This is a genomic window from Blastococcus sp. SYSU DS1024, assembly GCF_054050795.1.
Genome location: NZ_JBJHAA010000001.1, coordinates 1 through 225,159, shown reverse-complemented (window position 1 = coordinate 225,159; position 225,159 = coordinate 1). Strand labels below are relative to the sequence as shown.

General features: G+C 74.4%; 219 protein-coding genes, 1 pseudogene and 2 riboswitches (1 of these 222 only partly in view). Of the genes and pseudogenes, 126 read left to right on the top strand and 94 right to left on the bottom strand.

Annotated features, from left to right (window positions below):
• A protein-coding gene (locus ACI79S_RS01100) for a ferredoxin reductase (RefSeq protein ID WP_456591599.1) crosses the window boundary here: on the bottom strand, window positions 1-159 show its 5' portion. It extends 951 nt beyond the left edge of the window; 159 of the gene's 1,110 nt are visible here — the first part of the coding sequence; its start codon is at window positions 157-159; its stop codon lies beyond the left edge, outside the window.
• Between the two features lie 91 nt (window positions 160-250).
• On the opposite strand from ACI79S_RS01100, the gene ACI79S_RS01095 reads away from it, so the two are divergent.
• Genes ACI79S_RS01095 through ACI79S_RS01085 form a run of 3 tightly spaced genes read left to right on the top strand, consistent with a single transcriptional unit; the run spans window position 251 to window position 3,705 of the window.
• Complete coding sequence (locus tag ACI79S_RS01095; RefSeq protein WP_456591598.1) at window positions 251-1,465, top strand: PucR family transcriptional regulator; 1,215 nt, start codon at window positions 251-253, stop codon at window positions 1,463-1,465.
• Window positions 1,462-2,790, top strand: coding sequence for a CoA transferase (locus tag ACI79S_RS01090; protein WP_456591597.1), 1,329 nt, complete (start codon window positions 1,462-1,464; stop codon window positions 2,788-2,790). The genes ACI79S_RS01095 and ACI79S_RS01090 overlap by 4 nt, the downstream gene beginning before the upstream one ends.
• Window positions 2,791-2,817: 27 nt before the next feature.
• On the top strand, window positions 2,818-3,705 hold the full coding sequence (locus ACI79S_RS01085) for a hypothetical protein (protein WP_456591596.1): 888 nt from the start codon (window positions 2,818-2,820) through the stop codon (window positions 3,703-3,705).
• A 17-nt stretch (window positions 3,706-3,722) separates the two neighbouring features.
• Here ACI79S_RS01085 and ACI79S_RS01080 read toward each other — a convergent pair whose 3' ends face one another.
• From ACI79S_RS01080 to thiM, 6 genes are all read right to left on the bottom strand, one after another.
• The gene (locus ACI79S_RS01080; protein WP_456591595.1) at window positions 3,723-4,328 is read right to left on the bottom strand and encodes a class I SAM-dependent methyltransferase; all 606 of its coding nucleotides are present in this window, start codon (window positions 4,326-4,328) and stop codon (window positions 3,723-3,725) included.
• Between the two features lie 9 nt (window positions 4,329-4,337).
• Window positions 4,338-5,888 (bottom strand): FAD-binding oxidoreductase, encoded by a 1,551-nt coding sequence (locus tag ACI79S_RS01075; RefSeq protein WP_456591594.1) that lies wholly within the window; start codon window positions 5,886-5,888, stop codon window positions 4,338-4,340.
• Window positions 5,885-7,228: a DNA polymerase IV gene (locus ACI79S_RS01070; protein WP_456591593.1), complete on the bottom strand. Its 1,344-nt coding sequence runs from the start codon at window positions 7,226-7,228 to the stop codon at window positions 5,885-5,887. Before ACI79S_RS01070 ends, ACI79S_RS01075 begins: the two co-directional genes overlap by 4 nt.
• Before the next feature lie 150 nt (window positions 7,229-7,378).
• Window positions 7,379-8,191: a bifunctional hydroxymethylpyrimidine kinase/phosphomethylpyrimidine kinase gene (gene thiD / locus ACI79S_RS01065; RefSeq protein ID WP_456591592.1), complete on the bottom strand. Its 813-nt coding sequence runs from the start codon at window positions 8,189-8,191 to the stop codon at window positions 7,379-7,381.
• The gene (gene thiE, locus ACI79S_RS01060; protein WP_456591591.1) at window positions 8,188-8,850 is read right to left on the bottom strand and encodes a thiamine phosphate synthase; all 663 of its coding nucleotides are present in this window, start codon (window positions 8,848-8,850) and stop codon (window positions 8,188-8,190) included. Before thiE ends, thiD begins: the two co-directional genes overlap by 4 nt.
• Window positions 8,850-9,656 (bottom strand): hydroxyethylthiazole kinase, encoded by an 807-nt coding sequence (gene thiM / locus ACI79S_RS01055; protein WP_456591590.1) that lies wholly within the window; start codon window positions 9,654-9,656, stop codon window positions 8,850-8,852. Before thiM ends, thiE begins: the two co-directional genes overlap by 1 nt.
• A riboswitch (TPP riboswitch) is annotated at window positions 9,650-9,744 on the bottom strand. Its footprint overlaps the gene before it by 7 nt.
• A gap of 81 nt (window positions 9,745-9,825) precedes the next feature.
• On the opposite strand from thiM, the gene ACI79S_RS01050 reads away from it, so the two are divergent.
• Entirely contained in the window at window positions 9,826-10,329 is a 504-nt protein-coding gene (locus ACI79S_RS01050) for a DUF3291 domain-containing protein (protein ID WP_456591589.1), read from the top strand.
• Window positions 10,330-10,408: 79 nt separating this feature from the next.
• On the top strand, window positions 10,409-10,663 hold the full coding sequence (locus tag ACI79S_RS01045) for a hypothetical protein (protein WP_456591588.1): 255 nt from the start codon (window positions 10,409-10,411) through the stop codon (window positions 10,661-10,663).
• A 15-nt stretch (window positions 10,664-10,678) separates the two neighbouring features.
• Here ACI79S_RS01045 and ACI79S_RS01040 read toward each other — a convergent pair whose 3' ends face one another.
• Window positions 10,679-12,268: a helicase gene (locus tag ACI79S_RS01040; RefSeq protein WP_456591587.1), complete on the bottom strand. Its 1,590-nt coding sequence runs from the start codon at window positions 12,266-12,268 to the stop codon at window positions 10,679-10,681.
• A 374-nt stretch (window positions 12,269-12,642) separates the two neighbouring features.
• Between ACI79S_RS01040 and ACI79S_RS01035 the strand changes: the two genes are divergently transcribed.
• Genes ACI79S_RS01035 through ACI79S_RS01025 form a run of 3 tightly spaced genes read left to right on the top strand, consistent with a single transcriptional unit; the run spans window position 12,643 to window position 15,103 of the window.
• Window positions 12,643-13,890 carry a DUF3152 domain-containing protein gene (locus tag ACI79S_RS01035; RefSeq protein ID WP_456591586.1) on the top strand — a complete coding sequence of 416 codons (1,248 nt, stop codon included), beginning with the start codon at window positions 12,643-12,645 and terminating at the stop codon, window positions 13,888-13,890.
• A gap of 38 nt (window positions 13,891-13,928) precedes the next feature.
• Window positions 13,929-14,771: an alpha/beta fold hydrolase gene (locus ACI79S_RS01030; RefSeq protein ID WP_456591585.1), complete on the top strand. Its 843-nt coding sequence runs from the start codon at window positions 13,929-13,931 to the stop codon at window positions 14,769-14,771.
• On the top strand, window positions 14,768-15,103 hold the full coding sequence (locus ACI79S_RS01025; RefSeq protein WP_456591584.1) for a YnfA family protein: 336 nt from the start codon (window positions 14,768-14,770) through the stop codon (window positions 15,101-15,103). Before ACI79S_RS01030 ends, ACI79S_RS01025 begins: the two co-directional genes overlap by 4 nt.
• A gap of 263 nt (window positions 15,104-15,366) precedes the next feature.
• Here the strand turns inward: ACI79S_RS01025 and ACI79S_RS01020 are convergent.
• Window positions 15,367-16,326: pseudogene (locus ACI79S_RS01020) on the bottom strand (DUF222 domain-containing protein); the annotation flags it as partial.
• A 179-nt stretch (window positions 16,327-16,505) separates the two neighbouring features.
• On the opposite strand from ACI79S_RS01020, the gene ACI79S_RS01015 reads away from it, so the two are divergent.
• The 3 genes from ACI79S_RS01015 to pgm are packed head-to-tail and all read left to right on the top strand — an operon-like array spanning window position 16,506 to window position 19,466.
• Entirely contained in the window at window positions 16,506-17,360 is an 855-nt protein-coding gene (locus tag ACI79S_RS01015) for a helix-turn-helix domain-containing protein (RefSeq protein WP_456591583.1), read from the top strand.
• Window positions 17,357-17,794: a VOC family protein gene (locus ACI79S_RS01010; protein ID WP_456591582.1), complete on the top strand. Its 438-nt coding sequence runs from the start codon at window positions 17,357-17,359 to the stop codon at window positions 17,792-17,794. The genes ACI79S_RS01015 and ACI79S_RS01010 overlap by 4 nt, the downstream gene beginning before the upstream one ends.
• 37 nt (window positions 17,795-17,831) lie before the next feature.
• Window positions 17,832-19,466, top strand: a complete 1,635-nt coding sequence (gene pgm / locus ACI79S_RS01005; RefSeq protein WP_456591581.1) for a phosphoglucomutase (alpha-D-glucose-1,6-bisphosphate-dependent) — start codon at window positions 17,832-17,834, stop codon at window positions 19,464-19,466.
• 18 nt (window positions 19,467-19,484) lie between these two features.
• Here pgm and ACI79S_RS01000 read toward each other — a convergent pair whose 3' ends face one another.
• From ACI79S_RS01000 to ACI79S_RS00975, 6 genes are all read right to left on the bottom strand, one after another.
• Entirely contained in the window at window positions 19,485-20,051 is a 567-nt protein-coding gene (locus ACI79S_RS01000; protein WP_456591580.1) for an HAAS signaling domain-containing protein, read from the bottom strand.
• 10 nt (window positions 20,052-20,061) lie between these two features.
• On the bottom strand, window positions 20,062-20,406 hold the full coding sequence (locus ACI79S_RS00995; protein ID WP_456591579.1) for a PadR family transcriptional regulator: 345 nt from the start codon (window positions 20,404-20,406) through the stop codon (window positions 20,062-20,064).
• A gap of 108 nt (window positions 20,407-20,514) precedes the next feature.
• Window positions 20,515-22,032, bottom strand: a complete 1,518-nt coding sequence (gene glpK, locus ACI79S_RS00990) for a glycerol kinase GlpK (protein ID WP_456591578.1) — start codon at window positions 22,030-22,032, stop codon at window positions 20,515-20,517.
• A gap of 25 nt (window positions 22,033-22,057) precedes the next feature.
• Entirely contained in the window at window positions 22,058-22,795 is a 738-nt protein-coding gene (locus tag ACI79S_RS00985) for an MIP/aquaporin family protein (protein ID WP_456591577.1), read from the bottom strand.
• A gap of 155 nt (window positions 22,796-22,950) precedes the next feature.
• Window positions 22,951-24,453, bottom strand: a complete 1,503-nt coding sequence (gene glpK / locus ACI79S_RS00980) for a glycerol kinase GlpK (protein ID WP_456591576.1) — start codon at window positions 24,451-24,453, stop codon at window positions 22,951-22,953.
• Window positions 24,446-25,174, bottom strand: coding sequence for an IclR family transcriptional regulator (locus ACI79S_RS00975; RefSeq protein WP_456591575.1), 729 nt, complete (start codon window positions 25,172-25,174; stop codon window positions 24,446-24,448). The genes glpK (ACI79S_RS00980) and ACI79S_RS00975 overlap by 8 nt, the downstream gene beginning before the upstream one ends.
• A 230-nt stretch (window positions 25,175-25,404) precedes the next feature.
• Here ACI79S_RS00975 and ACI79S_RS00970 point away from each other — a divergent pair, with 230 nt between their 5' ends.
• Window positions 25,405-27,132: a glycerol-3-phosphate dehydrogenase/oxidase gene (locus ACI79S_RS00970; protein ID WP_456591574.1), complete on the top strand. Its 1,728-nt coding sequence runs from the start codon at window positions 25,405-25,407 to the stop codon at window positions 27,130-27,132.
• A 35-nt stretch (window positions 27,133-27,167) separates the two neighbouring features.
• Here the strand turns inward: ACI79S_RS00970 and ACI79S_RS00965 are convergent, their stop codons facing one another.
• Window positions 27,168-28,073 (bottom strand): GGDEF domain-containing protein, encoded by a 906-nt coding sequence (locus ACI79S_RS00965; protein ID WP_456591573.1) that lies wholly within the window; start codon window positions 28,071-28,073, stop codon window positions 27,168-27,170.
• 154 nt (window positions 28,074-28,227) lie between these two features.
• Between ACI79S_RS00965 and ACI79S_RS00960 the strand changes: the two genes are divergently transcribed.
• Window positions 28,228-29,163: a hydroxymethylglutaryl-CoA lyase gene (locus ACI79S_RS00960; RefSeq protein ID WP_456591572.1), complete on the top strand. Its 936-nt coding sequence runs from the start codon at window positions 28,228-28,230 to the stop codon at window positions 29,161-29,163.
• The gene (locus ACI79S_RS00955; protein ID WP_456591571.1) at window positions 29,163-29,678 is read left to right on the top strand and encodes a flavin reductase family protein; all 516 of its coding nucleotides are present in this window, start codon (window positions 29,163-29,165) and stop codon (window positions 29,676-29,678) included. The genes ACI79S_RS00960 and ACI79S_RS00955 overlap by 1 nt, the downstream gene beginning before the upstream one ends.
• A 90-nt stretch (window positions 29,679-29,768) precedes the next feature.
• Here the strand turns inward: ACI79S_RS00955 and ACI79S_RS00950 are convergent, their stop codons facing one another.
• On the bottom strand, window positions 29,769-30,215 hold the full coding sequence (locus ACI79S_RS00950) for a hypothetical protein (RefSeq protein ID WP_456591570.1): 447 nt from the start codon (window positions 30,213-30,215) through the stop codon (window positions 29,769-29,771).
• Window positions 30,208-30,570 carry a hypothetical protein gene (locus tag ACI79S_RS00945; protein ID WP_456591569.1) on the bottom strand — a complete coding sequence of 121 codons (363 nt, stop codon included), beginning with the start codon at window positions 30,568-30,570 and terminating at the stop codon, window positions 30,208-30,210. The genes ACI79S_RS00950 and ACI79S_RS00945 overlap by 8 nt, the downstream gene beginning before the upstream one ends.
• Before the next feature lie 174 nt (window positions 30,571-30,744).
• Here ACI79S_RS00945 and ACI79S_RS00940 point away from each other — a divergent pair, with 174 nt between their 5' ends.
• From ACI79S_RS00940 to ngg, 7 genes are all read left to right on the top strand, one after another.
• On the top strand, window positions 30,745-31,701 hold the full coding sequence (locus tag ACI79S_RS00940) for a siderophore ABC transporter substrate-binding protein (protein ID WP_456591568.1): 957 nt from the start codon (window positions 30,745-30,747) through the stop codon (window positions 31,699-31,701).
• 25 nt (window positions 31,702-31,726) lie between these two features.
• The gene (locus tag ACI79S_RS00935) at window positions 31,727-32,761 is read left to right on the top strand and encodes an ABC transporter permease (RefSeq protein ID WP_456591567.1); all 1,035 of its coding nucleotides are present in this window, start codon (window positions 31,727-31,729) and stop codon (window positions 32,759-32,761) included.
• Window positions 32,758-33,756, top strand: coding sequence for an iron chelate uptake ABC transporter family permease subunit (locus tag ACI79S_RS00930; protein ID WP_456591566.1), 999 nt, complete (start codon window positions 32,758-32,760; stop codon window positions 33,754-33,756). Before ACI79S_RS00935 ends, ACI79S_RS00930 begins: the two co-directional genes overlap by 4 nt.
• Before the next feature lie 25 nt (window positions 33,757-33,781).
• Window positions 33,782-34,540: an iron ABC transporter ATP-binding protein gene (locus ACI79S_RS00925; protein ID WP_456591565.1), complete on the top strand. Its 759-nt coding sequence runs from the start codon at window positions 33,782-33,784 to the stop codon at window positions 34,538-34,540.
• 76 nt (window positions 34,541-34,616) lie between these two features.
• Entirely contained in the window at window positions 34,617-36,095 is a 1,479-nt protein-coding gene (locus ACI79S_RS00920) for a S8 family serine peptidase (RefSeq protein ID WP_456591564.1), read from the top strand.
• Between the two features lie 214 nt (window positions 36,096-36,309).
• A complete protein-coding gene (locus ACI79S_RS00915; RefSeq protein ID WP_456591563.1) occupies window positions 36,310-38,094 on the top strand; it encodes an N-acetylglutaminylglutamine amidotransferase in 1,785 nt (594 codons plus the stop codon).
• An 11-nt stretch (window positions 38,095-38,105) separates the two neighbouring features.
• Window positions 38,106-39,866 (top strand): N-acetylglutaminylglutamine synthetase, encoded by a 1,761-nt coding sequence (gene ngg / locus ACI79S_RS00910; protein ID WP_456591562.1) that lies wholly within the window; start codon window positions 38,106-38,108, stop codon window positions 39,864-39,866.
• 14 nt (window positions 39,867-39,880) lie between these two features.
• On the opposite strand, the gene ACI79S_RS00905 is transcribed toward ngg, so the two are convergent.
• The 3 genes from ACI79S_RS00905 to ACI79S_RS00895 all read right to left on the bottom strand — a co-directional run bounded on the left by ACI79S_RS00905 (window position 39,881) and on the right by ACI79S_RS00895 (window position 43,951).
• Entirely contained in the window at window positions 39,881-41,023 is a 1,143-nt protein-coding gene (locus tag ACI79S_RS00905; protein WP_456591561.1) for an ATP-grasp domain-containing protein, read from the bottom strand.
• Window positions 41,024-41,104: 81 nt separating this feature from the next.
• Window positions 41,105-42,703: a murein biosynthesis integral membrane protein MurJ gene (gene murJ / locus ACI79S_RS00900; RefSeq protein WP_456591560.1), complete on the bottom strand. Its 1,599-nt coding sequence runs from the start codon at window positions 42,701-42,703 to the stop codon at window positions 41,105-41,107.
• A gap of 150 nt (window positions 42,704-42,853) precedes the next feature.
• Window positions 42,854-43,951: a CaiB/BaiF CoA transferase family protein gene (locus tag ACI79S_RS00895; RefSeq protein ID WP_456591559.1), complete on the bottom strand. Its 1,098-nt coding sequence runs from the start codon at window positions 43,949-43,951 to the stop codon at window positions 42,854-42,856.
• Between the two features lie 88 nt (window positions 43,952-44,039).
• Between ACI79S_RS00895 and crcB the strand changes: the two genes are divergently transcribed.
• The 11 genes from crcB (at window position 44,040) to ACI79S_RS00840 (ending at window position 59,800) form a co-directional block, all read left to right on the top strand.
• Window positions 44,040-44,423, top strand: a complete 384-nt coding sequence (crcB, locus tag ACI79S_RS00890; protein WP_456591558.1) for a fluoride efflux transporter CrcB — start codon at window positions 44,040-44,042, stop codon at window positions 44,421-44,423.
• Window positions 44,420-44,779, top strand: coding sequence for a fluoride efflux transporter FluC (locus ACI79S_RS00885; protein ID WP_456591557.1), 360 nt, complete (start codon window positions 44,420-44,422; stop codon window positions 44,777-44,779). The genes crcB and ACI79S_RS00885 overlap by 4 nt, the downstream gene beginning before the upstream one ends.
• Before the next feature lie 49 nt (window positions 44,780-44,828).
• Window positions 44,829-46,244 (top strand): alpha,alpha-trehalose-phosphate synthase (UDP-forming), encoded by a 1,416-nt coding sequence (locus ACI79S_RS00880; protein ID WP_456591556.1) that lies wholly within the window; start codon window positions 44,829-44,831, stop codon window positions 46,242-46,244.
• Complete coding sequence (gene otsB, locus ACI79S_RS00875) at window positions 46,241-46,978, top strand: trehalose-phosphatase (protein WP_456591555.1); 738 nt, start codon at window positions 46,241-46,243, stop codon at window positions 46,976-46,978. Before ACI79S_RS00880 ends, otsB begins: the two co-directional genes overlap by 4 nt.
• Window positions 46,979-47,277: 299 nt before the next feature.
• Window positions 47,278-48,885, top strand: coding sequence for a methyl-accepting chemotaxis protein (locus ACI79S_RS00870; RefSeq protein WP_456591554.1), 1,608 nt, complete (start codon window positions 47,278-47,280; stop codon window positions 48,883-48,885).
• Between the two features lie 259 nt (window positions 48,886-49,144).
• Window positions 49,145-50,776, top strand: coding sequence for a methyl-accepting chemotaxis protein (locus ACI79S_RS00865; protein ID WP_456591553.1), 1,632 nt, complete (start codon window positions 49,145-49,147; stop codon window positions 50,774-50,776).
• A 386-nt stretch (window positions 50,777-51,162) separates the two neighbouring features.
• A complete protein-coding gene (locus tag ACI79S_RS00860; RefSeq protein WP_456591552.1) occupies window positions 51,163-52,731 on the top strand; it encodes a methyl-accepting chemotaxis protein in 1,569 nt (522 codons plus the stop codon).
• Window positions 52,732-53,045: 314 nt separating this feature from the next.
• A complete protein-coding gene (locus tag ACI79S_RS00855; protein WP_456591551.1) occupies window positions 53,046-54,710 on the top strand; it encodes a methyl-accepting chemotaxis protein in 1,665 nt (554 codons plus the stop codon).
• Window positions 54,711-55,017: 307 nt separating this feature from the next.
• The gene (locus ACI79S_RS00850) at window positions 55,018-56,646 is read left to right on the top strand and encodes a methyl-accepting chemotaxis protein (protein WP_456591550.1); all 1,629 of its coding nucleotides are present in this window, start codon (window positions 55,018-55,020) and stop codon (window positions 56,644-56,646) included.
• A gap of 201 nt (window positions 56,647-56,847) precedes the next feature.
• Entirely contained in the window at window positions 56,848-59,346 is a 2,499-nt protein-coding gene (locus ACI79S_RS00845) for a chemotaxis protein CheW (protein ID WP_456591549.1), read from the top strand.
• Between the two features lies 1 nt (window position 59,347).
• Complete coding sequence (locus tag ACI79S_RS00840; RefSeq protein WP_456591548.1) at window positions 59,348-59,800, top strand: chemotaxis protein CheW; 453 nt, start codon at window positions 59,348-59,350, stop codon at window positions 59,798-59,800.
• Between the two features lie 146 nt (window positions 59,801-59,946).
• Here ACI79S_RS00840 and ACI79S_RS00835 read toward each other — a convergent pair whose 3' ends face one another.
• The gene (locus tag ACI79S_RS00835) at window positions 59,947-61,302 is read right to left on the bottom strand and encodes an ATP-binding protein (protein ID WP_456591547.1); all 1,356 of its coding nucleotides are present in this window, start codon (window positions 61,300-61,302) and stop codon (window positions 59,947-59,949) included.
• A complete protein-coding gene (locus tag ACI79S_RS00830; protein ID WP_456591546.1) occupies window positions 61,299-61,982 on the bottom strand; it encodes a response regulator transcription factor in 684 nt (227 codons plus the stop codon). Before ACI79S_RS00830 ends, ACI79S_RS00835 begins: the two co-directional genes overlap by 4 nt.
• Before the next feature lie 135 nt (window positions 61,983-62,117).
• On the opposite strand from ACI79S_RS00830, the gene ACI79S_RS00825 reads away from it, so the two are divergent.
• From ACI79S_RS00825 to ACI79S_RS00790, 8 genes are all read left to right on the top strand, one after another.
• The gene (locus ACI79S_RS00825; RefSeq protein ID WP_456591545.1) at window positions 62,118-62,525 is read left to right on the top strand and encodes a PepSY domain-containing protein; all 408 of its coding nucleotides are present in this window, start codon (window positions 62,118-62,120) and stop codon (window positions 62,523-62,525) included.
• Window positions 62,526-62,696: 171 nt separating this feature from the next.
• Complete coding sequence (locus ACI79S_RS00820; protein WP_456591544.1) at window positions 62,697-63,599, top strand: hypothetical protein; 903 nt, start codon at window positions 62,697-62,699, stop codon at window positions 63,597-63,599.
• Window positions 63,600-64,079: 480 nt separating this feature from the next.
• Complete coding sequence (locus ACI79S_RS00815; protein WP_456591543.1) at window positions 64,080-65,189, top strand: protein-glutamate methylesterase/protein-glutamine glutaminase; 1,110 nt, start codon at window positions 64,080-64,082, stop codon at window positions 65,187-65,189.
• On the top strand, window positions 65,186-66,010 hold the full coding sequence (locus ACI79S_RS00810) for a CheR family methyltransferase (RefSeq protein WP_456591542.1): 825 nt from the start codon (window positions 65,186-65,188) through the stop codon (window positions 66,008-66,010). The genes ACI79S_RS00815 and ACI79S_RS00810 overlap by 4 nt, the downstream gene beginning before the upstream one ends.
• On the top strand, window positions 66,010-66,393 hold the full coding sequence (locus ACI79S_RS00805) for a response regulator (protein ID WP_456591541.1): 384 nt from the start codon (window positions 66,010-66,012) through the stop codon (window positions 66,391-66,393). The genes ACI79S_RS00810 and ACI79S_RS00805 overlap by 1 nt, the downstream gene beginning before the upstream one ends.
• 5 nt (window positions 66,394-66,398) lie before the next feature.
• Window positions 66,399-66,932: a chemotaxis protein CheX gene (locus tag ACI79S_RS00800; protein WP_456591718.1), complete on the top strand. Its 534-nt coding sequence runs from the start codon at window positions 66,399-66,401 to the stop codon at window positions 66,930-66,932.
• A complete protein-coding gene (locus ACI79S_RS00795) occupies window positions 66,929-67,291 on the top strand; it encodes a response regulator (RefSeq protein ID WP_456591540.1) in 363 nt (120 codons plus the stop codon). The genes ACI79S_RS00800 and ACI79S_RS00795 overlap by 4 nt, the downstream gene beginning before the upstream one ends.
• Window positions 67,288-67,782, top strand: a complete 495-nt coding sequence (locus ACI79S_RS00790; RefSeq protein WP_456591539.1) for a hypothetical protein — start codon at window positions 67,288-67,290, stop codon at window positions 67,780-67,782. Before ACI79S_RS00795 ends, ACI79S_RS00790 begins: the two co-directional genes overlap by 4 nt.
• An 88-nt stretch (window positions 67,783-67,870) precedes the next feature.
• Here the strand turns inward: ACI79S_RS00790 and ACI79S_RS00785 are convergent, their stop codons facing one another.
• Both ACI79S_RS00785 and ACI79S_RS00780 read right to left on the bottom strand, forming a co-directional pair.
• Window positions 67,871-68,326 (bottom strand): ATP-binding protein, encoded by a 456-nt coding sequence (locus ACI79S_RS00785; protein WP_456591538.1) that lies wholly within the window; start codon window positions 68,324-68,326, stop codon window positions 67,871-67,873.
• 132 nt (window positions 68,327-68,458) lie between these two features.
• The gene (locus tag ACI79S_RS00780; RefSeq protein ID WP_456591537.1) at window positions 68,459-69,652 is read right to left on the bottom strand and encodes an AAA family ATPase; all 1,194 of its coding nucleotides are present in this window, start codon (window positions 69,650-69,652) and stop codon (window positions 68,459-68,461) included.
• A gap of 289 nt (window positions 69,653-69,941) precedes the next feature.
• On the opposite strand from ACI79S_RS00780, the gene ACI79S_RS00775 reads away from it, so the two are divergent.
• The 4 genes from ACI79S_RS00775 to ACI79S_RS00760 all read left to right on the top strand — a co-directional run bounded on the left by ACI79S_RS00775 (window position 69,942) and on the right by ACI79S_RS00760 (window position 78,665).
• Entirely contained in the window at window positions 69,942-70,313 is a 372-nt protein-coding gene (locus ACI79S_RS00775; RefSeq protein WP_456590167.1) for a phage holin family protein, read from the top strand.
• Window positions 70,314-70,383: 70 nt separating this feature from the next.
• A complete protein-coding gene (locus ACI79S_RS00770) occupies window positions 70,384-75,378 on the top strand; it encodes an NAD-glutamate dehydrogenase (protein ID WP_456591536.1) in 4,995 nt (1,664 codons plus the stop codon).
• 72 nt (window positions 75,379-75,450) lie between these two features.
• On the top strand, window positions 75,451-77,310 hold the full coding sequence (locus ACI79S_RS00765) for a glycoside hydrolase family 15 protein (RefSeq protein ID WP_456591535.1): 1,860 nt from the start codon (window positions 75,451-75,453) through the stop codon (window positions 77,308-77,310).
• Window positions 77,307-78,665, top strand: a complete 1,359-nt coding sequence (locus ACI79S_RS00760; RefSeq protein ID WP_456591534.1) for a glucose-6-phosphate dehydrogenase — start codon at window positions 77,307-77,309, stop codon at window positions 78,663-78,665. Before ACI79S_RS00765 ends, ACI79S_RS00760 begins: the two co-directional genes overlap by 4 nt.
• Before the next feature lie 110 nt (window positions 78,666-78,775).
• On the opposite strand, the gene ACI79S_RS00755 is transcribed toward ACI79S_RS00760, so the two are convergent.
• On the bottom strand, window positions 78,776-80,194 hold the full coding sequence (locus ACI79S_RS00755) for an amidase (protein WP_456591533.1): 1,419 nt from the start codon (window positions 80,192-80,194) through the stop codon (window positions 78,776-78,778).
• Between the two features lie 63 nt (window positions 80,195-80,257).
• Here ACI79S_RS00755 and ACI79S_RS00750 point away from each other — a divergent pair, with 63 nt between their 5' ends.
• Window positions 80,258-81,985, top strand: coding sequence for a DEAD/DEAH box helicase (locus ACI79S_RS00750; protein ID WP_456591532.1), 1,728 nt, complete (start codon window positions 80,258-80,260; stop codon window positions 81,983-81,985).
• 12 nt (window positions 81,986-81,997) lie between these two features.
• On the opposite strand, the gene ACI79S_RS00745 is transcribed toward ACI79S_RS00750, so the two are convergent.
• The 3 genes from ACI79S_RS00745 to ACI79S_RS00735 all read right to left on the bottom strand — a co-directional run bounded on the left by ACI79S_RS00745 (window position 81,998) and on the right by ACI79S_RS00735 (window position 86,307).
• Entirely contained in the window at window positions 81,998-84,598 is a 2,601-nt protein-coding gene (locus ACI79S_RS00745; protein WP_456591531.1) for a SpoIIE family protein phosphatase, read from the bottom strand.
• 139 nt (window positions 84,599-84,737) lie between these two features.
• Complete coding sequence (gene yaaA, locus ACI79S_RS00740) at window positions 84,738-85,484, bottom strand: peroxide stress protein YaaA (protein WP_456591530.1); 747 nt, start codon at window positions 85,482-85,484, stop codon at window positions 84,738-84,740.
• Window positions 85,485-85,515: 31 nt separating this feature from the next.
• A complete protein-coding gene (locus ACI79S_RS00735) occupies window positions 85,516-86,307 on the bottom strand; it encodes an exodeoxyribonuclease III (RefSeq protein ID WP_456591529.1) in 792 nt (263 codons plus the stop codon).
• Window positions 86,308-86,469: 162 nt separating this feature from the next.
• On the opposite strand from ACI79S_RS00735, the gene ACI79S_RS00730 reads away from it, so the two are divergent.
• Window positions 86,470-87,981: an LCP family protein gene (locus ACI79S_RS00730; RefSeq protein ID WP_456591528.1), complete on the top strand. Its 1,512-nt coding sequence runs from the start codon at window positions 86,470-86,472 to the stop codon at window positions 87,979-87,981.
• 18 nt (window positions 87,982-87,999) lie between these two features.
• Here ACI79S_RS00730 and ACI79S_RS00725 read toward each other — a convergent pair whose 3' ends face one another.
• Entirely contained in the window at window positions 88,000-89,604 is a 1,605-nt protein-coding gene (locus ACI79S_RS00725; RefSeq protein ID WP_456591527.1) for an ABC transporter permease, read from the bottom strand.
• The gene (locus ACI79S_RS00720; protein ID WP_456591526.1) at window positions 89,601-90,530 is read right to left on the bottom strand and encodes an ABC transporter ATP-binding protein; all 930 of its coding nucleotides are present in this window, start codon (window positions 90,528-90,530) and stop codon (window positions 89,601-89,603) included. Before ACI79S_RS00720 ends, ACI79S_RS00725 begins: the two co-directional genes overlap by 4 nt.
• 75 nt (window positions 90,531-90,605) lie before the next feature.
• On the opposite strand from ACI79S_RS00720, the gene ACI79S_RS00715 reads away from it, so the two are divergent.
• Window positions 90,606-91,115, top strand: coding sequence for a GbsR/MarR family transcriptional regulator (locus tag ACI79S_RS00715; protein WP_456591525.1), 510 nt, complete (start codon window positions 90,606-90,608; stop codon window positions 91,113-91,115).
• 77 nt (window positions 91,116-91,192) lie between these two features.
• Entirely contained in the window at window positions 91,193-91,711 is a 519-nt protein-coding gene (locus ACI79S_RS00710; protein ID WP_456591524.1) for an N-acetyltransferase family protein, read from the top strand.
• A gap of 15 nt (window positions 91,712-91,726) precedes the next feature.
• On the opposite strand, the gene ACI79S_RS00705 is transcribed toward ACI79S_RS00710, so the two are convergent.
• Entirely contained in the window at window positions 91,727-92,677 is a 951-nt protein-coding gene (locus tag ACI79S_RS00705) for an acyl-ACP desaturase (protein WP_456591523.1), read from the bottom strand.
• Between the two features lie 212 nt (window positions 92,678-92,889).
• Between ACI79S_RS00705 and ACI79S_RS00700 the strand changes: the two genes are divergently transcribed.
• Entirely contained in the window at window positions 92,890-93,105 is a 216-nt protein-coding gene (locus ACI79S_RS00700) for a hypothetical protein (RefSeq protein ID WP_456591522.1), read from the top strand.
• Between the two features lie 89 nt (window positions 93,106-93,194).
• Here ACI79S_RS00700 and ACI79S_RS00695 read toward each other — a convergent pair whose 3' ends face one another.
• Together ACI79S_RS00695 and ACI79S_RS00690 are read right to left on the bottom strand one after the other, a co-directional pair.
• Window positions 93,195-94,595: a hypothetical protein gene (locus tag ACI79S_RS00695; protein WP_456591521.1), complete on the bottom strand. Its 1,401-nt coding sequence runs from the start codon at window positions 94,593-94,595 to the stop codon at window positions 93,195-93,197.
• Window position 94,596: 1 nt separating this feature from the next.
• Window positions 94,597-95,106, bottom strand: coding sequence for a SigE family RNA polymerase sigma factor (locus ACI79S_RS00690; protein ID WP_456591520.1), 510 nt, complete (start codon window positions 95,104-95,106; stop codon window positions 94,597-94,599).
• A 165-nt stretch (window positions 95,107-95,271) separates the two neighbouring features.
• Between ACI79S_RS00690 and ACI79S_RS00685 the strand changes: the two genes are divergently transcribed.
• Window positions 95,272-95,472 (top strand): hypothetical protein, encoded by a 201-nt coding sequence (locus ACI79S_RS00685; protein WP_456591519.1) that lies wholly within the window; start codon window positions 95,272-95,274, stop codon window positions 95,470-95,472.
• A 63-nt stretch (window positions 95,473-95,535) separates the two neighbouring features.
• On the opposite strand, the gene ACI79S_RS00680 is transcribed toward ACI79S_RS00685, so the two are convergent.
• From ACI79S_RS00680 to ACI79S_RS00665, 4 genes are all read right to left on the bottom strand, one after another.
• Complete coding sequence (locus tag ACI79S_RS00680) at window positions 95,536-96,747, bottom strand: acyl-CoA dehydrogenase family protein (protein WP_456591518.1); 1,212 nt, start codon at window positions 96,745-96,747, stop codon at window positions 95,536-95,538.
• Between the two features lie 173 nt (window positions 96,748-96,920).
• Window positions 96,921-97,367 carry a DUF4383 domain-containing protein gene (locus tag ACI79S_RS00675; protein WP_456591517.1) on the bottom strand — a complete coding sequence of 149 codons (447 nt, stop codon included), beginning with the start codon at window positions 97,365-97,367 and terminating at the stop codon, window positions 96,921-96,923.
• Between the two features lie 204 nt (window positions 97,368-97,571).
• Window positions 97,572-99,227 (bottom strand): carbamoyltransferase family protein, encoded by a 1,656-nt coding sequence (locus ACI79S_RS00670; protein WP_456591516.1) that lies wholly within the window; start codon window positions 99,225-99,227, stop codon window positions 97,572-97,574.
• A 107-nt stretch (window positions 99,228-99,334) separates the two neighbouring features.
• Window positions 99,335-101,047, bottom strand: a complete 1,713-nt coding sequence (locus tag ACI79S_RS00665; RefSeq protein WP_456591515.1) for a RecQ family ATP-dependent DNA helicase — start codon at window positions 101,045-101,047, stop codon at window positions 99,335-99,337.
• 402 nt (window positions 101,048-101,449) lie between these two features.
• Between ACI79S_RS00665 and ACI79S_RS00660 the strand changes: the two genes are divergently transcribed.
• Window positions 101,450-102,694, top strand: a complete 1,245-nt coding sequence (locus tag ACI79S_RS00660) for a glycosyltransferase 87 family protein (RefSeq protein ID WP_456591514.1) — start codon at window positions 101,450-101,452, stop codon at window positions 102,692-102,694.
• On the opposite strand, the gene ACI79S_RS00655 is transcribed toward ACI79S_RS00660, so the two are convergent.
• Entirely contained in the window at window positions 102,632-104,053 is a 1,422-nt protein-coding gene (locus tag ACI79S_RS00655) for a phospholipid carrier-dependent glycosyltransferase (RefSeq protein ID WP_456591513.1), read from the bottom strand. The two genes, ACI79S_RS00660 and ACI79S_RS00655, sit on opposite strands and share 63 nt — an antisense overlap.
• A 4-nt stretch (window positions 104,054-104,057) precedes the next feature.
• Window positions 104,058-104,315, bottom strand: a complete 258-nt coding sequence (locus tag ACI79S_RS00650; protein WP_456591512.1) for a hypothetical protein — start codon at window positions 104,313-104,315, stop codon at window positions 104,058-104,060.
• 166 nt (window positions 104,316-104,481) lie between these two features.
• Between ACI79S_RS00650 and ACI79S_RS00645 the strand changes: the two genes are divergently transcribed.
• The gene (locus ACI79S_RS00645; RefSeq protein WP_456591511.1) at window positions 104,482-105,252 is read left to right on the top strand and encodes a polyprenol monophosphomannose synthase; all 771 of its coding nucleotides are present in this window, start codon (window positions 104,482-104,484) and stop codon (window positions 105,250-105,252) included.
• Window positions 105,253-105,306: 54 nt separating this feature from the next.
• Here ACI79S_RS00645 and ACI79S_RS00640 read toward each other — a convergent pair whose 3' ends face one another.
• Window positions 105,307-106,527, bottom strand: coding sequence for a DUF2786 domain-containing protein (locus tag ACI79S_RS00640; protein ID WP_456591510.1), 1,221 nt, complete (start codon window positions 106,525-106,527; stop codon window positions 105,307-105,309).
• A gap of 89 nt (window positions 106,528-106,616) precedes the next feature.
• Between ACI79S_RS00640 and ACI79S_RS00635 the strand changes: the two genes are divergently transcribed.
• From ACI79S_RS00635 to ACI79S_RS00610, 6 genes are all read left to right on the top strand, one after another.
• Window positions 106,617-107,009 (top strand): TOBE domain-containing protein, encoded by a 393-nt coding sequence (locus ACI79S_RS00635; RefSeq protein WP_456591509.1) that lies wholly within the window; start codon window positions 106,617-106,619, stop codon window positions 107,007-107,009.
• 113 nt (window positions 107,010-107,122) lie between these two features.
• Entirely contained in the window at window positions 107,123-107,881 is a 759-nt protein-coding gene (modA, locus tag ACI79S_RS00630; protein WP_456591508.1) for a molybdate ABC transporter substrate-binding protein, read from the top strand.
• Window positions 107,878-108,675 carry an ABC transporter permease gene (locus ACI79S_RS00625; RefSeq protein WP_456591507.1) on the top strand — a complete coding sequence of 266 codons (798 nt, stop codon included), beginning with the start codon at window positions 107,878-107,880 and terminating at the stop codon, window positions 108,673-108,675. Before modA ends, ACI79S_RS00625 begins: the two co-directional genes overlap by 4 nt.
• Window positions 108,672-109,718 (top strand): sulfate/molybdate ABC transporter ATP-binding protein, encoded by a 1,047-nt coding sequence (locus ACI79S_RS00620; protein WP_456591506.1) that lies wholly within the window; start codon window positions 108,672-108,674, stop codon window positions 109,716-109,718. The genes ACI79S_RS00625 and ACI79S_RS00620 overlap by 4 nt, the downstream gene beginning before the upstream one ends.
• Before the next feature lie 21 nt (window positions 109,719-109,739).
• A complete protein-coding gene (locus ACI79S_RS00615; protein WP_456591505.1) occupies window positions 109,740-110,318 on the top strand; it encodes a nucleotidyltransferase family protein in 579 nt (192 codons plus the stop codon).
• Complete coding sequence (locus tag ACI79S_RS00610) at window positions 110,315-110,725, top strand: molybdenum cofactor biosynthesis protein MoaE (protein ID WP_456590201.1); 411 nt, start codon at window positions 110,315-110,317, stop codon at window positions 110,723-110,725. Before ACI79S_RS00615 ends, ACI79S_RS00610 begins: the two co-directional genes overlap by 4 nt.
• Before the next feature lie 9 nt (window positions 110,726-110,734).
• Here ACI79S_RS00610 and ACI79S_RS00605 read toward each other — a convergent pair whose 3' ends face one another.
• From ACI79S_RS00605 to moaA, 4 genes are all read right to left on the bottom strand, one after another.
• On the bottom strand, window positions 110,735-111,574 hold the full coding sequence (locus ACI79S_RS00605) for an SMP-30/gluconolactonase/LRE family protein (RefSeq protein WP_456591504.1): 840 nt from the start codon (window positions 111,572-111,574) through the stop codon (window positions 110,735-110,737).
• 2 nt (window positions 111,575-111,576) lie between these two features.
• Window positions 111,577-111,771, bottom strand: coding sequence for a hypothetical protein (locus tag ACI79S_RS00600; protein ID WP_456591503.1), 195 nt, complete (start codon window positions 111,769-111,771; stop codon window positions 111,577-111,579).
• Window positions 111,772-111,834: 63 nt separating this feature from the next.
• A complete protein-coding gene (locus ACI79S_RS00595; protein WP_456591502.1) occupies window positions 111,835-112,071 on the bottom strand; it encodes a MoaD/ThiS family protein in 237 nt (78 codons plus the stop codon).
• 19 nt (window positions 112,072-112,090) lie between these two features.
• Complete coding sequence (gene moaA / locus ACI79S_RS00590) at window positions 112,091-113,146, bottom strand: GTP 3',8-cyclase MoaA (RefSeq protein WP_456591501.1); 1,056 nt, start codon at window positions 113,144-113,146, stop codon at window positions 112,091-112,093.
• Window positions 113,147-113,295: 149 nt separating this feature from the next.
• Here moaA and ACI79S_RS00585 point away from each other — a divergent pair, with 149 nt between their 5' ends.
• Both ACI79S_RS00585 and ACI79S_RS00580 read left to right on the top strand, forming a co-directional pair.
• The gene (locus tag ACI79S_RS00585) at window positions 113,296-114,534 is read left to right on the top strand and encodes an MFS transporter (protein WP_456591500.1); all 1,239 of its coding nucleotides are present in this window, start codon (window positions 113,296-113,298) and stop codon (window positions 114,532-114,534) included.
• 73 nt (window positions 114,535-114,607) lie between these two features.
• On the top strand, window positions 114,608-115,447 hold the full coding sequence (locus ACI79S_RS00580; protein ID WP_456591499.1) for an aldo/keto reductase: 840 nt from the start codon (window positions 114,608-114,610) through the stop codon (window positions 115,445-115,447).
• 13 nt (window positions 115,448-115,460) lie between these two features.
• On the opposite strand, the gene ACI79S_RS00575 is transcribed toward ACI79S_RS00580, so the two are convergent.
• Together ACI79S_RS00575 and ACI79S_RS00570 are read right to left on the bottom strand one after the other, a co-directional pair.
• Window positions 115,461-115,850 (bottom strand): GntR family transcriptional regulator, encoded by a 390-nt coding sequence (locus ACI79S_RS00575; protein WP_456591498.1) that lies wholly within the window; start codon window positions 115,848-115,850, stop codon window positions 115,461-115,463.
• Window positions 115,847-116,728, bottom strand: coding sequence for a hypothetical protein (locus ACI79S_RS00570; protein WP_456591497.1), 882 nt, complete (start codon window positions 116,726-116,728; stop codon window positions 115,847-115,849). Before ACI79S_RS00570 ends, ACI79S_RS00575 begins: the two co-directional genes overlap by 4 nt.
• 48 nt (window positions 116,729-116,776) lie before the next feature.
• On the opposite strand from ACI79S_RS00570, the gene ACI79S_RS00565 reads away from it, so the two are divergent.
• The 3 genes from ACI79S_RS00565 to ACI79S_RS00555 are packed head-to-tail and all read left to right on the top strand — an operon-like array spanning window position 116,777 to window position 120,811.
• Complete coding sequence (locus tag ACI79S_RS00565; RefSeq protein WP_456591496.1) at window positions 116,777-117,448, top strand: PadR family transcriptional regulator; 672 nt, start codon at window positions 116,777-116,779, stop codon at window positions 117,446-117,448.
• The gene (locus ACI79S_RS00560; RefSeq protein ID WP_456591495.1) at window positions 117,445-118,221 is read left to right on the top strand and encodes an ABC transporter ATP-binding protein; all 777 of its coding nucleotides are present in this window, start codon (window positions 117,445-117,447) and stop codon (window positions 118,219-118,221) included. Before ACI79S_RS00565 ends, ACI79S_RS00560 begins: the two co-directional genes overlap by 4 nt.
• A complete protein-coding gene (locus ACI79S_RS00555) occupies window positions 118,169-120,811 on the top strand; it encodes a hypothetical protein (RefSeq protein ID WP_456591494.1) in 2,643 nt (880 codons plus the stop codon). Before ACI79S_RS00560 ends, ACI79S_RS00555 begins: the two co-directional genes overlap by 53 nt.
• 85 nt (window positions 120,812-120,896) lie before the next feature.
• Here the strand turns inward: ACI79S_RS00555 and ACI79S_RS00550 are convergent, their stop codons facing one another.
• Window positions 120,897-121,727 (bottom strand): DUF3097 domain-containing protein, encoded by an 831-nt coding sequence (locus ACI79S_RS00550; protein WP_456591493.1) that lies wholly within the window; start codon window positions 121,725-121,727, stop codon window positions 120,897-120,899.
• A 331-nt stretch (window positions 121,728-122,058) separates the two neighbouring features.
• Here ACI79S_RS00550 and ACI79S_RS00545 point away from each other — a divergent pair, with 331 nt between their 5' ends.
• Entirely contained in the window at window positions 122,059-122,844 is a 786-nt protein-coding gene (locus ACI79S_RS00545; protein WP_456591492.1) for a DUF2382 domain-containing protein, read from the top strand.
• A gap of 91 nt (window positions 122,845-122,935) precedes the next feature.
• Here the strand turns inward: ACI79S_RS00545 and ACI79S_RS00540 are convergent, their stop codons facing one another.
• Window positions 122,936-124,231, bottom strand: a complete 1,296-nt coding sequence (locus tag ACI79S_RS00540) for a M18 family aminopeptidase (protein ID WP_456591491.1) — start codon at window positions 124,229-124,231, stop codon at window positions 122,936-122,938.
• 72 nt (window positions 124,232-124,303) lie between these two features.
• On the opposite strand from ACI79S_RS00540, the gene ACI79S_RS00535 reads away from it, so the two are divergent.
• The 5 genes from ACI79S_RS00535 (at window position 124,304) to ACI79S_RS00515 (ending at window position 128,840) form a co-directional block, all read left to right on the top strand.
• On the top strand, window positions 124,304-125,191 hold the full coding sequence (locus ACI79S_RS00535; RefSeq protein WP_456591490.1) for an AAA family ATPase: 888 nt from the start codon (window positions 124,304-124,306) through the stop codon (window positions 125,189-125,191).
• A gap of 76 nt (window positions 125,192-125,267) precedes the next feature.
• Entirely contained in the window at window positions 125,268-126,362 is a 1,095-nt protein-coding gene (locus ACI79S_RS00530; RefSeq protein WP_456591489.1) for a vWA domain-containing protein, read from the top strand.
• Window positions 126,355-127,476, top strand: coding sequence for an XdhC family protein (locus ACI79S_RS00525; protein ID WP_456591488.1), 1,122 nt, complete (start codon window positions 126,355-126,357; stop codon window positions 127,474-127,476). Before ACI79S_RS00530 ends, ACI79S_RS00525 begins: the two co-directional genes overlap by 8 nt.
• 32 nt (window positions 127,477-127,508) lie before the next feature.
• On the top strand, window positions 127,509-128,054 hold the full coding sequence (locus ACI79S_RS00520; RefSeq protein WP_456591487.1) for an MOSC domain-containing protein: 546 nt from the start codon (window positions 127,509-127,511) through the stop codon (window positions 128,052-128,054).
• A 111-nt stretch (window positions 128,055-128,165) separates the two neighbouring features.
• The gene (locus ACI79S_RS00515) at window positions 128,166-128,840 is read left to right on the top strand and encodes a hypothetical protein (protein WP_456591486.1); all 675 of its coding nucleotides are present in this window, start codon (window positions 128,166-128,168) and stop codon (window positions 128,838-128,840) included.
• A 26-nt stretch (window positions 128,841-128,866) separates the two neighbouring features.
• Here the strand turns inward: ACI79S_RS00515 and ACI79S_RS00510 are convergent, their stop codons facing one another.
• The 3 genes from ACI79S_RS00510 to ACI79S_RS00500 all read right to left on the bottom strand — a co-directional run bounded on the left by ACI79S_RS00510 (window position 128,867) and on the right by ACI79S_RS00500 (window position 132,090).
• The gene (locus ACI79S_RS00510; protein WP_456591485.1) at window positions 128,867-129,625 is read right to left on the bottom strand and encodes a vWA domain-containing protein; all 759 of its coding nucleotides are present in this window, start codon (window positions 129,623-129,625) and stop codon (window positions 128,867-128,869) included.
• Window positions 129,626-129,882: 257 nt separating this feature from the next.
• Window positions 129,883-130,776, bottom strand: coding sequence for an AAA family ATPase (locus ACI79S_RS00505; protein WP_456591484.1), 894 nt, complete (start codon window positions 130,774-130,776; stop codon window positions 129,883-129,885).
• 141 nt (window positions 130,777-130,917) lie between these two features.
• The gene (locus tag ACI79S_RS00500) at window positions 130,918-132,090 is read right to left on the bottom strand and encodes an NDMA-dependent alcohol dehydrogenase (protein ID WP_456591483.1); all 1,173 of its coding nucleotides are present in this window, start codon (window positions 132,088-132,090) and stop codon (window positions 130,918-130,920) included.
• Between the two features lie 121 nt (window positions 132,091-132,211).
• On the opposite strand from ACI79S_RS00500, the gene ACI79S_RS00495 reads away from it, so the two are divergent.
• The gene (locus tag ACI79S_RS00495; RefSeq protein ID WP_456591482.1) at window positions 132,212-133,654 is read left to right on the top strand and encodes a bifunctional 3-(3-hydroxy-phenyl)propionate/3-hydroxycinnamic acid hydroxylase; all 1,443 of its coding nucleotides are present in this window, start codon (window positions 132,212-132,214) and stop codon (window positions 133,652-133,654) included.
• A gap of 104 nt (window positions 133,655-133,758) precedes the next feature.
• Window positions 133,759-134,277: a hypothetical protein gene (locus tag ACI79S_RS00490; protein WP_456591481.1), complete on the top strand. Its 519-nt coding sequence runs from the start codon at window positions 133,759-133,761 to the stop codon at window positions 134,275-134,277.
• Here the strand turns inward: ACI79S_RS00490 and ACI79S_RS00485 are convergent.
• The 3 genes from ACI79S_RS00485 to mftR all read right to left on the bottom strand — a co-directional run bounded on the left by ACI79S_RS00485 (window position 134,274) and on the right by mftR (window position 136,663).
• A complete protein-coding gene (locus tag ACI79S_RS00485) occupies window positions 134,274-134,693 on the bottom strand; it encodes a DUF1707 SHOCT-like domain-containing protein (RefSeq protein WP_456591480.1) in 420 nt (139 codons plus the stop codon). The two genes, ACI79S_RS00490 and ACI79S_RS00485, sit on opposite strands and share 4 nt — an antisense overlap.
• A gap of 34 nt (window positions 134,694-134,727) precedes the next feature.
• Window positions 134,728-135,960, bottom strand: a complete 1,233-nt coding sequence (mftD, locus tag ACI79S_RS00480; protein ID WP_456591479.1) for a pre-mycofactocin synthase MftD — start codon at window positions 135,958-135,960, stop codon at window positions 134,728-134,730.
• 118 nt (window positions 135,961-136,078) lie between these two features.
• Window positions 136,079-136,663 carry a mycofactocin system transcriptional regulator gene (gene mftR, locus ACI79S_RS00475; RefSeq protein ID WP_456591478.1) on the bottom strand — a complete coding sequence of 195 codons (585 nt, stop codon included), beginning with the start codon at window positions 136,661-136,663 and terminating at the stop codon, window positions 136,079-136,081.
• A 117-nt stretch (window positions 136,664-136,780) separates the two neighbouring features.
• Between mftR and mftA the strand changes: the two genes are divergently transcribed.
• The 3 genes from mftA to mftC are packed head-to-tail and all read left to right on the top strand — an operon-like array spanning window position 136,781 to window position 138,527.
• Entirely contained in the window at window positions 136,781-136,915 is a 135-nt protein-coding gene (gene mftA, locus ACI79S_RS00470) for a mycofactocin precursor MftA (protein WP_456591477.1), read from the top strand.
• 8 nt (window positions 136,916-136,923) lie between these two features.
• Window positions 136,924-137,304 (top strand): mycofactocin biosynthesis chaperone MftB, encoded by a 381-nt coding sequence (gene mftB / locus ACI79S_RS00465; protein ID WP_456591476.1) that lies wholly within the window; start codon window positions 136,924-136,926, stop codon window positions 137,302-137,304.
• Window positions 137,301-138,527 (top strand): mycofactocin radical SAM maturase, encoded by a 1,227-nt coding sequence (gene mftC, locus ACI79S_RS00460; RefSeq protein ID WP_456591475.1) that lies wholly within the window; start codon window positions 137,301-137,303, stop codon window positions 138,525-138,527. The genes mftB and mftC overlap by 4 nt, the downstream gene beginning before the upstream one ends.
• A gap of 42 nt (window positions 138,528-138,569) precedes the next feature.
• Here mftC and ACI79S_RS00455 read toward each other — a convergent pair whose 3' ends face one another.
• Window positions 138,570-139,055, bottom strand: a complete 486-nt coding sequence (locus ACI79S_RS00455) for a pyridoxamine 5'-phosphate oxidase family protein (RefSeq protein WP_456591474.1) — start codon at window positions 139,053-139,055, stop codon at window positions 138,570-138,572.
• A gap of 38 nt (window positions 139,056-139,093) precedes the next feature.
• On the bottom strand, window positions 139,094-139,471 hold the full coding sequence (locus ACI79S_RS00450) for a YchJ family protein (protein WP_456591473.1): 378 nt from the start codon (window positions 139,469-139,471) through the stop codon (window positions 139,094-139,096).
• A 33-nt stretch (window positions 139,472-139,504) separates the two neighbouring features.
• Here ACI79S_RS00450 and mftE point away from each other — a divergent pair, with 33 nt between their 5' ends.
• Window positions 139,505-140,200 carry a mycofactocin biosynthesis peptidyl-dipeptidase MftE gene (gene mftE, locus ACI79S_RS00445; protein ID WP_456591472.1) on the top strand — a complete coding sequence of 232 codons (696 nt, stop codon included), beginning with the start codon at window positions 139,505-139,507 and terminating at the stop codon, window positions 140,198-140,200.
• 36 nt (window positions 140,201-140,236) lie between these two features.
• Here mftE and ACI79S_RS00440 read toward each other — a convergent pair whose 3' ends face one another.
• Entirely contained in the window at window positions 140,237-141,247 is a 1,011-nt protein-coding gene (locus tag ACI79S_RS00440) for an iron-siderophore ABC transporter substrate-binding protein (RefSeq protein ID WP_456591471.1), read from the bottom strand.
• A gap of 140 nt (window positions 141,248-141,387) precedes the next feature.
• On the opposite strand from ACI79S_RS00440, the gene ACI79S_RS00435 reads away from it, so the two are divergent.
• The 11 genes from ACI79S_RS00435 to ACI79S_RS00385 all read left to right on the top strand — a co-directional run bounded on the left by ACI79S_RS00435 (window position 141,388) and on the right by ACI79S_RS00385 (window position 154,329).
• Window positions 141,388-141,561, top strand: a complete 174-nt coding sequence (locus ACI79S_RS00435) for a hypothetical protein (protein WP_456591470.1) — start codon at window positions 141,388-141,390, stop codon at window positions 141,559-141,561.
• Window positions 141,562-141,565: 4 nt separating this feature from the next.
• Window positions 141,566-141,934 carry a cysteine hydrolase family protein gene (locus ACI79S_RS00430; protein ID WP_456591469.1) on the top strand — a complete coding sequence of 123 codons (369 nt, stop codon included), beginning with the start codon at window positions 141,566-141,568 and terminating at the stop codon, window positions 141,932-141,934.
• Entirely contained in the window at window positions 141,931-143,340 is a 1,410-nt protein-coding gene (gene mftF / locus ACI79S_RS00425; RefSeq protein ID WP_456591468.1) for a mycofactocin biosynthesis glycosyltransferase MftF, read from the top strand. The genes ACI79S_RS00430 and mftF overlap by 4 nt, the downstream gene beginning before the upstream one ends.
• Window positions 143,341-143,446: 106 nt before the next feature.
• Complete coding sequence (locus tag ACI79S_RS00420) at window positions 143,447-144,712, top strand: multidrug effflux MFS transporter (RefSeq protein ID WP_456591467.1); 1,266 nt, start codon at window positions 143,447-143,449, stop codon at window positions 144,710-144,712.
• A gap of 68 nt (window positions 144,713-144,780) precedes the next feature.
• Window positions 144,781-146,109, top strand: a complete 1,329-nt coding sequence (locus tag ACI79S_RS00415; RefSeq protein ID WP_456591466.1) for a GAF domain-containing protein — start codon at window positions 144,781-144,783, stop codon at window positions 146,107-146,109.
• Between the two features lie 49 nt (window positions 146,110-146,158).
• Window positions 146,159-147,415: an MFS transporter gene (locus ACI79S_RS00410; protein ID WP_456591465.1), complete on the top strand. Its 1,257-nt coding sequence runs from the start codon at window positions 146,159-146,161 to the stop codon at window positions 147,413-147,415.
• Window positions 147,416-147,627: 212 nt separating this feature from the next.
• Window positions 147,628-148,164, top strand: a complete 537-nt coding sequence (locus tag ACI79S_RS00405; protein WP_456591464.1) for a (2Fe-2S)-binding protein — start codon at window positions 147,628-147,630, stop codon at window positions 148,162-148,164.
• Window positions 148,161-150,629, top strand: a complete 2,469-nt coding sequence (locus ACI79S_RS00400; RefSeq protein ID WP_456591463.1) for a xanthine dehydrogenase family protein molybdopterin-binding subunit — start codon at window positions 148,161-148,163, stop codon at window positions 150,627-150,629. Before ACI79S_RS00405 ends, ACI79S_RS00400 begins: the two co-directional genes overlap by 4 nt.
• Window positions 150,626-151,483: an FAD binding domain-containing protein gene (locus ACI79S_RS00395; protein WP_456591462.1), complete on the top strand. Its 858-nt coding sequence runs from the start codon at window positions 150,626-150,628 to the stop codon at window positions 151,481-151,483. The genes ACI79S_RS00400 and ACI79S_RS00395 overlap by 4 nt, the downstream gene beginning before the upstream one ends.
• A 54-nt stretch (window positions 151,484-151,537) precedes the next feature.
• Window positions 151,538-152,620 (top strand): SRPBCC domain-containing protein, encoded by a 1,083-nt coding sequence (locus ACI79S_RS00390; RefSeq protein ID WP_456591461.1) that lies wholly within the window; start codon window positions 151,538-151,540, stop codon window positions 152,618-152,620.
• A 155-nt stretch (window positions 152,621-152,775) separates the two neighbouring features.
• Complete coding sequence (locus ACI79S_RS00385) at window positions 152,776-154,329, top strand: DUF222 domain-containing protein (protein ID WP_456591460.1); 1,554 nt, start codon at window positions 152,776-152,778, stop codon at window positions 154,327-154,329.
• 9 nt (window positions 154,330-154,338) lie between these two features.
• Here the strand turns inward: ACI79S_RS00385 and ACI79S_RS00380 are convergent, their stop codons facing one another.
• The 3 genes from ACI79S_RS00380 to ACI79S_RS00370 are packed head-to-tail and all read right to left on the bottom strand — an operon-like array spanning window position 154,339 to window position 156,304.
• On the bottom strand, window positions 154,339-154,962 hold the full coding sequence (locus ACI79S_RS00380) for an alpha/beta hydrolase family protein (RefSeq protein WP_456591459.1): 624 nt from the start codon (window positions 154,960-154,962) through the stop codon (window positions 154,339-154,341).
• The gene (locus ACI79S_RS00375; RefSeq protein ID WP_456591458.1) at window positions 154,959-155,630 is read right to left on the bottom strand and encodes an HAD-IA family hydrolase; all 672 of its coding nucleotides are present in this window, start codon (window positions 155,628-155,630) and stop codon (window positions 154,959-154,961) included. Before ACI79S_RS00375 ends, ACI79S_RS00380 begins: the two co-directional genes overlap by 4 nt.
• Window positions 155,627-156,304, bottom strand: a complete 678-nt coding sequence (locus tag ACI79S_RS00370; protein ID WP_456591457.1) for a DedA family protein — start codon at window positions 156,302-156,304, stop codon at window positions 155,627-155,629. Before ACI79S_RS00370 ends, ACI79S_RS00375 begins: the two co-directional genes overlap by 4 nt.
• Window positions 156,305-156,375: 71 nt before the next feature.
• Here ACI79S_RS00370 and ACI79S_RS00365 point away from each other — a divergent pair, with 71 nt between their 5' ends.
• On the top strand, window positions 156,376-157,674 hold the full coding sequence (locus tag ACI79S_RS00365) for an amidohydrolase family protein (RefSeq protein ID WP_456591456.1): 1,299 nt from the start codon (window positions 156,376-156,378) through the stop codon (window positions 157,672-157,674).
• A gap of 2 nt (window positions 157,675-157,676) precedes the next feature.
• Here the strand turns inward: ACI79S_RS00365 and ACI79S_RS00360 are convergent, their stop codons facing one another.
• Complete coding sequence (locus ACI79S_RS00360; protein WP_456591455.1) at window positions 157,677-158,150, bottom strand: hypothetical protein; 474 nt, start codon at window positions 158,148-158,150, stop codon at window positions 157,677-157,679.
• Between the two features lie 162 nt (window positions 158,151-158,312).
• Between ACI79S_RS00360 and ACI79S_RS00355 the strand changes: the two genes are divergently transcribed.
• Both ACI79S_RS00355 and ACI79S_RS00350 read left to right on the top strand, forming a co-directional pair.
• Window positions 158,313-158,669, top strand: a complete 357-nt coding sequence (locus tag ACI79S_RS00355; protein WP_456591454.1) for an ArsR/SmtB family transcription factor — start codon at window positions 158,313-158,315, stop codon at window positions 158,667-158,669.
• Entirely contained in the window at window positions 158,666-159,151 is a 486-nt protein-coding gene (locus ACI79S_RS00350; protein ID WP_456591453.1) for an SRPBCC family protein, read from the top strand. Before ACI79S_RS00355 ends, ACI79S_RS00350 begins: the two co-directional genes overlap by 4 nt.
• A 19-nt stretch (window positions 159,152-159,170) precedes the next feature.
• On the opposite strand, the gene ACI79S_RS00345 is transcribed toward ACI79S_RS00350, so the two are convergent.
• Window positions 159,171-159,974: an MBL fold metallo-hydrolase gene (locus ACI79S_RS00345; protein ID WP_456591452.1), complete on the bottom strand. Its 804-nt coding sequence runs from the start codon at window positions 159,972-159,974 to the stop codon at window positions 159,171-159,173.
• A 62-nt stretch (window positions 159,975-160,036) separates the two neighbouring features.
• Here ACI79S_RS00345 and ACI79S_RS00340 point away from each other — a divergent pair, with 62 nt between their 5' ends.
• The 6 genes from ACI79S_RS00340 (at window position 160,037) to gdhA (ending at window position 166,689) form a co-directional block, all read left to right on the top strand.
• Window positions 160,037-161,551 carry a TldD/PmbA family protein gene (locus tag ACI79S_RS00340; RefSeq protein WP_456591451.1) on the top strand — a complete coding sequence of 505 codons (1,515 nt, stop codon included), beginning with the start codon at window positions 160,037-160,039 and terminating at the stop codon, window positions 161,549-161,551.
• A complete protein-coding gene (locus ACI79S_RS00335; protein ID WP_456591450.1) occupies window positions 161,548-162,951 on the top strand; it encodes a metallopeptidase TldD-related protein in 1,404 nt (467 codons plus the stop codon). The genes ACI79S_RS00340 and ACI79S_RS00335 overlap by 4 nt, the downstream gene beginning before the upstream one ends.
• A gap of 231 nt (window positions 162,952-163,182) precedes the next feature.
• Window positions 163,183-163,485: a hypothetical protein gene (locus ACI79S_RS00330; protein WP_456591449.1), complete on the top strand. Its 303-nt coding sequence runs from the start codon at window positions 163,183-163,185 to the stop codon at window positions 163,483-163,485.
• A 78-nt stretch (window positions 163,486-163,563) separates the two neighbouring features.
• The gene (locus tag ACI79S_RS00325) at window positions 163,564-164,055 is read left to right on the top strand and encodes a hypothetical protein (RefSeq protein WP_456591448.1); all 492 of its coding nucleotides are present in this window, start codon (window positions 163,564-163,566) and stop codon (window positions 164,053-164,055) included.
• A 178-nt stretch (window positions 164,056-164,233) separates the two neighbouring features.
• The gene (locus tag ACI79S_RS00320; protein ID WP_456591447.1) at window positions 164,234-165,262 is read left to right on the top strand and encodes a C40 family peptidase; all 1,029 of its coding nucleotides are present in this window, start codon (window positions 164,234-164,236) and stop codon (window positions 165,260-165,262) included.
• Between the two features lie 77 nt (window positions 165,263-165,339).
• The gene (gdhA, locus tag ACI79S_RS00315; protein WP_456591446.1) at window positions 165,340-166,689 is read left to right on the top strand and encodes an NADP-specific glutamate dehydrogenase; all 1,350 of its coding nucleotides are present in this window, start codon (window positions 165,340-165,342) and stop codon (window positions 166,687-166,689) included.
• Here gdhA and ACI79S_RS00310 read toward each other — a convergent pair.
• Entirely contained in the window at window positions 166,686-167,723 is a 1,038-nt protein-coding gene (locus ACI79S_RS00310; protein WP_456591445.1) for a 5-methyltetrahydropteroyltriglutamate--homocysteine methyltransferase, read from the bottom strand. The genes gdhA and ACI79S_RS00310 overlap by 4 nt on opposite strands.
• Before the next feature lie 63 nt (window positions 167,724-167,786).
• Between ACI79S_RS00310 and ACI79S_RS00305 the strand changes: the two genes are divergently transcribed.
• A complete protein-coding gene (locus tag ACI79S_RS00305; protein ID WP_456591444.1) occupies window positions 167,787-168,320 on the top strand; it encodes a gamma carbonic anhydrase family protein in 534 nt (177 codons plus the stop codon).
• On the opposite strand, the gene ACI79S_RS00300 is transcribed toward ACI79S_RS00305, so the two are convergent.
• From ACI79S_RS00300 to ACI79S_RS00265, 8 genes are all read right to left on the bottom strand, one after another.
• Window positions 168,321-169,520, bottom strand: a complete 1,200-nt coding sequence (locus ACI79S_RS00300) for a cysteine desulfurase-like protein (RefSeq protein WP_456591443.1) — start codon at window positions 169,518-169,520, stop codon at window positions 168,321-168,323.
• A gap of 31 nt (window positions 169,521-169,551) precedes the next feature.
• A complete protein-coding gene (locus tag ACI79S_RS00295; RefSeq protein ID WP_456591442.1) occupies window positions 169,552-170,616 on the bottom strand; it encodes a threonine aldolase family protein in 1,065 nt (354 codons plus the stop codon).
• Window positions 170,617-170,641: 25 nt separating this feature from the next.
• Window positions 170,642-171,220, bottom strand: coding sequence for a YdeI/OmpD-associated family protein (locus ACI79S_RS00290; RefSeq protein ID WP_456591441.1), 579 nt, complete (start codon window positions 171,218-171,220; stop codon window positions 170,642-170,644).
• 38 nt (window positions 171,221-171,258) lie between these two features.
• Complete coding sequence (gene metX, locus ACI79S_RS00285) at window positions 171,259-172,335, bottom strand: homoserine O-acetyltransferase MetX (protein ID WP_456591440.1); 1,077 nt, start codon at window positions 172,333-172,335, stop codon at window positions 171,259-171,261.
• A 1-nt stretch (window position 172,336) separates the two neighbouring features.
• Window positions 172,337-173,629, bottom strand: coding sequence for a bifunctional o-acetylhomoserine/o-acetylserine sulfhydrylase (locus tag ACI79S_RS00280; RefSeq protein WP_456591439.1), 1,293 nt, complete (start codon window positions 173,627-173,629; stop codon window positions 172,337-172,339).
• 43 nt (window positions 173,630-173,672) lie between these two features.
• Window positions 173,673-173,788, bottom strand: a riboswitch (SAM riboswitch).
• A gap of 89 nt (window positions 173,789-173,877) precedes the next feature.
• On the bottom strand, window positions 173,878-174,393 hold the full coding sequence (locus ACI79S_RS00275; RefSeq protein ID WP_456591438.1) for a hypothetical protein: 516 nt from the start codon (window positions 174,391-174,393) through the stop codon (window positions 173,878-173,880).
• A complete protein-coding gene (locus ACI79S_RS00270) occupies window positions 174,390-175,286 on the bottom strand; it encodes a mechanosensitive ion channel family protein (protein WP_456591437.1) in 897 nt (298 codons plus the stop codon). The genes ACI79S_RS00275 and ACI79S_RS00270 overlap by 4 nt, the downstream gene beginning before the upstream one ends.
• 145 nt (window positions 175,287-175,431) lie before the next feature.
• Entirely contained in the window at window positions 175,432-176,229 is a 798-nt protein-coding gene (locus ACI79S_RS00265; RefSeq protein WP_456591436.1) for a thioesterase family protein, read from the bottom strand.
• Between the two features lie 197 nt (window positions 176,230-176,426).
• Here ACI79S_RS00265 and ACI79S_RS00260 point away from each other — a divergent pair, with 197 nt between their 5' ends.
• The gene (locus ACI79S_RS00260) at window positions 176,427-176,873 is read left to right on the top strand and encodes an STAS domain-containing protein (protein ID WP_456591435.1); all 447 of its coding nucleotides are present in this window, start codon (window positions 176,427-176,429) and stop codon (window positions 176,871-176,873) included.
• 43 nt (window positions 176,874-176,916) lie between these two features.
• Window positions 176,917-177,888, top strand: a complete 972-nt coding sequence (locus ACI79S_RS00255) for an EamA family transporter (protein ID WP_456591434.1) — start codon at window positions 176,917-176,919, stop codon at window positions 177,886-177,888.
• Between the two features lie 18 nt (window positions 177,889-177,906).
• On the opposite strand, the gene ACI79S_RS00250 is transcribed toward ACI79S_RS00255, so the two are convergent.
• The 6 genes from ACI79S_RS00250 to ACI79S_RS00225 form a co-directional block, all read right to left on the bottom strand.
• Window positions 177,907-178,926 (bottom strand): ABC transporter substrate-binding protein, encoded by a 1,020-nt coding sequence (locus ACI79S_RS00250; RefSeq protein WP_456591433.1) that lies wholly within the window; start codon window positions 178,924-178,926, stop codon window positions 177,907-177,909.
• 83 nt (window positions 178,927-179,009) lie between these two features.
• Window positions 179,010-179,855, bottom strand: coding sequence for an ABC transporter ATP-binding protein (locus ACI79S_RS00245; protein ID WP_456591432.1), 846 nt, complete (start codon window positions 179,853-179,855; stop codon window positions 179,010-179,012).
• Window positions 179,852-180,958: a FecCD family ABC transporter permease gene (locus tag ACI79S_RS00240; RefSeq protein WP_456591431.1), complete on the bottom strand. Its 1,107-nt coding sequence runs from the start codon at window positions 180,956-180,958 to the stop codon at window positions 179,852-179,854. The genes ACI79S_RS00245 and ACI79S_RS00240 overlap by 4 nt, the downstream gene beginning before the upstream one ends.
• Window positions 180,955-182,010 (bottom strand): FecCD family ABC transporter permease, encoded by a 1,056-nt coding sequence (locus ACI79S_RS00235; RefSeq protein ID WP_456591430.1) that lies wholly within the window; start codon window positions 182,008-182,010, stop codon window positions 180,955-180,957. Before ACI79S_RS00235 ends, ACI79S_RS00240 begins: the two co-directional genes overlap by 4 nt.
• Before the next feature lie 91 nt (window positions 182,011-182,101).
• Window positions 182,102-182,815 carry a mycothiol-dependent nitroreductase Rv2466c family protein gene (locus ACI79S_RS00230; protein WP_456591429.1) on the bottom strand — a complete coding sequence of 238 codons (714 nt, stop codon included), beginning with the start codon at window positions 182,813-182,815 and terminating at the stop codon, window positions 182,102-182,104.
• A gap of 134 nt (window positions 182,816-182,949) precedes the next feature.
• Window positions 182,950-183,477 (bottom strand): glutathione peroxidase, encoded by a 528-nt coding sequence (locus tag ACI79S_RS00225; RefSeq protein ID WP_456591428.1) that lies wholly within the window; start codon window positions 183,475-183,477, stop codon window positions 182,950-182,952.
• A gap of 62 nt (window positions 183,478-183,539) precedes the next feature.
• Between ACI79S_RS00225 and ACI79S_RS00220 the strand changes: the two genes are divergently transcribed.
• A complete protein-coding gene (locus tag ACI79S_RS00220; RefSeq protein ID WP_456591427.1) occupies window positions 183,540-183,740 on the top strand; it encodes a hypothetical protein in 201 nt (66 codons plus the stop codon).
• A 9-nt stretch (window positions 183,741-183,749) separates the two neighbouring features.
• Here ACI79S_RS00220 and ACI79S_RS00215 read toward each other — a convergent pair whose 3' ends face one another.
• Window positions 183,750-184,154 carry a DUF2237 family protein gene (locus tag ACI79S_RS00215; RefSeq protein ID WP_456591426.1) on the bottom strand — a complete coding sequence of 135 codons (405 nt, stop codon included), beginning with the start codon at window positions 184,152-184,154 and terminating at the stop codon, window positions 183,750-183,752.
• Window positions 184,155-184,209: 55 nt separating this feature from the next.
• On the opposite strand from ACI79S_RS00215, the gene ACI79S_RS00210 reads away from it, so the two are divergent.
• The 3 genes from ACI79S_RS00210 (at window position 184,210) to ACI79S_RS00200 (ending at window position 188,453) form a co-directional block, all read left to right on the top strand.
• Entirely contained in the window at window positions 184,210-186,198 is a 1,989-nt protein-coding gene (locus tag ACI79S_RS00210; RefSeq protein ID WP_456591425.1) for an acetoacetate--CoA ligase, read from the top strand.
• Window positions 186,199-186,260: 62 nt separating this feature from the next.
• Window positions 186,261-187,520, top strand: coding sequence for an acyl-CoA dehydrogenase family protein (locus ACI79S_RS00205; protein ID WP_456591424.1), 1,260 nt, complete (start codon window positions 186,261-186,263; stop codon window positions 187,518-187,520).
• 132 nt (window positions 187,521-187,652) lie between these two features.
• A complete protein-coding gene (locus tag ACI79S_RS00200) occupies window positions 187,653-188,453 on the top strand; it encodes an alpha/beta fold hydrolase (protein ID WP_456591423.1) in 801 nt (266 codons plus the stop codon).
• On the opposite strand, the gene ACI79S_RS00195 is transcribed toward ACI79S_RS00200, so the two are convergent.
• The 6 genes from ACI79S_RS00195 to ACI79S_RS00170 form a co-directional block, all read right to left on the bottom strand.
• Window positions 188,440-189,450 (bottom strand): DNA polymerase III subunit beta family protein, encoded by a 1,011-nt coding sequence (locus ACI79S_RS00195; RefSeq protein ID WP_456591422.1) that lies wholly within the window; start codon window positions 189,448-189,450, stop codon window positions 188,440-188,442. The two genes, ACI79S_RS00200 and ACI79S_RS00195, sit on opposite strands and share 14 nt — an antisense overlap.
• A gap of 41 nt (window positions 189,451-189,491) precedes the next feature.
• Entirely contained in the window at window positions 189,492-190,619 is a 1,128-nt protein-coding gene (locus ACI79S_RS00190; RefSeq protein WP_456591421.1) for an FUSC family protein, read from the bottom strand.
• A gap of 91 nt (window positions 190,620-190,710) precedes the next feature.
• A complete protein-coding gene (locus ACI79S_RS00185; RefSeq protein WP_456591420.1) occupies window positions 190,711-191,139 on the bottom strand; it encodes a hypothetical protein in 429 nt (142 codons plus the stop codon).
• The gene (locus tag ACI79S_RS00180) at window positions 191,127-191,810 is read right to left on the bottom strand and encodes an MFS transporter (RefSeq protein WP_456591419.1); all 684 of its coding nucleotides are present in this window, start codon (window positions 191,808-191,810) and stop codon (window positions 191,127-191,129) included. Before ACI79S_RS00180 ends, ACI79S_RS00185 begins: the two co-directional genes overlap by 13 nt.
• A 99-nt stretch (window positions 191,811-191,909) precedes the next feature.
• Complete coding sequence (locus ACI79S_RS00175; protein ID WP_456591418.1) at window positions 191,910-193,619, bottom strand: glycoside hydrolase family 13 protein; 1,710 nt, start codon at window positions 193,617-193,619, stop codon at window positions 191,910-191,912.
• Between the two features lie 37 nt (window positions 193,620-193,656).
• Entirely contained in the window at window positions 193,657-194,046 is a 390-nt protein-coding gene (locus ACI79S_RS00170) for a VOC family protein (RefSeq protein WP_456591417.1), read from the bottom strand.
• 120 nt (window positions 194,047-194,166) lie between these two features.
• On the opposite strand from ACI79S_RS00170, the gene ACI79S_RS00165 reads away from it, so the two are divergent.
• Genes ACI79S_RS00165 through ACI79S_RS00155 form a run of 3 tightly spaced genes read left to right on the top strand, consistent with a single transcriptional unit; the run spans window position 194,167 to window position 196,625 of the window.
• Window positions 194,167-195,522, top strand: coding sequence for an MFS transporter (locus tag ACI79S_RS00165; RefSeq protein ID WP_456591416.1), 1,356 nt, complete (start codon window positions 194,167-194,169; stop codon window positions 195,520-195,522).
• Entirely contained in the window at window positions 195,510-195,887 is a 378-nt protein-coding gene (locus ACI79S_RS00160; RefSeq protein WP_456591415.1) for an FKBP-type peptidyl-prolyl cis-trans isomerase, read from the top strand. Before ACI79S_RS00165 ends, ACI79S_RS00160 begins: the two co-directional genes overlap by 13 nt.
• A gap of 45 nt (window positions 195,888-195,932) precedes the next feature.
• The gene (locus tag ACI79S_RS00155; protein WP_456591414.1) at window positions 195,933-196,625 is read left to right on the top strand and encodes a DsbA family oxidoreductase; all 693 of its coding nucleotides are present in this window, start codon (window positions 195,933-195,935) and stop codon (window positions 196,623-196,625) included.
• Here the strand turns inward: ACI79S_RS00155 and ACI79S_RS00150 are convergent.
• The 3 genes from ACI79S_RS00150 to ACI79S_RS00140 form a co-directional block, all read right to left on the bottom strand.
• Window positions 196,622-197,584 (bottom strand): NAD(P)H-dependent flavin oxidoreductase, encoded by a 963-nt coding sequence (locus ACI79S_RS00150; protein ID WP_456591413.1) that lies wholly within the window; start codon window positions 197,582-197,584, stop codon window positions 196,622-196,624. The two genes, ACI79S_RS00155 and ACI79S_RS00150, sit on opposite strands and share 4 nt — an antisense overlap.
• Window positions 197,585-197,615: 31 nt before the next feature.
• A complete protein-coding gene (locus ACI79S_RS00145) occupies window positions 197,616-197,858 on the bottom strand; it encodes an acyl carrier protein (protein ID WP_456591412.1) in 243 nt (80 codons plus the stop codon).
• A 68-nt stretch (window positions 197,859-197,926) separates the two neighbouring features.
• The gene (locus tag ACI79S_RS00140; protein ID WP_456591411.1) at window positions 197,927-198,145 is read right to left on the bottom strand and encodes a hypothetical protein; all 219 of its coding nucleotides are present in this window, start codon (window positions 198,143-198,145) and stop codon (window positions 197,927-197,929) included.
• Window positions 198,146-198,218: 73 nt separating this feature from the next.
• Here ACI79S_RS00140 and ACI79S_RS00135 point away from each other — a divergent pair, with 73 nt between their 5' ends.
• Together ACI79S_RS00135 and ACI79S_RS00130 are read left to right on the top strand one after the other, a co-directional pair.
• A complete protein-coding gene (locus tag ACI79S_RS00135; protein WP_456591410.1) occupies window positions 198,219-198,548 on the top strand; it encodes an ArsR/SmtB family transcription factor in 330 nt (109 codons plus the stop codon).
• Entirely contained in the window at window positions 198,545-199,075 is a 531-nt protein-coding gene (locus ACI79S_RS00130) for an SRPBCC family protein (RefSeq protein WP_456591409.1), read from the top strand. Before ACI79S_RS00135 ends, ACI79S_RS00130 begins: the two co-directional genes overlap by 4 nt.
• Here ACI79S_RS00130 and ACI79S_RS00125 read toward each other — a convergent pair.
• Window positions 199,051-200,214, bottom strand: coding sequence for an NADH:flavin oxidoreductase/NADH oxidase (locus ACI79S_RS00125; RefSeq protein WP_456591408.1), 1,164 nt, complete (start codon window positions 200,212-200,214; stop codon window positions 199,051-199,053). The genes ACI79S_RS00130 and ACI79S_RS00125 overlap by 25 nt on opposite strands.
• 212 nt (window positions 200,215-200,426) lie before the next feature.
• On the opposite strand from ACI79S_RS00125, the gene ACI79S_RS00120 reads away from it, so the two are divergent.
• The 6 genes from ACI79S_RS00120 to ACI79S_RS00095 all read left to right on the top strand — a co-directional run bounded on the left by ACI79S_RS00120 (window position 200,427) and on the right by ACI79S_RS00095 (window position 208,003).
• Window positions 200,427-202,241, top strand: coding sequence for a phosphoenolpyruvate carboxykinase (GTP) (locus ACI79S_RS00120; protein WP_456591407.1), 1,815 nt, complete (start codon window positions 200,427-200,429; stop codon window positions 202,239-202,241).
• A 324-nt stretch (window positions 202,242-202,565) separates the two neighbouring features.
• On the top strand, window positions 202,566-203,732 hold the full coding sequence (locus tag ACI79S_RS00115; RefSeq protein WP_456591406.1) for an MFS transporter: 1,167 nt from the start codon (window positions 202,566-202,568) through the stop codon (window positions 203,730-203,732).
• 209 nt (window positions 203,733-203,941) lie between these two features.
• Window positions 203,942-205,465 (top strand): tripartite tricarboxylate transporter permease, encoded by a 1,524-nt coding sequence (locus tag ACI79S_RS00110; protein WP_456591405.1) that lies wholly within the window; start codon window positions 203,942-203,944, stop codon window positions 205,463-205,465.
• 53 nt (window positions 205,466-205,518) lie between these two features.
• The gene (locus ACI79S_RS00105) at window positions 205,519-206,130 is read left to right on the top strand and encodes a tripartite tricarboxylate transporter TctB family protein (RefSeq protein ID WP_456591404.1); all 612 of its coding nucleotides are present in this window, start codon (window positions 205,519-205,521) and stop codon (window positions 206,128-206,130) included.
• A gap of 45 nt (window positions 206,131-206,175) precedes the next feature.
• Complete coding sequence (locus ACI79S_RS00100) at window positions 206,176-207,222, top strand: Bug family tripartite tricarboxylate transporter substrate binding protein (RefSeq protein WP_456591403.1); 1,047 nt, start codon at window positions 206,176-206,178, stop codon at window positions 207,220-207,222.
• 94 nt (window positions 207,223-207,316) lie between these two features.
• A complete protein-coding gene (locus ACI79S_RS00095; RefSeq protein ID WP_456591402.1) occupies window positions 207,317-208,003 on the top strand; it encodes an isochorismatase family protein in 687 nt (228 codons plus the stop codon).
• A 27-nt stretch (window positions 208,004-208,030) separates the two neighbouring features.
• Here ACI79S_RS00095 and ACI79S_RS00090 read toward each other — a convergent pair whose 3' ends face one another.
• Window positions 208,031-208,234, bottom strand: a complete 204-nt coding sequence (locus ACI79S_RS00090; RefSeq protein ID WP_456591401.1) for a hypothetical protein — start codon at window positions 208,232-208,234, stop codon at window positions 208,031-208,033.
• A gap of 161 nt (window positions 208,235-208,395) precedes the next feature.
• Window positions 208,396-209,976: an FAD-dependent monooxygenase gene (locus ACI79S_RS00085; protein ID WP_456591400.1), complete on the bottom strand. Its 1,581-nt coding sequence runs from the start codon at window positions 209,974-209,976 to the stop codon at window positions 208,396-208,398.
• 179 nt (window positions 209,977-210,155) lie between these two features.
• Here ACI79S_RS00085 and ACI79S_RS00080 point away from each other — a divergent pair, with 179 nt between their 5' ends.
• Complete coding sequence (locus ACI79S_RS00080; protein WP_456591399.1) at window positions 210,156-211,277, top strand: hypothetical protein; 1,122 nt, start codon at window positions 210,156-210,158, stop codon at window positions 211,275-211,277.
• 85 nt (window positions 211,278-211,362) lie between these two features.
• Window positions 211,363-212,949, top strand: coding sequence for an ethanolamine ammonia-lyase reactivating factor EutA (locus ACI79S_RS00075; RefSeq protein WP_456591398.1), 1,587 nt, complete (start codon window positions 211,363-211,365; stop codon window positions 212,947-212,949).
• A 12-nt stretch (window positions 212,950-212,961) separates the two neighbouring features.
• Here the strand turns inward: ACI79S_RS00075 and ACI79S_RS00070 are convergent, their stop codons facing one another.
• Window positions 212,962-213,735 carry a FadR/GntR family transcriptional regulator gene (locus ACI79S_RS00070; RefSeq protein ID WP_456591397.1) on the bottom strand — a complete coding sequence of 258 codons (774 nt, stop codon included), beginning with the start codon at window positions 213,733-213,735 and terminating at the stop codon, window positions 212,962-212,964.
• 87 nt (window positions 213,736-213,822) lie between these two features.
• Window positions 213,823-214,485, bottom strand: a complete 663-nt coding sequence (locus tag ACI79S_RS00065; protein WP_456591396.1) for a 2,3-bisphosphoglycerate-dependent phosphoglycerate mutase — start codon at window positions 214,483-214,485, stop codon at window positions 213,823-213,825.
• A gap of 89 nt (window positions 214,486-214,574) precedes the next feature.
• Here ACI79S_RS00065 and ACI79S_RS00060 point away from each other — a divergent pair, with 89 nt between their 5' ends.
• The 9 genes from ACI79S_RS00060 (at window position 214,575) to ACI79S_RS00020 (ending at window position 221,276) form a co-directional block, all read left to right on the top strand.
• A complete protein-coding gene (locus ACI79S_RS00060; RefSeq protein WP_456591395.1) occupies window positions 214,575-214,898 on the top strand; it encodes a 2Fe-2S iron-sulfur cluster-binding protein in 324 nt (107 codons plus the stop codon).
• A 72-nt stretch (window positions 214,899-214,970) separates the two neighbouring features.
• Window positions 214,971-216,257 carry an aromatic ring-hydroxylating dioxygenase subunit alpha gene (locus tag ACI79S_RS00055; RefSeq protein ID WP_456591394.1) on the top strand — a complete coding sequence of 429 codons (1,287 nt, stop codon included), beginning with the start codon at window positions 214,971-214,973 and terminating at the stop codon, window positions 216,255-216,257.
• Window positions 216,254-216,766 carry a hypothetical protein gene (locus tag ACI79S_RS00050; RefSeq protein ID WP_456591393.1) on the top strand — a complete coding sequence of 171 codons (513 nt, stop codon included), beginning with the start codon at window positions 216,254-216,256 and terminating at the stop codon, window positions 216,764-216,766. Before ACI79S_RS00055 ends, ACI79S_RS00050 begins: the two co-directional genes overlap by 4 nt.
• The gene (locus ACI79S_RS00045) at window positions 216,759-217,592 is read left to right on the top strand and encodes a 3-methyl-2-oxobutanoate hydroxymethyltransferase (protein WP_456591392.1); all 834 of its coding nucleotides are present in this window, start codon (window positions 216,759-216,761) and stop codon (window positions 217,590-217,592) included. Before ACI79S_RS00050 ends, ACI79S_RS00045 begins: the two co-directional genes overlap by 8 nt.
• 26 nt (window positions 217,593-217,618) lie before the next feature.
• A complete protein-coding gene (locus ACI79S_RS00040) occupies window positions 217,619-218,482 on the top strand; it encodes an alpha/beta fold hydrolase (RefSeq protein WP_456591391.1) in 864 nt (287 codons plus the stop codon).
• 59 nt (window positions 218,483-218,541) lie between these two features.
• A complete protein-coding gene (locus ACI79S_RS00035; protein WP_456591390.1) occupies window positions 218,542-219,585 on the top strand; it encodes a tripartite tricarboxylate transporter substrate-binding protein in 1,044 nt (347 codons plus the stop codon).
• A gap of 314 nt (window positions 219,586-219,899) precedes the next feature.
• A complete protein-coding gene (locus tag ACI79S_RS00030) occupies window positions 219,900-220,106 on the top strand; it encodes a hypothetical protein (RefSeq protein WP_456591389.1) in 207 nt (68 codons plus the stop codon).
• Between the two features lie 79 nt (window positions 220,107-220,185).
• Window positions 220,186-220,752 (top strand): chromate transporter, encoded by a 567-nt coding sequence (locus ACI79S_RS00025; RefSeq protein ID WP_456591388.1) that lies wholly within the window; start codon window positions 220,186-220,188, stop codon window positions 220,750-220,752.
• Window positions 220,753-220,766: 14 nt separating this feature from the next.
• Window positions 220,767-221,276, top strand: coding sequence for a chromate transporter (locus ACI79S_RS00020; protein ID WP_456591387.1), 510 nt, complete (start codon window positions 220,767-220,769; stop codon window positions 221,274-221,276).
• Window positions 221,277-221,317: 41 nt separating this feature from the next.
• On the opposite strand, the gene ACI79S_RS00015 is transcribed toward ACI79S_RS00020, so the two are convergent.
• A complete protein-coding gene (locus ACI79S_RS00015) occupies window positions 221,318-222,640 on the bottom strand; it encodes an MFS transporter (protein WP_456591386.1) in 1,323 nt (440 codons plus the stop codon).
• An 87-nt stretch (window positions 222,641-222,727) separates the two neighbouring features.
• Between ACI79S_RS00015 and ACI79S_RS00010 the strand changes: the two genes are divergently transcribed.
• Both ACI79S_RS00010 and ACI79S_RS00005 read left to right on the top strand, forming a co-directional pair.
• Window positions 222,728-223,573, top strand: a complete 846-nt coding sequence (locus ACI79S_RS00010; protein ID WP_456591385.1) for an NAD(P)-dependent oxidoreductase — start codon at window positions 222,728-222,730, stop codon at window positions 223,571-223,573.
• A 350-nt stretch (window positions 223,574-223,923) separates the two neighbouring features.
• Window positions 223,924-225,033: an ABC transporter substrate-binding protein gene (locus ACI79S_RS00005; RefSeq protein WP_456591384.1), complete on the top strand. Its 1,110-nt coding sequence runs from the start codon at window positions 223,924-223,926 to the stop codon at window positions 225,031-225,033.
• Window positions 225,034-225,159 lie beyond the last annotated feature (126 nt).

Genomic DNA, 225,159 nt, shown 5'->3' with positions numbered 1-225,159 from the left:
GCGCAGGGCCGCTCCGGAGCGGAGCGGGTCGAACAGGTCGAGGTAGTCGACCGGCAGCAGCGGGGTCGTCACCAGCTCGGCGAACTTGAGCACCCGGTCACGCAGCGCGGGCCGCGCCTGCGGGCGGGCCGCGGCGGGGCGCGGAGTGGTCGCTGTCATGCACTTAGCTTTCCCATCCCCGGCGTCTAATACCTGTGCTGTCGATGTGAATCGGGGGGTAGCTTCTGTTCGCGGCGAACAAGGAGGCGCGATGACGTCGGAGGCGCGGAGCTTTCCGGAGGCGGTTGCTGACGCAATGCACGCGGAGCTGCCGATGGTGGCGGAGCGGGCCGTCGAGGCGATCATCGTCGCCGTCCCGGGCTACGCCGACGCCTTCCAGGGCCCGATGGGCCGCAAGATCTCCAGCGCCGTCGAGCTCACGCTGCGCGGCTTCCTCCAGCTGGCGGCCGCCGGCGGGACGGCGGACGCCGGTACCCCGGGCGGGCCCGTCGTCGAGGCCGCGTACGCCCTGGGCCGGGGGGAGGCCCGCAGCGGACGGTCGATGGACGCGCTGCTGGCCGCCTACCGGGTGGGCGCGCGGGTGTCGTGGCGGGACATGAGCGCCACCGCCGTCCGCGCGGGCCTGGACCCCATGTCGCTGGCCCGGTTCGCCGAGCTGGTCTTCGCCTACATCGACCGGCTCTCCGCGGCGAGCGTCGCCGGGCACGCCGACGAGCTGGCCTCCAGCGGCCGGGCCCGGGAGCGGCTGCTCGAACGGCTCGCGCAGGGCCTGCTGCTGGGAAGCCCGCACGCCGAGCTGGCCGCTGCCGCACAGCGCGCGGAGTGGACGCCCCCGCGGACGCTGACGGTCGCCGTGCTCCCGGAGGCGCGGGCGCAGGGAGCGCTGGTGTCGCTGGACGCGCGCACGCTGCGCTCGACGGAGGAGCTGCCCGAGATCGAGGGGGCGCCCGACCTCACCGTCCTGCTGGTCCCCGACGCCGAGGGGCCGGCACGCCCGGCGCTGCTGCGGTCGCTGGAGGGCCGCGAGGCGACCGTCGGGCCGGCCCGGCCGTGGTGGGAGGCGCACTCCTCCTACAAGCGCGTGCTCCGGGCCCTGCGTCTGGGCATGGTGCCGGGGGACCGGGCGCCGCTGGACACCGACGCCCGGCTGGCCGAGCTGGTCCTCCGCGCCGACGAGGAGACGCTGGCCGACCTGCGGGCGCGGGTGCTGGCGCCGCTGCAGGAGGTGGGGGACAGCGCCCGGGAGAAGCTCACCGAGACTCTGCGCTCCTGGCTGCTGCACCACGGGCGGCGTGACCAGGTCGCCGCGGACCTGTTCGTGCACCCGCAGACGGTCCGGTACCGGATGACCCAGCTGCGGCGGCTCTACGGCCCGCGCCTGGAGCAGCCGGCCACCGTCCTGGAGCTGACCGTGGCCCTCGGGGTCGCGCTGCCCACCGCGGCCGCGGCGGACGACTCCTCATGACGGCGTCCGTGCCGCCGGCCGCGGCGCGCCTGGTCGAGGAGGTGGCCCGTGGGGTGGGGGGCGAGGCCTGGGCCTCCGGTCCGGTCACGGTGGCCGGCCGCACCGGCCTGGCCGGGTTCCTCGACGTCCCGGGGCTCGCCCTGGGCGCGGTGGCCGCCCAGCTCCTCGCCGCCCGGAGCCTGGCCGACGAGCCCCGCGAGGTGCCGCGGATCGACGCCGGGCATGTGGGGGTCGCGTTCGCCGGTGAGCGCCACGTGCGGTTCCACGGGAAACATGTGGGCCCCGGGTTCGCGCCGCTGTCGCGGTTCTGGCGGACTGCCGACGGCTGGCTGCGGCTGCACGGCAACTATCCGTGGCACCGGGCCGCGGCACGGGCCGTCTTGGGCGACGACGTGGCGGCGGCGGCGCGGGCGTGGCCGGCGGAGGAGCTGGAGACGGCGGTGGTCGAGGCCGGCGGCGCCGCGGCGGCGGTGCGCAGCCAGGACCGCTGGTCGGCGCACCCCCAGGGGGCGGCGGTCGCCGGGCTCCCCCTCCTCGGGGTGCAGCAGACGGCGCCGGGGCCCGCGCGTCGCACAGCGCTGACCGGGCTGCGGGTGCTCGACCTGACCCGCGTGATCGCCGGGCCCGTCGCCACCCGCGCGCTCGCCGCCCAGGGCGCTGACGTGCTGCGTGTGGACAGCCCCCGGCGGCCCGACGATCCCGGTGGGTTGCTCGACACGGGGTCCGGCAAGCGGCACGTGGTCCTGGATCTCGCCGTCGGGCACGACCGCAGGCTGGTCGAGGAGCTGCTGACGCAGGCCGACGTCGTCGTCCAGGGCTACCGGCCGGGCGCGCTGGACACCCTCGGGCTCGATCCGGTGGCCCTGACCGAGCGCCACCCTCACCTGGTGGTCGTCCGGCTGTCCGCCTGGGGGGCCGTGGGCCCCTGGCGGCAGCGCCGGGGGTTCGACTCGCTGGTTCAGGCGGCCACGGGTATCGCCGACCGGTACGCCGGCGGCGACGGGCCGGGGGCGCTGCCGGTGCAGGCGCTCGACCACGCCACGGGGTACCTCGCCGCGGCCGTGGCGCTCGGACTGCTCGGGCGGGTGCGCACGGAGGGGGGCGGCTGGACCGCGGAGCTGTCGCTGGCCCAGACGGCGCACTGGCTGCTCGGGACCGCCGACAGTGCTGGTGCGGAACCCGAGTCGGGGACTGCCGATCCGGCGCCGTACCTCGTGGACCTGCCTTCCGAGGACGGGCCGGTCACGGTGGTCGCGCCGTTGGGGGCGCCGCCGTGGCCGGCGGCGGCCCAGCTGCCACCGGCCACCCGTCCGGTCTGGCGCTGACCGGACGCGGCGGGGGAGGGTGCCCGGGTGACCGTTGACCTGGCTGCCGCGGCGGACTTCCTGGCCGGCTCCGCCCGCGTGCTGGACCGCCGTCGCTTCGAGCTGCTGTTCGGTGGGGGGCAGGCGGGACCCGTCCTCGCTGCGGTCGACGGGTACCGCAACCCCGACGGTGGCTACGGGTGGGGGCTGGAGCCCGACCTGCGGTCGACGACGAGCCAGCCCGGGGGAGCGCTGCACGCGCTCGAGGCGTTCGCCGAGATCGGTGTGGCGTGCACCGAGCGGGCGCGGGCGCTGTGCGACTGGCTCGTGGCGGTGACCCTCCCCGACGGCGGTCTCCCCTTCGCCCTGCCGGTGCCCGACCGCGCGGCGTGCGCACCGTTCTGGGCGACGGCGGATGCGACCCGATCCTCGCTGCAGCTCACCGCGGTCCTGGCCGCGACGGCGTACCGGGCGGCGGCCGCCGTCCCGGAGATCGCCGACCACCCGTGGCTCGCACGCGCCGCCGACCACTGCCTGTCGGCGATCGGCGCGCTGGCTGCCGGCGCGCCCGCCATGGAGCTGGCGTTCGCCGTGCAGTTCCTCGACGCGGCCGCCCCGGTACGCCCGGACGCGGCCGCGCTCGTCGAGCGCCTGCGGGACGTGATCCCCGCCGACGGCCTGCTGCGCGTCGAGGGCGGCGCACCGGACGAGTACATGCGCCCGCTGGACTTCGCGCCGTTCCCCGGCGGGCCGGGCCGGTCGCTGTTCGCGCCAGGGACGGTCGAGGCGGAGCTGGACCGGCTCGAGGACGGCCAGCGGGACGACGGCGGGTGGGCGGTGGATTTCGTCAGTTACTCATCGGCGGCCGCCCTGGAGTGGCGGGGCCACCGGACCGTGCAGGCGCTCTCGCTGCTCCGGGCGAACGCCCGCCTCTGAGCCGGGGACCGTCCCGGTCAGGCGGGGCGGAGGATGGCGACCAGGAAGTCCGACTCCGGGGTGAACGGTCGCAGGTCCCACGTGGAGAGCAGCAGGTCCGGCTCCCAGCCGGCTGTCCCGGCGTCGGCGAGGAACTCGTCGAACTCGTAGCCGCGCCCGGCGCCGAACCCGATGGCGGCCCGGCCGTCGGGGGTCACGTGGGCGCGCAGCCGGCGGAGCACCTCGGTCCGCGTCGACGGCGCCAGGAAGGTCACCACGTTGCCGGCGCACACGATGGCGTCGAACGGCTCGGCCACCCCCGCGGTCGGGAGGTCCAGCTCGGCCAGGTCGCCGACCACCCACCGGGCCGCCGGGTGCTGCGCCCGTGCCTCGGCCACCAGCACGGGGTCACCGTCCACGCCGACCACCTGGTGCCCGGCCGCGGCGAGGAAGCCGCCGATCCGCCCGGTGCCCGATCCGGCGTCGAGCACCCGTGCGCCCCGCGGGAGCATGGCGTCGACCAGCCGCGCTTCCCCCACGAGGTCGTGCCCGGCGTCGGCGAGGTCGCGGAAGCGCTGGATGTAGGCGGCCGAGTGCTCCGGGTTCTCCTCCGTCAGACGCGTCCACATGCTGGGTTCGGTCATGACGTCGTTCTACACGGGGTCGACCAGCACGCCGGGGTTGAGGACCCCCGCCGGGTCGAGCGCGGCCTTGGCCGCCCGGAGGGCGACGGCGAACGGCTCCGGTCGCTGCCGGTCGTAGCCGGGGCGGTGGTCGCGGCCGACGGCGTGGTGGTGGGTCACCGTCGCGCCGAGGCGGCCCAGGGTCTCCATCGCCGCCGTCTTCACCTCGTCCCACATGGCCACCTCCGAGCCGGGCCGGCCGGCGGCGATCACCGTGAAGTACGGCGCCGGGCCGTCGGGGTAGACGTGGGTGAACCGGCAGTTGACCAGCCCGGGGGCGCCGGTGACCTGCTCCACCGCGGCACCGACCTCGGCCCGGACGGTCGCGTACAGCTCCTCGGCCCGGTCCCAGGTGCACGCCGTCTCGAAGGTCTCGACGATCGCGCTCATCCGCGCCAGGCCGTCCCGCACGTAGGGCATCCGGAGGAACGCCGACCGCCAGGCATCGGCAGCGGCATCCGTGCCGCCGCCCCCCGACGCCACCACGCCGCCGTGCTCGCGCGCCAGGTCGGTGAGCTCGGTGAGCCGCCCCTCCACCGGGTGCACCGCCGACTCCACGCCGAGGACGAGCACGCACCCGGCCGTCGCGGCGCCCGACAGCGCCGCCTCGCCGGGGTCGAGCAACCGGCAGTTCGCGGGGTGCAGTCCCGCCTGGGCGATCGCCCGGACCGCCGCCGTCGCCGTCGTCATGTCCGGGAAGCCGACCGACGCCGACGCCTTGAACCGCGGCCGGTCCTGCAGCCGCATCCAGGCCTCGGTGATCACGCCGAGCGTGCCCTCGGAGCCGAGGAACATCCGGTCCGGCGACGGGCCGGCGCCTGAGCCGGGCAGCCGCCACGACTCGCTGACGCCCACGGGTGTGACCACGCGCATCGACTCGACCAGGTCGTCGATGTGGGTGTGCAGCGTCGCGTAGTGGCCGCCGGCGCGGGTGGCCAGCCAGCCGCCGAGCGTGGAGAACTCGAAGCTCTGCGGGAAGTGCCGCAGCGTCAGCCCGTGCGGGCGCAGCTGCTGCTCGAGCACCGGCCCGAGGGCGCCGCCCTGGATGCGGGCGGCCCGGCTCACCGGGTCGACCTCCAGCACGCGGTCCAGCGCCGTCAGGTCCATCGACAGCCACGGCCGGTCGCCGCGGTACTCCACGCCGCCGACGACCGAGCTGCCGCCACCGAAGGGCACGACGACGGCGCCGGCCGACCCCGCCCAGTCGAGCAGCCGGACCACGTCGTCCTCGGTCGCCGGCCGCGCGACGGCGTCCGGGGCCCCGGCCAGGTCGGCCGACAGCGCCCGGACGACGTCCCGGTAGGCCTTGCCGAAGGCGTGCGCGGCCCGGATGGCCGGATCGGTGGTCACCGGCAGCGAGGGCGGCGTGCCGAGCCGGGACGCCGGCAGCGCCAGGTCGACGAGCGACGGGACGGCGCGGGGGCGGTCCGGCAGCCCGGGGATCATCCCGGCGAGCGCTGCGCACTCCTCGTCGGGAAGCGCCTGACCGGTCGTGCCCCAGCCCCACCACGAGCGCGTCATCCGGGCAGTCTCCAGTCCGGGGGATCGGCCGGCTGCAGGGCGGGGTCGTCGGCGGCCAGCGTGCGGACCGGCCCCGGCGGGGTCAGCGGCCCCTCGAAGCGCACCGTCACCCGCCCCAGGCCCCGGCCCCACACCCAGCCGGCGCCGAACTCGTCGTGCCGCACGTCCTGACCGGGCCACCAGCGCTTGTCCGGAGGCAGCTCGGGCTCCGCGGCCGGAACCGGCGCGTCCGGTGAGAGCGTCGGCGTCTCGTCCGGCTCGTCGGCGTCGGCGAACAGGTCGCCCTGCGCGTAGACCGACAGGCCGGAGACGCCGACGCCGAGCAGCCGCAGCCCGCCACCGGTGCCCGCCTCGGCCAGCAGCCGCCGGGCGGTGGACGCGATCAGCCGGGGGTCGTCGGTCGGCTGGGGGAGGGTCTGGGAGCGGGTGAGGGTCGTGAAGTCGTAGCGGCGCAGCTTCAGCGTCACGGTGCGGCCGGAGAACGCCGACTTCCGCAGCCGCTCCCCCACCCGGGCCGCCATCGAGTCGATCTCCCGGGTCAGCACGTCGACGTCGGTGAGGTCCCGCTCGAAGGTCTCCTCGTGCGACACCGACTTGACCTCGCGGTCGGGCACCACCGCGCGGTCGTCGTCCGCCCGGGCCAGCGCGTGCAGCCCGGCCCCGTGGGCGCGGCCGGCCAGGGCCACCAGGTCCGGCAGCGAGCGGGCCGCCAGGTCCCCCACCGTCTTCACGCCCACCTGGTGCAGCCGCCCGGCGGTGGCCGGGCCGACGCCGCCCAGCCGGGTCACGGGCAGCGGGTGCAGCACGTCCAGCTCCCGGCCGGGCGCGACCACCACCAGGCCGTCCGGCTTCTGCAGGTCCGAGCCGATCTTCGCCATCAGCTTCGACGTCCCGATCCCCACGGAGCCGGTCACTCCCCCGGTCGCCGCGGCGATCCGCTCCTTGAGCTCCGCCGCCAGCGCCGTCACGCCGTCCACCGACAGGTCGTGTCCCTCGCCGGCGGCGAGGTCGACGTAGGCCTCGTCGATGGAGACCGGCTCCACCAGCGGCGACAGCTCCCGCAGCAGCCCCATGACGACGTCGGAGGTGCGCCGGTAGGCGGCGAACCGGCCGCCCAGGAAGGCGGTGCCGGCGGGGCAGCGTCGTCGTGCCTCGGCGGTCGACATCGCCGACCGCGCACCGTAGGCGCGGGCCTCGTAGGAGGCGGTGGCGACGACACCGCGGCCACCCACCCCGCCCACGACGACCGGCCGGCCGCGCAGCGAGGGCTTGTCCCGCTGCTCGACGGCGGCGAAGAAGGCATCCAGGTCCAGATGCAGGATGCTCGCCTCCCGCCGCATCCCCCGATGATCGCCCGTCCGGGGCCGATGGTGTGCAGGGACCCGCTCAGATGGCCAGGGTGCCGGCGCCCAGCTCGGGGAGGAACGGCAGCTCGTCGATCGCGCGGCGGAGCTCCGCCGTCGCCGCCCAGGCCCGGTCGCCGAACGCGCTCATGCCGGCCAGATCCCCGCGAAGTGGTGCACCGGCCCGTGCCCGGAGCCGATGCGCAGCGCGCTGCCCCCGGTGAGCGCACGGTGCAGGTAGTCGCGTGCCGCCTCGACCAACGGCGGCCAGTCCGGCGGCCCGTCGGCCCGTGCCGCCAGCGCCGCGATCGCCGAGGACAGCGTGCAGCCGGTGCCGTGCGTGGCGGTCGTGCTCACCCGGGGCCGGCGGATCACCGTCGTCCCGGCCGCCGTGGCCAGGACGTCCACGCTCTCCGCGCCGCCCAGGTGCCCGCCCTTGAGCAGCACCGCGGCCGGGCCGAGCGCGAGCAGCGCCCGGGCCTGCGCGTGCATCCCGTCGACGTCGTCGGCCGGGTCGGTGTCCAGCAACGCGGCCGCCTCCGGGACGTTGGGCGTGACGAGGTCGGCCACCGGCAGCAGCTCTGTGCGGACGGCGGCCACCGCGTCGTCGTCGATCAGCCGGTGGCCGCTGGTCGCGACCATCACCGGGTCGCAGACGACGGGGCCGGGGCGGCGCTCGCCCAGCACGGCCGCCACCTCGCCGACCACGTCGGCGCTGCCCAGCATGCCGAGCTTGGTGGCGTGCACCTCGACGTCGTCCAGGAGCGTGCGCAGCTGCTGGCCCACGAACGCCGCCGGCACCGGGTGGACGCCGGCCACGCCCTGCGTGTTCTGGGCGGTGAGCGCGGTGAGGACGGCGGTGCCGTAGGCGCCCAGGGCGCTGAACGTCTTCAGGTCGGCCTGGATGCCCGCGCCCCCGCTGGGGTCGCTGCCGGCCACGGTGAGCGCGGTCGGTGTCATCGGGCACCCACCGGCGTCATCGCCGCGCGCAGCGCAACCGCCGCCTGCTGAGGATCGGGAGCCGCGCAGAGGGCGGAGACCACGCAGACGCCGTCCACCCCCGTGGCGGCCACGGCGGCGGCCCGGGTGGCATCGATGCCGCCGATCGCCACCGCCAGCAACCCACCGGCGCGCGCCGTGCGCGTGAGCTCCCGCACCGCCTCCAGCCCGAGCCCGGGACCCGCCTCCGGCTTGGTAGGGGTCGCCCAGACCGGGCTCAGCCCCACCAGGTCGACGGTGCCCCGCGGCAGCCGCAGCGTCGCGGCGAGGTCGTCGGCGCTCTCGACGGACAAACCGAGGAACCGGTCGGGGCCCAGCAGCCCGCGCACCTCCGCGGCCGGCAGGTCCGCCTGACCCACGTGCACGCCGTCGGCTCCGGCCAGCAGGGCGACGTCGACGGCGTCGTTCACGATGACCGGGACGTCCGGCCGGTCGGCCACCGCGTGCTGGACCGCGCGGGTGAGCGCCAGGAGGTCCCGGCGGGAGGCGTGCTTGTCGCGCACCTGCACGGCGGTGACGCCGCCGGCCACCGCCGCGCGCACCACGTCGGCCACCGGGCGCGGCCGGCACAGCGCCGTGTCGGTGACCAGGTACAGGGTCGGGTCGAACGGGGGCCGCATCAGGCGGTCCGCACGTCCGCGCCGGCGAGGTCCTCCGGGCCGACCGCGTCCAGGGCATCGAGCCAGGCGGGCGCGAACGTGCCGGGGCCCGCGGCGGTCGCGGCAGCCCGCTCCGCGGCGAGCGCGACGTGCGCGTGCGCGGCGACCGCACCGGTCAGGGGGTCGCCGGTCGCGGCGACGTATGCCGCCACCAGGGCGCCGAGCGCGCAGCCGGCCCCCGTGGTGCGGGTCAGCAGCGGTGAGCCGCCGCCCACCCGGACGGTCCGCGTGCCGTCGGTGATCAGGTCCACCTCGCCGCTGACGGCCACCACACCCCCGGTGCGCCCGGCGAGGCCCGCGGCGGCGGAGGCGGCGTCGTCGGCCCCGGCGGTGCTGTCGACCCCGCGGCCGCCGGCACCGGCTCCGGCCAGCGCCATGACCTCCGAGGCGTTGCCGCGGACCACGGAGGGCGAGTGCTCCAGCAGTTCGGCTGCCAGCGCCGTCCGGTAGGCCAGCCCACCGACGGCGACGGGGTCGAGCACCCACGGTGTGCCCGCCGCACGGGCCGACGCGGCGGCCAGCCGCATCGCCTCGGCGGTGCGCGCGTGCACGGTGCCCACGTTGACCAGGACGGCGGAGGCGACGGCGGCGAAGTCCCCGGCTTCCTGGGGCGCGTCGACCATCGCCGGCGCGGCGCCCACGGCGAGCAGCGCGTTCGCCGTGAGCGTCTGCACGACCGTGTTGGTCAGGCAGTGGACGAGCGGTGCGTTCTCGCGCAGCGCCGTGCGGGCAGCGCGCAGGTCGACGACTTCCACAGCAGCGGACATGCCGGTGACATCCCTTCGCCAGTGCGAACTGGAGCAGGTTCGGCGGGTGTGTTCTCAGTCCCGGGCGGGGACACCCCGTGCCACGTACGGGCTCGAACCTAGCGCAGCGGACCGGCTGCCGTCACCGCCGACCTGGTCCGCGGCCGGGCGGGCGCCCTACGGTCGCCCCGTGGACCACCATCTCGCCCAGGTCAACGTCTCCCGGCTGCTCGCCCCGCTCGGCAGTCCCGTGCTGGCCGACTTCATGGCTGCACTCGACGAGGTCAACGCCGAGGCCGACCAGGCGCCCGGCTTCGTCTGGCGGCTGCAGACCGAGGACGGCAACGCCACCTCGGTGCAGGCGTTCGGCTGGGACGCCGCGGGCAGCCACGGCGTGATCGTCAACCTCACCGTCTGGCGGGACGTCGAGTCGCTGGCCGCCTACGTGTTCGGTGGGCGGCACGTGCAGATCATGCGGCGGCGCCGGGAGTGGTTCCACCGCGCCGCCGAGGCGACGACCGCGCTGTGGTGGATCCCGGCCGGCTCGCTGCCCACCACCGACGACGCCGAGGCGCGGATCCGCCACCTGCGGGCGCACGGGCCCACGCCGGAGGTGTTCACCTTCCGCACCCGCTTCCCGCCGCTGGAGGGGATCGTGGCGCCGTCATCGGACGACTGGCTCTGCCCGGCATGAGCCTGCTGGTCGCCCACGGCCTCCGTGGCCGGGCCTGCCGTCGCTTGCCCGCTCGTCGGTCGCCCGCCACGCTGTGCGGATGGTGCGGAGCGGAACGAGCGTGGGCACGGTCGTCCGGTGGGACGGCGACGAGGGCGGCGGCCTCGTCGAGTCGCCGGACCTCCACGGCCACTGCTGGGTCGAGGTGGGAGCGCTGCATCCCAGCGCCCGCGGCTCCCTTCGCGCGGGGCAGGTCGTGGACGTCTCCTGGACCGAGACCGGCGTCGGCGACCATCCCGTCCGGGCCGACCTGGTGACGCCTCGCGACGACCTGCAGGCCACCCCGGGCGCCTGAGCCCGGGCGGTGCGTTCAGCCCTCGGTGAGGGCGGCGGCGGGCAGCCAGTCGGCGTCGAGGAGTTCGGCGATCTCCTGCAGCGCCGAGGTGTCCGCCCCGGCCGTGGAGCCGCTGACGGCGAGCCGCTCGACCATCACCCGGGCCACCTGCTCCTCGACCGTGTCGGCGGCGAACGCCACACGCCACGGCGAGGTGCGCCCGTCGCGGTGGGTGCGCCCGGTGACCTGCCGGGCCTGGATGCCGGAGAACCGCGGCTGGTGGAACAGGCCCACGCGTGGCGCCTCCGACGCCGTCGCCCCGCCGGGCAGCAGCTCGCCGGCGTGCAGGCTGATCGACGCGGTCACCGTGAACACGCACACCGCCGCCTCGCCGCGCTGGAACCGCAGCCGCTCGGCCTCGACGTCGAAGCGGTCGCGCCCGTAGATGCCGGCCACCGGGATGCCGGCGTCCAGCAGCGCCTCGCGGATCGGATCGGCCGCCGTCTCCACGAACTCGACCGAGACCGCCACCTGCCGCTCGGCCTCCACCTGAGCCTTGATCCAGTCGACCGTCGCCTGCACGCGGATCAGCCCGGCCTTCTGCCGGAACCGCAGCAGGGCCGCGCGGCCGCGCGCGGACTGCCGGCCGCGCCGGGCCAGCCGCATCTCCGCGCGGAACTCCGACCACTCCGCCTCGTACTGCGCCCGCTCGGCGGGCGTCAGCAGCACCGGCGTCCCCGTCACCGACACCGGTCCCCACGGAGCGGGGCGGTGCAGCGTCGCCGGTGGGTCGGCGTCGGCGAGCCAGGACTGCAGCCGCGCCAGGTCGGCGCGGCGGGCGTCGGGGTCCTCGGTCCACTGCCAGCCGTAGCGGCCACGTTCCACGTGGAACGTGTGCCGCTCCAGCGCCTTGGGCAGGTCGGCCCACTCCTTGATCGACTCCCCGTGCCGGGCGGCGAACTCGGGCGCCAGGTAGGGGAGTTCGAGCGGCGTGTGGGCCGGCGTCGCGGTCGCGGCCAGCACGTACGGGGTGTCCTTCACCCGTGCGGCGCCGGAGACGGCCCTCCAGTGCTTCCACCGCTGCGTCGTCGTGTGCCGCACCATGTGTGCCTCGTCGGCGACGACGACGTCGAAGCGCAGCTTCGCCACCTTGCCGAGCCGGTCCCAGGTGGTCACGCACCAGCGCAGGCCACCGTCGCCGAAACCGGCGATCGAGCGCGCCCAGTGCGGGATGGTGATGGCGGCCGGCCGGTCGGCGATGACCAGCACGGTGCGGACGTCGCGCTGCTCGGCGATCGCCTTGACCGCCAGGATCGCCGTTCCGGTCTTGCCGACGCCGGGGTCGTCACCGAGGAGGAAGACCCTGCCCCCGGCCGCCGCGTGGGCCGCCACCACGTCGGCGCCGTCGCACTGCTGGTCCCGTGGCGTGAGCGGCCGCGCCTCGGGCAGCGTGCGGGGAGCCTCGTTGAGCTCGTCCTCGAGGAAGCGCTCGAGGCTGTAGGCCGGTGGGTCGTACGGCGCGAGCTCGGGCGGCAGTGCGGCGCCCACCCACACGTGGGCCTGCAAGCCCGGGTGCCAGACAGCTCCCGGTGCGGGGGCGCGGAACGGCACGGCCAGCACCCACACCCGCTCTCCCGGGCCCGCGGTGGGCAGCTCGGGGGTGGCCTTCCTCGGCGTGGCCTTCCGTGCTGCCGGCTTCCGTGGCGCCGCCTTCCTCGTCGTGGTCCCCGTCGACCGTCGGGTGCTGCTCGCGCTCCGGCGTCGTCCTGGCATCTGCTCCCCCTCGTGGACCTCCCGGCACGGTAGAGGCGGGAAGAGACGCCGCCGCGCAGGAGCCGAGCGCGCCGCCGCCGGATCGTCATGAACTCGTCATGGGCACGACCCGTCCGGGTGCGGTAGACCGGTTCAGGACAGCAGCCGGTGTACGACTGGTCCCCGCCGTCCGCCGGCCCCGACCTCGACCCGGATGCGCGGGCCGCAGGCCCGCGCCGGAGGAACTGATGACCAGAGCTGCTCGTCTCCTGCTCGCCGTCCTCGTCGGCCTGGCGGCCGTGTTGCTGACCCCCTCCACCGCCTCCGCCGCGGAGCGGACGGTGACCTACACCGTCTCCACAAGCGGCAGCGTGGCCGGCGATCTCGACCAGTTCGCGGCCGTGGCGCGCGATGCGCTCACCGACCGCCGCGGCTGGAGCCTCGGAGGCACCCTGGCGTTCGAACAGGTGGCCTCGGGCAGCGACTTCGACCTGATCCTGGCCTCGCCGTCCGTGGTCGACGCCGCGGCGCCCGGCTGCAGCGCCCAGTGGAGCTGCCGGGTGGGGCGCTCCGTGTACATCAACGACGAGCGCTGGCGGTTCGGGACGGAGGCCTGGCCGCACAGCCTGGCGCTCTACCAGCGGTACGTGATCCTGCACGAGGTCGGGCACTGGATCGGCATCCCGCACACCGACTGCCCCACCCCGGGGCGGACGGCCTGGGTGATGCAGCAGCAGTCGATCTCGCTGCAGGGCTGCCAGGCCAACGTGTGGCCGGTCATCGCCGAGCGGGAGCAGGCCGGGGAGCGCATGGGCGTCTCGGTGAACTGGTCGGGGATCGAGGCGCACTACCGGGCGCTGGGCCAGGAGGGCGGCATGCTCGGGGTGCCGGTGGACTGGGAGAAGTTCTCCCCGGACGGGGTCGGCGCCTACCAGAACTTCGCCCGGCCGGGGACGATCTACTGGAGCCCGTCGACCGGGGCGCACGAAATCTACGGCGCCATCCACGGGCACTACGCGTCGCTCGGCTACGAGCTCGGCCTGCTGGGCTACCCGACGACCGGGGAGCGCGGTACGCCGGACGGCGTCGGCCGGTACCAGAACTTCGCCCGGCCGGGGACGATCTACTTCACGCCGACGACCGGGGCGCACGAGATCTACGGCGCCATCCACGGGCACTACGCGTCGCTGAACTACGAGATGGGCCCGCTGGGCTACCCGATCACCGGGGAGCGCGGTTCGCCGGACGGCGTCGGCCGCTACCAGAACTTCTCCCGGTCCGACGGTGCCTCCATCTACTTCACGCCGGCGACGGGAGCGCACGAGGTGTACGGGCCGATCTGGTCCCAGTGGGGGGAGACCGGCTGGGAGATGGGGCAGCTCGGTTACCCGGTGAGCGGGGTCTACGACATCGAGGGGGGCAGCCGGACCGACTTCGAGGGCGGGTACATCACGCTGGACAGCGACACCGGCGAGACCGAGGTGGTGCTGGACTGAGCGGGGCACGTCACCGGGCGGTCTGGTGGAATCGCCCGGTGACGGTGAACCCCGACGAAGCCCTCGCCGCCCGGACGCTGGGCGAGGCCGGCCCGCGCGTCGTCTTCGTGCACGGCCTGTTCGGCCAGGGCAAGAACTGGACGACCATCGCCAAGGGGCTGGCCGAGGACCACCGGGTGACCCTGCTCGACCTGCCCAACCACGGTCACTCCCCCTGGACCGACCGCATCGACTACGTCGACATGGCCGAGCTGGTCGCCGCCGAGCTGGCGTCGTTCGGCGAGCCGGTCACGCTCGTCGGGCACTCGATGGGCGGCAAGGTGGCGATGCAGCTGGCGCTGCGCCGGCCGGAGCTGCTGCGGGCCCTGGTGGTCGTGGACATCGCCCCGGTCGAGTACCCGCTGCAGGGCGGCCGCACCGAGGACCCCGACGAGGAGGCGTCGCCGTTCGCCGCGTTCATCACCGCGATGCGCGAGGTGGACCTGACGTCGCTGGACTCCCGTGCCGATGCCGACGCCGCCCTCCGCACCGCCGTCCCCAGCCGGATGGTGCGCAGTTTCCTGCTGCAGAGCCTGGTCCGGGAGGGGCTGGGGGACGACGGCGGCTGGCGCTGGCGGCTGAACCTGGAGCTCCTCGAACGGGACCTCGGGGAGCTGCGCGGCTTCCCCGAGCCCCCGCCGGGCGCGACCTTCGACGGCCCGGTGCTGTGGATCGCGGGGGCGAACTCGCACTACGTGCTGCCCGAGGACCGGCCGCACATGGACGCGCTCTTCCCTTCCACCCGCCTGGTGAAGGTGAAGAACGCCGGGCACTGGGTGCACTCCGAGCAGCCGGAGGTCTTCCTGGAGACCCTCCGCCGGTTCCTGGCCGCCGTCGAGTGACCGTCGCCCGGTCGCTGGTCCTCTTCGCCCTCGCCGCGATCGCCGAGATCGGCGGTGCCTGGCTGGTGTGGCAGGGGGTCCGGGAGCACCGCGGCTGGGCCTGGATCGGCGCCGGCGTCATCGCGCTCGGGCTGTACGGGTTCGCCGCCACGCTCCAGCCGGACGCGAACTTCGGCCGGATCCTCGCCGCCTACGGCGGGGTCTTCGTCGCCGGCTCGCTGGCCTGGGGCATGGTCGTCGACGGCTTCCGGCCCGACCGGTACGACGTCGCAGGCGCGCTGATCTGCCTCGTCGGCGTCGCGGTGATCATGTACGCCCCTCGCGGGGTGTGAGCCGGGCGGCGCCGCCGCCGGTGGGTCAGGGGCCGGCGCGGCTGAGGATCTCCGTCCCGTCCGGCCGGTAGGTGCGCCACAGGCCGGTGCCCGGATCCCGGCGGATGGTGAACCCGCCCTCGTGGCAGCTCGTGTGCAGAAGGACCATCCCCTCCCCACGACTCGCAAGCTCGCCGCGGGCCCCTGGGGATGGCCGAGTGGACGTCGCGCCACTCCGGCGGGGCGTCACAGCCCGCGAAGACGCAGTGGCCGTCGCGGATCTCGATCGCCCGGCGGATCGCGGCGGACGAGCTCCGCTGCGCGCGGCCGACGTCCAGTGGCAGCCCGTCCGGGCCGGTGATGACGCGGGCGACACTGGCGTCGCAGGCGAGCCGGCGTGCCGTCTCCGGGTTGATGGGACCGGCCCAGCCCAAGGACCCGCCGGCCACGCCAGGGGCTCCTCGCTCCGCGCACAGCGCGAACCAGTCGATCGTCACGCGCACGTGCGGCCGCTCACCGCGGACGTCGGGGAGGGAGCCGCCGTCGAGGGCCCCACGCGCGAGGGCGACCAGCGCGTCGGCCTGCCGCTCGGCGTGGGAGCGCAGGTCGCCGGCAGGCCGGTCGCCGTTCATCAGAGCGGCGAGCGCGCTGTGCAGGTACTCGCCACCGACGGCGTCGAGGTCACCGCGCAGGTGCACCCGGCCGTCGAGCCCCGGAGCCATGGTGAACCGGCGCCGGACGTCGGCGGCGGCGTCCAGCGTCCCGTCGGGGTCCACCCCGGCGACCCACTCCTGCACGCCCCGAGCGGTCTCGTGCGGAGCTGTGGCCCGGGCCAGGTCGGCCAGGATGCCGTCGGTCTCGCCGAGGTCGATACCCATCTCGGCCGCCTTCGCGATCCGGCCGGGCGTCATGGCCTTCGTGATGACCCGGGCGTGCGCGGCACCGATCGCCCCGGCGGCGAACGCCGCCGCAATCTCCGGAAGCTGTTCGAGCCGCCGGCCGGTCGAGACCGTCGCCGTCGCCTGCTCGGGCGCCATGCGGCAGCTGCCTCGCAACCAGGCCTTCATGGAGACCGCGCCGTCGCGGCGGTAGGCCTCCCGGCGGTCGGCCGCCCGCACGGCGGTGGTGAGGGCCGCGGCGACCCGGTTCGCCGTGGTGCTCAGCTCGCCGACGAGGTCGAGCAGCGCGTCCTCCGACAGCCCACCGAGGTCGAGGGCGGCGAGCTCGTCGAGGGCGGAGTGCATCTCGGACACGTGCCGCCTCCCTCCCGCGAGACCCTCGACCGACACCCCGACACTAGAGCGGGGATACGACAGAAACCGCAGGTCAACGCGGAGTGACCGCACCCCTCGCACCCACGTGACCCCGCCGCGCGCTCCCCAGCCCCCTGGAGCCCTGACCGCTCCGCTGCCATCCTGACCGGGTGCGGCAGGAGTCGGTGGTGCACCGCCCGCACCCCGCGCTGCGCCCGTTCGTCGCCGCCGTCCTGGGCTACCGGCACGAGGGCTTCCCGCCCGGCGAGCACCTGGGGCTCCCCTCCCCCTGGCTCACCGTCGTCCTCACCCTCGACGACCCGCTGGAGATCGCCGCGCACCCGGATCCCGCCCAGCCTCCCGGCCGGTTCGACGCCCTCGTCGGCGGGCTGCACACCCGCCCGGCGCGGATCGTCCACCCGGGCCGGCAGGCCGGCATCCAGCTCTCCCTCACCCCGCTCGGCGCGCGGGCCCTGCTGGGCGTGCCCGCCGGCGCGCTCGCCTCGGTCGACCTCGCGCTGGCGGACCTGCTGGGCCCCGTGGGTGAGGAGCTCCTGGCCCGGGTCCGCGCCGCCGACGGCTGGGCGGCCAGGTTCGCCGCGCTGGACCACGGCCTGCTGCGCCGGCTCCGGGACGGCGACGCCGGCCCGGTGGAGGTGGCGGAGGCCTGGCGGCTGACGACGGCGGGCGGCGGCCTGCTGCGGGTCTCGCAGGTGGCCGACCGGGTCGGCTGGTCCACCCGGCACCTCGAGCAGCGGTTCCGCGCCGAGACGGGGCTGGGCCCGAAGGAGGCGGCCCGCGTGGTGCGCTTCGACCGGGCCCGCCGCGCGCTGGCCGGGCGCGTCGCCCGGGGTCTGGCGCCCGACCTCGCCGGGCTCGCCGTCGCCACCGGGTACAGCGACCAGGCGCACCTGACCCGGGAGTGGCGGGCGTTCTCCGGGCTGGCGCCGACCCGCTGGCTGGCGGCGGAGTTCGGATACGTGCAAGACACCTCCGTGCTGGACTCGGCACTCTCGGGGTCATGACGAACTCGATGACCACCGCAGAGGCACCCGGCGCGGGCCAGGCCCCGCCGCCGCAGGTGTGGCCCGCCTTCCGCGCCCGCGACGCCCGGGCGCTCATCCGCTTCCTCGTGGACGCCTTCGGCTTCGAGGAGACCGTCGTCCACGGTGAGGGCGACCGGGTCGACCACGCCCAGCTCGACTGGCCGGAGGGCGGCGGCGTCATGCTCGGCTCGGTGCGCGACGACGGCGGGCAGTGGCCGGTGGAGTCCACCGGCTGCTACGTCGTCACGGCCGACCCGGACGCCGTGCACGCCCGCGCGGTCGCCGCCGGAGCCGAGATCGTGCGGCCGCCGTACGACACCGACTACGGGTCCCGCGACTTCGCCGCGCGTGACCCCGAGGGCAACCTCTGGCAGTTCGGCACCTACCGCGGCGAGCCCCGCCGCACCGGCTGAGCTCGCGCGGGACCGGCGCGGACGCCAAGATCAACCCATGAGCGACGCCCGCGCCGGACAGCCCGCCCAGCCCGCCGACCTGATCGACGTCGCCTCGCTGGTCAGCGCGTACTACACCGTCGAGCCCGACCCCGCCGAGCCCACGCAGCAGGTGCTGTTCGGCACCTCCGGTCACCGCGGGTCATCGCTCGACGCGGCGTTCAACGAGGCGCACATCCTCGCCACGACGCAGGCCATCTGCGAGTACCGGGCCGAGCAGGGGTACGACGGGCCGCTCTTCCTCGGCCGGGACACCCACGCGCTCTCCGAGCCGGCCTGGGCGACGGCGCTGGAGGTCCTGGTGGCCAACGACGTCACCGTCCTGGTCGACGCGGGCGGCCGGTACACCCCCACCCCGGCGATCAGCCACGCGATCCTGCGGGCCAACCGGGGCAAGCGGTCGGGCCTGGCCGACGGCGTCGTCGTGACCCCGTCGCACAACCCGCCGCGCGACGGCGGGTTCAAGTACAACCCGCCCAGCGGCGGGCCCGCCGACACCGACGCCACGGGCTGGATCGCCGGGCGGGCCAACGACCTGCTGCGCGCGGGGCTCAGCGGCGTCCGCAGGGTCCCGGTGGAGCAGGCGCGCGCCGCGGCGCAGAGCTACGACTACCTCGGCACCTACGTCGACGACCTCCCGGGCGTCGTCGACCTCGATGCGATCCGCGAGGCCGGCGTCCGCATCGGCGCCGACCCCCTCGGCGGCGCCAGCGTCGACTACTGGGCGGCCATCGCCGAGCGCCACCGGCTGGACCTCACCGTCGTCAACCCGCTGGTCGACCCCACCTGGCGGTTCATGACGCTGGACTGGGACGGCAAGATCCGCATGGACTGCTCGTCCCCGCACGCGATGGCCTCGCTGGTCGACCGCCGGCACGAGTTCCAGATCGCCACCGGCAACGACGCGGACGCCGACCGGCACGGCATCGTCACGCCCGACGGCGGGTTGATGAACCCCAACCACTTCCTCGCCGTCGCGATCGCCTACCTGCTCAGCCACCGCCCCGGCTGGGCCAAGGACGTCGCGGTCGGCAAGACCCTGGTGTCGAGCTCGCTCATCGACCGGGTCGTGGCCGACCTGGACCGGCGGCTGGTCGAGGTGCCGGTCGGCTTCAAGTGGTTCGTGCCGGGCCTGCTCGACGGGTCGGTCGCCTTCGGCGGTGAGGAGTCGGCCGGTGCCTCCTTCCTGCGCCGCGACGGCGGGGTGTGGACGACGGACAAGGACGGCATCCTGCTCGCGCTGCTGGCCGCCGAGATCCAGGCCGTGACCGGGCGGTCGCCCTCCAAGCTGCACAAGCAGCTCACCGACCACTTCGGGGAGTCGGCCTACGCCCGCATCGACGCCCCGGCGAGCCGGGCGGAGAAGGCGGCGCTGGGCAAGCTCTCCCCCGAGGACGTCGCCGCCACCGAGCTGGCCGGCGAGCCGATCACCGCCAAGCTCACCCGCGCCCCCGGCAACGACGCCCCGATCGGGGGCCTCAAGGTGACGACGGAGAACGCCTGGTTCGCCGCCCGCCCGTCGGGGACCGAGGACGTCTACAAGATCTACGCGGAGTCCTTCCGCGGGCCCGAGCACCTCGCGCAGGTGCAGGAGGAGGCGCGCGCCGTCGTCGCGACCGCGCTCGGCAGCTGACGCCGTCCCCCGCTCGGGTCAGCGGGAGAGCAGCCCGCCGACCACCGTCATCGCGAGGAGCAGCACCGGGACGCCGGCCAGGAGGGCCACCTGCCCCCGGGTGAAGGGCGTCATGTCGGCGCCGGTGCGCGGATCGAGGACCGGGTCGGCATCCTCGCCCCGCCGTGCGGCGAGCACGAAGCGGGCGGTGCAGGTGGCCAGGACCAGGGCGCCGGCGGCGGCGACCGCCCAGGCGGGCAGCCCGAACAGCGAGGTGTCCCCGGCGGCGAGGGACCACAGCCCGTCGGCGAGGGCGAACCCGCCCAGCCCGGTGAGCACCGCTACGAGGACGTCCCAGCCGGTCAGCGTCCCCCGCAGCGTGGCCCACGGGCCGGCCGGGCGGATGCCCAGAGCGGCGGCGACCTCGTCGGCGTACTGCTTCGGGCTGCCGAAGGCCTCGCGCGGGTGCTCCCCCGTCTCGGCGACGTGGCTCTGCACCTCGGCGAGCACCTCACCGATCCGCGTGCCCGGCACGTCGCGCAGGCGCAGGCGCAGCAGCAGGTCGTCGCACCAGGCCTGCTCGGTGCTGTTCAGGACCTTTCCCATGGCGGGCTCCTCAGGCGGGGACGGAGGGGGACGACAGCAGGCCGGCGGCCCGCTCGGTGAACGTGCGCCACTGGTCGGCGCGCTCGCGCAGGACCTGCTCCCCCGCGGCGGTCAGGGTGAAGAACTTGCGACCGGGGCCGCCGTCCCCGGCCGCCCAGGACGAGGAGACCAGGCCCTCGGTCTCCAGCCGGGTCAGGATCGGGTAGAGCGTGCCGCCCTTCACCGATCCGAGACCGGCCTCGGCCAGCCGGGCGGCGATCGCGTAGCCGTACGTCGGGCCGTCGGCCACCACGCCGAGCACGCACAGCGAGAGCACGCCGCGCATCCACTCCCCGGGCCAGCGGTCCTCGGTCACGGGCTAGACAGTGCGGCTGACTAGTCAGCCGCACAAGCTAGTGCGCGCGGACGAGGAGGGCAGCACCCCGGCCGGGGTGCCACCCTCCTCACCGACGGGAGTGCGCGCTCAGCTGACGTCCTCGTCGACCCAGTCCAGCGACTTGGTCACCGCCTTCTGCCAGTTGCGGTAGTAGCGCTCCCGCTCGTCCTCCGGCATCTGCGGGTCCCAGCGCTTGTCCTCGGCCCACTTGGCGGTCAGCTCGTCCAGGTCGGACCAGAAGCCGACGGCCAGGCCGGCCGCGTAGGCGGCGCCCAGCGCGGTGGTCTCGGCGATCTTCGGCCGGATCACCGGGACGCCCAGCAGGTCGGCCTGGAACTGCATGAGCAGCTCGTTGCCGACCATCCCGCCGTCCACCCGGAGTTCGGTGAGGTCGACCCCGGAGTCGGCGTTCATCGCGTCCAGCACCTCGCGGGTCTGGTAGGCGGTCGCCTCCAGGACGGCGCGGGCCAGGTGCCCCTTGTTGACGAACCGGGTCAGCCCGACGACGGCGCCGCGGGCGTCCGAGCGCCAGTGCGGGGCGAACAGCCCGGAGAACGCGGGGACGAAGTAGGAGCCGCCGTTGTCGTCGACCGAGCGGGCCAGGTCCTCGATCTCCGGTGCGCTCTTGATCATCCCCAGGTTGTCCCGCACCCACTGCACGAGCGAGCCGGTGACCGCGATCGAGCCCTCCAGCGCGTACACCGGCTTGGCGTCACCGAGCTGGTAGCACAGCGTGGTGAGCAGCCCGTTCTCCGACGGGACGGCCTCCTCGCCGGTGTTGAGCAGCATGAAGTTGCCGGTGCCGTAGGTGTTCTTGGCCATGCCCTTGCTGAAGCAGACCTGGCCGAACGTCGCCGCCTGCTGGTCGCCGAGGGAGCCGGCGATCGGCACGCCGGCCAGGAAGCCGGCCTTGCGGCCCCTGCCGTACTCCTCGGAGTTGGAGCGGATCTCCGGGAGCATGGACGTCGGGATGCCCATCTCCTCGGCGATGGACTCGTCCCAGGCGAGCGTCCGGTAGTCCATGAGCATCGTGCGCGAGGCGTTGGAGACGTCGGTGAGGTGCTGGCCGCCGTCGGCCCCGCCGGTCATGTTCCAGATCAGCCAGGAGTCGATGGTGCCCATCAGCAGCTCGCCGCGCTCGGCCCGCTCCCGCGCGCCTTCGACGTTGTCGAGGATCCAGCGCACCTTCGGGCCGGCGAAGTAGGTGGCCAGCGGCAGCCCGACCTTGTCCTTGTACCGGTCGGCGCCGCCGCCCAGCGCGCCGAACTCGTCGATGATCTTCGTCGTGCGGGTGTCCTGCCACACGATGGCGTTGTAGACCGGCTGCCCGGTCGCCCGGTCCCACACGACGGCGGTCTCACGCTGGTTGGTGATCCCGATGGCGACGATGTCGGAGGCGCCGGCGTCGCTGCGCGCGATCGCCTGCCCGACCACCTCGCGGGTGTTCCGCCAGATCTCCAGCGCGTCGTGCTCGACCCACCCGGCCCGCGGGAAGATCTGCTGGTGCTCCTTCTGCCCGACCGACACCACCGCGCCGTCGTGGTCGAAGATCATGCAGCGGGTGCTGGTGGTGCCCTGGTCGATGGCGGCGACGTACTGCGGCATGGGGAGTTCCTCTCGGTCGGGGTGGTCAGAGCGGGACGTGCGACAGGCCGCCGGCGAGGACGGCGCCGATGATCGGGCCGACGATCGGGACCCAGGCGTACCCCCAGTTGCTGTCCCCCTTGCCGCGGATCGGCAGGACGGCGTGGGCGAGGCGCGGGCCGAGGTCGCGGGCGGGGTTGATCGCGTAGCCGGTGGGGCCGCCGAGGGAGGCGCCGATGCCGACGACCAGCAGGGCGACGGCCAGCGGGCCGAGCTGGGTGGGCGTGTCACCGAACCGCAGGATGATGTAGACCAGCACGAACGTGCCGATCACCTCGGTGACGACGTTGTCCTTGATCGTCCCGATCGCCGGCCCGGTCGCGAAGGTGCCCAGCTGGGTGCCGGCGGCCTCCGGGTCGTTGTAGTGCCCGTAGTAGGCGAGGTAGGCGATGACCGCGCCGAGGAAGGCGCCGACCAGCTGGCCGGAGAAGTAGGCCAGCGTGGTGGCGACGGTGACGGGGACGCCGACCGCGTAGGTGTCGGTCCCGCTCACCCACAGCCCGACGGTGACGGCCGGGTTGATGTGCGCGCCGGAGGCCGCTCCGGCGAAGACGCCGGCGAAGACCGCGAGCCCCCAGCCGAAGATGATGACGATCCAGCCGCTGCCGTTGCCGAGGGTCTTCGGCAGCACGACGTTGGCGACCACGCCGACGCCGAGCAGGACCAGGATGCCGGTGCCGAGTACTTCACTCCCGAAGACGGTCCAGAGACCGAGGGTGTCCACGTGTAGGCGCTCCTCGAGGCGGGCCCGCTGCTCGGCGGACCGTGGATGTCGGGGACGCGGCGGTGATCGCCACCGCCGAACCCGTCCTGCGGACCGTAGGAGGGCTCCTGTGACCTGGACAACAGTCGCGGTTCGACATCATCGGACGCCGGCGATCACGGCGCCCCCCAGGCGATGCTGAGCTGCACGGCCCGCTCCCAGCGCGGGTACTCCGCGGTCAGCGCCTGGGCCCGCCCGGGCGACGGCGTCCACTGCGCCGCGCGGTGCCAGTTGCGGCGCAGCGCGGCGACGTCGGACCAGACCCCGACCGCCAGGCCCGCGGCGTACGCGGCGCCGAGCGACACGGTCTCCCCCACCATCGGGCGCACCACCGGGGTGTCCAGCACGTCGGCGATGAACTGCATCAGCAGGTTGTTGGTGGTCATGCCGCCGTCCACCCGGAGCGCGGGCAGCGACAGCCCCGAGTCGGCCGCCATCGCCCGGACGACGTCCCGGGTCTGCCAGCCGGTCGCCTCCAGCACCGCCCGGGCCAGGTGCCCCTTGGTGACGTAGGAGGTCAGCCCGGCCACCAGCCCGCGGGCCTCGCCCCGCCAGTGGGGGGCCAGCAGGCCGGAGAACGCGGGGACGACGTAGCAGCCGCCGTTGTCCTCCACCGTGCGGGCCAGCGTCTCCACCTCCGGCGCGGTGCCGATCAGCCCCAGCCCGTCGCGCAGCCACTGCACCAGGGCGCCGGCGACCGCCACCGAGCCCTCGAGGGCGTACCGCACCGGTTCGCCCGCCAGCTGGTAGGCGACCGTGCTGATCGAGCCCGAGCGCGTGCGCACCAGTTCGGTGCCGGTGTTCTGCAGCAGGAAGCTCCCGGTGCCGTAGGTGCACTTGGCCTCCCCCGGCGCGAAGCACGCCTGCCCGAACAGCGCCGCCTGCTGGTCGCCGAGCGCCCCGGCGATGGGCAGCGGCCGGACGAGCGCGGTGGCCGGCCCGAGCACGCCGACCGAGGGCCGGATCTCCGGGAGCATCGCCGCGGGGATGCCGAAGAAGTCCAGCAGGTCGGGGTCCCACCGGCAGCTGCGCACATCCATCAGCAGGGTGCGGCTGGCGTTGGTCACGTCGGTGACGTGCCGGCCGCCGTCCGGCCCGCCGGTGAGGTTCCAGATGAGCCAGGTCTCCATCGTCCCGAACAGCAGCTCGCCGCGTTCGGCACGCTCCCGGGCGCGGGGGACGTGCTCGAGGATCCAGCGCAGCCGCGGCCCGGAGAAGTAGCCCGCGATCGCCATGCCGCTGCGCTCGCGGACGAGGCCGGCGTCCGGGCGTGCGGCGAGCTCGGCGACCAGGTCGGCGGTCCGGGTGTCCTGCCACACCAGGGCCCGGAGCACGGGCCGGCCGGTGGCCCGGTCCCAGACGACGGTGGTCTCCCGCTGGTTGGCGATGCCGAGGGCGACCACGGTGCCGCCCGCCCCGACGTCGGCCAGCACCTGGTCGGCCGTCCACCGGGTGTTCGCCCAGATCTCCATCGGGTCGTGCTCCACCCAGCCGGGCCGGGGGAAGTACTGCCGGTGCTCGCGCTGCCGGACGGCGACCATGCGTCCACCGCGGTCGAAGACCAGCGAACGGGTCGACGTCGTCCCCTGGTCGACGGCGAGCACGTAGCGGTCAGGCACCGCCGAACCCCAGCTCCCGGGAGACGGCGGCGGCCGCGTCGGTCACCATGCCCAGCAGCAGGCCGCGCGGTGCGCCACGCCCGTCGAACAGCGAGGTCACCGGGCCGCTGACGCCGAGCGCGGCCACGACCGGGCCGCCGGGCCCGCGGACGGGAGCGGCGATGCACCCGCGTCCCGGCTCGTGCTCCCCCCGCTCGGCCGCCCAGCCCCGGGCGCGCACCTCGGCCAGCTCGGTGGCCCGGCCGTCGGTCGCGGGCCGCGCCGCCCGGGGCCCGGGCGCGTGCGCCAGGAGGACCTTGCCCAGTCCCGTCGTCCGGGCGGGCAGCGCGACCCCCACCTCGAGGACCTGGGCCGAGTCGTCGGGCCGGAAGACGTGGTGGACGACGACCACCTCGTCCTCCCCGGCGAGCGTGGCCAGCCGCACGGTGTGCCCGCTGCGCGCGGCGAGTGCGTCGGCCCAGTTCGACGCGCGCGCCCGGAGCTCGTTGACGTCCAGGGAACTGCCCAGCCGGAGCAGGCCCGGGCCCACGGTGTACCGCCCGGTCACCCGGTCCTGCGCCACGAACCCCACGTGCAGCAACGTGCGCAGCAGGCCGTGGGTGGTGGTCTTGGCCAGCCCGACGGTCTCGGCGATCTCGGTGACGCCGAGGGCGTTCCGCGCGCCGGCGATCACCTGCAGGATCGCCGCTGCCCGCTCGATCGACTGCACGGTGCCCGGCATGGCGCCCGACGGTAGGGCATTCCGGACCCTGTCGATCCCTCTGCCGGTGCGACGATGTAGGACGCCGTGCGTCGACGGGCGTCCGTGGTCGACCTACCGTGACCGGTAGCCGGGGGTGGTGGAGGCCGCCTGCCCCGCGGCGGAGGGCAGTGACACGGAGGTGCACCGGTGCCCCGGGCACCTCCCCAGCGCGTTCCCGTCCGGTGGGCGGGCATCCCCGGGGAGTGCAGATGACGGCAGTACGCCCGCTCGGGCCGGAGCAGCGGGCCCACGCCTGGGCCGAGCTCGCGGAGGAGGGCTTCGAGGTCCTGGTCGTCGGCGGCGGGGTGACCGGGGCCGGGGTGGCGCTGGACGCAGCCACCCGCGGTCTGCGCACGGCCCTCGTCGAGGCCCGCGACTTCGCCAGCGGCACCTCCTCCCGCTCCTCGAAGCTGTTCCACGGCGGGCTGCGCTACCTGGAGCAGCTCGACTTCGGCCTGGTCCGGGAGGCGCTGCACGAGCGTGACCTGTCGGTCAACCGGCTCGCCCCGCACCTGGTCCGGCCGGTGCCCTTCCTGTACCCGCTGACCCACCACTGGGAGCGGCCCTACGTCGCCGCGGGGCTGACCCTCTACGACGGGCTGGCCCGGCTGGGCGCGCTCGCCGAGCCGATGCCCGGGCAGAAGCACCTCACCCGCACCGGTGCTCGGCGGCTGTTCCCGGCGCTCAAGCCCGACTACCTCGTCGGCGCCATCCGGTACTTCGACGCCCAGGCCGACGACGCCCGGCACACGCTCACCGTGGCCCGCACCGCGGCGGCGTACGGAGCCACCGTGCTGAACTCCGCCGAGGTGGTCTCCTTCGCCCACGCCGGCGGCCGGGTCGTGGGGGCCCGGGTGCGGGACGTGGAGACGGGCCGCGAGGTCGACGTCCGGAGCGAGGTGGTGGTCAACGCCACCGGCGTGTGGACCGACGACATCCAGACGCTGGTCGGCGGGCGCGGCCGGTTCCACGTCCGGGCGAGCAAGGGCGTGCACGTGGTCGTCCCCCGCGACCGGATCAACGGGGAGACCGGGCTGATCCTGCGCACGGAGAAGTCGGTGCTGTTCGTCATCCCCTGGGGCAGCCACTGGATCATCGGGACGACCGACACCGACTGGGCGCTCGACAAGGCGCACCCGGCGGCCAGCAAGGCCGACATCGACTACATCCTCGAACGGGTCAACGAGGTGCTGGCGGTGCCGATCACCCACGACGACATCACCGGCGTCTACGCCGGCCTGCGCCCGTTGCTGTCCGGCGAGAGCGAGTCGACCAGCCAGCTCTCCCGCGAGCACGCGGTCGCCCGCCCGATGCCCGGCGTGATCGCCGTGGCCGGCGGCAAGTACACGACGTACCGCCCGATGGCCGCGGACGCGGTGGACGCCGTGGCGGTGGACGTGAGCCGGACCGTGCCCCCGAGCGTCACGGAGAACATCCCCCTGGTGGGTGCCGAGGGCTACGCGGCGATGCTGAACTCCCTCGACGGCCTCTCCCGGCGGTGGGACATCCCCCGGTTCCGCGCCGAGCACCTGCTGAACCGGTTCGGGTCGCTGACCCCCGACGTCCTCGCGCTGGCCGAGGGCCGACCCGAGCTGCTGGACCCGGTGCCCGGAGCCGAGGAGTACCTCATGGTCGAGATGGTGTGGGCGGCCGGGCACGAGGCGGCGCTGCACCTCGACGACCTGCTGGCCCGCCGGACGCGCATCTCCATCGAGACCGCCCACCGCGGTGTGCTGTGCGCCGAGCCGGTCGCGCGCGCGGTCGCCGACGTGCTGGGCTGGGACGAGCAGCGGATCGCCAACGAGGTGGCCAGCTACACCGCGCGGGTGGAGGCCGAGCGCCGCTCGCAGACCGAGCTGGGCGACCAGGAGGCCGACGCCGCCCGGGTGGCCGCGCCCGACACCCGCGCCGTCGCGGTCGGTCGCGCGCTCGGGTAGCCGCCGCCTGCTCCCCGGCCCGCTCCGCGAGCGGGTCAGCGGCGGCGGCCGGCCCGGCGGCGGCGCGCCTTGTCCGCGTACATGTCGTCGTCGGCGGCCCGCACGACCCGCTCGTAGACCTCCTCGGGCTCCTCGCCGCCCCGGGCCGTGCCGATGCCGATGCTGATCCCGACCGGTACGCGGGTGCCGGCGAGGTCGAGGGGTTCGGTCACCGTCGTGCGCAGCCGGTCGGCGAGGGCCCGGGCGTCGGCCTGCTCGGTGTTCTCGCAGACGATGCTGAACTCGTCCCCGCCCAGGCGGGCCGCGGTGTCGCTGGCCCGCAGCACCGAGCGCAGCCGCTCGGCGAAGGACACCAGCACCAGGTCGCCCATCGGGTGGCCGAGCTCGTCGTTGATCGCCTTGAAGCCGTCCAGGTCGATGATCAGCACGCAGGTGGGGGTCTCCTCGCGGCGGCCCCGGTCGAGCGCGTGCCGCAGCCGGTCGTGGAACAGCAGCCGGTTGGGCAGCCCGGTCAGCGGGTCGTGCAGCGAGCGGTGCACCAGCTGCGCCTCGAGCGCCTTGCGCTCGGTGATGTCCTCGACGATGAGCACCAGGTGCGCCGCCTGCCCGTCGGGCGTCTCGGGCACCCAGGAGGCGGTGATCTGCACCGGGACGTGCGAGCCGTCGCCCCGGGTGAGCCGGGTCTCGTGCCGCATCGGCCGGTCGGGCTCGGCGGTGAGGATGCCGTGCGCCTCCTGGGCGGCCGCGACGGCGTCGGGGTGGATCAGGTCCAGCACCGACCGCCCGTGCAGCTCCTCGGCGGAGCGGCCGGCCATCTCCGCCAGGGCGGGGTTGACGTCGACGAGGCGGCCGCCAGGGGTCGCCAACGCGATCCCCATCGGCGCGTTGGCGAAGACACTCCGCCGATCCGCCGGGGGAAGCGCGTCCGCTTCCTCGACCACCGCACACCTCCCGTGCCGGCTCCATCTTGCGCGACGGGGACGACGGTTCGCTGGTCGGGCCGCCTGTCGCCGTTCCGAGACGCCTGATCGGGGGAACGACCTGGCGGCGGGGGAGGATGCGGGGAGCAACGTTGCCGGTGCCGAGGAGACGCAGATGAACGAGTTCGACCTGGTGCTGCCCAGCGCGGTCGACGTCCGCGAGGTGGGCATGCGCGACGGGCTCCAGCTGGAGGCGCCCGTGCCGCTGGCCGGCAAGCTGGCGATGCTGGAGGCGCTGGTGGCCACCGGCGTCCGCCGGATCGAGGCGACGTCGTTCGTGTCACCGAAGGCCGTGCCCGCGCTCGCCGACGCCGACCAGGTCGCCGCCGAGCTGGCGCGGTGGCCGGAGGTGCACTGGTCGGCCCTGGTCGCCAACCCGCGCGGTGCCGTCCGGGCGGTGGACGCCGGCGTCGCCGACCTCGAGTACGTCGTCTCGGCCTCCGACGGCCACAGCCGCGCCAACGCCGGCCGCGGTACCGCCGAGGCCCTCGCCGCGGTCGGCGAGATCGCCGGGCTGGCCCACGGCGCCGGCGGTTCCCTCGAGGTCATCATCGCCACCGCCTGGGACTGCCCGTTCGACGGCCGCACCCCGGTGGCCCGCACCGTCGACGTCGCCCGCGCCGCCGTCACCGCCGGCGCCGACCAGCTCTGCCTCGGCGACACCATCGGGACGACGACGCCGCTGCGGGTGGTCACCCTGCTCGACGCGGTCCGCCGGGCCTGCCCGGGGGTCGCCGTCGGCGTCCACTTCCACGACACCCGGGGCACCGGCCAGGCCAACGCGCTGGCCGCCGTGCAGGCCGGGGTCACCCAGCTGGACGCGTCGGTCGGCGGGCTGGGCGGCTGCCCGTTCGCCCCGGGCGCCAGCGGCAACATCGCGACCGAGGAGCTGGTCTACATGCTGGAGGAGTCCGGGGTGCGCACCGGCCTGGACCTCGACGCGCTGCTGGCGGCTGCGCGGGTCACCGAGCAGGCCGTGGGGCACGAGCTGCCGAGCTCGCTGTACCGCGCCGGCGGCCGGTCGGTCCCGCGCTCCGACGGAGCCCGCTGATGCCGGCCGACGCGGTCTCCGAGCCGCCGCGGATCGTCGACCCCCGGCTGATGCGCGATGTGCTGGGGCACTTCGCCTCCGGCGTCACCGTGGTCACCGCGGACACGCCCGGCGGGCCGATCGGCTTCACCTGCCAGTCCTTCAGCTCCCTGTCGCTGGACCCGCCGCTGGTCGCCCTCGCCCCCGCCCGGACCTCGCGCACCTGGGCGCGGCTGCGGGAGATCGGCCGGTTCTGCGTCAACGTGCTGGCCGAGGGGCAGGACGCCGTCTCGCAGAACTTCGCCCGGTCCGGCGCCGACAAGTTCGCCGGGGTGCCGTGGACGCCCAGCCCCCAGGGCTCGCCGGTGCTGGACGACGTCGTCGCCTGGATCGACGGGGAGCTGTGGGCCGAGTACGACGGGGGCGACCACACGATCGTCGTCGCCCGGGTGCTCGACCTGGGCGCGGCACCCGACCGCCGTCCGCTGCTGTTCCACCGCGGCGCCTACGGCCTGCTGCGCAGCGGCGAGGAGTGACCACGGTTCCCCGGGCCCGCTCCGGCGGCGACTGCTGAGCCGCCGGGCGTCGGTGACCGGGTCAGCCTTCACCGGGCGGGGGGAGGTCCGTCAGCCGCGCACCGGATCCGGCCCCCGCTCGCTGCGCCACAGCAGCGCCAGCCCCAGGACCGGCAGGACGAGCGGTACGTAGCCGTAGCCCCGGCCGTACCCGGACCAGACCGTCTCGTCGGGGAAGGCGGCGGGGTCGGCGAGCGACAGGGTGCCCACGACCAGGACGCCGACCAGCTCGACCACGATGGCGGTCAGCGCGGTCCACCGGCCGCCGCGGCCACCGCGGGCGAGGCCCACGGTGGCCACCACGTAGACCGCCGCCGCGAACGCCGACAGCAGGTACGCCAGCGGCGCCTCGTCGAACCGGGTGGCCAGCTGCACGCCGGCGCGGGCCCCGGCCGCGAGGGCGAAGATCCCGTAGACGAGCACCAGCACGCGCGCCGGCCCGGTGGAGGCCCCGGCTGCGGCCCGCTCCGCCGGGCGACCGAGCCCGCGTTCACGCACCGGTGGCCTCCCACAGCTGCAGCAGTCGCCAGACCATGACCCCGACGGCGGCCGCCGCGACCGCCAGCACGGTGCCCGCCCAGCGGGTGCGCTCCGCCTGCGCCCACAGCACGCCGGCGACGGGGATGAGCAGCACGCCGAACAGGTAGCCCAGGAACGTCGGGGTGTCGGCGGGTGTGCCCTCCCCCATCCGCGCGAACGCGAGGACGGCCTGCACCACCAGCAGTGCCTCCAGCAGGCCCGCCCCGACCAGGTGCAGGACCCCGATGCGGCGGCCGGCGGCCGTGGAGGCGAGCCCGAGCGCGACCACGACCGCGGCGACGACGGTGGCGGCGACGACGAGGACGAGCGTCACCGCACTGCTCCGCGGGAGACGTGAGGTGCCGGCACGGGGTTCATCCTCCCGCCGGGCCGTCCGCACCCCGGGATCGGGGCCCCTGCCGACCCCCCGCTGGTGACCACCCGGAGCGGGTGTGGCAGGTTAGGCCCGCCTTAGTAAGGCATGCCTTCCCGTAGCGATCGGAGATCCATGCGCACCGCCGTCCGGCCTCTCGCGGCCCTCGCCCTCCCCCTCTCCGCGGTCCTGGTCCTCTCGGCGTGCGGCGACGACGCCGACGCGGCGTCGGCCGGCGACTCGACCACCGAGGCGGCCGAGGTCACCGTCACCCACGCCCAGGGCGAGGAGACCGTGCCGGTCGACCCGGAGACGGTCGTCGTCTTCGACGTGGGCGCGCTGGCCACGCTCGACAGCCTCGGCGTGGAGGTCGACGGCGTGCCCGAGGCCGCCTACCCGGAGTCGCTCGAGAAGTACGCCGGGGACGAGTACACGAAGGTCGGCTCCCTCTTCGAGCCCGACTACGAGGCCGTCAACGCCCTCGAGCCCGACCTGATCATCGTCGGCGGTCGCTCCGCCGCGGTGTACCCGGAGCTGGCCGAGATCGCGCCCACGATCGACCTGACCGTCGACAACTCCAACTTCCTCGAGTCCTTCGAGGAGCGGGTCACCACCCTGGCCGAGGTCTTCGGCGAGGAGGACGCGGTGGCCGAGCGGCTGGCCGCGCTCGACGAGCGCGTCGCCGAGGTCAAGGCCGCTGCGGCCGACGCCGGCACCGGCCTCTTCGTGATGACCAACGCCGGCGAGCTGGCCGCCTACGGCCCCGACACCCGGTTCGGCATGGTCTACGACGAGCTCGGCGTCACCCCGGCCGACGAGGCGCTGACCGCCGCCGACCACGGGGACGCCATCTCCTTCGAGTACCTCGCCGAGAAGAACCCCGACATGCTGTTCGTCCTCGACCGCGACGCCGCGATCGGCCAGTCCGGCACGGCCGCCGAGCAGGTCCTGGACAACGAGCTGGTCCGCTCGACCAGCGCGGCGCAGGACGACGCGATCCACTACCTGGATTCCTCCGTCTGGTACATCGCGCCCACCGGCCTGCCCTCGGTGGAGACGATGGTCGAGGAGATCGCCGCCGCGGTGGGGTGACCCTCCCCCAAGGACGCGTCCCCTCATGACCCGTAGCACCGCTGACGCCGCCCCTCCGCCGGTCACCGAGCCGGTGGAGGGGCGTCGTCGTGGCGTCCGGCGGTGGCACGTGGCGCTCGCCCTGCTGCTGCTCGTGGCGGCGTCGTTCGCCTCGCTCTTCATCGGCGTCACCGACCTCACGCCGGCGGACCTGCTGGACCCCGACGAGGCGCAGGCGCGGGTGTTCCTGGTCAGCCGGGTCCCCCGGCTGGTGGCGATCCTGCTGGCCGGCTCGGCGATGGCCGTCGCGGGCCTGGTGATGATGTCGTTGACCCGCAACCGGTTCGTCTCGCCGCAGACCGCCGGCACCACCGAGTGGGTGGGGCTGGGCATCGTCGTGGCCACGCTCTGGTTCGGGAGCACGTCGTTGCTGGGCAAGATGCTGATCGCCACGGCGTTCTCGCTGGCCGGCACCTTCTTCTTCGTCTGGCTGCTGCGCCGGATCGTGCTCACCGACATGATCGTGGTGCCGCTCGTCGGCATCCTCCTCGGTGGCGTGGTGCTCGCCGCCACCATGTTCCTGGCCTACCGGTTCGACCTGCTCCAGTCGCTGGACGCCTGGATGAACGGCGACTTCTCCGGCGTGCTGGCCGGGCGCTACGAGCTGCTCTACCTCGTCCTGGCCGCCACCGTCGTCGCCTACCTGTACGCCGACCGGTTCTCCGTGGCCGGGATGGGCGAGAGCTTCGCGATCAACCTCGGCATCCCCTACACGCGCGTGGTCACCGTCGGACTTGTCATCGCCTCGGTGGTCACCGCGATCGTGGTGGTGACGGTGGGCTCCATCCCCTTCCTGGGGCTGGTCGTGCCGAACCTGGTCACCCTCGCCATGGGCGACAACCTGCGCCGCGTGCTGCCGGTGACCGCGCTGACCGGCGCCGCCTTCGTCCTCGTCTGCGACGTCCTCAGCCGGACCATCCGCTACCCGTACGAGATCCCGGTCGGCACGGTCGGCGGCGTCATCGGCGGCGTGCTGTTCATCGCCCTGCTGCTGCGGGCGCGCACCCGGGGGAACGCATGACCCGCACGCTCGGCGGCCCCGCCGTCCCCACCGCGCAGCAGCGGGCCGCCCGCCGTCGTCGCACGCTGGTCGTCCTCGTGGTGCTGGCGGTCGTCGCGACGGCGGCGTTCCTGACCGTCGGGGTGACCGGCTCCTGGGACTACGCGCTGATGCAGCGCAGCCGCCGGCTCGCGGCCATGGTCGTCGTCGCGGTGGCCGTCGCGGTCTCGACCGTGCTGTTCCAGACGGTGACGAACAACCGGATCCTCACCCCGGAGATCATGGGGTTCGACCGCCTGTTCGTGCTCATCCAGACGGCGGGCGTCTACTTCCTCGGCGCGGCGACGGTCACCTCGACCGACCCGCGGGTGCGCTTCCTGATCGAGGTCGTTGCGCTGATCGGCTTCGGCGCGATCCTCTACAAGACGCTGTTCGGCCGGACCGAGCGCGACATCTACGTCCTGGTGCTGCTCGGCGTCGTCCTCGGCGGCATGTTCACGAGCTTCACCCTGCTGGTCTCCCGGCTGATCGACCCCAACGAGTTCCTCACCCTCCAGGACCTGCTCTTCGCCAGCTTCAACGGCGTCGACCGGCAGCTCCTCGTGCTCTCCGCGGTCGTCGTCGGGCTCGTGCTGCTGGGGGTGTGGCGGTTGCTCCCCCGCCTCGACGTCGTGGCCCTGGGGCGGGACACCGCGCTGGGGCTGGGCGTGGAGCACCGGCGGGTGGTCAACCTGGCCCTGCTGGCCGTGGCGGTGCTGGTCGCCGTCTCCACCGCCCTGGTCGGACCGGTGACCTTCCTCGGCCTGCTGGTGGCCAACCTCGCCCGCCAGCTCCTCGGCACCCACCGCCACGCCTGGGTGCTGCCCGGCGCCACGCTGCTGGCCCTGCTCGCGCTCGCCGGCGGGCAGCTGGTCCTCGAGCAGGTGTTCGGGTTCAACTCCGCGCTCAGCATCGTCATCAACTTCGCCGGTGGCATCGTCTTCATCGCCCTGCTCGTCAGGGAGCCCCGTCAGTGATCGGGCCCGTAGGAGGGCGCAGCCAGTGATCGAGATCGAGTCCGTCAGCAAGTCCTACGGTGGGGCCCGCGTCGTGGACGACGTCTCGCTGACCATCCCGGCCGGCGGGATCACGTCGCTGATCGGGGCGAACGGGGCGGGCAAGTCCACGCTGCTGTCCATCGCCTCCCGGCTGCTGCCCGCCGACTCCGGCCGGGTGCTGGTCGACGGCCTGGACGTCGTGCGCACGCCCGGCCCGGAGCTGGCGCGCCGGCTGGCGGTGCTGCGCCAGGAGAACTCGATGACGGTGCGCCTCACCGTCCGCGAGCTCGTGGCCTTCGGCCGCTTCCCCCACTCGGGCGGGCGGCTCACCGCCGAGGACCGGGAGCGCATCGCCGAGGCGCTGGACTGGTTCGAGCTCGCCCCGCTGGCCGACCGGCACCTCGACCAGCTCTCCGGCGGCCAGCGGCAGCGCGCCTACGTGGCGATGGTGATGTGCCAGGGGACCGACTACGTGCTCCTCGACGAGCCGCTGAACAACCTCGACATGCGGCACTCGGTCCAGATGATGCGGATGCTGCGGGGCATGGCCGACGAGCTGGGGCGCACCGTCGTGCTCGTGGTGCACGACGTGAACGTCGCCTCGGCCTACTCCGACCGGATCGTGGCGATGCGCGACGGCCACCTCGTCGCCGCCGGGCCCACCGCCGAGCTGATGACCCCGGAGCTGCTGCGCAAGGTGTTCGACGTGGAGGTCGACGTCCACGAGCTCGGCGGCCGGCGGATCGCGGTCCCGTGGAATTGACCGTAACCACCGAGTAACCCCTACCGCCCGCCCTCGTTGTCCGGTCACGTCCGCCGGAACCCCCGCGAGGAGCGCCATGAACCCGTCGTCCCGCCGTCTGCTCGGGGTGGTGTCCGGCGCCGTGGTCGCCGGCGCCCTCCTCTCCGCGCCCGCGCACGCCGCCCGCACCGATCCCCCGCCGGCGCCGGTGCAGGAGTTCCTGGCCGACCAGCTCGCCGGGCTCGGCGGGGCCGTGCCCACGACCGTCCTGGTGCACGGCACCGACATCGCCGCCGCGCGGGCGGCCGTGGCGGCCACCGGTATGCGGACGGTGACGGAGTTCGAGCGGATCGGCGTGGCGGTGGCCGCCGGGACCGCCGGTCAGATCCAGGCCGCGCGCACCCAGCCCGGGATCACCTACCTCGAGGGCAACGTGCCCATCGAGTTCGCCCAGGAGACGTCGAACACCGCCACGCGCGGCGTCGAGGCGGTCGCCACGCTGACCGGTGCGGACGGGCGGCCCCTGGACGGCCGCGGGGTGTCGGTCGCCGTGATCGACTCCGGCGTCGACCCGAACCACCCCTACCTCCGCAACCCCGACGGCAGCAGCGCCGTGGTCGCCAACCTCAAGAGCGTGTGCCTGCTGGAGACCACGACGACGCCCGACTGCGTCGTCCGGGTGCCGTCGGTGGTGGACACCGACACCCTCGCCGTGGGTGGCCACGGCACGCACGTGAGCGGCATCGTCGCCGGCCGGCCGACCGTGCTGACCGATGGCGGCCGGCTGCAGGGCGCCGCGCCGGGTGCCGGTCTCGTCTCGATCTCCACGGGCGCCGTCCTGCTCATCGTGGGCGCCGACTCGGCGCTGAACTGGGTGCTGGAGAACCACGAGGCGCCGTGCGGCGCCGGCGTCCCCGTCGAGGTCTGCCCGCCGATCAAGGTGACCAACAACAGCTACGGCCCCTCCGGCGGCGGCGCGTTCGACCCGAACTCCGCCACCGTGAAGCTGCAGCGGGCGCTGGCCGCCGAGGGCGTGGTCACGGTGTGGGCGGCCGGCAACGACGGCGGGGACGGCTCGACCTCCCTCACGAACCCGCCCGGCCAGGACCCGACCGGCGGCATCCTGTCGGTGGCGTCCTCCGCCGACCACGACACCGGCACCCGCGACGGCGCGGTGAGCGAGTACTCCTCGCGCGGCGCCGCCGCCGACCCCTCGACCTGGCCGGACCTCTCCGCACCGGGCGAGAACATCACCTCGGCCTGCCGGCCCTACCTGCCCATCTGTGCCACGGGGCTGGACCTCCGCAACGGGCCGGAACTGCTCGACATCGGCACGTTCAACACGATCAGCGGGACGTCGATGGCGGCGCCGCACGTCGCCGGGATCGTCGCCCAGCTGTTCCAGGCCGACCCCACGGCCACCCCGGCCGAGATCGAGGCCGCGCTGAAGGGCACCGCGTACCGGTACACCGACGGTGCGGCCTACGAGACGGTCGACGGCTACGCGACCTCGTTCGACAAGGGCGCCGGCCTGGTCGACGTCGTCGCCGCGACGCGGGCGCTCACCGCGGGCTGACCCCGGGCTCCGCCTCGTCCATCGGGTCACCGGGTCGTCAGGGGTCCTGGCTCACCGCGCACCGTGGGCCAGGACCCGGTGCGGTGGGCCAGGACGGGCGACGCCGCCCGCTGCGGCGTTCCACGTGGAACCACGCGTGAGGTGCGCCACGACCGCGCCGCCCGACGGCGTCTCGGCGAGCGGGATGCGGCCGAGAGGGGTTAGATCATCTTGCATGTGCGGCCTCAGTGGCGAGATCACGTTCGACGGTTCGATGGCCGACACGACCGCGGTCACCCGCATGGTCGAGGCCCTGGTCCCCCGCGGCCCGGACGGCCAGGGCTTCTGGAGCAACGGCCGGATCACCTTCGGGCACCGCCGGCTCTCGGTCATCGACCTCTCCACCTGCGGATCGCAGCCGATGGTCGACAACGAGCTGGGCCTGACCGCGGTCTTCAACGGCTGCATCTACGACTACCAGGAGCTGCGGGCCGAGCTCGAGGGCCACGGCTACCGCTTCTTCTCGCACAGCGACACCGAGGTGATCCTCAAGGGCTACCACCACTGGGGCACCGACGTCGTCTCGCACCTGCACGGCATGTTCGCCTTCGTCATCGCCGAGCGGGACACCGGCCGGGTGGTCATGGCCCGCGACCGGCTGGGCATCAAGCCGCTGTACCTCTCCGAGACGCCGGGCAAGCGGCTGCGGTTCGCCTCGACGCTGCCGGCCCTGCTGCGCGCCGGTGAGGTCGACACCTCCGTCGACCCGGTCGCCCTGCACCACTACCTGACCTGGCACGCCGTGGTCCCCGCGCCCCGGACGATCCTCAACGGCGTGCGCAAGCTGCCGCCGGCCACCGTCCGGGTCATCGAGCCCGACGGCACCAGCCGCGAGCACCGCTACTGGGAGGCCACCTACGAGCGCCGTGCCGAGCACGCGAACTGGTCCGCCCGCGACTGGGAGGACGCGATCGAGGAGGCGCTGCGGGTCGCCGTCCGGCGCCGCCTGGTCGCGGACATCCCGGTCGGCGTGCTGCTCTCCGGCGGGCTGGACTCCAGCCTGATCGTCGGCCTGCTGGCCCAGGAGGGCCAGACCGGGCTGGCCACCTACTCCATCGGCTTCGAGTCCGTCGGTGGCCGCGAGGGCGACGAGTTCGCCTACTCCGACGTCATCGCCGAGCGCTTCGCCACCGACCACCACCGGATCCGCGTCGGCTCGGACGAGCTGGCCGGCTCGCTCGGGCACGCCATCGGGGCGATGGCCGAGCCGATGGTCAGCCACGACGTCGTCGCCTTCGACCTCCTCTCGGAACGGGTCAGCCAGTCGATCCGGGTGGTGCAGTCGGGCCAGGGCGCCGACGAGGTCTTCGCCGGCTACCACTGGTACCCGCCGCTGGCCGGTGTCGGCCGCGAGGAGGCGGTGCGCACCTACGCGAAGGCGTTCTTCGACCGCGACCACGCGCAGATGCGGCACGTGGTCTCCGGCCGGTACGCGTTGAACTCCGACCCGAGCCTGGCGTTCGTGCGCGAGCACATGTCCGCGCCCGGCGCCGAGACGGCCGTCGATGCCGCGCTGCGGCTGGACAGCGAGGTCATGCTCGTCGACGACCCGGTGAAGCGGGTGGACAACATGTCCATGGCCTGGGGTCTGGAGGCCCGGGTGCCGTTCCTCGACCACGACCTCGTGGAGCTCGCGGCCCTCTGCCCGCCGGAGCTGAAGCTGGCCGACGGCGGCAAGGGCATCCTCAAGGCCATCGGACGGCGGATCATCCCGCCGGAGGTCATCGACCGGCCCAAGGGCTACTTCCCGGTGCCCGCGATCACCCACCTGCAGGGCAAGGTGCTGGACCTGGTGCGGGACGCCCTCTCCAGCGACGCGGCCCGGGACCGCGGGTTGTTCCGCCCCGAGTACGTGCGGGAGCTGCTCGCCGACCCGAACGGTGAGCTGACGCCGTTGCGCGGGAACAAGCTCTGGCAGCTGGGCCTGCTGGAGCTGTGGCTGCAGACGCACTCGGTCTGAGGGAGATGACCATGGCACCCCGGCTCGCCGGCCACCGACGCCGGACTGCGGTGGCCAGCACGCCCGCGTTGACCGACCACTCGTGGCGGGAGCCGTCGGAGCACCAGCTGCAGGGCATGCAGTCCGACGTCGTGCTCGACATGGGATGGGGACGGCTGGTCTACGGCCAGACCTTCTCCGACCTGGAGGGCATCGTCGATGCGCTGCGCGCCGAGGAGACCGGCGAGCGCGACATCTGCATCTACCCCCGGGACCCGCACGTGCTGGTGGGGCTCGCGCCCGACGAGCTGTTCATCGACCCGAGCTACACCTACCGGCTGGACCTGCACCGGTACCGGGCGCGGCACGAGCTGATCCGCGGGGTGTTCGTCCGCACCGCGACCTCGCGCGCGGACATGGACCGGATCAACGAGATCTACGCCCTCAACGGCATGGTCCTGGGCGACGCCGACGTCATGTGGCGCAACCACCGCACCCGCTGCTTCACCTACCTGGTGGCCGAGGACCGGCGGACGGGGGCCATCGTCGGCACGGTCACCGGCGTCGACCACACCCTGGCCTTCGACGACCCCGAGGGCGGCACCAGCCTGTGGTGCCTGGCCGTGCACAACCAGGATGCCCCGCCCGGAACGGGTGAGGCGCTGGTGCGGGTGCTCGCCGAGCGCTACGTGGGCCGCGGGCGCGCCTACCTGGACCTGTCGGTCATGCACGACAACACCGGGGCCATCGCCCTGTACCGCAAGCTCGGGTTCACCCGGGTGTCGGCGGTCTGCGTGAAGCGCAAGAACCCGATCAACACGCCGCTGTTCGCCGCCCGCCCGCCCGGGCTGGAGAACCTCAACCCCTATGCGCTGATCATCGCCGAGGAGGCGCTGCGCCGGGGCATCCGGGTCGAGGTCACCGACGCCGAGTGGGGCGAGATGCGGCTGTCGGTCGGCGGCCGGACCGTGCTCACCCGCGAGTCGCTCTCGGAGTTCACCACCGCCGTCGCGATGAGCCGCTGCGACGACAAGCGCGTCACCCGCCGCATCATGGAGCGGGCGGGTGTCCGGGTCCCCCGCGGTGCCCGGGCGACCGCGGAGGACCTGGCGGCCGCCTCCGCCCTGCTGCGCGAGGTGGACGCCGTCGTCGTCAAGCCCGCGCGGGGAGAGCAGGGCAAGGGCATCACCGTCGGGGTCAAGGGCGACGCCGCCCTGCAGCGCGCGGTCCGCCACGCGGCCCAGTTCTGCCCCGACGTCCTCGTGGAGGAGCTGGTGCCCGGGCAGGACCTGCGCGTCGTCGTCATCGACCGGGAGGTGGTCGCGGCCGCGGTCCGGCGGCCGGCGGAGATCATCGGCGACGGCCGGACCACCGTGGCCGACCTGGTGCGCTCCACCAGCCGCCGCCGGGAGCGGGCGACCGGTGGCGAGTCGCGGATCCCGCTGGACGACACCACCGTCGAGGTGATCGCCGCGGCCGGCTACGACATGGACGACGTCCCGCGCAACGGCGAGCGGATCCAGGTGCGGCGGACGGCGAACCTGCACACCGGCGGCACGATCGAGGACGTCACCGGCGAGCTGCACCCGGAGATCGCGGACGCCGCGGTGCGCGCCGCCGCGGCGCTGGACATCCCGGTCACGGGGATCGACTTCCTCGTGCCCGACGTCGGTGGGTCCGACTACGTCTTCATCGAGGCCAACGAGCGGCCAGGGCTGGCCAACCACGAGCCGCAGCCGACCGCGGAGCGCTTCGTCGACCTGCTCTTCCCCGAGACCCGCCGCCGCGGCTGACGCCCGGGCCGGGATCAGGCCCGGCGCCGCCGCACGCGCTCGGCGGCGAGGGTCAGGGTCGGCCCCGGGTCGCGGGCGTCCCAGACGCTGGGGACGGCGCCCGGGAACCAGCGCAGGACCGAGGCGCCGTCGGCGAGCAGGCCACCCCGGCGTTCGGCCGCGGCCCGGCGCAGGTCGCCCGCCGTCCAGAGGTAGCGCACCCCCGTGCTCCCGTCGGGCAGGGGCGGCAGCGGCAGGCCGAGCGCCTGCCGTGCCCAGGCGTCCGGGAGGTTGGGCCCGGCCGCGGTCGACAGGGCCATCGACCCGAAGAACCGGCCGTTGAGGTCGATGAGCCGCAGGGCTCCGGCGTCGTCGCGCAGGAACTGCAGCTGCACGAGCCCCGACCAGCCCAGCCCGGTCAGCAGCCGGGTGGCGCCGGCGACGAGCTCCTCGTCGACCGGCACGGTGACGGCGCGGCTGGTGACCCCGCTCGGCGTCGGCCACAGCCGCAGCGCGCGTTGCTGGACGCGCCCGTGGAGCCGGCCGTCGTGCAGCAGCCCCACCAGCGCCTCGAGCTCCCCGTCGACGGGCTCCTGCAGCAGCGCCTCGAATCCCGCGTCCTGCAGGAGCCGGACCCGCGGCCGTGCCTGCTCGACACCGGGGTAGCGGCGCGCCTCGATGCGCAGCCGCTGCCGCAGACCCGGCTGCCAGTGGGCGCGGCACTTCACCACGACCGGTCCTCTCCAGCCGGCGAGCGCGGACGGGGTCGCCAGCTCCGTGCGTGGGGTGGGCAGCCCCGCGGCGGTGGCGCGCTGCGCCAACTCGGCCTTGTCGAGCGCGGCCAGGGCTACGTCCGCCCGCGGGTGGACGACCACTGCGGGTACCGACCCCGCGCAGACCGCCAGGGCCGCCATCCAGTCGTCCCCGCTGCCGAAGACGACGTCGTACCCGCCCCCGGCGACGGCCCGCCGGACCGCCGCGACGAAGTCGTCCATGTGCCCGCGCGGGCGGGGCACGTGGTGGGTCTGCCGGCTGGAGCGGGAGGCGGCGACCATCCCACCGCCGTCGGGCGACCCGACGCCGACGTGCCAGCCCGCCCGGTCCAGCGCGCGGACGGCCGCCAGCGCCCCGCGGTCACGGCTCGACGTGAGCACGAGCGCGCGACCGGGAGAAGGCATCGCACGACCTTATGACGCCGGGTCGGGCTGCGGTCGGCTCCACCGTGCGCTCCCCCCGCACGGGGGAGGACCGGCGGGCGGTCAGGGGACCTGGCGCCGCAGGCGGCGGCGCGCGAGGTCGCGCAGCTCGCCCAGCTCCGGCCCGCGCAGCACGGCCAGGGCGCCGGCGTAGACGGCGGCCCCGCCGAGGCCTCCGGAGAGGAGCTGACCGGCCGCGGTCAGCGTGTCCGCCGGCTCGCCTCCCCAGGCCGCGAGCACGGCCGTGGCGGCGAGCCCCCCGGCGGCTGCCGCCGCGGAGGCGCGCACGGTCGTCCCCACCAGTGCCCGCGGGGTGACAGCGGCGTGCCGGCGCGCGAGCAGGGCCACGGCCAGCGCCGCCGCCAGCAGCAGGGACAGGCTGGTCGACGCCGCCAGGCCCGCGATGCCGAAGGCGACACCCAGGGTGAGGTCGCCGACGACGTTGACGACCATGGCGGCGACAGCGACGACCGTGGGGGTCCGGCTGTCCCCGACCGCCAGGCTGGCCCGCGCGGTGGTGGACCGGAGCGCGATGCCGAGGACCGCCGCGGCCGAGAAGGCGACGGCGGTGGCCGTCGCCGTCACCGCGGCCTGGTCGAAGTCACCCCGGCCGTACAAGAACTGGACGACCGGCCGGGCCAGCACGACCAGCGCGGCGACCACGGGGACCAGCAGGGCGACGAGCAGCCGTGAGGTGCGGTCCACGAGCGCGCGCAGGTCGGCCCGGCGGTCGGGCGTGCCCACGGCGCTGAACGTCGGGTAGAGCGCGGCCACGACCGTCGCGACGAGCAGTGCGTCGACGAGGTGGATCACGCGGAAGCCGAGGCTCAGCGCGGTGATGACACCCTCCCCCTGCGCCGAGCCGACGGCCCGGTCGACGAGCGTGTTGACGTTGAGGACCGCGCTGCCGACCAGCAGGGCCGGGGCCAGCCGGAGCACCTCGCGGACGTCCGGATCGCGCAGGGCCAGCCGGGGCCGCAGCCGCATGCCGGCGGCCCGCACGGCGGGGAGCTGGACGAGCATGCGGACGGCCGAGCCGACGACGAAGCCGACCGCGAGCGCCTCGATGCCGAAGCGCGGCCCCGCCCAGAGCGCCGCGCCGATCATGACCAGGTTGAACGGGACGCCCTGCAGCCCGGAGGCGAAGAAGCGGCCGTGTGCCTGGCAGGCGGCCGCGAGGACGTCGGTGGCGGCGATGAAGACGGCGGCGACGAGGACGATGCGGGTGAGCCGGACGGTCAGCGCCGCGGTCGCCTCGTCGAAGCCGGGGGCCAGCACCGCGACCACCTGCTCGGCGGCCAGGAACATCAGCACGGAGCCGGCGACGAGCACCAGCGTGCCGAGGGTCAGCACCGTGCGCACCGTGCGGTCGGCCCGCGGGCCGTCGTCCGCGGCCACCGCACGGGCGACGGGGGGCACCACTGCCCGCGCCAGTGCACCGGCGACCAGCGCGAGCACCAGGTTCATGACGCCCTGCGCGACGAGGTAGGCGTCGAGCGCTGCACCGGCCCCGAAGACGGCGGCGATGACGGCGTCCCGGACGAACCCGAGGAGTTGGCTGACGGCGGTGAGGGAGATCAGGAGCGTCGCCGCCCGGGCCACGCCTCCGCGCAGAGGTCCGCGCCGGACGTGCCCGGGTGCGGGGTCCCCGTCACTCGTCACGGGGTCCGATCATGACGCCCGCCGGCCCGGGCCGGCACGGGACCCGCCGCCGCGCCCGGCCCGGGCGATGATCAGGGGACCTGATCGTGGCGCCTCCTCCCTCACGGTGTGCGGTGCGGGAGGACACCGCGGGGTGAGGGAGGACGGCGTTCAGAGGCCGAGCTCGGCGCGGATCTCGTCGCCGTGCTGGCCGGGCCGCGGGACGCTGCCGACCGCGCCCGGCGTGCGGGAGAACCGCGGGGCGACCTCGGGCTGCCGCACGCCGTCGACCTCGACGAACACCCCCCGCTCACGGTTGTGCCGGTCCTCGGTGGCCTCCAGCAGCGACCAGACCGGCGCCACGCAGGCATCCGTGCCCTCGAACACCGACCACCACTCCGCGCGGGTGCGGGAGGCGAAGACCTCGGTGAACCGCTCCCGCAGCCCCGGCCACTGCCGGGGGTCCTCGCGGCGCGGCAGCGTCTCGTCCCCGGCCAGCCCGAGGCCCTCGAGCAGCGCGGCGTAGAACTGCTCCTCCAGCGCGCCGACGGCGAGGAACTGGTCGTCGGCGCAGCGGTAGACGTCGTAGAACGGCGCCCCGGTGTCCAGGAGGTTGCGGCCGCGGCGGTCGGTCCACACCCCGGCGTCCAGCATCCCGTGGATCATCGTGGTCAGGACGGCGGTCCCGTCGACGATCGCCGCGTCGACCACCTGCCCCTCCCCCGTGGCCCGGGCGTGCAGCAGCGCGGCGAGCGCACCGAGCGCCAGGAACACTCCCCCGCCCCCGAAGTCGCCGAGCAGGTTCAGCGGCGGAGCCGGGCGCTCGTCCGGGCGCCCGCTGGCGCCGAGCGCGCCGGTCAGTGCGATGTAGCCGATGTCGTGGCCGGCGCTGTGCGCGAGCGGCCCGCTCTGCCCCCAGCCGGTCATCCGGCCGTAGACGAGCGCGGGGTTCTCCCCCAGCAACGCGTCCGGGCCCAGCCCCAGACGCTCCATCACGCCCGGCCGGAAGCCCTCCAGCAGGACGTCGGCTCGCCGCACGAGGGCGCGCACCACCTCCAGGTCGGCCGGGTCCTTGAGGTCGAGGGCGATCGAGCGCTTGCCGCGGTCGAGCAGGGAGGTCGCGCCCAGCGAGCCCAGCAGTCCCCCGCGGTCGCCCTTCCGGTCGATGCGCACCACGTCGGCGCCGAGGTCGGCCAGCAGCATCCCGCAGAACGGACCCGGCCCCAGCCCGGCGAACTCGACGACCCGCACGCCCTCCAGCGGTCCCACGGCGTCCTCCCCTGCTCCGGGCCGCGCGCGTGCGACCCTCCCGGGGGCATGCTGCCCGACGCCGCACAGGGGAGGAGAGCCAGGTCACATGGCCTACCTGCTGGCAGCGCTCGGCGGGGCGCTGGGCGCGCTCGGGCGCTGGGGCCTGGCCGAGGCGTTCCCCCACTCCCCCGCCGGCCTGCCCTGGGCGACCCTCGGCGTGAACGTGACCGGCTGCCTCATCCTCGGCGCGCTGGCGGCGGTCCTGGTGGCGCGCGCTCCGGGCTCCCTCTGGGCCCGCCCGTTCCTGGGCGTGGGCGTGCTCGGCGGCTTCACCACGTACTCGACCTTCGCGGTGGAGGTCGTCCGGCTGGTGGAGGCCGGGGCGGTCGGCACCGCGCTGTCCTACGTCGCGCTCTCGGTGCTCGGCGGCATCACCGCCGCGGCCGCCGGGACGCTGGCCGGCCGCGCCCTCGCCGGAGCGCCCCGGTGACGCCGTGGCTGGTGGTCGCGGGCGCCCTGGTCGGCGCGCCGCTGCGGCTGCTGGCCGAGCGGGTCGCCGTGGCCCGGCGGGGAGCGGGCAGCGTGCTGGGCACCTTCACCGTCAACGTGGCGGGCAGCGCGCTGCTCGGCGTCCTCCTCGGGACCGCCACCGCCCCGGCGTGGGTGGTCGCGCTGGTGGGCGTCGGCCTGTGCGGCACGCTCACCACGTTCTCGACGTTCGGCACCGAGGTGGTCCGGCTGGCGGAGGCCCGCGCCCCCCTCCGTGCCGTGGCGTACGTGATCGCGACCGTGCTCGTGGGACTGACGGCCGCGGCGGGCGGGTACGCGCTCGGCCGGGTGATCTGAGCCGCCCCGCGCAGCGGGGCAGCCTGGGGCTGGATAGGGTCGGGGCGGTATGGCGGAGAACACGAAGCAGACGGTCGGGGCGGACAGCCCCGTCGTCGTGGTCGCCAACCGGCTTCCGGTGGACCAGGTCATCGAGCCGGACGGCAGCACCCGGTGGCAGCGGAGCCCCGGTGGGCTGGTCACGGCGCTCGAGCCGTTCGTCGCCGGGCGCGGTGGCGCGTGGGTCGGCTGGTCCGGGTCCGCCGGCGAGGCGCCCGAGCCGTTCGAGTCATCGGGCATGTCGCTGATCCCCGTCGAGCTCAGCGAGGAGGAGGTCGACCGCTACTACGAGGGCATGTCGAACGCCTCGCTGTGGCCGCTGTACCACGACGTGGTCGAGAAGCCCGAGTACCACCGCGCCTGGTGGGACACCTACGTGCAGGTCAACAAGCGGTTCGCCGAGCGCGCCGCGGCGGTGGCGGCCGAGGGCGCCATCGTCTGGGTGCACGACTACCAGCTGCAGCTGGTGCCGGCGATGCTGCGGCAGGTCCGGCCGGACCTGACCATCGGCTTCTTCCTGCACATCCCGTTCCCGCCCTACGAGCTGTTCACCCAGCTCCCCTGGCGGTCGGCCATCGTGGAGGGGCTGCTCGGCGCGGACCTGGTCGGCTTCCAGCGCCCGTCGGCGGCCGTGAACTTCGTGCAGTTGGCCCGGCGGTTGCACGACCTGAGCTGCAAGCGCGACCAGATCGAGTACGACGGCCGCACGGTGGTGGCCAAGGCCTTCCCGATCTCCATCGACGTCCGGGCCTTCGACGAGCTCGCCTCCTCCCCGGAGGTGCTGGCGCGGGCGAAGGAGATCCGCGCCGAACTCGGCAACCCGGACAAGATCATCCTGGGTGTCGACCGGCTGGACTACACCAAGGGCATCAGCGTCCGGCTCAACGCGTTCCAGGAGCTGCTCGAGGACGGTGCGGTCGAGGCCCCCGACACGGTGCTGGTGCAGGTCGCGACGCCGAGCCGCGAGCGCGTCGAGCACTACGTGCACATGCGCGAGACGATCGAGCAGCAGGTCGGCCACATCAACGGCGTCTTCGGCTCCATCGCCGGCCCCGCCGTCCACTACTTCAACCAGTCGATGCCGCGCGAGGAGCTCGCCGCGCTGTACCGGGCCGCCGACGTCATGCTCGTGACCCCCTACCGCGACGGCATGAACCTGGTGGCCAAGGAGTACGTCGCGGCGCGCGGTGACCTCCGTGGCGCGCTGGTGCTGTCGGAGTTCGCCGGGGCCGCGGCCGAGCTGCGGCAGGCCTTCCTGGTCAACCCGCACGACATCGCCAGCGTCAAGACCCAGCTGGTCCGGGCGCTGCGCATCGAGCCGGCCGAGGCCGCGAAGCGGATGCGGACCATGCGCCGGCACCTGTTCCGCAACGACCTCGACCACTGGGCCAGCTCGTTCTTCGAGGCGCTGCGGGGCCAGGCGTGACCTCGCCCGGCCTCGACGAGGCGCTGACGGCGCTCGCCGCGCGCCGGCCGCTGCTGGTCGCCAGCGACTACGACGGTGTGCTCGCCCGTCTTCGCGATGACCCGGCGGCGGCCGTCCCGGAGCCCGGTGTCGCCGAGGTGCTGGCGCGGCTGGCGGCGGTCGACGGCGTCACGGTCGCCCTCGTCAGCGGCCGCGGAGTCGAGGACCTGCGCCGGACCAGCGGGCTGTCGGGTCCCTTCCGCTGGATCGGCAGCCACGGTGCGGAGTTCGACGGCCCGCTCGCCGGTGCGGACGCCGGTCGGCGGGACGAGCTCGCCGGGGTGCTGCGGCCGTTGGTCGAGAGCGCACCCGGCGCCCGGCTGGAGATCAAGCCGGCCAGCGTCGCCGTCCACGTGCGGCAGGTGGCCGATCGCACCCGAGCGGCCGAGCTGCTGGAGCAGGCCCGCCGGGCGGTGGATCCGTCACTGACGCTGAAGCCGGGCAAGGACGTCCTGGAGGTGGCGGTCACCGACGCGCACAAGGGTGCGGCGGTGCAGCGGCTCGTCGGCGAGCTGGGTGCGCGGGCTGCGCTCTACCTCGGCGACGACGTCACCGACGAGGACGCGTTCCGGGCACTGCGGCCCGACGACCTGACGGTCAAGGTGGGTGACGGTGAGACCGCAGCCCGCCACCGGGTGGCCGGGCCCGAGGCCGTGGTGGGCCTCCTCGGGGCGCTCGCCGACCGCCTGGGCTGAGTCCGCCGCGTCCTCGTGTCGTACCGCGCGGCGGACGGCCGGACCGGTGTCCGGCGGTCACCGTGCCCCGCGGTGTCGACATGCCCGCATTTCTCTCCGGGGAACTGCGGAAATGGGGAGGGTGCGCGGCGACGAGCGTTTCGGCGTTGTCGACGAATCACGCGCCGGAGACGCTGACCCGGGAATGGCGTAACGATCTCGGAATGCGTTCCGGAACGGTGCTCTGGGACCTGGGTGGAGTCACGACAATGAGAGAGCCGCCACACCGGCGCGACATCTCTCTCCCAGGACGGTCCAGCGTGCACGCAGCTCCCCCCTCCCCCGGTACCCGGCGGCGTGCCGGATGGTTCGCCGACCGCCCCCTGGCGGTGAAGTTCGGTGCCCTCATCGGCACGGTCGTCGTCGGCTGCGGCGGCATCCTCGCGTCCATGCTCGTGGGCAACTCCGACGTCCAGGACATCAACGCGCACACCGGGGACCTCAACACCGCCGAGGCGGTGGTCCTCCAGCTCGACACGCGGGCCAGCGAGCTCAAGGTCGACGCGTACAAGGCCCTGGTCCGCCCCGACCCGGCCGTGCAGCTCGAGGAGCTGGCGGACGACATCGCCACCGCCGAGGAGCTGCTGGCCGCCCTGCAGGCGGTGGAGCTGACCGGTGAGAGCGCGGTCGCCGTCGACGGGGTGCTCGACAGCTTCGGCGACTACACCCAGGCCATCGAGGCGTTCGTCGGCGCGACCGCGGCCGACCAGGCGGGCATGCGACTGCGCTGGGAGGAGATCCAGGCCGCCAACGACCTGACCGACGGCGCGGTGGGCGCCGCGAAGGACGCGCTGATCGGCGAGAGCATCGCCGCCGAGCAGGAGCTCGCCGCCACCATCACGCGGTCCCAGACGACGAGCCTGGTCATCGCGCTCGTCGCGGTGGCCCTCATGGCGGTCATGGGCTGGTTCACCATGGTGTCGGTGACGCGTCCGGTCCAGCGGGTGAAGCAGTCGCTGGAGGCCCTCGCGACGGGCGACATGACCGTGGACACCGGGGTGTCCTCGCGGGACGAGGTCGGCCGGATGGCGGCCGCGCTCGACGCCGCCCGGACCAGCCTGCGGGGGGTCCTGGCCTCGGTCGCCGACTCGGCGACGGCGGTGGCGGCCTCGTCGGAGGAGCTGAGCGCTTCCTCGGCGCAGATCGCGGCCGGAGCGGAGGAGACCTCGACGCAGTCCGGGGTGGTGGCCTCGGCGGCCGAGGAGGTCAGCCGCAGCGTGGAGACCGTCGCCGCGGGTGCGGAGCAGATGGGTGCCTCGATCCGGGAGATCGCGAGCAACGCGGCGGAGGCCTCGGAGGTTGCGGCGCGTGCGGTGACGGCGGCGGAGACGACGACGGCGACGGTGGCGAAGCTGGGGGAGTCGAGCGCGGAGATCGGCAATGTCGTCAAGGTGATCACGAGCATCGCCGAGCAGACCAACCTGCTGGCGCTCAACGCCACCATCGAGGCCGCCCGCGCCGGTGAGGCCGGCAAGGGCTTCGCGGTGGTGGCCAACGAGGTGAAGGAGCTGGCGCAGGAGACGGCGAAGGCGACCGAGGACATCGCCCGCCGGGTGCAGGCGATCCAGGGCGACACGACGGCGGCGGTGGCGGCGATCGGGGAGATCAGCACGATCGTCGCGCAGATCTCCGACCGGCAGACCACCATCGCCAGCGCGGTGGAGGAGCAGACGGCCACCACGAGCGAGATGTCCCGCTCGGTGCAGGAGGCCGCCGGTGGCACCGGCGAGATCGCCGCCAACATCACCGGGGTCTCCACCGCCGCCGATTCCACCACCCAGGCGCTGACCCAGACGCGGGTCGCCGTGGACGAGCTGTCCCGGATGGCCGCCGACCTGCGCACCACCGTGGGTCGCTTCGTGTACTGATGCACCACCGGCGACTCCCTGGGGCGGGGGGCTCTCCGACCATTCCGGTCGGAGAGCTCCCCGCCGCTCGTCGTGTTCGGGTCGACAAATCTGCTGTGCAGAGAATGGTCGCGCAGGCATTTCGCGCGACATGCGCGACACGTACTGCCTCAACGCTAAGAAACCCGCCGGCCGGGTGACGATCTGCTCGTACGGAACGCATTCCCACCCCCGGGGCAGGGCAGTCGGCCCGCCCGCTCGAGAACGAGGAAGCCTCGCCATGTCCGCACCACGGCCCGACGCAACAGGTCGGCACTGGTACCGCGACCGCGGTATCGGGACACGGATCTTCGCGGTCTGCGCCGCCCTCCTCCTGGGGATGCTGGCCGCCACGGTCACCGGCATCACCGGCACCCAGCGCGTAGCGGATCTGCACGCGGAGGCGCGCGACGCGGTCGCCGCCCAGCGCGTCGTGGAGGGGGCGCGCTACGACCTGCTCTGGGCCGCCAACTGGCAGAACATCACCGCGTGGAAGGCGCGGGTCGAGGGTGGTGCCGTCGCCGCGGCCGCCGACGGCGACAACGTCGCCGCCTACCGCGACGGCGCGGCCGGCTTCGAGGCCCTCTTCGAGCTCGACCGCGACCAGCTGGACGCCGACGCCGAGGCCAGCCTCGAGGTGATCGAGCAGAACTGGGCGTTGATGAGCGACTACAACGACCAGATCTTCCTGCTGTGGCAGCAGGGGCGCCTCGACGAGGGCGACGCCCTCTCGCAGGGCGAGAAGTGGGACGTCTTCTACGTCCTCGACCAGGCGATGGTGGAGCTGGTCGCATCGGTCGACGCCCGTGTCGCGGAGTCGGAGGCTGCGGTCGTCGACGCCCGCTCCGAGACGCTGACGGTGTCCCTGGTCGTCTCGGCCGTGGCATTCCTGCTCGGTGGCGGTCTGGCGCTGCTCGTCTCGCGGGGCATCACCCGCGGGGTCCAGGAGGTCAAGGCCGGGCTCGAGCGGCTGGCTGCGCGTGACCTGACCACCCGGCTGGCGGTGCGCGGCCGTGACGAGATCGGCCAGATGGCCACGGCGCTCAACACTGCCGCCGACGCGATGGCGACCACCATCGCCGACATCGTCTCCTCGGCGGACGCGGTCGCGGCCAGCTCGGAGGAGCTGAGCGCGTCGTCGGCGCAGATCGCGGCCTCGGCCGAGGAGACCAGCGCTCAGTCGGGTGTGGTGTCGGGTGCGGCGGAGGAGGTGTCGCGCAGCGTGGAGACGGTCGCGGCGGGTGCCGAGCAGATGGGCGCGTCGATCCGGGAGATCGCCAGCAATGCGGCGGAGGCCTCGGAGGTTGCGGCGCGTGCGGTGACGGCGGCGGAGACGACGACGGCGACGGTGGCGAAGCTGGGGGAGTCCTCGGCGGAGATCGGCAACGTGGTGAAGGTGATCACGAGCATCGCCGAGCAGACGAACCTGCTGGCGCTGAACGCCACGATCGAGGCCGCCCGGGCCGGTGAGGCGGGCAAGGGGTTCGCGGTGGTGGCGAACGAGGTGAAGGAGCTGGCGCAGGAGACGGCGAAGGCGACCGAGGACATCGCCCGCCGGGTGCAGGCGATCCAGGGCGACACGACGGCGGCGGTGGCGGCGATCGGGGAGATCTCCCAGATCGTCGCGCAGATCTCCGACCGGCAGACCACCATCGCCAGCGCGGTGGAGGAGCAGACGGCGACGACGAGCGAGATGTCGCGGTCGGTGCAGGAGGCCGCCGGCGGCACCGGGCAGATCGCGGAGAACATCACCAGCGTCTCCACTGCCGCGGGCGCCACCACCCAGGCGCTGACCCAGACCCGCTCCGCCGTGGACGAGCTGTCCCGGATGGCCGCCGACCTGCGCACCACCGTCGGGAGGTTCACCTACTAGGAGGGCCCGTTCAACTGCCTCTCCCGCGCGTGGGGTGAGCATCGACGGGAGCCGGCGAGGGGCGCTCGACCACTGGTCGGGCGCCCCTCGTCGCGTGGCCGGATTCCGGCACCATTCCGGGTACCGGCGCCGTTGTCGACAATGGCGAAATGGCCACCGCCACGGCCGAGTCGACTCGTGGACTTCGTGTCCGAATCGTTGTTCTCGCCATTTCGCAACACGGCCGGAAAGCCTCGACAGCTGACGGCGCCCGGCCTTAGCTTCTCCACGGCTACCGAAAGCGGCGACGAGTTCGTCCGTTGGTCCTCCGGATTCGGTCGCACTCGCATTCCTCTCCAGAACGGACTTCTCCAGTGGCACTTGTCGCGCAGCGCGCGCACGGCCGGATGTCGGTATCCGCCAAGATCCTCAGCTCGGTCTCCGTCGCGGTCCTCGCCGGCGTCGCCGTCGGGGCCGTGGGCGCGACCTCCCTCGGCGATGCCGCCGACAAGGCCGACGCCACCTACCGTGAGAGCACCCAGGCGCTCGTGCAGGTGGAGGAGATGCGGTCGCAGCTGCTGACCCTCCAGCTCAACCAGACCGCCCTGCTGCTGCCGAACGTCAGCCCCGAGAACGCCAAGACGTGGGCCGAGGGCGCCGCGGCGGCTGCCGAGGCGTTCGGCCAGGCCGGTGTGACCTATCTCGGCACGGCGCCCACCGCCGAGCAGGAGGCGCTGGCCGAGCAGGCCCTGGGCACGTACGACACCTGGGGCGGGGTCTACGCCCAGACGCGGCAGGCCTACAGCGCCGGTGACGCCGTCGCGGCCGGCGCGCTGTACGCGCAGTCGGCGAAGCTCATGGACCAGCTCACCGGGGAGATCGACCAGCTCCTCGCCTCCGAGATCTCCGAGGCGAGCGACTCCGCCGCCGCGGTCGCCGACACCAGTGAGCGGGCGCGGACGCTCGTCTTCGCGCTGCTGGCCATCGGCTCGGCCGTCGCCCTCGCGGTCGGCTTCTTCGTCGCGCGCGGCATCCGCCGGAACCTGGAGAAGGTGCAGCACGTCATCCAGGGGCTGGCCGAGGGCGACCTCACCCGGCAGACCGGCATCCAGCAGTCCGACGAGATCGGGCAGATGGCAACGGCCCTCGACGAGGCGCAGGAGAGCCTGCGCGCCGTGATGGCATCGGTCGTCGCCTCCGCGGACGCGGTCGCGGCCAGCTCGGAGGAGCTCTCGGCGTCGTCCGCGCAGATCTCGTCCTCGGCGCAGGAGACCTCCGCCCAGTCGGGTGTGGTGGCCTCGGCAGCCGACGAGGTGTCGCGCAACGTGCAGACCGTCGCGGCGGGGGCCGAGCAGATGGGTGCCTCGATCCGGGAGATCGCCAGCAACGCGGCGGAGGCCTCGGAGGTGGCGGCGCGTGCGGTGACCGCCGCGGAGACCACCACGGCCACCGTCGCGAAGCTGGGCGAGTCCTCGGCGGAGATCGGCAACGTCGTCAAGGTGATCACCTCGATCGCGGAGCAGACCAACCTGCTGGCGCTCAACGCCACCATCGAGGCGGCGCGCGCCGGGGAGGCCGGCAAGGGCTTCGCGGTGGTCGCCAACGAGGTGAAGGAGCTGGCGCAGGAGACGGCGAAGGCCACCGAGGACATCGCCCGCCGCGTGCTGGCCATCCAGGGCGACACCACCGCGGCGGTGACGGCGATCGAGGAGATCAGCACGATCGTCGCGCAGATCTCCGACCGGCAGACCACCATCGCCAGCGCGGTGGAGGAGCAGACGGCCACGACGAACGAGATGTCGCGGTCGGTGCAGGAGGCCGCCGACGGCACCGGTCAGATCGCGGCCAACATCACCAACGTCTCGGGTGCGGCGGACTCCACCACGCAGGCGCTGACCCAGACCCGCACCGCCGTCGACGAGCTGTCCCGCATGGCCACCGACCTGCGCACCACCGTCGGGAGGTTCTCCTACTGACCTGACGCGAGCTTCCCCCGGCCGGGCCGGGTGGTGACCCCTTCCCCGGTCGCCACCCGGCCCGCGCCTTTCGCGGGCGGTCGAAATGCATTCCCGCCCGCGCGGTGACCGGCATGTGCGGTGACGCCATGTCGACTCCGGAAAGTGCGGTGACGGACCATTCTTCCGACGCCCCGCGACACGTCGCAATTTCGGCCGATCCCGGCCCATTGAGAGTTCTATCTTTCCCCTTGCAAGACAACTCGCGCCGGGTGCCCACATCGGCCGCCGCCCGGTGCCCGATCTCCCCCACTTCTCGTCCCTGGAGCACCGCCATGACCGCAGCCGTCCGTCCGCCCACCACGTCGGGCAGCCGTCGCGTCGACCAGCAGGCCGCCAGCCGGTCCGCCCTGGCCCGGTTGGGCGACCTCTCGGTCAAGACGAAGATCCTCAGCGCCGTCTCGGTCACCGCCGTCGTGGCCGCCGGCATCGGTGCCCTGGGCGTCTCCGGGATGAGCGCGGCGGCCGACGACGCCGACCGGCTCTACGAGAACAACCTCAAGGGCGCCGTCCAGGCGGCGACCCTGGACCAGCTGCTCAGTGGCCTGCGCGTCGTGACGCGCGACGCGCTGATCGCCGAGACCCCGGCGCAGAAGCAGGAGAAGTTCGCGGCTGCCGAGGGCTACGTCGCCGAGTTCCACGAGGTCGCCAAGGCCTACGGGGCAGGTACTACTCAGCCGGAGAAGCTCGCCATGGTGGAGGAGATCACCGCCGACATCGACGCGTACTTCGCCATCCAGACCGGGCCCATGGCCCCCTTGGCGGCCGCAGGGGACGTCCGCGGGTGGTCGGTCGTGAACCAGGCGCAGGCCACCCCGGTGGTGGAGGAGCTCGCCGGTGACCTGGAAGAACTACGCGACATCGAGATGGCCGAGGCCGCGGAGGCCAGCGCCAACGTCCGTGGCAACTACGAGTCGCAGCGCACCCTGACCGTCGCCGTGATCGTCGCCGGGATCCTGGCGGCGCTCGGTCTCGGCTTCGCCGTGGCGACGGGCATCGCCCGCGCCGTCCGGAAGGTGCAGGACGTCGCGACCGGGCTGGCCGCCGGTGACCTGACGCGCACCAGTGGTCTGCAGAGCCGTGACGAGCTCGGCCGGATGGGTCGCGCGCTGGACGAGGCCGTGGACAACCTGCGCGAGGTCCTGGCGGGTGTGGCGGGGTCGGCGGATGCGGTGGCGGCGTCGTCGGAGGAGCTGTCGGCGTCGTCGGCGCAGATCTCGGCGGGTGCGGAGGAGACGTCCGCGCAGTCGGGTGTGGTCTCGGGTGCGGCGGAGGAGGTCTCGCGCAGCGTGCAGACGGTGGCCGCGGGTGCGGAGCAGATGGGTGCCTCGATCCGGGAGATCGCGCAGAACGCGAACGAGGCGGCGCGGGTCGCCGCGGCGGCGGTGGGTGAGGCCGAGACGACCACGGCGACGATCACCAGGCTCGGGGAGTCCAGCAAGGAGATCGGCGACGTGGTGAAGGTGATCACGAGCATCGCGGAGCAGACCAACCTGCTGGCGCTCAACGCCACCATCGAGGCGGCGCGCGCCGGTGAGGCCGGCAAGGGCTTCGCGGTGGTCGCGAACGAGGTGAAGGAGCTGGCGCAGGAGACGGCGAAGGCCACCGAGGACATCGCCCGCCGGGTGGAGGCGATCCAGGGCGACACCGGGGGCGCGGTCGCGGCGATCGGGCGGATCAGCGAGGTGATCGCCCAGATCAACGACTACCAGACGACGATCGCCTCGGCCGTGGAGGAGCAGACCGCCACGACGAGCGAGATGTCGCGGTCGGTGCAGGAGGCCGCCGGTGGCACGACGCAGATCGCGGAGAACATCTCCGGGGTCTCCACCGCCGCGGACTCGACCACCCAGGCGCTGACCCAGACCCGCACCGCCGTGGACGAGCTGTCCCGGATGGCCGCCGACCTGCGCACCACGGTGAGCCGCTTCACCTACTGATCGCATACTCAGTGCCCGCCGCGAACGCCGGTGGTGACCGTTTCCCGGTCACCACCGGCGTTCGCATTTCCTCGTCCACCGGCGAAGCGCGCGCCCGAACTCCGATGTCGACAAGGGCACATGCATTCGTCGGTCACCGCGCTATTTCGCTTCGCCGAACGGACACGCATGCAAATCGGTGACGACATCGTCCTGAATGCCACACCATGGCTGTGCGCACGGGAGTCGTCCGGAACGACCATTCGAGAAGGACGTGGCCCTGGTGATCCGCGCACCCTTGTCGCATCCAGTTTCTCCAGGAGCAGTCATGTCCAACTCCGCCATGCCCGGCCGCGCCGGGCACCTCGGCAGCTGGTTCGCCGACCGCGGGGTGCGCACGAAAGTGCTCGCCGCCGTGTCGGTCGCCGCCGTCGTCGCCCTGGTCGTCGGTGTGCTCGGCCTGGCCTCCCTCGGCAGCGCCGCCGAGCGCACCCAGAAGATGCACTCGCAGCACGTGGTCGGTACCCAGCTGGCCGAGGAGATGCGGTTCCAGCTGATGAACGTCCGGTTCACCAGCACCAGCCGCTCCTACGCCACCACCCCTGAGCTCAAGCAGCGCTACACCGACGACCGGGTGGCCGCACGGGAGGCACTGAAGACCGCCGGCCGGAGCTACCTGACCATGCCCGGCGTCTCCACCGAGGAGCTCGGCCTCGTGCAGGGTGTCCTCGACGGGGTCGAGGAGTACTTCACCATCGCCGGCACCATGGACGCGCTGATCGGAGCGGGCCGGATGGCGGAGTTCAACGACGTGCGGGCCAACCAGATCACCCCGCTGACCGAGCGGATGGTCGCCGACCTCCAGACCCTCACCGAGCTCAAGGTGACGGAGGCGACCGCGGACGCGGACGCGGCGCAGGACTCCTACGCCTCCACTCGCACCGCTCTGCTGGCCACCTTGGTGGTCGGCCTCGTGCTCGCCGGGATCTGCGGCTTCCTCGTGGCTACCGGCTTCGCCCGCGGGGTCCGCCGGATCCAGGCCGCCGCCGAGGCGCTCGCCGCCGGTGACCTGACGCGCACCAGTGGTCTGCAGAGCCGTGACGAGCTCGGCCGGATGGGTCGCGCGCTGGACGAGGCCGTGGGCAGCCTGCGCTCGGTGCTGGGTGGTGTGGCCGCGTCGGCGGATGCGGTGGCGGCGTCGTCGGAGGAGCTCTCGGCATCCTCGGCGCAGATCTCGGCGGGTGCGGAGGAGACCGCGGCTCAGTCGGGTGTGGTGTCGGGTGCGGCCGAGGAGGTGTCGCGCAGCGTGCAGACGGTGGCCGCGGGTGCGGAGCAGATGGGTGCCTCGATCCGGGAGATCGCGAGCAACGCGGCGGAGGCCTCGGAGGTTGCGGCGCGTGCGGTGACGGCGGCGGAGACGACGACGGCCACCGTCGCCAAGCTGGGCGAGTCGAGCGCGGAGATCGGCAACGTGGTGAAGGTGATCACGAGCATCGCGGAGCAGACGAACCTGCTGGCGCTGAACGCCACGATCGAGGCCGCCCGCGCCGGTGAGGCCGGCAAGGGGTTCGCGGTGGTCGCGAACGAGGTGAAGGAGCTGGCGCAGGAGACGGCGAAGGCGACCGAGGACATCGCCCGCCGGGTGCAGGCGATCCAGGGCGACACGACGGCGGCGGTGGCGGCGATCGGGGAGATCAGCACGATCGTCGCGCAGATCTCCGACCGGCAGACCACCATCGCCAGCGCGGTGGAGGAGCAGACGGCGACGACGAGCGAGATGTCCCGCTCGGTGCAGGAGGCCGCCGGCGGCACCGGGCAGATCGCGGAGAACATCTCCGGGGTCTCCACCGCCGCCGATTCCACCACCCAGGCGCTCACCCAGACCCGCTCCGCCGTGGACGAGCTGTCCCGGATGGCCGCCGACCTGCGCACCACGGTGGGTCGCTTCACCTACTGAGACGGGCCCCTGGAAGACCCCGTCCCTCCGGCCCGCTCACGGGGGCGGGGCCTTCCCCCGGCCGGGGGGTCGGTCGCGGGCGATGAACTGCCGATAACACGGCTGACCGGTGTGGTGCGGGTTCACCTTGAATCCGCGGCCGATCCGCCGATGACCCAACGGGGCCGACTGTGCTCCGTCGCGATGAGAGAGAAGGCAGCAGTGGACGGTCTGGACGACATCGTCGAGGAATTCCTCGTCGAGAGCCACGAGAACCTCGATCAGCTCGACACCGACCTGGTCGCGCTCGAGCAGGAGCCGAACTCCCGTGAGCGGCTGTCCAGCATCTTCCGGACCATCCACACCATCAAGGGCACCAGCGGCTTCCTGGCGTTCAACCGCCTGGAGGAGGTCACGCACGTCGGCGAGAACATGCTCTCCCGCCTGCGTGACGGTGAGCTCGCCCTGACGCCCCAGCGCACCAGCGTGCTGCTGCAGATGGTCGACACGGTCCGGTCGCTGCTGACCTCGATCGAGGCGTCCGGGGGCGAGGGCTCGGTGGACGTCTCCGCCGTCGTCGCCGCCATCAGCGCGGCCATGGAGGACGGCCCGGCCGCCGTGGTCGAGGCCCCTGCGGTCGAGGCGCCTGCGGTCGAGGCCCCCGCGGCGGAGGAGGCCGCTCCGGCGGCACCCGCGAGGAAGGCGCCCGCCAAGCCGGCCGCGAAGGCCCCGGCCAAGCCGGCCGCGAAGGCCCCGGCCAAGCCGGCCGCGAAGGCCCCGGCCAAGCCGGCCGCGAAGGCCCCGGCCAAGCGCGCGCCGCGTGCCAAGGCCGTCCCCGCTCCCGTCGTCGAGGAGCTGCCCGAGAGCCCGCAGGAGGACCTGCGGACCGACCTGTCCGAGGAGCCGCTCACCCCGGCCCTCGCCGCCGAGGAGCACCCGGTGTCCGAGTCCGTCGCCGTCGACCACCCCGAGGGGGAGGCCGTCCCCGCCGACGCCGCCGCCGGCGGCCAGGTCCGCCGTGCCGTCGCCGACAGCACGATCCGCGTGGACGTCGACCTGCTCGACGAGCTCATGCTGCTCGTCGGTGAGCTGGTGCTCACCCGCAACCAGATCGTGCAGAACGTCGCACGGCAGACCGACACCGACCTGATCCGCGCCTCCCAGCGGCTCAACCTGATCGCCAGCGAGCTGCAGGAGGGCGTCATGAAGACGCGCATGCAGCCCATCGACCACATCTGGTCCAAGCTCCCGCGCGTCGTCCGCGACCTCGGTCTCCAGCTGAAGAAGTCCATCCGCCTGGAGATGGAGGGCCGGGAGACCGAGCTCGACAAGACGCTGCTCGAGGCCGTCAAGGACCCGCTGACCCACCTGGTCCGCAACTCCGTCGACCACGGCATCGAGGCGCCCGAGGACCGCAAGAAGGCGGGCAAGCCCACCGAGGGCGTCCTCACCCTGCGCGCCCGGCACGAGAGCGGCCAGGTCGTGGTCGAGGTGGCCGACGACGGCGCCGGGATCGACCCGGTCAAGCTCGGGGCCCGCGCCGTCCAGCGCGGTCTGCTCACCCAGGACGCGCTGTCCCGGATGAGCCCGGCGGACATCCTCCAGCTGATCTTCCTGCCCGGCTTCTCCACCGCCGCGGCGGTCACCAACGTCTCCGGCCGCGGCGTCGGCATGGACGTCGTCAAGACCAACATCGAGTCGATCGGCGGCACGATCGAGGTCGAGTCCGACCCGGGCGTGGGCACGGTCTGCCGGCTGCGTATCCCGCTGACGCTGGCGATCGTCCCCGCGCTGACCGTCGAGTGCGCCTCCGACCGGTACGCGATCCCGCAGATCAGCCTGCAGGAGCTCGTGTCGCTGGACGCCGAGAAGGCCGCCAACGCCGTCGAGGAGGTCGGCGGCGCGCCGGTCTACCGGCTCCGCGGGGAGCTGCTCCCGCTCGTCCGGCTCACCGATGTCCTGGGCCTGACCTCCGAGCGGCACGACGGGCACGTCGTCATCGCGGTCCTCCGCTCCGAGGGCCGGCGCTTCGGCCTCGTCGTGGACCGGGTCATCAACACCGAGGAGATCGTCGTCAAGGCCGTGGGCGGGCAGCTCAAGTCCATCGGCCTCTACTCGGGGGCGACCGTCCTCGGCGACGGCACGGTGGCGCTGATCCTCGACGTGCAGGCGCTCGCCCGTCGGGCGCTGCGCACCGAGAGCACCGACCGGCAGGAGGCCCGGGCCGGCTCGCTCCAGGTCGCGTCCGCCGAGACCGACCGGCAGCGGATGCTGCTGGCGGCCATCGGGGGCGGCCGCCGGGTGGCCATCCCGCTCGACACGGTCACCCGCCTCGAGCAGGTCCGCACCGAGGCGGTGGAGAAGGTCGGCAACCGGGAGGTCGTGCAGTACCGCGGGGCCATCCTGCCGATGGTCCGGCTGGACCGGCACCTGGGCGCCTACGGCGAGAGCGACCGGGAGGTGCTCGAGGTCATCGTCTACGCCGACCACGGCCGCAGCGTCGCCATCGTCGTGGAGGAGATCCTCGACATCGTCGACGGCGAGGCCGCCGTGCGCAGCGACATCGACGACATGGGTCTGCTCGGCTCCGCCGTCCTCGGGGACAAGGTCACCGAGCTGCTCGACGTCCGGGCCGCGATCCTCGCCGCCGACCCGGCGTTCTACTCCGCCCCTCCCACGACGACGCCCGACGGCGTCCCCACCGCTCTGCTGGAGGTCTGACGTGACCGCTCCGACCCACACCCTCGCGCCGGCGACCAGTGGCCAGCTGGCCACCTTCCGGCTGGACGGCGACCTGTACGGCATCGAGGTCGAGCACGTGCAGGAGGTGCTGCGCAGCCAGCAGCTCACCCGTGTGCCGCTCGCGCCGACGGCGGTCGCCGGCCTGATCAACCTGCGTGGCCAGGTGGTCACCGCGATCGAGCTGCGCGAGCGGCTCGGCCGGCCGCCGCGCCCCGAGGGCACCGACCCCGTCGTCATCGTCGTCCGGCTGCACGGCGAGGCGGTCAGCATGCTGGTCGACTCCATCGCCGACGTGGTCGATGTCGACGCCAGCGACTTCGAGGCGCCGCCGGACACGCTCGAGGGTCAGGCCCGTGACCTCATCCGCGGCGCCTACAAGCTCGACGGGAAGCTGCTGCTGGCGCTGGACGTCCAGAAGGCCGTCAGCGCTTAGTCATCCGTCCTCCTCCGGAGGACACCGCGGCCACGTGCCGTCCCCCGGTGGGCGGAGCGTGTCCGTCGTGCCTGCGCGGACCCTCCGGGCCCACTCGGCACGACCAGGCAGGAGTAGAGCGGCGGGGAGGGTGACCTCCCCGCCGCTCAGCCGTTTCCGGGGCCGAGGACGAGGGTCACCGTGAGACCGCCGCCGGGGGCGTTCGCCGCGGTCACCCGGCCGCCGTGGGCGGCGGCGACGGCGGCGACGATCGCCAGTCCCAGTCCGGCGCCGCCCCGCTCGTGCCGGGCGTCGTCCACGCGGCTGAAGCGGTCGAACAGCCGGGGCAGCCGGTCCGGTGGGACGCCGGGGCCCGTGTCGTGGACGGCGATCTCCGCGCTCTCGGGGCCGGTGGCGCGTACCTCCACGGTCACGGTCCCGCCGTCCGGCGTGTGCCGCAGCGCGTTGTCGACGAGGTTGGCCACCGCCCGCTCCACGCCCGCCGTGTCACCGCGCACCACCGCGGCCCCGGCGGTCCGCAGCCCCACCGCCCGCCGCGTCGCCAGGGTGCGGAACCGGCCGACCACCCGGTCGACGAGCTCGTCGAGGTCCAGGGGCCGGGAAGCCTCCAGGTGGCCGGTGTCGGCGCGGGCCAGCACGAGCAGGTCGTCGACCAGCCCGGAGAGCCGGCCGGCCTCGGCCAGCGCGGTGTCCAGACCTCCGCGCACCGACTCGTCGGCGGACCGGTCGCGGGCCAGTTCGACCTCCGCGGTGAGGATCGCCAGCGGCGTCCGCAGCTCGTGGCTGGAGTCGGCGGTGAACGCCCGCTCCCGGGCGACGGCGGCTGCCAGCCGGTCGAGCATGCCGTTGAGGGTCTGCACGAGGCGCCCGACCTCGTCCATGCGCGCGGGCGGGGACAGCCGCCGGGAGAGGTCGGCAGCGCTGAGCGTCAGCGCCTCGTCGGTCGCCCGCCGGACCGGCGCCAGCCCCCGGCGGGCGATGCCGTAGCCGAGGAAGCCGGCGAGGACGGTGGCCAGCCCGGCGGCCGGCAGGAAGCCGGCGACGAACGCCTCCTGGGCGTCGGACACCTCGTCGAGCTCGGTGGCCACGACGGCGACCGCGTCCCCGTACGGGACGGCGAGGGCCCGCACCTGGTCCCCGTCCGCGCTGACCGTGCGGAGCAGCGGGTCGCCCTCCCGCGCGCGGGCGAGATCGGCGGGGTCGAGCAGCGGCCCGTCGGCCACGTCGTCGCCGGCCGCGCCCACCACCTCCCCGTCGTCGACGATCTGCACCGTGCGGTCGGCGAGGTCGAGCCCCAGCCCGTCCTCGTCGACGTCCCGCCCGGCCAGGTCGTCCGGCAGAACGGCTGCCAGGTCGGCGAGCCGCTGGTCCACCCCTTCCCGCAGGGCGCTGCCCAGCAGGAGGTGCACCACCACCCCGACCAGCGCCAGCAGCACGGCGAGCGAGGCAGCCGTCAGCGTCGCCAGCCGGACGCTGATCGTCGGGCGGGGGACCGCCCTCACGGCGCGGGGTCCGCGCAGGCCACCCGGTAGCCCGACCCGCGCACGGTCTGCACGAGGTCCAGACCGAACCGCCGGTCGATCTTGTCGCGGAGGTACTTCACGTAGACGTCGACCACGTTGGACTGACCGTCGTAGTCGTGCCCCCAGACCTGTTCGAGGATCTGCGCCCGCGAGAGCACGTGCCCGGGGTGGCGCAGCAGGAACTCCAGCAGGGTGAACTCGCGGCGGGAGAGCTCCACGACCTGACCCGCGCAGTGCACCACGCGGCCGGCCGGATCCAGGGTGAGCGGCCCGCAGCCGAGCACTGCCGGGCGCGGCGGGGCGCCGCGGCGCTGCAGGGCGCGCAGCCTGCTGAGCAGCTCGGTGAAGGCGAACGGCTTGACCAGGTAGTCGTCGGCGCCGGCGTCCAGGCCCTGCACCCGGTCCGGAACGGCGTCCCGGGCCGTGAGCATGAGCACCGGCGTCCACACCCGCCGGTCGCGCAGCGCTACGCAGACGGCGAAGCCGTCCATGCCCGGGAGCATGACGTCGAGCACGACGGCGTCGTAGCTCCCGGTCGCGGCCCGGGCGAGCCCGGCCGGACCGTCGGCGACGGCGTCCACGGCGTGCCCGGCCTCCGTCAGGCCCCGCACGAGGACGTCCCGCATGTTGCCGTGGTCCTCGACGACCAGAACGCGCATGGCCGCAAGGCTGGCACGGCCGGATGAGGGGACGGTGAGAGCGGCGCTCAGCTGCGGCTCATCGGATCCTCATCCGGCGCGGGCACCGTGGTCGACGGGCCCGGCACCCGGCCGGACCGTGGAGGAGGAACACCCATGCGCATCACGAAGCGAGCCGCCGTCGTCACCGCCGGCACGGCCGTCGTCCTGGCCGCGGCGGGCGGGGTGGCCGTCGCCACCGCCGGCGGCGGGGACGGGGACGACCTGGCCCGCCCGGGCACCGTCGCGGTCGACGAGTCCGCCCTGCCGGAGGACGACGCCGACGAGCGGGAGGCGCTCGCGGGGCTCGTCACCGTGGCCGAGGACGACGCCGCCGACGCGGCGGTGGACTCCCTGGGCGGCGGCGAGGTCATCGGCGCCGAACTGGAGGACGAGGACGGCTACGTCGTCTGGGAGGTCGAGGTCCGCGCCGACGACGGCTCGCTGCACGAAGTGACCGTCGATGCCGGGGACGCCGCTGTGCTCGGGTCCGAGGTCGACGACGACGCCGGGGACGACGACTGATCCAGGATCACAACGCCCATCACGCACAGTCACGGCTAACTGACAGAGCATGATGCGACACGCCTAGTAGGCGGACGGTCACTCCAGCGAACGGGTGACGACTGCATGGCGCTCGGCGGACAGGGCAGACAGCATGGGTCGTCCCGTTCGCCGAGCCCTGGAGGCCCTGCCGTGCCCTACTCGCTGGTCAGTGCCGCCACCCTCGGTTTCGACCTGGTCCGTCTCCCGGGCGGCCGCGCGGTCGCCGAGGTGCTGCTCGCCGGACTGGGGGCCGACGAGCCGGCGATCACCCGCCTGGCCGAGGTCCACCCCGGGCGCGGGCTGGACCGCGAGCAGCGCGGCGTGCGGGCGGTCCGGTCCCGCCGGGCGCGGGAGATGGCCGCCGCGGTGCCGCACGTGCGCACCGCCGCCGACGCCGCCCAGGGCACCGGGGACCGCACCGCCTTGCTCGTCCGCCAGCTGGAGATGGGCACCATCGGCGACGCCCCCACGCTGGAGCGGCTGCTCCGCGAGGACGTCCTGGGCCACGAGCACGCCCTCTCCGGCCGGCTCGACGCCGACATCTGGGAGCAGGCCGCCGAGGTCCTCGCCGACGCCGCCGTCGGCTTCTGGGCCGCCGGCGTGCTGCCGCCCCTGGTGCGCCGCGAGCTGACCGCCGCCTTCGACCGTGCGCTGGACACCGGCCCGCTGGCCGGCCCCGCCGGGTGGGCGCTGGAGCACGCCGCGGAGCTGAACGGCTTCCTCGCCGCCGTGCGTGACCTGGACGACGCCGGCCGGTCGCGCTGGCGGGTGGCCGTCGACGAGGGCCGCGCCGCCCACCGGCCCTGGGCCACCGCGATGCACGAGGCCTCGTGGGGAGCGCACGTCTCCGGGCGCACCCGGGCGCTGGCCGCGGCGCACCTGCTCGCCGTCCAGGCGTTCCTCGACGGTGGCTTCGACCTGCACGACGGCGCGGCCGGGGTCTGGAACGCCGTGGCCGGGTGCGTCCAGGCGGTCGTCCTCGACGACCTGCTCGGCACCGAGAGCTCCGCGGTGCTGCGTGCGCCGGGCCACCGGGTCGGCGCTCTCTCCTGACCGGCCCGCGGCGGTCCACGCCGCACGGTTCCCACCCCGGTCGGCGATCAATTCCGGGGCCTGTGTCGACAATGGTCGAGACGGTCGCCGCACCTGCCATTGTCGACATTCGTTGACGGCGAAAAGATAGCGCCACACCTTCTGCGTGTCGGCTGTATTCGGCCCGTCCGCCGCCGAGAATCCCAGGCAGCACCAGCCCGTCCCGGCCGCTACCCCGCGCGCCCGTGCGGCGCTGGGGCGTCCCGGAGAGCGCGGCGCTCCCACCCGAGATCGGCCCCGACCATTCCGCGGAATGCCTGTCGTGGTCGCCGGGCCGGCAGCGCCGTGGCTCTGTGCCGCCGTGCCGCGGAATTCCGTCGTCGATCGCCAGAGCATTCCGGGGACGTCGGTCCGCACCGCCGAAGGGCTCAAGCCCCAGGCGGAGATGCCGATACAGACAACGAGCCCGCCGGTCGGCGCGGGCAGGGGCCAGGAGGACGTGTGAACCCGATCAGGGTGATGGTGGTCGACGACTCGGTCGTCGTCCGCAAGATCGTCACCGACGTGCTCTCCGCGGACCCCGGCATCGAGGTCGTGGGCACCGCCGTCAACGGCAGGGCCGCCGTCAGCAAGCTGGATCAGCTCAAGCCCGACCTGGTCACGATGGACATCGAGATGCCGGAGATGAACGGCATCGAGGCGGTGCGCGCCATCCGGGGCATGCGCAGCCGGGTGCCGATCATCATGTTCAGCACGCTCACCGAGCGCGGCGCCACCGCGACCCTGGACGCGCTGTCGGCCGGTGCCAACGACTACGTCACCAAGCCGGCCAACGTCGGCAGCGTGGCGCAGTCGATGGAGAGCGTCCGCGAGCAGCTGATCCCCAAGATCAAGGCGCTGACCGGCCGGCCGATGACGCCGTCGCGTGCCACCGCCTACGCACCCCCGCCGCCGCGCCCGGCCGCGCCGCGAACCGGCCCGAGCAAGAAGCCGGCGGTCCTGGTCATCGGGTCCTCGACCGGCGGACCCGAGGCGCTCGCCCGGGTGCTGCCCGCACTGCCGGCCACCCTGCCCGTGCCGGTACTGCTGGCCCAGCACATGCCCCCGGTGTTCACCCGGCAGTTCGCCCAACGCCTCGACCGGCTGAGCCCCCTGCGCGTGGTGGAGGCCGTCGACGGCACCCCGCTGGCGCCCGGCACCGTGCACCTCGCCCCCGGGGACCACCACCTCGTCGTCCGCGCCAACGGCCGCGCGGGCTTCTCCACCTCGCTCAACCAGGGGCCCCCGGAGAACTTCTGCCGCCCCGCGGTCGACCCGCTCTTCCGCTCGGCCGTGGCCGCCTTCGACGGTGCCGTGCTCGGCGTCGTGCTGACCGGCATGGGCGCCGACGGGCGCAACGGCTGCGGGGAGATCCGCAACGCCGGCGGGGTGGTCGTCGTGCAGGACCAGGCGACCTCGGTCGTCTGGGGCATGCCCGGCGCCGTCGCCCAGGCCGGCTACGCCGACGAGGTCCTGCCCCTCGACCGGATCGCCGAAGCCATCCAGCGGCACCTCGCCGGTGCCGCGCCCCTGAACACCGCAACAGCTATGGCCGTGGGAGGTCGTCGATGAGCCTGACCGCGACCAGTTTCGACTGGGTCCGAGAACTCGTCCGCAAGGAGAGCGCCATCGTCCTCCAGCCGGGCAAGGAGTACCTGGTGGAGGCGCGCCTCCTGCCGATCGCCCGGCAGATGGGCCTGGCCGACGTCACCAAGCTGGTGGAGTCGGTGCGGGTGCGTCCCGACCTGGACAGCACACGGCGGATCGTCGAGGCGCTCACCACCAATGAGACGTCCTGGTTCCGCGACGGGGACCCGTTCACCGCGCTGACCTCGACGGTGCTCCCGGCCCTGCTGCAGGCCCGCGGCCCGAACGAGCGGCTGCAGATCTGGTCGGCGGCCTGCTCCAGCGGGCAGGAGCCGTACACGATCGCGATGCTCCTGGACGACGCGCTGCCCAACGCCACCTCGCGCGTGTCGATCACCGCGACCGATCTCTCCCGCGAGATGGTGCAGCGCACGCGGGCGGGGCGGTTCAGCCAGCTCGAGGTCAACCGCGGCCTGCCGGCCCCGATGCTGGTCCGGCACTTCACCCGGGCCGGCACGGAGTGGGAGGTGTCGGCCAACCTGCGCCGGATGGTCAACGCCACCGAGTGCAACCTCGCCGCCCCGCTGCCGCGGATGGGCCCCTTCGACGTGGTCTACCTGCGGAACGTGCTCATCTACTTCGACCTGCCCACCAAGCAGTCGATCCTCCGCCGTGTGCGGGACCTCATGCGACCTGACGGCTGGCTCTTCCTCGGCGCCGCCGAGACCACGCTCGGGGTCGACGACTCATGGGAGCGGGTCGTCATCGGCCGCAGCTCCGCCTACCGCCCACTGAAGGGGAAGTAATGCGTGCCTTGGTGATCGACGATTCCCGCGCCATGCGGCGGATCGTCACCGGCATCCTCACCGACCTCGGTTACGAGGTCCGCGACGCCGGCCACGGTGGTGAGGGCCTCGACGTGCTGAACGAGGGGTGGGCCCCCGACCTCGCCACGATCGACTGGAACATGCCGGTGATGGACGGGCTGCAGTTCGTCTCCGCCGTCCGGGCCAACCCGGCGTGGCGCCGGATGACCATGATGATGGTCACCTCGGAGAGCGAGCACACCCAGATCGTCCGGGCCCTGGCCGCCGGCGCGCACGAGTACATGATCAAGCCGTTCACCGCCGACGCCTTCCGCGACAAGCTCGCGCTGCTCGGCCTGCTCCCGCAGGAGGTCTCCCTGTGACCGCCATGGACACCGGCGAGCGTCGTCGGTCCACCGATCCCCGTCCGGTCATCGCCGAGCTGATCGACGCGGCCACCATCCTGTCGATCGCGGCGGAGACCTGGATCTCCCTGGTCGGCGAGGACGAGGTGCTCGTCCCGGTGCCCGGTGCCCTGCCCGCCGACATCCTCTCCAGCTGGGTCGACATCGTCGGCCCGTGGACGGGCAGCGTCGTCCTCACCACCGGCCGCGCCACCGCGGACGAGCTCTCGCGTGCACTGCTGCGCGAGCACGCTCCCGCTGTGCTCGACGACGAGGACGTCGCCGACGCCTTCGGCGAGATCGCCAACGTGGTCGGCGGCAGCGTCAAGGCCGCGCTGCCCGGCCACTCGGCCCTGAGCCTGCCCCAGGTCGGTAACGCACCGCTGGTGCGCAACCCGGCCGACGTCTGCCGCATCGACGTCGTCTGGCGCGGCGAGCCGGTCGCCATCTCCGTGCAGGGCGCCCTCCCGCCGCTGCCCGTCCCCACCCCCACCCGCGAGAACGAGGTGTCCTTGTGAAGATCCTGATCGCCGACGACAGCCGCGTCATGCGGCAGATCGTCATCCGCACGCTGCGCCAGGCCGGCTACGACGACCACGACATCGTCGAGGCCGAGGACGGCGCCGACGCGCTGGCCAAGGTCTCGGCGGAGAAGCCGGACCTGGTGCTGTCCGACTGGAACATGCCGAACATGACCGGCATCGAGTGCCTGCAGGCGCTGCGGGCCTCCGGCTCCGCCGTCCCCTTCGGCTTCGTGACCTCCGAGGGCTCCCCGGAGATGCGGGAGAAGGCCGCCAGTGCCGGCGCGCTGTTCCTCATCGCCAAGCCCTTCACCGAGGACACCTTCAAGGAGCACCTGGACGGGGTGATCGCATGACCGCCCCCCCCACCGGTGTGCAGCTGCCCGTCGCCAAGGACATCCGCGACATGCTCACCGGCCTGGTCGGCCGGCCGGTCACCGTCGCCCCCGGGGCGCCGGTGACGCCGACGCCGGATCGGCCGGTGGCGGTCGCCGTCTACGTCGACCCCCAGATGAGCGTCAACGCGCTCTGCCTCATGGACCTGGGTGCCGCCGCCTACACCGGCTCCGCCCTCGCCCTGCTGCCCCCCGGGGGTGCGCAGGACGCGGTCGAGGAGGACGGCGAGCTGACCGGCATGCAGGTCGAGGCGCTGCACGAGGTGGTGAACGTGCTCTCCGCGCTGTTCAACACCCCGGGCGCCCCGCACTCCAAGCTGCACAAGCTGTACGCCCCGGGCGAGGACCTTCCCGGCGACCTGGAGGGCATGCTGGCCGCCTTCAACCGGGTGGACCTCGCCATCGAGGTGCCCACCTACGGCAAGGGAGCGCTCTCCTTCGTCGTGCCGTGAGGGTGACCCCGCGGCCCTCCGTGATCGTCGAGACCCCCGCCGCCTCCGGGCGACGGGGGTCTCGACGTGTTGCACGTGGAACAGGTGTCTAGCTCGCCGCCGGCTCACGGTTCTCCGTCTCGGTCGGCAGGCAGGCCCAGACGTGCTTGCACTCCTCGTCGACGTACCAGCCGTGGGCGACCGACAGGCGGGCCACCAGCTGCAGGCCCATGCCGCCCCGTGCCGGGTCGCGGTCGACCGTGGGCGCGGGCATCGCCTCCGGGGCCCGATCGCTCACGTCGAGCAGCCACCCGCCGCTGCCGGCCACGATGGTGGCCACCACGGGGTGCTCCCCGTGGCGCAGGGCGTTGGAGGCCAGCTCGTCGAACGCCAGCACCAGCTGCTCGCCGCACTCCTCGTCGATGGGCGGGTGCCCCACGTCCCGGAGCCGGGACCGGAGGGCCGCACGGGCCGCAGGGAGCTCGGCGAGGGCACGGAGCCGCCAGCGCCACACCTCGCCGCGCCCGTCCGGCAACGGCCGCACCGGCCACGCGAGTCGCCCCATGCGTCCCCCTCGACTCGGGTTCACGACCGTCCCGTGGTGCCCCGCCCGGACAACTGTCAACCCCCTGCGGCGCGGTCGCGGAGCAGTGTGGGCCGTATCACCACGGCCGCCCGTGGGTGCCGGGGCACTCCGTCAGTCGGGGTGCCGCAGCAGGTACCGGCCGAAGTGCGGCACGGTGAAGGCGATCTGGCCCCGCTCGGCGGAGTAGACCAGCCCCTTCTTGATCAGCGAGTCGCGCGCGGGGGAGAGGGACGCCGGCTTGCGGCCGAGGGCGACCGCGACCTCCGAGGTGGCCACCGCGGTGCCGCCGGGGCCGCCCAGCTCGGCCATGGCGTGCATGTACTCCCGCTCGGCCGGGGTGGCGCGGTCGTAGCGCGAGCCGAAGAAGCCCACGGCGAGCTCGGCCTCGGCGACCGGCGCGGCCATCGCGACGTCGGCGGGGGTGATGGGGGAGGAGGCGGCGACGTCCCAGGTGACCTTGCCGTAGGCCTGCACGAAGTAGGGGTACCCGTCGGCCGCCTCGTAGAGGGCATCCAGCGCGGCGGGCTCGAAGGTGACGTCCTCGCGCTCGGCGGGGGCGAGCAGGGCGCGGTCGGCGGCCTCGCGCTCGAGCCGGTCGATCCGCAGGTAGCGGAACAGCCGCTCCGAGTAGCTCTTCGAGGCCGAGAGCACTGCCGGCAGGTGGGGGAGCCCGGCGCCGACGACGATCAGCGGCGCCCCCTGCTGGGAGAGCTCGTGGCAGGCCGCGCAGATGGCCGAGACGTCGTCGGCCTGGATGTCCTGCATCTCGTCGATGAACAGGGCGATGCCGCTGCCGATGTCGGCGGCCACCCCCGCGGCGTCGCTGAGCAGCTCCACCAGGTCGATCTCCATGTCGCCGGAGTCGGCCCGCCCGGTCGCCGCGGGGACGTCGATGCCCGGCTGCCAGCGGTCGCGCACCTTGGCCTCGGCCGCGTTCACCCGCTGCGCGAAGGCCTTGACCACCCCGAGCACCTCGGCGACCGACTCCTGGTCGCCGTGGCGGGGGCCCAGCTCCCGCAGCGCCATGTGCAGTGCGGAGGAGATGGGGCGGCGCAGCGACTGCTCGGGCCGCGCCTCGATCTTGCCGGTGCCCCAGCCCCGGGAGATCGCCGCCGAGCGGAGCTGGTTGAGCAGCACCGTCTTGCCCACGCCGCGCAGCCCGGTGAGCACCAGCGACCGCTCCGGCCGGCCCCGGGCGATGCGCTCCAGGACGACGTCGAACGCGGAGAGCTCGCCGTCGCGGCCGGCCAGCTCGGGCGGGCGCTGGCCCGCGCCCGGGGCGTAGGGGTTCCGCACGGGATCCATGCCGAGCACCGTATGGGCTTCTCTAGCGCCCGCCGTAGAGATTCGTAGAAGGGGCTCGCGCGTGTCGCGTGGGGCGGGTGGTGCGCCAGGGGCGCCGCGCGCCGTCGCGAGGTCCGTATCAGCTCGTCTAGCGCGGCAGCTAGACGGCGCCATACGGGGGTCGAGAACCGGCCGTCGCGCGTCCCACGGCAGCACACCCTTCTCTCCGCCTCTCTGGCACCGGGGCTAGACGCGGCTAGACGGCCGCAGATCCCACGATCCGCCGCGCACCGGCGTTAGCGTGGCCACCGTGATCAAGTTCGCGCTCAAGGTGGTCATCCTCGGGGCGGTCTTCTACGCCCTGACCTACTTCGACGTGCTGCCGGGGCTGGAGGTCGTCCCGAACCCCGACGCGCCCCTGGGCGAGTTCGGCACCTACCTGTGGATCGCGCTCATCTTCGGCGTCGTCAACGCGATCGTGGGACCGATCCTGCGCCTGCTGTCGCTGCCCTTCGTGCTCCTCACGCTCGGCCTGTTCCTGCTGCTGATCAACGCCGCGCTGCTGGGGCTCACCGCCGCGATCACCGACCGCCTGATGGTCGACGGCTTCGGCACGGCCGTCATCGGCGGGCTGATCCTCGCCGTGGCCGGCTGGGTCGCCGACCAGTTGCTCGACCGCTGAGCGCGCGGGCCCGCGCCCGGTGCTCGCGTCGCCGTGACGGCGGTCTCAGTGGGCAGTAGCGTGGCCTGACATGGCCAGTGACACCGGCGTCGCCCCGGGGACCCCGGTGCGCGACCGGGACGGCGACCCGGCGGGTGGCTCGCTCACCGAGCTCGCCGCCCTCGAGGCCGGCCGCGACGAGAAGAAGCACCTGCTGCGGAAGGCGGCCGGCCTGGCCGTCGCCGAGGCCGAGCGCGGGGCGGCTCCGCTGCCGCCGGGCTGCACGGCGGACACCCTGCCGGGCTTCTTCCGGCGGTACTACTGGAGCGAGCCCGCCGAGGAGGTCCTCGGCACGGACCCCGCCGACCTCGCCGCGCTCGCCCTGGGGCACCTGGCGCTGGCCGAGGTCCGTCCGCCGGGCGCCGCGACCGTCGACGTCCGGGCGATACCGGGTGCTCGCGTCTCCGGCCGCACCGTCATCCGGCTCGTCACCGACGACATGCCCTACCTCGTCGACTCGGTCACCGCCGAGGTGGTCCGCCAGGGCTTCGCCCTCGAGCACGTGGTCCACCCGGTCCTGGTGCTGCGCCGCGACGTCCGCGGCCGCGTCCTCGCGTTCTGCGACAGCGCGGACGCCGCCGCCTGCGGCCCCGATGCCGTCACGGAATCGTGGATGGCGCTGGTCCTGGACGGTCCCCTGGACGGGGAGGCGGCCGGCGACCTGGTGGCGGGGCTGCGGACGGTCCTGGACGACGTGCGCGCGGTGCACGAGGACGCCGGCCGGATGCGGACGCGGCTGCGTGAGCTGGCCGGGCGGCTGGAGGAGCGCGCCGACGCACCCGCCGCCGCCCACGACGCCGCCGACGACCCGGCCGAGGCGGCCGCGTTGCTCCGGTGGCTGGCGGACGACAACTTCGTGCTGCTCGGCGCGCGCGAGGTGACCCTCGACGAGGCGGAGGGCCGCCCGGCCGTCCACCCGGTGGCCGGCACCGGTCTCGGTGTGCTCCGCAGCGACCCCGGCATGGGTGGTACCTCGGGCAGCACCCCGGAGACCGCGACCGCCCCGGTCGACCACCTGCTCACCGTCACCAAGGCCGACAACCGGTCGACGGTGCACCGGCGGGCCTGGCTGGACCTGGTGAGCGTCACCCTGCCCGGCGACGGGGACGACGAGCGGCGGCAGTGCCGGTTCGTGGGCCTGTTCCCCACGTCGGCATACACGACCAGCGTCCTCGACGTCCCGCTGGTGCGGCGCCGGGTGGCCGAGGTGATCGCCCGCTCCGGGGTGCCGGCCGACAGCCACACCGGCAAGGAGCTGCTCGACGTCCTGGAGACCTACCCGCGCGACGAGCTGATGCAGGTCGGGGCCGACGAGCTGCTGCCGGTGGCCATGGCGGTGCTGCACCTGCAGGAGCGGCGGCAGACCCGGTTGTTCCTGCGCCGGGACCCGACGGGCCGGTTCTGGTCGGCCCTGGTCTACCTGCCGCGCGACCGCTACACCACCGAGGTCCGGCTGACGATGCAGCGGTTGCTGCTCGAACGCCTCGGCGGCACGAGCATCGAGTTCACTGCCCGGTCCACCGAGTCGGTGCTGGCCCGGCTGCACTTCGTCGTCCGGCCCCCGGTGGGCCGCCAGCAGGCGCTCCAGCAGGGGGACGTCGACGTGCGGGCCCTGCAGTCCGAGCTCGCCGCCGCCGCCCGCAGCTGGACCGACGACCTGTCCGACGCCCTCACCGCCCGGTTCGGCGCGGACGCCGAGAAGGTGTTCGCGCGGGTCGCCGACGCCTTCCCCGCTGCGTACCAGGAGGACTTCACCGCCGAGCGCGCCGTCGAGGACCTCGACCGCCTGGACGGGCTCGCGCCCGGCGACCTGGCGCTGCGGCTGTGGACGCCCACCGACGGCGCGCCGGGGGAGCGTCGGCTGTCGGTGTACCGGGTCGGCGAGCGGCTGCTGCTCTCGCAGATCCTGCCGATGCTGCAGAACATGGGCGTCGACGTCGTCGACGAGCGTCCCTACGAGATCGACCGGATCGGGGCGCAGCCCACCTGGATCTACGACTTCGGCATCGCCGTCCCCCAGGTGGAGCTGCCCCTGCTGCGCTCCCTGCCGGAACGGTTCACCGAGGCCCTGGGCGCGGTGTGGCGCGGGGAGGCCGAGGACGACGGCCTCGGCGCGCTGGTCATGCTCGCCGGGCTGAACTGGCGGCAGGTGACGGTCGTGCGGGCCTACGTGCAGTGGCTGCGCCAGGCCGGGCTGCCGTTCAGCCAGGCGTACGTCGAGCAGACCCTGTCCGCCCACCCCGGCGTGGTCGCCCGGTTGGTGGCGCTGTTCGAGACCCGCTTCTCACCCGGCCGGGTCACCGGCCGCGACGCCCGGCAGGCCGACCTGGTCGACGCGCTGCGCCGCTCGATCGGCGAGGTCGCCTCGCTCGACGCCGACCGGGTGCTGAGCTCCCTGCTGGCCGCGGTGACCGCCACCCAGCGGACCACGTACTACGCGGGCGGCCCGCTCGCGCTCAAGCTGGCCCCGGCGGACCTCCCCGACCTGCCCGAGCCCCGGCCCGCGCACGAGGTCTGGGTGAGCTCGCCCCGGGTCATGGGCGTGCACCTGCGGTTCGGCAAGGTCGCCCGCGGCGGGCTGCGCTGGTCCGATCGCCGGGAGGATCTGCGCACCGAGGTGCTGGGGCTGGTGAAGGCGCAGATGGTGAAGAACACCGTCATCGTGCCCACCGGCGCCAAGGGCGGTTTCGTGGTGAAGCGCCCGCCACCGGACGGTGCGCCGCGCGAGGAGGTGCTCGCCGAGGGGCAGGCCTGCTACCGGCTGTTCATCGGCGCGCTGCTGTCCCTCACCGACAACCTGGTCGAGGGCCGGGTGGTCCCGCCGCCGAAGGTGGTCCGCCACGACGGCGACGACAGCTACCTGGTCGTCGCCGCGGACAAGGGGACGGCGACCTTCTCCGACCTGGCCAACGAGGTGGCGCTGGAGCGGGGCTACTGGCTGGGTGACGCCTTCGCCTCGGGCGGCTCGGTCGGCTACGACCACAAGGCGATGGGCATCACCGCCCGCGGGGCCTGGGAGTCGGTCACCCGCTACTTCCGCGAGCTCGACCTCGACGTCCAGCGCGAGGAGTTCACCGTCGTCGGCATCGGCGACATGTCCGGGGACGTGTTCGGCAACGGCATGCTGCTGAGCGAGCACATCCGGCTGGTGGCGGCGTTCGACCACCGGCACGTGTTCGTCGACCCCACGCCCGACGCCGCGACGTCGTTCGCCGAGCGCCGGCGGCTGTTCGCGCTGCCCCGGTCGTCGTGGGCGGACTACGACGCCTCGCTGATCAGCGAGGGCGGCGGCGTCTGGCCGCGCACGGCGAAGACCGTGCCGGTGTCCGAGCAGATGCGGGTCGCCCTCGGCCTGCCCGGGGGTGTGACGGCGCTGAGCCCGGTCGAGCTGATCCGCGCGGTGCTGCTCGCGCCGGTGGACCTGCTGTTCAACGGCGGGATCGGCACGTACGTGAAGGCCGCGACCGAGAGCCACCTCGAGGTGGGGGACAAGGCCAACGACGCGGTCCGCGTGGACGGCGGGCAGCTGCGCGTGCGGGTCGTGGGGGAGGGCGGCAACCTCGGCCTCACCCAGCGCGGCCGGGTCGAGTACGCGCTGGCCGGTGGCCGGGTGAACACCGACGCCATCGACAACTCCGCCGGCGTCGACACCTCCGACCACGAGGTGAACATCAAGATCGCGCTGAACCGGGTGGTCGACGAGGGGCGGATCGACGCCGAGGGCCGGGCGGCGCTGCTCGGCGAGATGGCCGACGACGTCGCCGCCGCCGTCCTCACCCACAACCACGCGCAGAACGCGACCCTCGCCGGGGAGGCCGCGGCGGCGCGCAGCCTGCTGGACTCGCACGAGCGGTTCATCCGGTCGCTGGAGCGCTCGGGACGGCTCAACCGCTCGGTCGAGGCGCTGCCCGACGCCCGCGGGCTGGCCGAGCGCCGTCGCGACGGGCAGGGGCTGACCAGCCCGGAGCTGTCGGTGCTGCTGGCCTACGCCAAGCTGCAGACCGGCGACGCCGTGCTGGCCTCCCCGCTGCCGGACGACCCGGCGCTGGAGGAGCTGCTGATCGGCTACTTCCCCGCCCCGCTGCGCAGCCGGTTCCCCGCCGCGGTCACCAGCCACCCGCTCCGCCGCGAGATCATCGCCACCGCGCTCACCAACCGCGCGGTCAACATCGCCGGCGTCAGCGGCCTGTTCCGGCTGGGGGAGGAGACCGGCGTACCGCTGCCGACGGTCGTCCGGGCGCACGCGGTGGCGCGGGCGGTGTTCGGCATCGACGGCCTGTGGGACGCCGTCCGCCCGCTCGACAACCAGGTCTCCGCCGCCACCCAGGTCGAGGTGCGCACCGAGGCCACCCGGCTGGCCGAGCGGGCGACCCGCTGGCTGCTCCGCCAGCCCGACCTCACCGCGGAGAACGCGCCTCACCTGGCGGAGGTCAGCGCCCGGTTCGGCCCCGCGGTGGCGCAGGTGGCCGGCGGGCTGCCCGGCTGGCTGCTGGGCAGCGAGGCGGAGGCGTACTCGTCCCGGGCCGCCCGGCTGCAGGAGGCCGGCCTGCCCGCGGAGTTCGCCGCCCGTGTCGCGGCCGCCCCGCTGATGCCCGCCGCGCTCGACCTCGCGGTGGTCGCCGAGCGCACCGGGGCGCCCGTGGCCCTGGCCGGCCGGGTCATGCAGCGGCTGGCCGAGCGGCTCGGCCTGGTCGCCCTGCGCGAGCAGGTGACCGCCCTGCCGCGCGACCGCCGCTGGCCCTCGATGGCTCGGGCCTCGCTGCGCGACGACCTCGCCATGGAGCAGTCCTCGCTCACCGAGGACGTGCTGAGCCTGCGCACCGCCGACACCGACGAGCCCGACGAGCTGGTGTCGCGGTGGGAGGAGGGCTGGGCCACCGCGCAGCACCGCGCGGCCGCCCAGCTGGCCGACATCACCGCGGGGGAGCGGCAGGAGCTCGCGGAGCTGCTGGTCGCCGTCCGCACGCTGCGCGGGCTGCGCCGGCGCCGCCAGGCCCGCCGCCTGCCGCGCCCAGCCGAGGGATGACCCGCGGCCGAATGATCCGGCGCCCTGGCGGGCACGGTCGAGACGTCCGCCGTCCCGACCTGAGGAGCCGCTGTGCCGCTGCGCCCGCTCGACCGAACCGACGGGTACCTGCCCATCGAGGACCACGGCCTGATCGGTGACGGCCTCACCTGCGCGCTGGTGGCCCGGGACGGCAGCATCCCCTGGCTGTGCCTGCCGGACTTCGACAGCCGGCCGTTCCTCGCCGGCATCCTCGACGCCGAGCGCGGCGGCAGCTTCGGCATCGCCCCGGCGGGGCTGCGGGAGTCGGCCCAGCGCTACCTGCCCGACACGGGGATCCTGGTGACCGAGCTGCAGGGCGCCGACGGGCGGCTGGAGCTCACCGACTGCATGACCCTGCGCTCGGGATCCGACCTGGGCGAGCAGGTGCCGCCGGGTCGCGGGGAACTGCTGCGCCTGGCCCGGGCGGGCGGCGGGCGGGTGACGGTCGACGTCCACCTGGCCCCGCTCGACGGCGTCCAGGTGCGGCGCGAACTCGGGGCATGGCGCATCCTCTGGCCGGCCCACCCGGAGCTCGAGCTCGCCCTGTGGTGCTCGCACGAGCTGTCCGTCGACCGGACCGGCGCGCTGCGCGCCCGCGTGGAGCTGGACGACGGAGAGCTGCTGACCTGCACGCTGCACTGGTCGGGGCAGACGCACACCCGGTCGCGCACCGCCCCCCAGCGGCTGGTCGACCAGACCGCCGCCGCCTGGCGGGACTGGGCCGGGAGCATCCACTACGACGGCCCGCAGCGGGAGCTGGTGCGCCGGTCCGCGCTCACGCTGAAGCTGCTCGACCACGCCTCCACCGGCGCGATCATGGCGGCGGCGACCTCCTCGCTCCCGGAGCAGCTCGGGGGCGTGCGCAACTGGGACTACCGCTACACCTGGGTGCGCGACGCCGCCTTCACCGCCTACGCCCTGCGCCGGATCAGGATGCACGAGGAGGCCGACTCGTTCCTGGCCTGGACGCTGCGCAACATCGAGCGGGACGACCGGGCGAGCATCGTCTACACCCTCGACGGGCGGCGCCCCGGCCTGGAGTGGCAGGACCTCGCGCTCTCCGGGTACCGGGGCTCGGGGCCGGTCCGGTGGGGCAACGGAGCGGCGCGGCAGGTGCAGCACGACGTCTACGGCGAGCTGCTCGACGTCGCCTACCAGTGGGTGCGCGCCGGCGGTGAGGTGTCCCCGCCGCTCTGGCGCGCCCTGTGCGAGCTGACCGGCCAGGCGGTCGCCAACTGGCGGACGCCGGACAACGGCATCTGGGAGATCCGCGCCGCCGGCCGGCCCTTCACCTACTCCGTCGCGCTGTGCCACGTCGCCGTCGACCGGGCGTTGCGCATCGCGGACCTCTGCGGGCTGCCGCACCCCCGCCAGGAGTGGCGGCGGGAGGCGGACCTGATCCGGGCGACGCTGCTCGAGCAGGCCTGGGACGACGAGCGGGGGACGTTCACCGAGCACCTGGCGCCCCCGGACCAGCCACGCAGGGGTGGGCTGGACGGCTCGCTGCTCACGCTGCCGCTGCGCCGGGTCGTCGCCGCGGACGACCCGCGCATGGTGGCCACCACCGAGGCGGTCCGCCGGCACCTCGACGCCGGCGACGGGCTGCTCTACCGGTACCTGCACGACGAGTCGCCCGACGGGCTGCCCGGTGGCGAGGGCGCCTTCCTGCTCTGCAGCTTCTGGCTGGTCGACAACCTGGCCGGTCAGGGCCGGCTCGACGAGGCGCACGAGCTGTACGACTCGCTGTGCGGGCGCGCCAACGAGGTCGGTCTGCTGTCCGAGGAGGTCGACCCCTCGACCGGCGCCTTCCTCGGCAACTTCCCGCAGGCGTTCAGCCACGTCGGGGTCATCACGAGCGGGTGGAACCTGGCCCGTGCCGAGTCGGCGCGGGCGGGGGAGGAGCGGGCATGAAGCGGTCGTTCGTCGTCCTCGGTGCGAGCGGTGACCTCACGGGCCGGCTGCTGCTCCCCGGGCTCGCCGAGCTCGTCGAGGCGGGGGTGCTCGACGAGGAGGTCGACGTCCTCGCGGTGAGCCGGGAGGACTGGAGCGACGAGGACTACCGGGAGTGGGCGCGCCGCCGGCTGGACGCCCACGCCGCCCACGTCCCCGAGGGCACCCGCGACCGGGTCGTCGGTCGCCTCCGCCACGTCCGCGGCGACGTCACCGTGGCCGATGACCTGCGCCGGGCGCTGGACCGGCTCGAGCACGTGCCGGTGGTCTACCTGGCGCTGCCGAACACCGTCTTCCTGCCGACCCTGGAGGCGCTGGCGGAGGTGGGCCTGCCCGAAGGGGCGATCGTCGCCGTGGAGAAGCCGTTCGGCCGGGACGGGGCCGACGCGCGGGAGCTCAACCGCGTCCTCCACCGGCTGGCGCCGGAGGACGCCGTCTTCCGCATCGACCACTTCCTCGCCAAGCAGACGGTGCTCAACGTCCTGGGGCTGCGGTTCGCCAACCGCTTGTTCGAACCGGTGTGGAACGCCGCGCACATCGAGCGCGTGGACATCGTCTTCGACGAGACGCTGGGGCTGGAGGGCCGGGCCGGCTACTACGACACCGCCGGTGCCCTGCGCGACATGCTGCAGAACCACCTGCTCCAGCTGCTGGCCCTGGTGGCGATGGAGCCGCCGCTGACCGTCGACGCGGCGGGGCTCGCGGCGCGCAAGGGCGACGTGCTGCGCGCCGTCCGCCCGCCCGAGGACGTGCGCCGGGACACCGTGCGCGCCCGGTACACCGCCGGCACCGCCGCGGAGCGGGTCCTGCCCGACTACGCCGTCGAGGAGGGCGTGGACCCGGCCCGGGGGACCGAGACCTACGCCGAGTTCACCGTGACCGTCGACAACTGGCGGTGGTCGGGCGTCCCGTTCCGCCTGCGGAGCGGGAAGGCGCTGGGCGCCCAGCGGCGGGAGATCGTGATCCGGTTCCGGCCGGTCCCGCACCTCGCCTTCACCGACGAGGACCCCGAGCCCGACGTCCTGCGCATGCAGCTGGACCCCGACGGCATCGCGCTGGAGGTCAACCTCAACGGCGCCGGCGACCCGTTCGACCTCGAGCGGCGCACCCTGGACATCGATCTGCCCCCGGCCGGGCTGTCGGCCTACGGGTTGCTGCTGCGGGAGATGCTGGCCGGCGACGCCGCGCTGTCGATCAGCGACGTCGAGGCAGAGGAGTCGTGGCGGATCGTGGAGCCCGTCCTCGCCGCGTGGGCGGCCGGCGAGACGCCGCTGCTGGAGTACCCCGCCGGCTCCGACGGGCCCGCCCCGGCCTGACGTGCGAGATCTGCACTCTCGCCCCCATCCGGGTCCTGAAGCGGGCCAGTGTGCAGATCTCGTCCGGTCTCGGGGCGTCTAAGCCCAGGGCTAGAGAGGTGTAGACGACGTCAGAGGGCCGGCCGGCGCTCGCCGAACCGGGTGGCCTGCTCGAAGGCGTGCCCCACCTCGAGCACCCGCCGGTCGGCCCGGGCGGGGCCGATCACCTGCAGGCCGACGGGGAGCCCGTCGGCGGTGAAGCCACCGGGCACCGACAGCGCCGGGCACCCGGTGGCCGAGATGACCGTGCAGGAGCGCATCCACTCCAGGTAGTTGTCCTGGTGGACCCCGGCGATCTCGGTCGGGTACTCGATCTCCACCGGGAAGGGCAGCACCTGCGTCGTCGGGGCGAGCAGCACGTCGTACCGCTCGAAGAACGCGACCATCCGCTCGTGCAGCTTCGTGTGCAGCTGCTCGGCGCGGGCCACGTCGGCGCCGGTCAGCTCCGCGCCCCGCGCCGCGTTCCAGCGGATCGACTCCTTGACCTGGTCCGGGTGGCGGCGGATCAGCTCACCGAACGACGCGTCGAACAACCACGCCCGCAGCGTGCCGAACACCTCGTCGGCGCCGGAGAGGTCGGGGCAGGCCTCCTCCACCGAGGCTCCCAGCGACTCGAACACCGCGATCGACGACGCGAGCCCGGCGGTGATCGCGGGGTCGACGGTCACCTGCCCGCCGAGGTCGGGCGCCCAGGCCACCCGCAGCCCGTCGAGCCGCTCGGGCAGGGGCGCGGCGAAGCCGGCGCCGGGCTCCTCGAGCGCGATCGGCACCCGGGGGTCGGGCCCGGCCAGGACCGACAGCTGCAGGGCGACGTCGGCCACGGTCCGCCCCATGGGCCCCTGCACCGAGAGGGTCGACCAGCCCATCGGCGCCGGCCACGTCGGCACGCGGCCGGGGGTGGGCCGCAGCCCGACGACGTTGCAGAACGCCGCCGGGTTGCGCAGCGAGCCGCCCATGTCGCTGCCCTCGGCCACGGGCACCAGCCCGGCCGCCAGCGCCGCCGCTGCCCCGCCGCTGGAGCCGCCCGCGGAGAGCCCGTGCCGGTAGGGGTTGTGGGTGGCGCCGAACACCGGGTTGAAGGTGTGCGAGCCCGCCGCGAACTCCGGCACGTTGGTCTTGCCCACGCGGATCGCCCCGGCGCCCACCAGGCGGGCCACCACGAGCTCGTCGGAATGCGGCACGGTGCCGGCGTGCACCGGTGAACCCCAGGTCGTGCGCATGCCCCCGGTGGCGTGGGTGTCCTTGTGCGCGACCGGGAGGCCGTGCAGGGGACCGAGCGGCTCGCCGGCGGCCTGCGCGGCGTCGGCGGCGTCGGCGGCGCTCCGGGCGGCCTCGGCGTCCAGCGTCACGATGGCGTTGATCTGCGGGTTCACCCGCTCGATGCGCCGCAGGTGCGCCTCGAGCAGCTCCCGGGCGGACACCTCGCGGCGGCGCACGAGTGCGGCCAGCTCGGTGGCGGGGCGGGTGCAGAGCTCGTCGTCGGCGGTCACCCCGGCAGCCTGCCAGAAGCCCGCGTGCGTGCGGGCGCGGCCTCCGGGGAACGATGGCCGGTGATGACCGACGAACGAACCACTGCCGACGACGCGGGCCCCGAGGACACGACGAGCGAGGGCTCCACCTTCGAGGACCTCGGCCTGCGCCCCGAACTGCTGAAGGCGCTCGGCGCCCTGGGCTACGAGGAGCCCACCCCCATCCAGCGCGAGGCCGTCCCGCCGCTGGCGGAGGGCCGGGACCTGCTGGGCCAGGCGGCCACGGGGACCGGCAAGACCGCCGCCTTCTCGCTGCCCGTGCTGCAGCGCATGCCGGCCCACCGCACCGATCGGGAGCCGGTCGCGCTGGTGCTGGTGCCCACCCGCGAGCTCGCCGTCCAGGTGTCGGAGGCGCTGCACCGCTACGGCCGCGAGCTGGGTGCCCGCGTGCTGCCCGTCTACGGCGGGGCGCCGATCGTGCGGCAGCTCCGCTCGCTGGAATCGGGCGTCGACGTCGTCGTCGCGACCCCCGGCCGCGCCCTCGACCTGCTCAACCGCGGCGCACTGCACCTCGGCGCGATCGCGACCGTCGTGCTGGACGAGGCCGACGAGATGCTCGACATGGGCTTCGCCGAGGATCTCGAGGCGATCCTCGACGAGACGCCGGAGAAGCGGCAGACGGTGCTCTTCTCGGCCACGATGCCCCGCCGCCTCGACGCGCTGGCGCGCCGCCACCTCATCGACCCGGTGCGGATCACCATCGCCCGGGAGCGGGTGACGCCCGGTTCGGCGCCCCGCATCCGCCAGACCGCCTACGTCGTCCCCCGCGGCGCCAAGCCGGCCGCGCTGGGCCGGATCCTGGACGTCGAGGCGCCGACCGCGGCGATCGTCTTCTGCCGCACCCGCGAGGAGGTCGACTCCCTCACCGAGACCCTGAACGGCCGCGGGTACCGGGCCGAGGCCCTGCACGGCGGGATGAGCCAGGAGCAGCGCGACCGGGTGATGGGCCGGCTGCGCGGGGGGACGGCGGAGCTGCTGGTGGCCACCGACGTCGCGGCCCGCGGGCTGGACGTGGAGCAGCTCACCCACGTCGTCAACTACGACGTCCCCTCGGCGCCGGAGTCCTACGTGCACCGCATCGGCCGGGTCGGCCGGGCCGGCCGCGAAGGGGTGGCGATCACGCTCGCCGAGCCCCGGGAGCACCGGATGCTCAAGACCATCGAGCGGGTCGCGGGCGCCCCGATCGCCGTCGAGAAGGTGCCCACGGTGGCGGACCTGCGCACCCGTCGCCTCGACCTCACCCGCGGAGCGCTGCGGGAGAGCCTGCTCACCGACGACCTGGACCGCTTCCGGGTGGTCGTCGAGACCCTCACCGACGAATTCGACCTCATGGAGGTCGCGCTCGCGGCGGTGAAGCTGGCGCACGAGGCGGCCGGGCCGGTCGACGACGACGAGGAGATCCCGCAGGTCTCCTTCCGCCCGGAGCGGGACGGCGGACGCGCCGGCGGCGGCCGGGACGCGGGGCGCCGGGACGAGCGCGGCGGCCGGCCGGCCGGGCGCTCCGGCGGCGCTCCGGCCGCGCGCCTGTTCGTGGGGGTGGGGCGCGACGCCGGCATCCGCCCAGGCGACCTGGTCGGTGCCATCACCGGGGAGACGGGGCTGACCGGGCGCGACGTCGGATCGATCGAGATCCACCAGCGGTTCGCCCTGGTGGAGGTGCCCGAGTCCGCGGCCGACGAGGTGGTGCAGGCGCTGCGCGCCACGATGATCAAGGGGCGCAAGGCGCAGGTGCGGCGCGACCGGGGCCGCTGACCGCCGGTGGCCTCAGGTCCCGACCGGGTCCTGCGGCACGGTGGGCGGCACCCGGGTCGGCCCGGCCTCGGGCGGCCGGGGACGGTTCTGGGGGTGCAGCCGGACGGCGACCAGCGCGACGTCGTCCTCGGGCCGGCCGTGCACCAGCCGGTCCAGCAGTTCGTCCAGCAGGTGCTGCAGCGGCAGGTCGGCGAGCTCGACCAGCGCCTCGCGCAGCCGCTGGATCCCCTCGTCGAGGTCGGAGTCGCGGCGCTCCACGAGCCCGTCGGTGTAGAGCAGGACCGTCGAGCCGCGCTCGAGCGTGACCACCGTCTCCCGGCGCTGGGTGCCGGGGTCGACCCCGAGCAGCAGGTCGCCGGTCCAGTCACCGAGCTCGGCCACCTTGCCGTCCGGGGTGAGGACCAGCGGGGGCAGGTGCCCGGCGTTCGCCCAGCGCATCCGGGTGACGCCCTGGACCCCCTCCTCGGGCGTCTGCTCGAAGCGGGCCACGGCCGCGGTGGCCAGCGTCGAGATCTGCAGCGTCGTCATCGAGGCGTCGAGCCCGCGCAGCACCTCGCCGGGGCCGGCATCGCTGTACGTGGCGACTCCGCGCAGCAGCCCGCGCAGCTGCCCCATGGCGGCGGCGGCCTCGGTGTCGTGCCCGACGACGTCGCCGATGACCAGCATGGTCGAGCCGCTGGGCTGCATGAAGGCGTCGTACCAGTCGCCCCCGACCCGGGCGGCCTCCGCGGCGGGGAGGTAGCGCACCGCGATCTCGGCGTGGTCGGGCTCGGGGGGGTCGGTGAGCAGGCTGCGCTGCAGCCCCTCGGCGAGTTGCTGCTGGGCGGTGTAGAGCCGGCCGTTGTCCAGGGCCAGGCCGGCGCGGTCGGCGGCCTCCTGGGCGGTGGCCAGGTTCTCCGCCCGGGACGTGGTCTCCTGCGTGTAGTAGACGGTGAGCAGGCCCAGCGTGCGGTTGCGCCCGCGCATCGGCAGGACGACGGCCTCGCGGGGGGCCAGCCGGGCCAGCAGGTCCCGGGCCTCGCCCGGGGCCATCAGGTCCAGCACCGCGGCGCCGTCGCTGCGCTGCTGCGCTCCCGTGCGCAGCGCGATGGCCGCCGGCGAGTCCGGCGGCATCGAGTCCAGCCGCACGCTCCGGTACCGATCCAGCACCGGGCACATCGCGGGATCGGCGTGCCAGCTGCCGACGTCCCGGGGACGGCCGTCCTCGTCCACGACCGTGACGATGCAGAAGTCGGCGAGCGCGGGGACGACGAGCCGCGGGAGGTGGCTCATCGCGGCCTGCTGGTCCAGGGCGCCGGCCAGGTCGGCGCTGACGCGTGCCAGCAGCGCCAGCCGCTGGGCCGACCGCTCCGCCTGCTCCTGCATCCGGCGGCGCTCGGTGACCTCGAGGAAGTACACCGACAGCCCGTCGGGGCTCGGCCAGGCGCGCAGCTCGTACCAGCCGTCCAGCGGGGCCGGGTAGTAGGCGTCGAACGACACCGGCTCGCCGGTGCGGACCGCCTCGTTGAAGCTGTGCTCGAAGACGCTGTTGAGCGCGTCCGGGAAGGCCTCCCACAGCACGCGGCCCAGCAGCTCGTCGCGCGTCACCTGCAGCAACCGCTCGGCCTCGGCGTTCACGTGGGTGAACCGCCAGTCGCGGTCGAGGCTGTAGAAGCCGGCGGGCATGGCCTCGAGCACCCGGGTGACCAGGGTGGCGGCCTCCCGCTCACCGGTGATGTCGAAGGCGGCGCCGAGCAGGCGGACGGCGGAGCCCCGGCGGTCGGGCAGCGCCCGGCCGCGCGCGTGCACCCACCGGGTCTCGCCGTCGGGCCGGATCACGCGGTAGGTCGCGTCGAAGTCGCCGCACTCGTCGATGGCCTGCTGCAGCGCCTCCCCGACCGGCTCCTGGTCGTCCGGGTGCAGCCGCGCGTGGAACGCCTCGATCGTCTGGTCGAAGCCCTCGGTGTCGTAGCCGAACAGCGTGATCAGCTGCTCGTCCCAGATCAGCTGCCCGGTCGCCAGGTCCCAGTCGAACGTGCCGACCTCACCGGCCTCGGTGGCCAGCTCCCAGCGCACGCGGTCGTTCTCCGACCGCCGCAGCAGCGCCGAGAGCTCGAGCTCGGTCATCACCGAGCCGGCGAGCTGGCGCAACGTGTCGATCTCCGACGCCGACCACGGCCGCGGCTCGGGATCGAACACGCAGAGCGCACCGACGACGACACCCGAGGCGTCGGTGAGCGCGATGCCCAGGTAGGAACCGACGGCGCCGGCCCGGACCGGCGGGAGGTCGTGGACGCGTTCGTCGGACCGGGCGTCGCTGACGACGAGCGCCTCCCCCGCGGGCAGCGCGGCGGTCACCGTGCAGAGGGACTCCTCGAGCGGCCCGGTGGCACCCACGGCGGCGGCACCGGTGCCGGCGGCGACGTGCTGGATGTCCACCAGCAGCGAGACCTGGCTCCCGCTGGTGCCCAGGAGCCGGGCGGCGAGCGCCGCGAGGCGGTCCAGGCCGGTGTGGTCGCCGTGGGGGAGGACGGCGCGGGCGGCCGCCACGCGGGCGGGGTCCTGCCGCAACTGGGCCGCCGACCGGTCGCCGACGGCCGGGGCCGTGTCGACCGTGCGGTCCGATCCGTCCACCGAAGCCCTTCTGCCCCGGCGGTCGCCGGATCCGGGACACCGGGCGCCCGCTGCTCGGGCGCGCCAGGTCACTGCTGTTATGTCACGAGTAGCCGGTTGCGCGCAACCAACCGCTCGCTCGGGGCGGGAGAGATCCGCCTCACCGAGCGGGTACGACCAGGGTCAACGCCGTGCCACCGTCATGTTCCACGTGCAACCCCGCCCGCCTCAACAGGCTCCGGAGTCGCACCACGTCGCCCGGCTCGGCGGTCGTGGTGGCGAGCAGCCGGGCCACCCGGCCCTTGTGCGCCTTGTTGAAGTGGCTGACGACGGCGCGGGTGCCGTCGGGCCGTTCGCTCAGGACGGCCACGGTGACCGCGCCGGGTGCGGGGGCCAGGGCCGCGTAGGAGCCGCTGCGCAGGTCGACGACGAGCCCCTCGACGCCGTCGAGCACCGGCCCGAGCGCCGGCCGCCACAGGGCACGCAGGGTGGGCCGGCCGGGCAGCGCGGAGCCCGCCGACAGGCGGTAGGCCGGGATCCGGTCCCCGCCGGCGACCAGGCCGAACAGCGCCGACCCCACGGCCAGCCGCCGGTCCGCGCGGGCCCGCTGCGCCCGGGTGAGGGAGCCGACGTCCAGGGCGTCGTAGAGGACGCCCGTGTAGCGCTGCAGCGCCGGGAGGGTGCCGGCGGAGAAGAGGGCCGCGTTGCGGGCGATCTCGTCGTCCTGCTTCGGGGAGAGCCCCAGCGCGGCCCGGGATGCCGGGAGGTCGCCGGCGAGCTCCACCAGCGCCTCGGTGAGCTGGGTCCGCACCGGGGTGAGCTGCGGAGCGGTGAGCGCGGCGAGGTCGAGCGGAGGGCCGTCACCGCCGGGGGCCTTGGTCTCCGACGGGGGCAGCAGGACGAGCACGGGGGGTGAACATACGTGCCCGTCGGGCTGCTCAGTCCGAGAGGTCGACGACCACCGGCGCGTGGTCGCTGGCCCCCTTGCCCTTGCGCTCATCGCGGTCGATGAACGCCCCGCCGACCCGCGCGGCCAGCGCCGGGGAGCCCAGGACGAAGTCGATGCGCATGCCCTCGCGCCGGGGGAAGCGCAGCTGCGTGTAGTCCCAGTAGGTGTAGACCCCCGGGCCCGGGGCGTGCGGGCGGACCACGTCGGCGTACCCGGCGTCGACCACCGCCTGGAACGCCGCCCGCTCCGGGGCGGAGACGTGCGTCGACTGGCTGAACACCGACATGTCCCAGACGTCGTCGTCCTGCGGGGCGATGTTCCAGTCGCCCACGAGAGCGACCTGCGCGGCCGGGTCCTCGGCCAGCCAGCCCGCCGCGGTGTCCCGCAGCGCGGCCAGCCACTCGAGCTTGTAGGTGTAGTGCGGGTCGGCCAGGGTGCGGCCGTTGGGTACGTAGAGGCTCCACACCCGGACGCCGGCGCAGGTGGCGGCCAGCGCCCGCGCCTCGCAGGTGGTCTCCTCGCCCCAGCACGGTTGGCCGGGGAAGCCGACGGTGACGTCCTCCAGCCCCACGCGGGACAGGATCGACACCCCGTTCCACTGCGAGTAGCCGACGTGCGCGACCTCGTAGCCGAGGTCGGTGAACCGGGCCTCGGGGAACTGGTCGTCCCGGCACTTGGTCTCCTGCATGGCCAGGACGTCGACGTCGTGCCGCTCCAGGAAGGCCGCGACGCGGTCGGCGCGGGTGCGGATCGAGTTCACGTTCCAGGTGGCCAGGCGCACGGGCCGGAGCTTACGGAGGGCCACCGACGGCCCGGTCCGGCCGCCCCGGCTGCCGGTGTCGCCGGATCGGGCGGTCTCGCCCGGAGGCCCGGTCGCGGCTTCCCGACCGGCCGAACGGTGGGAGCATGGCCCGGTGAGCTGGGCTGGCGCGGAGCGCGTGGGATGACCGTCGGGACGACACCTCCCGCCCCGCAGCGGGGAGCGCGGGCGTCGGGGGCCGTTCCGCGGCGCGGGTTCGGCGCCGCCCTCCGCTGGACCGTCCTCGGCGCGCTGGTGCCCGGGGCCGCGCTGCTCGCCGCCGGCCGCCGACGGCTCGGCGCGGTCGTGCTCACCGTCTTCCTCCTGCTGGTCGCCGCCGCCGGGTGGCTGGCCACCGGGGGGCAGCGGTTCGCCGCCCGCACCCTCGTCGACACCGACGTCCTGCTCTGGACCACCATCGGCATCGGCGTGCTGGCCGCGCTGTGGATCGCCGTCGTCGTCGCCGGCTACCGGATGCTCGTGCCGGCCGGCACGTCGCGCGGGCGGCGCGCCGCCGGCGGGCTGGTCGTGGTGGTGCTCGTCGCGGCGATCGTCGTCCCGGCCGTCGTCGCGGGGCACCTGGCGACGACGTCGCGGGACCTCATCGCCGGTGTGTTCGACGACGACCGGGAGTCGGCCACCGTCGACGAGGAGCCGGAGGACGACACCGCCGAGCTCTTCGGTGGCCGCGAGCGGGTGAACGTGCTGCTGCTGGGGGGCGACGGCGGGGAGGGGCGGGAGGGAGTCCGCACCGACACGGTCATCGTGGCCAGCACCGACACCGAGACCGGCGAGACCCTCCTGTTCAGCCTGCCCCGCAACCTCCAGGACCTGCCGTTCCCCGAGGACAGCCCGCTGGCCGAGGTCTACCCCGACGGCTTCGACGCCGGCAGCGAGAGCGAGAGCCTGCTCAACGCCGTCTACCGCAACGGCCCGGCCTGGTACCCCGACGTCCTCGGCCCCACCGACGACCCGGGCGCCGACTTCCTCAAGCTGGGCGTCGGGGAGGCGCTCGGCCTGCGGATCGACTACTTCGTGCTGGTCAACCTCGAGGGGTTCAGCCGGCTGGTCGACGCGCTCGGTGGGATCACGGTCAACGTGAACTACTACGTGCCCATCAACGGTGACCCGGGCACCGGCGAGCTGCCCGACGACTACATCGAGCCGGGGCCGGACCGCCGCATGGACGGGTACACCGCGCTGCAGTTCGCCCGGGGCCGGTTCGGCCTGAGCGACTACGACCGCATGGCGCGGCAGCGCTGCACCATCTCCGCGATCGTCGACGCCGCCGACCCGGTGACGCTCCTGCAGCGCTACCAGCGGCTGGCCGCGACCACCGAGGACATCATGAGCACCGACATCCCGCGCTCGCGGCTCGACGACTTCGTCGACCTGGCGTTCCTCGTGAAGGACGCCGAAATCCGCAGCGTCGTGTTCGACCCCTCGGTGATCGATCCCGCCTATCCGGACTACGACCGGATCCGGCAGCTCGTCCAGGAGGCGATCGACCCGCCGCCCGCGCCGCCGGAGGCTCCCGAGCCGGGGGAGGCCCCGGAGCCGGCGGACGACCCGGTCACCGACGTCGCCGACGCCTGCGCCTACGACCCGGCCCGCGCGGCCGAGGCGCGCGCGGAGGGCGAGCCGCCGACCCGGTGAGCACCCGGGCGGCGCCGGTCAGCCCAGGGCGATGTCGCGCCGGCGGAAGCCGGCGAAACCGGCTGCCAGGAGGACGGCGGCAACGGCGGCCAGCCCGACCAGTGGCGTGAGCCGCCACTCCTCGAGCGGCAGCGTCGGAGTCCAGGTGATCGGCGACAGGTCGCTCACCCAGCCCGGCCAGTCGAACGAGTCGGCGAACATGGTGATCACCAGCAGGAGACCGACCGCCGTCCACGCCACGGTGGCCGCCAGCCGGGGCAGCAGCCCGAAGAGCGCGACGGCGACGCCGGCGACCACCCAGGTGGCGGGGACGTAGGACGCGGCGGCCCCGACCATCCGGCCGAGCGCCGCCCCCTCGCCGGTCTGCGCCATCCGCACCAGCCCGGTGGTGACCCCGGCGACCGTCATCGCCAGGGCCGAGCCGAGCAGCGCGATCAGCACGTGGCTGCCCAGCCACGCCCGGCGGCTGGTCGCCGTGGCGAGCAGCACCTCGGCCCGGTCGTCCGACTCCTCGGTGCGGGCCCGCAGGACCGCTGACACCGCGTAGGCCGACGCCAGCAGCGCCGTGACGGCGAACGTCGTGCCGAGGTAGGCGTCGACGAGCCGGCCGACGTCCGGGTCGCCGAAGACGGCCAGCGCCTGCTCGTTCTCCCCGATCAGCGTCTCGACCGAGTCCGCCAGGGCGCCGTAGACCACGCCGAGCAGCCCCAGCCCGACCGTCCAGGCGATCAGCGCACCGCGGTGCAGCCGGACCGCCAGCCCGAGCGGGGAGAGCAGCGCCCGCCGGGCGGCGGGCCGGCCGGGCCGGGGCTGGACGAGCCCGGAGCCGAGGTCCCGGCGGTCGAGCAGCGCGAAGCCGGCGACGACGAGGGCCGCGGCCACGACCAGGCACAGCAGCAGCGGGGCGAGGGCGTCGTCGGTGAACGGGTGCGCGGCCTGCGCCCATCCGATCGGAGAGGTCCACACCACCCAGTTCCCCTCGATGTCGCCGATGGCGCGCAGCACGAACGCGACGGCGAACAGCCCACCGACCAGGCCGTAGACGCCGCGGGTGTGACCGGTGGCCTGGGCGGCGACCGCGCTGATCCCGGTGAACACCAGCCCGCACGCGCCCACCGAGGCGCCGAGCACGAAGGAGCCGAGCGCCGGCAGCCCGGACGCCGTCGTGGCCGCCCCGATGGTGAGCGCCAGCGCTCCGCACGCCAGCGAGGAGAGCAGCACGGCGGCCAGCAGCGGCGCGTGCCGGCCGACGCGCGCCGACCGGAGCAGCTCGGTGCGGCCGGCCTCCTCGTCGGCCCGGGTGTGCCGGGCGACGGTGAACATCACCATCAGCGCGGCGATCAGCATCACCGTCGCGGAGATCTCGAACGCGACCGCGCCGGCGACGGTGTCCAACCCGACCGGGGGGCCGGCCAGCGCGATCGTCGCCGCGTTGCTGCCGACCGACGCCCGGTACGCGGCCAGGTCGGCGGGGGTGTCGTAGAGGGCCTGGCTGGAGAGGGACTGCGTGAGGACCATGAAGGTGCCGGCGGCGATCCAGATCGGCAGCCGCAGCCGGTCCCGGCGCAGTGCGAAGCGGAACAGCGCGCCGGTGCCGGCGAGCGTGCCCGATCCGGTGCTCATGGCCGCCCCGCCTCCTGGGCCACCGGCGCGCCGTCGGCGGCGAGCTCGTCGCCGTAGTGCCGGAGGAACAGCTCCTCGAGCGTGGGCGGGGTGCTCGTCAGGCCGCGCACGCCGAGGGGGGCGAGGTGGCGCAGCACGCCGTCGAGCGCGTCGGTGTCGACGTCGAGGCGCACCCGGCCGTCCTCGGAGCGCAGGTCGTGCACCCCGGGCAGGGAGCCGAGCCCCTCGGCGGGGCGCTCGGTCTCCACCACCATGGACATCCGGGTGAGGTGGCGCAGCTCGGCCAGCGTGCCGCTCTGCACGGTTCGGCCGAGGCGGATGATGCTCACCCGGTCGCAGAGGGCCTCGGCCTCGGCGAGGATGTGGCTGGACAGGAGCACCGTGCGGCCCTCGTCGCGCAGCTCCCGGATGCACTCCTGGAACACCGCCTCCATGAGCGGGTCCAGCCCCGAGGTCGGCTCGTCCAGGATGAACAGCTCCGCGTCGGAGGCGAGCGCCGCGACGAGGGCGACCTTCTGCCGGTTGCCCTTCGAGTAGGTGCGCGCCTTCTTCCTCGGGTCGAGGTCGAAGCGCTCCAGCAGCTCCGCGCGGCGGCGCGGATCGAGGCCGCCGCGCAGGGCGCCGATGAGGTCGATCGCCTCGCCACCGCTGATGGTCGGCCACAAGGTCACGTCCCCCGGGACGTAGGCGAGCCTGCGGTGCAGCGCGACGGCGTCACGCCACGGATCACCCCCGAGCAGCTCCGTCCGGCCCGCGTCGGGGCGCAGCAGGCCCAGCAGCACGCGGATGGTCGTGGACTTCCCGGACCCGTTCGGGCCGAGGAAGCCGTGCACCTCGCCGGAGGCGACCTCGAGGTCGAGGCCGTCGAGGGCGCGGGTGGTGCCGAAGGTCTTCACCAGGCCGGAGACGGAGATGGCTGTGGTCACGGCGGCAGAACCTACACTTCTTTCACAAACTTGTGAAGTTCATTGCATCTGCGACGCGTCCGGTACCGTGAGGAGATGACCAGCGTGGAGGCGACGCACGAGGAGCGGGCCACCCTGCTCCGCTTCGTCGAGCGGTTCGCCCTGGTCCTGCGGGAGTCGGGCATGGCGCCGATGCCTGCCCGGGTCTTCGCCTACGCCCTCGCCGACGACGCCGACCGCTACACCGCCGCGGAGCTGGCCGAGGGGCTGCAGGTCAGCCCGGCCGCGATCAGCGGCGCGGTCCGCCAGCTCGTGCAGATCGGGTTCCTCGTCCGGGAACGGGAGCCGGGGACGCGCAGCGACCTCTACGTCCTCGACGACGAGAATCTGTGGACGCGGTTCGCGGGCGCGGAGCTGGCCGCGCTGCAGCGGTTCGAGGACGTCGTCGCGGGCGGCATCGAGCTGATCGGCGTCGACCGCCCGGGTGGGCGCCGGCTGGCCGAGACCCGGGAGTTCCTCGCCTTCCTGCACGAGGTGCTCGCCGACGCGGTCGCCCGCTGGCCCGCGGAGCGGGTCCGGCGCGCCGTACCCGGGCGCGACGGCTGACCCGCGGCGCGGGCGCGCGCGTGCTGCGGGTCGAGGGGCGCCGCAGGCCTGCGCGCGCCGCCACGGAGAATGGCCGGGTGCCCGCTCCCTCCGTCCGGCCCGTTGCCACCGTCGACGCCGCGCTGCGCGCCGAGCTGCTCGCCTGCTGGACCGACGTCACCAACGCCGGCGGCGCCGTCGGGTTCGTGCCACCGGTGACGCAGGACGACGTCGTCCCGCTGCTCGACAAGCTCCTGGAGGGGGTCCACTCCGGCCGGGACGTGCTCGCCCTGCTCGAGGTGGACGGTGCGACGGCGGGCTTCGCCAGCGTCGTCGGGTCGCTGAGCCCGCTGCGCCGCCACTGGGGGACCGTGCTGCGGGTGCAGGTGCACCCCTCGCGCCAGGGCCAGGGCCTCGGCCGGGTGCTGATGGACGGGGTGCACCGGATCGCCCGGGACCGGGGCTGGGAGTTCCTGCACCTGACCGTTCGCGGGGGCACCGGCGTGGACGGGTTCTACCGGGGGCTCGGCTACCGGGAGGTCGGGCGGCTGCCCGGCGCGATCCGGGTCGCACCGGGCGACGACCGCGACGAGATCGTCATGGCCTGCCCGCTCTGAGCGCCGCGCGGGCGCTCAGACCTGGACCGGGACCTCGCCCTTGGCCGCCATGCGCGCCCGCATCCGCTCGCGGCTCTCCACGAACTTCGTCGCCTGGGCGTCGAGGCCGGCGAGGAACTCGGCCAGCTGCTCGCGGGCCTGCTCGCCCTCGGGGCCGAAGTCGCTGCGCTCGAACACCTTCCAGGTGCGCAGGATCGGGCTGACCACCTCGTCGTGGTGCAGCCGCAGGTCGTAGATGCCGGCCTTGGCGATGATCGTCGAGTTCTTCCGGAAGTTCGCCATGGTGGCGCCGGGCATCTCGAAGTTCATGACCTCGGTGGCCACGGCCTTCATCATCTCGTCGGGGTCGATGTCGAACGCCGCGGTCACCAGGTTGCGGTAGAAGATCATGTGCAGGTTCTCGTCGGTGGCGATGCGGGCCAGCAGCTTGTCCGCGATCGGGTCGCCGGTGGCCTTGCCGGTGTTGCGGTGCGAGACCCGGGTGGCGAGCTCCTGGAACGAGACGTACGCGACGGCCTCGAGCGGGGTCTTGTCCCCGGAGTCGTAGCCGGTGGTCATGTAGTCCATCCGGGCCCGCTCCAGCTCGACCGGGTCGACGCCGCGGGTGACGACGAGGTAGTCGCGCAGGGCGACGCCGTGCCGCCCCTCCTCCGCGGTCCAGCGGCCCACCCACTGGCCCCAGGCGCCGTCCCGGCCGAACCGGGTGGCGATCTCGCGGTGGTAGCTGGGCAGGTTGTCCTCGGTCAGCAGGTTCACGAACATCGCGGCCTTGGCGGTCGCGTCCAGCCGCGACTGCTCGGGCGACCAGTCCTCGCCGCCGAGGAAGGCGAAGTTGCGCCCCTCGTCCCAGGGCACGTAGTCGTGCGGGTGCCACTCCTTGGCCATCCTGATGTGCCGGTCGAGGTTCTCCGCGACCACCGGTTCGAGCTCGGTGAGGACGGCTGCCTGCGGGGACGTCTGGGGCATGGGGACCTCCGGATGGGCTCGACCTGCGTCGTCGCAACCTACGCCGACGTGGCTGTCGATCGTGCTCGTACCGGGGTTCCCCCGACGGCCTGTCGCTACCCCTCGATCGGCATCCGGGTGGGGGTGCCTGCCCGGGCCTCGCGCCGTCCGACCCGATCGCCCCGGCCTGCCGCCTCCGATCGGCGCGCGGGCCGGTTTGGCAGGGTGAGGGCATGACCGACCCGTCCCCCGGCGCTCCCGTCTCACGCAACGCCCGCCGCGAACGCCTGATCGGACTGCTCGTCCTGGGGGTCGCCTTCGTGCTCCTCGTGTCCGCACCGACCTGGTTCGCCGCCGACCAGGCGGGCGTGGGCATCGGTCAGCTGGTCGTGGCCGTGGGGCTCGCGGTCGTCGGGGGCCTCCTCGTCCGTCGCGCCGCCCGGGGCTGAGCGCCCGATCCGTCGCGGGACGGCCGTTCTGCGCCACCGGGCCTCCTCGGCCAGCTGCCGCATCGCGGTCACCGATGCCGGCTCGCTCATCAGCCGGGCTCCGACAGCGGTGTCTCGGCGACGAGCGCGCCCCGGGCGTCCAGGATCCACACCCGGTCGGCCGCCGGTGGTTCCAGCGGACCCACTCCGGCGCCGCCCACCAACGGCACCGTGGTGTGCAGCGTGCCGTCCGCGAGGTGGATCTCGGCCAGGGCGCCGGACTCCGGCCCGCTGATCGTGATCGAGTTCGACGTGGGCACGGCGAACACCTGCTCCAGGAGCGGGGTGCCGGCCGGGGCCAGCGTGACGCGGAACGAGTCCTCCTGCGCCATGTCGAACGAGTCCGTCCAGTAGTCGACGAGCGCGGCCCCCGTCGCGCCCGAGGGAAAGGTCAGGCCCAGGAGCAGGGTCCGGGTCTCCGGGTCACCGTTCACGGCGCCGGCGGCGAGCAGGGTCGGGCGGAGGTCGCGGAGCGGCAGCCCGTACCGCCCGGCGAGCTGTACCGCGGCCTGCTGCAGCACCTCCTCGTGGGCGAGCCCGCGCAGCCCGCGGGGGTCGGCGATCTCCACCGGCTCGTTCCAGGCCCTGGTCAGGTCCTCCCCGGTGGTGCTGGCCCGGTTGAGGGGCCGGCTCTGGCCGGGCCGGGACAGCTCCACGGAGAGGCCGGTCGGCCAGTCGGAGGAGTCGCCGAGCGCCAGCGCGCCGGCGCCCTCATCCATCGGCACCGGTTCCCATTCGTCGATGACGTCGGCCGACGCGGTCACCGTCCGGCCGGTCAGCACCCGGGCCTCGTCCCCGGGCGCGCCGACGACCACCACCATGCGCTGCTCGGGCGCCCCGTACGGGGCGGCGAACAGCTCCGCGAACTCCGAGCCGGGGGCCGGCCCGGGAGCGCCGACCGGCACCATCTCGCCCGGCGCGGCGTCGCGGGGACCGGTGAACCAGGCCTGGACCACGCCCTCCTGCCCGGTCCGGCCGAGGACCTCCTGCTCGGCCCGGCCGAGGACGAGCGCCACCCGGCTGCCGGCCACCTCGCCCGCCCAGGCGACCCGGCGGGTCTCGACCGGTGGATCGGGCAGTTGCAGGTCCGCGAGCTCCGGGGGGACCCAGTCCAGCTCCCGGACCCCGGCCAGCCACTCCTCGTCCCCGGCGAGCGAGCCGCGGGTGGGCAGGTCGTAGAGGGAGATCGCCGGGTCCGCGGTCGGGCTGCTCGGTACCGCGACCTCACCGTCCCGGTCGACGCTCAGCAGGCCGGAGGTCGCGACGGGCACCCCGACGACGACCGCCAGGGCCACCAGGCCGCCGGCGGCCAGCGCCGTCCGGGACCGCCGCTGGGCGCGGTACCGCGCGCGGACGCGCCCGGCCAGGTCGGCCGGGGGAGGCGCGGTGACGTCGGCGCGGGCGCGCAGGTCGCGCAGGCCGGCTTCCAGCTCGCCGTCGGAGATCGTCACGTCAGCACTCCTCGAAGGCGGTGGCGGGGACGGTGGCGGCGAGGGCGGTGCGGAGCCGGGCGAGGCCCCGGACGGTCTGGCTCCGCACCGTGTGGACCGAGCACCGGAGCAGTTCGGCGGTGGCCGCCTCGCTGAGGTCCTCGGTGTAGCGGAGGACGAGCACCGCCCGCATGCGCGGCGGAAGGGTGGCGAGCGCCTCGGCCAGCTGCTCGCGTTCGGCGAAGGCTTCGGCCCCGTCGGGGGTGGCCGGGTCGTGGGCCGGCAGCGACACAATCTCCTGGGTGCTGCGGAGCCGCCACCAGCTCGCGGCGCTGGTGACGAGCACGCGGCGGACGTACGGGAAGGGGTCACCGGAGATCCGGCCCCAGCGGCGGTAGGCCTTGACCAGTGCGGTCTGGAGCAGGTCCTCCGCGTGGCCGCGGTCCCTCGTCAGCAGCACGGCGGTGCGCAGCAGCTCACCCGACCGTGCCGCGACGAACGTCTCGAAGGCGTCGTCGTCCGTTCGTCCCACCGGGCCTCCCCCCGTCGTCACTGTCTAGGACGGCCGAGGGGTGGGCGGATGAACGCCGCCGTGACCGGATCGTGACCTGAGCGGTTCCGTTCGGGCGCCGTTGCGGCCTGTGGTGACCCGCACCACACTCACGACGACGCCCGACGGGCGGCGGACGGAGGACCGGTGAAGCTGGACAAGGACGAACTGGTGCGGATGCTGCGCACCGAGGGCGACAACGACACCGCGGACAAGGTCGAGCGGGATCTCCCCGGTGAGATCGACACCGACCGGGACGGCGACGCGCTGTCCGCGGTGGGCCTGGACCGGACGCAGCTCATGGCCAAGCTGGCCGGCGGCGGGTTCGGGACGACGCTGAGCCCCTGAGCCGGAGACGGCGGTGGCCCGGAACCGCGAGCGGTTCCGGGCCACCGGTCGTGCGGGCCTCGATCAGCCGGAGAAGGGGCGTTCCCGGGCCAGCTCCTCCTTGGCCACGCCGCGGATGTGCACCGCGTCCGGGCCGTCGACGATCCGCAGCGTGCGGGCGCTGGCGTAGAACCGGGCGAGCACCGTGTCGTTGCTGACGCCGGCGCCACCGTGGACCTGGATCGCGCGGTCGATGACGTCGAGCGCGACCTTGGGGGCGGCGACCTTGATCGCCGAGATCTCGGTGCGGGCGCCCTTGGCCCCGTACTTGTCGATCAGGTCGGCGGTCTTCAGCACGTAGAGGCGGGCCTGGTCGATCTCGATCCGCGAGAGGGCGATGGCCTCCCGCACGGTGCCCTGTTCGGCGAGCGGGCGGCCGAAGGCGACGCGGTTCTTGCTGCGCTCGACCATCAGCGCGAGCGCGCGCTCGGCCATGCCGATGGCGCGCATGCAGTGGTGGATGCGGCCGGGGCCGAGCCGGGCCTGGGCGATCATGAAGCCGTCGCCCTCGCCGGACAGGATGTTGCTGACCGGCACGCGGACGTCGGTGAATCGCAGCTCGGAGTGGCCGTGCTGGTCCTGGTACCCGAACACGGGCAGGTGCCGGATGATCTCCAGCCCCGGGGTGTCGCGGGGGACGAGGACCATCGACTGCTGGCGGTGCGGCGGGCCGTCGGGGTCGGTCTTGCCCATCACGATGAAGATCTGGCAGCGCGGGTCGGCGGCCCCGGAGGTCCACCACTTGCGGCCGTTGATCACGTACTCGTCGCCGTCGCGCACGATCGAGGTCTGGATGTTGCGGGCGTCGGAGCTGGCGACGTCGGGCTCGGTCATGGCGAAGCCCGAGCGGATCTCGCCCTCGAGGAGCGGGTTGAGCCAGCGCTCCTTGTGCTCCGGCGTCCCGAAGAGCATCAGCGTCTCCATGTTGCCGGTGTCCGGGGCGCCGACGTTCATCGACTCCGGCGCGATGACCGGCGACCAGCCGGTGATCTCGGCGACCGAGGCGTACTCGAGGTTGGAGAGCCCGCCGACCTCGTGGTGGAAGAGATTCCACAGGCCGCGCTTGCGCGCCTCGGCCTTGAGCTCCTCCAGCACGGGCGGGTGCTCGTGGTCGTCGTGGCCGCGCTCGGCGCGCCAGGCGTCGTACACCGGCTCGGCAGGGAACACGTGCTCCCGCATGAAGTCCCACGCGCGTGCGCAGACGTCCTCGGCCTTGGGCGAGAGAGCGAAGTCCATGCCCGGCAACGTAGCGCCGGACGTGATCGCCGTCGCATCGGGGGTGCCCCCGCCCCGGAACGCGGCAGAGCCGGGCCCACCGCCCGGCGGGCGGCAGGCCCGGCTCTGCCGGGCAGGCCCCGTCCGGAGGCTCGCCCCGAGCGTGCGAGGGGCGAGGAGGACGGGGTCCTTTCTCAGGCGCGCGTACGCCCCTCGACGGCGTCGCGCACCGGGCCCAGCGCGATCGCGAGACCGGCCAGGGCGCTGACCAGGTGCAGCCAGTTGTCCGCCCAGTTGATGCTGAGGAAGTTCAGCGGCTCCTCCTCGCCGGCGGCGAACAGGCCGTAGATGAACGCGGCGCCGTAGCCGATGGCGAGCAGCCAGCCGTACGTGCGGGCTCCGCTCAGGGTCCGGAACAGGGCCAGGCCCGCCACCCCGACGACGATGTGCACGATGTTGTGCAACGGGTTGATGGAGAACCCGAGCAGGGTCTCGTCGGTGTGCGCCGCGAAGTCGTCGAATCCGGTGATGAAGAACCCGATGACGCCGATCAGCGTGTAGATGGCCCCGATGGCCAGGGCCAGCATCTGCGGCCAGGTCATGCCTCGGTCCGCGCCGGTGTTGCCGGATGTTGCAGACATCGTGTCCTCCCATGGGTCGTGAGACCTGCCAGGTTGTTGACAGGTGGCTGCCAGCAGGCGGATACCCGGGGCTGGGCTCGATTAACGAGCACCACCGGTCCGGGGGACGGCCGTTGCCGGATCGTCACCTGGCGGCGGCCCGCCCGTGGGGCGCGTGACCCGTGCCGGTCACGAGGGCGGGCCGCGTCGCCGGCGGTGTCGCGCTCAGCCGCGCCCGGGGCGCGGCGTGGCCTTCGGGCGGCGGACGACGAACGGGCCGATGGCCAGCAGGTCGACCGGTGCCGAGCCGAAGCACTCCAGTGCGTCCCGGGGGTCGTCGACCATCGGGCGCCCGGCGGTGTTCAGGCTGGTGTTCACGACCACGGGCAGGCCGGTGCGCCGCTCGAAGGCCGAGATCATGCGGTGCACCAGCGGCTCGGTCTCCGGGTCGATCGTCTGGATCCGGGCCGTCCCGTCCACGTGGGTGACCGTGGGGATGCGGTCCCGCCACTCCGCGGCGACGTCGTGCACGAAGAGCATGTACGGCGAGGGGATCGGGCCACGGCTGAAGATCTCCGGCGCCCGATCCAGCAGGACCATCGGCGCCACCGGGCGGAACTGCTCCCGGCCCTTGACGTCGTTCATCCGCTCGAGGTTGGCCTCGAAGCCCGGGTGGGCGAGCAGCGAGCGGTGCCCCAGCGCGCGCGGGCCGTACTCGCTGCGGCCCTGGAACCAGGCGACGATCCCGTTGTCGGCGAGCACCTCGGCCACCGCCTCGGCGACGTCGTCGGGCCGCTCGTAGTCGATCGCGGCCGTCTGCAGCACCTTCTCGATCTCGTCGTCGCTCCAGCCGCGTCCCAGGTCGGCCCCGGCCATCGGCTCGGTGCGCTCGCCCAGTTCCGCGGCGACGTGCAGCGCCGCACCCAGCGCGGTGCCGGCGTCACCGGCGGCCGGCTGCACCCAGACCTGCTCGAACGGGCTCTCGGCGAGGATGCGGGTGTTGGCCACGCAGTTGAGCGCGGTGCCGCCGGCCATGGTGAGGGTCTTCTCGCCGGTCTGCTCGTGCACCCAGCGGGCGAGGTCGACCAGCACCTCCTCCAGGCGGGTCTGGACGCTGGCGGCCAGGTCGGCGTGCGCCTCGGTCCAGTCCTCGCCCTTGCGCAGGCGGGGCGCGAACTCGGCGAAGTCGATCCGCTCGGTGCGGAAGCCGCCGTCATCGGTGGCGCGGATGAGCTCGGACAGCTCGCCCAGGAAGCGCGGCTTGCCGTAGGACGCCATCGCCATGACCTTGAACTCGTCGGAGCTGCGCAGGAAGCCCAGGTGGTCGGTGAGCTCCTCGTACATCAGGCCGAGCGAGTGGGGGAGCGCCTGCCCGGCGAGCACCTCCAGCTGCCCGTCGACGTAGCGGCCGGCCAGGTGGCTGTGCGCCTCGCCGCGGCCGTCGAGGACGAGCACCGCGTTGTCGCGCTGCGGGGCGGCCTTGCCCGCCGAGGCGGCGTGCGCGACGTGGTGCTTCACGAACCGGACCTTCGCCGGGTCGAGGCCGGGCAGGGCGTGGGCGAGGAAGTCCGGCGCCATCTCGGCGTACTTCTTGCGCATGGTGTCGCCGTCGTCGAAGAGCCCGGAGTCCTCGGGCGTGCCCATGAGGGCCGGGTCGAAGGAGTAGGCGACGGCGTCGAGCTCCTCGGGCCGGATGCCGGCCTCCTGCAGGCACCAGGCCGCCGAGAGCTCCGGCAGCTCCCACGCGCTCCACGGCAGGGGGCGCTTGCCGTGCTTGCGCCGGCTGAACCGCTCCTCCTCCGCGGCGGCCACGATCCGGCCGTCGACGACCAGCGCCGCGGCGGGGTCGTGGTAGATCGCGTTGATGCCGAGGACCTTCACGCTGTGCTCCTCCCGACCGGGCGCGAGGGATCGGGGTGGCGCCCGGAGTGTGTGTTGATCATGAGCCCGGCCGACCGGTCCCGCAGGTCGAGCCGGCTGCTCCGCCCTCAGCCGCGGGGGCGGAGCAGGTCGTGTTCGAGGACGGCGGCCAGCCCGAGGGTCTTGTAGCCCACCTCGTCGAACAGCACGGTGAGCCGGTCGTCCTCGACCCGCATCACGACGCCGTTCCCCCACTCGCTGTGCTCGACCGGCGTCTCCACCGGGAAGGGCGTGTCCTCGGGCTCGGTGGCGACGTGCTCGTGCGCGGTGCCGGCCGAGCAGTTGTCGCAGTTGCCGCACGGCTCGTCGAGCTGCTCGCCGAAGTAGCCGAGCAGGAACTGGCGGCGGCACTCGGTGGTCTCCGCGTAGCCGCGCATCATCTCCACACGCGACTGGTCGACCTTCTCGTGGTGCTCGGCGAGCTCCCGCGCCTGCTCGGCCGCCTCGCCGGGCGGCGGGGCGCCGTCGGCGGGGTGGGCGGCGCCGTCCTCGTCCAGGACGACGGCCGACACCTGCTCCAGCAGGTTGAGGTCGCGCACCAGGGGGGTGGCGGCCCGGCCGGTCTCCTCCCGGAGGGCCTTGACGTCGACGCCGTCGTCGATACCCGCCGCGGCGGCGGCCTGGACGAGCCCGGCGACCTGCTGCAGCTCCTCCTCGGCCGGCGCGCCGGCGGCGAAGAACCGGCGCAGCCCGAGGTCCTCCTGCCGGTAGACCAGGACGGCGAGCGCCGCGTCGCCGTCGCGGCCCGCCCGGCCGATCTCCTGGTAGTAGCTGTCGATGGAGTCGGCGGGCTCGGCGTGCACCACGAAGCGGGTGCCGGGCTTGTCGATGCCCATGCCGAACGCGGTGGTGGCGACGACGACGTCCAGCTCGTCGTCCATCCAGGCCCGCTGCGCCTCCTCGCGCTCGGACTTCTTCATCCCGGCGTGGTAGGCCAGCGTGCGCAGGCCGCGTCCGGCCAGCTCGGCGGCGATCTCCTGGGTGCCCTTGCGGGTGGCGCTGTAGACGATGCCCGGGCCGCGCCCCTCGCCGACCTCGGCGACCACCCGGTCGAGGACGGCGTCCTGCTTGCCCCGCGCGTCGGCGTGCTGGTCGACCTCCAGCCGGATCTCCGGGCGGTCGAAGCCGGCGACGACGACCTCGGGCTCGCGCATGCCGAGCTGCTCGACGATCTCCGCGCGCACCGGAGGGGCGGCGGTGGCGGTGAGCGCCAGCACCGTCGGGTGGTCCAGCTGCTCGATGACCCCGCCCAGCCGCAGGTAGTCGGGGCGGAAGTCGTGGCCCCAGGCGGAGACGCAGTGCGCCTCGTCGACGACGAACAGCGCCGGCCGAGCCTTCGCGATCACGTCGACGACCTCGGGCTTGGTCAGCTGCTCGGGGGCGAGGAAGAGGAAGCGGACCGTTCCGTCCGCCAGCCCGTCGAGCGCCTCCTGCTGGTCGCCGGCCGACAGGGTGGAGTTCAGCTGCGCGGCCCGCCCGGCGCGGTCCGCCAGCTCGGTCAGCCGGTCGACCTGGTCGCGCTGGAGGGCGATGAGCGGTGAGACGACGAGCACCGGGCCGTCGAGCAGCTGGCCGGCGACCTGGTAGATCGCGGTCTTGCCGGCGCCCGACGGCAGCACGGCGAGGGTGTCCCGGCCGCCGACGACGGCCTGCATCGCCGCCTCCTGCCCCGGGCGGAAATCGTCGTACCCGAGCACCTCGCGGGCGAACTCGCGGATGCGGCGAGTGCGGACGGAGGCGCTGGCGCCGGCGGGGTTGTCCCGCTCGGGGGTGGGAGGCACCGGCTGCCTCTCCCCGCTGCCGGTGCGCGGCAAACGGTGCGCTGGCCCACCCCGCGTTCCCGCGGGAACATCCCTCGGGCGTCCGGCCGTCTCCGGGCGCCGGCAGGGCTGGCGTCCGCCCTGTCGGGCCTTCCCGCGTCGACCGCGGGCATCCGCGACGGGCGCGCGGCGGAGCCTGCGGCCCACAATGGGCGCGACCCGCTCCGGCGCCGGAGGCCGCGCGGCGTCGACGGAGAGGGGCACGAGCGGTGTGACATCGCGGTCGATCGTCAGCCGAGCGAGGGGGAGCGCGTCGTCGCACCGCTGCTCCGCCGGGCCGGCTGCCTCCCTCCGCCCACGCAGCTCTGGTCGGACCGGTGGGGGTCCGGGGCCGCGGGGACCCGCAGCCCGGGGGGCGGTCCGATGACGGGCAACGGGTGGCTGGACGTCCGTGACCGGCGGGCCGGCCGGGTGGTGGTGACCGCCGTCGCGTTGCTCGTGCTCGCCGGTGGCTGGTGGGCGAGGGCGCGGTGCCTGAGCGGTGGCTGGGCCGACGGCGAGCAGTACTACGGCTACTGCTACTCCGACGTCGCTCCGCTGTGGTTCAGGCGGGGGCTGGCCGACGGGGCAGGCCCCTACGGGGCCGAGCCCCTGGAGTACCCCCCGGTGCTCGCCGTGCGCATCTGGCTCGCCGCCGTCCTCGCCCACGCACTCCCGGGTGAGGCCACGGTCAGCACCTTCTTCGCCACCAACGGCCTGTTCGTGGTGGTCGAGGTGCTGGTCTCCCTGGTGCTGCTGCGGCGGCTGGGCCTGTCGCCGCGCAGGTTGCTGTGGTGGGCCGCAGCCCCCGCGCTGTTCCTGTACGCCTTCTACAACTGGGACACCCTGCCGGTGGCCCTGCTGCTGGGGGCGGTCCTGCTGCACCAGCGCGGCCGGCACACCGCCTCGGGGGTCGTCGCCGGCCTCGGCGCGGCCGCGAAGGTGTTCCCCGGGTTCCTGGTCCCGCTGGTCGTCCTGGCGCTCCTGGCCCGTCGCCGACCGCGTGCCGCCCTGCTGCACGGCGGTGCCGCGGCGGTGGTGTTCGCCGCGGTGCACGTGCCCGGCTACCTGCTGGCCCCCGACGCCTGGGATCGCTTCTACGAGTTGAGCCGCCGACGTGCCATGCACGTCGACAGCCTCTGGTACCTGCTCGCGCAGCTGGGTGGCCCGCAGCCCGGGCCGGAGGCGCTCGGCGTCGTCAGCCTGGTGGTGTTCGCGGCAGGCGCGGTCGTGGTCGTCGTCCTCGGGACCCGGCGGCGTCCGCCCGAGGAGTGGTGGCAGCTGCTGCTGCCGGTGCTCATCTGCTTCATCCTCGCCAACAAGGTCTACTCCCCGCAGTACACCCTGTGGCTGGTGCCGCTGATGGCTCTCGTCCTCCCCCGCGCGGCCCCGTTCCTCGCCGTGGTGGCCAGCGACGTCCTGGTGCACGCGGTCGAATTCCCGTTCCTCGCCGGCCGCGCGGGCTACGGGGACGGGCTCCCCTATCCGGTGATGGGTGTGGCCGTCGCCCTGCGGGCCGCCGCCCTGGTGTGGGTGCTCGTCGAGGCGGTGCGCCGACCGGCGGGGTCACCGCCAGGACGGCAGCCAGTACCGGAGGTCGAGGGCGTCCCGATCCAGCGGGATGCCTAGCCAGATGGGGGCGAAGAAGACGAAGCAGGCCACCGCCAGGACGAGCAGCGCGCTCCCGACGAGGCGGGGCCTGGGGCCGACCTGGACGGCCCGGACCAGGCCGAGGGCGATGAAGGGCACCGCCGGGACCAGGTAGAAGAAGTAGCCCGGCTTGCCCGCGGCCAGCCACGGGAGCCAGAGCAGGGCGAGGGGGGCGAGGATCGTGGCCGCGACACCGTCCCGGCGCACCACGGCCCGCCAGAGCAGCACCGGGTAGGCGAGCAGGGCCGGCCACCACAGCGCGGGACTGCCGACCATGGTGATGCGGGCGACCGTCTGGGGCGGGACCTCGCACTCGCCCGCCTCCTGCTGCCGCGTCGTGCAGCTCTCGGCGTAGACGAGCACCGGCCGTTCCAGCCAGGCCCAGCCCAGCGGGTCCGAGCGGTACGGGTGGGTCGCCTCCAGGTTCCGGTGGTAGCTGACGAGATCGACCTGCGTGTCCCACCACGTCGACAGCCGCTCCCCGGCGTCGGCGGAGCAGGCGCCGGGGCCGCAGGCGCGCGAGCCGGCGTAGCTGTCCTCGTAGTTGGCGAACCAGCCCGCGAAGCTCGCGACGTAGACGGTCGCGGGGACGACCAGCAGGCTGAGCACGGCTCCAGCGGTGACGGCGACCGCTCGCCGCGCCGCGCGGCGCACGCCTTCTCCGCGCCCGGCCAGTTCCGTCCCCAGGACGAGCAGCCCGGCCGCGCCGACGGCCAGCAGGCCGGACCACTTGGTGGCCACCGCCAGGCCCAGCGCCACGCCGGCCAGCCAGCGGTAGCGGGAACCGAGCGCGGACCGGTGGAACGGTTCGCCGGCTCCCCGTGCGGAGCGGCGGGCGTCCCGGTCGACCAGGAGGAGCCAGAACGCCGCGATGACGAACAGCGCGAGCGTCGCGTCGAGCATCGCCATGCGGCTGGTCGTCACCGCCAGCCCGTCGAGCGCGACGAGCGCGGCGGCGAGGGCCGCCGGTGCCACCCGCCGGAAGAGGCGCAACCCGCTGAGGTAGACCAGCAGCACCGAGGCGGTCCCGGCGACGGCCACGCCGATCCGCCAGCCGAAGGGCGTGAAGCCGAAGAGCTCGAGGCCCAGGGCGATGACCCACTTGCCCAGCGGTGGATGCGCCGGGCGCTCCTCCTCCACCCCCCGGGTCACGTAGTCGAGGGCGTCCTGGGCGTAGTACTTCTCGTCGAAGAACAGCCGGTCGGGGTCGCCGAGATCCCACAGCCGGACGGCGGCCGCCAGGAGGAGCAGGGCCAGCGGCACCCACCACGCCGCCAGCGGGCGGCGCCCGGAGGCGCCGCCCGCTGGTTGGTGTTCCGCCGACGTGGCGGTGCTCACCCGGTCACTCGGTGCCGAACTCGGTCTCGGTCTCGGTGTCGACCTCGGTCTCGGTCTCGACGGTCTCGGTCTCGGTCTCGGTCTCGGTCTCGGTCGGCTCGAGGGTCTCGGTGACCTCGGTCTGCTCCTCCTCGGTCTCGGTGACCTGCTCGGTCTCGGTCTCGGTGACCGTTCCGGGCTCGTCCTCCCCGCAGGCCGCGAGGCCCAGCGCCAGGAAGCCGGAGAACGAGGCGGCGGCGACGCCTCGGGTGAGTCGGTTCATGTCGCTCTCCTGTCACGTGTGTTCGGCGTACGGATGAACTGCTTCCATGTCCGCTGGCGCCCCTGATACACGCACTCCCCCGATCACGAATGCATCACGGTGGGCGTTCTGGCGCGATGACGCAGGCGGTGGTGTCAGCTCGGCGCGAACGGGGAAATGGCGCGGGATGGCCGTCCCGAGCGTGTGCGTCTGCATTCCCACCTACGACGAGCGGGAGAGCCTGCCGCGCACGCTGGCGGCCGTCCGGCGTGCGGTGCCCGAGGCGCACGTCCTGGTCATCGACGACAACAGCCCCGACGGCACCGGGGCGGTGGCCGAGGAGATCGCCGCCCGCGACCCGCAGGTGCGGGTCCTGCACCGGCCGGGGAAGGCGGGTCTCGGCCCGGCCTACGTGGCCGGTTTCCGCTGGGCCCTGGCCCAGGGGTTCGACGTCGTCGCCCAGATGGATGCCGACGGTTCGCACCGACCCGAGGACCTGCCGCGGCTGCTGACGGCGCTCTCCGGCGCCGACGCCGTCCTCGGGTCCCGGTGGGTTCCGGGCGGCGCCGTCCGGAACTGGCCGCGCAGCCGGGAGCTGCTGAGTCGCACCGCCAACCGGTACGTGCGCTCCGCCCTGCGGCTCCCCCTGCGCGACGCGACCGGCGGCTTCCGGGTCTTCCGCCGCCATGCCCTCGAGCGGATCGACCTGGGCTCCTTGCAGTGCCAGGGGTACTGCTTCCAGGTCGACGTCGCCCGGCACCTCGTCGCCGCGGGGCTGCGCGTGACGGAGGTGCCGATCGTCTTCCTCGACCGTGAGCTGGGCGCGAGCAAGATGAGCGGGAGCATCGTTCGAGAGGCGCTCCTGCGGGTGACGGCATGGTCGCTGGAGCCCGCGTTCGCGCGGGGAGGCGCCACGGCGGCCGGGAACGGCGCCGGCGCGGTGCCCGCCCAGCGGTGACCGCACCGACGAGGTGACCACGCCCCCGAGGCACCGGTACCGGGAGCTGGGGCGTCAGCGCAGGGACGAGCGCCGGGGCGCGACGTCGGCGCGCTCGGCGGCGGCCCGGCCGGCGTACCAGCCGCCCGCGTCCACCGAGGACCGGCCGCGGCCGGCCCGGACCCGCGGGAACAGCTCGGCCGTGCGGGCCGCCACGGCTTCCTGCCGCGAACGCAGCACCGGGAGCAGGTCCGCGCCCCGCTCCGCAGCCGCCTCGGCGGTCGCCCGCCGGCGCGCCGCGGCGAGCCGCTCCCCGATGCGGGCGGCGTAGCCCAGCAGGAACGCGCGGCGGAACGCCCGCGAGGCCGGGCGGCGGTTCTCCTGCCCCTCGGCGGAGGCCAGCGCCTGGGCGACCTGGAGCAGCAGCGAGGTGAACAGCAGCTCCACCGCGTCGAGATCGGCCCGGATGCCGACCAGGGTGGCGATGCCCAGGCCCTGGTACCAGACCAGCCGCACGTCGTTGGCCTCCGCGACGGCGCCCAGCAGCTGCGTCTTGGCCCGCGCGTACGGGTCGGCGAGGTGCACCCGGCGGGTGTCGACGTCGGCGCCGGACGGTGGGCCGCCGTCGAGCAGGGCCGCATCCACCGCGTGCCGGGTCATGAGCTCCTGCGCCTTGGCCGTCAGCGCCTCGGCCTCGTCGGGGAACCCGGTCGACTCCGCCTTGGCCAGCAGCGCGCGGATGCGCCGCAACGCCCGGTCGTCGTCGCCTGCGACCGGCCGCTCGGCGCGTGGCCGGGCGGCGCCCCACCGCGACGGCGGTGGCACGAGGAGCTCGATCCGCGCGGTGGTGCGCAGCATCCCGGTCAGCTGCAACGCGATGCGCCACGCCTCGGCCGGCGCCCGCCGCTCGGACCGGTGCCAGGCGGTGACCGTGGCGACCCCCGTGGCGCCCCCGGCGTCCAGCGCCCCCAGCTCGCGCAGCTGCTCGACCCAGGTCTCCGGGGCCCGGGACACCGCATCGGTGCGGCGCGCGTGCTCGGCGACCAGCGCGACGAGCAGCGGCACCGACGCCGCACCCACCTGCCGCCGGGCGGCGTGGGCGACGTCGGCCGGCTGCCAGCCGCGCTCCCAGGTCTGGTCCAGCGCGCCGAGCAGGGTCCGCGTGACCAGGCCGTCGTCGTCGAGCGCGAACCCGCGCGTGCTGAGCGTGGTCGCCACCTCCGCGGCGACCCCGGCGTCGGTGAGCACCGCGGCCCGGTGCTGGAGCAGGTCCGCGAGCCAGGCGTCGTCGATCACGACCGGTATGCTGCCCGCCCCTGGCGACGCTCGCCCGGACCGGCCTGTGGACGACGCCCGCCGTCCACAGGCGCGGCTAGGGTCTGGCCGTGGCCGCCACCTACCGCATCGCCGAGGCGGCGACGCTGCTCGGCGTCAGCGACGACACGGTGCGGCGCTGGGTCGACAGCGGTCGCCTCCCGGCGCGCCGGGAGGGCGCGGGGCCGGCCGTGGTCGACGGCGCCGACCTGGCCCGGCTGGCCGCGCAGCTGCGCGAGGCGCCCGAGCCCGGGACCACGCCGTCGTCGGCCCGCAACCGGCTCGCCGGCATCGTCACCAACGTCGTCCGCGACGGCGTCATGGCCCAGGTGGAGATCCAGGCCGGCCCCTTCCGCATCGTGTCCCTCATGTCCCGCGAGGCGGCCGACGAACTGGGGCTCGTGGTCGGCGTCCGGGCGGTCGCCACGGTGAAGGCCACCCAGGTCAGCGTCGACGTCCCGTAGTCCGCATCCGCGGACGCTCCCCGCGCATCACCTTGCGTATCTGCGGAGGCTGCTGCTCTGATGTGCCGCAGGCGCGGCCGTCGGGGCCACCGCTTCCGGAGGGAGGGTCGCCCATGCGTTCGCGTCCGCTGCTCGCGCTCCTCGCCGGGGCCACGCTCCTCGCCGGCTGCGGCGCGGCGGGCCCGGACGGCGACCGGCCCGGCGGCACGCTCACCGTGTACGCCGCCGCGTCGCTGGTGGACGTCTTCGACCGGCTGGAGGCCGAGTACCGCGAGCGCCACCCCGGCGTCGAGGTGGACATCGGCTACCTCAGCAGCGCGGGTGCGGCGGCGGCGATCAGGCAGGGCGCGCCGATCGACGTCTTCGCCTCCGCCGACGAGCGGCAGATGCAGGTGGTCGTCGACGCGGGCCTGGCCGAGGAGCCGCAGGTCTTCGCCGCGAACGTGCTGACCCTCGCCGTGCCCGAGGGGAACCCGGCCGGCGTCACCGGATCGGCCGACCTGGCCCGGGAGGACCTGGCCGTCGCCCTCTGCGCGCCGGAGGTGCCCTGCGGCGCGGCGGCGGAACGGCTGCTCGCCGCCGTCGGCGTGACCCCCCGACCGGACACCTACGAGGAGGACGCCCGCGCCACCCTGCAGAAGGTCGAGCTCGGAGAGGTCGACGCGGCGCTGGTCTACGTCACCGACGCGGCCGCTCGGCACCACGCTGTCGACGCGATCGAGGTGCCGGAGGCGGGCGCGGCGGTCAACCGGTACCCGGTCAGCGTGCTGGCGGATGCCCGGAACCCCGCCGCGGCGCGCGACTTCGTCGACCTGGTGCTGTCCGCCGAGGGCCGCGAGGTGCTGCGGGACGCGGGCTTCCGGACGCCGTGACGCGCGAGACCGCCCGCGTCCCGGCGCCGCTGCTGCTGCCCGCAGCGCTCGGCGTCGCCTTCCTGGTGCTGCCGATGGTGGGCCTGGTGGTCCGGACGCCGTGGTCCCAGCTCGGTGCCCAGCTCGCCGCCCCGGGGGTGGGCGAGGCGCTGCGGCTGTCCCTGGTGTCGGCGACGCTCGCCACGGCGCTGTCGCTGCTGCTCGGCGTCCCCCTGGCCTGGGTGCTGGCCCGCTCCCGGGCGCGCGGCCGCTCGGTGCTGCGCGCGCTGGTCACCGTGCCGCTGGTGCTGCCGCCGGTGGTCGGGGGCGTCGCGCTGTTCCTGGTGCTGGGCCGGCAGGGGATCGTCGGCTCCTGGCTGCACGACGCCTTCGGCATCACCATCCCGTTCACGACGACGGCCGTCGTCATCTCCCAGACGTTCGTCGCGATGCCGTTCCTCGTGATCAGCGTGGAGGGGGCCCTGCGCGCGGCCGACGCCCGGTTCGAGGACGTCGCCGCCACGCTGGGCGCCGGCCGCTGGACGACGTTCCGCCGGGTCACCCTCCCGCTGGTCGCCCCCGGGGTCGCGGCGGGCGCGGTGCTCTGCTGGGCCCGGGCGCTGGGCGAGTTCGGCGCCACCATCACCTTCGCCGGCAACTTCCCCGGCACCACGCAGACGATGCCGCTGGCCGTGTACCTGGCGCTTCAGCGCGACCCGGACGCGGCGATCGTGCTCTCGGTGGTGCTGCTGGCCGTCTCGCTGGCCACGCTCCTGCTGCTCCGGGACCGCTGGCTCGGCCGGGGGGCGGTATGAGCCTGGTCGCGACGGTCGCCACCCGCCGGGGGGCCCTCGACCTGCGGGTGGACGTGGAGGTCGCCGACGGCGAGGTGCTGGCGGTGCTGGGCCCGAACGGGGCCGGGAAGAGCACCCTCGTGCGCGTCCTGGCCGGGCTGCTGCGGCCCGATGCGGGCCGGGTCGTCGTCGACGGCGAGGTCTGGGACGACGCGGGCACGTCCCGCCCGGCGCACCGGCGGGCCCTGGGCGTGGTGTTCCAGGACGCCCTGCTCTTCCCGCACCTGAGCGTGGCCGACAACGTCGCCTTCGGCCTGCGGACGCGCGGGGCCGGCCGGGCGGAGGCCCGGGCGGCCGCGGCGGAGTGGCTGACCCGCGTCGGGCTCGACGGGCTGGGACCGCGGCGGCCGGCGGAGCTCTCCGGTGGCCAGGCGCAGCGGGCGGCGCTGGCCCGCGCCCTGGTCGGGGACCCGGCCCTGCTGCTGCTCGACGAGCCGCTGTCGGCGCTGGACGCACGCACCCGGCTGGCGGTGCGGGCCGAGCTGCGCCGCCACCTGGCCGGCTTCCGCGGCGGCACGGTGCTGGTCACGCACGACCCGGTGGACGCGATGGCGCTGGCCGATCGCGTCGTCGTCCTCGAGGAGGGGCGCGTCGTGCAGGCCGGCACCCCGGCGGAGGTGGCCCGCCGGCCCCGCACCGACTACGTGGCCCGGTTGGTCGGGCTGTCGCTGCTGCCCGGCACCGGTGCGGGCCGGCTGGTCCGCCTCGACGGCGGGGCGGCGGTGGCGGTGGCCGAGGAGGCGCGCGGCCCGGTGTTCGCGGCAGTGCGCCCCGAATCGGTGGCCCTGTACGCGTCCCGGCCCGACGGCAGCACCCGCAACCTGTGGCGGGAGCGGGTGGTGGGGGCGACGCCGCACGGCGCCACGGTGCGCTGCGAGCTCGCCGGCGAGGTGCCGCTGGTCGCCGACGTCACCGCCACCTCGTTCGCCGAGATGGGGCTCGCCCCCGGCGTCGAGGTGTGGGCGGGGGTGAAGGCGTCCGAGGTCGCCGTCTACGCCCGTTGAGCGCGCTGGGAGGCTGGGGGCATGAGCACCGCCGCCGTCGTCCTGGCCGCCGGGGGCGGCCGCCGCTACGGGATGCCCAAGGCGCTGGTCGAGTACGAGGGCAGCCTGCTGGTCGAGCGGGCGGTGCGGACGGCGCGGGCGGCCTGCGACGTCGTCCTCGTCGTGCTGGGCGCCCGAGCGGTCGACGTCTGGCGGACCGCGGACCTCACGGGGGCGACGGTGCTGGCGAACCGGGACTGGGAGTCGGGCATGGCGTCCTCGCTGCGCACCGGCCTGGACGGCCTGCGTGGCTTCCCGGGAACGGTGGACGCCGCGCTGGTCACCCTGGTCGACATGCCCGGCATGACCGCCGAGGCGCTCGCCGCCGTGGCCGCCCACGCGGCGCCGGGGGCGCTGGCCGTCGCCACCTACGACGGCGTCCGCGCCCACCCGGTGCTGATCGGCCGGGACCACTGGGCCGGGGTCGTGGAGACGGCGACCGGGGACGAGGGCGCCCGCCGCTACCTGGCCGCGCACGACGCCGTCGAGGTCGACTGCACCGGGCTGGCCGATCCGGTCGACCTCGACGTGCCCCCGCCGGGGGTACCTTCGGCCCCGTGATCGCCCGGGTCGTCGATGCGCCGCTGTCCGTTCCCGAGCACGAGGACGCCGTCGCCGACAAGGCGGCCGGCGCGGTGGTCTCCTTCGCCGGGGTCGTGCGTGACCACGACGGCGGCCGGTCGGTGACGGAGCTGGAGTACGTCGGGCACCCGAGCGCGGCCGAGGTCATCACCGAGCTGGCCGAGGAGTTCGCGGCGCGCCCGGAGGTGCACGCCGTCGCGGTGAGCCACCGCATCGGCCTGCTCGGCATCGGCGACGTCGCCCTGGCCTGCGCGGTGAGCGCATCCCACCGCGGCCAGGCGTTCGCCGCCTGCGCCGAGCTCGTCGACGAGGTGAAGAAGCGGCTGCCGATCTGGAAGCGGCAGGTCTTCACCGACGGCGAGGAGGAGTGGGTCGCCTGCCCGTGAGGCCCGGGATCAGCCCGCGAACACGCGCGCCGGCTGCCCGCTGACCCCCACGTCCAGCTGGAACAGCGACCCGGCCACGCCGTCGTCGAGCCCGCCCTCGGCGGACGTGGTGATGAAGAGCTGGTCCAGCCCCGGGCCGCCGAGCGTGCAGGCGGTCACCTGGGGCGTCGGGAGCTCGACCACCGCGTCGCGCCGCCCGTCCGGGGAGTACCGGTGCACCGTCCCGCTGCCGTACAGCGCGACCCAGACCCCGCCGGTGCTGTCGACGGTCAGGCCGTCGGGGTTGCCGTCGTCCGGGAACGTCACGAACGGACGGCGCCCGGTCAGGCCCGTGTCCGGGTCGTAGTCGAAGACGTCGATGCGGTGGGTGGCCGTGTCGTTGTAGAACGCCCGCGACCCGTCGGGGCTCCAGTCCAGCCCGTTGGAGACGGTGACGCCGGTCAGCACCCGGTGGACGGCGCCGTCGGGGTCGAGCCGGTAGAGCGCGGCGGCGCCCGGCCGCTGGTCGTAGGCCATCGACCCGCACCAGAACCGGCCGTCGGGGTCGCAGCCGCCGTCGTTCATGCGCACCGACGGGTCGTCCCACACGGCGCCGAGGGGGGTGAGCGTGCCGTCGGCGTCCTGCAGGGTGAAGCCGCGCTCGACGCCGATCACCGCGCCGCCGCCCCGGCGCGGCCGCAGCGCCGCCGCCACCTCCCCCACGTGCTCGCGGCGGACCGTTCCGTCCGCCGCCAGCGAGAGGACGTCGCCGGCCTGCATGTCCACCCAGCGCAGCCCACCCCACGCCGCTGACCAGACCGGCCCCTCCGCGTGGTGGGCGACCGGCCCGGTGATCTGCTCGGCGCGCACGGTCAGCGCGTGCCCGCGGGCCCGTCCTCGGCGGGCGGCTCGTCGCCTTCCAGCTCGGCCACCTCGGCCTCGGCCTCCAGCCGGTGCGCCTCGCCGTCGATCTTGGCGGCCGGGTCGCCGTGCGACTCGCCGTACAGCTCTTCGGCCCGGCCGTACAGTTCCTCGGCCTTCGCCTTGGCCTTGTCGAAGATGCTCATGCGCCCATCCTGGCGCGCTGCTCACCCTCAGGCCACCCCGGCCGGCTCCCGCGGCCGGGCCGGTCAGCCTCCGGCGAAGGGCGGGAGCACGTCGACCACCGCACCGGCGGGCAGCGGAGCCACCCGGTCGCGGGGCTGGGCGCCGTCGACGAGGAACGAGCAGGCGGTGAGCACGCGTTCCAGCCGCTCGCCGTGGTCGGCGACGATCTGCCCGACCAGCTCGTCGAGGCTGCCGGCCTCCCGGGCCTCGCTCTCGACGCCGGCGGCCGCGCGGGCCCCGGCGAAGTAGCGCACGGTCACGCTCGCCTGGTCGCCCACGTCAGCCGCCGATCGCCGACATGGGGCGGGCGGGCTGCAGGAAGCTGGGGTCGTCGATGCCGTGGCCGGGCAGCTTGCCCAGGGTGGCGATCCGCCACCGGTCCGCGAGCTCGGCGTCGGTGGCGCCCTCCCGCATCGCCGTCCGCAGGTCGGACTCCTCGCGGGCGAACAGGCAGTTCCGGACCTGCCCGTCGGCGGTGAGCCGGGTGCGGTCGCAGGCGCCGCAGAACGAGCGGGTCACCGAGGCGATCACCCCGACGGTGGCCGGGCCGCCGTCGACCAGCCACCGCTCGGCCGGTGCGGAGCCGCGCTCCTCGCTGTCCGGCGTGAGCGTGTGCGCCGCCGACAGCCGCTCCAGGATGTCCTCGGCGGTGACCATCCGCCCGCGCGTCCAGGCGTGGTGGGCGTCCAGCGGCATCTGCTCGATGAACCGCAGCTGGTAGTTCTGCTCCAGGCAGTAGTCCAGCAGCGGCACGGCGTCGACGTCGTTGATCCCGTGCAGCAGGACGGCGTTGACCTTGACCGGCGTGAGCCCGGCGTCCCGCGCGGCGGCCAGCCCGGCGAGCACGTCGTCCAGCCGGTCGCGGTGGGTCAGCTGCTTGAACCGCTCGCGGTCGAGGGTGTCGAGGCTGACGTTGATCCGGTCCAGGCCCGCCGCGGCCAGCGCGGGCGCCATCCGGGACAGCCCGATCGCGTTGGTGGTGAGGCTGACCTCCGGCCGCGGGGCCAGCGCGGTGGCGGCGGCGACGATGCCGGGCAGGCCCGGGCGCAGCAGCGGCTCGCCGCCGGTGAAGCGCACCTCGCGGATGCCCAGCTGCTCCACCCCGACGCGCACCAGCCGGGTGACCTCCTCGTCGGTGAGCACCTCCACCTTGGGCAGCCACTGCAGCCCCTCGGGCGGCATGCAGTACGTGCAGCGCAGGTTGCACCGGTCGGTGAGCGAGACCCGCAGGTCGGTGGCGGTGCGCCCGTACCGGTCGACCAGGCCGCCGGAGCCTGCGGGCACCGCGCCCACGGCGGGACGCACCGCGGGGTCGGGGAGCGGGGCGCTGGTCATGGCCCGAATGTAGCCGCGACCGGTGACACGTGCGGAGCAGGAAATGCGCGGCGGGCGGCTGGGCCGTGTTGCTACCGTGCGCCTCGCCACCCGAGAGACCGGCGGAGGACGTCCCGCACTCGCCCGTGGCCAGGAAGCGCGAGAGAACCGTGTCGGTCAGCACCGTCTTCAGCCCCTACCGCCGCCTCTTCGCCGTTCCGGGGTCGGTGGCGTTCTCCCTGGCCGGGTGGGTGGGGCGGCTGCCCGCCCCCATGCTCGGCCTGGGCGCGGTGCTCCTGGTCTCGCAGGAGACGGGCAGCTACGGCCTCGCGGGCGCCGTCTCGGGCGCCCTCGCCCTCAGCTACGGCATCGCCGGGCCCCAGTGGGCGCGGGCCATGGACCGCCGCGGTCAGAGCCCCGTGCTGCGCCTGGCGATGGCCGCCTTCGCCCTCTCCGGCGTCGGGTTCGTCGCGGCGGTGGTCGCGGGCGGGCCCCGCTGGAGCTGGTTCGTGCTCGCGGCGGCGGTGGGGGGCAGCAGCCCCAACGTGGGGTCGCTGGTGCGCGCCCGGTGGGCCGCGGTGCTCGACCCCGCGGGCCGGCAGACGGCGTTCGCCTTCGAGGCCGTCGCCGACGAGGTGGTCTTCGTCGTCGGGCCGCCGCTGGTGACGCTCCTGGCCACCCTCGTCGCCCCGCCGGTCGGATTCCTCACCGGCGTCGTCCTGGGCACCGTCGGAGGCCTCTGGCTGGCCGCCCTGCGTGACACCGACCCGCCTGCGCACCCCGTGGCCGGGCCGTCCCCGGTCCGGTGGTGGGCGGTGCTGACGCCCACGCTGCTGGTCGTCGTCGTCACCTACCTCGCGGTGGGGACGGTGTTCGGCGCCATCGACGTCGTGGTCGTGGGCTTCGCCGAGGCCGAGGGGGCGCCTGCGCTGTCGGGGGTGGCCCTGGCCGTCTTCGCCGCGGGCAGCCTGCTGGCGGGGCTGGTCTACGGGCTGGCCCGGCTGCCCGGCACGCTCGCCACCCGGTTCGTGGCGACGGCCGTCGCCTTCGCCCTCGCCGCGCAGCTGCTGTGGGGCGTCGGCTCGCTGGCCGTGCTCATCGGTGGCGGGTTCCTGGCGGGGCTGACCATCGCCCCGGTGCTCGTGTCGGGCACCTCGCTCGTGGAGTCCCGGGTCGTGCCCGGCATGCTCACCGAGTCGCTGGCGTGGACCATCTCCGGCCTCACCCTCGGCGTCACCGTGGGCTCGGCGCTGGCGGGCGCCGCGGTGGACGCCTGGGGCGCCGAGGCGGCGTTCGCCGTGCCGGCGGTCGCCGCCGCCCTCGCGGGCCTGCTCGCGCTGGGCGGGACGGCGCTGGTCGCGGACCGCCCGGCCCCCGCGGAGTTGGTTGAGGACCGCACCACCGGGTAGGCGGGGTCGGGGCCGATCGCGCACGACCGACCGTGCGGCTCGCGGCCCCTCCCCGAACCGGAAGGATCAGCCTGTGGCCACCGTGCCCTCCCTCGCACTGAACAACGGCGTCGAGATCCCGCAGCTGGGGTTCGGCGTCTACCAGGTGCCGCCCGAGCAGACCGCCGACACCGTGGCGACCGCGCTCGAGGTCGGCTACCGGCACATCGACACCGCCGAGATGTACGGCAACGAGAAGGGGGTCGGCGAGGCCGTCGCCCGCTCCGGCGTCGACCGCGGCGAGATCTTCGTGACCAGCAAGCTGAACAACGGCTTCCACCGCCGCGACGACGCGCTGCGCGCCTTCGACCGGACGATGGCCGACCTCGGCTTCGACTACCTCGACCTGTTCCTCATCCACTGGCCGCTGCCCGGCATCGACGTCGACTACGTCGAGACGTGGAAGGCGCTGGAGGAGATCTACCGCGACGGCCGCTGCCGCGCGATCGGCGTCTCCAACTTCAAGGAGCACCACCTGCGCCGGCTGTTCTCGGACACGGAGATCACCCCGGCCGTGAACCAGATCGAGGTGCACCCCTACCTGGCGCAGGATGCCCTGCGCGCCTTCGACGCCGAGCACGAGATCGTCACCGAGGCCTGGTCGCCGATCGCGCAGGGCAAGGTGCTCGGGGACCCCGCCGTCACCGCGATCGCCGAGCGGCTCGGCCGCACCCCGGCCCAGGTCGTCCTGCGGTGGCACATCCAGCGCGGCGACGTCGTCTTCCCCAAGTCCTCCTCCCGGGGGCGCATGGAGGAGAACTTCGCCCTGTTCGACTTCGAGCTCGGGCGCGAGGACATGTCCACGCTGACCGGTCTGGACCGCGGCGAGCGCACCGGCCCCGACCCGGACACCTTCAACTACATCCCCGGCTGAGCCGGGGCCGGCCTCAGCCGGTGGCAGCGCGCGCGAGGGCGGCGCGGACGACGGCCAGCACGGTCGCGTCGTCCACGCCGTCCTCGCGTGCCGTCCGGGCCAGCGCGTCCGCCGCGGCGCGGATCCGTTCCTGCACGCGCGGCGGGGGCGCCGCGCCGGTGACGACCGTGCCCGTGCGCCGCCGGCTGGCCACCAGGCCGGCGGCCTCCAGCTCCGAGTAGGCCCGTGCGACGGTGCCGACGGCCACGCCCAGGTCGGCGGCGAGCGCGCGCATCGTCGGCAGCCGGCTGCCGGAGGGGAGCAGGCCGCCGTGCACCGCGGCGGCGATCTGGCTGCGGATCTGCTCGTACGGCGGGACCGCGCTGCCGACGTCGACGGTGACGGCCGGTGGCGCCGCGCTCATGCCGGGGCCGGCGCGCGGTCCGCCGGCACCGCGGGGGCGCGCCAGCAGGCGACGGCCACGCCGCCGAGCATCGCCGCGACGCCCACGAGGGCCATCGCGAGGGTCACGCCGCCCCACGAGCCCGTGCCGGCGGAGCTGGTGCTCAGGCCGTGCAGCGCCGTCCCGGCGACGAGGAGGAGCCCCCCGGCGACGACCAGGGGGACGCCGGCGGCGACGCGCAGCACCCGGTGCGCGGAGGCGCGCCGCAGGGCGTCCTCGATCCGCTCGTCCTCGGTGGCCACGGCCGGGCGGACGGCGACGACCCAGAGGGCCAGCGCGGCGGCGGCCGCGAGGGCGAGCAGGCCCGCCGCGGCCGGCCCGCCGTAGAAGAGGCCCGGGAAGGGGCTCGCGGCGGCCGAGGAGAAGGCGTCGGGGGCGTAGGTGACGCTGCGCCCGTCGGGCGCGGCGCGGACGGCTCCACCGGCGATGGTCACCGCGGCGAGGGCGAAGGCGGCTGCGGCGGTGCGCACCAGCCACCGCGGTGCCGCGTCGAGCGGGCCCCGCCGGACCAGCCGGGCCCGGCGCACCTCCCCGGCCGGCCGCGGCCAGGTCAGCTCGCCGAGCGCCAGGACGACGACGTGCACGACCCCGGACGTCACGGGCGTGAGCAGCACGGTGACGCCGAGCCCGCCCGGCGAGGTGTTGCCCACCTCGGCCGCCAGGACGACGAGTGCGGCAGCCGTACCCAGCACGTAGGCCGCCGCCGCGGTGCGGCCCGCGTGCCTGCGCGCTGCCGCGACCGCCTGCTCCCGGCTCGGTGGGGACCGGCGTGCCATGCCCGCGCCGACGACCACGGTGAGGACCGCCGCCAGCAGCAGCAGGACCGACAGACCGGCCATGCGGACCTCCACACACTCAATGACTCAGATCATTGAGACAATGGCGTCGTGACCGGTGGCTTGTCAAGACAGCCGGGCGGCGACTCCTTGTCCGACGCATACTGCGTATGCATACTCCGTATCCAGTCCATCCGACACGGTCTGCTCGCGCTCCTGGAGCGCGGCCCCAGCCACGGCTACCAGCTCCGCGCGGAGTTCGACGCGGCCACCGGCGCCACCTGGCCCCTGAACGTCGGGCAGGTCTACTCGACGCTGGACCGGCTCGAGCGCGACGGGCTGGTGGCCCAGGACGGGCCGCCGGACGCGGACGGCCGGATCGCCTACCGGATCACCGACGTCGGCCAGGCCGAGCTGCGCGGCTGGTTCGCCTCCCCGGTGAGCCCCAAGGGCGCCCCGCGGGACGAGCTGGCCATCAAGCTGGCGCTGGCGGTCACCACGCCGGGGGTCGACGTCCTGGACGTGGTGCAGACCCAGCGCACCGCGACCATGACCGGCCTGCAGGAGCTCACCCGGCTGAAGGCGCGCGCCACGGGGGACGGCGACCTCGCGTGGTCCCTGGTCCTGGACTCGCTGGTCTTCCGGGCGGAGGCCGAGATCCGCTGGCTCGACCACTGCGAGGCCCGGGTCGCCCGCGCGGCGGCCGAGCGACGTGGTGCGGCGACCGGGGCACCGGCTCCGGCGCCCGATGCCGTTCCGGCCGGGAAGCGGGGCCGGCGATGAGCGAGGCGGTGCTGCGGCTGTCCGGGGTGACCCGCGAGCACCGGCAGGGCGACGTCGTCGTCCAGGCGTTGCGCGGGGTGGACCTCGCCGTCCACCCGGGGGAGCTGGTCGCCGTCATGGGGCCGTCGGGCTCGGGCAAGTCCACCCTGCTGCACCTCGCCGGCGGGCTGGACAGCCCGACGACGGGCGCCGTCGTCGTCGAGGGCCGCGACCTGGCCACCCTCGCCCCGGCCCAGGTGGCGGCGGTCCGCCGCCGCAGCGTCGGCTACGTCTTCCAGGACCTCAACCTGCTGCCGTCCCTGTCGGCCGTCGAGAACGTCGCCCTGCCGCTGGAGCTGGACGGCGTCCGGGGCGGGATGGCGCGGCGCGCGGCCCGGGAGGCGCTGGACGAGGTGGGGGCGGGCGCGTTGGCCGGGCGCTTCCCCGACGAGATGTCCGGCGGGCAGCAGCAGCGGGTGGCGATCGCCCGCGCGCTCGTCGGCCCGCGCCGGCTGCTGCTCGCCGACGAGCCCACCGGCGCCCTGGACTCGACCACCGGCGAGGAGGTGCTGCGGGTGCTGCGCGGCCGCTGCGAGGCCGGGGCCGCCGGCGTGCTGGTCACCCACGAGGCCCGGCACGCCCCTGGGCCGACCGGGTGGTCTTCCTGCGGGACGGCGTCGTCGTCGACCAGAGCGGGCCGGCCGCGGCGGCGGAGTCGCTGCTGCCCGCCGGCGGCGTCGGGTGAGCGGCAGGCTGACGCGCTGGCGCCTCGCGCTGCGCATCGCCCGCCGTGACGCGCGGCGGCACCGCGGCCGCACCGCCCTCGTGCTGGTGATGGTCGGGCTGCCCGTCCTCGTCGTCGTCGGTGCCGACACGCTGCTGCGCACCTGGCAGATCGGCCCCGGCGAGTCGCTGCCGTGGACGCTGGGCGCGGCGGACGCGCGCATCGAGGGGGTCGCCCGCGGGCCGATCGAGGCCGACCCGCTCACCGGCGAGCCGCTGGTCCACGAGCCGGACGACGATGCGCGGCCGTGGTCCGCGGCCGAGGTCCGCGCCCTGCTGCCGGACGGCGCGGAGGTCGTCGAGCGCACCGTCGGCCGGATCGCCTACCGGACCGGGGTGGGCTACGCCGACGTTCCCGCCTACGCCGACGACCTCGGCCGGCCGATCCGGGACGGCGCCGTCGAGGTGGTGGAGGGGCGTGCGCCGACGACGACGGACGAGGTCGCGGTGAGCGGCAGGGTCGCCGACCGCGCCGGCGTCGCGCTCGGGGACGACCTCGAGGTGACGCCGGAGGACGTTCCGCTGACGGTCGTCGGGATCGTCGCGCCGGGCGCCGGCGGGCGCGACGACCTCGTCGTCGTGGCGCCGCCGTCGGCCGACCTGCTGCGCTCGCCCAGCAGCGAGTTCTACGTCTCGGTGCCCGGCGAGCTGGCGTGGCCGGCCGTGCGCGAGCTCAACGCCGCGGGCCTCGCCGTCGTCTCGCGGGCCGTGGTGGCCGATCCGCCCCCCGCGGGGGAGTACCGGTCGGACGTCGCGGCGAGCGGCCCGAACACCGCCGAGGTGGCCGTGCTGGCGCTGATCGTGGTCGGCATCCTGCTCGAGGTCGTGCTGCTCGCCGGGCCGGCCTTCGCGGTGGGGCTCCGGCGGCAGCGGCGCGACCTCGCCCTGCTGGCCGCCGCCGGCGGGAGCCCCGCAGACTTGCGGCGGACCGTGCTGGCCTCGGGCGTCGTGCTCGGCGGCGGAGCGGCGACCGGTGGCGCCCTGCTGGGCATCGGGCTGGCGTTTCTGGCGGTCCCGCTGATCGCCGACCGGGCCGACGTGCGGTTCGGTCCGTTCGACGTCGCGCCGCTCCACGTCCTGGCCGTCGTCGCCACCGGCCTGCTCGCCGGGCTGGCCGCCTCCGCCGTCCCGGCGGCGCAGGCCGCCCGGACCGACATCGTCCCCGCGCTCGCCGGCCGCCGCGGTCAGGTGCGCACCTCCTGGCGGCTGCCAGTGCTGGGGATGGTCGCCGTTGCGGCAGGCGCGGTGCTGACCGTGCTCGGCGCGCAGGGGGACGAGTTCGGCGTGGCCGCCGGCGCGGTGCTGCTCGTCGCCGGCGCGGTTATGACGACGCCGTGGCTGATCGGGCTGCTCGCCCCGTTGGCCCGGTGGCTGCCGACCCCTGGGCTCATCGCGGTCCGGGACGCCACCCGCAACCGGACCCGCACCGCCTCCGCCGTCGCCGCCGTCATGGCCACCGTCGCCGCCGTGACGACGATGGCCATCGGCAGCCAGAGCGACAGCGCCCAGGCCCGCCGCGACTACGTCCCGCAGGCGCCGATGGGTGCGGCCCTGGTCAGCGTCTTCCAGGCCGGCGAGGAGGGCTGGGCCGCCGTCGAGGGGGTCGTGGCGGAGCAGCTGCCCGGCCATCCGGTCGGCCGCGTGCGGTCGGTGGTGCAGGCGGAGGAACCGGGCGAGGCGGCGCCCTCGCTGTCGCCGGTGGCGGCGGACTGCCCCGGGAGCCCGGCGGAGTGCGGCTGGTTCCCCGAGGACGTCGGCTGGATCATGCCCACCTTCGGCGGCGACGTCGTCGTGGCGGACGCCGTCACGGCGGCCGCGGCGAGCGGGGACCACTGGCGCGAGGAGGTGCGCGCCGCGCTCCAGGCGGGCCGGGTGGTGGTCTTCGGTTCCGGTGCGGTCGACCCCGCCGGGGAGCTGACGCTCCGGGGGACGATGTGGGACGGGACCCGTGAGGTGGAGCTCGGCCGTGTGGCGCTGCCCGCGACCCGGATCGACGTCTCCGGGGTGGCGCAGCTGCAGGTGCCCGCGCTGGTGGTCGTGCCGCCGGAGCTGGCCGACCGGCTGCCGGTGCCGGTGACGACGACCTCGCTGGTGATCGGGGGCCCGGACGCGCCCGTCTCCCCGTCCGAGGAGCGGCGGCTGACCGAGGCGGTGAACGCGCTGTCGCTGCAGGCGTACGTCTACGTGGAGCGCGGCTGGACCGACGCCCTCGCCATCGGCCGCCTCCTGCTGTTCGCCGTCGGTGGCGTGCTGGTCCTGGCGGCCACCCTGACCGCCACCGGCCTCGCGCTCGCCGACGCGCGGCCCGATCTCGCGACGCTCGGCGCGGCGCCCCGCACCCGCCGGCTCATCGCGATGGGGTCGGCGGCGGTCATCGGCGTCGGCGGGGCGCTGCTCGGCCTGCTGGTGGGGATCGGGCCGGGGATCGCCGTCGCCTACCCGCTCACCAGCACCGACGTCGGCGCGGGCGCGCGGCCGCTCATCGACGTTCCCTGGCTGCTGCTCGGCGGGGTCGGCGCGGGGGTGCCGCTGCTCGCCGTCGTCGTCACCGGGCTGGTCGTCCGGTCCCGGTTGCCCATGGTGTCGCGCCTCGACGGGTGACGCCGACCGGCATCCTGGCTCACCGTTCGGGGTCCTGGCTCACTGTCGACGGTGAGCCAGGGCCCGGAACGATCAGGCCACCTGATCATCCATCTGTCGTGACGAAGTCGATGAGCTCCTCGACCCGGCCGATGAGGGTGGGCTCGAGGTCGGTCCAGACCTTCACCCGGGCCAGGATGCGCTGCGCCCACACGTAGCCGGTGTCGTCCTCCCAGCCCAGCCGCTTGCAGACGCCGGTCTTCCAGTCCTCACCCTTGGGCACGGCCGGCCAGGCCTTGATCCCGACGACGGAGGGCTTCACCGCCTGCCAGATGTCGATGAACGGGTGCCCCACGACGAGCGCGTGGTCGCCGGTGATCTGCGCGGCGATGCGGGACTCCTTGGAGCCGGTCACCAGGTGGTCGACGAGCACGCCCAGCCGCCGCCCGGACGACGGCCGGAAGTCGCGGACGATGCCGGGCAGGTCGTCGACGCCGTGCAGCGGCTCCACGACCACGCCCTCGATGCGCAGGTCGTGGCCCCAGACCTTCTCGACGAGCTCGGCGTCGTGCTTGCCCTCCACGTAGATGCGCCCTTCGCGGGCGACGCGGGCGCGGGCGCCGACGACGTAGGTCGACCCCGAGGCGCTGCGCTGCGGGCCCGAGGGCGCGTTCTGCTTCGGCCGCACGAGCCGGACCGGGCGGCCGTCGACCCAGAACCCCGGGCCGAGCGGGTAGGCGCGCACGCGGCCGAACCGGTCCTCGAGGTGGACGACGTCCTTCTCGCAGCGCACCACGGCGCCGACGAAGCCGCTGCTGGGGTCCTCGACGACGACGTCCTTGAGGGCCTCGACCTCGGGGGTCGGCTTCTTGACGGTGCGGGGGTGGACCAGGTCGTCGTACGGCGAACGGGGAGGCACGCCGACGACGCTAGGCATGCCGTCGGCACCCTTGTGAGCGACGCGCCGACCCGCGTGCCGGACCGATCCCGGACGACACGCCCGGGCAGTTCCAAATCACTCAGGGTTAGACCCGCTACGGCCGTTGCCGTGGGCAACGGGTCATCCGGTGGTGTGCGACCGATACGCCGCGTGACCTGCGCCGATGGCCGTTCCGGAGGCCGAGCTGAGCTCCGGAACCGGGCCGGGCGGAGCGCTGCGGGCGGGGCCGGGCCGCTGTTGATCTCGATCGACTCGTTTCGTCGCGACCGTGCCGGTCACCCATCGGAGGGACGAACATCCCCGAGCTCAGATAGGAGCGACAACGACGATGATCGGCACCGAGACCATCAGCCGAGTGATCGGCCAGGACGTCTACGACGAGACCGGCAGCAAGATCGGGTCGGCCTCCGAGGTCTACCTCGACGACGAGACCGGCCAGCCCGAGTGGGTGACCGTCCGCACCGGGCTGTTCGGCACCAAGGAGTCCTTCGTCCCCATCCGTGACGCCGACCTGACCGACGACGGTCTCCGCGTACCGGTGAGCAAGGACCGCGTCAAGGACGCGCCCAAGATCGACACCGACGGTCACCTCTCCCCGCAGGAGGAGGAGGAGCTCTACCGGTACTACGGCATGGGCACGGGCACGACCGGGACGACCGGCCGCACGGACACCGGCGTCGCCGGGACCACCGGCCGCACCGACACCGTCGGCCGCGACACGTCCGGCCCCACCACGGACGACGCCATGACCCGCTCGGAGGAGCGGCTGGACGTCGGTACCCGCCGCGAGGAGACCGGCCGCGCCCGCCTGCGGAAGTACGTCGTGAGCGAGAACGTGACCGAGACCGTCCCCGTGTCCCACGAGGAGGTCCGGGTCGAGCGCGAGCCGATCACGGACGCCAACGCCGGCAAGGCGATGGACGGGCCGGCCATCAGCGAGGAGGAGCACGAGGTGACCCTCCACGCCGAGAAGCCGGTCGTCGCCAAGGAGGCGGTGCCGGTCGAGCGCGTCCGGCTGGACAAGGAGACCGTCACCGACCAGGAGACGGTCAGCGCCGACGTGCGCAAGGAGCAGGTCGAGGTCGACGGCGCCGACGACAACCGGCGCATGTGACCCGCTCCCGGCGCGCGCGCCGGGGCACTGACGCACGGCGGCCGACCGAGACCAGACTCCGGTCGGCCGCCGTTGTCGTGCGCGGAGCAGGTCAGTCGCGCAGGCAGGCGGTCAGCGCGCCGACCATCAGCGGGACGTCGCGGGCCGACGCCAGCTCGCGGCACGAGTGCATGGCGAGCATGGGCGCGCCGATGTCGACCGTCGCGACGCCCAGCCGGGTCGCGGTCAGCGGGCCGATCGTGCTGCCGCACGGGAGGTCGGCCCGGGTGACGAACGTCTGCACCGGCACGCCGGCGGAGTCGCAGCGCTCGGTGAACCAGCCGCCGGAGGCCGCGTCGGTGGCGTAGGCCTGGTTGGCGTTCACCTTCAGCACGGGCCCGCCTCCGAGCTCCGGCCGGTGCGCCGGCTCGTGCCGCTCGGCGCGCGTCGGGTGCACGGCGTGGGCCATGTCGGCCGACACCAGCACGGAGCGGGCCAGCGCGCGGTGCACCGCCTGCGCATCCGCCGGATCGGTCGCCGCGGCCAGCCGCTGGACGACGTCCTCGAGGAAGCTGCCGCGGGCGCCGGACATGGAGCCGCTGCCCACCTCCTCGTGGTCGTTGCAGACCAGCAGCTGCGTGCGTGCCCCGGCCGGTGCGGCCAGCAGCGCCAGCAGCCCGGAGTGGCAGCAGGCCAGGTCGTCGAGCCGGGGGGCGGCCACCCACGTGCCGTCCGCCCCGGCACGCGACGCCGGCTGGGTGTCGGCCAGCACCAGGTCGGCGCCGACGACGTCGCCGGCGTCCACCCCGGCCGCGGTGGCCAGGGCCTCGGTGAGCCCCGGCCCGGTGCCCAGGTCGCGGTCCCACACCGGCACCAGGTGCTGCTGCGGGTCGAGGGTCAGCCCCTCCCGGACGCTGCGGTCCAGGTGGATGGCCAGGGACGGCAGCCGCAGCGGGGCTCCGGGCAGCCGGACGAGGCTGGTGGCGCCGCCACGCAGCGCCAGGCGCCCGGCCACGGTCAGCTCCCGGTCCAGCCAGGTGTGCCACAGCCCGCCGCCGTAGGGCTCGACGCCGACCAGCCGGTACCCCGACTGCCGGACCTCGCTGCGCGGCCGCACCTTGAACGTCGGCGAGTCGGTGTGCGCGCCGACCAGCCGCATCCCGGTCTCGGCGAGCGGGCCGCTGCCCATCCGGAAGGCGATCAGGCTGCCGTGCCGGACCACGAAGTGCTGGCCCCCGGGCGCCGGCGCCCAGGAGTCGGCCTCGGACAGCTCGGCGAACCCGGCGGCGCGCAGCCGGCGCGCCAGCTCGGCGACCGCGTGGGCGGGGGAGGGCGAGGCGTCGACGAAGGCGCGCAGGTCGTCGCCGAGGGCGAGCTCGTCGGTCGGGGCGGCATCCGGCGTCGGCATGCGGCCATGGTGCCCGACGCCCGGGTAGCGGCGGGCGCGCGGGAGGAAGCGCCCGGGTGGGATGCTCGCCCTGTGAGCGCGCGCACGGTCCCCGGGAGCCCCGACGAGCTGTCCGCCGCCCTGGAGGGCACGGGGTACCTCGCCGACGAGGGGCTGGTCACCGCCGCCCATCTGGCGCTGGTCATGCACCGACCGCTGTTCCTCGAGGGCGAGGCCGGCGTCGGGAAGACCGCGCTCGCCCAGGCCCTGGCGCAGATCACCGGCCGGCCGCTCTACCGGCTGCAGTGCTACGAGGGGCTCGAGGCCAGCCAGGCGCTCTACGACTGGGACTTCGGCCGCCAGCTGCTGCACCTGCGGGCCGCTGAGGCCGCGCACGCCGCCGACGACCCGGCGAGCCTGGAGGCCTCCCTCTACGACCGCCGGTTCCTCCTGGCGCGACCGCTGCTGCAGGCGCTGGAGGACTCACCGAGCGTGCTGCTCGTCGACGAGGTGGATCGTGCCGACGACGAGTTCGAGGCGTTCCTGCTCGAGGTGCTGAGCGACTTCACCATCTCCATCCCCGAGCTGGGGACGGTGCGCGCGCAGACGCCGCCGCTGGTCGTCCTCACCTCCAACCGCACGCGCGAGGTGCACGACGCGCTCAAGCGCCGCTGCCTCTACCACTGGCTGGCGCACCCGGACTTCGACCGCGAGGTGGCGATCCTGCGCCGCCGGCTGCCGGAGGTGACCGAGCAGCTGGCCCGGCAGGTGGCCCGGGCGACGTCGACGCTGCGCACCCTCGACCTGCTCAAGCCGCCGGGCGTCGCGGAAGCCATGGACTGGGCGACGGCGCTGCACACGCTGGGCGCCCGGGACCTCGACCCCGATCTCGCGGCCCGCACGCTCGGGGCGGTGCTGAAGTACCGGGAGGACACCGAGCGGGTCCGGTCGCTGGCGCCGGAGGCCCTCTTCGGTGGCTGAGAGAGGACCCCGTCCCCCTCACCCTTCGCAGGCTCAGGGCGAGCCTCCGGACGGGGCCGTTCCAGCACGTCGCGATGTGGTCGACACCGTGCTGGGCTTCGCCCGCACGCTGCGGCACGCCGGCGTGGCCGCCTCGCCGGACCGGGTCGAGGCGATGCTCGGCGCGCTGGACCACCTCGACGTCCTCGCGCCGTCCGCCGTCTACTGGGCCGGGCGGCTGACGCTCTGCTCGGGCCCGGACGACCTGGACCGCTACGACGCCGCCTTCCTCGCCTGGTTCTCCGGGCGGCGGCCGCGGCCGGCGCCGCCGAGCGCGCAGGTGCCGCCGCGGCTGGCCGCGAGCGCGCCGCTGGATTCGGGCAGCGGCGAGGGTGACGACGACACCGACACCCCCGACCTGGCCGCGCGGGCGAGCGCCGACGAGGTGCTGCGACACCGGGACGTGGCCGGGCTGACCGACGCCGAGCGCGCGCACCTGCGCCGGCTGTTCGCCCTGCTGGTGCCGGCTGCGCCGATGCGCCCGGCGCGGCGGCGGCGCCCGGCGGCCCACGGCGGGGTGCACCCGGCCCGGACGGTGCGGCGGGCGCTGCGCGACGGCGGGGAGATCACCCGGCTGGTGCACCGCCGCGCACGGCCGCGCGCCCGCCGGGTCGTGCTGCTGGTCGACGTCTCCGGGTCGATGACCCCGTACGCGGACGCGCTGCTGCGGTTCGCCCACGTCGCGGTGCGGGCCCGGCCGGCGTCGACCGAGGTGTTCACGATCGGCACCCGGCTGACCCGGGTCACCCGCGAGCTGCGGCTGCGCGACCCCGACCGGGCGCTCGCCGCGGGCGGGCAGGCGATCCCGGACTGGTCGGGCGGGACCCGGCTCGGCGAGGTGCTCAAGGCCTTCCTCGACCGGTGGGGCCAGCGCGGCACCGCGCGCGGCGCCGTGGTGGTCGTCTGCAGCGACGGCTGGGAGCGCGGGGACACCGAGCTGCTCCGGGAGCAGATGGCCCGGCTGCGGCGGCTCGCGCACGCCGTCGTCTGGGTCAACCCGCACAAGGGCCGGACGGGGTACGAGCCCCTCACCGGCGGGATGCAGGCGGCGCTGCCGTCGGTGGACCACTTCGTGGCCGGGCACAGCATGGCCGCGTTCGAGGAGCTGTCGGGAGTGATAGCGCATGCGTGACGTTCTGGACGACCTGGTGGGCTGGTGGCAGGCGGGGGAGACCGTCGGCGTGGGCACCGTGGTGGGCACCTGGCGCTCGGCGCCGCGGCCCGCCGGCGCATCGATGCTGGTGGGGCCGGACGGCACGGCGGTGGGCAGCGTCTCCGGCGGCTGCGTCGAGGGCGCGGTCTACGAGGAGGCGAAGGACGCTGTCGACACCGGCGAGCCGGTGCTGCGCCGCTACGGGGTCAGCGACGACGACGCCTTCGCCGTCGGGCTGACCTGCGGCGGGATCCTCGACGTCTTCGTGGAGGCGGTGTCGCGCGAGTCCTTCCCCGAGCTGGGCGAGGTCGCGGAGTCGGTGGGCCGGCACGAGCCGGTCGCCGTCGTCACCGTGGTGGCCGGCCCCGACGACCGGCTGGGGCGCCGCCTGGTGCTCTGGCCGGACCGGTCCTCGGGGACGCTGGGCTCGCAGCGGCTGGACCACGCCGTCGCCGACGACGCCCGCGGCATGCTCGCCGGCGGCCGCACCGGGCTGCTGCACGTGGGGCACGACGGCGAGCGGCGCGGCGACGACCTCACCCTGTTCATCAACTCCTTCGCCCCGGCCGCCCGCATGGTGGTGTTCGGCGCCATCGACTTCGCCGCCGCGGTCGCCCGGGTGGGGGCGTTCCTCGGCTACCGGGTCACCGTCTGCGACGCCCGGCCGGTGTTCGCCACACCCAAGCGGTTCCCGGAGGCGCACGAGGTGGTGGTCGAGTGGCCGCACCGCTACCTGCAGGCGGAGGTCGACGCCGGGCGCATCGACGAGCGGACGGTGCTCTGCGTGCTCACCCACGACCCGAAGTTCGACGTCCCGCTGCTGGAGGTGGCGCTGCGCACCCCGGTCGCCTACGTCGGGGCGATGGGCTCGCGGCGCACCCACGACGAGCGCCTGGCGCGGCTGCGCGAGGCGGGGCTGGGCGACGACGAGCTGGCCCGGCTCTCCTCGCCGATCGGCCTGGACCTCGGCGCCCGCACGCCGGAGGAGACGGCGGTGTCGATCGCCGCGGAGATCATCCAGGGCCGGTGGGGCGGCAGCGGGCGGCGGCTGGCCGAGGTGTCGGGCCCCATCCACGAGACGGCCGACCGCTGAGGGACGTCTCCGCGCTCCCGTTCCGCTACGGCGTGGAGGTCGTGGGGCTGCTGGCCTCGCCGGTGCACCGGTACGACGGCCGCCCGGGCGGGGCGGTGCCGGAGCAGGCCGACGACCGGCGGGAGCGGCTGGAGATCCGGGCGGGGGTCGGCATCGTCGGCGACCGGTACGCCGGGCGGCCGGCCCACCGGGACGCCCAGGTCACCGTCCTGGCGGTGGAGTCGCTGGAGTCGCTCGCCGCCGAGCTGGGCGCCCCGCCGTTCGACCCGCTGCTGGCCCGGCGGAACGTGGTGCTGCGGGGCGCCGAGGTGGAGGCGCTCCGCGGCCGCGAGTTCGCGCTGGACTGCGGCACGGGGCCGGTGCTGCTGCGCGGCGGTCGGGCGGCGAACCCGTGCGCCTGGATGGACCTGGTCCTCGCGCCCGGCGCGCACCGCGGGCTGCGCGGTCGCGGGGGAGTGCGCTGCGCGGCGCTCTCCGACGGCCGGCTCGAGCTGGGGCCCGCCGTCCTGAGCAGCGCCGTGCCGCTGGACCCCGCCACGGCCGGGCGGGCCCGCTCCCTGGTGCCAGGTCGGCGCTGACCTGCGACACGCCGGGCGCACCGGCTGCTGGCGGTCGCGCTGCGCGCCCCGCAGTATTGCCGTCCGGCCGGACGTCCCAGATCCGGAGACGTGTACTCCGGAGGTCGTCCCGTGCGCATGCGCATCCACCAGCTCGCCGTCGCCACCGCCGGCGCCCTGCTCCTCACCGCCTGCGGGAGCAGCAGCCCGCTCGACGGCATGACCGGGCCCGAGGTCGCCGACGCGGCCGCCGACGCCCTGGAGGAGGCCGGTTCGTTCCACGTCGCCGGCACCATGGCGGAGGGCGGCGAGGAGGGGGAGCTCGACCTGCACCTGCAGGGCGACGACGTCACCGGCTCGGTGACCATGGGCGGGTCCGAGATTGAGCTGCTCCGGGTCGACGGCGAGGTGTACCTGCAGGCGCCGCCGGACTTCTGGACCTCCTTCGGCATGCCGGCGGAGATGGCCTCCCAGTTCGACGGCCGCTGGGTGATCGTCCCCGGTGAGGCGGTGGCCGAGTTCGAGGAGATCTCCGTCGACGGTTTCGTCGAGCAGTTCCGCGACCCGGAGAGCGAGATCGCCGAGGAGGTCAGCTCCGAGGAGCTCGACGGCGAGGACGTGGTGGTCGTCGAGCAGGAGGACGGCAGCCGGTTGTTCGTCGCCGACGACGAGCCGGCCTACCCGCTGCAGGTCACGACCGGCGAGGGCGGCTCGGGCACGGTCAGCTTCAGCCGGTTCGGTGAGGAGGAGGAGATCTCCGCCCCCGCCGACCCCATCGACCTCATGTCGATGATGGGCGTCTCCTGACGCCTGCTGTCCCGGCGTCGCGCCGGTCAGCCCAGCAGCGCCCGGACCGCTGACGGGGCCTGCGACACCCGGTGCAGCGGGGCGACCCTGCCGCCGCCGGCGGCGGCGAGGGTGGTGCAGGAGGTCATCGCCTCGTCCTCGGCCGACAGCGCGAGCACCTGGAGCCGCGCTGGCACGCGAGCCAGCGCGGCCGCGGCGTCCACCGGGTCGGGGCTGTCGGTCGCGACGCCGTCGGAGAGCAGCAGCACGTGGCGGTCGGCGGCGCGGGAGCGCGCGAGCTGCGTCGCCGCCGTCCGCAGCGCCAGCTCGAGGTCGGTCGTGCCCCCACCCCTGAGGTCGCAGAGCCGGTCGACGACGACGTCCGCGCGGGGATCGGCCGACAGGCGGCGCAGCACCACGGCCCTCGACCAGAAGGCGATGACGCCGAGTTCGTCGCCCGGCCGCATGCGCTGGGCCAGGGCCGACGCCGTGAGCACCGCGGCGGCGAGCTCGTCCCCGGCCACCGATCCCGATGCGTCGACGAGCAGGACCACCGCGCGACCGGTGGAGCGCCAGCCCCTCGTGTGCAGGTGCTCGGCGCGCCAGCGGGGCTCGGCTCCCCGCGCGGCCAGCGTCGCGTCGAGGTCGACGTCCGAACCGGTCGGGTCGCGCCGGGTGACCATCCGGCTGGTGCCGGGGCGGTCGGGGGTGCCGATGCGCGGGTTGCCCAGGGGCAGCCGTGCTGCGAGTGCCCGCGCGGACGCGCGCAGCCGCGGGTCGAAAGCCCGGGCCGCCGCGGCGAGCACCCGGGCGGCGGCGTCCGGATCGCGGGCGGTCAGGTCGGCGACGGCCTCGGCGTCCAGGGTCCCCGCCTCCGGTGAGACGGTGTCGAAGTCCGGGTTGCTGCGCGAGAGCTCGTCGCGGCTGGACCGGCGCGCGCCCTGGGCGCGCAGCAGCTCCTCGACCTGCTCGGGGTCCTCGACGACGCGGGGCGGGCCCGACGCCGGTCGCTCGCCGGCCGGCGCCGGCGGGGGTGGTGGCCCGGGGGATGGCTCCCCGGGCGTCAGGATTTTCCCAGTTCCTCACCGGCCCGGCGCCAGATGTCGGCGACGACGTCCTCCACCGGGCGCGCCACGCCGTCGCCCCGGGTCACCTTGCCGGTGAGCGCGGCGAGGGCGGCGTCGAGCCCGGTCGCCTCCTGCAGGGGTGAGGTCTCCCGGACGGCGGCGAGCTCCACCGCGATGAGCACCGTGTCGATCGCGCCCCGCACGGAGGCGCCGATGCGCAGCTCGGGGTGGTCGCGCGTGATGCGGACCGCCCGCACCGCCCGGGCGACCAGGGGTGCCTCCCCGCCGGTCACCGCCTCGACCACCCGCAGCTCGGCGTCCTCGTCCTGGTAGGACATGGCCACCCGGCAGGAGCGGTCGTAGAGGGCCGGCGTGATCCGCGCGGTGCCCACCGCGTCGAACGGGTTCATCGCCGCCACCAGCCGGAAGGTGGGCCGCGCCGCGACCCGGCCGTAGCGGGGCACGTGCATCTCCCGCTCGGAGAGGACGCCGAGCAGCACGTTCATCGTCTCCTCGGGGACCCGGTTGAACTCCTCGACGTAGAGCAGCGCCCCCTCGGTCATGGCCCGGGTGAGCGGCCCGGGCACGAAGTTCTCCGGCCGGTAGTCCTCGGTGAGGACCCGGGAGGCGTCGTGGTGGCCGACCAGCCGGGTGGGGGTGAGCTCCGCGTTGCCCTCGACGAGCACGAGCGGAACCCCGGCGCCGTCGGCCAGGGCGCGCAGCAGCGTGGTCTTGCCGGTGCCGGGTGGGCCCTCCAGCACGACGTTGCGCCCGGCGGAGAGCGCCGCGGCGACCACCTCCGCCTCCCGCAGGCGGTCCACCACGCGCCGGCGGGCCACGCGGACCATCCCGCCCACGTCGAGGTGGGCGGCGCTGCGCGTGCTGGTCACGATCCTGTCCTGGCCGGTGCCACGTCCTGGCTCAGCTCCCGTCGTCCTGGCTCACCTGGTGTGGTCCTGGCTCACGGTCGACGCCGAGCCAGGACCCCTGACGATCAGGTGACCTGATCGTCAGGGGTCGGAGGCCGGGTCTCAGTCGTAGACGATCACGCCACGGATGTTCTTGCCGGCGTGCAGGTCCTCGTAGCCCTGGTTGATGTCGTCGAGCTTGTACCTCTTGGTGATCAGCTCGTCGAGCTTGATGGCACCCTCCTGGTAGAGCCGCAGCATCTTCAGCATGTCCGCGCTGGGGTTCTGGTCGCCGAAGAGGGCACCGCGGATCTCCTTGGTGAACAGCGCCAGCATGCTGGGGTTGATCGGGATGCCGACGTCGGTGAGGTCGCCGAGGCCGGTGATGACCACCCGGCCGCCCTTGCCGAGGGCCTCGACGCCCTGGGCGACGTGCTCGCCCTTGAGCACGCCGACGGTGATCAGGACCTTGTCCGCGCCCTGGCCGTTGGTGACGCTGCGACCGAACTCGGCGGCCTCGTCGATGCTCGCGAAGGCGTGCGTGGCGCCCAGCTCCATCGCCTTCTCCCGCTTGAAGTCCACCGGGTCGACGGCGATGACGTGGCTCGCGCCGGCGTGCGCAGCGCCCTGGACGGCGTTGATCCCGATGCCGCCGATGCCCATGACGATGACGGTGTCGCCGGCCCGCACCTCGCCGGCCTGCACGGCGGTGCCCCAGCCGGTGCCGACGCCGCAGCCGACCAGGCAGGCGACGTCGAGCGGGATGTCCTTCGGGATCTTGACCGTCGATCGGACGTCGACCGTCGTCACCTCGGCGAACGTGCCCAGCCCGCACATCTGGCCGACCGGGGTGCCGTCGGAGGTCTGGAAGCGGAAGCTCTCGGCGTCGTCCCAGCGGGAGCCGACCAGGAGGTTGGCACCGGAGTCGCAGATGTACTGCTGGCCGTTCGCGCAGTACCGGCAACGGCCGCAGCCGGGGAGGAAGGAGAAGACGACGTGGTCACCCTCCGCGAAGCCCTTCGTCCCGGGGCCCACCGCGGTGACGACGCCGGCGCCCTCGTGGCCGCCGAGGAAGGGGTAGTGCCCGACCGGCATGTCCCCGGTGGCGATGTGGTCGTCGGAGTGGCACATGCCGGAGGCGGCGAGCTTGACCTGGAGCTCACCGACCTGGGGGTCGTCGGCGACGAGGTCGGTGACCTCCCACTGGCCGGGGGCTGAGCGCAGGATCGCGCCGCGGGTGTTCACGGGCACAGGAACCTCCTCGTCGCCCTCGTCGTCGAGGGCCGTCCACCTCATGCGCGGGCACGCATGGCTGCCGCGCACGGTATGACGCCGACCACACACTGGGAAGTGGCATGCAACGTTGGCGCCGGCCCACCTGCCGCGGTGCAACGTTCGGGGAACGCACACTGGTCCGGTGCCCCACCCCCCGGTCGTCGTCGTCGGCGCGGGGCCCGTCGGGCTCACCGCCGCGCTGCTGCTGGCCCGCCGCGGGCTGAGCGTCGTCGTCCTCGAGCGGCACGCGGCCCCCTATCCGCTGCCCCGTGCGGTGCACCTGGACGACGAGGTGTTCCGCGTGCTGCAGGCGGCCGGCGTGGCCGACGACGTCGCCGCCCGCTGCCGGCCGATGGCCGGGCTGCGCCTGCTGGACGGTGCGCACCGGGTGCTGGCCGAGTTCCGGCGCGCCCCGGACGCCGGCGCCTCCGGCTGGCCGCAGGGCTCGTTCGTGCACCAGCCCGACCTGGAGGAGGCGCTGGCGGCCACGCTGGCGTCGACGCCCGGGATCGAGGTGCACCGCGGGAGCGAGGTGACCGGGCTGGAGCAGGACGGCGACGGGGTGATCCTGCGGGTGACCGACCGGGCCTCCGGGGCGGACCGGTCCGTCCGTGCGGCCGCCGTGCTGGGCTGCGACGGCGCCAACAGCACGGTGCGCGAGCTGATCGGCGCCCGGATGCGGGACCTGGGCCCGGCCGACCGCTGGCTGGTGGTCGACGCGCGAGCGCCCGGACCGCTGCCGGTCTGGCCGGGGGTGCACCAGGTCTGCGACCCGGGCCGGGCGGCCACGTTCATGCCGGTGACCGGCGACCGCTACCGCTGGGAGTTCCGGCTGGCGCCGGGGGAGACGGCCGAGGAGCTCGCCGAGCCGGACCGGCTGGCGGCGCTGCTGGCGCCGGTCGCCCGCGGCGCGGAGGTCGAGGTGGTCCGTGCGGTGGAGTACACCTTCCGGGCGCAGGTGGCCGACCGCTGGCGCCACGGCCGGGTGCTCCTGGCCGGCGACGCCGCCCACCTCACCCCGCCGTTCGTGGGGCAGGGGCTGGGGCTCGGGCTGCGCGACGTGCACCAGCTGGCCTGGAAGCTGGCCGAGGTGCTGGCCGGGCAGGCCGGCGAGGAGCTGCTGGACACCCACCAGGCCGAGCGCGAGCCGCACGCCCGCGCGCTGATCCGGGTGGCGCTGCTGCTCGGCGCCCTGATGACCGGCGGCGGTCGCGGGGGCACCGTCGCGCGCCGGGCCGTGCTGGCGGCCGTCCGGCGGATCCCGGCCGTCGCCCGGCTGGCTACCGACAGCCGGACCCCGCCGCTGCGCCCCGGGCCGCTGGTCGAGCGCCGCGGCAGGGCCGGCCGCCGGTTGGCTGGAACGCTGGTCCCGCAGCCCGAGGTGCTCGTCGACGGCCGGCCCTGCCGGCTGGACGACGTCCTCGGTGAGGGGTGGGCCGAGCTGTCCGCGGAGCTCCTGGTGCGCCGGGCCGACGGGACGGAGGTGCGGATCACCGATCCCGGCGGCTCGCTGCGCCGATGGCTGGGGCCGGCGAGCGCGGTGCGGATCCGGCCCGACCGCATCGTCAGGTCCGTCCGGAGCTGAGCTGCGGCGGCCCGGACCCGGGGTCGCTCCGCCGCCGCTGAATCTCCGGCGAACGTGGGGTGACCGGGTCCCCGGTCGGCTCGGTGGCCCGTCAGGATGGGCGGATGCGCGAGCGACTGCTCCACGCCCCGGCCTGGGTCCTGGCAGTGATCGGCGGGGGTGCCTTCGGTGCGCTGTGGACTCTTCTCGTCCGCATCGGTCAGGACGGCAGCTGGACCCGGGCGCTCGTGCTGGGGGCTGTCGCCGGCGGGGTCTTCGGGGCGCTCTACGGGCCGACGGCCCACCGGCGGAACCGCCGGGTGCGGGACGCCGCCGCGCGATCGCCGGAGGGCCTGTCGCCCCGGGTCCGACGGGCTGCCTCCCGCGGCCCCGTCCCCGCGGACCCGGAGGTGAGGGAGGCCGCGCGCGGGCTGGTCCTGGCTCAGCTGGAGCCGATGGAGGAGCAGCGGATCTCGGCGCCCGTCCTGTTCGTGATCGTGGCCGGGGTGGCCGTGTGGCTGGCTGTCGCCGAAGACCCCCGGTGGCTGCTCGCGGCCCTGTTCTTCGCCGGGGTGGCTGCCGTGGAACGGGTGAACCTGCTGCGGCTGCGGCGGCGCGCCGCGCTGCTGGACCCCGACAGCTAGCGCGGCGGCCGGCCGATGCCGGTGGCGTAGAGGGTCCCGAGCACGGCACCCGGTGGGAGCGCCACGTAGAGCCACCACGGGTGGATCCCGCCCACGGTGAGCTCGAGGATGCCCCAGACCACCAGGTTCACCATGCTGATGCACAGCCAGACGATGGCGAGCACCTTCATCGCGGTGCCGGCGTCGTCGTCGCTGAACGCCCGGCGCGGCCCGGGCGGCGCGGGCAATGCGGGCAGGTCGGCGGTGACCCGGGCCAGGTCGCCGCGGGTCCGCGCCGCCCAGACCGCCTGCACCCGCTCGTCGAACTCCTGCAGGTCCAGCTGCCCGGCGTCGTGGGCGCGCTGCAGCCCCGCCTGCACCGCGCTGCGGTCGGCGTCGGAGATGCGCAGGTCCTCGGGGCGCACCGGCTGGCTCACGCCCGCCATCCTGACAGCCGGTGCGCCCCGCGCGTCAGGCCTCGCGCCGCCGGCGGGCCGGTGAGGTGGCCAGCAGCGCGTTCTCCACCGCGGTGTCGCCCAGCGCCCGCTCGAAGCCCGGCGGGACGACGAGGTCGTCGCGGCAGAGCTCCGAGACGTCGGGCCGGCCCAGGCCGACCATCGCCGAGCCGAGGCCGTCGCGCAGCAGGTCGAGCACGTTCTCCACGCCGGCCTGGCCGTTGGCCGCGAGGCCCCACAGGTAGGCGCGGCCGATCATGACCGCCTTCGCGCCCAGGGCCAGGGCCTTGGCGACGTCGCCGCCGCGCCGGATCCCGCCGTCGAGCAGCACCTCGATCTGGTCGCCCACCGCGTCGGCGACCGCGGGCAGGGCCCGGACCGAGGCGGGGGTGCCGTCGAGGTTGTTGCCGCCGTGGTTGCTGACCGAGATCGCGGTGACGCCGGCGTCGACGGCGCGCTTGGCGTCGTCGACCCGCATGACCCCCTTGAGCATGAACGGGCCGTCCCACTGCTCGCGCAGCCAGGCGACGTCCTCCCAGGTGGGCATCGGCGACTGCTGCCACATGCCGTAGGCGCCGAAGAAGGTCGGCGCCGGGTCGCCCGGCGTCGCCACCATGTTGGGCACGGTGAGGTCGGGGAGCTTGCGGGTCCTGGCGAAGTCCAGCAGCCAGCGCGGCTTGACCAGCACCTGCGGTGCGTACCGGCGGGCCGCCTCGAAGTCGATCTTCTCGGGGATGAACGGGCTGCCCCAGTCGCGGCCGTAGGCGAACGACCAGTCGAGGGTCGCGATCATCCCGACCGCGCCGGCCTTCTTCGCCCGGTCCATCCGGGCGAGCATCTCCTCGCGGGTGCCCACCCAGTACATCTGGAAGAACGTCTGCGGGTTGGCCGCCACGACCTCCTCGATCGGCTTGCTCGCGAAGCTCGACAGGCCCATGGCCACCCCGCGGGCGGCGGCGGCGCGCGCGACGGCCACCTCGCCGTCGGGGTGGACCGCCTGCACGCCGGTCGGGCTGATCATGATCGGCATCGACATGGGCTGGCCCATGACCGTCACGGCCGTGTTCCGCTCGTTGGCCAGGCCGGCGGTGTGCGGCGCGAAGCCGATCTCGGCGAAGGCGGCGAGGTTGTCCTCGAGGGTCAGGCCGCGCTCGGAACCGGCGACCAGTGCGCCGTAGACGCCCTTGGGCAGCCGCTTCCGCGCCCGGCGCTGGGCCTCGGCGACCGACTCGAACCACGCGTTGGCCATGGGGATCTCCTTCGTCGGCCCGGTGCGCCGGGCGGGTGGGCCGGCGCGAGGCCGGTGGCACTGAGTGCCAGGCTAGCGCCGTGGGTGAGACGGCGACCACACCGGTCGCCGGGGTGGATCAGCCGCGCAGGCTGGGGAAGCCCGCCGCCATCTCGTCGAACGCCAGGTGCAGGTGCCCGGTCAGGGATGACGCGTCGTCGGCGAGCCACGCCTCGAAGGCCGTCGTCGCCGCGGCGCGCGTGCTGGCAGCGACCAGCCGGGGCAGCAGCCCGCTGGGGGAGCCGCCCGTCCGGGTGGCGACGTGCCGGGCGACGACCCGGTCGACCTCGGCGAAGCGCAGCTGGCTGTGCGCCAGCAGGGCCGGCTCGGTGAGGATCAGCCGCATGCGCTCCCGCAGCAGCGGAAGCTCGGCTGCGGGGTAGTCGTTGACCTCGACGTACGCCGCGCAGACCGAGATGAGCACCGGCTGCGCCGGGTCCGCGGCGGCGAGCAGCTGCTCGAGCCGGGCGACGTGCCCGGCGAAGTCGCCCCACACGGCGTCGGCCTTGGTGGGGAAGTAGCGGAAGAAGGTCCGGCGGCTGATGCCGGCGGAGTCGGCGACCTCGTCGCTGGTGACCTCCTCGAAGCCGCGCACGGTGAACAGGTCCAGGGCCGCGCGCTCGACGCGGGCGCGCCCCGCCGGCGCCGTCCTCGTCTCCACCACGGGCGCATTCTGCCCGCTGGGCGTGGCGCCAGGCGCCTGCCGACCCCGCTCTTGCTCCTGGCACCGGGTGTCACTAACGTCCGCCTCGACCATGTGACCGCGTTCACGGAGGCCCCCATGCCCGAGCCCACCCTCACCGACGTCCCCGCCGCCGAGCTCCGGACCCCCGAGGCGCCCGCCACCGAGGAGGCCCTCGTCGAGGAGTCGCTCGTCGAGGAGGTCTCCATCGACGGCATGTGCGGGGTGTACTGATCGACGCCGTGCCGACGACGAACGGGGCCGGCCCGGCGACCGGGACGGCCTCCGCCTTCGACGCGGAGCTGCCCTGGCGCCGGGCCCGTTCCGTCGCGCTGCGGCCCGAGCCGTTCGGCGCGCTCGTCTACCACTTCGGCAACCGGAAGCTCTCCTTCCTCAAGTCGAAGACGCTGGTCGCGGTCGTCGAGGCGCTGGGCGACCACCCCAGCGCCGCGGCGGCCCTGACCGCGTGCGGCGTCCCCGACGCCCAGCGCGGCGCCTACGTGAAGGCGCTGGCCGACCTCGCCCGCTCGCAGATGATCGAGAGAAGGACCTCGTCGCCCCCCACCGCTCGCGAGCTCGCGGCGGGGCCCTGCGACGAGGCCGCCCTGGAGGCTCACCAGTGACCGCAGTGCTGCCCGCCCGCCCCGAGCGCCCCACCGGTGGGCGCCTGATCGACCAGTTCGAGTACGGGCTGGACGCCCCGATCTGCCTGACCTGGGAGCTCACCTACGCCTGCAACCTGGCGTGCGCCCACTGCCTGTCCTCCTCGGGCCGGCGGGACCCGCGCGAGCTCTCCACCGCGGAGGCCGAGGCGGTCATCGACGAGCTGCAGCGGATGCAGGTCTTCTACGTCAACGTCGGCGGCGGCGAGCCCACCGTGCGGCCGGACTTCTGGCACCTGCTCGACTACGCCATCGGCCACGACGTCGGCGTCAAGTTCTCCACCAACGGCATCAAGCTGGACAAGACCCGCGCCGCCCAGCTGGCCCGCACCGACTACGTCGACGTGCAGATCTCCCTGGACGGCGCCACCGCCGAGGTGAACGACCGCGTGCGCGGCACCGGCTCGTACGCCACCGCGGTCCGGGCGCTGGAGAACCTGGCCGAGGCCGGGATGAAGGACTTCAAGGTCTCCGTCGTCGTCACCCGGGAGAACGCCGGGCAGCTCGACGAGTTCAAGGCGCTCACCGACTCCTTCGGCGCCCAGCTGCGGATCACCCGGCTGCGCCCCTCGGGCCGCGGGGCCGACGTCTGGGACCAGCTGCACCCCACCCAGCAGCAGCAGAAGGAGCTGTACCACTGGCTGCTGGCCAACGGCGACAACGTGCTCACCGGCGACTCGTTCTTCCACCTGTCGGCGTTCGGCGAGGCGCTGCCGGGGCTGAACCTGTGCGGCGCCGGGCGGGTCGTCTGCCTGATCGACCCGGTCGGCGACGTCTACGCCTGCCCGTTCGCCATCCACGAGAACTTCCTCGCCGGCAACGTCCGCGACGAGGGCGGCTTCCAGCGGGTCTGGCAGCAGAGCGAGCTCTTCGCCGACCTGCGCAACCCGCAGACCGGCGGCGCCTGCACGAAGTGCGCGCACTTCGACGCCTGCCGCGGCGGCTGCATGGCCGCGAAGTTCTTCACCGGGCTGCCGCTGGACGGGCCCGACCCCGAGTGCGTGCAGGGCTACGGGGAGACGGCGCTGGCGGCCCGCGACCTCGAGCTGGTCACCCCGCGCAGCCACATCGACCACTCGCACAAGGGCCCGGTCCGCGGGCAGCCCACGCTGCTGGGCATGCCCGCGCTGCCGCCCGCGAAGGCCTGCGACGAGTCGCCGCTGGCGGGCCTGGACCTGCGCTGACCCTCCCGTGCCGGCCCCCGGCGGGCCGGCACGGGAGGCGGGCTAGAGGTCGACCTTCTTGTTGTCCCCGGCGTCGATCCGTTCGCCGGTGGCCTTGGCCTTGGCCTTCACGAAGCTGAACGCCGTGGCCAGGCGGCCGCCGGGGCTGTCCCAGTACTCCGCGGAGTCGCCCTCGACCTTGATCAGGACGACGTCGGGGTCTTCGGGGCCGTTCGGGAACCAGGCCTCGACGGCGCCGTTCCACAGCTCCTTCTTCTTCGCCGGGTCGTCCACCACGCGGGCGTGGCCGGTCAGCGACACCCAGGTGCCGCCGGAGCCGATGCCCACGTTCACCTGCGGCTGCGCGGCGATGTGGGCCACCGGGTGGGAGCCGCGTTCGGCGAAGAACCACAGGTCGCCGTCGAACCCGACCTCCTGCAGCGTCATCGGCCGGCTCGTCAGCTTGCCGCCGGGGGCGATGGTGGTGAGGAAGCCGAAGCGCTCCCCCTTGATCAGCTCGGCGACCTTGCGGGTGTCCTCGGTGCTCATGCCGGGCTGGTGCCCACCGGGGCCCCGCCCGACACCCCTTAGCGCGCCTCGAGGTAGCGCCAGGCGCCGTCCTCCCGGACGAACCGGCTGACCTCGTGCTGGCTGCCGCGCTCGCCGCCGGCCACGTACCAGGCGCGGAACTCCACCGTCCCCTCGGCGGCGAGCAGCCCGCCGCCGGTGGTGGCCAGCACGTCCAGGCCAGTCCAGCGCACCGCCGGATCGAGCTCCACCGTCGGTGGCCGGGTGGTGGAGTGCCAGCTGGCCAGCAGGTAGCCGGCGTCGCCGACGGCGAAGGCGCTGTACCGCGACCGCATGAGCTGCTCGGCGGTGGCCGCCGGTGCCGAGCCGTCGTGCCGCGGGCCGCAGCACTCGGCGTAGGGCAGGCCGGTGCCGCACGGGCAGCGTCGGGGAGCCATGGGGCCAGTCTGCCGTCGTGCGAGGCTGGCCCGGTGACCTCCCTCGGCGGCGCCACCTGGTCGGAGCTGCCCGAGCGGCCGCTCCTCGTCGTCCCCCTGGGATCGGTGGAGCAGCACGGCCCGCACCTGCCGCTGGCGACCGACACCCGGACGGCGGAGACGGTGGCGCAGGCCGTGGTGCCCGGGATCGGTGGCGCGCTGCTCGCCCCGGCGATCCCCTACGGGGCGAGCGGGGAGCACGAGGGCTTCCCCGGCACCGTGTCGATCGGCACGGAGGCGCTGACGACGCTGCTCGTGGAGTACGGGCGCTCGGCCTGCCGCTGGGCGGGGCGGCTGCTGGTGGTCAACGGCCACGGCGGGAACTTCTTCGCCCTGCGCGCGGCGGTGCCGCTGCTGCGGGAGGAGGGGCGGGACGTCGCCTGGTTCCCGCTCGCCGTCCCCGGCGGCGATGCGCACGCCGGGCGCACCGAGACGTCGCTGATGTTGCACGTGGAACCGGCCGCGGTCCGCGCGGAGCGGGCCGAGCGGGGGGAGACGGCGCCGCTGCGGGAGCTGCTGCCGCGGATGCAGGCCGAGGGTGTGCGGGCGGTCAGCCCGAACGGTGTGCTCGGCGACCCGGCCGGCGCGTCGGCCGCGGAGGGGGCGGAGCTGGTGGCGGACCTGGCCGGCCGGCTGGTCGCCGCCGTGCGGGCGTGGCGCATCGACGACGCGGGGCGGCTCCGGGGGTGATCCCGGAACCGCCCCGCGTCGGAGGTGGTGGCCCGATCAGTTCAGGGCGTCGGCGAACATCGGCACCGTCTGCTCGATCGCGTAGAGCAGGCCGGGCGCCGACGCGCTGGAGAACGCGTTCAGCACGGTGAGGTCGTCGAGGACGACGGCGCGCCCCTCCTGCACCGCCGGCAGGGCCTGCCACAGCGGGTTGCTGGTGAACTCCGAGGCCTCGACGAAGATCGGGAAGACGACGGTCAGCTCGGCGTCGAGCAGGTTGAGCTGCTCCTCGCCGATCGGCACGTAGAAGTTCTCGGTCGCCAGCGCCTCGATCTCCGCCTTGTTCTCGAAGCCGAGCTGCTCCATGAACCGGACCCGCGAGTCGCCGCTGACGTAGGCCCCCCAGCCGTCCGCGGTGTAGGCGCCGACGGCGACCTCGGTGCCCTCGAACTCGGGGTGCTCCTCCCGGGCCTGCTCGAAGGCCGCCTCGACCTCGGCCGCGAGCTCGTCGGCCTCCTCCCTCTTGCCGAGCGCCTGGCCGATCATCTCCAGCTGCTGCTGCCAGGTCGTCTGGTACGGCCCGACACCTTCCGGCTGGCCGATCGTCGGGGCGATGTCGCTGAGCAGGTCGTAGCGCTCCTGCTCGCCGGACGACCGGGTGTCGAGGATGAGGTCGGGCTGCAGCGCCGCGATCTGCTCGTAGCTGGGCTCGAGCGTCCCGATGAGCACCGGCGGCTCCTCGTAGCCCTGCTCGACCCAGTCGCCGAGGCCGTCGTCGCCGCCGACCGCGAGCCAGTCGGTGGCGCCCACCGGCTCCACGCCGAGCGCGAGGGCGGTCTCGGCGTCGGACCAGCCGAGAGCCACCACCCGCTCGGGTGCCTCCTCGACGGTGACCTCGCCGAAGGCGGTCTCCACCGTGACCGGGAACGTCGACGACGCGTTCCCGGTCGTGTTCCCGGTCGTCCCGCCGTCGGAGGTTGCGGGCTCGTCGCCGGAACCGCAGCCGGTGACGACGAGAGCGGTGGCCGCGAGCGCGGCGGCACCCCGGAGGGCGGAACGGAAAGGCATGGCACAACTCCTTGGCGACTCAGGTAAGGGTGACCTAAGCACACGGACCTGTGAACGGGTCGGCCGGGACCGGATCGCTACTGTCGCCAGGGCCCGCACGGCCGGAGCCGTGGAGACCGACGCGCGAGGAGGGCCGGGGCATGAGCGGGGCGTTCGAGGGCTGGTTGGTCGTGGTCGACCTGCAGCACGTCTTCGGCGAGCAGGACTCGCCGTGGACGGCGCCGCGCTTCGAGGAGATCCGCCCCCGCGTCCGCCGGCTGGTGGAGGCGTTCGGCGAGCGGGTGGTCTGGACCACGGTTCGTGGCGCCCGGTGAGCCGGTGGGGGCGTGGAAGGAGTACTACGCGCAGTACGAATTCGCGCTGCAGCCCCCCGACGCGCGGTGCTACCAGCTCGTCGAGGACCCGGGCGGCGCCCCGGTCGTGGACGCCACCACGTTCGGCAAGTGGGGGCCGCGGCTGGCCGAGGTGGTCGGTGAGGGGCCGCTCACCGTCGTCGGCGTGGCCACCGACTGCTGCGTGATCTCCACCGTGCTCCCGGCCGCCGACGCCGGCGTGCACGTCCGCGTGGTCACCGACGCGTGCGCCGGGGCGGGCGACGAGGAGCACGAGCGGGCCCTGCAGGTGATGGCCGGCTACGCCCCCCTGGTCTCCTTCGCCACGACGGACGAGGTCCTGGCGCAGGGATGATCCCCGCCCCGCCGGAGCGCCGGCTGCCCGACGGGTTCGCCGTCCGGCTCGACCCGCGCACCCGCCGGCGCGACGGCGGCGGCACCCTGCTCGGGGGTTCCCCGCTGCGGCTGCTCCGGCTGTCACCCCGTGCGGCCGGGCTGCTGGCCGCCGACCGCCTGGTGGTTGCCGACGCGACCGGCGCCGCCCTGGCCGCGCGGCTGCTCGACGCCGGCCTCGCCCATCCGGAGCCGCCCCCGGGCTCCGTCGGGGCGGACGTGACCGTCGTCGTCCCGGTGAAGGACCGCCCGGTCGCGCTGGCCCGGCTCCTCGCCGCGCTGCGCGCCGACCCGCAGACGGCGGCCCTGCCCGTGGTCGTCGTCGACGACGGCTCGGCGGTGCCGGTCGCCGCTCCGCACGGCGTGCGCGTCCTCCGGCACGAGGTGTCCCGGGGCCCGGCGGCCGCCCGCAACGCCGGTCTGACCGCGGCGGGCACCGAGCTGGTCGCGTTCCTCGACTCCGACTGCGTCCCCCTCCCGGGCTGGCTGGGCCGGCTGCGGCCGCACCTGGCCGATCCCCGGCTGGCCGTGGTGGGCCCCCGGATCGTGCCGCTGGCGGGCGCGGCACGCGGGTGGACGAGCCCCTACGAGGACGTCGCCGGCGCGCTCGACATGGGCCCGCAGCCGGCGGCGGTGCGGCCGCTGTCGGCGGTGTCCTACCTGCCGAGCGCGGCGCTGCTGGTGCGCCGGTCGGCCCTGGGCGCGGGCTTCGACGAGGCGATGCGGGTCGCCGAGGACGTCGACCTGGTCTGGCGGCTGGCCGCGGCGGGCTGGCGGGTGCGGTACGAACCGGCGGCCGAGGTCGCGCACGAGCACCCGGCGCGCACCGCCGACTGGCTGCGGCGGCGCGCCTTCTACGGCACCGGCGCCGCCCTGCTGGCCGCGCGGCACGGGTCGGCGGTCTCCCCCCTGGTGATCGCGCCGGAGACGGCGCTCACCTGGGCGCTGCTGCTCGCCGGGAGGCGGTGGGGGCGGGCGGCCGGGGTCGCCGTGCTGGGGGTCACCGTGGCCCGGCTCGCGCGCCGGCTGGCCCGGCCGGGGGAGGCCGTCCCGGCCGCGCTCGCCACCGGCCTCGTGGTGCGCGGCCTCGCGGCGTCGGGCCGGGCGCTGACCCGCGCGGCCACCCGGCACCACTGGCCGGTAGCCGCCGCCGGGGCGATCGCCTCCCGGCGCGTGCGCAGGGCCGTGCTGGCGGCGGCGCTCGCCGACGGGCTGCTGGCCTGGGCGCCGCACCGGGGCCGGGTCGGACCGGTCCGTCACCTCCTGGCCCGGCGGCTCGACGACCTCGCCTACGGGGCGGGCCTGTGGGCCGGGGCCGTGCGGGCCCGCGACGTCCGTCCCCTCCTGCCGGCGCGCCCGCCCCGCTGACGACCCGCCCGGCCGAGGAATGCGCGGCGGGCCTCGCGCCTTGCACGGCGTCGTACTGCGGTTCGACCAGCGTGGGTCCCGCTCAGCACCGATCGACGGGAAACCCGTGACCACCACCCAGGACCGCACCCAGCCGCAGGCGACCCCCGATGCGCCCGCGCGACCGGGCGCCGCGCGCACCGCGCTGACGCTCGGTGCCTTCGTCGCCCTCGGCCCGCTGACCATCGACATGTACCTGCCGGCGCTGCCCAGCATCACCAGCGACCTGCTCACCACCTCGGCGACGGTGCAGCTGACCCTCACCGGCACGCTGATCGGCCTGGCGCTCGGTCAGCTGGTGCTGGGCCCGCTGTCGGACGCGTACGGCCGCCGCGGGCCGCTGCTGGCCGGCACCGCGCTGCACGTGGTCGCCTCCCTGCTCGTGCTGGTCGCGCCGACCATCGCCGTCCTCGGCGCGCTGCGGGTGCTGCAGGGCGTGGGCGCCGCCTCCGGCGCGGTCATCGCCCTCGCCGTGGTACGGGACCTCTACGACGGCCGCGCCGCGGCGACGATGCTCTCCCGGCTGTTCCTGGTGCTCGGCGCCGCGCCGGTGCTGGCGCCCACCATCGGCGGGGAGATCCTGCGCTTCACCACCTGGCGCGGGGTGTTCGGCGTGCTGGCGGCCTACGGCCTGCTGCTGCTGGTCGTCGGGTGGGCGACGCTGCGGGAGACCCTGCCGCCCGCGCGGCGGAGCAGCGCCGGGGTGCTCGGGACGCTGCGGGTCTACCGCGGCCTGTTCCACGACCGCGTCTACGTCGGGCTGGTGCTGGTCGCCGGCCTCACGATGGCCGGGCTGTTCAGCTACGTCTCCGGCTCCGCGTTCGTCTACCAGGACCAGTTCGGGCTCGACGAGCAGCAGTTCGGGCTGCTGTTCGGCGCCGGCGCGTTCTGGCTGATCGCCGCCACCCAGCTCAACCCGCTGCTGCTGCGCCGCTGGTCGCCGCAGACGCTCCTCGTGGCCGGCACCGTGGCCGGCGCGCTCGCCGGCGCCGCGCTGGTCGGGCTCGCCGGCACGGGGACCGGTGGCCTGGTCGCCGTGACCGGGGCGCTGTGGGCGGTGCTGTTCGCGTGCGGGCTCGCGCTGCCCAACGCCCCGGCGCTGGCGCTGTCCCGGCACGGCGAGGCGGCCGGAAGCGCGGCGGCCCTGCTGGGTGCCATCCAGTTCGGCGTCGGCGCGGCGGTCTCCCCGGTCGTCGGCCTCCTGGGCAACGACGCGGTGGCGATCGGCCTCGTCGTCGTCACGGCGCTGGTCCTGGCGATCGTCGTGCTGGCCGCCGTCGTCCGGCCGTGGCAGCTGCCGGCCGGGGACGCGGCGGCGGCCCCGGCGCACTGACCCGCGCCGGCCGCTCTGGTGGAAACCGCCGGCAGCGGCCACGATGACCGGGAGATGAGCGACTCCCCGTGGCGCGGCCGGTGACCACCGCCGTCAACCCGTGGCTGGCGCTGCCCGACGGGTCGCCGTCGGCCGCCCGCACGCGCCGGCTGCGTGCGGCGCACGAGCGCCTGGTCACCGCCGGCGCGCTGCCCGTCGACGACGCCGTCCGCACGGTCGTCCGCGACTCGTGGCGGCGCTCCCTCGGCAGCGGCGTGGACCCCGACGGCGGGCTGCCCCCTGTGGAGCTGCTGGACGCCGACCTGCTCGCCTACCGGGCCGCCCACCCCCTGGCGCCCGCGCTCCCGGTGATCCGCCGGCTGCTGGTGCAGGACGCCGAGGCCGACCGGATGATCGTGGCGGTCACCGACGCCGCGGGGCGGATGCTCTGGGTGGAGGGCGACCGCCGGCTGCGGGAGCGGGCCGCGGCCGTGAACTTCGTCGAGGGCTCGCGGTGGTCGGAGGAGGTGGCCGGCACCAACGCGCCCGGGACGGCGCTGGCGGTCGACTCCGCCGTGCAGATCTACGGCAGCGAGCACTTCCGGCGCCCGGTGCAGCCCTGGAGCTGCTCGGCCGCGCCGGTGCACGATCCGGTGACCGGCGCGCTGCTCGGCGTCATCGACGTCACCGGCGGCGACCACGTGGCCAGCCCGCACGTGCTCACCCTCGTCCGCGCGACGGTGGCCGCCGTCGAGTCGGAGCTGCGCTGGCTGAACCGGGAGCGGCTCACCGCCGGCCCGGCCGCCGGGGTGCCCGCACCCGCGGCCGCCCGGTTGGAGGTGCTCGGCCGGGAGCGGGCCCGGCTGCTGCTGCCCGGCGGGCCGCTCGAGCTGTCGGTCCGGCACTCGGAGCTGCTGTTCCTGCTGGCCGAGGCGGCCGCCTCGGGGCAGGGCCGCGACGCCGCCCAGCTCGCCGCAGAGGTGCACGCCGGGTCCGCGGCCACCGTCACGGTGCGGGCGGAGCTGTCGCGGCTGCGTCGCCTGGTGGGCAGCGACCTGCTAGCGTCCCGCCCCTACCGCCTGGTCGGCCGGCTGCACACCGACGTGGAGCAGGTGCGCCGGCTCGTGGCGCGCGGCGAGGTCGGCGCCGCGCTGGAGCACTACGCGGGCCCGGTGCTGCCCGGCTCTCAGGCCCCGGGGGTCCGGCACGCCCGCGACCGCCTGCTGGCGGTGCTCCGCCGGGCGGTGCTCACCGGGCGCCGCCCCGACCTGCTGCTGCGCCTCGCCCAGCTGCCCGAGGTCCGGGAGGACGCCGGGGTCTGGCAGGCGCTGTGCGAGGTCCTGCCGGCGGGGTCGCCCCGCCGGGCGGCGGTGACGGCGCACCTGCACCGCCTGCGGCTGGCCGGCCGGGCGCGCTGATCCGCCCGGCGCGGGAATGCTGAGGGCTGCTCACGACTTCGCAGCTGGCGTGACCGCCCTGCCCCTCGCCGACCGCCCACCCCTGCGCACGGGCCGGCTCGTCGCCGCGGTCGTCGCCCTCGGACTCGGCGGGTTCGCCATCGGCACCACCGAGTTCGTGACCATGGGGCTGCTGCCCGACCTGGCCGAGGGCGTCGGCATCACCATCCCCACCGCCGGACACCTCATCTCCGCCTACGCGCTCGGTGTCGTCGTGGGGGCGCCGGTGATCGCGGCCCTGGCCACCAAGCTGCCCCGCCGCGCGGTGCTGCTCTGGCTCATGGCCGCCTTCATCGCGGGCAACGTCCTCACCGCGCTGGCGCCGGGCTACGGGTCCCTGCTGGCCTCGCGGTTCCTGGCCGGGCTGCCCCACGGCGCGTACTTCGGCGTCGCCTCGCTGGTGGCGGCCTCGCTGGTGGCGCCGCACCTGCGCGGGCGGGCGGTGAGCTCGGTGATGCTGGGCCTGGCCCTGGCCAACGTCGCCGGCGTGCCCTCGGCCACCTGGCTGGGGCAGCAGTTCGGCTGGCGCACCGCGTACTGGGCGGTCGCGGTGCTGGCGCTGCTCACCATCGCCGCGACCGCGTGGGTGGTGCCCGCCGCCCCGGGCAACCGCGGGGCCACCGTGCGCACCGAGCTGGGGGCGCTGCGCCGCCCGCAGGTGCTGCTCACGCTGCTGGTCGGCGTCGTCGGCTTCGGCGGCATGTTCGCCGTCTACAGCTACATCGCTCCGCTGGTCACCGAGGTGACCGGCATGTCGCGCGGCGCCATCCCGCTGGTGCTGCTCGCGTTCGGCGTCGGGGGCGTGCTCGGGACGGCGGTGGGCGGCCGGCTCGCGGACCTGGCGTTGTTCCGCTCGCTGGTCGGCGCCAACGTCGTCACCGGCGTGCTGCTGGCGCTCGTACCGGTGGCCGCCCGCACCCCGGTCACCATCGTCCTGGCGATCTTCCTGTTCGCCGCCAGCGCGTCGGTCCTGGTGGTCTGCCTCCAGCTGCGCCTGATGGAGGTCGCCGGGGAGGCGCAGATGCTGGGGGCGGCGCTGAACCACTCGGCGCTCAACGCGGCCAACGCGCTCGGCGCCTGGCTCGGCGGGCTGGTCATCGCCGCCGGCCTGGGGTACACCGCGCCGGGCTGGGTCGGTGCGGGCCTCGCCGTGCTGGGCCTGCTGGCGCTCACCGCCTCAGCGGCGCTGCGCCGCCACGAGCTGCGGGCCGCCGCCGCCGGCGAGCCGGCCGCGGTCCCGCAGGCGGAGCCGGCCGCCGTCCGCTGACGCCTGCGGTCCGTGCCCGCCGGAGGGGTGGTGCAACGGGCTGCAACGTGGCCGGCGCGTCCGCGCAGCACGCTGATCGCGGGTTTCTCCCCCCGTTCACGCAGATAAGCGTGGCCTAAGTCACTCCTTTCGGGTCAGACTCCGCGGCAGGTCCACGGTCGACCGTGGGCGTGGTCTGCAACGAGGGACCCCTGCAACGAGGCGGAGGACTGATGACCCGGATCAGCGTGCGGGTGGACGGGGCGTCCTACCAGGACGACGTCGAACCGCGGACACTGCTCGTGCACTACCTGCGCGAGCAGCTCGGCAAGGTCGGGACCGTGGTCGGTTGCGACACCAGCAACTGCGGCGCCTGCACCGTCCACCTCGATGGTGAGGCCGTGAAGAGCTGCACCGTGCTGGCGGTCCAGGCCGACGGTGCCGAGGTCACCACCATCGAGGGCGTCGCCAGCGACGGTGAGCTGCACCCGGTGCAGAAGGCCTTCCACGAGATGCACGGGCTCCAGTGCGGCTTCTGCACCCCCGGCATGATCATGGCCTCGATCGACCTGCTGCAGGACAACCCCGATCCGAGCGAGGACGAGGTGCGGGAGGGCATCGAGGGCAACCTCTGCCGCTGCACCGGCTACCAGAACATCGTCCGCGCCGTGCAGCAGGCCGCCGGTGAGCTGCGGGGGAACGGCGACGGCCGCGTCTCCTCCGCGCAGGTCGACACCGCCGCGGCGCCGCACGTGGTGGGGCAGGCATGACCGCCGTCGAGGAGCGCGCCGGCGCCCCGGCCCCCGAGATCGGCAAGGCGCGCCGCCGCAAGGAGGACGCCCGGCTGATCACCGGCGAGACCACCTGGACCGACAACATGGTGCTGCCCGGGATGCTGCACCTCGCGGTCGTCCGCAGCCCCGTGGCCCACGCGCGGATCACCAACGTCGACGTCAGCGCCGTCCGCGAGGCCCCCGGCGTCATCGCCGTCTTCACCGGCCGCGACCTCGCCGAGGAGCAGGGCTCGCTGCCCTGCGCCTGGCCGGTCACCCCGGACATGGTCAACCCCGGGCACCCGTCGATCGCCGTCGACCAGGTCAACCACGTGGGCGAGGCGGTCGCGGTGATCGTCGCCCGCAGCAAGACCGCGGCCCAGGACGCGGTCGAGCTGGCCGACGTCGACTACGAGCCGCTGCCGGTGGTGCTGGACATGGAGGAGGCGGTCGCCGACGGCGCCGACCTCGTCCACGACCACCTGGAGTCCAACACCAGCTACCACTTCGTCTTCGACGCCGGCGAGATGGGCACCGGTTCGGACACCGACCAGGCGTTCGCCGACGCCGACGTCGTCGTCAGCCGCCGGCTGATCCAGCAGCGGCTGATCCCGGCGTTCATGGAGCCGCGCTCGGTCGTCGTCCAGCCGCAGGGCGACAACTACACGATGTGGTCGGCGACCCAGATCCCGCACATCCTGCGGGTGATGGCGGCGATGGTCACCGGCATCCCCGAGCACAAGCTGCGCGTCGTCGCCCCGGATGTCGGCGGCGGGTTCGGCGGCAAGCTGCAGGTGAACCCGGAGGAGATCCTCTGCCTGCTGATCGCCCGCCGCCTCGGCAAGCCGGTCAAGTGGACCGAGACCCGCAGCGAGTCGCTGATGACCGCCCACCACGGGCGCGACCAGATCCAGTACGTCGACATCGCCGCCGACCGCGACGGCAGCATCAAGGGCCTGCGCGTGCGGCTGCTGGCCGACATGGGCGCCTACCTGCGGCTGATCACCCCGGGTGTGCCGGCGCTCGGCGCCTTCATGTACCCGGGCATCTACAAGATCCCGGCCTACCACTTCGAGTGCGACGGGGTGTTCACCAACAAGGTGCCCACCGACGCCTACCGCGGCGCCGGCCGGCCGGAGGCCACGTTCGCGATCGAGCGGATCATGGACGAGCTCGCCGTCGAACTGGACATGGACCCGCTGGAGCTGCGGCGGAAGAACTGGATCAACGCCGACGAGTTCCCGTTCACGACCGTGGCCGGGCTGGCGTACGACAGCGGCGACTACGAGACCGCCACGCAGCAGGCGCTGGAGCTCCTCGGCTACGACGAGCTGCGCGCCGAGCAGCGGCGGCGGCGGGAGTCGAACGACCCGGTCCAGCTCGGCATCGGCATCTCCACCTTCACCGAGATGTGCGGGCTGGCCCCCTCCCGGGTGCTCGGCTCGCTCTCGTTCGGCGCCGGTGGCTGGGAGCACGCCGCGATCCGCATGCTGCCCACCGGCAAGGTCGAGGTGGTCACCGGCTCGACGCCGCACGGTCAGGGCCACGAGACGGCGTGGAGCCAGCTCGTCGCCGACTCCCTCGGTGTGCCGTTCGAGGACGTCGAGGTGCTGCACGGCGACACCGCCATCTCCTCCCGCGGGCTGGACACCTACGGCTCCCGGTCGCTGGTGGTCGGCGGCTCGGCGGTGGTCAAGGCCGCGGACAAGGTGATCGCCAAGGCCCGGAAGATCGCCGCGCACCTCCTGGAGGCCAGCGAGGACGACCTCGACTTCGAGGCCGGGAAGTTCTCCGTGCGGGGTACGCCGGGCACCGGGCTCGGCATCCAGGAGATCGCGTTGGCGATCTTCGCCGCGCACGACTACCCGGAGGGCATCGAGCCTTCGATCGACGCCGAGGCGACCTTCGACCCGGAGAACTTCTCCTTCCCGCACGGCACGCACCTGTGCGCGATGGAGGTGGACACCGAGACCGGCTTCGTGAAGATCCGCAAGTACGCCTGCGTCGACGACGTCGGCACGATCGTGAACCCGCTGATCGTCGAGGGGCAGGTGCACGGCGGACTGGCCCAGGGGATCGCCCAGGCGCTGTACGAGGAGGCCGTCTACGACGCCGACGGCAACCTCACCACCGGCACCTTCGTCGACTACCTCGTGCCGGCCGCCTCCGACCTGCCGCACTTCGACACCGGCAACACGGTGCACACCGCACCGGGCAACCCGATCGGCGCCAAGGGCGTGGGTGAGGCCGGCTGCATCGCCTCGACCCCGGCGGTGGTCAACGCCGCGCTGGACGCCGTCCGGCACCTGGGCGTCACCGACATCCGCATGCCGCTCACACCCGAGCGCGTCTGGCGGGCCATCCATGACGGCGGCGACGGCGGCGACCGGGCGGCGGTCCGCAGCAACGCGCAGGCCGTCGACTCCTCCGACGCCCCGTCCACCACCGGAGGTGCCCAGTGATCCCCGCACCGTTCGAGTACGCCCGCCCGACCACCGTCGACGAGGCGCTGGAGGCGATCGCCGCCGGCGGGGAGGACGTGAAGGTCCTCGCCGGCGGGCAGTCGCTCATCCCGGTCATGCGGTTGCGCCTCGCCGCGCCGGAGACCGTCGTCGACCTGGGCCGGGTCGCCGAGCTGCGGGGTGTGCGGGACGACGGGGACGCGATCGTCATCGGCGCGATGACCACGCACTCCGACGTCCTCGCCGACCCGCTGATCGCGCAGCACGTCCCGCTGGTCGCCGAGGCCACCGGCACGGTGGCCGACCGGCAGGTACGTCACCGGGGCACCTTCGGTGGGGCCCTGGTGCACGCCGACCCGGCCGGTGACCTGCCGGCCGTGGCGCTGGCGCTCGACGCCGAGTTCGTGATCGCCGGCGCCGGGGGGCGCCGGACGGTCGGTGCCGCCGACTTCTTCGTCGACTACCTCACCACCGCGGTCGAGGAGGGCGAGCTCCTGGTGGAGGTGCGGCTCCCAAAGCTCGCCGGCCAGTGGGGCATGCGGTACGAGAAGTTCAACCGCGTGGCGCAGGCCTGGTCGATCGTCGCGGTGGCCGCCGCGGTGCGGCGGGAGGACGGGCACATCGCCGAGGCGCGGATCGGGCTGACCAACATGGGCCCGACGCCGCTGCGGGCCGGCGCGGTGGAGGCCGCCCTGTCCGGCGCCGAGGCGACGCCCGAGGCGATCGCCGCGGCGTCCGCCCGCGCGGCCGAGGGGACCGAGCCGAGCAGCGACCTCAACGCGCAGGCGGACTACCGGCAGCACCTGGCGACCGTCCTCACGCGCCGGGCGGTGACGGCCGCCGCGGGGCTGTAGCGTCGGGCTCCCGCCTGCGTCCGTACCCGTTCGCTCCCTCCCGGAGGTGCTGCCGTGCAGCTGGAGAACTCGTTCACCGTCCCGGTGCCCGTCGACGAGGCCTGGCGGGTGCTGCTCGACATCGAGCGGATCGCCCCGTGCATGCCCGGCGCGGCGCTGGACTCCGTCGACGGTGACGACTTCACCGGGCGGGTGAAGGTCAAGCTCGGGCCGATCAACCTGACCTACCAGGGGAAGGCGTCGTTCATCGAGAAGGACGAGGCCGCGCACCGGGCGGTCATCGACGCCCGGGGCAAGGATCAGCGGGGGAACGGGACGGCCGCGGCGGTGGTCACCGCCAACCTCCGGGCGGAGGGCTCGGTCACGCGGGTCGACGTCCTCACCGACCTGAACATCACCGGCCGGCCGGCCCAGTTCGGCCGCGGCGTGATGACCGACGTCGGCAACAAGCTGCTCGGCCAGTTCGCCGACAAGCTCGCCGCACAGCTCGGTGAGGGCGACGCGCAGGGTGAGGCGGACCGCGCGGCCGCGTCGGCGGAGGCCGGCCCGGCGGCGAAGGCGGCGGCGACGGCCACCGGCGTGGTCGAGGAGGTGGCCGCCTCGGCGGAGCAGGCCGCCGGCGAGGGCACGGCGGCCAAGAAGGTGGCGGCCGCAGCCAAGAAGGCGGCTGCGTCGGCGACCGACGAGGTCACCGCCGCGGCCGAGGAGTCGCCGGCGAAGAAGGCCGCCCCGGCCAAGAAGGCCGCCGCGAAGTCCACGCCCGCCAAGGCCGCGCCGGCGAAGAAGGCGGCGGCGGGCAAGGAGACGGCGACCACGGAGACCCCCGCCAAGGAGACCGCGGCCAAGGTGACCGCCGAGAAGGCCGCCGACACCGTGCCCTCGGGCAAGGCGCCCAGCGGACCGCCCACCGGCAACACCGCCCCGCCCGGCCGCCCGGCCACGGGTGCGCCGCTGCGGAGCGTGCCCGCCAGCGCCCCGGCGGAGCGACCGCGTCCGGCGTCGACCGAATCCGAGCCCATCGACCTGCTGGAGGTGGCCGGAGGGGCCGCGTTCTCCCGCTACGCCGCCCCCGCGGCCGGGGTCACCGCGCTGGTGCTGGTCGTCGCCCTGGTCGTCCGGCGCCGCCGCCGTCGCTGAGGTCGGCGGACCGGTCCGTCACTTCTTCGGAGTCCGGCTGCGGGATCCGGGGGGATCGGTGCCTCGGCACTGATCGGGTCGCGCGGTGCTGATCCGGTTGCTGTGCTGTGCTCTGACCTGCGGGAATTGTCGTACCCCCTGCCTAGCCTGCGGGTATGTCGGTGGTCGGGTTCGCGGTCGGGGTGACCGTGGCGCCGGTGTCCGACGCGCCCTCGCCGTGGGAGCTGGAGGATCCTGATCCGGCGCGGTGGGACGAGCCGCTCAGTGCCTGGCTGCCCGCGCGGCGGTCGGCGGCAGAGGCCGCGGAGCTGCTGGGGCAGATCGTGGTCGCGGAGGCGCGGCTGGCCGCGCTGCGCGCGGAGCTGGTGATGGACCTGGCCGCGGCCCGCCCCGCGCCGGCCGATCCGCTGCCCGGCGGTGAACGCGCCGGGCAGGTCGGCCCGGTGGGGGCCAGTGAGTTCGTGCCCGATGAGCTGGCGGCGGTGCAGAACTGCAGCCGCACGGCGGCGGTGACGCAGCTGGAGCACGCCCACGTGCTCACCACCGTGCTGCCGGCGACCTTCGCCGCGCTGCGGCTGGGGCGGCTGGACTGGCCGCGGGTCCGGGCGATCGCCGCGGAGGTCGCCGCGACCGGCGCCGACACCGACCCGGGCGTGATCGCCGCCGCCGAGGCGGCGGTGCTGCCGGGAGCGGTCGAGCTGGGGGTGGGGAAGCTGCGGGCGGCGGTGCGCACCGAGCTGCTGGCCCGGGATGCCGCCGCGGCCGATCGGCGGCGGGAGGCCCGCCGGCGCGGGGCGGATGTGACGGTGCGCCCGGTCGGGGACGGGATGAGCGAGCTGCGCGCCCTGCTGCCGCATCCCGAGGCCCGCGCCTGCCGGGACGCCCTGGATCGGCACGCTCGCGCGGCGAAGGACGCCGGGGATGCGCGCCCGATCGGGATGCTGCGCGCCGGAGCGCTGGCCGATCTGCTGCTGCGCCCCTGGCAGGACCGCCCGGCGGTGACCGCGCAGCTGACCGTGGTCGCACCACTGGACGCATTGACCCCCGGCCGGTTCCTGGCCGCCGGCGCCGCGTTACCGGCCGCCTTCACCCGCCTGGGCACCGCGTCCCCGGTCGGGGAGGTGGACGGGGAGCCGATCACCGCCGCCCACCTGCGCGAACTGCTCACCCAGCTCGACGCCTGCAGCATCCAGGCCCCGCCCGGCGGCAGCCTGCAGATCGCGCTCACCGACGCCACCGGCAAGCTGCGGGCCGTCACCGGCCGGGCGGAGCTGGCGCGGCTGGCCACCCGCGGCTGCCCCCACCACCCCGACCGGTCCTGCGGGTGCCCGCTGCTGGACGTCCCCGGGCCGGTGGACCGCTACCGGCCCTCGGCCGGCCAGCAGCGCTTCCTCGAGGCCCGCGACCGCACCTGCCGCCACCCCGGCTGCACCGCACCCGCCGCCTGGGCCGACCTCGACCACGTGCTCGCCCACGCCGCCGGCGGGGCCACCGCCTGCCAGAACCTGTGCTGCCTGTGCCGCCACCACCACCGGCTCAAGACCTTCGCCCCCGGCTGGCAGCACACGATGAACGACGACGGCGTGCTCACCGTCATCACCCCCAGCGGCGTCACCCGCACCAGCCGACCACCCGGCTACCGCGTCCTCACCGCACCACCCGAGCCGCCACCACCAGCGGACCCGGACGACGACCCGCCCCCGTTCTGACCCCGACCGTCAGGCCGGGAGCACCTCGGCGAGCCAGGAGGCGGCGGCCGCGCCGACGAGGTCCGGGTTCTTCTTCAGCGAGTGGTCACCGGGGACGGCGTACACCGACGCGCTGCCCCGGCCGGTCAGCACCGCGGCGACCTCGGCCGGGGAACCGAAGGCATCCCGCTCGCCCTGCACCACGACGACCGGGACCGCCACGCCCGCGAGCTCGTCCGCGCGGCTCTTCTCCGGCCGGCCCGGCGGGTGGAGCGGGAACGCCAGCGCGAGCACACCGTCGGCGCCGACCTGCGCCGCGGTGCGGCAGGCCACCCGCGCCCCGGCGCTGCGCCCCCCGACGACGAGCGCACCGGTCAGGTGCCCGGACCCCGAGAGGTGGGCCAGCACCGCCCGCCAGCCCTCGTCGAGGCGGGCCGGCGCGGGGGCGATCTTCTTCCCCGCCACCCGCCACGGTTGCTCGATGCGCAGCACGCGCCACCCGCCTTCGGCGGCATCGCGGGCAACCGCCTGCAGGTCGGCCGAGCCCGCCCCGCCGCCGGCTCCGTGCCCCAGCAGCAGCGTCCCCCGGGTGCCGCCGTCGGTGAGGTGAGCGCGGGCCGGGCCGTGCGGCGTCGCGATGTCGAAGGAGGTCACCGCTGCGGGAGGGCCAGCAGGGCGTCGATCGCGCCGGCGAGGTCGGGCGCGGCGACGTCGGGTTCGTCGTACACCGCGGGGAACACCCGCTCGCTGCGCGGGAACCACACGCCGGTGAGCCCCGCCCGCTGCGCGCCCAGCACGTCCCAGCCGTGCGCGGCCACCAGCGCCATGCGCTCCGGCGCCACGTCGCAGACCCCGGCCGCCCACAGGTACACCTCTCGCGACGGCTTCCAGGCGCGGATGGTCTCGCTGGTCATGCTGCGCTCCACCAGCGGCGTGATCCCGCCCCGCTCCAGCCCCGCCTCGGCCACGCCGGGCGAGCCGTGCGACAACGTGACGACCCGGATCCCGGCCTCGGTCAGCCGGCGCAGCGCGGGCTCGACGTCGGGGTGCGGCGCGAGCTCCCCGAAGGCGTCGGCCACGGCCGCGCGCTGGTCGGCCGAGAGCTCGCTCTCCTGGGCCAGCGCGGCGTCGAAGGCGTCCCGGAACCGGCACCACGAGCCGACGGCGGCCGCCGCGAAGCCGGTGAGCAGCGTGCGGGCGAACACCGTGCCCAGCAGCGCCTCGGGCTCACCGGACTCCACGAGGGTGGCGCGGACGGGCGCGAGGTCGAGCAGCGTCTCGTTGACGTCGAACGCCACGACCTCGGGACGGCGGGCCGTCACGACGTCGGGTCCCAGTCCTCGTCGAGGTGCTTCCCGGCCTGCGGGGGCCGACGCAGCCTCCCGGTGGCCTTCTTGTAGACGAACCAGGAGACGCCCAGCACGACGGCGGCCACGACGACGTAGTCCAGGTACTGCAGGTTCTCGTAGATGAAGTCGCCCGCAGCCACACCCAGGGAGACCAGGACGGTGTTCCAGATCAGGCTCCCCGCCGCGGTGAACAGCAGGAACTGCCCCAGCGGCATCCGCACCACCCCGGCCGGCACCGAGATGAAGCTGCGCACGATCGGCACCATGCGGCCGAGGAAGACGGCGGCGCGGCCGTGCCGCTCGAACCAGGCGAAGGTCCGGTCGACGTCCTCGGTCTCCACCAGCGGCAGCCGGTCGAGGAAGGCGTGCGACCGGCGCGGCCCCAGCGCGCGCCCGATGTAGTAGAAGAAGATCGCCCCCAGCAGCGAGCCCAGGGTGGCGAACAGGATCACCGGGACGATCGACATCCGGCCGTCGTTGATGAGCACGCCGGCCAGGCCGAGAACGGCCTCGCTCGGGATGGGCGGGATGACCGTCTCGAGCAGGATCGACAGCCCGACCCCGACCGGCCCGAGGGTCTCGACCAGGTCCAGCAGGAAACCGGTGATGCCACCCTCGTCGGAGGTTGCAGCGGCGAGGAACGACATGGGCCCACGGTATCGGCGCCCTCTGGCCGCCGCCGCGCCCCCGGGCCGGTGCGGAGCTAGGTTCGACCACCATGCGGCAGCGTTTCACCGCCCGGGCCCTCGTCGTCGGCGACCGCGCCGGGACGGTCGTCCCCGACGGCGTCCTCGACGTCGAGGACGGCACCATCGTCTGGATCGGCCCGGCCGCCGAGGCCCCACCGCCCGGGGACGCCGACGTGGTCGCGCTGCCCGGGGTCCTCACCCCCGGCCTGGTCAACGCCCACTCGCACGCGCCGATGGTGCTGTTCCGCGGCCAGGGCGAGGGGTTGCCGCTGGACCGCTGGCTGCGCGAGGTCATGTGGCCGCGCGAGGGCCGGCTCACGCCGGAGGACGTCGAGGTCGCGATGACCGCGGCATCGGCGGAGCTGCTCGGCAACGGCGTCACCACCAGCGTGGAGATGTACTTCCACCCCGAGCGGATCGCCGCCGCCGTCCTCGCGACCGGCGCCCGGGCGGTGATCGCCACACCGCTGCTGCCCCTGCCGGGCATGCCGCCGATGGCCGAGCAGCTCGACGCCGCCGTCGCCCTCGCCGCCGGCGCGCCCGCCGACGGGACGATCGAGTACGGCATCGGCCCGCACGCGGCCTACACGGTGCCGCTCCCCGTGCTCGCCGACGCCGCCCGGGCCGCCCGCGAGCACGGGCTGCTGCTGCACCTGCACGTCGCCGAGACCGCGACCGAGGGCGCCGACCTCCTGGCGGCGCACGGGCTGTCGGTGCCGGCGCTGCTCGCCTCCCACGACGTCCTCGGCGGCCGCGTGCTCGCCGCGCACTGCGTGCACATGGACGACGGCGACCTCGAGCTGTGGCGGGAGTACGACGTCGCCGTCGCCCACTGCCCGGCCAGCAACGCCAAGCTCGCCAGCGGCGTCGCGCCGGTGCGCCCGATGCTCGACCGCGGCATCCGGGTGGGCCTGGGCACCGACGGCCCCGCGTCCAACGACTCCCTGGACCTCTTCGCCGACCTGCGGTTGGCCGCCGGGATGGCGCGCCTGCGCGAGCGGTCGGCCACCGCGCTGACCGCCGCGGAGGCGTTCTGGCTGGCCACCGGGGGAGCCGCCGACGCCCTCGGCCGCCCGGACCTGGGTCAGCTGGTCCCCGGTCGGCGGGCCGACCTGGTGCACGTCGACACCCGGGACCTGGTCTTCGAGCCGGTCGGCGACCCGGCCGACGTGCTGGCCCACCTCGTGTGGTCCGGCGCCGGGCGGCACGTGCGCGACGTCTGGGTGGGCGGCCGCCCCGTCGTGCGGGAGGGCGCCTCGACCACGGTCGACGTCGCGGCGCTGCGGGCCGACGTCGCCGAGCGGGCCGCCCGGCTCGCCGCGGGCTGAGCTCAGCCGGCCTCGGCCCGCAGGGGGTCGTCGGTCCAGGTGTAGAGCCGGTCGCCGAGCACGACGGTCACCCAGCCCTCGCACAGCTGCGCGCTGTCCCCGAGGTCGGGCCAGTTCCCGCCCCCGTCGAAGGGCATGCCGACCTGGGGCAGCGCCGTGCAGCCCGCCGGCGGCTGCGCCCCCTCGTCCAGCGTCATCTCCACCCGCACGCTGCCCGCGTCGTCGCCGGAGGCCTCGCCGGGCCGGACGACGGTGACGTCGCGGCCCACCGCCCGGGTCCAGACCGGGACGTCGCCGCGCGGGGCGTCACCGGCTTCGGCGTGGTCGGCGGTCTCGGTGTGCCCCTGCAGCTCGGCGAGCATCGCGCCGGGCCCGTCCACGCCCGCGGGCATCGCCACCGCGACCCCGGCGACGGCGACCGCGCCGACCGCGAGCACCCCGGCGACCGTTCCCAGCAGCACCTTCGTCGTGTTCATGCGGGGAGCGTCGGTCACCCCGCCGTCCGCGCGCGTCGGCCGCGGGGCTGATCCGCTCGTCATCCCGCAGGCGCAGAGCCCGTGTTCAACCAGGTGGTTGACCAACGGGCGACGTGGGATCTACCGTCTTCTTCAACCGGAAGGTTGAAGAGAGGACGTGCAGTGGTGGCGGATCCGCTCTCCCGGGTGTTCTCGGCGCTCGCCGACCCCACCCGGAGGGACATCGTGGCGCGGCTCGCGGTCGGCGACGCCACGGTCAACGAGCTCGCCGCGCCCTACGACGTGACCGTCCAGGCCGTCTCCAAGCACCTCAAGGTGCTGGAGGACGCCGGCCTGGTCAGCCGGAGCCGGGAGGCCCAGCGCCGCCCGGTGCACCTCGAGGCCGAGGTCTTCGACCTCATGACGAAGTGGATCGAGCGCTACCGGCGCCAGGCCGAGGAGCGCTACCGCCGGCTGGACGACGTCCTGCGAACCATGCCGGACGCCCCAGCCCCGTCCCAGGAAGGAAGCCCCTCATGACCACGAGCACCCACCGCGAGACCCAGATCGCCGCCGATCCGGACGTCCCGCTCATCCGCATCACGCGGGAGTTCGACGCGCCGCGGGAGAAGGTCTTCCGCGCCCACACCGAGCCCGACCTGGTCGTCCAGTGGCTCGGCCCGCGGGGCCTCGAGATGACGATCGACCGCTACGACTGCCGGACGGGTGGTTCCTACCGCTACGTCCACAGCCAGGACGGCGAGGAGTACGCCTTCCACGGCAGCTTCCACGAGGTGCGCCCCGACGAGCTGATCGTGCAGACGTTCACGTACGAGGGCATGCCCGACGAGGTCGTCCTGGAGAAGCTGCGCCTCGAGGACCTCGGCGACGGCCGCACCCGGCTGACCACGACCTCGCTGTGCGACTCCTTCGCCGGCCGCGACGCGATGCTCGCGAGCGGCATGGAGGTCGGCGTGAACGAGGGCTACGAGAAGCTCGACGAGCTGCTCGCCCGCGGCTGATCCGCACGCGGCGGGACGGTCAGGCGCGCAGGCTGACCGTCTCGCCGCGGTGGGCGGGGCGGACCGTGCCGGGCAGCTCCCGGCGGGCCACCTCGGCGACGAAGTCCCCGAGCGGGCTCTTGAACAGCGAGTAGTCGTCGTAGTGCACCGGCACGGTGACCGGGGGCTTCAGCAGCTCCACCAGGTCCGCGCCCTGGCGGCCGTCCATCGTGACGGTCAGCCCCAGCACCTTGGTGCCGCCCAGGTGCGGGATGACGACGTCCAGCGGGCCGCAGCGCTCGAGCACCTCGCCGAGGAAGGGCCGGTACAGGGTGTCGCCGCTGATGTAACCCCGCCAGCTCACCTCCCCCTCGCGCACCAGCTCCAGCACGCTGCCCATCACCTGCGGCAGCACCCGGGCCAGGGGGCCGGGGCCGTGCACGCCCGGCACGGACGTCACGCGCAGCTCCTCGTCGTCGCGGGCGAAGGTGTGCGTCTGCCAGGGCCGCAGGTCGGCGGTGCCGGTGAAGCCCCGGTCGGAGAGGCACTTCGACGCCTCCGGCGTGGTGACCACCGGCGTCTCCTTGGGCAGCGCCTTCGTGGCGACCCGGTCCCAGTGGTCGCCGTGCATGTGCGAGAGCAGGATTCCGTCCAGCTCCGGCAGCTGGGCCGGCAGCAGGGCCGGGTCGGTGAGCCGCTTGCTGCGCAGCCCGTAGCCCAGGTGCGCCCGCTGTCCGCGGTGCAGGAAGTTCGGGTCGGTGAGGAGCGTGAACCCCCCGATCCGCAGCAGCATCGTCGCCGTGCCGCCGAAGGTCATGGTCACGTCGTCCGCAGCCCGATCCATGCGCAGGCGCTTACCCCGGGTGTTCCGGCTCACCCGTGCCCGAGCGCTGGTAGACAGGGGCTGTGCCCGTTCGCCGCACGATCGACGAGTCGTTCCTCGCGCTCCCGCTGTCCGCGCTCACCGACGCCGCGCTGACCCGCGCGATCGACCTGGGGTGCTCGCACGCCGACCTGCGGGTCGAGCGCATCCGCACGCAGACGATCAGCCTGCGCGACGCCCGCCCCGAGGCGTTCACCGACGGGGAGGACCGGGGCCTGGCCGTCCGCGTGGTCTACGAGGGCACCTGGGGGTTCGCCGCCGGCGTCGTCCTCACCGCCGCCGAGGCCGTCCGCCTCGCCGAGGAGGCCATCGCGGTGGCGCGGGTGGCCGCCGCGCTCAACTCCGACCGCGTGGAGCTGGCGCCGGAGCCGGTGTACCCGGACGCCGAGTACGTCTCCGCCTACGACGTCGACCCGTTCACCGTGCCGGACGCCGAGAAGACGGCGCTGCTCACCGACCTGTCGGAGCAGCTGCTGGCCGGCGACGGGGTCGAGCACGTGCAGGCCACCTGCATGCTGGTCAAGGAGCAGAAGTACTACGCCGACACCGCCGGCACCCGCACCCGGCAGCAGCGGGTGCGCATCAACCCCGACCTGACCGCGCTCACCGTCGACCGGTCCACCGGCTCCTTCGAGAGCCTGCGCACCCTCGCCCCGCCGGCCGGCCGCGGGTGGGAGTACCTCACCGGCACCGGCTGGGACTGGCGCGGGGAGCTGGCGGAGATCCCCGAACTGCTGCGCGAGAAGACCAAGGCGCCCACGGTCGCGGCCGGCCGGTACGACCTGGTCGTCGACCCCTCGAACCTCTGGCTGACCATCCACGAGTCCATCGGCCACGCCACCGAGCTGGACCGGGCGCTCGGGTACGAGGCGGCCTACGCGGGCACGTCGTTCGCCACCCCCGATCGGCTCGGCACCCTGCGGTACGGCTCGCCGCTCATGAACGTCACCGGGGACCGCACCGCCCTGCACGGGCTGTCCACCGTCGGCTGGGACGACGAGGGCGTGGCCGGCCAGCAGTGGGACATCGTCCGCGACGGCGTGCTCGTGGGCTACCAGGTGGACCGGAACATGGCCCGGCTGCAGGGCATGGCGCGCTCCAACGGCTGCGCCTTCGCCGACTCGCCAGGGCACGTCCCCGTGCAGCGGATGGCGAACGTGTCGCTGCGCCCCAGCCCCGACGGTCCCTCCACCGAGGAGATCATCGCCGGCGTCGAGCACGGCATCTACGTCGTCGGCGACAAGAGCTGGTCGATCGACATGCAGCGCTACAACTTCCAGTTCACCGGCCAGCGCTTCTACCGGATCGAGAACGGCCGGCTCGCCGGCCAGGTGCGCGACGTCGCCTACCAGGCGACGACGACGGACTTCTGGGGCTCGATGACGGCGGTCGGCGGCCCGCAGACCTACGTGCTGGGCGGCGCGTTCAACTGCGGCAAGGCCCAGCCCGGCCAGACGGCGGCGGTCAGCCACGGCTGCCCGACGGCCCTGTTCGAGGGCGTGGCGATCCTGAACACGGTCGAGGAGGCCGGGCGATGAGCTACCAGCGTCCCCAGGACGTCGTCGAGCAGGCGCTGGCCGCCTCGACCGCCGACGGGCAGGTCACCGTCGTCGTCGAGGGGGTCGAGGCGAACCTGCGCTGGGCCGGCAACAGCCTGACCACCAACGGGGCGATGCGGTCGCGCCAGGTCGTCGTCATCTCCTTCGTCGACGGCGGCGCCGGGATGGCGGCCGGCACCGTGAGCCGCTCGGGCGCCGCGGACGTCGCCGACCTGGTCACCGCCAGCGAGCGGGCCGCCCGCGACGCCGGGCCGGCCGAGGACGCGATGCCGCTGGTCGCCCCCGATCCGGACCGCGGAGCCGCCCCGGGCGCCGGTGACTGGGACGCCGACCCCGCGGAGACCTCGATCGAGGTGTTCGCCGAGTTCGCCCCGGCGCTCGGCCAGGCCTTCGGCGAGGCGCGCGACCGCGGCGAGTTGCTCTTCGGCTTCGCCGAGCACAGCATGCGCACCACCTACCTGGGCAGCTCCACGGGGCTGCGGCTGCGCCACGACCAGCCGACGGGGCGGGTGGAGCTCAACGGCAAGTCACCGGACTTCGCTCGTTCCGTCTGGGCCGGCACCGGTACCCGGGACTTCGCCGACGTCTCGGTGGCCGCCCTCGCCGCCGACGTGCAGCAGAAGCTCGCGTGGTCCCGGCGACGGGTGGACCTGCCGGCCGGCCGGTACGAGACGCTGCTGCCGCCGTCGGCGGTGGCCGACCTGATGATCTACCTCTACTGGACGATGGAGGCGCGCGACGCCGACGAGGGCCGCAACGTCTTCGCCCGGACCGGCGGGGGCAACCGCACCGGCGAGCGGCTGGCCGCCCTGCCGCTGACGCTGCGCAGCGACCCGCACGCCCCCGGTCTGGAGGCGGCGCCCTTCCAGGTGGTGGGCGCGTCGTCGGGCTCGGCCTCGGTGTTCGACAACGGCATGGTGGCGCCGGCGGTGGACTGGATCTCCGGCGGGGTGCTCACCAACCTGATCCGCCCGCGGGCCTGGGCGTTGCGGACCACCGCCCCCGCCACCGTCGCCGTGGACAACCTGATCCTCGAGGACCCGACCGCCACGGCGTCGCCGGAGGAGATGGTGGCCGCGACGGACCGGGGGCTGCTGCTCACCACCCTCTGGTACATCCGCGAGGTCGACCCGCAGACCCTGCTGCTCACCGGCCTCACCCGCGACGGCGTCTTCCTGGTCGAGAACGGCGAGGTGACCGGCGCCGTGAACAACTTCCGGTTCAACGAGTCCCCGGTCGACCTGCTCGCCCGGGCGGTGCAGGCCGGCCGCACCGAGCGGACCCTGCCGCGGGAGTGGAACGACTGGTTCACGCGGACCGCGATGCCGACCCTGCGGGTGCCGGACTTCAACATGAGCAGCGTCAGCCCCGCCAGCTGAGCCTCCCCGGCGGGTCGGGGCCGTTCCGTCACACTTCCGCCAAGTCGATCTCGCGCACGCTGGCGGAAACTGACGGCGACCTCTCGTGTTCACCGAACTACGCTCAGTTGCGATACCTGAGCGAGCGGATCGCTTTACCCAGACCCGGGTTCTGCCGAAACCTCTCGTAGCTCGATGACCGAGTACCGCACGCGAGCCCCGCTCCCACGGGGCTGTCGAGGGGAGGACTCCGTGACCAGGAGTCGCAAGCCGTCCGTCTTCCAGGTGGGCAAGGTCCGCGACGACGGGTACACCGTCGTCATCTCCGGCTGGGGGCTGGGCCTCTGCGCCGCCGCCTGCGCCTGCCACCGTCACCCGTCCGCGGGGCACCTCGCCATCGCCGAGGACCAGGCCGGTGGCTCCATCGGGCTGGTCAGCTTCCGCGAGGGCGGCTGCGACTGCTGCGAGCCGTGGACCTCCGAGGAGCTCTCGGGCATCCTGCGTGACTTCCAGGCCCTCGCCGGCCTGCAGGTGCAGGAGCCCCTCGCCGGCTGAGCGATCTCCCGGCCCCGGGAAGCCCTCGCGGCGCCCGGGGCCGGTGTTCCCCGGCTCTCCCGGGGTAGGCCCGTTCCCATGTTGGGACGCGCTGCCCTGCGGGGCGCACTCGCCGGCCTGGCCGGCGTCGCCGTGATGACCCTGGGCGAGAAGGCCGAGCAGGCCGTGACCCGTCGCCCGAACAGCTACGTGCCGGCGCGCACGCTCACGGCGGTGAGCACCGGCCGGCGCCTGCCCGGCTCGGCCCGGCCGCCGGTCCGCAACCACCTCATGCACTGGGGTACCGGGGCGGCCGTCGGCGCGCTGCGCGGCATCTGGGCCGCCAGCGGGCTGCGCGGTCCGCGCGCGTCGGCCTGGCACACCTCGGTCCGGCTGGCCACCGACCAGACGCTGGAGAACGCCACCGGCGTCGGTTCGCCGCCCTGGACCTGGTCCCGTCGCGACCAGGTCGTGGACGTCGCCCACAAGGCGGTCTACTCCTTCGTCACCGGCGCGGTCGCCGACCGGCTCGTCGCGCTCGCGCCCGATCGGCTGCCGGACGGCACCGCCGTCGGCCCCCGCCGCCGCTGACGACGCCGCCTCGTGGCGGTGGGCCCCTCCTGGGACTCGTGTGACGGACGGGGTGAGCCGGTGGCCGTCCACCCGCGCGCCCCTCACTACTCGTCGACAACTGCTCCCTACGGTCCGTGCTGACGCGCATGGTTGCGGCCCCCTTCCCCGGGCCCGGCGCAGGTGATCGGAGGCCAGGGTGCACGCGCAGCACACGACCACCCGTCGCCGCTCGCGTGCCGTCCTCGCGGTCGGCGCCGTGCTGGTGGCGGCAGCGACGGGCGTCCTCGCCCCGACGACGGCCTCGGCCGCACCGGGCTCCGCGGCCGAGGCCGCCGAGCTGGTGCGCAAGACCGCCGAGCAGCTCACCGTGATCGACGAGCAGGTGCACGAGGCCCGGCTGACCGTCGCCGAGCAGCAGCGGATCGCCGAGGAGGCCGCCGCCCACGCCGCCACGGCCCAGGCCGCCGTCGCCGCGTTCGAGCCGCAGATGCGGGCCATCGCGCACAGCGGCTACACCGGCAAGACGCGGTCCCGCGTGGCCGCGTTCCTCACCAGCGGCTCGGCCGACGAGCTCGTCCAGCAGATGACGACGCTGGACCTGATCGCCGACCACACCAACGGCGTCATCGCCCAGGTGGCCGCCGCCCAGACCGCCGCGGAGCAGGCCCAGGCCGCCGCCGACCAGGCCGCGGCGACGGCGAAGGCCGGGCTCGAGCAGGTGACCGCCCAGCAGGCTGAGCTCGAGAAGCAGATCGCCGACCACCGCGCCGACTACGCCCGGCTCTCGGCCACCGAGCAGGCCCGGGTCGCCACCGCGCTGGCCGGGCCGGCCCTCGCCACGCCGTCGGCCAGCAGCCTCCCCGACGCCCCCAGCGGTGCCGCCGCGGCGGCCGTGCAGGCCGCCCTCGGCCAGGTGGGCGACCCCTACGTCTGGGGTGCCTCGGGCCCCGACGGCTTCGACTGCTCCGGCCTGACGTCCTACGCCTACGCCGCCGCGGGCATCTCCCTCCCGCACAGCAGCCGGGCGCAGTCCCAGCTCGGCCGCGAGGTGCCGCGGTCGGAGCTCCAGCCCGGCGACCTCGTCTACTTCTACTCGCCGGTCAGCCACGTGGGGATGTACATCGGCAACGGCATGATGGTGCACGCCCGCACCTTCGGCCGGCCGGTCGCCGTCACCAGCGTCGACCAGAACGGGTACCGGGGGGCACGCCGCCTCGTCGGCTGACCGGCCCCCGTCCGGCGTGCCGCACCCCCGCGACGTACGTTGCCACTGCACGGCGACGGACGGCGAGGAGGCCGGGGATGAGCGGTGAGGTACCGGCCACGGTGCTGGGCATCTACGACGAGGTGCTCCGGCGCAATCCGGGCGAGACGGAGTTCCACCAGGCCGTCCGCGAGGTCCTGGAGTCGCTCGCCGTGGTGCTCGACCGGCACAGCGAGTACACCGAGATGAAGACCGTGCAGCGGATCTGCGAGCCGGAGCGGCAGATCATCTTCCGCGTCCCGTGGCAGGACGACCGCGGCGAGGTGTGGATCAACCGCGGGTTCCGCGTGGAGTTCAACTCCGCGCTCGGCCCGTACAAGGGCGGGCTGCGGTTCCACCCCTCCGTGAACCTGGGCATCGTCAAGTTCCTGGGGTTCGAGCAGATCTTCAAGAACGCCCTGACCGGCATGCCCATCGGCGGTGGCAAGGGTGGCTCCGACTTCGACCCCAAGGGCCGGTCGGACGCCGAGGTCATGCGGTTCTGCCAGTCGTTCATGACCGAGCTGTACCGGCACCTCGGCGAGTACACCGACGTCCCCGCCGGGGACATCGGCGTGGGCGCGCGGGAGATCGGCTACCTGTTCGGCCAGTACAAGCGGATCACCAACCGCTACGAGTCCGGTGTGCTCACCGGCAAGGGGCTGGGCTGGGGCGGCGCGCTGGTCCGCACCGAGGCCACCGGGTACGGCGCCGCCTTCTTCGCCGACGCGATGATGCGGGCGCGGGGGGAGTCCTTCGACGGCCGGCGGGTCGTCGTCAGCGGATCGGGCAACGTGGCCGTCTACGGCATCGAGAAGGTGCACCAGCTGGGCGGCACCGTCGTCGCCTGCTCCGACTCCGGCGGCTACGTCGTGGACGACGCCGGCATCGACCTCGACCTGCTCAAGCAGGTCAAGGAGGTCGAGCGCGGCCGGATCTCCGACTACGCCGACCGACGTGGCTCCGCGGGCTTCGTCGCCGGCGGCAGCATCTGGGACGTGCCCTGCGACGTCGCGATCCCCAGCGCCACCCAGAACGAGCTGGACGGCGACGCCGCCGCCGTCCTCGCGCGCAACGGCTGCCGGTACGTGGTGGAGGGCGCCAACATGCCCGCCACCCCGTCGGCGGTGAAGGTGTTCCGGGAGGCGGGTGTCGGCTTCGCCCCCGGGAAGGCGGCCAACGCCGGCGGCGTCGCGACCTCGGCGCTGGAGATGCAGCAGAACGCCTCGCGCGACCGCTGGACCTTCGAGCACAGCGAGGCGCGGCTCGAGGAGATCATGCGGGACATCCACGCGCGCTGCCACGAGACCGCCGAGGAGTACGGCTCACCGGGCGACCTCGTGCTCGGCGCCAACGTGGCCGGGTTCCTGCAGGTGGCCGAGGCCGTGCACGCGCACGGCCTGATCTAGAGCTCGGCGCGCAGCAGCTCCGCGGCGCGCGCCAGCGACCGCATCTTGCCCGCCGCGGACTCCCGGGGCAGGTACTTCAGCCCGCAGTCGCTGGTGAGCACGAGCCGGTCGACGTCCACGTCGCCCAGCGCCCGGCGCACCCGGTCGGCCACGACCTCGGGGGTCTCCACCTCCGGCGTGGACAGGTCGAGGACGCCGAGCGCGATGCCCTTGCCGCGCAGCGGCCGCAGCGTGGCCGGGTCGAGGTGCGACTGCGCGGTCTCGACGGCGACGGTGTCGACCGGGGTGTCGGCGAGCTCGGGGAGGAACGAGTAGCCCTCGGGGCGCTCGGAGACCATCGCCGCGTAGCCGAAGCACAGGTGCAGGTGCACCGGGCCGGGCGCACCCTCCACCGCCCGGGTCACCGCCTCCGCGCCGTACTCGCGCGCCACCTCGGGGCGCGCCTGCAGCCACGGCTCGTCGATCTGCACGATGTCGGCCCCGGCGGCGAAGAGATCGGCGATCTCCGCGCGCACGACGTCGGCGTAGGCCAGGGCCAGCGAACGGCCGTTGCCGTAGTGGTCGTCCTGGGCCTGCTGCGCCATGGTGAACGGGCCGGGCACGGTGATCTTGACCGTCCGGTCGGTGTGCGCCCGCAGGAAGCGGACGTCGTCGGTCTGGACCGGGGCCGGCCGGGAGATCGGGCCCCGCACCCGCGGCACCGGGATCGGCTTCCCCGACCGGTTGAGCACGGTGCCGGGGTCGTCGACGTCGACGCCGGTCAGCGCGGTCGCGAAGTGGTTGGAGTACGACTCCCGCCGGATCTCGCCGTCGGTGACGATGTCGAGCCCGGCCTCCTCCTGGCTGCGGATGGCCAGCCGGGTGGCGTCGTCCTGCGCCTCGGCGAGCAGGTCCGGCGCCACCCGCCACAGCTCCCGCGCGCGCACCCGGGGCGGGAACTGGTGGGCCAGCCGGTCCCGGTCGATGAGCCAGCCGGGCTGGGGCAGGCTCCCCACGACCGAGGTGGGCAGCGGGGGCAGGGATGCGGCGGGCATGCCGGGAAGTCTGCCGGGAGTCCGGCCGGTGCGCGCAGCACGGGGCTGTGCTGAGGTGGGCGGATGGACGACGCCTTCATCGGAGCACTGGAGTTCGGCGAGCCGAGGATCGACGACGCGGCGTTCGTGGCGCCCACGGCGGTCGTGGTGGGCGCGGTGACGATGGGGCCGCGGTCCAGCATCTGGTACGGCGCCGTCGCCCGGGCCGACGCCGAGGTCATCGAGATCGGCGCCGACTCCAACATCCAGGACGGCTGCACGCTGCACTCCGATCCCGGCTTCCCGTTGGTGGTGGGGGAGCGCGTCTCGGTGGGCCACCGGGTGGTGCTGCACGGTGCCCGCATCGACGACGACGTCCTGGTCGGCATGGGCAGCATCGTGATGAACGGCGCGCACATCGGCTCGGGCTCGATCGTCGCCGCCGGCGCCGTCGTCACCCAGGGCAAGGTCTTCCCGCCCCGTTCGCTCATCGCCGGCGTCCCCGCGAAGGTGCTGCGCGAGGCCACCGACGAGGACCAGTTGCACATCCAGGGCAACGCGATCAGCTACACCGACCGGCTGGACGCGGCGCGCAGGGTGCGCCCGGTCCAGGGCTGATCAGGTCGCCAGCCACTCGCGCAGACCGCTGAGCAGCCGGTCGACGTCGCCCGCGTCGCTGTAGGGGGCCAGCCCGGCCCGCAGCCCGCCGGCGTAGCCGAGCCCGAGCCGGCGGCTCGCCTCGATCGCGTAGAAGTGCCCGGCCGGCGCGTTGACGCCCCGGCCGGCGAGGAACCGGTGGGCGTCGGCGGCGTCGCGGTCGCCGAACGTCAGCAGCAGCGTCGGGGTGCGGTGCGCCGCCCGCGACCACAGCCGCACGCCCGGCAGCTCCGCCAACCCCGCCTCCAGGCGCTCCCGCAGCCGGTCCTCGTGCCCCTCGATCGCGAGCATCGCCGCGGCCAGCCGCTCCCGGCGCCGCCCGGAGCCCCCGAGGCCGGCCAGGAAGTCCACCGCCGCCGTCGTCCCGGCCAGCAGCTCGTAGGGCAGCGTGCCCAGCTCGAAGCGCTCGGGCACCGCGTCCGTCGACGGCAGCAGCTTGGCCGGGCGCAGGGTGGCCAGGAACGCGGGATCGGCGGCCAGCACGCCGCAGTGCGGGCCGAGGAACTTGTACGGCGAGCAGAGGAAGACGTCGGCGCCGAGCGCCCGGACGTCGACCGGCGCGTGCGCGGTGAGGTGCACACCGTCGACGACGAGCAGCGCGCCGGCGGCGTGCACCCGCTCGGCGATCGCGGCCAGGGGCGGGCGGGTGCCGATCAGGTTCGACGCCCCGGTCACCGCCACCACCCGGGTGCGCTCGTTCAGCACCGCCGCGATGTCGTCGGCGGTCAGCTCCCCGGTCGCCGGGTCGAAGGCGGCCCACCGCACCGTCGCGCCCACGCCCTCGGCGGCCCGCACCCACGGCCGGATGTTCGCGTCGTGGTCGAGCCGGGTCACCACCACCTCGTCGCCGGGGCCCCAGCCGGCCGCGAGCGTGCGGGCCAGGTCGAAGGTGAGCGCGGTGGCGCTGCGCCCGAACACGACGCCGGCGGGGTCGGCGCCGAGCAGGTCGCCCATCGCCGACCGCGCGGCCAGCACCGTCTCGTCGGCGAACCGTTCGGCGGCGGTGACCGCACCGCGGTTGCTGATCGGCGCGGTCAGGGTCGCGGCGACCGCCCGGCCGACCGCCTCGGGCACCTGGGTGCCGCCGGGGCCGTCGAAGTGCGCGGTGCCGCTCGCCAGCGACGGGAAGGAGGCGCGGAGCGCGGCGACGTCGAGGCCCATGGGCGCCGACGCTAACCGCCGCCCGCCGCGCTCACCCGGCCAGGGCGGCGATCGCGGCCCGGGCCTCCTCGACCGGCAGCGCCAGCGTCGCGTCGCCCACCGGCAGCTCCACCCGCACCACCGCCGGGTCGCCGGTGGGCATCGCCCGCGGCCAGGTCCACAGGCCCTCGTCGGCGGCCAGCCGGCGCGCGGCCGCGGTGAAGGCCGCGGGGGTGGTGCGCAGCAGGAGGTGGAGCATCGGCGTCTGCGGCGGGTCGGGGACGACGGTGACGCCGGGCAGGTCGCGGACGGCGTCGGCGAGCTCGCGGGCGCGCGCCAGGTAGGCCGGCATCAGCGGCAGCCGCCGGCGCAGGCAGCTCAGCGCGGACGCCGCGCCCGGCCACATGCCGAACAGCGTGCCGCCCAGCCGCCGGCGCCACTCGCGCACCTCGGCGACGACGTCGGCCGGGCCGGCGAGGCAGCAGCCGGCCAGCGCACCGATGCCCTTGTAGAAGCTGACGTAGGCGGTGTCGAACAGGCCGGCGATCTCGCCCGGCGTGCGGTCGTAGCCGGCCGAGGCCTCCCACAGCCGGGCACCGTCCAGGTGCGCCGCGGCGCCGCGCTCCCGGGCCCAGGCCACCTGCGCGGCCAGGTCGCCCCACGGCGGCAGCCGCCCGCCCAGATCGCGCTGGGGCAGCTCCACCAGCAGTGCGGCGGGCAGCTCGGCGACCGCGTCCAGATCGGCGCGCAGCAGCGGCTCGTACCGGTTCCCCGCCGGTCGCAGCACCATGCCGTGCAGCCGCTCGAACGCCTGCTCCTCGTGCCGGATCAGGTGGCTCTCGGGGTGGCAGACGACGGTGCGCCGGCCGCGCCGGTCCGCGTGCACGCGCAGCGCCGCCTGCTGGGCCATGACCCCGCTGGGCAGGTACGCCGCCGCGGGCAGACCGAGCAGCCCGGCGACCTCGGCCTCCAGCTCGGCCACCACCCCGCCCTCGCCGTACCGGTCCGGGGCGGTGCCGGGCGGGACCGTCGCCAGCAGGTCGGCCGGCCGCCAGTCGCCGTGCCCGGTCAGCGCGCGGGTGCAGGAGTCGCGCAGCGGGAGGAGGTCGTCGTCCACCCGGGAAGTCTCGCCCGGCGGGTGGTCAGTGGAAGCGGCGCCCCTCGGCGAGCATCTGCACAGCGGCGGCGATCCGCTTCGCCCGGCCGGCCGGGGTGACGGCGGTGTGCACCCGCCACAGGACGGCGTAGCGGTTCTGGCCGTCGAGGGCGTCGAAGGCGGCCCGCGCCCCCGGCTCGGCGTCCAGGGCCGCGGCGAGGTCGTCGGGCACGGTGATGGTCGCCGCGCCCGGGTAGGCGCGTGCCCACCGGCCGTCGGCCTGCGCGGCCGCCACGGCGGCCAGGCCCGCCGGGCGCATGCGCCCCTCCGCGGTCAGCCGCTCCACGGTGGCGACGTTCTTCTGCGACCAGACGCTCCGCGCGCGGCGCGGTGTCAGCCGCAGCAGGTGGTAGGAGTCGTCCAGCCGCTGGCCGCGCCCGTCGATCCACCCGAAGCACAGCGCCGACTCGACGACCTCCGGGGCGGTGACGGACAGGATGCCCGAGCCCTTCCGGGCGATCTGCACGTAGAGCCCCGGGGCGGTGGCGTGCTCCGCCTCCAGCCAGGCCTCGAAGGCGGCCTGGTCGGGGAACGGCAGCATCGGCAGATCCGTCGGCGCGGGCACGGTGCCATCCTGCCCCCGGGTACGACAGCCGGGGGCCGTCAGCCCGCGAGCAGCTCGCGCAGCAGCGCGTCGACCGCCGCCGTCTCGACCAGGAAACCGTCGTGCCCGTACGGCGAGCCGATGAGCCGCAGCGGCACGCCGAGGGCGTCGGCCACCCGCTGCTGCTGTTCCGGGGGGTACAGCCGGTCGCTGTCCACGCCGGCGACCAGCGCGCGGGCGGTCACCCGGCCCAGCGCCGCCTCGACGCCGCCGCGGCCGCGGCCGACGTCCCAGCTGTTCATCGCCTCGGTGAGCAGCACGTAGCTCCCGGCGTCGAACCTGCGGGCCAGCTTCGCCCCGTGGTGCTGCAGGTAGGAGGCGACGGCGAAGCGTCCGTCCTCCTGCAGGCGGGTGCCGAAGCGCGCCTCCAGCTCCGCGGCGCTGCGGTAGGTGAGGTGGGCGATCCGGCGGGCGACGTCGAGCCCGTCCACCGGCGGGTCGTCCCGCGGGTAGTCCCCGCCCCGCCAGCGCGGATCGGCCCGCACGGCCGCCTGCTGGGTGGTCTGGGTGCCGATCTGGTCCCCCGAGGCGACGGCGGTGGAGGCGAGCAAGAACAGCCCCGCCACCCGGCCGGGGAACGCGACCGCCCACTCCAGCGCCCGCATGCCGCCCATCGAGCCACCGGCCACGCACGCCCAGCGCTGCACGCCGAGCGCGTCGGCGAGCGCCGCCTCGGCCCGCACCTGGTCGCCGACGGTCACCTCCGGGAAGCGCGAGCCCCACGGCCTGCCGTCCGGCGCCGTCGACGAGGGCCCGGTCGTCCCCTGGCAGCCGCCCAGGACGTTCGCGCAGACGACGAAGAAGCGGTCGGTGTCCAGCGCGGCACCGGGGCCGACGACGCCGCCCCACCAGCCGGGCGTCGGGTGACCGGGGCCGGCCGGGCCCACGACGTGGCTGTCCCCCGTGAGCGCGTGCTCGACCAGCACCGCGTTGCCGCCGTCCGGGGCGAGCGTCCCCCAGGTCTCGTAGGCGACCCGGACCCCGGGCAGGCTCCCGCCCCGCTCGAGCCCGAACGGGGCGGGCAGGTCGAGGAACCGCCGGTCGCCCGCCGGATCCCCCTCGACCCACCCGCCCACGTCAGGCGGACTTGGCGGCGCGGAACCCGGCCTCGAGGTCGGCGAGGATGTCCTCGATCCCCTCCAGGCCCACGGCGAGGCGCACCAGGCCCGGCGTGACACCGGTGGTGAGCTGCTCCTCCGGCGTGAGCTGCGAATGCGTGGTCGACGCCGGGTGGATGACCAGGCTGCGCACGTCGCCGATGTTGGCCACGTGGCTGTGCAGCTCCAGGGCCTCCACGAACCGCTTGCCGGCCTCCACGCCGCCGTGCAGCTCGAAGGTCAGGACGGCGCCGGCCCCCTTCGGCGCGTACTTCTGCTGCGCGGCGTGCCACGGCGAGGACGGCAGCCCCGGGTAGTTCACCCGCTCGACGGCGTCGTGGCCCTCGAGGAACTCGGCCACCCGCTGGGTGTTCTGCACGTGCCGCTCCATGCGCAGCGAGAGCGTCTCGATGCCCTGCACGACGAGGAAGGCGTTGAACGGCGAGACCGCCGGGCCCAGGTCGCGCAGCAGCTGCACCCGCGCCTTGAGCGCGAACGCCGGCGCGCCCAGGTCGGCGTAGACCACGCCGTGGTAGGTGGGATCGGCCGTGGTGAACATCGGGTGCCGGCCGCCGGTCCAGTCGAACGTGCCGCCGTCGACGATGAGCCCGGCGATCACCGTCCCGTGGCCGCCGAGGTACTTGGTGGCCGAGTGGACGACGACGTCGGCACCGAACTCGAACGGGCGGATGAGGTAGGGCGTCGCGATGGTGTTGTCGACGATGAGCGGCACCCCGTTGCGGTGGGCGACGCCGGCGACGGTCTCGATGTCGAGGATGTCGCCCTTCGGGTTGCCGATCGACTCGGCGAAGAACGCCCGGGTGTTGTCCTGGACCAGCGACTGCCAGTTCTCCGGGTCGTCGGGGTCCTCGACGAAGGACACCGTGATCCCCATCTTCGGCAGCGAGTGGTGCAGCAGGTTGTAGGTGCCGCCGTACAGGGAGGCCGAGGCGACGACGTGGTCGCCGGCCTCGGCGAGGTTCAGGATCGCCAGCGTCTCGGCCGCCTGACCCGAGGCGACGGCCAGGGCCGCGACGCCGCCCTCCAGCGACGCGACGCGCTGCTCCAGCGCGTCCTGCGTCGGGTTCATGATCCGCGTGTAGATGTTGCCCATCTCGGCCAGCGCGAACAGGTCCGCGGCGTGCTGGGTGTCGCGGAACTGGTAGGCCGTCGTCGCGTAGATGGGCAGGGCCCGGGCACCGGTCGTCGGGTCCGGGCTCGTGCCGGCGTGGATCTGCCGGGTCTCGAAGCTCCAGCTCTGCGGGTCGGTCATGCGCCGTCTCCTTCGCTCGCGGGAGATCCCGCGGCGCACGGGAGCTCCGTCCTTGCCGGGGGCGGGGCGCCGGCCGGCCGGCTCTTCCCCTGGAGCACCTCAGACGGAGTTGAGGTTGCCGGGCAGCCAGCCAGGTGCTTCGCGCTGCCTCTCAGGAGCCGACGTGATCGTAGGACGCCCCGCCGGGCGCCGCACACCCCCCTCGGCCCGCGCACCGATGTCCCACGTGAAACACCGGCCCCACCGGTCTAGGAGCCGGGCGCCGTCTCCTCGTCCTCGCCCGTGCCGCCCGTCGGCGCGGGGGCGGTCGTCTCCGGCGCGCTGGTCGTGGAGTCGGTCCCGCCGTCCGGTGACGAGGGGCCGGTGGTGGTCGGCGAGGTGGGCCGGGTGGTCGGCTCGGACTGCTGCGTCGTCGTCGCCGGGTCCTCGGTCGGCGCCGTCTCCTCCGTCTGCGTCGGCTCGGACGTGCCCGTCGGGTCGGTGGGCTCGGTGACGGAGGTGTCCTCGGCCGGCGGGGTGGCGCCGGGCGCCGGCGGCTTGACGTTGAGCCACAGCACGAACACGGCGACGAAGAGCACCGCGAGCACGACGGTGGAGGTGCGGGCGCGGCCCAGGTGCCGGGGGATCGCCGCCCACCAGCCGTGCCGAGGCGCCGGCGACGCGCTGTCGGCCGGCGAGCCGGGTGCGGCGGCGGGAGCGGTGCTCACGGTGGGCTCCTCGGAGGCCCGGGCGGCGGGGTCGCGGCGTTCGTCGGGCGTGGTCACCGGACCCCCTCCTGGACGGCCGTCGCGCCGTCCTGCGCCAGGAGCGCCGTCGTGGGCGGCGGCACCTGCATGCCCTGGCTGCGGAACGCCTGGACGATGCGGGCGCGCAGATCGCGGCCCACCTCGAACTGCTTGCCGGGCAGCGTGCGGGCGACCACCCGCACGTTCACCTCGTCCAGGCCCAGGGTCTCCACGCCCATGACGGTGGGCGGGTCGAGCAGCAGGGGCCGCATGGCCGGGTCGCGGAATGCCTCCCGGCCCACCCCACGCAGGATCTCGTTGGCCCGGTTCACGTCGACGGTGGTCGGCACGGGGACGTCGACGACGGCGCGCGCCCAGTCGCGGGACAGGTTGATGACCTTGACGATCTGGCCGTTGGGGATGGTCACGACCTCGCCGTCGGGCGAGCGCATCCGGGTGACCCGCAGCGTCACGTCCTCGACCGTGCCGTTCGCCGGGTCGCCGCCGCCGACCACCTGGATGGAGACGACGTCCCCGAACCCGTACTGGCGTTCGGTGATGATGAAGAACCCGGCCAGCACGTCACCGACGATGCGCTGCGCGCCGAAGCCCAGGCCCACGCCCAGCACGGTCGCCGGCGCGACGAGGCCGGTCACCGGGATGCCGAGGCGGTCGAGGATGAAGAAGACCGAGATGGAGTAGATGAGCACGACCAGGGCCCAGGTGAGCACCTGGGTCAGCGAGTGGCGGTGCTTGGCCGCCTCGGACCGGACCAGCGCGTCGCCGCCGGTGGAGTTGCGGTCGATCCGGTCGGTGATCTTGTCGCCGACCCAGCCCACGAACCGGGCCAGCAGGACCGAGCCGAGGACGATGAGCACGACCTCGAGACCTCGCCCGGACAGCCAGTCCAGCACGTCTCTCAGCGCGTCCACGGGGCGGCACTCCGATCATCGGGGGAAGCGACCTCCCCACCTTGCGCACCGCCGACCGGCGATGCCAACCTGACCCGCCGCGTACCACCGCCGGGAACCGCCGGCAGGCTGCTGACCTGCGGTGCAGACGCCACGGAGAGATCGATCACGCCGTTCCCCGCGGCTCGACGAACAGCGACTGGCTGGACCGGCCGATCGGGCCGTCGGCGTCGAAGAGTACCGCGAAGCACTGCGCCGCCCCGGTGCCGCCGTGCACGGTCTCGGCGGCCATCCCCAGCCACTCGCCACGCGGAGGGCGGTGCAGCGCCACGGAGAGGTCGACGTTGGCGAACGTGGCCCGCGTCCAGTCCAGGCTCGCGGAGATGCCGCTCGCGGCGTCGGTCATGACCAGCAGGTGCTGCAGCGGCGTCATCGGCTCGCCGGCGACCAGGGCGCACTCGGGACGGGTCCAGGCCGTGGCCGGCCCGGGACCGTTGAAGGTGCCCGCGGCGAACCGCCACTCCAGCGCGCGGTGGTAGGCGATCTCGGTGGTGAAGAAGGCCGCTCGCTCCGGTCGGCTCTGCTCAGGTCCCGCCGGTGCCGGGTGCGGCTGCCCGGTCGCCGGGGCGGCGTCGTCGCGGGAGCGCATCCGCCAGGCCGACAGCCGCATGAGCGGGCGGTCGTCGCCGGCGTCGAGGACCGCTTCCACCAGCTCGATCCGCCGCCCGGGCCGCACGACCGACGTGCGCACCCGCACCGGGCCGACCGGGACTGGCGCCAGGATGTCGTAGGCCAGCCGCACGGTCTGCCCGCCGGGGATCCCGCCGGCCCGCTCGGCGGCGCGCAGGAGCAGCGCGGCGGGCGGCCCCGCGTGCTGGTGGGCGGCGTCCCAGGGCCCGATGGTCAGAGCCGTGGCGGTGAGACCGCCGCCGTCGGAGAGGTAGAGGGCCTCGGGCACGTCCATGGACGGCAGTCTGTCGCGGCGGCGGTGGATCCCGCGTGACGCCTCCGCTGCGTGCCGCCGCGGTGCCGGGCCGTCACAGCGCGCCTGCCGGGCGTGGCTCTCCGGCCGATTCCGTATCGCAATCCGTTGAACCACCGGATCGCCGTCCGTACGGTCCGTGCGACGGGGCAGGGACCGTCGGTACGAGGGGAACGCGGATGGTGCGGGCGCACGAGTGGGACATCAGCCGGCGGCTGTCCCGGCCGCCCGGGGGGCGCCGGCCGTGGTGGGTGTCGCACCCGGCTCCCGAGCCGGCCCGGCTCCGACTGCAGTGGGAGGCCGCCGGCGGCCACGCCCTCGTCGTGGTCGACGGGGACATCGACCTGGTGACCGCACCGCAGCTGGAGGCGTTCGTCGCGGAGCGCCCGCTCGCCGGCTGCGCCGTCCTCGAGCTCGACCTCGGCGGCGTCCCCTCGATCGGCTCGGGCGGGCTCTCGGTGCTCATCGGCGTCCGCCGGTGGTGCCTCCAGCGCGGCATCGACCTGCTGCTGCGCAACGCCCAGCCCTCGGTGTGGCGGGTGTTCGAGGCGACGGGGCTGGACGCGGTCTTCACCGCCTCCGGCCCCGAGCCGCACCCGCCGGCGCAACAGCTCGTCCTCTTCTGAGCCGGTAGGTGTCTCGGCTGCGGTAGCCCGCTACCGTGCGCGCGTGCCCCGTACCGTCCGCCCCGGCCTGGGGTACGCGTTCACCCTCGGGGCGGCGGCGCTCTTCGCGGTCAACGGCACGGTCTCCACGCTCGCCCTCCAGGCCGGTGTCCCACCCACCCGGCTGACCGCGCTGCGCTGCACCGGTGCCGCGGTGGTGCTCCTCGTGGCGCTCGCGCTCGTCGCCCCCGGCCGGCTGCGGGTGCGGGCCCGGGAGCTGCCGCTGCTCGCCGCCTTCGGCGTCGTGGGCGTGGCGCTGACCCAGTTCCTCTACTACGTCGCCATCGGGCGGCTGCCGGTCGGCATCGCGCTGGTGTTCGAGATGACCGCGCCGGTGTTCATCGCGCTCTACGTCTGGCTGGTGCGCCGCGAGCGGGTGCGCAGCCGGCTGTGGGCGGCGCTGCTGCTGTCGCTGTCCGGCCTGGTGCTCGTGGCGCAGGTGTGGCAGGGCGGCGGCTCGCTGGACGCGGTGGGCGTGGCGGCGGCGCTGGGCGCAGCGCTCTGCCTCGCCACGTACTACCTGGTGGGCGAGCGCGGGACGGCCGGTCGCGACCCGGTCACCCTCACCTGCTGGAGCTTCGTGGCCGCGGCGCTGTTCTGGGCGGTCGCCGCCCCCTGGTGGCACTTCGACGCCGGGGTGCTGGCCGAGCCGGTGGCGGTGTCGCTGGGCGATCTCCGGCTGCCGCTCTGGCTGCTCGTCGGGTGGATCGTCGTGCTCGGCGCGGCGGTCCCGTTCGGGCTGTCGGTCGCGGCGCTGCGGCACCTGGCGCCGACGGCCGCGGGTCTGGTCGCGACGGTCGAGCCGGTGTTCGCCTCCGTCGTCGCCTGGCTGTGGGTCGAGCAGGTGCTCACCGCCTGGCAGGTCGCCGGGGGCGCCGTCGTCCTCACCGGGATCGCGCTGGCCCAGACCGCGCGCACCGCGGCGCCACCGGCCGCGCCCCCCATGCCGGAGACGCCGGCCCCGCTCGGCTCGTGAGCGGGGCCGGGCATCGGCTCAGGGCGTGACGTCCTCGGCCTCGGTCAGCCAGTCGGCCAGCTCCTGCATGTACTCGGCCTGGGCCGCGTAGTCCATGCCGATGTACTTCCACGGGTAGGCCTGGTCCGCCTGGAGGGCCGGCAGCCGGGCGGCGGTCGGCTGGGTGGCCATCTCCTCGGGGGTCATCCCCCCGCGCAGCGAGTACAGGAGCACGTCGCTCGGGTAGTCCGGGACCTCCTCCCAGCCGACGGGCTTCCAGAAGTAGCCCTCCTCGCCCAGGTCGACGAAGTCCACGCCGAGGTCGGAGTAGAGGCGCAGCGACGGGTCGTCGGCGGCCTTGCCCATGTACCAGCCCTCCGAGGGGGTGGCGTAGACCGGCAGGACGCTGAGGCCCTTCTCGCCGGCCTCGGTGAGCGCCGCGGCGGCCTCCTCGTACTCGGCGCGCGCCGACTCGATGGTGTCGGAGTCCGCACCGAGGCTCTCGGCGAGGTCGGCGACCTCCTCCATGACGTCGGCGGCCGAGCCGCGGTAGGCGATGGCGACGACGGGGGCGATCTGCTCGATCTGCTCGAGCTGCTCGGGCGACTCGATGCCGTACGGCGGCGATGACGGGTCCAGCGTCCCCGCCGAGTCCACCGGGTAGACCGAGGTGATGATCAGGTCCGGGTCGGCCGCGGCCAGCTGCTCGAGGTCGATCTGGCCGTAGGTCTCGCCCATGATCTCGACGTCGGAGAGGTCGCGGTCCTCGAACGCGACGTCGTCGGCCGCGGAGGTCTGCCCGAAGGTGGCCACCGGCTCGATGCCGTAGTTCCACAGCGAGGCCATGACGTCGTTGAGCCCGGCGATCCGGGTCGGCGTCTCGTCCAGCTCGACCGTGGTGTCGAGGGCGTCGGTGTACTCCCAGGCCTCGCCGGAGGCGGTCGGCTCCGTGCCGGCGTCGGCGGCCGTGTCCGTGTCGTCCGAGCCGCAGGCGCTCAGGCCGGCGGCCGTGCCCAGGGCCAGGAAGCCGCCGAGCAGGCGGCGAGAGGTGCGGTGCAAGGGGACTCCCTCGGGTACGGGGATGCATGATCATCCCGGTCGAGGTCAGGTTAGCCTTGCCTAACTCATCGAGGGAAGGCGGGTCAGCGCAGGCGGCGCACCGGCACGACCATCGGCGTTGCGGTCACCGGGTCGGGGAGCACCCGGGCCTCCAGGTCGAACACCTCGGCGAGGAGGTGCTCGGTCAGCACCTCGTGCGGGGTGCCCGAGGCGACGAGCGCACCGTCCTTCATCGCCACCAGCCGCTGGGCGTACCGGGCGGCGAGGTTGAGGTCGTGCAGCACGACCACGACCGTCCGGCCCCGCTCGGCGTGCAGCCGGCTCACCAGGTCCAGGACGTCGATCTGGTGCGAGAGGTCGAGGTAGGTGGTGGGCTCGTCGAGCAGCAGCAGGTCGGTGCCCTGCGCCAGGGCCATCGAGATCCAGGCGCGCTGCCGCTGGCCGCCGGAGAGCTCGTCGACCGGCCGGTCGGCGAGCTCTGCCATGCCCGTCCAGGACAGCGCCTCGGCCACCAGTGCCTCGTCGTCGCGCGACCACTGGCGCAGCCACGTCTGGTGCGGGTGCCGCCCGCGGGCCACGAGGTCGCCGACGCTGAGCCCCTCGGGGGCCACCGGTGTCTGCGGCAGCAGGCCGAGCACCTTCGCCACCTCGCGGGTGGGCGTGCGGGCGATCGACCGGCCGTCCAGCAGCACCTGGCCCGACGACGGGCGCAGCAGCCGGCCGAGCGCGCGCAGCAGCGTGGACTTGCCGCAGCCGTTCGGCCCCACGATGGCGGTGAAGGAGCCCTCGGTCAGCGCGAGGTCGAGCCCGTCCACGACGACGCGGTCGTCGTAGGCCAGCCGGAGGTCCTCCGCCGCCAGCCGCACGGGTGCCGGTGGCTCAGCGGGCCCCGTCCGGTGCAGGAGCTCGGTGCCCGGGTGGATCGTCATGCTGTCGCTCGCCGCCTTCCACGGACCAGGAGCCAGAGCAGGTAGGGGGCGCCGATGGCGGCGGTGAGGATGCCTACCGGCAGGGCCTGGGGGAGCATCGTGCGGGTCACCAGGTCGGCGCCCACCACCAGCAGCGCCCCGACCAGCCCCGAGGCCAGCAGCGGCGGGCGCGCCCCGCGGGTCAGCCGCACCGCGATCTGCGGGACGACCAGCGCCACGAAGGTGATCGGCCCCGCGGCCGAGACCGCGAAGCCCACCAGGCCCACCGCGAGCAGCACGACGGCGGTCTGCGCCCCGGCCAGCCGCACGCCGAGCCCGCGCGCGGTGTCGTCGCCGAACTGCATGACCCCCAGCGCCCGGCCGGCGGCGAGCGCCAGCGGGAGCAGCACGGCGACCGCGACGGCGAGGGGCAGCGCGTCGTCCCAGGTGCGGGCGTTGAGCGAGCCGGTGATCCACACGTACGCCGACGCGGCGTCGTAGATCTCGGCGCGGGTGAGCAACCAGTCCACCAGTGCGGCGCCGACCGACCACAGCGCGATGCCGATGAGGACCAGCCGGTACCCGTCGACCCCCGCCCGCCAGGCCAGCACGAACAGCAGCACGCCGGTGACCAGGCCGCCCAGCAGCGCAGCCAGGGGGACGCCGAGACCACCCAGCACCTCACCGGTGGGGGTGCCGCTGGTCAGCACGATGGCCGCCACCGCCCCCACCGAGGCGCCGCTGGTGATGCCCAGCGTGTCGGGCGAGGCGAGCGGATTGCGGGCGAAGGTCTGGAAGAGCGCGCCGGAGACCCCGAGGGCCAGCCCGACCAGCGCGCCGACGACGACCCGCGGCGCGCGCAGCTGCAGGACGATGAACTCCTGCGTCTGCTCCCCCAGGCCGACCAGGGTGCGCAGCACCTCGCCGACGCCGATCGGGTAGTCGCCCCGCCCCATGCTCAGGGCCGAGACCAGCACGAGCGCGGCCAGGACGGCCACCGGCACGACGACGTCGCGCCAGCGGACGATCGCCGAGACCGGGCCCACCCGCACGGGCGTGCCGCTGCGCAGCGGGGGCCGGGCGGTCGGCGCGGGCCGCGGGCGGGCCGGGGCGGTGGCGGTCACAGGGTGGCCGTCCGGCGACGCCGCACGAGCGCGACGAAGAACGGCGCCCCGATGAGCGCCAGGACGATGCCGACCTGCAGCTCCCCCGGGCGGGCCACGATGCGGCCGATCACGTCGGCGGCCAGCAGCAGCGCGGCGCCCAGGAGGCCGGAGCAGGGGATCAGCCACCGGTGGTCCGGGCCGGTCAGCGCCCGCACGACGTGCGGCACGACCAGGCCGACGAAGGCGATCGGCCCGCAGGCGGCCGTCGCGGCGCCGGCGAGCAGGGTGATCGCGGCCAGGCCGATCGTCCGCGCCAGCCAGATGCGCTGGCCCAGCCCGCGGGCGACGTCCTCACCGAGCCCGAGCAGGTTCAGCGCCGGGGCGTTGGCCAGCGCGAGCACCACCCCGACGGCGATGAACGGCCCCACCTGCCAGGCGATCTCCGCCCCGCGGCCGGCCAGCGAGCCGACCACCCAGAACCGGAAGCTGTCCAGGGTCTGCTCGTCGGTGACGACGACGGCGCGCACGAGGGCGAAGAACAGCGCCGACAGCGCGGCGCCCGCGAGCGCCAGGGTGACCGGTGTGGCCCCACCCGGCCCGGCCGAGCCGATCGCGTAGACCAGGACCGTCCCGACCAGGGCGCCGGCGAAGGCGAACCAGACGTAGCCGCCGGGCGTCCCGATGCCCAGCGCGGCGATGGCCAGCACGACGGCGAGGCTGGCGCCGGCGGTCACCCCGAGCAGCCCGGGGTCGCCCAGCGGGTTGCGGGTGTGCCCCTGCATGAGGGCCCCGGCCACGCCCAGTGCCGCGCCGACCAGGAGCCCCAGCACCGTGCGGGGGACCCGCAGCTGGCGGACGATCACCGCCTCCTCGGACCCCAGCGACGAGTCGAGCAGTGACCGCCACACGTCCGCGAGCCCGATGGAGCGTGTGCCGACCGCGATGCTGGCCAGCGCGGCGGCGACGACCAGCACCAGCAGCAGGGCCAGCGTGCCCAGCCGTCGGCCGCGCACCGGCGCTGCCGGAGGCCGTGGCGAGCCCCGGGCCGGGACGTCGACCGTGGTGGTCACGAGCAGCTCCCGGGACGGACGGCGTGGTCAGATAAGGCTTACCTTAGCTCGGCCGGCCGATCCTGCCAGTCACGCGTGGGGCCGCGGTCGCTCAGCGCTTCTGCCGGCGGCTCCCGCCGTGCCAGTCCTCCTGCCGGCCGATCTCCCCGGGCTGCACGCCGAAGGCCGGCAGCTGCGGGCGCTCGCGCAGGCTGCGCTTCAGCTCGGCGAAGCCGGGGAACGAGGCGAGCCCCACGACGTGGTCCCACAGCGCGACGGCCTCGTCCTCGGCGGGCAGCCGGCTGATGACCGGACCGAAGAACGCCACCCCCTCGGGTGGCCGGAAGTGCAGGATCGGCGTCCCGACGTCCTTGCCGGCGAGGCCGAGCGCCTCGTCGGTCTCCGCCTGGATCTGCGCGTCCCAGCTGTCGTCGTCCACGGCGGCGGCCAGCCCGGCCGGCAGCCCCGCCTCGGCCAGCGCCGGCTCGGCGAACTCCCGGGTGCCCCGGCGCTCCTCGTCGCCGGGGGCGGCGGGCTGCTCGAAGACGCGCGCGCCGAGCGCCGCGTAGAGCGGGCCGACGGCCTCGGGGCCGTGCTCGGCGCGGGTGCGGGCGGCGACCCGGAGCAGGCGCAACCCGGACGTGTGCCCCGCCTCGTACTCGGGCGGGAAGTGGCTGGCGTAGTCGACGTGGGCGTTGAGCAGCCGCAGCGAGATGAACCGCCACTCGACGGCGTACTCCCGCTGCGCGCTCACCTGGCGGACCCATTTGCTGGTCATCCAGGCGAACGGGCAGACCGGGTCGAACCAGAAGCGCAGATCGGCCATGGCGCGAACGTAGGCGCTCACGCCCAGCCCCGCCGGACGACGTCCGCCGCGCCGTGCGGCGCCCGTCCACGCCGCAGACCGCGAGGCCGGCTGCCGCACCGCGAGGTCGAGCCGCTGCTGCCGGCCGGCGGAGTTCAGCCGGGCAGCACCGACTCGATCGCGGCGCGGACCTCGGGGGCGTCGGGCTCGGTGCGCGGCCGGAAGCGGGCCACCACCTCGCCCTGGCCGCTGAGCACCCACTTCTCGAAGTTCCAGGCGACCTCGCCGTCCTGCCCGTCGACGTCGGGCACCGACGTGAGCTGCCGGAAGAGCGGGTGCGCGCCCGGTCCGTTCACCTCCACCTTCTCGGTGAGCGGGAAGGTGACGCCGTAGGTGGCCGAGCAGAACTGCTCGATCTCCTCGGCGGTGCCCGGCTCCTGGCCCATGAACTGGTTGCACGGCACGCCCACGACGGTGAAGCCGCGGTCGCGGTACTCCGCGTGCAGCGCCTCCAGCGCGGTGAACTGCGGGGTCAGGCCGCAGCGGCTGGCCACGTTGACGACCAGCGCCGGCCCGCCGGCGGTCAGCTCCCGCAGCGTCGTGGCGGTGCCCTGCAGCGTGGTCACGGGCGTGTCGAGGAGGTCGCTCATGCCCGGCCGCAGCGCCGTCGGCCGGGCGTTCATTCCGGGCGGACCCCCACCGCGGCGTCGCCTAGGGTGGCAGGCGCCCGGCGCGAGGAGGTCCCATGGAGTGGCTGCTGGTCACGGCGGCGGTGCTGGTGGTGGTCGCGGCGACCCTCTACCTCCGGCGCGGACCGCGGCAGGAGGAGTGGCGCGACGAACTGCCCGACGGCCGCCTCGACCGGGACCGGACGGACGGCCCGGACGCGCGCGGCGCGGTCAACAAGCACAGCTGGATGCTCGGGGGTGGGGGCTCCGGGGGCTGAGCCCGGCGCTCATCCCAGGCCGCTGACGTCGTCCGGGACGTCGACGGCGTAGCGGCGCAGCACCTCCAGCGGTACGACCTCCAGGGCGCGGGCGTTGGTGGCGGCCAGCACGACCCCCGCCGCCGCACCCGCCTGATAGGCCTGCAGCCAGCGGGTGGCGACCACGCACCAGCGGTCGCCCGGCCGCAGCCCCGGGAAGCCGAACTCCGGGCGGGGGGTGCTGAGGTCGTTGCCCAGCTCCCGCTGCACCGCCAGGAACTCGGTGGAGACGACGGCGCAGACGGTGTGCCGGCCGAGGTCGTCGGGGCCGCTGCTGCAGTGCCCGTCGCGGTAGAAGCCGGTGACCGGGTCGGTGCCGCAGGGCTCCAGCGGCCCACCGAGCACGTTCCGCTCGCCGGCGGGGTCGGGCAGCACGGGCACTCCTCGAGTGGACGTGGTCGGCGGGCGTCCAGGATGGCATGGTGCGGGCGTGAGCGAGATCCCCGAGATCCTCTGGCGGCCCACGGCCGCGTCCATCGCCGGCACCCGCATGGCCGCCTTCGCCGGCTGGGTGGCGCAGCGCCGCGGCCTCTCCTTCGGCGATCCGGTCGACCACGACCGGCTCTGGCGCTGGTCGGTCGAGCACCTCGACCAGTTCTGGGGCGACCTCGCCCGCTGGACGGGCGTGCTCGACGTCCCCGACGACCAGGTGCTCACCTCCCGCGAGATGCCGGGCGCCGTCTGGTTCCCCGGCACGCGGGTGAACTACGCCGAGCAGGTGTTCCGGCAGGCCACCGACGACCGGCCCGCGCTGATCGCCGTCGCCGAGGACGCCGAACCCGCCGAGATCTCCTGGGCGGAGCTGCGCGGGCAGGTGGGCGCCTTCGCCGCCACGCTGCGCCGGCTGGGCGTGCGTCCCGGCGACCGGGTGGCCGGTTACCTGCCCAACGTCCCCGAGACCGTCGTCGCCTTCCTGGGCGCGGCCTCGGTCGGGGCGGTGTGGTCCTCCTGCGCCCCGGACTTCGGCACCCGCGCGGTGCTCGACCGATTCGCCCAGATCGAGCCCACCGTGCTGGTGGCCGTCGACGGCTACCGGTTCAACGGCCGCGCGCACGACCGGCGCGACGTCGTGGCGCAGCTGCGCGAAGCGCTGCCCACCGTCCGCACGACGATCGCCGTCCCCCGGCTGTTCCCCGGCGAGGTGCCCGACGGCGCCCTGGCCTGGGCCGACGCCGTCGAGGACGCGCAGGACCCGGCGTTCGAGCCGACGCCGTTCGACGCCCCGCTGTGGATCGTCTACTCCTCGGGCACCACCGGGCTGCCCAAGGGCATCGTGCACGGGCACGGCGGGGTGGTGCTGGAGCAGCGCAAGTCCGGCACCCTGCACAGCGACCTGCACCCCGGCGACCGCTTCTACTGGTACACCTCCACCGCCTGGATGATGTGGAACGTCGTGGTGTCGTCCCTGCTCTCGGGTGCGACGGCGGTCCTGCACGACGGCGCCCCGGCGTACCCCACCGTCGATGCCCAGTTCGCCCTCGCCGCGAAGGTCGGCGTCACCCACCTGGGCACCAGCCCCGGCTACCTCGCCGCCTGCCAGAAGGCCGGCGTCCGCCCCGGGGACGACCACGACCTCTCGTCGGTGCGGGTGCTGAGCTGCACAGGGTCCCCGCTGCCGGCCGCGTCCTTCACGTGGGTCTACGACGCGGTGGGCACCGACCTGCAGCTGACGTCGGCGTCCGGCGGGACCGACGTCGCCACCGGCTTCATCGGGAGCTCGCCGCTGCTGCCGGTGACGGCGGGGGAGCTGCAGCGGCCGAACCTGGGCGTCGCGGTGGCCTCGTGGAACGAGCAGGGCGAGCCGGTGGTGGGCGAACTGGGGGAGCTGGTGGTGACCGAGCCGATGCCCTCGATGCCGCTGTACTTCTGGAACGACCCGGACGGCGCGCGGTACCGGGCGGCGTACTTCGAGCCGTGGCCCGGGGTGTGGCGGCACGGCGACTGGCTGGAGATCACCGAGCGCGGCACCTGCATCATCACCGGCCGGTCGGACTCCACGCTCAACCGCGGCGGGGTGCGCATGGGCACCGCCGACATCTACGCCGCCGTCGAGGCCTTCCCGGAGGTCGTCGACTGCGTCGTGCTCGGGGTCGAGCTGCCCGAGGGCGGGTACTGGATGCCGCTGTTCGTGCAGCTCGCGCCGGGGGAGGAGCTCACCGCGGAGCTGGTGGACCGGCTGAAGGTGGCGATCCGGGAGCAGGCCAGCCCCCGTCACGTGCCCGACGAGGTGATCGCCGTCCCCGGCGTGCCGCACACCCGCACCGGCAAGCGGCTGGAGGTGCCGCTCAAGCGGCTGTTCCAGGGCGTCGACCCGGCGAAGGCCGTGAACACCGGCACCGTCGACGACGCCGCCCTGGTCGAGCACTTCATCGACCTCGCCCGGCAGCGCGGCAGGGGCGGGGTGAACCCGGTCACCTGACGGGTGGCGACGGCGTTCGGGGGGAACAGGCCGTGATCATCCCCTGACCGAGGAGGCCGACAGTGCCGTCGACCGAGACCGAGATCCTCGAGCCGCAGCCGCCGGTGCTGCTGCCGCCGTGGCACACCCCGGAGCGGGAGGCGCTGCAGGAGCAGGCGCGCCGGTTCGCGATGGACGAGGTGCTGCCGGTCGCGAACGAGCTGGACCCGCAGAAGGGCGAGATCCCGGCGTCGCTCCTCTCCGGTATGGCCGAGCGAGGCTGGTTCGGCATCACCGTGCCGGCCGAGCAGGGCGGGCTGGGCCTCGGCGTCTTCGAGTACTGCATGGTCAGCGAGGAGCTGGCCCGCGCCTGGATGTCGACGGCGAGCATCCTGGCCCGGTCGCAGGGGCTGGGGACGGCGGTGCTCGACGCCGACCGCCGGCACGAGCTGATGGCCCGCAGCGCCCGGGGGGAGTGGATCGGTGCGATCGCGCTGTCGGAGCCCGACGCCGGCTCCGACCTCGCCGGGGTCTCCACCCGCGCGGTGCTCGACGGCGACGAGTGGATCGTCACCGGGCACAAGCGCTGGTGCGGCAACGCCAAGGCCGCCGACTTCATCCAGGTGCTCGTCCGCGAGCGGGACCCGGAGCCGGGGGAGTCCCGCTCGGCCGGCCTGATCAACCTGCTGCTGGAGAAGGAGCGCGGCGCGTTCCCCGAGGGCCTGTCCGGGCACCCGATCGACAAGATCGGCTACCACGGCTTCCTCACCTGGGACCTCACCTTCGACGGTGTCCGCATCCCCCGCGAGAACGTCATCGACCAGGCCAAGGCCGCGCAGGAGGACAGCGCCGAGGAGGGCGACGCCGCCAAGCAGGCCGGGTTCGCCGAGGCGCAGAAGTTCCTGAACACCGCCCGGGTGCACACCGCGGCGCGCGCGGTGGGCCTGGCGCGCGCCGCGCTGGAGGACTCGATCCGCTACCTGCAGGAGCGCGAGCAGTTCGGCCACCCGATCGGCGACTTCCAGGCGCTGCGCTTCAACATCGCCGAGATGGCGGCGCAGATCGAGCAGTCCCGCGCCTTCTACCGCCAGGTCGCCCACCTGCTCGACCTGGGGCTGCCGGTGGCCAAGGAGGCGTCGATGGTGAAGCTCGAGGCCACCGAGATGTCGGTGCGGGTGACCAACCAGGCCATGCAGCTACACGGCGGCAACGGCTACACCACCGAGCGGCAGGTCGAGCGGCACTGGCGCGACGCCCGGCTGACCACGATCTTCGAGGGCACCAGCGAGATCCAGAAGCGGATCATCAGCGACCGCCTGCTGCCGCGCAGCCCGCTCGGCTGAGGCCCGAACTCCTGCACGGTTCGTGCACGAAACGTGCTCTCGCAGGCGAGGAAGGCGCGTTTCGTGCACGAACGGTGCCCTCGCCCGGCGGTCGCGGGGACTTCCGGCCGCCGGAGGGGGTAGGGCCTGCGGATGCAGCTCGCCGCGCACCGCGCAGGATCCGGACCGCCGCTCGTCCTCGTGCACGGTCTCGGGGGCTCGTGGCGCTCGTGGGAGACGGTCCTCCCGGCGCTGTCGGCCGAGCGCACCGTGGTCGCCGTCGACCTCCCGGGCTTCGCGGGGGACACCCCGCCCCTGCCCGATCCGTCGATGACCGCGCTCACCGACTCGCTGCAGGAGTGGCTGGTCGCGGAGGGGCTGACCGGGGCGCCGCTGGTCGGCAGCTCGATGGGCGCGCGGATGGTGCTGGAGCTGGGTCGCCGGGGGATCGGCGGGGACGGCGTCGCCCTCGACCCCGGTGGCTTCTGGACCGAGCGGGAGTCCGCCGTCTTCCGCACCAGCATCGCCGCGTCGGTGGGCCTGCTGCGCCGCATCCGCCCGGTGCTGCCCGCGCTGCTGGGCAACCCGGCCGGCCGGACCGCCCTGCTGGCGCAGTTCTCCGCCCGCCCCTGGGCCCTGGACGCCGACGTCGTCCGCACCGAGCTCGAGGGCTACGTCGCCTCGCCGTCCTTCGACGCGGTGCTCGACGACCTGGCCCGTGGTCCGACGCAGCAGGGTGCGCCGGCCGGCACGCTGCCCGGGCGGCTGACGATCGGCTGGGGGCGGCGCGACCGGGTGACGCTGGCCCGCCAGGCGGCCCGGGCGGTCGAGGCGTTCCCCGACGCCGAGCTGTACTGGTTCGAGGGGTCGGGGCACTTCCCGCAGTGGGACCGGCCCGAGGAGACCGTCCGGCTGGTCCTCGACCGCACCAGCGGCGGCGTCAGTCCAGCCTGATCGGCATCAGCAGGCTGACGTCCTCGGTCCGACCGGGCCGGCGGAGCACCAGCGGGGCGATCGGGCCGTCGAGGTCGAGGACCAGCTGCCCGGCGTCCTCGGCGTCCAGCGCCTCCAGCAGGAACTCCCGGTTCACCCCCAGCTCGACGCCGCCGAGGCTGAGCACGGCGGCGGTCTCCTCGATGCCGTCCTCCGGGCGCCGGACCGTCCGGGTGGGCGCGGCGGCGAGTTCGCCGCGGAACCGGGCGACGTCGATCTCCACCTGGGCGCTGCCCGATCCACGCAGGACCCGCCGGTAGTCGGGGAAGTCGGCATCCACCCGGGGCGCCCGCAGCGAGCGCTCGCCGAGGTCGACCGCGACGTCGTCCCCCTCCACCCGCACCGTCGCCGGGCCGAGCGCCGTCGTCCCGAGGAGCTCGTCGACGAGGGAGATCGGGAGGATGGCGCTGCCCTGCGGGCCGGTGACGTCGGCGGCGATGGTGCGGACCGCCAGCCGGTAGCGGTCGGAGGCCACGACGCGGACGGCGTCGTCGGCGACGTCGAGCAGCACGCCGGTGAGCATGGGCAGCCCGGGGTCGGTGCCGACCGCGAAGCGGACGGCGCGCAGGGCGTCGAGCAGGGCGGCGGTCGTGGTGCTGATGCTGGTCATCGGGCTCTCCTGGGCCAGTAGGGATCGGGCGTGGAAGAGCTCCCGCCGGGCGTCGGCCAGCCCGTCCTCGAGGCGCCGCAGGTGCGCCTCGAGGACGCCGTCGACGACGGCCCGCTCCTCCCGGTGCTCGACCACCCGGCGGATCTCGGCGAGCGGCATGCCCACCCGCCGCAGCCGGGCCACGAGCCGGGCGACGACGACCTGGTCGTCGCTGTACCAGCGGTAGCCGCTCCACGGGTCCACGTGCGCCGGCACGAGCACCCCGGCGCCGTCGTAGAACCGCAGCGCGCTCACCGTCAGCCCGGACTCCCGGGCCAGCCGGCCGATGCCCCGCAGGTGTTCCTCCACGCCGCTCACCGTCGGGCCTCGACCGGGTCGAGGGTCAAGGGTCAGTCCCCGTTCCGGGCGGCCGCCTCGGTCGGGCGGACGGACTCCAGCGACCGGCGGACGGCGCCGGCGATGTTCCCGGCGTCGAGCAGGTCGTCGTCGGTGGTGGCCCGGGCGCGGCGCAGCTCGGTGGTGAACTCGGCCAGCGCGGCATCGGCCCGGCGGATGGCCTCGGGGTCGGCCGTCGCGCCGCCGACCGAGCGGAGCACGTCCGCCAGGGCGGCCAGGGCCCGGGATGCCGGAGGTCGCAGCCGCGGCCCCAGCGGGACCGTCTCCTGGTCGGCGAGCTCGGTCTCGGCGATCAGCTGGGTGAGGTCCTCGACGAGCAGCGTCAGGCGCTCGAGCGCCCGGGCCTGCCGGTACTGACGGTCGGCCGCCTCCCGGTACCGGGTCGCGCGGCGGTTGCCCCGGCGCGCCTCGTCGGTCTGCCGGACGGCGTCGCGCATGTGGGCCAGCAGCGGGTCGAGCGTGCGGATCCGGCCGCGCCACTCGTCCTGCGTGGGTGGGTGCTCCTGCCGCAACCCGTCGACCAGGTCGTCCAGTTGCCCGGCGAGGGCGTCCCGCAGGGTCGCGAGCGACTGTTCCGCCGGTGTCAGGGGAAGCGGCGGGAAGGCGGCGGTCACGGCGACGCCCACGAGCGCCCCCATGAAGGTGAGCCCGAGGTAGCCGAGCACGTACGCCGTCGTGTTCTCGTTGCCGAAGAGCAGGATGAACAACGCGGCCGTGGACAGCCAGCTGCTGGCGCTGCCCAGCCGCTCCCACCCGGAGAGCACGACGCTGACGGCGATGACGACGGCGAGGGTGACCAGCCGCTGGCCGATCAGCACGTCGCCGACCAGGGCGACCCCGGCACCCAGCGCGATGGCGGCGACCGTCTGCACCGACGAGCGGACCGAGCCGGCCAGGGTGGACGCGGTGGTGGCGATGACCGCGCCGAGCGGGGCGTAGTACGGGTAGTCCGAGAGGGGGCCGGGGACCAGGAGGGCCAGCCACCAGGCGAGCGTGGCCGCGACGGCGGCTCGCACCGCCAGGCCGATCCGGGGGTGCCGGGCCCAGGTGCGGCGCGCCGCCCCCCACCAGGAGCGGCGGTGCCCGGACCCGTCGCCGGACCGGGAGCTGGAGTGCTGCATCACCGTCCCGTCCGTCGCCGGGAGGTCGTCCTCCCGGACCTGGCATTGCACCACGGCGGGCGGGGACGCGCTGCCGCGGCCGAGCTCGTGGTCAGCCCGTGGGCGCGGCCTCGTCGGCGTGCGCGACGTGGGCCAGCTCGCGCCAGATGAGCGCGAGGATCACCGCCGAGCCGACGAAGGCGAACCAGAACGGTCCGGTGATCCCCCAGACGAAGGCGTGCGCGCCGAAGACGAACAGGATCGTCGCCGCGACCCACGGGACCGTGGTCAGCGCCAGGCCCAGGTGCGTGAGGGTCTCGATGACCAGCCCGACGCGCATGAGCAGGGCGAGGCCGGCGCGCCGGGCCAGCCAGTCGTAGGACGCGGTGCCGAGCAGTCCACCCACCGCCGTCACCGTCGTCAGGAGCCCGAACCCGATCGCGCCCATGCCCAGCGTCTCGGTCGCGTAGAGCACCAGCACCGACCACGCGGCGCCGTAGGTGACGTTGAAGGTGACGATCGTGATCGTCAGCGTGCGCACCGGGCCGTTGCCCCACGCCAGCGCAGCCCCTCGACGATCTCCCGGCGGACGTGCCGCTCCCCCGGCGCGCGGGGGAGCGGGGGCAGGGCCATGCGCACGAGCAGCAGCGCGCCGAGCGCCACGCAGACCCCCTGCACCAGGAACGGCCAGGCCGAGCCCGCCGCGAACAGCACGGCGCCCAGGGCAGGACCGGCCATCTGGTTCATGGTCAGCGCACCGGCCATCATCCGGGCGTTGCCGACGCCGAGGTCGGCGCGGTCGACGACCATGGGCAGCAGCGTCCCGGAGGTGGTGTCGGCGAAGACCTCGGCGGTGCCCAGCAGGAACATCGCGGTGAGGACCACCGCGATACCCGCTCGGCCGGTGACGAGGGCGAGCGTCAGGACGCCGAGGACGACGGCGCGCGCCACGTCGACGGCGATCACCAGCAGCCGGCGGTCCACCCGGTCGGCGAGCGCCCCGGCGTAGAGGCCGAACAGCAGCCAGGGCAGCCGCTGCAGCAGGGCGGCGAGCGCGACGAGGAACGGGTCGCTGGTCTGCGACGCCACCAGCAGGGGCCCGGCCGCCAGCGCGATGCCGTCACCGAGGTTGGTCACCCAGGAGGAGCCGACCAGCCAGCGGAACGACGTCCCCAGGCGGGCCGGGAGCACTGCCTCGACGACCCGCCCCACAGGGAGGACACCCTAGGCGTGCCCTCGGCTGCCGGCGACGCGTTTCCGGGCGCTCGGCGGTGGTCCGCGCCCGTGGCGCTCCGGGTCGGTCCTGGGATGTCACGGCAGGCGCAGGACGCGGGCCTCCCAGGGGCGCAGCTCGGCGGGGTCGTCATCGCCCATGTTGCCCAGCACCAGCTCGGCGGCCGGCGCCTCGGGCAGCAGCTCGGCCAACCGGTACGGCGTCCGCGACATGTTGCAGACGACGAGCAGTTCCACGCCGGCCAGCGAGCGGGTGAACGCGTACACGTCCTCGTGGTCGGGCAGCAGCATCGTGAAGTCGCCCAGGGCGACGACGTCGTCGGTGTGCCGCAGCGCGATGAGCCGCCGGTAGTGGGCGAGCACCGAGGCGTCGTCGTCCCGCTGCGCCGCCACGTTCCAGTCCACGTGGTCGGGGTTCACCGCCAGCCACGGCGTCCCGGAGGTGAAGCCGGCGTGCGGCGAGGCGTCCCACTGCACCGGCGTGCGGGCGTTGTCCCGGCTCATGCACCGCAGCGCGGCCAGCACCTCCGCCGGGTCGTGGCCGGCGGAGACGGCGTGCACGTGGTGGTTGAGCGACTCGACGTCGACGAACTCCTCCAGCGAGGTGAACGGGTAGTTCGCCATCCCGATCTCCTGGCCCTGGTAGACGTACGGCGTCCCCCGGTGCAGGTGCAGCAGCGTGGCGAGGCAGGTCGCCGAGTCGCGGCGGTACCGCGGCGAGTCGTCGCCGAAGCGGGAGACCGCGCGCGGCTGGTCGTGGTTGTCCCAGTAGAGGGAGTTCCACCCCACCTCGGCCAGCCCCGCCTGCCAGCGGCCGAACGAGGCCTTGAGGTCGCGCATCCGCAGCGGGTGGATGTCCCACTTCGACGTCCCGTGGTCCAGCCCCACGTGCTCGAACTGGAAGACCATGTCCACCTCGGCGCGGGCCGGGTCGGTGAACAGCCGGGCCTGCTCGACGGTCACCCCCGGCATCTCGCCGACGGTGAGCAGCGCCCCGTCCCGACCGGCGAACACCTCGCGGTGCATCTCCTGCAGGAACTCGTGGATGCGCGGGCCGCACAGGTAGGAGGCCGAGCCGTCACCCAGCGACGAGCCGGGCAGCGGCGGCCCGTCGTGCAGCTCGCCGGCCGGGCCGACGTCCTTGCTGATCATGTTGATGACGTCCATGCGGAAGCCGTCGACCCCGCGGTCGAGCCACCACCGCATCATCTCGTACACCGCCTGCCGGACCTCCGGGTTCTCCCAGTTGAGGTCGGGCTGCCGGCGGTCGAACAGGTGCAGGTAGTACTCGCCGCTGGCCTCGTCGAGCTCCCAGGTCGGGCCGGAGAAGAACGACTGCCAGTTCGTCGGCTCCGCGCCCGGGGCGCCGGCCGCCATGCCGGGCCGCGGCGGCCGCCACCAGTACCAGTCCCGCTTGGGGGAGTCCTTCGACGACCGCGACTCCAGGAACCACGGGTGCTGGTCGCTGGTGTGGTTGACCACCAGGTCCATCACCAGCTTCATCCCGCGGGCGTGGAGCGCCTCGATCAGCTCGTCGAGCTGCTCCAGCGTGCCGAACAGCGGATCGATGTCGCGGTAGTCGCTGATGTCGTAGCCGTTGTCGGCCTGCGGCGAGGGGCAGACCGGCGAGAGCCAGAGGACGTCGACGCCGAGGTCGGCCAGGTGGTCGACGTGCAGCAGGATGCCGCCGAGGTCACCGATCCCGTCGCCGTCGGAGTCGGCGAACGAGCGCGGGTAGACCTGGTAGACGACGGCACGGGTCCACCACGGGGGCTGCTCGACGGGCATGCGCCCAGCCCAGCACGCCGGGCGGCCCGCCGCACGGTCAGGGCACCGGGAACCCGTGGTGCACGGCCTCCACGTTGTTGCCGTCGGGATCCCGGAAGAAGACGCCGTAGTAGCCCGGGTGGTACTCGGGCCACTCCCGCGGCTCGTGCAGGATCTCCGCGCCCGCCGCCCGGGCCGCCGCGAACACCTCGTCGACGGCCGCGCGCGAGGGTGCCGCCAGCGCCAGGTGGGCCGGGCGGTGGCCGGTGTCCTCGGCGGGGCTCGTCCACAGCTGCGGCTGCCCGTCGGGCCCGCACAGCCCGATCACCGGCCCGTTCGGGGTGTCGATCCGCATCGCCTCGCGGACGCCGCAGGTCGCGAAGACACGCTGGTAGAAGGCGGCCGCCGCCTCGGCGTCGGCGCACTGCAGACCCAGGTGGTCGATCATGCCCCCCGACCGTAGCGGCGCGGGCCCGCTCAGGTGCCGATCCGTCGCGCCGTCCGCGAACTGGGTGGGGATCCGTCGCACCCGTCGGCCAGGATGGGCCCCGACCCCGGGAGGTGACCTGTGCTGCTGCCCCGCGCCCTGGCGCCGCTCCGGCATGCCTCCTACCGGTTGCTCGCGGCCGCGATGGCGCTGTCCCTGCTCACCCAGGGGCTGTGGGCGATCGCCATGGTCTGGCAGGTCGTCGGCCTCGACGGTGGCCCGGGGGCGTTGTCCCTGGTCGCCGCGCTCAGCTCCGGCGGCATGCTGGTGACGACGCTGCTCGGCGGGGCGCTGGCCGACCGGGTGCCCCAGCGGCGGCTGCTGCTGCTCGTCGCGCTCCTGCAGGGGGGCGCGGTCTCGGTGGCGGCCGCGCTGTCGCTCACCGGCGTGCTCGAGCTGTGGCAGCTGGCGCTGGTCTCGCTCGTCGACGGCGTCGCCCTGGGGATGTTCTACCCCGCCTACTCGGCGCTGGTGCCCGCCATCGTGCCCGCGGAGGACCTGCTCGCGGTCAACGGGCTGGAGGGCGCGGTCCGCCCCGTGCTGGGCCAGGCGGCCGGGCCCGCGGCGGCCGGCTTCCTCGTCGCCGCGTACTCGCCGGGGGCGGCGCTGGCGGCCACCGCCGCGGCGGCCTTCCTCGCCGCCGCCTGCCTGTGGGCCCTGCCCAGCACCCCCGTGCGCCGCCGTCCGCCGGGCGACGGCGAGCCGCCGCCCGGCCTGCTCGCCGACGTCCGCGAGGGCGTGCGGTACATGGTCGCCACCCCGTGGCTGCTCGCGACGCTGCTGTTCGCCGCCTTCATGCTGCTGGCCTTCATCGGCCCGTTCGAGGTGCTCGTCCCGTTCGCCATCGCCGACGCCGGCGGCGGGGCCCGCCAGCACGCCTGGGTGCTGGTCGCCTTCGGCTTCGGCGGGGCGCTGGGCTCGTTGCTGGTCGCCTCCTGGCGGCTGCCGCGCCGCTACCTCACGGTGATGACCCTGCTGTGGGGGCTGGGGTGCATCCCGCTCGTCGCGTTCGGCTTCACCACCGACCTCGTGGTCATGCTCGCCGCGGCGGCCGTGGTCGGCGGCACCTCGCAGGCCGGCATGGTCATCTGGGGCACGCTGCTGCAGCGCCGGGTGCCGGCCGAGCTGCTGGGGCGGGTCTCCAGCCTCGACTTCTTCGTCTCGCTGAGCCTCATGCCGCTGTCGATGGCGCTCGCGGCGCCGCTGGCCGAGCTGGTCGGGCGGTCCGGTGCCTTCCTGGTGGCGGGTCTGGCCCCGCCGGTCTTCGCCGTCGTCGCCATCTGGGCCGCGCGCCTCCCCGCCGACGAGATCGCCCACCCCCTCGACGCCGGGGCCCCTGCGGTCGCGGAGGAGCCGCCCGTGCCACCCGCTGCTTGGATGGGTGACGACGACGCCGGGAGAGACCCGGCGCGGGAGGGAGAACCGTGGCTGAGCTGACCCGACCGGACGTCGAGCCGCCCACCGGGCCGGCGCCCGACGACCTGGTGATCGAGGACCTCGTCGTCGGCGACGGCGCCGAGGCGAAGGCCGGCGATCTGGTGAGCTGCCACTACGTCGGCGTGACCCACGAGGGCGGCGAGCAGTTCGACGCCTCCTGGGACCGCGGCGACCCGCTGGAGTTCCGGGTGGGCGTCGGCATGGTCATCCAGGGCTGGGACGAGGGGATCGTCGGCATGAAGGTCGGCGGCCGCCGCCGGCTGACCATCCCGCCGCACAAGGCCTACGGCGACCGCGGCGCCGGCGGCGTCATCAAGCCCGGCGCCACGCTCGTCTTCGTGGTGGACCTGGTCGGGATCCGCTAGCCGCCGGGACGGAATGGTTGAAGAGGCAACGACGTTGGGCCGGGCATGCAGGTAGAGGTCTGGTCCGACGTCGTCTGTCCGTGGTGCTACATCGGCAAGCGCCGGCTGGAGGCCGCGCTCGAGCAGTTCCCGCACCGGGACCAGGTCGAGGTCGTGTGGCGCTCCTTCCAGCTCGACCCCTCGGCGCCGGAGGGCGAGGTGCACCCGACGCTGCCGGCGCTGGCCCGCAAGTACGGCACCAGCGTCGAGCAGATGCGGGCGAACATGGCCCAGGTCGAGCAGGTCGCGGCCGGTGAGGGGCTGGAGTACCACCTGACCGATGCCGTCAGCGGCAACACCCTCCTGGCGCACGAGCTGCTGCACCTGGCCGCCGAGCGGGGCAAGCGCAACGAGCTCAAGGAGCTCCTGCTGCACGCCTACTTCGAGGAGGGGCGCCCGGTCTTCGACGTCGACTCGCTCGTGCCCCTCGCGACCCAGGTGGGCCTGGACGAGGCCGAGGTCCGCGCCGCGCTGACCGACCACCGGTACCGGGACGCCGTCCGCCAGGACGCCGCCACCGCGCAGTCGCTGGGCGCCACCGGGGTGCCGTTCTTCGTCGTCGACCGGAAGTACGGGGCCGCCGGCGCCCAGCCGGCCGAGCTGCTGCTGCAGGTGCTGGAGCGGGCCTGGGCCGATGCCCACCCGCTGATCACCGTCCCGGCCGCCGAGGGCTGCACCGACGACAGCTGCGCCGTCTAACCCAGCAGCTGCGCGACCCGCCGCAGCGCCTGCTCGGCGTCGGCGGTGAGGTCGCGGACGACGTCGGCCGCCGAGCGCTCCGCCGTCACCAGGCCCACCGACTCCCCGGCGTAGACCGGTGCCTGCTCCAGGTCGTCGGTCGCCCGGGCGTCGGCCACCCGCTCCGCGGCGGCGTCGTCCCGGGCGAGCTCGGCCTCCCGGCCGTGCCAGGTGCGGGAGAACTCGTTCGCCAGCGCGCGGCCCGGCCAGCGCTCCGGCCACGGCAGCCGCTGGGCGACGTCGAAGGCACGGGTGAGCACGGTGTCCTCCCCGGCCGCGGCGCGCACGCGAGCGCGGGCGGCGGGGGAGTTGAGCCCCTCCGGGCAGGAGAGCAGGGGCGTGCCGATCCAGACGCCGGCCGCCCCCGCTGCCAGCACCGCGGCGGCGCCCGCGCCGGTGGCGATCCCGCCGGCCGCGAGCACCGGGCGGTCGCTGAGCGCGAGCACCTCCTGCAGCAGCGGGAGGGTGGCCCGGTGCCCGGTGTGCCCGCCGGCCTCGCTGCCCTGCGCCACCACGACGTCGACCCCGGCGGCCAGCGCGCGGTGCACGTCGGCCACGGTGTTGACCTGCGTGGCGACGGCGATCCCGGCGTCGTGCAGCCGTGGGACCCAGGGCGCCGGGTCGCCGAAGGACACCGAGACCAGGTCGGGCTGCGCCTCGATCGTCGCGTCGAGCAGTTCGGGGCGGTCGCCGAGCGCCCAGGCCATCAGCCCGACGCCGAAGGGGAGCCCGTCGGTGCGCGGGATCGCGCACTGCGCGGTGAGGAACTCCGCGGGCGTCGTGCTGCCGACGCCGATCATGCCGAGCCCGCCGCCGAGGGACACCGCCCGCGCGAGCGCGCCCCCGGCCACACCGGCCATGGGGGCGCCGACGACGGGCGCGGTGAGACCGAACCGGCGGGTCAGCGAGGTGGTGAGCACGCGCCCATCGTCTCGCCGACCCACCGCGGCGTCACTGGGTGGCCGGCCCCCCTTGCTCGGTGCCCTGCAGGCGGCCCAGGAACTCGTGGCAGCGGCGCGCGCGCTGGGAGTCCTGCTCCATGACCTCGCGGAAGAACGCCGCGACGTCGTCCAGGCCCGCGTTCTCGGCGTCCCGGACGTACTGGCCGTAGTCGTGCCCGGCCTTGAGCGAGTGGTACTGGACGGAGACGAGGTCGTAGTAGACGTCCTCGAAGCCGGTCTCACCGGTGGCCATCGGTCCTCCTCGGTTCAGGGTGGGTCGGACGACCCCGCCATACCCGGGCGGACCGGTTCGTCACACGGTCAGGCCGGCGGGGTCTCGCCGAACGCGCCGCCGGTGACGTCGCTGCCGCCCGCCTCGTCCGCCAGGTTCTGGCTGGTGGGCAGCTCGTCCTCGCCGGTCGACGTCGCGTCGTCCTCGGTCGAGGCCAGGTCGGCGCCCTCGCCGTAGGCGCCCGGGTCGGCCTGCAGGGTGCGGGGGTCGTTGAGCGCGTCGGGGGTGTCGGGGTCGGTGACGGTCATGGACGCCTCCTTTCCCGGGGTGCCGCGACCCAACCCCTCGGCCGATGCGTAACCCACGTGTTACACATCTCGCGTGGAGGCGTTGCAGGCGCTGGCGGACCCGACCCGGCGGGAGCTGGTCGCGCTGCTGGCCCGCGGCGAGCGGACCGCGGGAGAGCTGGCGGCACCGTTCCGGGTGAGCCGCCCGGCGATCAGCAGGCACCTGCGGGTGCTGCGCGAGGCCGGGCTGGTCCGCGTGCGTGCCGACGGGCGCGAGCGCCGCTACTCGCTGGACCCGCGGCCGCTGCGGGAGATCGACGACTGGCTCGAGCCCTACCGCGACCTGTGGGCGCAGCGGCTGGATGCCCTGGACACCGAGATCGCCCGCGGCCGGCGGGCGCGCAGGAACGGAGAACCGACATGACCCCACCCGACAGCGACCTCGGGACCCGGCGCGGCGTCGTCACCACCGAGCCGGACGGCCGGCAGCGGCTGGAGTTCCGGCGCAGCTGGCCCGATCCCATCGACGACGTCTGGGCGGCGCTCACCGAGCCCGACCGCCTCGCCCGCTGGATCGGCAGCTACGACGGCGAGCGGCGGCCCGGTGGCACGGGCACCTTCACGATGACCCACGAGGACGAGCCGGTCGGGGAACCGATGACGATCGTCGAGTGCGACCCGCCGCGGCGGCTGGTCGTCGAGTGGGTGCAGGAGCAGGAGGGCTCCGGCGTGTGGCGGATCGACCTGGACCTGTTCGTCGAGGGCGAGCGGACCGTCCTCCGCTTCGTCCAGTTCTTCGCCGGCGGCGTCGAGGTCACCGACTTCGCGATGGGCTGGCACTGGTACCTCGACAAGCTCGACGGCGAGCTGGGCGGCCCGCCCGCGGCCGCGGACTGGGCCGGCTTCGCCGCCGAGGTCGGCCCGGCCTACGGCCGCGCGGCGGAGGCCTGATCCACCACCTGCACCGGGTCCGGGCCGGTCCACGGGCCCAGCCGGCCGAGGAACCGGTCGCGCGAGGCCAGCCGCGGCCCGGCCTGCACGGGATAGGCGTCGTAGGTGCCGGTGAGCGCGCGGGCGGCGTGGACGGCGAAGTTCGGGTCGTCCTGGGCCTCCCGGGCTATCGCCACCAGGTCCGCCGCGCCGCCGGCGACGATCGCCTCCGCCTGCCGGGCGTCCACGACCAGCCCGACGGCCATGGTCGGCAGGTCGGCCCCGGCGCGGACGGTGGCCGCGTAGGGCACCTGGTAGCCGTAGCCGAGCGGGTGCTCCCAGCCCCCGCCGATGCCGCCGCCGGAGACGTCGACGGCGTCCACCCCGCGGGCGCGCAGCTCCCGGGCGAAGGCCACGGTGTCCTCGACGGTCAGCCCGTCCCCCGAGCCGTCGACGGCGGAGACCCGGACCAGCAGCGGCCTGCCCGCCGGCCAGGCGGCGCGCACCGCGTCGACCACCTCGAGCGGGAACCGCATCCGGCCCTCGCGCGAGCCGCCGTACCCGTCGTCGCGCCGGTTGGTGAGCGGGGAGAGGAACTGGTGCAGCAGGTAGCCGTGCGCGGCGTGCACCTCCACGACGTCGAACCCCGCGGCCTCGGCCCGCCGGGCGGCGGCGACGAACGCGTCGCGCACCTCCGCGAGCTCCGCCTCGGTCAGCGCGTGCGGCACCGGCCACCCGTCCCCGGCCGGCACGGCGGACGCCGAGACCGTCGGCCACGGGGCCTCCCCCGGGTGGGCGTCGTCCAGGGTCACCGGCCCCGAGCCGTCCCACGGCCGCCGGCTGCTGGCCTTGGCGCCGGCGTGCGCCAGCTGGATGCCGGCGGCCGCGCCCTCGGCGTGCAGGAAGTCCACCACCCGGGCCAGACCGGGCACGTGCTCGTCGGACCACAGGCCGACGTCGCCGTGGCTGATCCGTCCCTCCGGCGTGACGGCCGTGGCCTCCACGACCACCAGCCCGAAGCCCCCCAGGGCGAACCGGCCGAGGTGCACGAGGTGGTAGTCGCCGACCCGGCCGTCGGTCACCGAGTACTGGCACATCGGCGCAACGGCGAGGCGGTTGCGTAGCGTCACATCACGGAGACGGAGTGGCGAGAAAAGCACGGGGGAGCCCACGAAGTGTGGCGAACACCGCCCCTGAGCAGCCTGTTCCGAGCTGAGCGGTAGACGTCCTATACGTAACATTTGTCTCGTTACGGGCGCATCTCGGCGCTTGTACGCTGACCCGATCCGTACGGCCGCTCCGCGGCCGCGGCTCGAAGGGCACCACCGTCGGGACGGAAGTCCGCCCCGGCGACGCAGAGGATGGAGACGCCGTGACCACCGTGGCCACCCCAGGTCTGGAGAACGCCCCCACGACGCACGCCCGGCTGCTGGCCTGGGTGCGCGAGATGGCGGAGCTGACGACGCCGGACCAGGTGGTCTGGGTCGACGGCAGCGACGAGGAGTGGGAGCGGCTCACCCGGAAGCTCGTCGACGCGGGCACCTTCACGCCGCTGGAGAAGAAGCCCAACTCGTTCTGGTGCGCGTCGGACCCCAGCGACGTCGCGCGCGTCGAGGACCGCACCTTCATCTGCTCGGTCGACGAGGCCGACGCGGGGCCCACCAACAACTGGATGGCCCCCGACGAGATGAAGTCGATCATGACCGAGCTGTACCGCGGGTGCATGCGCGGCCGGACGATGTACGTCATCCCGTTCTGCATGGGCCCGGTCGAGGCCGAGAATCCGATGTTCGGCGTCGAGCTCACCGACTCCGAGTACGTCGTCGTCTCGATGCGGGTCATGGCGCGCATCGGCAGCCGCATCCTCGAGGCGATGGGCTCCGACCGGCCGTTCGTGCCGGCGATGCACTCCCTCGGCGCCCCGCTGGAGCCCGGCCAGGCCGACGTGCCGTGGCCGTGCAGCGACACCAAGTACATCGTGCACTTCCCCGAGGAGCGGGCCATCTGGTCCTACGGCTCCGGCTACGGCGGCAACGCGCTGCTGGGCAAGAAGTGCTACTCGCTCCGGATCGCCTCGGTCATGGCCCGCGACGAGGGCTGGCTGGCCGAGCACATGCTGATCCTCAAGCTCACCAACCCGCAGCAGAAGACCTACTACATCGCCGCCGCCTTCCCCTCGGCCTGCGGGAAGACCAACCTGGCGATGCTGGAGCCGACCATCCCCGGCTGGAAGGTCGAGACCCTGGGCGACGACATCGCCTGGATGCGCTTCGGCGAGGACGGGCGCCTCTACGCGCTGAACCCCGAGTACGGCCTCTTCGGCGTGGCGCCGGGCACCGGCTGGGACACCAACCCCAACGCCATGCGCACGATCGACAAGGGCAACTCGGTCTTCACCAACGTCGCCCTCACCGACGACGGCGACATCTGGTGGGAGGGGATGACCGACGAGCCGCCGGCCCACCTCACCGACTGGAAGGGCCGGGACTGGACGCCGGAGTCCGACGAGCTGTCCAGCCACCCGAACTCGCGGTTCTGCACCCCGATCACCCAGTGCCCGATCCTGGCGCCGGAGTACGACGACCCCAAGGGCGTGCCGATCTCGGCGATCCTCTTCGGTGGCCGCCGGAAGACCACCATCCCGCTGGTCACCGAGGCCCGGGACTGGAACCACGGCGTGTTCATGGGCGCGACGCTCTCCTCGGAGACCACCGCCGCCGCGACCGGCGCCGTCGGCGTCGTCCGCCGCGACCCGTTCGCCATGCTGCCGTTCATCGGCTACAACGCCGGTGACTACTTCGGCCACTGGGTCGAGACCGGCAAGCAGCACGACGCCAGCAAGCTGCCGAAGATCTTCTACGTCAACTGGTTCCGCCGGGACGCCGACGGCGGCTTCCTGTGGCCGGGCTTCGGCGAGAACAGCCGCGTGCTCAAGTGGGTCATCGAGCGCCTCGAGGGCACCGCGGCCGCCGTCGAGACGCCCGTCGGCCACGTGCCCACGCCGGACTCCCTCGACGTGTCGGGCCTGGACATGACCACCGAGCAGGTCGAGCAGGCCCTGGCGGTCAAGCCCGAGGAATGGCGGGAGGAGATCCCGCAGATCACCGAGTGGTTCGAGAAGTTCGGCGAGAAGCTGCCCAGCACCATGTGGGACGAGCTGGAGATCCTCAAGAGCCGCCTCGCCTGACGAAGACCACGTCGCGAAGGGCCCGGACCGCAGCCGCGGTCCGGGCCCTTCGTCGTCCCCGCGCCCGCCCGGCCCCGCCCCGGGCCCGCCACGATCAGGGAACCTGATCATCGGGTGTCCTCCCTCACGGTGGGCGGTGAGGGAGGACGCTCCACGATCAGGGTCCCTGATCATCGCCGGGGCGGGTGGGGCGCCACAGGTTGCCGTCGCGGCGCGCTCGGCCACGGTCGGTTAGCGTGGCGGAGCCCCTTCCCGCTCTCGGAGGCATCCTCGCCCGTGGCGAATCCGTACCTGCAGGTTCTCAGGACACCGCATGCCCTGCCCATGGTCCTGTCCGCCTTCATCGGCCGGTTGCCGCTGTCGATGGTGGGGCTGGGCAGCGTCCTGCTGGTGGCGTCGGAGACCGGCTCCTACGGCCTGGGCGGCGCGGTCGCCGCGGTGGGCGCGGTGACGACGGCCATCGCCGGTCCGCTGCTCGGCCGCTGGGCCGACACCCACGGTCAGCGACGGGTCCTGCTGCCGGTGCTGGTCGTCTTCGTCCTCGCCGGCCTGCTCTTCCTCTTCTCGGTGCGCGAGGACTGGCCCCGGTGGATCATGTTCGTCTCCGCCGGGCTGGCCGGGGCCTGCATCCCGCCGGTCTCCTCGATGATCCGCGTCCGCTGGACCCATCTCCTGCGCGGCAGCCACCGGCTGCCGACGGCGCTGGCCATGGAGTCCGTCGTCGACGAGTTCGTCTTCATCATCGGCCCGGTGCTGGTCACGTTCCTGTCGACCACGGGCCACGCGACCTCCGGCGTGGTCACGGCGTTCACCCTCGCCACCGTCGGCAGCCTGCTGTTCGCCGCGCAGCGCCGCACCGAGCCCGAGCCGTACGGGCACGCCAGTCGGCAGGGCCCCTCGGCGATCCGGACCACGGGCCTGCGCGTGCTCTTCGTGGTCGGCGCGGCGGTGGGGGCGATCCTCGGCACCCTGGAGATCGCGCTGGTGGCGTTCGCCGACGAGCGGGGCGCCATGTCGATGTCCGGCGTCCTCATCGCGGGGCTGGCGCTCGGCTCGATGGCCAGCGGCATCGGCTGGGGGATGGTCCACTGGCGCATCCCGCTGCGGCGGCGGCTGGTCGTCGCCCTCGCGGTGCTGACCGTGCTCGTCATCCCGCTGACGCTGGTCCAGGACATCTGGCTGATGGTCCCGTTCGTCATCGTCGCCGGCGTCGCGGTCTCGCCGTCGCTGATCAGCTCCTTCACCCTCGCCGAACTGCTGGTGCCGCGCGCCGCGGTCACCGAGGCGTTCACCTGGATCGGCACCGCCCTGGGCCTGGGCGTGGCCCTCGGGGCGTCGGTTGCGGGCAAGCTCGTCGACGTGGCGGGCGCGAACACGGCGTTCCTGGTGGCCATCGTCGCGGCCGCGGTGGCGGCCGTCGTCGTCGCGACCTTCCAGCGGCTGCTGCACGTGCCCGCCGAGCACGTCGCCGAGCCCGCGCTCGCCGGCTGACCGGGCCGGAGCGCGGAGCCACGGCGGGCGCGCCCGCGGGGCCGGCCTCCCGGGCCGCTCCATCCGAACCGGCCACTGGGCTTGGTGACGCAGGCCACGTGTACTACGGTTCCACGTCATTGGCCTAATGGTCCGACCACGTCCGCGGGAGCAACCTGCGCCGCGGCCGGTCCGGCGGGCGTCCGGGGCCCGGAGTGGAGAGAGGCAACATGCTGTCCGAGGCGATCAGTGGCCTGACCCAGGTCTTCCAGCCGCTTCCGCTGGCGCTCATGCTGCTCGGTGTCGCCATCGGGTTCGTGGTCGGCATCCTCCCAGGCCTCGGTGGTGCCGTCACGCTGGCGCTGATGCTCCCGTTCACCTTCGACATGCAGCCGGTCGAGGCCTTCGCCTTCCTGCTGGGCATGTGGGTGGTGACCTCGACGACCGGGGACATCACCTCGGTCCTCTTCGGGGTGCCCGGGGAGGCGACCTCGGCCGCCACCGTGCTGGACGGGCACCCGATGACCAAGCGGGGCGAGGGCGGTCGCGCGCTGGGAGCGGTGCTGTTCAGCTCGGCGCTGGGTGCCGTCTTCGGGGCCCTGGTCCTGGCCCTGGCAATCCCGGTGATCCGCCCGGTCGTGCTGGCCTTCGCGCCCCCGGAGTTCTTCGCCTTGACGATGCTGGGCCTGACGTTCGTCGTCGCGCTGTCGGGCAAGCACCTGCTCAAGGGCTTCATCATGGCGGCCTTCGGCCTGCTCGTCGCGCTCGTCGGGCTGGACCCGCAGGAGGGCACCCAGCGCTACACCTTCGAGCAGCTCTACCTATGGGACGGCATCGGCATCGTCCCCCTGGTCGTGGGCCTCTTCGGTGGCGCCGAGGTGCTCCAGCTGATGCTCAGCAAGCGCAGCATCGCCCGCGCGGAGCCCGGTGGCGCGCCGCAGGCCTCCCTCAGCGGAGTGGGTCAGGGCATGCGCGACGTCCTGCGCCACTGGCCGCTGGTCATCCGCTCCAGCGCGATCGGCACCGGCGTGGGGATCGTCCCGGGCCTGGGCGGCTCGGTGGCCCAGTTCATGGCCTACGGCGCCGCGCAGCAGAGCTCGAAGAGGCCCGAGATGTTCGGCAAGGGGGCCGTGGAGGGCGTCATCGCCTCCGGGGCTGTGAACAACGCCAAGGACAGCGGATCGCTCATCCCGACGATCGGCTTCGGCATCCCCGGCGGTGCGGGCAGCGCCGTGCTGCTGTCGGCCTTCCTCATCGTAGGTCTCAACCCCGGCCAGGAGATGTTGACGACGAACCTCGACGTCACCTTCTCGATGATCTGGGTGACCGTCCTGGCGAACTTCGTCGCGGTGGCGGCGGCGTTCCTGGTCCTCAAGCCGCTGACCCGGTTGACGTTCATCTCCGGTCCGCTGCTCGTCCCCTTCCTGCTGCTCCTGCTGGCGCTGGGCGCCTACACCGCCAGCAACAACTTCGCCGACGTGCTCGTCATGATCGTCGCCGCGATCGTGGGGGTCGTCTGCATCCGGTACGACTGGCCCCGGGTGCCCTTCCTGCTCGCCGTGGTCCTGGGCGCGCTCGCCGAGCGGTACCTCTTCCTCTCGTACTCGTTGTTCGAGTGGTCCTGGCTCACCCGGCCGATCGTCCTGGGCATCGCCGCCGTCATGGTGCTGGCGATCGTCGGGCCGATCGTGCGCCGTGCGCGGGTGCGCGGACGCGTGCAGACCCCCGACCAGAAGAGCGACGTGTCGGCGTGACCGCCGCAGACTCGAGGCACACGGCCTCGCCCGCCCCGACCGAGGAGATCGGCATGGCAGTCCCCGAGCAGCACGTGTCGCCGAGACCGTCGACCGGGGCCGTGGCCGACGTCGTCCTCAGCCTGCTGATGGTGGCGGTGTTCGGCTGGGCCCTGCTCGAAGCCGCCGACTGGTCGTTCAAGGCCGCGCTCTTCCCGCGCATCGTCACGGGGCTCGGGTGCGCCTTCGCGATCCTCCAGCTCGTGCAGTCCCTGCTTCGGCTCGGACGTGGCCGCCGCGCCGCCGGGAAGCCGGCCCCGCCCACCAGCCCGGCGGGTCCCATCGCGCCGGTGCCGCTGGTCACGCCCGCGGAGGCCGTGCCGCAGGCGGCCGGCACCACCACGGAGGACGACGCGAACGAGGACGACGTCGAGTACGTCTTCCAGACCGCGGGTGCCCGGCGCTGGACCGAGGCCGTCGCCTGGCTGACCGGGTTCTTCGTGCTGCTCTACGTGGCCGGCCTGTTCGTGACGGCGCCACTGTTCTCCTTTCTCTACCTGCGCTTCGCCGGCCGGCGGTCGTGGCTCTTCTGCGGCGCCTACGCCGTCGTGGTCGGCGTCGTCCTCTACGTCGCCTTCGAGGTCGCGCTCGGCATCCCCGTGCCGCCCGGTCTCCTCCTGGACTGAACCACTCTCCGCACCTGCCCCCTCCCCGTCCCTGAGAGGAAATCCATGACCACTGCCCTGCCGTACCGGCGGAGCCTCCGGACCCTGGTGGCACTCGGCCTCGGCGCCGGTGTGCTCAGCGGTTGCTCGAGCGACTCCGATTCCTCGGCCTCCGGTGAGGGTGGTGACTGCGCCTCGCTCGAGGGGGAGACCATCACCATCGTCGTCCCCTACGAGCCCGGTGGCGGCTACGACTCCTACACCCGGCTCGTCGCGCCCTACCTCGAGGAGGAGATCGGGGCCACGATCGCGGTGCAGAACCAGCCCGGCGCCGGTGGGCTGCTGGCGCTCAACAGCCTGCTCGCCGAGGACGCCGACGGCACCAACCTCGCGATCATGAACGGTGTCGGTGCCGGCGGTTCGTCGATCGCCGGTGCGGAGGGTGCCACCTTCTCCCTCGACGACTTCACCTACGTCGGCCGGGTGGCCAGCGACCCGTCGCTGATCGTCACCAGCGCGACCGGCCCGTTCCAGACGTTCGACGACGTCCTGGCCGCGGATGAGTTCCGCTGGGGCTCCACCGGGCCAGGTGCCGAGGACTACGTCACCTCCTCGCTGATCAGCGCCGTCTTCGACATCCCCGGTGAGGTCGTCACCGGTTTCCCGGGCTCGGGTGAGACGGAGCTGGCCGTGGTCCAGGGCTCGATCGACGGGATGTCGGGCAACCTCACCAGCCGCCGCGGGGCGGTCGAGGACGGGACGCAGACCCCGGTGCTCGTCGTGGGCGAGGAGGCGCCGGACTGGCTGCCCGAGGACGTCCCGACCGTCGCCGAGCTGGACACGACCGAGGAGCAGGCCGGACTGCTCGACGCCCACCTGGCGCTCATCGAGCTCGGCCGTCCCTTCGTCGGCCCGCCCGGGATGGACGAGGCCGCGACGGAGTGCCTGCGCACCGCGATGGCCGCCGCGATGGAGAACCCTGAGCTGGTGGAGGAGTCGATCGAGCAGGAGCGCGAGCTGGCCTTCCTGCCGGGTGACGAGCTCGAGAGCCTCGTGCGGGAGCTCATGGATGCCCCCCCGGCCTACAGCGAGCTGCTGGCCACCCTGTACTGATCCGGGCGCGGCGGCAGGCGGTGCCCCAGGGCGCCGGCCTGCCGCCGTGCCGTCCCCGGCCGGCGGCCGGGGCGTCGTCGTCGGAGGAGTGGTCATGGACCCGCAGCCCGGGCGGCATTGCTGGGACGACGTCATCGGTGACGACGAGCGGCTGGTCGCGACCCGCTACCGGCCCCGGCCGCCCGGTCGACGTCCGGCGCTGCTGCTGATCGACTGCTATCGCAAGGTGTTCGGGGACCGGCCGCAGCCGCTCGCCGAGGCGATCGAGGAGTTCCCCTCGTCCTGCGGGCTGGCCGGGTGGTCGGCGCTGCCGCACCTGGAGGCGTTGCTGGCGGCGGGCCGGGCGGCGGGGGTGCCCGTGCTGCACACCACCGGTGACGCCCGCGAGGGCGTTCCGGGGGGCGGGGTCACCCAGCGGGCCCCGGTGGGGGCGGACGACGCCTCGGGTCTCGCGTTCGTCGAACCACTGCGCCCCCGCGACGGCGAGATCGTCGTGCGGAAGAGCCGGGCGAGCGCATTCTTCGGCACACCGCTGTCCACCTGGCTACGCGAGCTGGACGTGGACACGCTGGTGGTGGCGGGGGAGACGACGAGCGGGTGCGTGCGGGCCACCGCGGTCGACGCCTACTCCGCCGGCTACCGGGTGGTCGTGGTCGAGGAGGCGACCTTCGACCGCAGCCCGATGTCGCACAAGATGAGCCTGTTCGACCTGAGCCTCAAGTACGCGTCGGTGGTGCACACCGACCGCGCGCTGCAGGTCCTGGGCGCCGGCCAGGACTGACCGGTCCGGCGCCCCGGGACGTGGCTGTCAGCGGGCGCTGACGAACTCGCGCAGGGCCGCGCGGCGGGCCGACGTGCCGTGCGCGCCGTCGTAGGCCCGCGCCGAGCCGAGGGAACGCGCCACGACAGCGGCGGTCGACGCGCCCGCTGCGCGCAGTCGCGCCAGGAACGACCAGTCCGGCGTCCCGATGAGGCCGGTTACCTGGGGCTGCGCCCCGGTGGTGCTCGTCAACGTGTGCTCCTTCTGTGCCCGACCATTTGCTCACGTCAATGGTAGGACCAACACAATGCGACAAGCGGCTGCGCGCACGTGAGTGTGCTCACGCGTTCAACCACAACCATTACCTGGGTCACACATCAGGGCCGGAATGGCTGCAAATTGTGGTGCGGGACTCACCCGGCCCCGGTGGCGGTCGTCAGCACCCGCGCCGGATCCGCCGGGGCGCTCTCACCGGTCCAGGCCACGAACTGGTCGGGGCGGACCAGGATCAGCCGCGCTCCGTAGTCCGCGAGCTCGCCGGCGAGAGCGTCGCGGAGGACCGTCAGCGGCACGCCGAGGGATCGGGCGGCGTCCTCGAAGCCGGACACGGCGTCGTCGTCCACGTCGAGGGCCAGGAGGGTGAACCCGGCGCCGAGCTCCTCGAACACCCCTCGCCCCGAGCCGAGTCGCCGCGGTGGCAGGTGGTGTCCCGGCCGGGCCTGGAAGGTGTGCTCCCCGTGGGCGCTGCTCACTCCGCCGGGCGGGCCGAACACCACGGGCGAGCCCTCGTAGTTCGGCTCGAAGCTCCGCAGCCGGCGACCGAAACCGCGGGCCGCCTCCTCGAAAGCGCGAGCGAACTCCTCCGGGTCGTCCTCGGGGCGGTACTTCTCCAGCATGGCCCGGTCGTCCCGGATCCAGCCGCCGATGATGTCCTCGCCGACGTCGCGGAAGACCGGCTGCCGCTCCAGGCTGTAGGACTCCAGCAGCGCGTCGCCGCCCCAACCGTGCAGCGCGGCGGCGAGCTTCCAGCCCAGGTTGGCGGCGTCCTCGAGGCCGTTGTTGAGCCCGAAGCCCCCGTACGGCGGGTGGGTGTGCGCCGCGTCCCCGGCGATGAACGCGCGGCCGGCGCGGTAGCGGTGGGCCACCTGCACGCGCAGGTCCCAGAAGCCGACGTGGTCGATCTCGAGTGCGAAGGGGAAGCCGGCCGCCCGGTGCAGCAGGTCGACGATCTCCGGACCGTCGGCGGTGGTGCCCGGGGGGACGGGTGCGTGGAAGAAGAACTCGGCACCGACGTCGACCCGGCCGAAGAACATCCAGTAGCCCTTGAGATCGGGGTGCATCACGCGGTAGGTGGAGCGGTCGGGGAACCGCCTCAGCGCCTCGTGCAGCTCCGGCGAGCGGAAGACCACCAGCGCGACCAGCTCGTCCCAGTCGGTCCCGCTGCGCTCGATGTCCGCCTGCTCGCGGACGACGGAGTGGCCGCCGTCGCAGCCGACCACGTAGTCGGCCTCGAGCACCTCGGTCTTCCCGTCGTGCACCACGGTCACCCGCACGCCGTCGTCGTCCTGCTCGAGCTCTGTCGCCCGCCAGCCCAGGCGCAGCTCGACACCCGGCACCTCGGCCAGCCGGTGGCGCAGGACCTCCTCGGTGCGGTACTGGGGGAGTCGCTCGTTGGCCTGGGCGTAGTAGTCCTGGACCAGTTCGCGCGCCGGGGGAGCGCTCCAGAAATCGCCGAGCAGGTTGTCGTAGACGGTGACCTGGCCGATGGGGTGCCCCTCCGGCATGGTTCGGGCGGCGCGCAGCCGGTCGGCGACGCCCCAGCGCGCGGCGTGCTCCATCGTCCGCTGCGACAGCCCCTGCCCCTTCGGGACGGCGGACAGCGCGGTCCGTCGCTCGACGACCACGCAGCGGACGCCGCGCAGGCCGAGGTCGAGCGCCAGGCCCACCCCGACCGGGCCGCCGCCGACGATGATCACCTGGGGTCGCTCGGTCATGCCGTCCTCCGTCGTGGCGGTGTCATGGGCGAATGATTAGACCATGGCCCCGCTCCCGGGATGGGGCCGCGAGTGGCCTTTGACACACCCGGAGGCTGGTCTTATGGTCCTACCGATTGCGGTCGGTGGCTCGTGCGCCGTGCCGTTCCGGAGAGCCCACCGTCGACCAGGGAGGCCCCATGGCCAAGGACGCCATCGTCAACGAGAGCCTCGCGGCGAAGTTCGCCACCGAGAAGGACTCGCCGTACACCCGATGGGTGGCCGACGAGGGCCTGGACATCATCGCAGCGCACTACGTGCCGGACCTCAAGACCGTCGAGCTCAAGGACTGGGCCCGCCGTGGGGGCCGGGGCGTCTTCATCAACCACGAGGCCAGCCGCACCTCGAACGACTGCTACGTCGCCGAGATCCCGGCCGGCGGTCAGCTCGCGCCGCAGCGGCAGCTGTTCGAGGAGATGATCCTGGTCCTCTCCGGGCACGGCTCCACGAAGGTGTGGAACGACGCCGGCGCCGAGGTGACCTTCGAGTGGGGCCCGGGTGCGCTGTTCGCCATCCCGCTCAACGCCAACCACCAGCACTTCAACGCCTCGGGCACCGAGGTGGCGCGCTTCGTCGCCTCGACGAACGCGCCGGGCATCATCAACCTCTACGACGACATCGATTTCGTCTTCGGCACCGCCCACGACTTCCCGAAGCGCTTCAACGGTGAGCCGGACTACTTCGCGCCCAAGGGGGAGCAGAAGGGCCTGCTGCTCGACACCAACTTCGTGGCCGACTCGATCAACCTGCCGCTGATCGAGGCCAAGGAGCGCGGCGCCGGCGGCGGGCACATCCGCTTCAACATGGCCCGGGGCTCCATGAACAGCCACATCTCGCAGTTCCCGACCGCCACGTACAAGAAGGGCCACCGGCACGGCCCGGGCGCTCACGTGATCATCCTGTCGGGCGAGGGCTACAGCCTGATGTGGCCCGAGGGCGAGGAGCCTCGGCGTTACGAGTGGCAGGCCGGCAGCATGATCGTCCCGCCGAACATGTGGTACCACCAGCACTTCAACACCGGCACGGAGCCGGCCCGCTACCTCGCCTTCAAGCACGAGGTCGTGTCCATCCGCAACGCGCAGGGTGTGCCGAAGGCCTGGATCAGCCAGCGCATCGGCGGCGACCAGATCGACTACGCCGACGAGTCGTCGTACGTGCGGGAGACCTTCAAGGAGGCCCTGGCGAAGCACGGTCTCGAGCCGCAGATGGAGGCCGCGTACGAGCAGGAGAAGGAGAACCTGCCGCCGCTGCCGACGGCCTGATCGCCTCCCCCGCCCACTCCGACGTGCGGTCCGCCCTCCGTAGGCGGGCCGCACGTCGTCGTCTACACCCACTCCGGAGCGCCACGTGACGCACACGCACACCCACTCCGCCGAGCCGGTCTACGGCCGTGAGCACGCCGAGCCGCAGACGGTGTACTCGCCGCACACGCCCGACCACGACCACGACCACGACACCGACGACCTGCCCCTCGAGGACAACCCGATCTGGCAGCAGGACAACGTCACGCTGCACAGCGTGGGGATGGACATCGGCTCCTCGGGCACGCAGGTGGTCTTCTCGCGGCTGCACCTGCGCCGCATCGGTGAGGACCTGACCAGCCGGTACATCGTGGTCCGCCGCGAGGCCGTGTACCGCTCGCCCGTGGCGCTGACCCCGTACGCCAGCGCCGAGCGCATCGACGCCGAGGCCCTGGGCACGATCATCGACCGCGCCTACGGCGAGGCCAGGATCGGCCCGGAGGACGTCGACACCGGTGTCGTGATCCTCACCGGGGAGGCGCTCCGCCGCCGCAACGCCGAGGCGATCGCCGGCATCCTCGCCGAGCGCGGCGGAGAACTGGTGACGGCCACGGCGGGGCACCACATGGAGGCGATGCTGGCCGGCTACGGCTCCGGCGCTGCCCGGACGTCCTACGAGACCGGCCGGAGGATCCTCAACGTCGACATCGGGGGTGGCACGACGAAGCTGTCCGTGCTCGACCGCGGCCGGGTGGTCGCCACCGCGGCGGTCCACATCGGCGGACGGCTGCAGGTCGTCGACGAGGCGGGAGTCATCGTTCGGCTGGAACCGGCCGGCCGCGCCCATGCCGCGCGCGCGGGCTTCTCCTGGGCCCTGGGCGACGTGGTCGCTCGCGAGGACGTCGACCGGGTGGCCGAGGGCATGGCCGACGCGCTGGTCGCCGCGCTCGGGGAGGGGCCCCCGCCGGACGTGGCAGCGCTGTACCTGACCGATCCGCTCCCCGACGTCGGTCGGATCGACGGTGTGGTGTTCTCCGGAGGCGTGGCCGAGTACGTCTACGGACGCGAGAGCGCGTCGTTCGGTGACCTCGGACGACCACTGGGGGAGGCGGTCCGACGCCGTGTCGATGCCGGAGCGCTGCCGTACCCGCTGCTGCCTGCCGGTGAGTGCATCCGTGCCACTGCGCTCGGGGCGTCGGAGTACAGCGTCCAGCTCAGCGGCAACACCGGATGGATCTCCGACCCCGATGCCATGCTTCCGCGGCGCAACCTGCAGGTGGTGCACCCGGTGCACGAGCTCGGGGAGACCGTGGACGCGGACGCGGTGGCCGCGGCGGTCCGCCGGCACCTCGTCACCCTCGACGCCGCCGACCAGGACGTCGTGCTCGCGATGTCCTGGTCGGGCCTGCCGAGCTACGGCCGGGTGGCCGCCTTCGCCCGCGGCGTGCGCGACGGGCTGGCCGAACGCATCGCCGCCGGGAGGCCGGTGTACGTCGTGCTCGACGGGGACGTGGCGATGACCGTCGGTCGACTGCTCCAGCGAGAGCTCGGGGTGACCGTGGACGTGCTGGTCGTCGATGGTCTCGCCCTGCGGGACTTCGACTACGTCGACATCGGGCGGTTGCGCTACCCGTCGAGGACGGTCCCGGTCACCATCAAGTCGCTGGTGTTCGGCGAGGAGCCGGGGAGCTGAGAGCCGGGCGGCTCAGCTCCGCGCGGCCGACTCCATCCCGCTCACGCGCTCGGCCGTCCGGAGGAGGTGGGTGCGCATCAGATCGGTGGCGGCTCCGGCGTCCCGGGCGGCGATGGCCTCGACGAGGGCGCGGTGCTCCTCGACGCCCTGGCGGCCGTGCAACGGGGCCACCTCACGGGCCTGCTCCAGCGAGTGCACGAGGGGGTCGTGCAGGGACTCCACCAGCATGGCGACCGCCCGGTTGTGCGTCGCCACGGCGAACCGGGTGTGCCACTCGGCGGAGAGCTCGAGCGGGTAGTCGTCGTTCTGGAGAGCGGCGCTGCTCCGGTCGCAGATCTCCCGGAGCGCGGCGATGTCCTCCTCGGTGGCCCGCTCGCACACCAGCGAGACGATGCCCAGCTCGAACACCATGCGTGCTTCGGTGACCTCGACGGCGGTCAGGGTGGCCAGGGAGATGAGGTCGGCGATCCCGGCCCCCACCAAGCGGCTGCTGGGGGCGGTCACGAAGGCGCCTCCGCGGGCGCCCACGCGGATCTCGACCAGGCCGTTGGCCTCGAGCACCCGCAGCGCCTCCCGGACGGTGACCCGGCTGACGCCGAACCGCTCGCACAGCTCGCGTTCGGAGGGCAGCCGGTCGCCGGCGGTCAACGAGCCCTGTCGGACGAGCATGCGGATCTGGTCGACGATGACCTCGGAGATCCGCCCCACGCTCACGCGGCTGAGCAGGTCCCCCTTGCCGACCGCACGGCTCTCGGAGCTTGCGGCCACGGTCGGTTCCGGCGTCATCACTCCCGCATCGTAGGTGACCCTCACCCCCGGAGAGCCCGCACGAGACGGGCCGGTCCCGCTCCCGGACGGCTCCACGGCCCGTCGTCACCGGTCGGAGGCCGATGCGACGTACCGGCCACCCGGTACGACGGGTCGTGTGCCGTCGTCCAGCAGGTAGTGCAGCGGCTCCGCGATCGGGATCTCCAGTTCCGGCACCCGATCGGGTTCCACCCGGTCCAAGAGGGCCATCAGCGCCCTCAGCGAATTGCTGTGCGCGACCACCAGGACGGTGAGCCCGGCCCGGAGGTCGGGCGCCAGGACGTCGTTCCAGCAGGGCAGCAGGCGCGCAGAGACGTCGGCGAGGCTCTCCCCGGCGCGGGGGGCGCCGCCGGTGTGGCCGGGCGGTGGCGCCGCGTCCCACGACCGGCGCCACCGCTGGTACTGCTCGGCGCCGTGGCGGGCCAGCACCTCGCGGCGCGGCAGTCCCTCGAGGGCGCCGTAGCTGCGCTCGTCGAGTCGAGGATCCTGCCGGGCCGGGGTGTGTGGGCGTCCGGCGGCTGCGACCGCGAGCGTTCCCGTGCGGATGGCGCGCTTCAGCGTGGAGGTGTGCACGCGGTCGGGGAGCAGGCCGAGCCCGCGCAGGAGCAGTCCGCACCGTCTGGCCTGGTCCTCGCCGTGCGGTGTGAGGTCGACGTCCACCTGGCCGGTGAAGACGTCCCGCGCGTTCCAGACGCTCTCGCCGTGCCGGAGGAGGACCAGGCTGGGCATGTCGTGACCCTAGACACTTTGTGGTCTAATGGACATACCAATCCCGGGAGGCCGTACGACGGCCCCAGCGACCATGGAGGGGGCGCGCTGTGCCGAAGGTGGTCTATGTCGAGAGCTCGGGTCAAGAGCACACGGTCGACGCGGCCGTCGGCGAATCGGTCATGGCCGCAGCCGTGAAGAACGGCGTCCCCGGGATCGTCGCCGAGTGCGGTGGGAACGCCTCCTGCGGGACCTGTCACGTGTGGGTGCGCGATGAGTTCCTGGGCGCCCTCGGGGAGCCGAACGACCTCGAAGAGGACCTCCTGGAGATGGCGGTGTCCGAGCGCCGCGACGGCAGCCGGCTGAGCTGCCAGGTCCCCGTGTCGCCCGAGCTGGACGGGCTCGTCGTCGACGTCCCGTCGCAGCAGCCGTGAATCGACAGTTGACGCCGTCCACGATCGGTATGACAGTCAGCCCTATCCGCGGCTGAGGAGAGAGAGACACCCGTGCTTCGTCAGGACATCAACGAACTGCTGACCCGGACGGGTCCGGGTACGCCGATGGGCGAGCTGTTCCGCCAGTACTGGATGCCCGCCTGCCTCGCGGAGGAGCTTCCCGAGGACGGCGCTCCGCCGATCCGGCTCAAGCTGCTCTCCGAGCGGCTGGTCGCCTTCCGGGACAGCTACGGCCGCTACGGCCTCATCGACGAGTTCTGCGCCCACCGCGGCGCGTCCATGTGGTTCGGCCGGAACGAGGAGGGTGGCCTGCGCTGCCCGTACCACGGGTGGAAGTACGACACCACGGGTCAGTGCATCGAGGTGCCGTCGGAGGCCGACAACTCCAGCTTTGCCGAGAACGTGAAGCTGACCTCGTACCCGCTGGTGAAGATCGGCGACGTGCTCTGGACCTACATGGGGGACCCGGCCAAGCAGCCGCCCCTGCCGGAGTTCGAGTTCGCGCTGACCCCGCCGGAGCACCACTACACCTCCAAGCGCTGGCAGCAGAGCAACTGGCTGCAGGCGTTCGAGGGCGGCATCGACTCCAGCCACGTGACCTTCCTGCACTCCGGTGGCCTGAAGAGCGACCCGCTGTTCAAGGGCGCCAAGGGCAACCAGTACAACCTCAACGACAAGAAGCCGTTCTTCGAGGTGGCCGACAGCGAGGGCGGCCTGTTCGTCGGCGCCCGGCGCAACGCCGAGGAGGGGTCCTACTACTGGCGGATCACGCCGTGGGTCATGCCGTCGTTCACGATGGTTCCCCCGCGCGGTGACCACCCGATCCACGGGCACTTCTGGATCCCGATCGACGACGAGAACTGCTGGGCGTACAGCTTCGACTACCACCCCATGCGGCCCCTCACCCAAGCCGAGCGGCAGGCCATGATCGACGGCCACGGGGTGCACAGCAAGAACATCCCGGGCACCTACCGGCCCGAGGCGAACATGGACAACGACTACCTGATGAACCGCGAGAAGCAGCGGACCGGGGAGTGGTACTCCGGGGTCGAGGGCATCGCCATCCAGGACTCCTCGCTGCAGGAGAGCATGGGCCCCATCGTCGACCGCACCAAGGAGCGGCTGGTCCCGGCCGACAGCGGCATCATCAAGGCGCGCCAGAAGCTGTACCGGGCGGCCACCGCGCTGCGCGACAAGGGCGTGACCCCGCCCGGGGTCGACCCGGCGCACCACCACGTGCGTTCCGCCGCCGTCGTCCTGCCGCAGAAGGAGTCGTTCCTCGACGCCGCCCGCGACGACGTGACGGTGCGCCCCGGCATGCCGATTTCCTCGGTGTGAGCACGGCCGTGGAGACCCAGACCCTCAGCAGCTGCGCCCGTGCGGCCACCGCCGCCGAGGCGCGCTACCGGATCGACCGGCCGATCGCCCCGTCGCGGGCCGGCCGGGTCATCGCCCTGGACCCGAGGGCTGCCGACGTGCTGAGCCGCACGGCTCAGCACGCCTGGGCCAACGCTCGCTTCTACATGTGCGAGGCCGGGGCCGGGACCGAGGACGTCGTCCTGCGCGGCATCGACGGCGGCCCGGCGACGATGGCCGACGAGCTGGCCAGCGCCTCCGTCGTCGTCATGGTCGCCACCAGCGACGCCGGTGCCGACTGCGCCTACGCGCTCGGCAAGGCCTGCTGGGAGCGCGGTGTCCAGACCGCGGGGCTGGTCCTCGGTGACGGCACGCACGCCGGGACGCCCGCCGCCGCGGCCGTGGCGGCCCTGCGGCCGCACGCCCGCGTGCTGCTGCCCTCGGCCGACGAGAGCGACGTCGTCGACCTGCTGAGCGCACTCCGTGTCTGAGCGGGTGGGGCTGCGCGATCTGCAGCGGATGAAGGACGACGGGCGCAAGATCGTCGGCGTCGTCGCGTGGGACTACCAGATCGCACGGATCGTGGACCGCGCCGGGGTCGACCTCGTCTCCGTGGGCGACACGGTGGGCGTCAACCTCTGGGGTCACTCGAACCCGTTCGAGGTGACGATGGACGAGATGCTCGTCGTCGCCAAGGCGGTGCGCCGTGGCGTCTCCCGGGCGCTGGTCAGCGTGGACTTCCCGTTCGGCCCGTTGCAGGAGGGCACCGACTCCGCGGTCCGTGCGGCGATCCGGTTCGTCAAGGAGGCCGGCGTCGACATGGTCAAGCTCGACGCCGCCTCGGACTACCCGGAGGCGGTCGAGGCCGTGAACCGGGCGGGCATCCCGGTGTTCGCGCAGTTCGGCATCACGCCGCAGACGGCGCTGCGGTACGGCGTCGAGTACAAGTCCGTGCCGTCGGCCGCCGATGCGGTGCCGGCGGAGCTGCTGGACGAGATGGTCGCCGAGGCCAAGCGGCTGGAGGATGCGGGCGCCACCCTGCTGAACTTCACCAACTCCGGCCCGGTGGTCGGGGCCGCGGTCGCCGACGCGGTCTCCATCCCGGTCGTCGGTGGTTTCGGCGGGGGGCCGTGGCTCGACGGCCGCATGCGGATGGTGAACGCCGCCATCGGTTACGCGGCCACCGCTCTGGACGGGGCGCGGGACACCTACGTCAACGTCGCCCAGTTGACGCTGGAGGCGATGACCGCCTACGCCGGGGACGTCCGTGCTGCCCGGCAGCTGCCCGGGGGCATCCCGGTCCCGACAGCCACCTGACCCGACCGACCGAGAGGACCCCCACCGTGCCCACCGCCGTCGTCGACGGGATCCAGACGCGATACGAGGTGACCGGCTCCGGGCCGGCCCTGCTGATGTTCTCCCCCGGGGGCTTCGACTCCACGCTGGAGAGCTGGCGGACGGTGGGCGTCTACCGGCGGCTGGCCCTGCTCGACCACCTGAGCACCCGCTACACGTGCATCACCTTCGACCGGCGGGAGTCGGGCCGGTCGGGCGGACGGCTGCAGCGGATCCGCTGGGAGGACTACGTCGCGCAGGCCGTGGGGCTCCTCGACCACCTCGGCATCGCATCGGCGCACCTCATGGGTGGCTGCGTCGGGTGCTCCACCGCGGCCGCCGTCGCCGTGGCGCACCCGGACCGGGTCGCCAGCATGGTGCTGTACTCGCCGGCCGGTGGCGTGAAGTACCGGATGAAGCAGCACGCCCGCTTCGCCCAGCACCTGGGCTTCGTCGAGGAGCACGGCCTGGCCGGGGTGGTCGAGCTGGTGGGCGACACGGAGGCCGGCTTCTCGAAGGACCCGCGGGTGGGCCCCTGGAACAGCGTCGTCCGCACCGCCCCCGAGTTCGCCGCCACGTACGCGAGGACCGACCCCGAGCGCTATGCCGTGCTGGTCAGCGGGACGGCGCGGCTCATGTTCGACCGCGACACCGTGCCCGGCGCGGAGCCGGAGGACCTGCTCGAGCTGACCACCCCGACGCTGATCGTGCCGGGTCAGGACGATTCGCACGCCCCGTCGGCAGCCCGCTACCTGCAGGAATGCCTGCCGCACGCCGACTACTGGGACGCCCCTGTCGCAGAGCAGACCGAGGACACCGCGCCGGCGCGGATCCTGTCGTTCCTGGACTCCGTCCAGCGGCAGGCCGGCTGACCGCCTCCCCGCACGCCAGCCGGTTCGGACGGACCGGTCCCCCGACGAAGGAGTCGAACATGATGGCAACGATCAGGCCCTCCCGGCGGCCGATCGGCCGTGTGACCGTGGCGCTGGCGCTCGCCGGGGCCCTCGCCGCCTGCGGGTCCGAGGGCGGCACCGCCTCCTCCGAGGCCGAGGGGGTCTTCGAGGGCGAGGACGTGGACCTGGTGGTCCCCTACGAGCCCGGTGGCGGCTACGACGCCTACGCCCGGGCCCTGGCCCCCTACCTCGAGGAGTGCACGGGCGCGCGCGTCGTCGTCCGCAACGAACCCGGTGCCGGCGGCCTGGTGGCCACGAACAAGACCGCGGCCGCCCCGGCCTCGGAGAACCGGCTGCAGATCGTGAACACGGTCGGGCTGGTCTCCGCGCAGATCGCCGGGGCCGAGGGTGCCGACTTCGATCTGAACGACCTGAACTGGATCGGGCGGGTCTCGGCGCCGCCGAACGTGGTGGTCGTGGCCCCCGACAGCCCGTTCCAGAGCTGGCAGGACATCGTCGACTCGGAGGAGACGGTGCGGTTCGTCGCCCAGGGGCCGGGGGCCAACGACTTCATCGCTCCCAACATCCTCGGCGAGGCCTACGGGTTCCCGTTCGAGATCATCACCGGGTTCGCCGGGTCGACCGAGGCCCGGCAGTCGGTCGTCGCCGGGAACGCCGACGCCCACGCGCTGCCGGTGGACAGCCAGCTCGGGGCCATCGAGTCCGGGGACGTCCGTCCCGTCGTGACCGTGGACGAGGAGCCGGACCCGCTGCTGCCCGACACCCCCGCCATCAGCGAGACCGCGGCGCCCGACGCCGATGCGCAGGCGATCGTGGACAGCCTCATCGCGATGGGCGAGACGGGGCGCTCGCTGATCGTCTCGCCGCAGATGGAGCAGTCGCGGGTGGATGCCCTCCGCGAGGGCTTTCAGTGCGCGGTCGAGGACCAGGAGCTGCTCGACGAGCTGGAGAGCCAGAAGCGGCCGCTCAACCCGCTGAACGGCGAGGAGGCCGCGGAGCTTGTGCGCGAGGTCCTCGAGTCGCCCGAGGAGTTCCAGCAGCTGGTCGTCGCCAGCTACTGATCCGCACCCGTCAGGGGTGGTTCCGCGGATCACCGACCCGGGGAGCCACCCCCTGGCCCATGTGCGTGGGGCGCCGGGTCCTGACGCGCGACGGCGCCCCGCGGAATCTCTCGCACGAGGTGCGGGGGCCTCGGGGAGAGGTGCGCGGTGCTGCTGATCGACAACGAGCCGACGGCGAGTGTGCTGGACCTGCCGGCGGTCATGGCCGTCCTCGAACAGGCCCACGGCGAGCTCGTCGCGGGCGAGCCGTCTGCCGGCCGCGCATCGACATGCGCCTGCCGGTCGACGACCGGTCGGTCCATCAGGGGAGGACGATGGAAGGCGGCTCGGCGGCGTCCGGGTACTTCGCCATCCGCATGAAGTCGGCCGTGCTGACCACGACGGAGTACGGCGGTACGCGGACCCAGGAGAAGCACTGCGTACGCCCGGGGACCTTCTGCGCCATGTCCGAGCAGTGCCGTCGCCGCGGCCTGGGACTCGAGCTGCTGACGGAGTGGTTCCGGCAGGACGTGCGGGACTGATGGTGGAGTCGCCCGGTACGGAGGACGGGGCCGGGGCGCCGCCGGGGTCGGCCCGGCCGCTGCCCCGGGGGCGCCGAGCATGAGGGGGTTCCTGCGGCTGTCGGGCGTGTTCGGCGTCTTCCTCCGGGTCGGCGCGACCACCTTCGGGGGCATGTGGGCGGCCACCGACAAGCTGGAGCGTGACCTCGTCGACCGGGCCGGATGGCTGCCGAAGGAGGAGCTGCGGGCCTCCTTCGTGCTCGCGACGTTGATCCCGGCGCCGCGTTTCCTCGCTCTCGGTGGCCTGGTCGGCTTCCGGGTGGGCGGCTGGCCCGGGGCGTTCCTGGCAGCGCTCGCCCTCGTCCTGCCGGCGTCGGTGCTCGTCGTCGTCGCGGCTGTGCTCGTCGGGCCCGGGCTCCTGGCCGGGCCCCTCGAGCCGCTGACCCGCACCGTGAGCATCGCGATCGTCGGCATCCTGTTCGGCAACGCCTACCGCCAGGTCCGAGGGGAGAAGGGCAGCCGGCGACACCGACGGACAGGCGTTACCCTGAGCGCGTCGATCCTCGTGTCGGTCGTGCTCGGCGTGCCCCTGATGGTGTCCGCAGTCGTCGGGTTCGTCCTCGGGGCGTTCCTGCTCCGGCCCGGGCCGACGGGCGGCGAACGCTAGTGGACGGCGTCGGCGTGCTGGAGATCTTCCTGCTGATGCTGGCCTCGGCGCTGCTCTCCTTCGGCGGGGGCAACGGCCAGATCCCGCTGATCCAGGGCCGCTGGGTGGAGACCGGCCAGCTGGCGCCGGAGCTGTTCACCTTCTCCCTGGCGGTCACCTACCTGGGCCCCGGCCCGCGCGCGGGCTTCCTCGCCGGCGTGGGTTACTACCTCGCCGGGTTGCCCGGGGCCGGGGCGGCCGTGCTGGGCATCCTGGTGCCGACCGTGCTCGGGGCCGGGGCGGTCAGTGCGGGGCTGTCACGGATGCGGCGCATCCTGCGCCGGATCGGGCCGTCGTCCGGCTTCGTGATCGCCGGGCTGATCGCGGCGGCCGCCTGGGGCATCGCCGTGCCGTTGGGTCTCCTGCCGGTGGAGTGGGTGGCCGTGGCCCTCGTCGCCGTGGTGGTCGCCCGCTGGGACATCGATCCCCTCATGGTGGTCCTGGCGGCCCTCTCCCTGGGGCTCGTCTGGTCACTTGTCCAGTGACCGGGGAACCCGGGCCGGCCGTGGCGGACCACCGGCACCGCTCAGGTGAGGGTCGTCCGCGTACCGGGCTCGACGGCCGCGGGGAGAGCGACGGGCTCGTCGGCCCGGCGGCGCAGGCGGCGCAGCGTGGGAAGGAGCGCCAGGGCCGCGATCGCGGGGGCCAGGCCGCTGAGGAGCAGTCCCGCCCGCGCGCTGAAGTGCTCGCAGACCCACCCGAGCAGTGGCCCGCCGATGGGCGTGCTGCCCAGGAAGACCGTGGCGTGCAGCGCGATGACGCGGCCCTGCATCGAGGTGTCGACGCTGAGCTGCAGCAGGACGCGCGCCAGGGTGTTGAAGCAGATGTTCGTGACGCCCAGGCCCACGAGCAGCCCGAGGGCGACGGCGAGGCCCGGCGCCCCCGCCAGCAGCATGCTCGCGACGGCGAAGCCGCCGGTCCACAGCAGGAGCGACCACGTGCTGACCCGTTCCCGTGCCGCGCTGCCCAGGGCGCCGATGACGGCCCCGGCACCGAGTGCGGAGGTCAACCACCCGTAGGTCTCCGCGCCACCCCCGAGGACGTCCCGCGCGAACAGGGGCAGCACGACCCGGAAGTTCTGACCGAAGAGGGCGACGACGGCCACGAGCAGCATGCAGGCCCGCAGGTCGGGGCGGCGCCAGACGTAGCGCAGGCTCTCCATCGCCTGCCCCTTGCGGCGCGGCGCCGGCTCGCCGCGGCGGAGGCGGTCGGGGTCGATGCGCCAGAGGCTGGCCAGCACTCCCACGAACGAAGCGGCATTGACGGCGAAGGCGAGCCCGCTGCCCGCCCAGGCGATGAGGAGCCCGGCCGCGGCGGGGCCCAGCAGGCGTCCCAGGTTGTGGATCGTCGAGTTGAGCGACTGTGCGTTGACGTAGTCCTCGGGCCCCACCATCTCGGTGATGAAGGCCTGGCGGGCCGGCACGTCGAGCACGGTGACCAGGCCGAGACCCAGGGCCAGGGCGAAGACCATCCACAGCTCGACGGCCCCGGCGAGGGTGAGGACGGCCAGGACGGCGGCCAGGACGGCGCTCACCGCCTGGGTGCCCATGATCGTGCGCCGGCGGTCGAGCCGGTCCACCAGGACCCCGCCCCAGACGCCGAGCAGCAGGGTCGGGACGGCCTGCAGGGCGGTGGCGATCCCCACCGCGACCGCGGAGTCGGACAGCTCCAGCACGAGCCAGTCCTGGGCGACCCGCTGCATCCAGGTGCCGGAGACGCTGACGGCGTGACCGGCGAAGAACGTGCGGTAGTTCGGCACCCGGAGGGACCGGAAGGTGCGTTGCCGCCAGGACCGCAGCCGCTCGCCGGCGGGCGTCCCCCGCCGACGGGGGGATGGGAGCAATCGCACGTACGCCCCCTTGACGACCGGTCTGAAGGTATTACCTTAAGCGGAACGTGACGGCGGACACGCTGGCGCCTGCTGCGAAGGAGACCGATGGTGGCGGATTCCTCGGCTGTCGCCGTCATCGGCCTAGGTGCGATGGGCGCCCCGGTCGTCCGGCACCTCCTCGCCGGCGGCGTCCCCGTGCAGGTCCACGACCTCGACGGCATCGCGGTCGAGCAAGCCGTGGCGCTCGGGGCCCGCTCGGTCGCATCGCTGCTCGACGTGGGCCGGGGAGCCGCCCTGGTGGCGGTCTTCGTCCCGACCGACGAGGACGTGCGCAGCGTCTGTCTGGGTGTCGACGGCCTGCTCGCCGGCTGCGCCGAGGGCACGGTCGTGCTGCTCTGCTCCTCGGTGCGGCCGCAGACCTGTCAGGCGGTGGCCGACGCCGCGCCGCCGGGGGTGGCCGTCCTCGACGGGGCGCTGACCGGCGGGGTGCGTGGGGCGGAGGCCGGGGAGGTCAACCTCCTCGTCGGCGGGGACGCCGACGTGCTCGCCGGCATCCGGCCGCTCCTCGACCCCTGGACCAAGGCCGTGCACCACCTCGGGCCGCTCGGAGCCGGCCAGGTCGGCAAGACGGCGAACAACCTCGTGCACTGGGCGCAGATATCGGCCATCGCCGAGGCGCTGGAGCTGGCGCGGCGCGGTGGTGTCTCGGTGCCGGTCCTGCGGGCCGCCCTGCAGGACGGGCCGACCGACTCCCGCACGCTGCGTGAGCTGGAGCAGATGCGGCTGACCTGGCACGCCAAGGACCTCGCCAACACGGCTGACCTGGCCGAGCAGGTCGGCATGGAGATCCCGGTGGCGTGCACGGCGCGGGAGGTCATGGCCCGCACCACGGTCCACGACGTGGCGCGACTGCTCGCCGACGGCCCGTTGCGGGACGAGGAAGGTCGATAACAGTCGGATAACGCTTGGTCCAATGGTTAGACCAAGTCGACTTGGCTGTGTTGACTGCATCACACCCGAGAGGGGCCCGGGCGTTCCCGGGACGGCACAGGAACACCCCCGTTCACGGGCCCACGGGCCCCGTCCTCGATGGAGAGGCACATGCGGAACCGCCCCCTGGTCCCCCTGGTGAAGACCGCCACGAACCCCCGCGCCGCGATTTTTTTCGTTCGGAACGAGGCGTGCGAGCACGTCGTCGCCCACGGCCCGGCGCCCGACTGACCGTCCGTCCCATCGCCCGACCGCACGTCCCCGCACCGTCCGAGAAACATCCCCGCACCCTCCGAGAAAGTGAGAACAGCATGCGGAAGCCCCGCACCCTGGCCCGCACCGCCCTGGCGGCCGGCGCCGTCGTGGTCCTGGCCGCCTGTGGCGGCAACCCGACCTCCTCGCCCTCCGGCGGGTCGGGCGGTGACGCGGCCTCCGGCCCTTCGGACGCCGAGCAGCTGTACGAGGAGATCGGCGAGCTCACCGGTCAGGAGCGACGCGACCGGCTGGTCGAGCTCGCCGCCGAGGAGGACGGGCTGAACCTCTACACCTCGATGAACGCCGACATGGTGGACGCCGTCACCGAGGCCTTCACCGACGAGTTCGACATCGACGTGAGCACCTACCGCGCCGGGTCCGAGACCGTCCTGCAGCGGATCCTGCAGGAGCAGGACGCCGGTTTCGCCGGGAACGACGTGGTGGAGACGAACGCCACGGAGCTCATGGCCCTCCAGCAGGAGGACGTCATGGCCCAGTGCTCCTCGCCGGAGCGGATCGCGGAGGTGCCCGAGGCCGGCGTGTACGAGGACTGGGTGGCGACGCGGTTCAACCTGTTCGCGCCGAGCTGGAACGTCAACCTCATCCAGGACCCGCCGGAGGTGTGGGAGGACCTGGCCGACCCCAAGTACGACGGCCAGCTGGCCCTCGAGCTCGGTGACTACGACTGGTACATGGCGCTGACCAACTACTGGCTCGAGCAGGGCAAGAGCCAGGACGAGGTCGACCAGCTCTGGGCCGACATCGTCGACGGCGCCAAGGTGGTCAAGGGCCACACGGTCATGGCCGAGCTGATGAGCGCCGGGCAGTACGGCCTCGCCTCGTCGAACTACACCTACATCGTCGAGGCGGCCAAGGCCGACGGCGCCCCGCTGGAGACGCAGCCCTACGTGAACCCGGTCATCGCGCGGGCCAACGGCGGCAGCTGCATGAAGACCGCGCAGAACCCGGCCACGGCCATGCTCTTCATGGACTGGCTGCTCACGGAGGGGCAGGAGGTCCTCGCCTCCGCGGAGGCCACCCCCTCCACCGTCGAGGTCGAGTCCGAGCTCATCGCGGTGGACGGCCAGAAGCTGCTCGACGAGGGCTCCGAGTGGAGCCAGCGCTACGACGACCTGCTCGCCGGCGTCGAAGAGATCAGCGACTGATCCGGCCGGGGGGGGGGGGGGGGGGGGGGGGGGGGGGGGGGGGGGGGGGGGGGGGGGGGGGGGGGGGGGGGGGGGGGGGGGGGGGGGGGGGGGGGGGGGGGGGGGGGGGGGGGGGGGGGGGGGGGG

Excerpts from the sequence above, each read along its gene's own strand:
- ACI79S_RS00955 (WP_456591571.1), top strand. The coding sequence starts at position 29,163 with ATGCCGGCCGACGCGGTCTCCGAGCCGCCGCGGATCGTCGACCCCCGG.
- ACI79S_RS00550 (WP_456591493.1), bottom strand. The coding sequence starts at position 121,727 with ATGCCTAGCGTCGTCGGCGTGCCTCCCCGTTCGCCGTACGACGACCTG.
- ACI79S_RS00780 (WP_456591537.1), bottom strand. The coding sequence starts at position 69,652 with ATGGATCCCGTGCGGAACCCCTACGCCCCGGGCGCGGGCCAGCGCCCG.
- ACI79S_RS00035 (WP_456591390.1), top strand. The coding sequence starts at position 218,542 with ATGATGGCAACGATCAGGCCCTCCCGGCGGCCGATCGGCCGTGTGACC.
- ACI79S_RS00305 (WP_456591444.1), top strand. The coding sequence starts at position 167,787 with ATGGACGACGCCTTCATCGGAGCACTGGAGTTCGGCGAGCCGAGGATC.
- ACI79S_RS00785 (WP_456591538.1), bottom strand. The coding sequence starts at position 68,326 with ATGGGGCGACTCGCGTGGCCGGTGCGGCCGTTGCCGGACGGGCGCGGC.
- ACI79S_RS00005 (WP_456591384.1), top strand. The coding sequence starts at position 223,924 with ATGCGGAAGCCCCGCACCCTGGCCCGCACCGCCCTGGCGGCCGGCGCC.
- ACI79S_RS00350 (WP_456591453.1), top strand. The coding sequence starts at position 158,666 with ATGACCACGAGCACCCACCGCGAGACCCAGATCGCCGCCGATCCGGAC.
- ACI79S_RS01090 (WP_456591597.1), top strand. The coding sequence starts at position 1,462 with ATGACGGCGTCCGTGCCGCCGGCCGCGGCGCGCCTGGTCGAGGAGGTG.
- ACI79S_RS00105 (WP_456591404.1), top strand. The coding sequence starts at position 205,519 with ATGGCAGTCCCCGAGCAGCACGTGTCGCCGAGACCGTCGACCGGGGCC.
- ACI79S_RS00540 (WP_456591491.1), bottom strand. The coding sequence starts at position 124,231 with ATGCCGACGCCGGATGCCGCCCCGACCGACGAGCTCGCCCTCGGCGAC.
- ACI79S_RS00760 (WP_456591534.1), top strand. The coding sequence starts at position 77,307 with ATGAAGCGGTCGTTCGTCGTCCTCGGTGCGAGCGGTGACCTCACGGGC.
- ACI79S_RS00155 (WP_456591414.1), top strand. The coding sequence starts at position 195,933 with ATGCAGGTAGAGGTCTGGTCCGACGTCGTCTGTCCGTGGTGCTACATC.
- pgm (WP_456591581.1), top strand. The coding sequence starts at position 17,832 with ATGAGCGACGCCCGCGCCGGACAGCCCGCCCAGCCCGCCGACCTGATC.
- ACI79S_RS00265 (WP_456591436.1), bottom strand. The coding sequence starts at position 176,229 with ATGGACGTGCCCGAGGCCCTCTACCTCTCCGACGGCGGCGGTCTCACC.
- ACI79S_RS00500 (WP_456591483.1), bottom strand. The coding sequence starts at position 132,090 with ATGAGGTGGACGGCCCTCGACGACGAGGGCGACGAGGAGGTTCCTGTG.
- ACI79S_RS01070 (WP_456591593.1), bottom strand. The coding sequence starts at position 7,228 with ATGCGGCGGGAGGCGAGCATCCTGCATCTGGACCTGGATGCCTTCTTC.
- ACI79S_RS00960 (WP_456591572.1), top strand. The coding sequence starts at position 28,228 with ATGAACGAGTTCGACCTGGTGCTGCCCAGCGCGGTCGACGTCCGCGAG.
- mftD (WP_456591479.1), bottom strand. The coding sequence starts at position 135,960 with ATGGCCAACGCGTGGTTCGAGTCGGTCGCCGAGGCCCAGCGCCGGGCG.
- crcB (WP_456591558.1), top strand. The coding sequence starts at position 44,040 with ATGGCCTACCTGCTGGCAGCGCTCGGCGGGGCGCTGGGCGCGCTCGGG.
- ACI79S_RS00360 (WP_456591455.1), bottom strand. The coding sequence starts at position 158,150 with ATGAACACGACGAAGGTGCTGCTGGGAACGGTCGCCGGGGTGCTCGCG.
- ACI79S_RS00730 (WP_456591528.1), top strand. The coding sequence starts at position 86,470 with ATGACCGTCGGGACGACACCTCCCGCCCCGCAGCGGGGAGCGCGGGCG.
- ACI79S_RS00370 (WP_456591457.1), bottom strand. The coding sequence starts at position 156,304 with ATGTCGTTCCTCGCCGCTGCAACCTCCGACGAGGGTGGCATCACCGGT.
- ACI79S_RS00245 (WP_456591432.1), bottom strand. The coding sequence starts at position 179,855 with ATGACGATCCACCCGGGCACCGAGCTCCTGCACCGGACGGGGCCCGCT.
- ACI79S_RS01075 (WP_456591594.1), bottom strand. The coding sequence starts at position 5,888 with ATGACGCGCTCGTGGTGGGGCTGGGGCACGACCGGTCAGGCGCTTCCC.
- ACI79S_RS00620 (WP_456591506.1), top strand. The coding sequence starts at position 108,672 with ATGAGCCTGGTCGCGACGGTCGCCACCCGCCGGGGGGCCCTCGACCTG.
- ACI79S_RS00100 (WP_456591403.1), top strand. The coding sequence starts at position 206,176 with ATGACCACTGCCCTGCCGTACCGGCGGAGCCTCCGGACCCTGGTGGCA.
- ACI79S_RS00080 (WP_456591399.1), top strand. The coding sequence starts at position 210,156 with ATGGCCAAGGACGCCATCGTCAACGAGAGCCTCGCGGCGAAGTTCGCC.
- glpK (WP_456591578.1), bottom strand. The coding sequence starts at position 22,032 with ATGCCGCAGTACGTCGCCGCCATCGACCAGGGCACCACCAGCACCCGC.
- ACI79S_RS00230 (WP_456591429.1), bottom strand. The coding sequence starts at position 182,815 with ATGGCCGATCTGCGCTTCTGGTTCGACCCGGTCTGCCCGTTCGCCTGG.
- gdhA (WP_456591446.1), top strand. The coding sequence starts at position 165,340 with ATGAGCGGTGAGGTACCGGCCACGGTGCTGGGCATCTACGACGAGGTG.
- ACI79S_RS00850 (WP_456591550.1), top strand. The coding sequence starts at position 55,018 with ATGTCCAACTCCGCCATGCCCGGCCGCGCCGGGCACCTCGGCAGCTGG.
- ACI79S_RS00345 (WP_456591452.1), bottom strand. The coding sequence starts at position 159,974 with ATGGATCGGGCTGCGGACGACGTGACCATGACCTTCGGCGGCACGGCG.
- ACI79S_RS00300 (WP_456591443.1), bottom strand. The coding sequence starts at position 169,520 with ATGGGCCTCGACGTCGCCGCGCTCCGCGCCTCCTTCCCGTCGCTGGCG.
- ACI79S_RS00085 (WP_456591400.1), bottom strand. The coding sequence starts at position 209,976 with ATGACCGAGCGACCCCAGGTGATCATCGTCGGCGGCGGCCCGGTCGGG.
- ACI79S_RS00940 (WP_456591568.1), top strand. The coding sequence starts at position 30,745 with ATGCGCACCGCCGTCCGGCCTCTCGCGGCCCTCGCCCTCCCCCTCTCC.
- ACI79S_RS00220 (WP_456591427.1), top strand. The coding sequence starts at position 183,540 with ATGGAGTGGCTGCTGGTCACGGCGGCGGTGCTGGTGGTGGTCGCGGCG.
- ACI79S_RS00170 (WP_456591417.1), bottom strand. The coding sequence starts at position 194,046 with ATGATCGACCACCTGGGTCTGCAGTGCGCCGACGCCGAGGCGGCGGCC.
- thiM (WP_456591590.1), bottom strand. The coding sequence starts at position 9,656 with ATGTCCGCTGCTGTGGAAGTCGTCGACCTGCGCGCTGCCCGCACGGCG.
- ACI79S_RS00435 (WP_456591470.1), top strand. The coding sequence starts at position 141,388 with ATGAGCGGGGCGTTCGAGGGCTGGTTGGTCGTGGTCGACCTGCAGCAC.
- ACI79S_RS00725 (WP_456591527.1), bottom strand. The coding sequence starts at position 89,604 with ATGAGCACCGGATCGGGCACGCTCGCCGGCACCGGCGCGCTGTTCCGC.
- ACI79S_RS00310 (WP_456591445.1), bottom strand. The coding sequence starts at position 167,723 with ATGCCCGCCGCATCCCTGCCCCCGCTGCCCACCTCGGTCGTGGGGAGC.
- ACI79S_RS00645 (WP_456591511.1), top strand. The coding sequence starts at position 104,482 with ATGGCCGTCCCGAGCGTGTGCGTCTGCATTCCCACCTACGACGAGCGG.
- ACI79S_RS01095 (WP_456591598.1), top strand. The coding sequence starts at position 251 with ATGACGTCGGAGGCGCGGAGCTTTCCGGAGGCGGTTGCTGACGCAATG.
- thiE (WP_456591591.1), bottom strand. The coding sequence starts at position 8,850 with ATGCGGCCCCCGTTCGACCCGACCCTGTACCTGGTCACCGACACGGCG.
- ACI79S_RS00095 (WP_456591402.1), top strand. The coding sequence starts at position 207,317 with ATGGACCCGCAGCCCGGGCGGCATTGCTGGGACGACGTCATCGGTGAC.
- ACI79S_RS00525 (WP_456591488.1), top strand. The coding sequence starts at position 126,355 with ATGCGTGACGTTCTGGACGACCTGGTGGGCTGGTGGCAGGCGGGGGAG.
- ACI79S_RS01000 (WP_456591580.1), bottom strand. The coding sequence starts at position 20,051 with ATGGGAAAGGTCCTGAACAGCACCGAGCAGGCCTGGTGCGACGACCTG.
- ACI79S_RS00975 (WP_456591575.1), bottom strand. The coding sequence starts at position 25,174 with ATGCCGGGCACCGTGCAGTCGATCGAGCGGGCAGCGGCGATCCTGCAG.
- ACI79S_RS01045 (WP_456591588.1), top strand. The coding sequence starts at position 10,409 with ATGGTGCGGAGCGGAACGAGCGTGGGCACGGTCGTCCGGTGGGACGGC.
- moaA (WP_456591501.1), bottom strand. The coding sequence starts at position 113,146 with ATGACCAGCGCCCCGCTCCCCGACCCCGCGGTGCGTCCCGCCGTGGGC.
- ACI79S_RS00385 (WP_456591460.1), top strand. The coding sequence starts at position 152,776 with ATGTCGGTGGTCGGGTTCGCGGTCGGGGTGACCGTGGCGCCGGTGTCC.
- ACI79S_RS00805 (WP_456591541.1), top strand. The coding sequence starts at position 66,010 with ATGCGTGCCTTGGTGATCGACGATTCCCGCGCCATGCGGCGGATCGTC.
- ACI79S_RS00405 (WP_456591464.1), top strand. The coding sequence starts at position 147,628 with ATGACCCGGATCAGCGTGCGGGTGGACGGGGCGTCCTACCAGGACGAC.
- ACI79S_RS00190 (WP_456591421.1), bottom strand. The coding sequence starts at position 190,619 with ATGCAGCACTCCAGCTCCCGGTCCGGCGACGGGTCCGGGCACCGCCGC.
- ACI79S_RS00680 (WP_456591518.1), bottom strand. The coding sequence starts at position 96,747 with ATGGACTTCGCTCTCTCGCCCAAGGCCGAGGACGTCTGCGCACGCGCG.
- ACI79S_RS00280 (WP_456591439.1), bottom strand. The coding sequence starts at position 173,629 with ATGACCGACCCGCAGAGCTGGAGCTTCGAGACCCGGCAGATCCACGCC.
- ACI79S_RS01010 (WP_456591582.1), top strand. The coding sequence starts at position 17,357 with ATGACGAACTCGATGACCACCGCAGAGGCACCCGGCGCGGGCCAGGCC.
- ACI79S_RS00260 (WP_456591435.1), top strand. The coding sequence starts at position 176,427 with ATGGTGCGGGCGCACGAGTGGGACATCAGCCGGCGGCTGTCCCGGCCG.
- ACI79S_RS00365 (WP_456591456.1), top strand. The coding sequence starts at position 156,376 with ATGCGGCAGCGTTTCACCGCCCGGGCCCTCGTCGTCGGCGACCGCGCC.
- ACI79S_RS00860 (WP_456591552.1), top strand. The coding sequence starts at position 51,163 with ATGTCGGTATCCGCCAAGATCCTCAGCTCGGTCTCCGTCGCGGTCCTC.
- ACI79S_RS00175 (WP_456591418.1), bottom strand. The coding sequence starts at position 193,619 with ATGCCCGTCGAGCAGCCCCCGTGGTGGACCCGTGCCGTCGTCTACCAG.
- ACI79S_RS00400 (WP_456591463.1), top strand. The coding sequence starts at position 148,161 with ATGACCGCCGTCGAGGAGCGCGCCGGCGCCCCGGCCCCCGAGATCGGC.
- thiD (WP_456591592.1), bottom strand. The coding sequence starts at position 8,191 with ATGACACCGACCGCGCTCACCGTGGCCGGCAGCGACCCCAGCGGGGGC.
- ACI79S_RS00615 (WP_456591505.1), top strand. The coding sequence starts at position 109,740 with ATGAGCACCGCCGCCGTCGTCCTGGCCGCCGGGGGCGGCCGCCGCTAC.
- ACI79S_RS00025 (WP_456591388.1), top strand. The coding sequence starts at position 220,186 with ATGAGGGGGTTCCTGCGGCTGTCGGGCGTGTTCGGCGTCTTCCTCCGG.
- ACI79S_RS00600 (WP_456591503.1), bottom strand. The coding sequence starts at position 111,771 with ATGAGCATCTTCGACAAGGCCAAGGCGAAGGCCGAGGAACTGTACGGC.
- ACI79S_RS00070 (WP_456591397.1), bottom strand. The coding sequence starts at position 213,735 with ATGACGCCGGAACCGACCGTGGCCGCAAGCTCCGAGAGCCGTGCGGTC.
- ACI79S_RS00130 (WP_456591409.1), top strand. The coding sequence starts at position 198,545 with ATGACCCCACCCGACAGCGACCTCGGGACCCGGCGCGGCGTCGTCACC.
- ACI79S_RS00855 (WP_456591551.1), top strand. The coding sequence starts at position 53,046 with ATGACCGCAGCCGTCCGTCCGCCCACCACGTCGGGCAGCCGTCGCGTC.
- ACI79S_RS00770 (WP_456591536.1), top strand. The coding sequence starts at position 70,384 with ATGGCCAGTGACACCGGCGTCGCCCCGGGGACCCCGGTGCGCGACCGG.
- ACI79S_RS01080 (WP_456591595.1), bottom strand. The coding sequence starts at position 4,328 with ATGACCGAACCCAGCATGTGGACGCGTCTGACGGAGGAGAACCCGGAG.
- mftF (WP_456591468.1), top strand. The coding sequence starts at position 141,931 with ATGATCCCCGCCCCGCCGGAGCGCCGGCTGCCCGACGGGTTCGCCGTC.
- ACI79S_RS00115 (WP_456591406.1), top strand. The coding sequence starts at position 202,566 with ATGGTCCTGTCCGCCTTCATCGGCCGGTTGCCGCTGTCGATGGTGGGG.
- ACI79S_RS00110 (WP_456591405.1), top strand. The coding sequence starts at position 203,942 with ATGCTGTCCGAGGCGATCAGTGGCCTGACCCAGGTCTTCCAGCCGCTT.
- mftA (WP_456591477.1), top strand. The coding sequence starts at position 136,781 with ATGCCCGAGCCCACCCTCACCGACGTCCCCGCCGCCGAGCTCCGGACC.
- ACI79S_RS00065 (WP_456591396.1), bottom strand. The coding sequence starts at position 214,485 with ATGCCCAGCCTGGTCCTCCTCCGGCACGGCGAGAGCGTCTGGAACGCG.
- ACI79S_RS00545 (WP_456591492.1), top strand. The coding sequence starts at position 122,059 with ATGATCGGCACCGAGACCATCAGCCGAGTGATCGGCCAGGACGTCTAC.
- ACI79S_RS00935 (WP_456591567.1), top strand. The coding sequence starts at position 31,727 with ATGACCCGTAGCACCGCTGACGCCGCCCCTCCGCCGGTCACCGAGCCG.
- ACI79S_RS00865 (WP_456591553.1), top strand. The coding sequence starts at position 49,145 with ATGTCCGCACCACGGCCCGACGCAACAGGTCGGCACTGGTACCGCGAC.
- ACI79S_RS00915 (WP_456591563.1), top strand. The coding sequence starts at position 36,310 with ATGTGCGGCCTCAGTGGCGAGATCACGTTCGACGGTTCGATGGCCGAC.
- ACI79S_RS00440 (WP_456591471.1), bottom strand. The coding sequence starts at position 141,247 with ATGCCTTTCCGTTCCGCCCTCCGGGGTGCCGCCGCGCTCGCGGCCACC.
- ACI79S_RS00830 (WP_456591546.1), bottom strand. The coding sequence starts at position 61,982 with ATGCGCGTTCTGGTCGTCGAGGACCACGGCAACATGCGGGACGTCCTC.
- ACI79S_RS00490 (WP_456591481.1), top strand. The coding sequence starts at position 133,759 with ATGCGCGAGCGACTGCTCCACGCCCCGGCCTGGGTCCTGGCAGTGATC.
- ACI79S_RS00650 (WP_456591512.1), bottom strand. The coding sequence starts at position 104,315 with ATGAACCGACTCACCCGAGGCGTCGCCGCCGCCTCGTTCTCCGGCTTC.
- ACI79S_RS00660 (WP_456591514.1), top strand. The coding sequence starts at position 101,450 with ATGACGGGCAACGGGTGGCTGGACGTCCGTGACCGGCGGGCCGGCCGG.
- ACI79S_RS00700 (WP_456591522.1), top strand. The coding sequence starts at position 92,890 with ATGACCGACCCGTCCCCCGGCGCTCCCGTCTCACGCAACGCCCGCCGC.
- modA (WP_456591508.1), top strand. The coding sequence starts at position 107,123 with ATGCGTTCGCGTCCGCTGCTCGCGCTCCTCGCCGGGGCCACGCTCCTC.
- ACI79S_RS00225 (WP_456591428.1), bottom strand. The coding sequence starts at position 183,477 with ATGAACGCCCGGCCGACGGCGCTGCGGCCGGGCATGAGCGACCTCCTC.
- ACI79S_RS00145 (WP_456591412.1), bottom strand. The coding sequence starts at position 197,858 with ATGGCCACCGGTGAGACCGGCTTCGAGGACGTCTACTACGACCTCGTC.
- ACI79S_RS00325 (WP_456591448.1), top strand. The coding sequence starts at position 163,564 with ATGTTGGGACGCGCTGCCCTGCGGGGCGCACTCGCCGGCCTGGCCGGC.
- ACI79S_RS00455 (WP_456591474.1), bottom strand. The coding sequence starts at position 139,055 with ATGAGCACCGAGGACACCCGCAAGGTCGCCGAGCTGATCAAGGGGGAG.
- ACI79S_RS00810 (WP_456591542.1), top strand. The coding sequence starts at position 65,186 with ATGAGCCTGACCGCGACCAGTTTCGACTGGGTCCGAGAACTCGTCCGC.
- ACI79S_RS00335 (WP_456591450.1), top strand. The coding sequence starts at position 161,548 with ATGAGCTACCAGCGTCCCCAGGACGTCGTCGAGCAGGCGCTGGCCGCC.
- ACI79S_RS00200 (WP_456591423.1), top strand. The coding sequence starts at position 187,653 with ATGCAGCTCGCCGCGCACCGCGCAGGATCCGGACCGCCGCTCGTCCTC.
- ACI79S_RS00030 (WP_456591389.1), top strand. The coding sequence starts at position 219,900 with ATGGAAGGCGGCTCGGCGGCGTCCGGGTACTTCGCCATCCGCATGAAG.
- ACI79S_RS00575 (WP_456591498.1), bottom strand. The coding sequence starts at position 115,850 with ATGAGCGCGGCGCCACCGGCCGTCACCGTCGACGTCGGCAGCGCGGTC.
- ACI79S_RS00715 (WP_456591525.1), top strand. The coding sequence starts at position 90,606 with ATGACCAGCGTGGAGGCGACGCACGAGGAGCGGGCCACCCTGCTCCGC.
- ACI79S_RS00800 (WP_456591718.1), top strand. The coding sequence starts at position 66,399 with ATGGACACCGGCGAGCGTCGTCGGTCCACCGATCCCCGTCCGGTCATC.
- ACI79S_RS00705 (WP_456591523.1), bottom strand. The coding sequence starts at position 92,677 with ATGCCCCAGACGTCCCCGCAGGCAGCCGTCCTCACCGAGCTCGAACCG.
- ACI79S_RS00010 (WP_456591385.1), top strand. The coding sequence starts at position 222,728 with ATGGTGGCGGATTCCTCGGCTGTCGCCGTCATCGGCCTAGGTGCGATG.
- ACI79S_RS00790 (WP_456591539.1), top strand. The coding sequence starts at position 67,288 with ATGACCGCCCCCCCCACCGGTGTGCAGCTGCCCGTCGCCAAGGACATC.
- ACI79S_RS00905 (WP_456591561.1), bottom strand. The coding sequence starts at position 41,023 with ATGCCTTCTCCCGGTCGCGCGCTCGTGCTCACGTCGAGCCGTGACCGC.
- ACI79S_RS00970 (WP_456591574.1), top strand. The coding sequence starts at position 25,405 with ATGACGGCAGTACGCCCGCTCGGGCCGGAGCAGCGGGCCCACGCCTGG.
- ACI79S_RS00450 (WP_456591473.1), bottom strand. The coding sequence starts at position 139,471 with ATGGCTCCCCGACGCTGCCCGTGCGGCACCGGCCTGCCCTACGCCGAG.
- ACI79S_RS01035 (WP_456591586.1), top strand. The coding sequence starts at position 12,643 with ATGACCAGAGCTGCTCGTCTCCTGCTCGCCGTCCTCGTCGGCCTGGCG.
- ACI79S_RS00920 (WP_456591564.1), top strand. The coding sequence starts at position 34,617 with ATGAACCCGTCGTCCCGCCGTCTGCTCGGGGTGGTGTCCGGCGCCGTG.
- ngg (WP_456591562.1), top strand. The coding sequence starts at position 38,106 with ATGGCACCCCGGCTCGCCGGCCACCGACGCCGGACTGCGGTGGCCAGC.
- ACI79S_RS00750 (WP_456591532.1), top strand. The coding sequence starts at position 80,258 with ATGACCGACGAACGAACCACTGCCGACGACGCGGGCCCCGAGGACACG.
- ACI79S_RS00880 (WP_456591556.1), top strand. The coding sequence starts at position 44,829 with ATGGCGGAGAACACGAAGCAGACGGTCGGGGCGGACAGCCCCGTCGTC.
- ACI79S_RS00570 (WP_456591497.1), bottom strand. The coding sequence starts at position 116,728 with ATGGCCGGTCTGTCGGTCCTGCTGCTGCTGGCGGCGGTCCTCACCGTG.
- ACI79S_RS00825 (WP_456591545.1), top strand. The coding sequence starts at position 62,118 with ATGCGCATCACGAAGCGAGCCGCCGTCGTCACCGCCGGCACGGCCGTC.
- ACI79S_RS00930 (WP_456591566.1), top strand. The coding sequence starts at position 32,758 with ATGACCCGCACGCTCGGCGGCCCCGCCGTCCCCACCGCGCAGCAGCGG.
- ACI79S_RS00140 (WP_456591411.1), bottom strand. The coding sequence starts at position 198,145 with ATGACCGTCACCGACCCCGACACCCCCGACGCGCTCAACGACCCCCGC.
- ACI79S_RS00675 (WP_456591517.1), bottom strand. The coding sequence starts at position 97,367 with ATGTCTGCAACATCCGGCAACACCGGCGCGGACCGAGGCATGACCTGG.
- ACI79S_RS00560 (WP_456591495.1), top strand. The coding sequence starts at position 117,445 with ATGAGCGAGGCGGTGCTGCGGCTGTCCGGGGTGACCCGCGAGCACCGG.